The sequence below is a fragment of the Rhizobium sp. 11_C7_N12_5 genome, from assembly GCF_051811145.1.
GTDB lineage: Bacteria > Pseudomonadota > Alphaproteobacteria > Rhizobiales > Rhizobiaceae > Rhizobium > Rhizobium lusitanum.
Map to the genome: position 1 here is coordinate 1,855,375 of NZ_JBPWPY010000001.1, position 228,254 is coordinate 2,083,628.

General features: G+C 59.4%; 208 protein-coding genes, 1 tRNA gene, 2 other RNA genes, 2 pseudogenes and 1 riboswitch (1 of these 214 running past the window's edge). Of the genes and pseudogenes, 98 read left to right on the plus strand and 115 right to left on the minus strand.

Annotated elements, in window-relative coordinates; genetic code table 11:
• Positions 1-74: 74 nt before the first annotated feature.
• The 4 genes from ssrA to AB8B29_RS09240 all read left to right on the plus strand — a co-directional run bounded on the left by ssrA (position 75) and on the right by AB8B29_RS09240 (position 1,640).
• Positions 75-444: a transfer-messenger RNA gene (ssrA, locus tag AB8B29_RS09225) on the plus strand.
• Between the two features lie 120 nt (positions 445-564).
• Positions 565-1,071, plus strand: a complete 507-nt coding sequence (locus AB8B29_RS09230; RefSeq protein ID WP_037202684.1) for an SspB family protein — start codon at positions 565-567, stop codon at positions 1,069-1,071.
• Positions 1,072-1,126: 55 nt separating this feature from the next.
• A complete protein-coding gene (locus AB8B29_RS09235) occupies positions 1,127-1,321 on the plus strand; it encodes a DUF4169 family protein (RefSeq protein ID WP_037202685.1) in 195 nt (64 codons plus the stop codon).
• A gap of 106 nt (positions 1,322-1,427) precedes the next feature.
• The gene (locus AB8B29_RS09240) at positions 1,428-1,640 is read left to right on the plus strand and encodes a ribbon-helix-helix domain-containing protein (protein WP_037202875.1); all 213 of its coding nucleotides are present in this window, start codon (positions 1,428-1,430) and stop codon (positions 1,638-1,640) included.
• Positions 1,641-1,713: 73 nt separating this feature from the next.
• Here AB8B29_RS09240 and AB8B29_RS09245 read toward each other — a convergent pair whose 3' ends face one another.
• Positions 1,714-5,421: an AsmA family protein gene (locus AB8B29_RS09245; RefSeq protein ID WP_113119341.1), complete on the minus strand. Its 3,708-nt coding sequence runs from the start codon at positions 5,419-5,421 to the stop codon at positions 1,714-1,716.
• Between the two features lie 250 nt (positions 5,422-5,671).
• A complete protein-coding gene (locus tag AB8B29_RS09250) occupies positions 5,672-7,084 on the minus strand; it encodes an FAD-linked oxidase C-terminal domain-containing protein (RefSeq protein ID WP_113119342.1) in 1,413 nt (470 codons plus the stop codon).
• Between the two features lie 353 nt (positions 7,085-7,437).
• On the opposite strand from AB8B29_RS09250, the gene AB8B29_RS09255 reads away from it, so the two are divergent.
• The 4 genes from AB8B29_RS09255 to AB8B29_RS09270 all read left to right on the plus strand — a co-directional run bounded on the left by AB8B29_RS09255 (position 7,438) and on the right by AB8B29_RS09270 (position 10,326).
• Positions 7,438-8,232, plus strand: a complete 795-nt coding sequence (locus AB8B29_RS09255) for a transporter substrate-binding domain-containing protein (RefSeq protein ID WP_037202688.1) — start codon at positions 7,438-7,440, stop codon at positions 8,230-8,232.
• Between the two features lie 63 nt (positions 8,233-8,295).
• Positions 8,296-8,967: an amino acid ABC transporter permease gene (locus AB8B29_RS09260; RefSeq protein WP_037202689.1), complete on the plus strand. Its 672-nt coding sequence runs from the start codon at positions 8,296-8,298 to the stop codon at positions 8,965-8,967.
• Positions 8,964-9,623: an amino acid ABC transporter permease gene (locus AB8B29_RS09265; RefSeq protein WP_037202690.1), complete on the plus strand. Its 660-nt coding sequence runs from the start codon at positions 8,964-8,966 to the stop codon at positions 9,621-9,623. The genes AB8B29_RS09260 and AB8B29_RS09265 overlap by 4 nt, the downstream gene beginning before the upstream one ends.
• Complete coding sequence (locus AB8B29_RS09270) at positions 9,601-10,326, plus strand: amino acid ABC transporter ATP-binding protein (RefSeq protein WP_037202691.1); 726 nt, start codon at positions 9,601-9,603, stop codon at positions 10,324-10,326. Before AB8B29_RS09265 ends, AB8B29_RS09270 begins: the two co-directional genes overlap by 23 nt.
• A 7-nt stretch (positions 10,327-10,333) precedes the next feature.
• Here the strand turns inward: AB8B29_RS09270 and AB8B29_RS09275 are convergent, their stop codons facing one another.
• Positions 10,334-11,209, minus strand: a complete 876-nt coding sequence (locus AB8B29_RS09275) for an AraC family transcriptional regulator (RefSeq protein ID WP_113084857.1) — start codon at positions 11,207-11,209, stop codon at positions 10,334-10,336.
• Between the two features lie 35 nt (positions 11,210-11,244).
• On the opposite strand from AB8B29_RS09275, the gene AB8B29_RS09280 reads away from it, so the two are divergent.
• Positions 11,245-11,652: a DUF2000 family protein gene (locus AB8B29_RS09280; protein WP_037202692.1), complete on the plus strand. Its 408-nt coding sequence runs from the start codon at positions 11,245-11,247 to the stop codon at positions 11,650-11,652.
• Positions 11,653-11,711: 59 nt separating this feature from the next.
• Here AB8B29_RS09280 and AB8B29_RS09285 read toward each other — a convergent pair whose 3' ends face one another.
• The 4 genes from AB8B29_RS09285 to AB8B29_RS09300 all read right to left on the minus strand — a co-directional run bounded on the left by AB8B29_RS09285 (position 11,712) and on the right by AB8B29_RS09300 (position 18,158).
• Positions 11,712-12,380, minus strand: a complete 669-nt coding sequence (locus tag AB8B29_RS09285; protein ID WP_037202877.1) for an OmpA family protein — start codon at positions 12,378-12,380, stop codon at positions 11,712-11,714.
• Between the two features lie 195 nt (positions 12,381-12,575).
• On the minus strand, positions 12,576-13,589 hold the full coding sequence (locus tag AB8B29_RS09290; RefSeq protein ID WP_113119343.1) for a flagellin N-terminal helical domain-containing protein: 1,014 nt from the start codon (positions 13,587-13,589) through the stop codon (positions 12,576-12,578).
• Between the two features lie 250 nt (positions 13,590-13,839).
• Positions 13,840-16,995, minus strand: coding sequence for an efflux RND transporter permease subunit (locus AB8B29_RS09295; RefSeq protein WP_047639869.1), 3,156 nt, complete (start codon positions 16,993-16,995; stop codon positions 13,840-13,842).
• Positions 16,992-18,158, minus strand: coding sequence for an efflux RND transporter periplasmic adaptor subunit (locus tag AB8B29_RS09300; RefSeq protein ID WP_047639870.1), 1,167 nt, complete (start codon positions 18,156-18,158; stop codon positions 16,992-16,994). Before AB8B29_RS09300 ends, AB8B29_RS09295 begins: the two co-directional genes overlap by 4 nt.
• Before the next feature lie 357 nt (positions 18,159-18,515).
• Here AB8B29_RS09300 and AB8B29_RS09305 point away from each other — a divergent pair, with 357 nt between their 5' ends.
• On the plus strand, positions 18,516-20,981 hold the full coding sequence (locus AB8B29_RS09305) for an ATP-dependent helicase (RefSeq protein WP_047558046.1): 2,466 nt from the start codon (positions 18,516-18,518) through the stop codon (positions 20,979-20,981).
• Position 20,982: 1 nt separating this feature from the next.
• Here AB8B29_RS09305 and AB8B29_RS09310 read toward each other — a convergent pair whose 3' ends face one another.
• Positions 20,983-22,053 (minus strand): type I restriction endonuclease, encoded by a 1,071-nt coding sequence (locus AB8B29_RS09310; RefSeq protein WP_047639872.1) that lies wholly within the window; start codon positions 22,051-22,053, stop codon positions 20,983-20,985.
• 229 nt (positions 22,054-22,282) lie between these two features.
• Between AB8B29_RS09310 and AB8B29_RS09315 the strand changes: the two are divergent.
• From AB8B29_RS09315 to AB8B29_RS09330, 4 genes and pseudogenes are all read left to right on the plus strand, one after another.
• Positions 22,283-22,567: pseudogene (locus tag AB8B29_RS09315) on the plus strand (GIY-YIG nuclease family protein).
• A gap of 226 nt (positions 22,568-22,793) precedes the next feature.
• Positions 22,794-24,077 carry a sugar MFS transporter gene (locus AB8B29_RS09320; RefSeq protein ID WP_037202695.1) on the plus strand — a complete coding sequence of 428 codons (1,284 nt, stop codon included), beginning with the start codon at positions 22,794-22,796 and terminating at the stop codon, positions 24,075-24,077.
• A gap of 112 nt (positions 24,078-24,189) precedes the next feature.
• Positions 24,190-24,813, plus strand: coding sequence for a bifunctional nicotinamidase/pyrazinamidase (gene pncA, locus AB8B29_RS09325; protein ID WP_037202696.1), 624 nt, complete (start codon positions 24,190-24,192; stop codon positions 24,811-24,813).
• Positions 24,814-24,894: 81 nt separating this feature from the next.
• Complete coding sequence (locus AB8B29_RS09330; RefSeq protein WP_047558051.1) at positions 24,895-25,980, plus strand: glycosyltransferase family 4 protein; 1,086 nt, start codon at positions 24,895-24,897, stop codon at positions 25,978-25,980.
• Positions 25,981-26,033: 53 nt separating this feature from the next.
• On the opposite strand, the gene AB8B29_RS09335 is transcribed toward AB8B29_RS09330, so the two are convergent.
• Positions 26,034-27,431, minus strand: coding sequence for a hypothetical protein (locus tag AB8B29_RS09335; protein WP_037202880.1), 1,398 nt, complete (start codon positions 27,429-27,431; stop codon positions 26,034-26,036).
• A 181-nt stretch (positions 27,432-27,612) separates the two neighbouring features.
• Here AB8B29_RS09335 and AB8B29_RS09340 point away from each other — a divergent pair, with 181 nt between their 5' ends.
• The 3 genes from AB8B29_RS09340 to panB all read left to right on the plus strand — a co-directional run bounded on the left by AB8B29_RS09340 (position 27,613) and on the right by panB (position 29,951).
• Positions 27,613-28,020 carry a DUF1801 domain-containing protein gene (locus tag AB8B29_RS09340; RefSeq protein WP_051964453.1) on the plus strand — a complete coding sequence of 136 codons (408 nt, stop codon included), beginning with the start codon at positions 27,613-27,615 and terminating at the stop codon, positions 28,018-28,020.
• Between the two features lie 232 nt (positions 28,021-28,252).
• Positions 28,253-29,128: a pantoate--beta-alanine ligase gene (gene panC / locus AB8B29_RS09345; RefSeq protein WP_037202699.1), complete on the plus strand. Its 876-nt coding sequence runs from the start codon at positions 28,253-28,255 to the stop codon at positions 29,126-29,128.
• Between the two features lies 1 nt (position 29,129).
• Positions 29,130-29,951, plus strand: a complete 822-nt coding sequence (gene panB, locus AB8B29_RS09350; RefSeq protein WP_037202700.1) for a 3-methyl-2-oxobutanoate hydroxymethyltransferase — start codon at positions 29,130-29,132, stop codon at positions 29,949-29,951.
• Positions 29,952-29,959: 8 nt separating this feature from the next.
• Here the strand turns inward: panB and AB8B29_RS09355 are convergent, their stop codons facing one another.
• Positions 29,960-30,211 (minus strand): DUF2164 domain-containing protein, encoded by a 252-nt coding sequence (locus AB8B29_RS09355; protein ID WP_037202701.1) that lies wholly within the window; start codon positions 30,209-30,211, stop codon positions 29,960-29,962.
• Positions 30,212-30,446: 235 nt separating this feature from the next.
• Between AB8B29_RS09355 and AB8B29_RS09360 the strand changes: the two genes are divergently transcribed.
• Both AB8B29_RS09360 and AB8B29_RS09365 read left to right on the plus strand, forming a co-directional pair.
• Positions 30,447-31,169, plus strand: coding sequence for an AzlC family ABC transporter permease (locus AB8B29_RS09360; protein WP_037202702.1), 723 nt, complete (start codon positions 30,447-30,449; stop codon positions 31,167-31,169).
• A 2-nt stretch (positions 31,170-31,171) separates the two neighbouring features.
• The gene (locus tag AB8B29_RS09365; protein ID WP_037202703.1) at positions 31,172-31,483 is read left to right on the plus strand and encodes an AzlD family protein; all 312 of its coding nucleotides are present in this window, start codon (positions 31,172-31,174) and stop codon (positions 31,481-31,483) included.
• Positions 31,484-31,534: 51 nt separating this feature from the next.
• On the opposite strand, the gene AB8B29_RS09370 is transcribed toward AB8B29_RS09365, so the two are convergent.
• From AB8B29_RS09370 to AB8B29_RS09385, 4 genes are all read right to left on the minus strand, one after another.
• Positions 31,535-33,370, minus strand: a complete 1,836-nt coding sequence (locus AB8B29_RS09370) for an aminopeptidase P family protein (protein WP_037202704.1) — start codon at positions 33,368-33,370, stop codon at positions 31,535-31,537.
• A gap of 686 nt (positions 33,371-34,056) precedes the next feature.
• Positions 34,057-34,935, minus strand: a complete 879-nt coding sequence (locus AB8B29_RS09375; RefSeq protein WP_037202705.1) for a 50S ribosomal protein L11 methyltransferase — start codon at positions 34,933-34,935, stop codon at positions 34,057-34,059.
• A 20-nt stretch (positions 34,936-34,955) separates the two neighbouring features.
• Positions 34,956-36,104: an FAD-dependent oxidoreductase gene (locus AB8B29_RS09380; protein WP_037202706.1), complete on the minus strand. Its 1,149-nt coding sequence runs from the start codon at positions 36,102-36,104 to the stop codon at positions 34,956-34,958.
• Between the two features lie 8 nt (positions 36,105-36,112).
• Positions 36,113-36,715 (minus strand): SCO family protein, encoded by a 603-nt coding sequence (locus tag AB8B29_RS09385; RefSeq protein ID WP_037202881.1) that lies wholly within the window; start codon positions 36,713-36,715, stop codon positions 36,113-36,115.
• Positions 36,716-37,171: 456 nt separating this feature from the next.
• On the opposite strand from AB8B29_RS09385, the gene AB8B29_RS09390 reads away from it, so the two are divergent.
• Entirely contained in the window at positions 37,172-37,636 is a 465-nt protein-coding gene (locus tag AB8B29_RS09390; RefSeq protein WP_034504287.1) for a chemotaxis protein CheW, read from the plus strand.
• 265 nt (positions 37,637-37,901) lie between these two features.
• Here the strand turns inward: AB8B29_RS09390 and AB8B29_RS09395 are convergent, their stop codons facing one another.
• The 3 genes from AB8B29_RS09395 to AB8B29_RS09405 all read right to left on the minus strand — a co-directional run bounded on the left by AB8B29_RS09395 (position 37,902) and on the right by AB8B29_RS09405 (position 39,397).
• Positions 37,902-38,396: a CreA family protein gene (locus AB8B29_RS09395; protein ID WP_037202707.1), complete on the minus strand. Its 495-nt coding sequence runs from the start codon at positions 38,394-38,396 to the stop codon at positions 37,902-37,904.
• Positions 38,397-38,592: 196 nt separating this feature from the next.
• Positions 38,593-39,036 (minus strand): SRPBCC family protein, encoded by a 444-nt coding sequence (locus AB8B29_RS09400; RefSeq protein WP_037202708.1) that lies wholly within the window; start codon positions 39,034-39,036, stop codon positions 38,593-38,595.
• Positions 39,037-39,073: 37 nt separating this feature from the next.
• Positions 39,074-39,397, minus strand: coding sequence for an ArsR/SmtB family transcription factor (locus AB8B29_RS09405; RefSeq protein WP_037202709.1), 324 nt, complete (start codon positions 39,395-39,397; stop codon positions 39,074-39,076).
• Between the two features lie 323 nt (positions 39,398-39,720).
• Between AB8B29_RS09405 and AB8B29_RS09410 the strand changes: the two genes are divergently transcribed.
• On the plus strand, positions 39,721-40,257 hold the full coding sequence (locus AB8B29_RS09410) for a GNAT family N-acetyltransferase (RefSeq protein ID WP_037202710.1): 537 nt from the start codon (positions 39,721-39,723) through the stop codon (positions 40,255-40,257).
• A 36-nt stretch (positions 40,258-40,293) separates the two neighbouring features.
• On the opposite strand, the gene ligA is transcribed toward AB8B29_RS09410, so the two are convergent.
• The 9 genes from ligA to aqpZ all read right to left on the minus strand — a co-directional run bounded on the left by ligA (position 40,294) and on the right by aqpZ (position 52,690).
• Positions 40,294-42,447, minus strand: coding sequence for an NAD-dependent DNA ligase LigA (gene ligA, locus AB8B29_RS09415; RefSeq protein ID WP_037202711.1), 2,154 nt, complete (start codon positions 42,445-42,447; stop codon positions 40,294-40,296).
• Between the two features lie 130 nt (positions 42,448-42,577).
• Positions 42,578-44,251 carry a DNA repair protein RecN gene (gene recN, locus AB8B29_RS09420; RefSeq protein WP_037202712.1) on the minus strand — a complete coding sequence of 558 codons (1,674 nt, stop codon included), beginning with the start codon at positions 44,249-44,251 and terminating at the stop codon, positions 42,578-42,580.
• A gap of 12 nt (positions 44,252-44,263) precedes the next feature.
• On the minus strand, positions 44,264-45,133 hold the full coding sequence (locus AB8B29_RS09425; RefSeq protein ID WP_173410968.1) for an outer membrane protein assembly factor BamD: 870 nt from the start codon (positions 45,131-45,133) through the stop codon (positions 44,264-44,266).
• Positions 45,134-45,419: 286 nt separating this feature from the next.
• Entirely contained in the window at positions 45,420-46,376 is a 957-nt protein-coding gene (gene lpxC / locus AB8B29_RS09430) for a UDP-3-O-acyl-N-acetylglucosamine deacetylase (RefSeq protein WP_037202714.1), read from the minus strand.
• Between the two features lie 330 nt (positions 46,377-46,706).
• Entirely contained in the window at positions 46,707-48,425 is a 1,719-nt protein-coding gene (gene ftsZ / locus AB8B29_RS09435; RefSeq protein WP_047558074.1) for a cell division protein FtsZ, read from the minus strand.
• A 103-nt stretch (positions 48,426-48,528) separates the two neighbouring features.
• Positions 48,529-49,860 (minus strand): cell division protein FtsA, encoded by a 1,332-nt coding sequence (gene ftsA, locus AB8B29_RS09440; protein WP_037202716.1) that lies wholly within the window; start codon positions 49,858-49,860, stop codon positions 48,529-48,531.
• Complete coding sequence (locus tag AB8B29_RS09445; RefSeq protein WP_037202717.1) at positions 49,857-50,789, minus strand: cell division protein FtsQ/DivIB; 933 nt, start codon at positions 50,787-50,789, stop codon at positions 49,857-49,859. Before AB8B29_RS09445 ends, ftsA begins: the two co-directional genes overlap by 4 nt.
• A complete protein-coding gene (locus AB8B29_RS09450) occupies positions 50,777-51,703 on the minus strand; it encodes a D-alanine--D-alanine ligase (protein WP_439006459.1) in 927 nt (308 codons plus the stop codon). Before AB8B29_RS09450 ends, AB8B29_RS09445 begins: the two co-directional genes overlap by 13 nt.
• Before the next feature lie 300 nt (positions 51,704-52,003).
• Positions 52,004-52,690, minus strand: a complete 687-nt coding sequence (aqpZ, locus tag AB8B29_RS09455; RefSeq protein ID WP_037202720.1) for an aquaporin Z — start codon at positions 52,688-52,690, stop codon at positions 52,004-52,006.
• Between the two features lie 256 nt (positions 52,691-52,946).
• Here aqpZ and AB8B29_RS09460 point away from each other — a divergent pair, with 256 nt between their 5' ends.
• On the plus strand, positions 52,947-54,278 hold the full coding sequence (locus AB8B29_RS09460) for an MFS transporter (RefSeq protein ID WP_037202724.1): 1,332 nt from the start codon (positions 52,947-52,949) through the stop codon (positions 54,276-54,278).
• 90 nt (positions 54,279-54,368) lie between these two features.
• Here the strand turns inward: AB8B29_RS09460 and murB are convergent, their stop codons facing one another.
• The 17 genes from murB to AB8B29_RS09545 all read right to left on the minus strand — a co-directional run bounded on the left by murB (position 54,369) and on the right by AB8B29_RS09545 (position 72,973).
• On the minus strand, positions 54,369-55,343 hold the full coding sequence (gene murB / locus AB8B29_RS09465) for a UDP-N-acetylmuramate dehydrogenase (RefSeq protein ID WP_047639882.1): 975 nt from the start codon (positions 55,341-55,343) through the stop codon (positions 54,369-54,371).
• Complete coding sequence (gene murC, locus AB8B29_RS09470; RefSeq protein ID WP_037202727.1) at positions 55,340-56,755, minus strand: UDP-N-acetylmuramate--L-alanine ligase; 1,416 nt, start codon at positions 56,753-56,755, stop codon at positions 55,340-55,342. Before murC ends, murB begins: the two co-directional genes overlap by 4 nt.
• Positions 56,752-57,876: an undecaprenyldiphospho-muramoylpentapeptide beta-N-acetylglucosaminyltransferase gene (gene murG / locus AB8B29_RS09475; RefSeq protein WP_037202728.1), complete on the minus strand. Its 1,125-nt coding sequence runs from the start codon at positions 57,874-57,876 to the stop codon at positions 56,752-56,754. The genes murC and murG overlap by 4 nt, the downstream gene beginning before the upstream one ends.
• 178 nt (positions 57,877-58,054) lie before the next feature.
• On the minus strand, positions 58,055-59,209 hold the full coding sequence (gene ftsW, locus AB8B29_RS09480; RefSeq protein WP_037202730.1) for a putative lipid II flippase FtsW: 1,155 nt from the start codon (positions 59,207-59,209) through the stop codon (positions 58,055-58,057).
• A 1-nt stretch (position 59,210) separates the two neighbouring features.
• Positions 59,211-60,623, minus strand: a complete 1,413-nt coding sequence (murD, locus tag AB8B29_RS09485; protein WP_037202732.1) for a UDP-N-acetylmuramoyl-L-alanine--D-glutamate ligase — start codon at positions 60,621-60,623, stop codon at positions 59,211-59,213.
• Positions 60,624-60,630: 7 nt separating this feature from the next.
• The gene (gene mraY / locus AB8B29_RS09490) at positions 60,631-61,752 is read right to left on the minus strand and encodes a phospho-N-acetylmuramoyl-pentapeptide-transferase (RefSeq protein ID WP_037202734.1); all 1,122 of its coding nucleotides are present in this window, start codon (positions 61,750-61,752) and stop codon (positions 60,631-60,633) included.
• A gap of 11 nt (positions 61,753-61,763) precedes the next feature.
• Positions 61,764-63,224, minus strand: a complete 1,461-nt coding sequence (locus tag AB8B29_RS09495) for a UDP-N-acetylmuramoylalanyl-D-glutamyl-2,6-diaminopimelate--D-alanyl-D-alanine ligase (RefSeq protein WP_037202736.1) — start codon at positions 63,222-63,224, stop codon at positions 61,764-61,766.
• Complete coding sequence (locus tag AB8B29_RS09500; RefSeq protein WP_113119344.1) at positions 63,221-64,684, minus strand: UDP-N-acetylmuramoyl-L-alanyl-D-glutamate--2,6-diaminopimelate ligase; 1,464 nt, start codon at positions 64,682-64,684, stop codon at positions 63,221-63,223. The genes AB8B29_RS09495 and AB8B29_RS09500 overlap by 4 nt, the downstream gene beginning before the upstream one ends.
• 65 nt (positions 64,685-64,749) lie before the next feature.
• Positions 64,750-66,504, minus strand: coding sequence for a peptidoglycan D,D-transpeptidase FtsI family protein (locus AB8B29_RS09505; RefSeq protein WP_037202740.1), 1,755 nt, complete (start codon positions 66,502-66,504; stop codon positions 64,750-64,752).
• A complete protein-coding gene (ftsL, locus tag AB8B29_RS09510; RefSeq protein ID WP_037202741.1) occupies positions 66,504-67,028 on the minus strand; it encodes a cell division protein FtsL in 525 nt (174 codons plus the stop codon). The genes AB8B29_RS09505 and ftsL overlap by 1 nt, the downstream gene beginning before the upstream one ends.
• Position 67,029: 1 nt before the next feature.
• On the minus strand, positions 67,030-68,055 hold the full coding sequence (rsmH, locus tag AB8B29_RS09515) for a 16S rRNA (cytosine(1402)-N(4))-methyltransferase RsmH (protein WP_037202742.1): 1,026 nt from the start codon (positions 68,053-68,055) through the stop codon (positions 67,030-67,032).
• 14 nt (positions 68,056-68,069) lie between these two features.
• Positions 68,070-68,510 carry a division/cell wall cluster transcriptional repressor MraZ gene (gene mraZ, locus AB8B29_RS09520; protein WP_037202743.1) on the minus strand — a complete coding sequence of 147 codons (441 nt, stop codon included), beginning with the start codon at positions 68,508-68,510 and terminating at the stop codon, positions 68,070-68,072.
• 430 nt (positions 68,511-68,940) lie between these two features.
• Positions 68,941-69,340, minus strand: an RNA gene (gene rnpB / locus AB8B29_RS09525) — RNase P RNA component class A.
• Between the two features lie 67 nt (positions 69,341-69,407).
• A complete protein-coding gene (locus tag AB8B29_RS09530; RefSeq protein WP_113119346.1) occupies positions 69,408-70,601 on the minus strand; it encodes an FAD-dependent oxidoreductase in 1,194 nt (397 codons plus the stop codon).
• 81 nt (positions 70,602-70,682) lie between these two features.
• Complete coding sequence (locus AB8B29_RS09535; protein WP_113119347.1) at positions 70,683-71,240, minus strand: transglycosylase SLT domain-containing protein; 558 nt, start codon at positions 71,238-71,240, stop codon at positions 70,683-70,685.
• Positions 71,241-71,507: 267 nt separating this feature from the next.
• Complete coding sequence (locus AB8B29_RS09540; protein ID WP_047558091.1) at positions 71,508-72,269, minus strand: N-acetylmuramoyl-L-alanine amidase; 762 nt, start codon at positions 72,267-72,269, stop codon at positions 71,508-71,510.
• Positions 72,266-72,973: a J domain-containing protein gene (locus AB8B29_RS09545; protein ID WP_037202748.1), complete on the minus strand. Its 708-nt coding sequence runs from the start codon at positions 72,971-72,973 to the stop codon at positions 72,266-72,268. Before AB8B29_RS09545 ends, AB8B29_RS09540 begins: the two co-directional genes overlap by 4 nt.
• 264 nt (positions 72,974-73,237) lie before the next feature.
• Here AB8B29_RS09545 and AB8B29_RS09550 point away from each other — a divergent pair, with 264 nt between their 5' ends.
• The 3 genes from AB8B29_RS09550 (at position 73,238) to AB8B29_RS09560 (ending at position 76,469) form a co-directional block, all read left to right on the plus strand.
• Positions 73,238-74,449, plus strand: a complete 1,212-nt coding sequence (locus tag AB8B29_RS09550) for a pyrophosphate--fructose-6-phosphate 1-phosphotransferase (protein WP_037202750.1) — start codon at positions 73,238-73,240, stop codon at positions 74,447-74,449.
• A gap of 100 nt (positions 74,450-74,549) precedes the next feature.
• Positions 74,550-75,185, plus strand: coding sequence for a LysE family translocator (locus AB8B29_RS09555; protein ID WP_034504243.1), 636 nt, complete (start codon positions 74,550-74,552; stop codon positions 75,183-75,185).
• 135 nt (positions 75,186-75,320) lie between these two features.
• The gene (locus AB8B29_RS09560; RefSeq protein WP_047558094.1) at positions 75,321-76,469 is read left to right on the plus strand and encodes a transglycosylase SLT domain-containing protein; all 1,149 of its coding nucleotides are present in this window, start codon (positions 75,321-75,323) and stop codon (positions 76,467-76,469) included.
• A gap of 28 nt (positions 76,470-76,497) precedes the next feature.
• Here AB8B29_RS09560 and AB8B29_RS09565 read toward each other — a convergent pair whose 3' ends face one another.
• Entirely contained in the window at positions 76,498-77,886 is a 1,389-nt protein-coding gene (locus AB8B29_RS09565; RefSeq protein WP_047558096.1) for a serine hydrolase domain-containing protein, read from the minus strand.
• Positions 77,887-78,078: 192 nt separating this feature from the next.
• Here AB8B29_RS09565 and AB8B29_RS09570 point away from each other — a divergent pair, with 192 nt between their 5' ends.
• From AB8B29_RS09570 to AB8B29_RS09590, 5 genes are all read left to right on the plus strand, one after another.
• Positions 78,079-79,326 (plus strand): DUF3419 family protein, encoded by a 1,248-nt coding sequence (locus tag AB8B29_RS09570; RefSeq protein ID WP_113119397.1) that lies wholly within the window; start codon positions 78,079-78,081, stop codon positions 79,324-79,326.
• 50 nt (positions 79,327-79,376) lie between these two features.
• Positions 79,377-79,997: a class I SAM-dependent methyltransferase gene (locus AB8B29_RS09575; protein WP_439006678.1), complete on the plus strand. Its 621-nt coding sequence runs from the start codon at positions 79,377-79,379 to the stop codon at positions 79,995-79,997.
• A 214-nt stretch (positions 79,998-80,211) separates the two neighbouring features.
• The gene (locus tag AB8B29_RS09580) at positions 80,212-81,003 is read left to right on the plus strand and encodes a glycoside hydrolase family 25 protein (RefSeq protein WP_113119399.1); all 792 of its coding nucleotides are present in this window, start codon (positions 80,212-80,214) and stop codon (positions 81,001-81,003) included.
• A gap of 79 nt (positions 81,004-81,082) precedes the next feature.
• Complete coding sequence (locus AB8B29_RS09585; protein WP_113119400.1) at positions 81,083-82,327, plus strand: lytic murein transglycosylase; 1,245 nt, start codon at positions 81,083-81,085, stop codon at positions 82,325-82,327.
• A gap of 163 nt (positions 82,328-82,490) precedes the next feature.
• A complete protein-coding gene (locus AB8B29_RS09590) occupies positions 82,491-83,417 on the plus strand; it encodes a DMT family transporter (RefSeq protein WP_037202765.1) in 927 nt (308 codons plus the stop codon).
• 427 nt (positions 83,418-83,844) lie between these two features.
• Here the strand turns inward: AB8B29_RS09590 and metF are convergent, their stop codons facing one another.
• The 4 genes from metF to AB8B29_RS09610 all read right to left on the minus strand — a co-directional run bounded on the left by metF (position 83,845) and on the right by AB8B29_RS09610 (position 88,486).
• Complete coding sequence (gene metF / locus AB8B29_RS09595; RefSeq protein WP_037202766.1) at positions 83,845-84,747, minus strand: methylenetetrahydrofolate reductase [NAD(P)H]; 903 nt, start codon at positions 84,745-84,747, stop codon at positions 83,845-83,847.
• Position 84,748: 1 nt separating this feature from the next.
• Complete coding sequence (locus AB8B29_RS09600; protein ID WP_047558106.1) at positions 84,749-85,774, minus strand: ArsR/SmtB family transcription factor; 1,026 nt, start codon at positions 85,772-85,774, stop codon at positions 84,749-84,751.
• 190 nt (positions 85,775-85,964) lie between these two features.
• Positions 85,965-87,614, minus strand: coding sequence for an energy-dependent translational throttle protein EttA (gene ettA, locus AB8B29_RS09605; RefSeq protein ID WP_037202770.1), 1,650 nt, complete (start codon positions 87,612-87,614; stop codon positions 85,965-85,967).
• Between the two features lie 125 nt (positions 87,615-87,739).
• Complete coding sequence (locus tag AB8B29_RS09610; protein WP_037202771.1) at positions 87,740-88,486, minus strand: ribonuclease T2 family protein; 747 nt, start codon at positions 88,484-88,486, stop codon at positions 87,740-87,742.
• Positions 88,487-88,651: 165 nt separating this feature from the next.
• Between AB8B29_RS09610 and AB8B29_RS09615 the strand changes: the two genes are divergently transcribed.
• The 4 genes from AB8B29_RS09615 to AB8B29_RS09630 are packed head-to-tail and all read left to right on the plus strand — an operon-like array spanning position 88,652 to position 93,439.
• Positions 88,652-89,584: an alpha/beta fold hydrolase gene (locus tag AB8B29_RS09615; RefSeq protein ID WP_047558107.1), complete on the plus strand. Its 933-nt coding sequence runs from the start codon at positions 88,652-88,654 to the stop codon at positions 89,582-89,584.
• Positions 89,585-89,603: 19 nt separating this feature from the next.
• Positions 89,604-90,563 (plus strand): DMT family transporter, encoded by a 960-nt coding sequence (locus AB8B29_RS09620; RefSeq protein WP_092574179.1) that lies wholly within the window; start codon positions 89,604-89,606, stop codon positions 90,561-90,563.
• Positions 90,564-90,581: 18 nt separating this feature from the next.
• Complete coding sequence (locus AB8B29_RS09625; protein ID WP_092574181.1) at positions 90,582-91,784, plus strand: CaiB/BaiF CoA transferase family protein; 1,203 nt, start codon at positions 90,582-90,584, stop codon at positions 91,782-91,784.
• Positions 91,781-93,439, plus strand: a complete 1,659-nt coding sequence (locus tag AB8B29_RS09630) for a thiamine pyrophosphate-binding protein (RefSeq protein ID WP_092574183.1) — start codon at positions 91,781-91,783, stop codon at positions 93,437-93,439. The genes AB8B29_RS09625 and AB8B29_RS09630 overlap by 4 nt, the downstream gene beginning before the upstream one ends.
• Positions 93,440-93,478: 39 nt before the next feature.
• Here AB8B29_RS09630 and AB8B29_RS09635 read toward each other — a convergent pair whose 3' ends face one another.
• The 3 genes from AB8B29_RS09635 to AB8B29_RS09645 form a co-directional block, all read right to left on the minus strand.
• Complete coding sequence (locus AB8B29_RS09635; RefSeq protein ID WP_092574184.1) at positions 93,479-93,820, minus strand: RidA family protein; 342 nt, start codon at positions 93,818-93,820, stop codon at positions 93,479-93,481.
• 89 nt (positions 93,821-93,909) lie between these two features.
• Entirely contained in the window at positions 93,910-94,248 is a 339-nt protein-coding gene (locus AB8B29_RS09640) for a TIGR01244 family sulfur transferase (protein WP_037202781.1), read from the minus strand.
• A gap of 73 nt (positions 94,249-94,321) precedes the next feature.
• On the minus strand, positions 94,322-95,161 hold the full coding sequence (locus AB8B29_RS09645; protein ID WP_037202783.1) for a DUF4432 family protein: 840 nt from the start codon (positions 95,159-95,161) through the stop codon (positions 94,322-94,324).
• Between the two features lie 214 nt (positions 95,162-95,375).
• Between AB8B29_RS09645 and AB8B29_RS09650 the strand changes: the two genes are divergently transcribed.
• A complete protein-coding gene (locus AB8B29_RS09650; RefSeq protein ID WP_047639897.1) occupies positions 95,376-96,851 on the plus strand; it encodes a L,D-transpeptidase family protein in 1,476 nt (491 codons plus the stop codon).
• Between the two features lie 108 nt (positions 96,852-96,959).
• Here the strand turns inward: AB8B29_RS09650 and AB8B29_RS09655 are convergent, their stop codons facing one another.
• The 5 genes from AB8B29_RS09655 to AB8B29_RS09675 form a co-directional block, all read right to left on the minus strand.
• Complete coding sequence (locus AB8B29_RS09655; protein ID WP_037202786.1) at positions 96,960-98,108, minus strand: iron-containing alcohol dehydrogenase; 1,149 nt, start codon at positions 98,106-98,108, stop codon at positions 96,960-96,962.
• Positions 98,105-99,490, minus strand: a complete 1,386-nt coding sequence (locus AB8B29_RS09660) for an aldehyde dehydrogenase family protein (protein WP_037202882.1) — start codon at positions 99,488-99,490, stop codon at positions 98,105-98,107. Before AB8B29_RS09660 ends, AB8B29_RS09655 begins: the two co-directional genes overlap by 4 nt.
• 161 nt (positions 99,491-99,651) lie before the next feature.
• Positions 99,652-101,022: a glutamine synthetase family protein gene (locus AB8B29_RS09665; RefSeq protein WP_113119402.1), complete on the minus strand. Its 1,371-nt coding sequence runs from the start codon at positions 101,020-101,022 to the stop codon at positions 99,652-99,654.
• Between the two features lie 126 nt (positions 101,023-101,148).
• The gene (locus AB8B29_RS09670) at positions 101,149-102,720 is read right to left on the minus strand and encodes an amino acid permease (protein ID WP_037202790.1); all 1,572 of its coding nucleotides are present in this window, start codon (positions 102,718-102,720) and stop codon (positions 101,149-101,151) included.
• A gap of 127 nt (positions 102,721-102,847) precedes the next feature.
• Positions 102,848-103,615, minus strand: a complete 768-nt coding sequence (locus tag AB8B29_RS09675; protein ID WP_037202792.1) for an N-formylglutamate amidohydrolase — start codon at positions 103,613-103,615, stop codon at positions 102,848-102,850.
• Positions 103,616-103,795: 180 nt separating this feature from the next.
• Here AB8B29_RS09675 and AB8B29_RS09680 point away from each other — a divergent pair, with 180 nt between their 5' ends.
• The 7 genes from AB8B29_RS09680 (at position 103,796) to AB8B29_RS09710 (ending at position 110,009) form a co-directional block, all read left to right on the plus strand.
• Positions 103,796-104,668, plus strand: coding sequence for a MurR/RpiR family transcriptional regulator (locus tag AB8B29_RS09680; protein WP_037202794.1), 873 nt, complete (start codon positions 103,796-103,798; stop codon positions 104,666-104,668).
• A gap of 186 nt (positions 104,669-104,854) precedes the next feature.
• Positions 104,855-105,958: an ABC transporter substrate-binding protein gene (locus tag AB8B29_RS09685; protein ID WP_037202795.1), complete on the plus strand. Its 1,104-nt coding sequence runs from the start codon at positions 104,855-104,857 to the stop codon at positions 105,956-105,958.
• 72 nt (positions 105,959-106,030) lie between these two features.
• Positions 106,031-106,924 carry an ABC transporter permease gene (locus AB8B29_RS09690; protein ID WP_037202796.1) on the plus strand — a complete coding sequence of 298 codons (894 nt, stop codon included), beginning with the start codon at positions 106,031-106,033 and terminating at the stop codon, positions 106,922-106,924.
• Complete coding sequence (locus AB8B29_RS09695; protein WP_037202798.1) at positions 106,921-107,709, plus strand: ABC transporter permease; 789 nt, start codon at positions 106,921-106,923, stop codon at positions 107,707-107,709. Before AB8B29_RS09690 ends, AB8B29_RS09695 begins: the two co-directional genes overlap by 4 nt.
• 10 nt (positions 107,710-107,719) lie before the next feature.
• Positions 107,720-108,781: an ABC transporter ATP-binding protein gene (locus AB8B29_RS09700; RefSeq protein WP_439006462.1), complete on the plus strand. Its 1,062-nt coding sequence runs from the start codon at positions 107,720-107,722 to the stop codon at positions 108,779-108,781.
• A gap of 106 nt (positions 108,782-108,887) precedes the next feature.
• Positions 108,888-109,034, plus strand: a riboswitch (FMN riboswitch).
• Between the two features lie 88 nt (positions 109,035-109,122).
• Positions 109,123-109,599 (plus strand): 6,7-dimethyl-8-ribityllumazine synthase, encoded by a 477-nt coding sequence (locus AB8B29_RS09705; protein ID WP_034504203.1) that lies wholly within the window; start codon positions 109,123-109,125, stop codon positions 109,597-109,599.
• Positions 109,600-109,658: 59 nt separating this feature from the next.
• Positions 109,659-110,009 (plus strand): VOC family protein, encoded by a 351-nt coding sequence (locus AB8B29_RS09710; RefSeq protein WP_113118988.1) that lies wholly within the window; start codon positions 109,659-109,661, stop codon positions 110,007-110,009.
• Positions 110,010-110,014: 5 nt separating this feature from the next.
• Here AB8B29_RS09710 and phnF read toward each other — a convergent pair whose 3' ends face one another.
• From phnF to AB8B29_RS09730, 4 genes are all read right to left on the minus strand, one after another.
• A complete protein-coding gene (phnF, locus tag AB8B29_RS09715) occupies positions 110,015-110,743 on the minus strand; it encodes a phosphonate metabolism transcriptional regulator PhnF (RefSeq protein WP_037200708.1) in 729 nt (242 codons plus the stop codon).
• 4 nt (positions 110,744-110,747) lie between these two features.
• Positions 110,748-111,431 (minus strand): class I SAM-dependent methyltransferase, encoded by a 684-nt coding sequence (locus tag AB8B29_RS09720; protein ID WP_037200706.1) that lies wholly within the window; start codon positions 111,429-111,431, stop codon positions 110,748-110,750.
• A gap of 111 nt (positions 111,432-111,542) precedes the next feature.
• Positions 111,543-111,941, minus strand: coding sequence for a VOC family protein (locus AB8B29_RS09725; protein WP_037200705.1), 399 nt, complete (start codon positions 111,939-111,941; stop codon positions 111,543-111,545).
• A gap of 101 nt (positions 111,942-112,042) precedes the next feature.
• On the minus strand, positions 112,043-112,468 hold the full coding sequence (locus tag AB8B29_RS09730; protein WP_037200703.1) for a tautomerase family protein: 426 nt from the start codon (positions 112,466-112,468) through the stop codon (positions 112,043-112,045).
• 120 nt (positions 112,469-112,588) lie between these two features.
• Between AB8B29_RS09730 and AB8B29_RS09735 the strand changes: the two genes are divergently transcribed.
• Entirely contained in the window at positions 112,589-113,191 is a 603-nt protein-coding gene (locus AB8B29_RS09735) for a TetR/AcrR family transcriptional regulator (protein ID WP_037200701.1), read from the plus strand.
• Between the two features lie 79 nt (positions 113,192-113,270).
• Here AB8B29_RS09735 and AB8B29_RS09740 read toward each other — a convergent pair whose 3' ends face one another.
• From AB8B29_RS09740 to AB8B29_RS09760, 5 genes are all read right to left on the minus strand, one after another.
• Complete coding sequence (locus tag AB8B29_RS09740) at positions 113,271-114,275, minus strand: ABC transporter ATP-binding protein (RefSeq protein WP_037200700.1); 1,005 nt, start codon at positions 114,273-114,275, stop codon at positions 113,271-113,273.
• Between the two features lie 12 nt (positions 114,276-114,287).
• Positions 114,288-115,352, minus strand: coding sequence for a Gfo/Idh/MocA family protein (locus AB8B29_RS09745; RefSeq protein WP_047638595.1), 1,065 nt, complete (start codon positions 115,350-115,352; stop codon positions 114,288-114,290).
• Positions 115,349-116,188: a carbohydrate ABC transporter permease gene (locus AB8B29_RS09750; protein ID WP_037200696.1), complete on the minus strand. Its 840-nt coding sequence runs from the start codon at positions 116,186-116,188 to the stop codon at positions 115,349-115,351. The genes AB8B29_RS09745 and AB8B29_RS09750 overlap by 4 nt, the downstream gene beginning before the upstream one ends.
• A gap of 12 nt (positions 116,189-116,200) precedes the next feature.
• On the minus strand, positions 116,201-117,154 hold the full coding sequence (locus AB8B29_RS09755) for a carbohydrate ABC transporter permease (RefSeq protein WP_037200693.1): 954 nt from the start codon (positions 117,152-117,154) through the stop codon (positions 116,201-116,203).
• 190 nt (positions 117,155-117,344) lie between these two features.
• The gene (locus AB8B29_RS09760) at positions 117,345-118,604 is read right to left on the minus strand and encodes an ABC transporter substrate-binding protein (protein ID WP_037200692.1); all 1,260 of its coding nucleotides are present in this window, start codon (positions 118,602-118,604) and stop codon (positions 117,345-117,347) included.
• 546 nt (positions 118,605-119,150) lie between these two features.
• Between AB8B29_RS09760 and AB8B29_RS09765 the strand changes: the two genes are divergently transcribed.
• Positions 119,151-120,035, plus strand: coding sequence for a BadF/BadG/BcrA/BcrD ATPase family protein (locus AB8B29_RS09765; protein ID WP_113085043.1), 885 nt, complete (start codon positions 119,151-119,153; stop codon positions 120,033-120,035).
• On the plus strand, positions 120,032-120,796 hold the full coding sequence (locus AB8B29_RS09770) for a GntR family transcriptional regulator (RefSeq protein WP_037200687.1): 765 nt from the start codon (positions 120,032-120,034) through the stop codon (positions 120,794-120,796). The genes AB8B29_RS09765 and AB8B29_RS09770 overlap by 4 nt, the downstream gene beginning before the upstream one ends.
• 136 nt (positions 120,797-120,932) lie before the next feature.
• Here the strand turns inward: AB8B29_RS09770 and metH are convergent, their stop codons facing one another.
• Entirely contained in the window at positions 120,933-124,709 is a 3,777-nt protein-coding gene (gene metH / locus AB8B29_RS09775; RefSeq protein ID WP_113118987.1) for a methionine synthase, read from the minus strand.
• A gap of 264 nt (positions 124,710-124,973) precedes the next feature.
• Between metH and AB8B29_RS09780 the strand changes: the two genes are divergently transcribed.
• Positions 124,974-126,230 (plus strand): AGE family epimerase/isomerase, encoded by a 1,257-nt coding sequence (locus tag AB8B29_RS09780; protein WP_037200684.1) that lies wholly within the window; start codon positions 124,974-124,976, stop codon positions 126,228-126,230.
• A 45-nt stretch (positions 126,231-126,275) separates the two neighbouring features.
• On the opposite strand, the gene AB8B29_RS09785 is transcribed toward AB8B29_RS09780, so the two are convergent.
• The gene (locus tag AB8B29_RS09785; protein WP_113118986.1) at positions 126,276-126,764 is read right to left on the minus strand and encodes a heme-degrading domain-containing protein; all 489 of its coding nucleotides are present in this window, start codon (positions 126,762-126,764) and stop codon (positions 126,276-126,278) included.
• 59 nt (positions 126,765-126,823) lie between these two features.
• Complete coding sequence (locus AB8B29_RS09790) at positions 126,824-127,762, minus strand: ATP-grasp fold amidoligase family protein (RefSeq protein WP_037200717.1); 939 nt, start codon at positions 127,760-127,762, stop codon at positions 126,824-126,826.
• 93 nt (positions 127,763-127,855) lie between these two features.
• On the opposite strand from AB8B29_RS09790, the gene AB8B29_RS09795 reads away from it, so the two are divergent.
• Positions 127,856-129,364: an oligosaccharide flippase family protein gene (locus tag AB8B29_RS09795; RefSeq protein ID WP_113118985.1), complete on the plus strand. Its 1,509-nt coding sequence runs from the start codon at positions 127,856-127,858 to the stop codon at positions 129,362-129,364.
• A 6-nt stretch (positions 129,365-129,370) separates the two neighbouring features.
• On the opposite strand, the gene AB8B29_RS09800 is transcribed toward AB8B29_RS09795, so the two are convergent.
• Entirely contained in the window at positions 129,371-130,531 is a 1,161-nt protein-coding gene (locus AB8B29_RS09800) for a GumK N-terminal domain-containing glycosyltransferase (RefSeq protein ID WP_112440432.1), read from the minus strand.
• A 331-nt stretch (positions 130,532-130,862) separates the two neighbouring features.
• Here AB8B29_RS09800 and AB8B29_RS09805 point away from each other — a divergent pair, with 331 nt between their 5' ends.
• The 3 genes from AB8B29_RS09805 (at position 130,863) to AB8B29_RS09815 (ending at position 132,789) form a co-directional block, all read left to right on the plus strand.
• Complete coding sequence (locus AB8B29_RS09805; protein ID WP_037200716.1) at positions 130,863-131,840, plus strand: polysaccharide lyase; 978 nt, start codon at positions 130,863-130,865, stop codon at positions 131,838-131,840.
• Between the two features lie 137 nt (positions 131,841-131,977).
• A complete protein-coding gene (locus AB8B29_RS09810; protein WP_037200679.1) occupies positions 131,978-132,274 on the plus strand; it encodes a hypothetical protein in 297 nt (98 codons plus the stop codon).
• Positions 132,275-132,582: 308 nt separating this feature from the next.
• Positions 132,583-132,789 carry a hypothetical protein gene (locus tag AB8B29_RS09815; RefSeq protein ID WP_037200678.1) on the plus strand — a complete coding sequence of 69 codons (207 nt, stop codon included), beginning with the start codon at positions 132,583-132,585 and terminating at the stop codon, positions 132,787-132,789.
• A gap of 111 nt (positions 132,790-132,900) precedes the next feature.
• On the opposite strand, the gene AB8B29_RS09820 is transcribed toward AB8B29_RS09815, so the two are convergent.
• A complete protein-coding gene (locus AB8B29_RS09820) occupies positions 132,901-133,197 on the minus strand; it encodes a hypothetical protein (protein WP_439006463.1) in 297 nt (98 codons plus the stop codon).
• Between the two features lie 241 nt (positions 133,198-133,438).
• On the opposite strand from AB8B29_RS09820, the gene AB8B29_RS09825 reads away from it, so the two are divergent.
• Positions 133,439-134,116, plus strand: a complete 678-nt coding sequence (locus tag AB8B29_RS09825; RefSeq protein ID WP_439006464.1) for a class I SAM-dependent methyltransferase — start codon at positions 133,439-133,441, stop codon at positions 134,114-134,116.
• 66 nt (positions 134,117-134,182) lie between these two features.
• Here the strand turns inward: AB8B29_RS09825 and AB8B29_RS09830 are convergent, their stop codons facing one another.
• From AB8B29_RS09830 to AB8B29_RS09845, 4 genes are all read right to left on the minus strand, one after another.
• On the minus strand, positions 134,183-134,848 hold the full coding sequence (locus AB8B29_RS09830) for a DUF6362 family protein (protein ID WP_113118983.1): 666 nt from the start codon (positions 134,846-134,848) through the stop codon (positions 134,183-134,185).
• Positions 134,823-135,239 (minus strand): hypothetical protein, encoded by a 417-nt coding sequence (locus tag AB8B29_RS09835; protein ID WP_047562808.1) that lies wholly within the window; start codon positions 135,237-135,239, stop codon positions 134,823-134,825. The genes AB8B29_RS09830 and AB8B29_RS09835 overlap by 26 nt, the downstream gene beginning before the upstream one ends.
• A 57-nt stretch (positions 135,240-135,296) precedes the next feature.
• Positions 135,297-135,575: a hypothetical protein gene (locus tag AB8B29_RS09840; protein ID WP_113118982.1), complete on the minus strand. Its 279-nt coding sequence runs from the start codon at positions 135,573-135,575 to the stop codon at positions 135,297-135,299.
• A gap of 77 nt (positions 135,576-135,652) precedes the next feature.
• The gene (locus tag AB8B29_RS09845) at positions 135,653-135,871 is read right to left on the minus strand and encodes a hypothetical protein (RefSeq protein ID WP_092577546.1); all 219 of its coding nucleotides are present in this window, start codon (positions 135,869-135,871) and stop codon (positions 135,653-135,655) included.
• A 361-nt stretch (positions 135,872-136,232) separates the two neighbouring features.
• Between AB8B29_RS09845 and AB8B29_RS09850 the strand changes: the two genes are divergently transcribed.
• The 3 genes from AB8B29_RS09850 (at position 136,233) to AB8B29_RS09860 (ending at position 138,251) form a co-directional block, all read left to right on the plus strand.
• Positions 136,233-137,021: an XRE family transcriptional regulator gene (locus tag AB8B29_RS09850; RefSeq protein ID WP_037194520.1), complete on the plus strand. Its 789-nt coding sequence runs from the start codon at positions 136,233-136,235 to the stop codon at positions 137,019-137,021.
• A 387-nt stretch (positions 137,022-137,408) separates the two neighbouring features.
• The gene (locus AB8B29_RS09855; RefSeq protein ID WP_113118981.1) at positions 137,409-137,795 is read left to right on the plus strand and encodes a hypothetical protein; all 387 of its coding nucleotides are present in this window, start codon (positions 137,409-137,411) and stop codon (positions 137,793-137,795) included.
• Positions 137,796-137,849: 54 nt separating this feature from the next.
• Positions 137,850-138,251: a DUF4440 domain-containing protein gene (locus AB8B29_RS09860; protein ID WP_113118980.1), complete on the plus strand. Its 402-nt coding sequence runs from the start codon at positions 137,850-137,852 to the stop codon at positions 138,249-138,251.
• Positions 138,252-138,265: 14 nt separating this feature from the next.
• Here the strand turns inward: AB8B29_RS09860 and AB8B29_RS09865 are convergent, their stop codons facing one another.
• From AB8B29_RS09865 to AB8B29_RS09885, 5 genes are all read right to left on the minus strand, one after another.
• The gene (locus AB8B29_RS09865) at positions 138,266-138,928 is read right to left on the minus strand and encodes a response regulator transcription factor (RefSeq protein WP_037194527.1); all 663 of its coding nucleotides are present in this window, start codon (positions 138,926-138,928) and stop codon (positions 138,266-138,268) included.
• 3 nt (positions 138,929-138,931) lie between these two features.
• Positions 138,932-139,996 (minus strand): ATP-binding protein, encoded by a 1,065-nt coding sequence (locus AB8B29_RS09870; protein ID WP_113118979.1) that lies wholly within the window; start codon positions 139,994-139,996, stop codon positions 138,932-138,934.
• 648 nt (positions 139,997-140,644) lie between these two features.
• A complete protein-coding gene (locus AB8B29_RS09875; RefSeq protein WP_047638605.1) occupies positions 140,645-141,976 on the minus strand; it encodes an ABC transporter ATP-binding protein in 1,332 nt (443 codons plus the stop codon).
• Positions 141,977-141,997: 21 nt separating this feature from the next.
• Complete coding sequence (locus tag AB8B29_RS09880) at positions 141,998-143,758, minus strand: ABC transporter permease (protein ID WP_113118977.1); 1,761 nt, start codon at positions 143,756-143,758, stop codon at positions 141,998-142,000.
• A 718-nt stretch (positions 143,759-144,476) separates the two neighbouring features.
• A complete protein-coding gene (locus AB8B29_RS09885) occupies positions 144,477-145,190 on the minus strand; it encodes a TfuA-like protein (RefSeq protein ID WP_113118975.1) in 714 nt (237 codons plus the stop codon).
• 294 nt (positions 145,191-145,484) lie between these two features.
• Here AB8B29_RS09885 and AB8B29_RS09890 point away from each other — a divergent pair, with 294 nt between their 5' ends.
• From AB8B29_RS09890 to AB8B29_RS09915, 6 genes are all read left to right on the plus strand, one after another.
• The gene (locus AB8B29_RS09890; RefSeq protein WP_037194541.1) at positions 145,485-147,410 is read left to right on the plus strand and encodes a membrane protein; all 1,926 of its coding nucleotides are present in this window, start codon (positions 145,485-145,487) and stop codon (positions 147,408-147,410) included.
• 33 nt (positions 147,411-147,443) lie between these two features.
• On the plus strand, positions 147,444-147,662 hold the full coding sequence (locus tag AB8B29_RS09895; RefSeq protein ID WP_037194543.1) for a hypothetical protein: 219 nt from the start codon (positions 147,444-147,446) through the stop codon (positions 147,660-147,662).
• A 129-nt stretch (positions 147,663-147,791) separates the two neighbouring features.
• Positions 147,792-148,025, plus strand: coding sequence for a hypothetical protein (locus tag AB8B29_RS09900; RefSeq protein WP_162740616.1), 234 nt, complete (start codon positions 147,792-147,794; stop codon positions 148,023-148,025).
• Positions 148,026-148,315: 290 nt separating this feature from the next.
• Positions 148,316-149,836: an IS21 family transposase gene (gene istA, locus AB8B29_RS09905; RefSeq protein ID WP_439006679.1), complete on the plus strand. Its 1,521-nt coding sequence runs from the start codon at positions 148,316-148,318 to the stop codon at positions 149,834-149,836.
• On the plus strand, positions 149,826-150,620 hold the full coding sequence (gene istB / locus AB8B29_RS09910) for an IS21-like element helper ATPase IstB (RefSeq protein WP_421446353.1): 795 nt from the start codon (positions 149,826-149,828) through the stop codon (positions 150,618-150,620). Before istA ends, istB begins: the two co-directional genes overlap by 11 nt.
• A 35-nt stretch (positions 150,621-150,655) precedes the next feature.
• Positions 150,656-152,905 (plus strand): NACHT domain-containing protein, encoded by a 2,250-nt coding sequence (locus AB8B29_RS09915; RefSeq protein ID WP_439006465.1) that lies wholly within the window; start codon positions 150,656-150,658, stop codon positions 152,903-152,905.
• A gap of 152 nt (positions 152,906-153,057) precedes the next feature.
• Here AB8B29_RS09915 and AB8B29_RS09920 read toward each other — a convergent pair.
• Positions 153,058-153,133: transfer RNA gene (locus AB8B29_RS09920), tRNA-Ile, on the minus strand.
• Between the two features lie 164 nt (positions 153,134-153,297).
• On the opposite strand from AB8B29_RS09920, the gene AB8B29_RS09925 reads away from it, so the two are divergent.
• A complete protein-coding gene (locus AB8B29_RS09925) occupies positions 153,298-154,041 on the plus strand; it encodes an SIMPL domain-containing protein (RefSeq protein WP_047638623.1) in 744 nt (247 codons plus the stop codon).
• A gap of 126 nt (positions 154,042-154,167) precedes the next feature.
• On the opposite strand, the gene AB8B29_RS09930 is transcribed toward AB8B29_RS09925, so the two are convergent.
• The 4 genes from AB8B29_RS09930 to AB8B29_RS09945 form a co-directional block, all read right to left on the minus strand.
• Positions 154,168-154,509, minus strand: coding sequence for a hypothetical protein (locus tag AB8B29_RS09930; RefSeq protein ID WP_037194548.1), 342 nt, complete (start codon positions 154,507-154,509; stop codon positions 154,168-154,170).
• Between the two features lie 257 nt (positions 154,510-154,766).
• Positions 154,767-155,072: a hypothetical protein gene (locus AB8B29_RS09935; protein WP_037194551.1), complete on the minus strand. Its 306-nt coding sequence runs from the start codon at positions 155,070-155,072 to the stop codon at positions 154,767-154,769.
• A 171-nt stretch (positions 155,073-155,243) separates the two neighbouring features.
• The gene (locus tag AB8B29_RS09940) at positions 155,244-155,672 is read right to left on the minus strand and encodes a secondary thiamine-phosphate synthase enzyme YjbQ (protein WP_037194553.1); all 429 of its coding nucleotides are present in this window, start codon (positions 155,670-155,672) and stop codon (positions 155,244-155,246) included.
• 80 nt (positions 155,673-155,752) lie between these two features.
• Positions 155,753-156,106 carry a DUF1428 domain-containing protein gene (locus AB8B29_RS09945; protein WP_037194555.1) on the minus strand — a complete coding sequence of 118 codons (354 nt, stop codon included), beginning with the start codon at positions 156,104-156,106 and terminating at the stop codon, positions 155,753-155,755.
• A gap of 118 nt (positions 156,107-156,224) precedes the next feature.
• On the opposite strand from AB8B29_RS09945, the gene AB8B29_RS09950 reads away from it, so the two are divergent.
• Positions 156,225-156,617 (plus strand): GNAT family N-acetyltransferase, encoded by a 393-nt coding sequence (locus tag AB8B29_RS09950; RefSeq protein ID WP_376774228.1) that lies wholly within the window; start codon positions 156,225-156,227, stop codon positions 156,615-156,617.
• 24 nt (positions 156,618-156,641) lie between these two features.
• On the opposite strand, the gene AB8B29_RS09955 is transcribed toward AB8B29_RS09950, so the two are convergent.
• The 10 genes from AB8B29_RS09955 to AB8B29_RS10000 form a co-directional block, all read right to left on the minus strand.
• Complete coding sequence (locus AB8B29_RS09955; RefSeq protein WP_037194559.1) at positions 156,642-157,565, minus strand: LysR substrate-binding domain-containing protein; 924 nt, start codon at positions 157,563-157,565, stop codon at positions 156,642-156,644.
• A gap of 297 nt (positions 157,566-157,862) precedes the next feature.
• Positions 157,863-159,092, minus strand: coding sequence for an MFS transporter (locus tag AB8B29_RS09960; RefSeq protein WP_037194561.1), 1,230 nt, complete (start codon positions 159,090-159,092; stop codon positions 157,863-157,865).
• Positions 159,093-159,190: 98 nt separating this feature from the next.
• Positions 159,191-159,922 (minus strand): B3/B4 domain-containing protein, encoded by a 732-nt coding sequence (locus AB8B29_RS09965; protein WP_037194563.1) that lies wholly within the window; start codon positions 159,920-159,922, stop codon positions 159,191-159,193.
• An 82-nt stretch (positions 159,923-160,004) separates the two neighbouring features.
• Complete coding sequence (locus AB8B29_RS09970) at positions 160,005-160,814, minus strand: AraC family transcriptional regulator (protein WP_037194566.1); 810 nt, start codon at positions 160,812-160,814, stop codon at positions 160,005-160,007.
• Positions 160,815-160,919: 105 nt separating this feature from the next.
• On the minus strand, positions 160,920-161,900 hold the full coding sequence (locus AB8B29_RS09975) for a DMT family transporter (RefSeq protein ID WP_037194568.1): 981 nt from the start codon (positions 161,898-161,900) through the stop codon (positions 160,920-160,922).
• A 134-nt stretch (positions 161,901-162,034) separates the two neighbouring features.
• Complete coding sequence (locus tag AB8B29_RS09980) at positions 162,035-163,480, minus strand: DUF930 domain-containing protein (protein ID WP_113118956.1); 1,446 nt, start codon at positions 163,478-163,480, stop codon at positions 162,035-162,037.
• Between the two features lie 235 nt (positions 163,481-163,715).
• Positions 163,716-164,516, minus strand: a complete 801-nt coding sequence (locus AB8B29_RS09985; protein WP_037194572.1) for an APH(3')-II family aminoglycoside O-phosphotransferase — start codon at positions 164,514-164,516, stop codon at positions 163,716-163,718.
• Positions 164,517-164,619: 103 nt separating this feature from the next.
• Positions 164,620-166,680: an RNA polymerase sigma factor RpoD gene (gene rpoD, locus AB8B29_RS09990; RefSeq protein WP_037194574.1), complete on the minus strand. Its 2,061-nt coding sequence runs from the start codon at positions 166,678-166,680 to the stop codon at positions 164,620-164,622.
• Between the two features lie 449 nt (positions 166,681-167,129).
• Positions 167,130-168,167 (minus strand): L-threonine 3-dehydrogenase, encoded by a 1,038-nt coding sequence (tdh, locus tag AB8B29_RS09995; RefSeq protein WP_037194576.1) that lies wholly within the window; start codon positions 168,165-168,167, stop codon positions 167,130-167,132.
• A gap of 21 nt (positions 168,168-168,188) precedes the next feature.
• The gene (locus AB8B29_RS10000; protein ID WP_047638625.1) at positions 168,189-169,376 is read right to left on the minus strand and encodes a glycine C-acetyltransferase; all 1,188 of its coding nucleotides are present in this window, start codon (positions 169,374-169,376) and stop codon (positions 168,189-168,191) included.
• Positions 169,377-169,639: 263 nt separating this feature from the next.
• Here AB8B29_RS10000 and AB8B29_RS10005 point away from each other — a divergent pair, with 263 nt between their 5' ends.
• Complete coding sequence (locus AB8B29_RS10005; protein WP_113118955.1) at positions 169,640-170,410, plus strand: SDR family oxidoreductase; 771 nt, start codon at positions 169,640-169,642, stop codon at positions 170,408-170,410.
• Between the two features lie 38 nt (positions 170,411-170,448).
• Here the strand turns inward: AB8B29_RS10005 and recQ are convergent, their stop codons facing one another.
• A complete protein-coding gene (gene recQ, locus AB8B29_RS10010; RefSeq protein ID WP_113118954.1) occupies positions 170,449-172,329 on the minus strand; it encodes a DNA helicase RecQ in 1,881 nt (626 codons plus the stop codon).
• A gap of 7 nt (positions 172,330-172,336) precedes the next feature.
• Complete coding sequence (gene dnaG / locus AB8B29_RS10015) at positions 172,337-174,325, minus strand: DNA primase (protein WP_113118953.1); 1,989 nt, start codon at positions 174,323-174,325, stop codon at positions 172,337-172,339.
• A 569-nt stretch (positions 174,326-174,894) separates the two neighbouring features.
• Here dnaG and AB8B29_RS10020 point away from each other — a divergent pair.
• Positions 174,895-175,128 (plus strand): hypothetical protein, encoded by a 234-nt coding sequence (locus AB8B29_RS10020; protein WP_037194588.1) that lies wholly within the window; start codon positions 174,895-174,897, stop codon positions 175,126-175,128.
• Between the two features lie 341 nt (positions 175,129-175,469).
• Positions 175,470-176,378 (plus strand): hypothetical protein, encoded by a 909-nt coding sequence (locus tag AB8B29_RS10025; RefSeq protein ID WP_113118952.1) that lies wholly within the window; start codon positions 175,470-175,472, stop codon positions 176,376-176,378.
• Here the strand turns inward: AB8B29_RS10025 and AB8B29_RS10030 are convergent.
• On the minus strand, positions 176,353-176,805 hold the full coding sequence (locus AB8B29_RS10030; RefSeq protein WP_037194592.1) for a GatB/YqeY domain-containing protein: 453 nt from the start codon (positions 176,803-176,805) through the stop codon (positions 176,353-176,355). The two genes, AB8B29_RS10025 and AB8B29_RS10030, sit on opposite strands and share 26 nt — an antisense overlap.
• Positions 176,806-177,113: 308 nt before the next feature.
• On the opposite strand from AB8B29_RS10030, the gene carA reads away from it, so the two are divergent.
• Positions 177,114-178,322, plus strand: a complete 1,209-nt coding sequence (carA, locus tag AB8B29_RS10035) for a glutamine-hydrolyzing carbamoyl-phosphate synthase small subunit (protein WP_113118990.1) — start codon at positions 177,114-177,116, stop codon at positions 178,320-178,322.
• A gap of 106 nt (positions 178,323-178,428) precedes the next feature.
• On the opposite strand, the gene AB8B29_RS10040 is transcribed toward carA, so the two are convergent.
• The 4 genes from AB8B29_RS10040 to AB8B29_RS10055 form a co-directional block, all read right to left on the minus strand.
• On the minus strand, positions 178,429-179,001 hold the full coding sequence (locus AB8B29_RS10040) for an EVE domain-containing protein (protein ID WP_037194595.1): 573 nt from the start codon (positions 178,999-179,001) through the stop codon (positions 178,429-178,431).
• 95 nt (positions 179,002-179,096) lie between these two features.
• Positions 179,097-180,494: an MATE family efflux transporter gene (locus AB8B29_RS10045; protein WP_113118989.1), complete on the minus strand. Its 1,398-nt coding sequence runs from the start codon at positions 180,492-180,494 to the stop codon at positions 179,097-179,099.
• Positions 180,495-180,642: 148 nt separating this feature from the next.
• Positions 180,643-181,899: a TCR/Tet family MFS transporter gene (locus AB8B29_RS10050; protein ID WP_037194597.1), complete on the minus strand. Its 1,257-nt coding sequence runs from the start codon at positions 181,897-181,899 to the stop codon at positions 180,643-180,645.
• Positions 181,900-182,049: 150 nt separating this feature from the next.
• Complete coding sequence (locus AB8B29_RS10055) at positions 182,050-182,973, minus strand: LysR family transcriptional regulator (RefSeq protein WP_037194599.1); 924 nt, start codon at positions 182,971-182,973, stop codon at positions 182,050-182,052.
• A gap of 125 nt (positions 182,974-183,098) precedes the next feature.
• Here AB8B29_RS10055 and AB8B29_RS10060 point away from each other — a divergent pair, with 125 nt between their 5' ends.
• Positions 183,099-184,091 carry an aldo/keto reductase gene (locus AB8B29_RS10060; protein WP_113118951.1) on the plus strand — a complete coding sequence of 331 codons (993 nt, stop codon included), beginning with the start codon at positions 183,099-183,101 and terminating at the stop codon, positions 184,089-184,091.
• A 53-nt stretch (positions 184,092-184,144) separates the two neighbouring features.
• On the opposite strand, the gene ypfJ is transcribed toward AB8B29_RS10060, so the two are convergent.
• Both ypfJ and AB8B29_RS10070 read right to left on the minus strand, forming a co-directional pair.
• Positions 184,145-185,056 carry a KPN_02809 family neutral zinc metallopeptidase gene (gene ypfJ / locus AB8B29_RS10065; RefSeq protein WP_037194604.1) on the minus strand — a complete coding sequence of 304 codons (912 nt, stop codon included), beginning with the start codon at positions 185,054-185,056 and terminating at the stop codon, positions 184,145-184,147.
• 94 nt (positions 185,057-185,150) lie between these two features.
• Entirely contained in the window at positions 185,151-185,642 is a 492-nt protein-coding gene (locus AB8B29_RS10070) for a DUF2306 domain-containing protein (RefSeq protein ID WP_113118950.1), read from the minus strand.
• 85 nt (positions 185,643-185,727) lie between these two features.
• Between AB8B29_RS10070 and AB8B29_RS10075 the strand changes: the two genes are divergently transcribed.
• The 6 genes from AB8B29_RS10075 to AB8B29_RS10100 all read left to right on the plus strand — a co-directional run bounded on the left by AB8B29_RS10075 (position 185,728) and on the right by AB8B29_RS10100 (position 194,231).
• Positions 185,728-186,552, plus strand: a complete 825-nt coding sequence (locus tag AB8B29_RS10075; RefSeq protein ID WP_113118949.1) for a LytTR family transcriptional regulator DNA-binding domain-containing protein — start codon at positions 185,728-185,730, stop codon at positions 186,550-186,552.
• A gap of 366 nt (positions 186,553-186,918) precedes the next feature.
• Positions 186,919-187,494, plus strand: a complete 576-nt coding sequence (locus AB8B29_RS10080) for a DUF1190 domain-containing protein (RefSeq protein WP_162740611.1) — start codon at positions 186,919-186,921, stop codon at positions 187,492-187,494.
• An 11-nt stretch (positions 187,495-187,505) separates the two neighbouring features.
• Positions 187,506-188,675, plus strand: coding sequence for a glutathionylspermidine synthase family protein (locus tag AB8B29_RS10085; protein WP_037194610.1), 1,170 nt, complete (start codon positions 187,506-187,508; stop codon positions 188,673-188,675).
• 207 nt (positions 188,676-188,882) lie between these two features.
• Positions 188,883-192,368 (plus strand): carbamoyl-phosphate synthase large subunit, encoded by a 3,486-nt coding sequence (carB, locus tag AB8B29_RS10090; protein ID WP_113118947.1) that lies wholly within the window; start codon positions 188,883-188,885, stop codon positions 192,366-192,368.
• A 298-nt stretch (positions 192,369-192,666) separates the two neighbouring features.
• Positions 192,667-193,143: a transcription elongation factor GreA gene (gene greA, locus AB8B29_RS10095; RefSeq protein WP_034504116.1), complete on the plus strand. Its 477-nt coding sequence runs from the start codon at positions 192,667-192,669 to the stop codon at positions 193,141-193,143.
• 8 nt (positions 193,144-193,151) lie between these two features.
• Positions 193,152-194,231: a glycosyltransferase family 4 protein gene (locus AB8B29_RS10100; protein ID WP_113118946.1), complete on the plus strand. Its 1,080-nt coding sequence runs from the start codon at positions 193,152-193,154 to the stop codon at positions 194,229-194,231.
• 9 nt (positions 194,232-194,240) lie between these two features.
• Here AB8B29_RS10100 and AB8B29_RS10105 read toward each other — a convergent pair whose 3' ends face one another.
• The 3 genes from AB8B29_RS10105 to AB8B29_RS10115 all read right to left on the minus strand — a co-directional run bounded on the left by AB8B29_RS10105 (position 194,241) and on the right by AB8B29_RS10115 (position 196,657).
• Positions 194,241-195,155 (minus strand): glycosyltransferase family 92 protein, encoded by a 915-nt coding sequence (locus AB8B29_RS10105; RefSeq protein WP_113118945.1) that lies wholly within the window; start codon positions 195,153-195,155, stop codon positions 194,241-194,243.
• A 120-nt stretch (positions 195,156-195,275) separates the two neighbouring features.
• A complete protein-coding gene (locus AB8B29_RS10110; protein ID WP_037194621.1) occupies positions 195,276-196,184 on the minus strand; it encodes a glycosyl transferase in 909 nt (302 codons plus the stop codon).
• 5 nt (positions 196,185-196,189) lie between these two features.
• The gene (locus tag AB8B29_RS10115) at positions 196,190-196,657 is read right to left on the minus strand and encodes an Lrp/AsnC family transcriptional regulator (RefSeq protein WP_037194623.1); all 468 of its coding nucleotides are present in this window, start codon (positions 196,655-196,657) and stop codon (positions 196,190-196,192) included.
• A 238-nt stretch (positions 196,658-196,895) separates the two neighbouring features.
• Between AB8B29_RS10115 and trxB the strand changes: the two genes are divergently transcribed.
• From trxB to AB8B29_RS10145, 6 genes are all read left to right on the plus strand, one after another.
• Positions 196,896-197,870: a thioredoxin-disulfide reductase gene (gene trxB / locus AB8B29_RS10120; RefSeq protein ID WP_037194627.1), complete on the plus strand. Its 975-nt coding sequence runs from the start codon at positions 196,896-196,898 to the stop codon at positions 197,868-197,870.
• A gap of 23 nt (positions 197,871-197,893) precedes the next feature.
• Complete coding sequence (locus AB8B29_RS10125; protein WP_004116399.1) at positions 197,894-198,790, plus strand: LysR family transcriptional regulator VtlR; 897 nt, start codon at positions 197,894-197,896, stop codon at positions 198,788-198,790.
• 565 nt (positions 198,791-199,355) lie between these two features.
• On the plus strand, positions 199,356-199,649 hold the full coding sequence (locus AB8B29_RS10130) for an ArsR/SmtB family transcription factor (RefSeq protein WP_037194631.1): 294 nt from the start codon (positions 199,356-199,358) through the stop codon (positions 199,647-199,649).
• A 2-nt stretch (positions 199,650-199,651) separates the two neighbouring features.
• The gene (locus AB8B29_RS10135) at positions 199,652-200,818 is read left to right on the plus strand and encodes an MFS transporter (protein WP_113118512.1); all 1,167 of its coding nucleotides are present in this window, start codon (positions 199,652-199,654) and stop codon (positions 200,816-200,818) included.
• Positions 200,819-200,859: 41 nt separating this feature from the next.
• Positions 200,860-201,972: an alkene reductase gene (locus AB8B29_RS10140; protein WP_047638637.1), complete on the plus strand. Its 1,113-nt coding sequence runs from the start codon at positions 200,860-200,862 to the stop codon at positions 201,970-201,972.
• 187 nt (positions 201,973-202,159) lie between these two features.
• Positions 202,160-202,963, plus strand: coding sequence for an aminoglycoside phosphotransferase family protein (locus AB8B29_RS10145; protein ID WP_113118511.1), 804 nt, complete (start codon positions 202,160-202,162; stop codon positions 202,961-202,963).
• A 9-nt stretch (positions 202,964-202,972) separates the two neighbouring features.
• Here the strand turns inward: AB8B29_RS10145 and AB8B29_RS10150 are convergent, their stop codons facing one another.
• Positions 202,973-203,950, minus strand: coding sequence for an SDR family oxidoreductase (locus tag AB8B29_RS10150; RefSeq protein WP_113118510.1), 978 nt, complete (start codon positions 203,948-203,950; stop codon positions 202,973-202,975).
• 94 nt (positions 203,951-204,044) lie between these two features.
• Here AB8B29_RS10150 and AB8B29_RS10155 point away from each other — a divergent pair, with 94 nt between their 5' ends.
• Together AB8B29_RS10155 and AB8B29_RS10160 are read left to right on the plus strand one after the other, a co-directional pair.
• Positions 204,045-204,953 carry a LysR family transcriptional regulator gene (locus AB8B29_RS10155; protein ID WP_210166116.1) on the plus strand — a complete coding sequence of 303 codons (909 nt, stop codon included), beginning with the start codon at positions 204,045-204,047 and terminating at the stop codon, positions 204,951-204,953.
• Between the two features lie 2 nt (positions 204,954-204,955).
• Positions 204,956-205,465 carry a GrpB family protein gene (locus AB8B29_RS10160; RefSeq protein ID WP_047562728.1) on the plus strand — a complete coding sequence of 170 codons (510 nt, stop codon included), beginning with the start codon at positions 204,956-204,958 and terminating at the stop codon, positions 205,463-205,465.
• A 2-nt stretch (positions 205,466-205,467) separates the two neighbouring features.
• On the opposite strand, the gene AB8B29_RS10165 is transcribed toward AB8B29_RS10160, so the two are convergent.
• On the minus strand, positions 205,468-205,749 hold the full coding sequence (locus AB8B29_RS10165; protein ID WP_037194647.1) for a DUF2188 domain-containing protein: 282 nt from the start codon (positions 205,747-205,749) through the stop codon (positions 205,468-205,470).
• A 228-nt stretch (positions 205,750-205,977) separates the two neighbouring features.
• On the opposite strand from AB8B29_RS10165, the gene AB8B29_RS10170 reads away from it, so the two are divergent.
• On the plus strand, positions 205,978-207,075 hold the full coding sequence (locus AB8B29_RS10170; RefSeq protein WP_047562725.1) for a calcium:proton antiporter: 1,098 nt from the start codon (positions 205,978-205,980) through the stop codon (positions 207,073-207,075).
• Positions 207,076-207,217: 142 nt separating this feature from the next.
• On the opposite strand, the gene AB8B29_RS10175 is transcribed toward AB8B29_RS10170, so the two are convergent.
• Positions 207,218-208,420, minus strand: a complete 1,203-nt coding sequence (locus AB8B29_RS10175) for a pyridoxal phosphate-dependent aminotransferase (RefSeq protein ID WP_047562723.1) — start codon at positions 208,418-208,420, stop codon at positions 207,218-207,220.
• Positions 208,421-208,932: 512 nt separating this feature from the next.
• Here AB8B29_RS10175 and AB8B29_RS10180 point away from each other — a divergent pair.
• The 4 genes and pseudogenes from AB8B29_RS10180 to AB8B29_RS10195 all read left to right on the plus strand — a co-directional run bounded on the left by AB8B29_RS10180 (position 208,933) and on the right by AB8B29_RS10195 (position 212,364).
• Positions 208,933-210,077 (plus strand): annotated as a pseudogene (locus AB8B29_RS10180) (PQQ-dependent sugar dehydrogenase).
• Between the two features lie 99 nt (positions 210,078-210,176).
• Entirely contained in the window at positions 210,177-211,067 is an 891-nt protein-coding gene (locus AB8B29_RS10185; protein ID WP_037194656.1) for a DMT family transporter, read from the plus strand.
• Between the two features lie 497 nt (positions 211,068-211,564).
• Positions 211,565-211,780 carry a cold-shock protein gene (locus AB8B29_RS10190; RefSeq protein WP_004116423.1) on the plus strand — a complete coding sequence of 72 codons (216 nt, stop codon included), beginning with the start codon at positions 211,565-211,567 and terminating at the stop codon, positions 211,778-211,780.
• A 146-nt stretch (positions 211,781-211,926) separates the two neighbouring features.
• Complete coding sequence (locus AB8B29_RS10195; RefSeq protein WP_047638643.1) at positions 211,927-212,364, plus strand: BA14K family protein; 438 nt, start codon at positions 211,927-211,929, stop codon at positions 212,362-212,364.
• Positions 212,365-212,425: 61 nt separating this feature from the next.
• On the opposite strand, the gene AB8B29_RS10200 is transcribed toward AB8B29_RS10195, so the two are convergent.
• Positions 212,426-213,070 (minus strand): MBL fold metallo-hydrolase, encoded by a 645-nt coding sequence (locus AB8B29_RS10200; RefSeq protein WP_047562715.1) that lies wholly within the window; start codon positions 213,068-213,070, stop codon positions 212,426-212,428.
• Positions 213,071-213,268: 198 nt separating this feature from the next.
• On the opposite strand from AB8B29_RS10200, the gene AB8B29_RS10205 reads away from it, so the two are divergent.
• The 6 genes from AB8B29_RS10205 (at position 213,269) to AB8B29_RS10230 (ending at position 218,303) form a co-directional block, all read left to right on the plus strand.
• The gene (locus AB8B29_RS10205) at positions 213,269-213,898 is read left to right on the plus strand and encodes a DUF1236 domain-containing protein (protein WP_037194664.1); all 630 of its coding nucleotides are present in this window, start codon (positions 213,269-213,271) and stop codon (positions 213,896-213,898) included.
• A gap of 246 nt (positions 213,899-214,144) precedes the next feature.
• On the plus strand, positions 214,145-214,408 hold the full coding sequence (locus tag AB8B29_RS10210; RefSeq protein WP_037194666.1) for a hypothetical protein: 264 nt from the start codon (positions 214,145-214,147) through the stop codon (positions 214,406-214,408).
• A 628-nt stretch (positions 214,409-215,036) separates the two neighbouring features.
• Positions 215,037-215,519 (plus strand): MarR family winged helix-turn-helix transcriptional regulator, encoded by a 483-nt coding sequence (locus AB8B29_RS10215; RefSeq protein WP_037194668.1) that lies wholly within the window; start codon positions 215,037-215,039, stop codon positions 215,517-215,519.
• A gap of 77 nt (positions 215,520-215,596) precedes the next feature.
• Positions 215,597-216,298 carry a response regulator gene (locus AB8B29_RS10220; RefSeq protein ID WP_037194671.1) on the plus strand — a complete coding sequence of 234 codons (702 nt, stop codon included), beginning with the start codon at positions 215,597-215,599 and terminating at the stop codon, positions 216,296-216,298.
• A 28-nt stretch (positions 216,299-216,326) separates the two neighbouring features.
• Positions 216,327-217,709, plus strand: coding sequence for an ATP-binding protein (locus tag AB8B29_RS10225; RefSeq protein ID WP_037194672.1), 1,383 nt, complete (start codon positions 216,327-216,329; stop codon positions 217,707-217,709).
• A 12-nt stretch (positions 217,710-217,721) separates the two neighbouring features.
• Positions 217,722-218,303, plus strand: coding sequence for a DUF1349 domain-containing protein (locus AB8B29_RS10230; protein ID WP_047638644.1), 582 nt, complete (start codon positions 217,722-217,724; stop codon positions 218,301-218,303).
• A 34-nt stretch (positions 218,304-218,337) separates the two neighbouring features.
• On the opposite strand, the gene AB8B29_RS10235 is transcribed toward AB8B29_RS10230, so the two are convergent.
• The 4 genes from AB8B29_RS10235 to AB8B29_RS10250 all read right to left on the minus strand — a co-directional run bounded on the left by AB8B29_RS10235 (position 218,338) and on the right by AB8B29_RS10250 (position 220,694).
• Positions 218,338-218,679 carry a tRNA-binding protein gene (locus tag AB8B29_RS10235; protein ID WP_113118509.1) on the minus strand — a complete coding sequence of 114 codons (342 nt, stop codon included), beginning with the start codon at positions 218,677-218,679 and terminating at the stop codon, positions 218,338-218,340.
• 24 nt (positions 218,680-218,703) lie between these two features.
• Positions 218,704-219,543, minus strand: coding sequence for a pyrroline-5-carboxylate reductase (gene proC, locus AB8B29_RS10240; protein ID WP_092576268.1), 840 nt, complete (start codon positions 219,541-219,543; stop codon positions 218,704-218,706).
• Between the two features lies 1 nt (position 219,544).
• Entirely contained in the window at positions 219,545-220,045 is a 501-nt protein-coding gene (locus tag AB8B29_RS10245) for a YbjN domain-containing protein (RefSeq protein WP_037194677.1), read from the minus strand.
• A 388-nt stretch (positions 220,046-220,433) separates the two neighbouring features.
• Positions 220,434-220,694, minus strand: coding sequence for an accessory factor UbiK family protein (locus AB8B29_RS10250; protein ID WP_037194679.1), 261 nt, complete (start codon positions 220,692-220,694; stop codon positions 220,434-220,436).
• 266 nt (positions 220,695-220,960) lie between these two features.
• Here AB8B29_RS10250 and lgt point away from each other — a divergent pair, with 266 nt between their 5' ends.
• From lgt to AB8B29_RS10280, 6 genes are all read left to right on the plus strand, one after another.
• Positions 220,961-221,848 (plus strand): prolipoprotein diacylglyceryl transferase, encoded by an 888-nt coding sequence (gene lgt, locus AB8B29_RS10255; protein ID WP_162740588.1) that lies wholly within the window; start codon positions 220,961-220,963, stop codon positions 221,846-221,848.
• 73 nt (positions 221,849-221,921) lie between these two features.
• Positions 221,922-223,019, plus strand: a complete 1,098-nt coding sequence (locus AB8B29_RS10260) for a class I SAM-dependent methyltransferase (RefSeq protein ID WP_173411017.1) — start codon at positions 221,922-221,924, stop codon at positions 223,017-223,019.
• A gap of 82 nt (positions 223,020-223,101) precedes the next feature.
• The gene (gene pgeF / locus AB8B29_RS10265; protein WP_173411387.1) at positions 223,102-223,935 is read left to right on the plus strand and encodes a peptidoglycan editing factor PgeF; all 834 of its coding nucleotides are present in this window, start codon (positions 223,102-223,104) and stop codon (positions 223,933-223,935) included.
• Position 223,936: 1 nt separating this feature from the next.
• Positions 223,937-225,088: a M24 family metallopeptidase gene (locus tag AB8B29_RS10270; protein WP_047562699.1), complete on the plus strand. Its 1,152-nt coding sequence runs from the start codon at positions 223,937-223,939 to the stop codon at positions 225,086-225,088.
• A 53-nt stretch (positions 225,089-225,141) separates the two neighbouring features.
• Positions 225,142-226,014 carry a hypothetical protein gene (locus tag AB8B29_RS10275; RefSeq protein ID WP_037194688.1) on the plus strand — a complete coding sequence of 291 codons (873 nt, stop codon included), beginning with the start codon at positions 225,142-225,144 and terminating at the stop codon, positions 226,012-226,014.
• 105 nt (positions 226,015-226,119) lie between these two features.
• The gene (locus AB8B29_RS10280; protein WP_037194690.1) at positions 226,120-227,052 is read left to right on the plus strand and encodes a ribose-phosphate pyrophosphokinase; all 933 of its coding nucleotides are present in this window, start codon (positions 226,120-226,122) and stop codon (positions 227,050-227,052) included.
• A gap of 15 nt (positions 227,053-227,067) precedes the next feature.
• Here AB8B29_RS10280 and AB8B29_RS10285 read toward each other — a convergent pair whose 3' ends face one another.
• Positions 227,068-228,254 carry the 3' portion of an MFS transporter gene (locus tag AB8B29_RS10285; RefSeq protein ID WP_037194692.1) on the minus strand. It continues 49 nt past the right edge of the window, so only the last 1,187 of its 1,236 coding nucleotides appear in the window; its start codon lies beyond the right edge, outside the window — the gene reads right to left on this strand; its stop codon occupies positions 227,068-227,070.

A 228,254-nucleotide genomic window follows, 5' to 3' on the forward strand; every position in this document is an offset into this window, starting at 1 on the left:
GGCTGACAATAATCTCACCGATTCTCTGCCTTCCTGTCGCAAACCGATGTTTCAGCAAAGCATTTATGACAATTGCCCTTCCCTTCGCCTGCGGAAAACACTATATCAGCCATGCCGGTCTTCGGGCCGGCTATGGCGATAAATGAGCGGTGTAATAAACCTATTGGACCCGGGGGCGGTACCCGGCGCCTCCACCAAAAACCGGCCGGCTAACTGGCGTCAGACCGGCTTTTGATGGGGGCGAAACAGGATCGACAAGGGTGTAAAGATCGACTTTTTGCTCGGCATTGTACCGCCGTTATCGGGCTAAAATTGTAGTTGCAAACGACAACTATGCGGAAGCTCGTCTCGCTGCTTAATCGCGGTGTGACACTTCAAATAAAGTCCTAAGGGGTCGCACTCTTAGGCGGGGTTCGAAGGCACCTGGCAACAGAAGCCTTCACCTTATCCTCCAGTGCTATATTATATATGACGAGGCGATGACTCGCGCACGGGGCTTTCCCGTCGACGTTCGGCGTGGCATAAGCCTTACAAAAAGCATGGGCCAACGAAAGACAGGAAAGCATGGCGCAGGATCATATCCGCTACGACATTTTGGCACAGGACGCCCTGCGTGGAGTCATACGCAAGGTGTTGACCGAGGTTGGCGCCACCGGCCGTTTGCCCGGTGATCATCATTTCTTCATCACCTTTCTGACGGGCGCTCCCGGTGTGCGCATTTCGCAGCACCTGAAGTCGAAGTATCCAGAGCAGATGACCATCGTCATCCAGCATCAGTTCTGGGATATGAAAGTCACTGAGAGCCAGTTCGAGATCGGCCTGTCTTTCTCCGATGTCCCCGAAAAGCTGGTCATCCCCTTCAACGCGGTCCGCGGCTTCTACGATCCTTCCGTCAACTTCGAACTGGAGTTCGACGTGCCGTTGGCCGACGACGAGGAAATCACTTCCAGCGAGATCACCGCCTATCCCGTGACGGCCGAACACGCCGAAGAGCCGGCAGCGGCCAAGGACGGCGAGGAAAAGAAGCCTGGTTCCGTCGTCTCTCTCGACGCATTCCGCAAGAAGCAGTGAGCATGTCGGGGAAGCATCCGCTTCCCCTTTCTACATCGGCAACGGGAAAAGATCGATGAACGCCGAAATCGTCAATCTGCGCCAGTTCCGCAAGAAACAGGCTCGTTCCGAGAAAGAAAAGCAGGCAGAACAGAACCGCATCACGTTCGGCCGCACCAAGACGGAAAAGAACCTGACGAAAGCGCTCAACGACAAGGCCACAAAAGAACACGAGGCCGGCCGCAGGGAGACGCCAGAAACAGACGACTGACTACTGCGCCAGAATTAAAAAACTTCCGAAATCAGTTGCTTACCCGTGCATTTTGAATCACGTTACCAATATCCCACCGTTTCCGATTTTTTTGATCGACCCGCCGATGATCCGTAAACATTCCGCGACGCTGCATGGCCATCGCACGAGCTTTTCCCTTGAGGATGCCTTCTGGACAGAACTGAAGGCAATCGCCAATGTACGCGGCACGTCGCTCGCAGCGCTGATTTCCGAAATCGACGACGGACGCGATGCAGAGAGCAACCTCTCCTCCGCGCTGCGCCTCTATGTTCTCAAGTGGCTGAAAGAACGCAACTAGCGTCACTGCTCCAGATTACGGCATCCGGTTGAAACCAATGCCGCACAAAGCCATGTGCTATTGGGGCCATGCGCTATTGGGCGACACCGGGCAATCCGTTGAAGTTCAATGGCGTTGTCGGCTGCGGCGACTGGCCGTTGAGCGCCGGCAATTGCTGGACCTCGGCTTTGGCACGAGCTTCGGCGGCGGCCTTGGCCTTAGCCTCCTCGTCCGCTTGCTTCTGTGCCGCAGTGCGCCTCATCAAATCGCGCAGCCGGATTTCTTCGGCCCGCCGCTGCTGCTCGATAGCCGCGTCGCGCTGCCGTTGGGCTTCGCGCGCAACGGCCACGTATTTGTAAAGCGAGACCTCGCGCCGGAGCCGCTGCTTTTCGAGGACATTGGCCTGAAGGCGCTCGACGCGCCGGCGCTCGCGCTCGAAAGCGCGCAGCGACAGGAAGCTGGTGACGTCGCTCACGTCCATCGTCCGGCCGGGCGTTGCCAGCGGGCCGGCGAAATCGAGGCGCAAAGCCGGCTCGGCGCCACTCTGCGCCTCGCTTGCGGCATTCAAGTCGATGCCGAGAGAGCCGCGCATGCGCTCATCCGGCAAGCTGATTTCGGCATTGCCGGAGAGCTTCGCCACATCGTTGCCGGCAACGATGTTCGTAGCACGCACGACGCCGGAGGAGATATTGAACGGTATGCTCGTGGCCGGAAGCACCGCCTCGCCATTGTTGAGCAGCGTCTGCACGATCGGCAACACCTTTTCGGCCGTGATATCGCCCTGGATCTGATCCGTCGCCGACAGCAAGGGCGGCAGGACGGACAGATTAAGGCCACGCACATGGGTCTCTCCGAGCTTGACCTCGCCCGAACCACTGGCGTTGGCTGCAAGGTCGCCCATGCTCTTGCCGCTAGCTTCGACATTCATGGCCAGGCCAAAGCGGCCGCTGGCAAGTGGCGCACCGTCACGTTGCCAGGCGACCGCGGCAAGATCGCCGTTGGCGAGGCTGAGCTTCGTTTGCATAAGTCCGGTGCCGTCGGAATTGGCGAGCATCAGGCTGCCATTCAGCGTGCCGCCGTTCCAGCCGCCGGACAGATCGTTCAGCCGCAATTCCTCGCCCTTGTAGGCGACATTGCCGGTGAAATTCGAAATCGGACCGAATATGCCCGGCCATACCTGCTTCGCCGAAAGCTTGATGCCGATATCGAGCCCGCTGAAAGCCGGCAATCCGAGCTTGTCCCTGGTCAGCTTGCCGGTTTTGGCGTCCGTGATCGGGCCATAGATCGCCTCGGCCAGCCAGCCGACATCCACCTTGTCGAGCGACAATTCCCCGGTCGCCTTTATGTTCGGCGCCTTTCTGTCGAAGGTGAGCGCGCCCGACACATTGTTGTCGGCAAACAGCCCCTTCATGCCGGAGAATACGATCTTGTCGGGGCTGACAGCGGCATTGGCCTGGAACTTGACCGGTAAGCCTGTGCCCATCTGCGGGATGCCGATGCCGTTCATGACGAAATAGGGATCGAGATCAGCGCTATCGAGCGATAGTGCGACGTTGCCGTTGAGGAAGCTGTCGGGGCGCACATCGACCTTGCCATTTGCAGTGAACGAGGTCTTATCGGTCGCGAAAGTCAACGCCGCATCGGCCGGATCTGTGCCGCTGGCGGACACTTTCAAGGTCATGCGGCCATTCGCATCGGCTTCGACCGGCAGCGGATCGAGACCGGCCTGACCGAAGAGGATCGACGTCACGGAATTTTCGAGCGTTCCTTCCAGCGTCGTCTTGCCCTTGCCTGCGAACGCCGCCAGATCGGACATGCGGTAATCGAAATTGACGCGGCTGCCGTTGGACACGCCGGCGAGCGTCACCGTCAACGCATTGTCCTGATCGCCGCCGAGCGTCACCGCGCCGCGAAGCGCGGTGTTTCCGTACCAGGCGGCATTGCGCACCAGACGATCCATGACAGGATGATGGGGCAGATGCTGGCGGAGCATTTCGAAGAAGGGGCCGGGATCGGCCGCCTTGAAAGTGATTTCGCCCGATCCTTTATAGCTCGCGGGCGAACCGTCGGCGCGGCCCGTCGCAGTGATCTCCGCGCCGGCGACATTGCGTACCGCAAGCTTGTCAAGCGTCAGCGCGCCATCCGCGATCGAGAACGATGTATCGACATCGTCGGCCGGCACGCCGAAGGCGACGAATTTCGCAGCCTGCAGATGAGCGGCGATCCGGTGATCAAAAAGGGATTCGCCTGCGTCCTGACCGGTGAACAGGCCGGTCAACGCTCTCAGCGCATCGAGATCGAACGCATCGCCGGTAAGATCGACGGCAAGCTTCGGCGCATCCTTGTCGTTCGGCGCCTGGCGATCGAGGCGGCCCTTGAGCGTAGCCGAACCGATGGCGATCTCCAGATTCTCGAAGCGCTGCTCTTCATGCCGCAAGCTGACGTCAGAGGAGAAGCCGGCCTGGTGCAGTTGGCGGATAGACGGATCCACGGATCCCACCAGCCAGGAGGCGAGGCCGGAGGGCTGGCTGGAGGCGACGACGAGATTGCCGATGAAATTCGGCTCGCCCTGCAGCATCAGATTGCCTCGTGCTTCGACCTGCGTGCGCCCAGGCAGCGTGCCGATCGCATGATCGATCTTCCAGCCCGTTCCCGCCGGCTCGAGATCGAGCTGCACGTCGCGAATGGTCGTGTCGCCGGCAACAATCGCGGGCAAACGGAAGGTCGCCTTACCGGGCACTTGCGGCACCGGAATTTCTGCTGCGGTCTCAATCAGGCTGTTCAAACGCTGGCGAGCCGAAACGGCCGGGTTCCGGTTGGTCTTGCCATTGGGACCCTTGCTGTTACCCAGGCGATTGACGTCGATTTGCTGGCCATCGGCGGTCAGCAGAAACTCCGGCTTGGTCCCGGTATCCAGCGTCGCCTCGCCCGTCACCACGTAGGGATCGTCGGCAGCGCCGACTTCCAGCCGATACTCGGGAACGCGAATACGATCGTTTGTCAGCTCGAAACGGCCCTTGATGCGAGGCTGGACTTGCTGGTCGCCAGAATTGCCAGAACGTTTGTCGTCGACCCCGGCGTTGAACGAACCCATGTAGTCCGGTTTGCTGTTGACCAACTTCAATTCGCCATCGAGATCGACATTGAGCGGATGCCGGTCGGGCATCAGCCGGGTGCGAACGCGCAAAACGCCGTTGTCATCAGGCTGGCTGCTGGAAATACTGAAGTTACCGTGCTCGCCATCGAGCGCCGCATCGCCTTCGATCCGCCATGGCCCTGCCAGCGATTTCGCCGACATCTCAGCATTGAAACCGGTAATATGCCGGGTGCGGCCGGATTGCTCGTCGATGAACAGGATATCGCCATCGTCCACATGCACGCTTTCGAGCACCACCGACTTGGCGGGAATCTCTGGCTGGCTGCCGCGCATCCAATCCAATGTGCCGTCCTTTGCCAACCGCAGGTGCACCTTCGGCTTCGACACGCGCATATCGAAGATCAGCGCTTCGCCGGAAAGAAAGGGCGCCAGCTCGGCATCCATGGAGAATTCGGCAATCTGCACCAGAGGCGTACCATCGGCCTCCTGACCAACGCGAACATCATGCAGCGTCACGGAGGGAAAAGGCAGGAGGCGTGCATCGACGGTGCCGTGAACCGTCACCTTCTTGCCGATGATACGGCTCGCCTGATCCTCGAAATTCTTACGAAAATCGGTCCAGTCTATGAAGATCGGAGCGAGCAGCGCCACGAACAGCACTACCACAAGCAATCCACCCAGAAAAACCAGGACCTTACCTAACAATGCGCACCGTCTCCAATCTTCATTCCAAATATACGATAGACCGTAACCTATCGGAGCACATACACCACATCGCCCCGGATACGCACGTTTCTATCCGATCCCATTGCAAAATCGCATCATTTTTCCCGAACGATGCGGCGTGATCTAGCGCATCCTGGCCGCTTTCCATGACAAAGGTCAGAAAAGGGTGGCTCAAGCCTAGCGCCATTCACGCGGGTAGCAAGCCAAGATCATGGGAATGCTCCACCTTTCAATGCGTATGGAATATCTTACCAGGGTTGAAAATGGCATCGGGATCGAGCGCTTCCTTGATCTGTCGCATCAAATCGACGGCATCGCCAAGCTCCTGTTCAAGGAATGACATCTTGCCCTGCCCCACGCCATGCTCGCCTGTGCAGGTGCCATCCATGGCCAGTGCACGCGCATTGAGGCGGGCAACGAAAGCCTCGACCGTCGCGATGCCTTCCGAGGTCTTGTCGTCGAACAGGACAAGCACATGGAAATTGCCGTCGCCGGCATGGCCGACGATCGGCGCCAACAATCCATTCGCCTCGATATCGGCCTGAGTCTCCGCGACGCATTCGGCCAGCCGCGATATCGGCACGCAGACGTCCGTCGACAGTGCCGCCAGGTCAGGCGCAAGGGCGCGCGCTGCCCAATAGGCATCATGCCGCGCCTTCCAGAGCTTGTTGCGCTCCTCCGCATTAACAGTCCAAAGGAATTCACCTCCGCCGCACTCGGCTGCGATCTCGGCGAATTGTGCCGATTGCAGCGCAACGGTCTCGTCGGTGCCGTGAAACTCGAGGAAAAGCGTGGGCTTCTCGTCAAAGGTCAGACCGGAATAGCGATTGCAGGCCCGAAGCTGCATTGCATCGAGCAACTCGATACGGGCAACGGGAATGCCCATCTGGATCGTCATGATGACGGCATCGCATGCCGCCTTGATATCGGGAAAGGCGCACGCGCCGCCGGCGATCTTCTGGGGAATTCCCTGCAGGCGCAACGTCACCGACGTCAGCACCCCAAGCGTTCCTTCCGCGCCGACGAACAGCCGGGTCAGATCATAGCCGGCGGACGATTTCTTGGCGCGGCGGGCGGTGCGGATTTCCTCGCCATTGGCGGTAACGACAGTCAATGCCAGCACGTTGTCCTTCATCGTGCCGTAGCGGACCGCATTCGTGCCCGAGGCGCGAGTGGACGCCATGCCGCCGATCGAGGCATTGGCGCCGGGATCGATCGGGAAGAACAGACCGGTGTCACGAAGATAGGTGTTGAGCTCCTCGCGGGTCACGCCTGGCTCGACGGTGCAATCCAGATCCTCGGCATTCACTTCAAGAACCCGGTTCATCCGGCTGAAATCGACGGAAATTCCGCCTTGTGGTGCATTCACCTGCCCTTCCAGCGAAGAGCCCGTGCCGAAGGGGATGACAGGCACCTTATGCTCGGCGCAGACCTTGACGACAGCCTGCACGTCCTCGCGCGTTTCGGCGAAAACCACGCCGTCGGGAAGCTGCGCGGGAATATAGGTGGTCGTATGGGCATGCTGGGCGCGGAAGCTTTCGCCGGTCTGGAAGCGCTCTCCGAACGTCTGCTTCAGAATGCCGAGAACGGCTGATATCCCCGCCTCGTTGCGTTTTCCCGCCTTAGCATCAGCCAGCACCATCTTCCGAATCTCCCATCGCGAGCGTCAAAGGACGTTAACCTTTTGTCGGTTCTATGGGACATAGATGTGGCGGTGTCCAGCCATGAAAATGATCCACCGTTCTCGCGCCACATCGCCCCTTGCTTCTATTGCATGAGTACCCGTTTGCAGCGCCCCGGATAGACACGTGCAAAGAAACGCCGCGACCTTAAAATGCGTATTTTTTAGGCAAGCGCCGGCAAACTATCCATCGAAAACGAACCCCTCTCGCGAGGACACCGGCAGCCGCCTGAGATGAACGTCGTGCCGGCGACTGGCATGGGTCTTGCGTTTTGCCCTCCAGCTTTCACATAGCCCGATTGGAAGGACACTCGATGAAGCGCAGACAATTGCTCATGGCACTCGGCATCGCGATGCTCGCGACGGGATCGCTTTCCGCCCCGCACACAGCCCGGGCGGATGCCTTGAGCGACATAACATCGCGCGGCACGCTCCGCGTCGCCGTTCCGCAGGACTTTCCGCCTTTCGGCAGCGTCGGCACGGATATGGCGCCGATGGGTTATGACATCGACATGGCCAACCTGATCGGCGAAAAACTTGGCGTGAAGACCGAGCTCGTGCCGGTCACCAGCGCCAACCGCATTCCCTATCTGCAGACGAACAAGGTCGATCTGGTGATTTCAAGCCTCGGCAAGAATGCCGAACGCCAGGCCGTCATCGATTTCTCCGACGCCTACGCGCCCTTCTTCAACGGGATCTTCGGCCCCGCCGACATCGCCGCCACCAAGCCGGAGGACCTTTCCGGCAAGACGATCGGCGTCACTCGTGGCGCGATCGAGGATCTGGCGCTGACGAAGGTCGCGCCGCAGGACGCGACGATCAAACGCTATGAAGACAATAACGGCACCATCTCCGCCTTCCTCTCCGGCCAGGTGCAATTGATCGCGACGGGCAACGTCGTCGCGGCGGCAATCCTCGCCAAAAACCCGCCGAAAAAGCCCGAGATGAAATTCCTCATCACCAACTCCCCCTGCTACATCGGCTTCAACAAGAGCGAGCCGGCCCTGCAGAAAAAGGTCGATGAGATCATCGCCGCCGCCAAGGCCGATGGGACGCTGAACAAGATATCGCAGAAGTGGCTCGGTGCCGATCTTCCCGCCGGCTTCTGATCAACGCACGACGGACCGCACCACTGGCTGGCGGCGCGGTCCGTCCGAGCGAGGTATCTTCCCATGCGCTATCATTTCGACTTCGGCTGGCTCGCCGAATATTACCCCGTCCTGATCAAGGGCATCCTTGTCACTCTGGAGCTGACCCTGATCGGCGCCGTGCTCGGCATCATCCTCGGCATCGCCTGCGCCTGGGCGCGCGCGCTCGGCCCACGCTGGCTCAAGCCCGTCGTTGCAACCTATGTCGAGCTGATCCGCAACACGCCTTTCCTGATCCAGCTCTTCTTCATCTTCTTCGGCCTGCCCGGCATCGGCGTCCAGATGAACGAGATGACCGCAGCCAACCTCGCCATGGTCATCAATCTCGGCGCTTATAGCTGCGAGATCATCCGCGCCGGCATACAGGCAACGCCGCGTGGCCAGTTCGAAGCCGGCGCGAGCCTCGCGATGACGCCGTTCGAGACCTTCCGCCATGTCGTTCTCGTGCCGTCCCTACAACGCATCTGGCCGGCGCTATCGTCGCAGGTCGTCATCGTCATGCTCGGTTCATCGGTCGTCTCGCAAATCGCGGCAGAGGATCTGACCTTCGCGGCAAACTTCATCCAGTCACGCTCGTTCCGCGCCTTCGAAGCCTATTTCGTGTCCACGGCGATCTATCTGGGGCTGGCGATCCTGCTCCGACAGACGCTCGCGGGCGTGGGCGCATTGATCTTTCCACGCAGGGCCAGCCGATGATCCAGTTCACCACATGGGATATTCTCCGCGGCCTGCTGTTGGCCACGCGCTGGACGATACTTCTGTCGCTGGTCTCCTTTGCCGGCGGCGCCATCGTCGGCGCGATCCTGCTGTTCCTTCGCATCGGCAAGCGCAAGGCCGGTCGCATCGCAGTCAAATACTTCGTCGAGCTGTTTCAGGGCACACCGCTGCTGATGCAGCTCTTCCTCGCCTTCTTCGGCCTTGGCCTCTTCGGCATCGACGTGCCGGCTTGGCTGGCCGCCGGCGCAGCGCTGACCCTCTGGTCGTCCGCCTTCCTCACCGAGATCTGGCGCGGCTGCGTCGAGGCCGTCGCCAAGGGGCAATGGGAAGCCTCCGCCAGCCTCGGCATGGGCTATATCCAGCAGATGCGCTATGTCATCCTGCCACAGGCGCTGCGCATCGCCGTGCCGCCGACGGTCGGTTTCTCCGTGCAAGTCGTCAAGGGCACTGCCCTCACCTCGATCATCGGCTTTGTCGAGCTGTCAAAGGCCGGCACCGTCATCACCAACGCGACCTTCCAGCCATTCACCGTTTATGGCTTTGTCGCGCTCATCTATTTTGCCCTCTGCTGGCCGCTGTCGAAAAGCAGCCAGATCCTGGAAAGGAAGCTCAATGTCGCTCATCGAGGTCACTGAAGTCCGCAAAAGCTTTGGCAGCAACGAAGTCCTGAAAGGCATCAACCTCGATGTCGAGCCGGGCGAAGTCATCGCCATCATCGGCAAGAGTGGTTCGGGCAAATCGACGCTGCTGCGCTGTATCAACGGGTTGGAGACAATCAACGACGGCTCGATCTCTGTTGCAGGCGCGCAGCTTCTGCCAGATGACCTGCATCTGAAAGCATTACGTCTGAAGGTCGGCATGATCTTTCAGCAGTTCAATCTGTTCCCGCATCTGAGCGCGGGACGCAACGTCATGCTGTCGCAGATGGTCGTCAAAAAGATCGCCAAGGCCGAAGCCGAAACCATGGCACGCCGCATGCTCGACCGCGTCGGTCTCGGGCACAAGTTCGACGCCTTTCCGGACGAGCTCTCCGGCGGCCAGCAGCAGCGCGTCGCCATTGCCAGGGCGCTCGCCATGCAGCCGATCGCGCTTCTCTGTGATGAGATCACGTCGGCCCTCGACCCGGAGCTTGTGGCTGAGGTTCTCGCCGTCGTGCGCGAGCTGGCAAGCGAAGGAATGACGCTGCTGATGGTGACGCACGAAATGAAATTCGCCCGCGACGTCTGCTCCCGCGTCGTCTTCATGCACCAGGGCCGAGTGCATGAAATCGGCCCGCCGGGCGAAGTCTTCGCCAATCCGCAGACGCCGGAGCTCAAGCAGTTCCTCGGATTTCACTGAGGGCCGGTCAGCTTCGCTGTCCGGCTCCCCGCACCATGTTGCCCCATGCGCCCGGTGCGATGCCGAAGGCTTTCTTGAAATGCCGCGTCAGATGGCTCTGATCGGCAAAACCGGTCGCGGCGGCAACCTCGGCGATCGACTCGCCGTTGCCGATCATCACCTTCGCCTGCTGCAGCCGCCGCATCAGCAGGAAGCGGTGCGGACTGGTCGCGAAGGCGGCGCGGAAATGCCGCGCGAGCGCAAAACGGTCGAGGCCGGTGATGCGCTCGAGTTCCTGTGAACGCACGTCGCGCGTGACATGCGCTTCGAGATAGTCCCGCGCTGCCTTCGCCTGCCCCCAGGCGATGCTGCCCAACGGCCTCTGTGGCAAGCGCGCATGCTGCACGAGGCCGTCAGCAAGGCTGGAGACGAAATCGTCGACAAAGAGCTCATCCAGTTCGCGATCGAGCTCGCCGAGTGCCGCCAGCAGCAGACCGGCAAGGCGCTTGTCCTCAATGACGGGTTCGTCGACGAAGGGCAGCCCGATACGGGCAGCCTCCAGGCATTGAAACAGCACGGAAGGCTCCAGATAGAGCATGCGGTAGACGAGGCCGTCATCGGTTGCAGCACCGCCATCATGCAGTTCGTCCGGATGGAGGACGATCACCCGCCCCGGCAGGCTATTGCGCTGCTCGCCACGATAACGAAAGGTCTGCACGCCGCGCATGGTGACACCAAGCGCATAGGTATCGTGCCGATGCAGTTCGAAGGCATCGCCGCGAAACTGTGCCTGGATGCGCTCGATACCCGGATAGGGGGGCGCCGACAGGATGCGGTTCGCCTCCGGCGTCACGCACAAACGTTCAAGACGCTCGAAGGTCTCTACGGCTACATCCCCGCGCAATGTCCCATGTCCAGACTGCATGAAAGTGACCACCAATGTTCGATACCAAAATCGCCATCGTTCTGCGAAACGATCTTCAATCCTGGCAAAAGCTGAATGTGACCGCGTTCCTGACAAGCGGCATTGCCGGACAAAGTCCGGAAATCATCGGCGAACCCTATCGCGATCGTGCCGGCAACGTCTACAACGCATTATCGATCCAGCCGATCATCGTCCTCTCGGCCAATGAAGACAGCATCGCGACCATCCATCGCCGTTCGCTGGAACGCGGCGTCACTTCTTCGCTATTCATCGAGGAGATGTTCGCGACCGGTCACGACGTCGCCAATCGCGCCGTTTTCTCCGAATTCGCTCCTGAAGATGCCAAGGTCGTCGGCATCGCGATCCGCGCCGACAAGAAGATCGTCGACAAGATCACCAAGGGAGCAAGCATGCACGCGTGATAAAAGCGCGCAAGAAAAACGGCCGGATCGTGAGACCCGGCCGCACTGGTTGAAAAGACTCAGCCGTTTTGAGTGATCGGTGCGATCTGGATCTCGACGCGGCGGTTCTGGGCGCGGCCAGCTTCGTTTGCATTGGACGCGACCGGCTGCGACGGACCGAAGCCGATGGCGGACATGCGGCGCTGGTCGATGCCCTGGCTGCCGAGGTAGGAGGCAACCGAGCCGGCACGGCGCTCGGACAGATCCTGATTATGCTGCAGGCTGCCGGTCGAATCCGTGTGGCCGTTGACGTCGATCAGCGTACGATTGAACTTGCGCAGGACGATGGCGACGGAATTGAGGGTCGCAAAGAACTCCGGCTTGATCGCATCCTGGTCGACATCGAAGGTGATCGCCGACGGCATGTTCAGGATGATGCGGTCACCCGCGCGGGTAACCGAAACCCCGGTGCCCTGCAGCTGCGCGCGCAGCTCCGATTCCTGCTGGTCCATATAGTTGCCGATGCCGGCACCTGCGAGCGCACCGACGCCGGCGCCGATCAGCGCGGCATTGCGGCGCGAAGCCGGGGAATGACCGATGAGAAGACCGGCAACCGCACCGACGCCGGCACCGAGTGCTGCACCGCCCGCCGTATTGGACACCTTCTGCTCGCCCGTATAGGGGTCAGTCGTGGTGCATGCATTCAAAAAACCTGCCGCTAGGGCAAGGATGGCAATTTTCTTGATCATAGAATCGTCGCTCTCCGGTTCGATGGCCGCACCAGATATGAAGCATTGCGGCAATATGATGAAGAGAAATCTTATCCGGACCTTTGTCCCCTGTGCATAGCGCAAAGGCACAGCTTTTGCGGAAACCAATCGCCGCCCGCGATCTGCGGGGCTGACATCAACCCGTTTCACCCCGCTGCGATGTACCCCCGACAGTCAGAGATTCTGGAAGAGCTGCAAAACGGTATTGTAGCTCGCATTGGCGATCGAAAGCGATTGCAGCCCGAGCTGCTGCTGGGTCTGCAACGCCAATACCTTGCTCGACTGCTGTTCCATATTGGCATCCACGAGCTTGCCGACGCCGCTCGTCAACGAATCGCTGAGATTGCCGGCGAACTGGCTCTGAAGGTTGATGCGTGTCTCCAGGGAGCCGAAGGCCGAGCCGATCATATTGAGCTGCTGCAACATCGCCGTAACGGTATTGACCATATCGACGATAGCGCCCTTCGTCGTATTCGCATCGAGTGAAATTTCCACCTGGCCGCTCGTGTCGCCATTCTTGCTGTCGATCAGCACATAGTTCTTCGCTGCCCCGGCATCCGTCGCAAAGGCCGTCGAGGTCAGCACGCCGTAGCCGCCGGTTCCACTCGACTGATCGTCGATCAGGTATCGCGCATCCGCTGGGACGATGGTGCCTCCCGTCGATGCCACGCCCTCGTAGTTCAGCATGCCGATCGAAATGCTTCCGTTGGTGTGGCGGATGAGAGAGCCCGGCACCTGGTGCGGCTCTGTCGGGTCTTCGCCGTCCTGCAATACGATCCAGTTGACGCCGTTGAAGCTTGCCGACTCCCCGACGCTGCGAAGCTGCTGCTTGAGTTCGGTAATCTCGTCATTAAGCTTCGTCTTGTCGACGCTCGTCTCAAAGGCGCTGACAAGCTTCGTTCGGATCTGCGTCACGATGTCGATTGCGCTGCTGACGCCTGTGGAGGCAGTGCTGACCGTGGATGCGGCAAGGCCAAGCGCATCATGCACCGCCGAAATGGCGCCGACATCGGTGCGCGTCAGAGTCGAAATTTTCCAGTATGTAGCGTCGTCCTTCACCGTCTGCACACGCAGACCGGACGACATCTGCCGTTCGGCATTGTTCAGTTTGACCTGGGTGTCCCTCAGCACTTCCAGCGCTGTATTCACAGAGGGACTGACCCTGATGAAAGTCGAAAAAATACTCACGGCACACGAACTCCGGACGCAACAATACGCAACAAATACAATGAGACATTGGAACCTTGCCGCGGGCGCTCATGCGCGCGGGCCGAGAGTGTCGGCAAACGGGAAGCCAGGCAAAAACAACACCTGAATTCCGGCGGTTACAGGTCACTATCATTAGCAAACATGCTTAATAAACCGCTAATCGTAACGCATGATTTGCCATAAATAAGCGCAGAAGCTGCAGCGGGCGCAACTCACCCGTGCTCGACTTTCATTCCGCAGCTCGGAGATCGGCCAGCTTCGCGCGGAGCGCCGCGTCCGACATTTCCTCATGCAGGCGTTGCTCCTCATGTGTCTGCGGCTTGGCGAAGCGGGCAATAAGGAGATAGGCGACGGGCGTGATGTAAAGCGTCACCAGGGTCGCGAAACCAAGCCCGCCGACGATCACCCAGCCCAGCGCTATGCGCGCTTCCGCGCCCGCGCCTTCGGCAAACACCAGCGGCACGCCACCGAGGATGGTCGCAATCATGGTCATCATGACGGGACGTAGGCGGAGCGCGCAGGCCTTTTCGATTGCTTCGCGCACGCCCTCGCCCTTGTCGCGAAGCTGGTTGGCGAATTCCACGATCAGTATCCCGTTCTTCGCCATCACGCCGACAAGCAGCACCAGCCCAATCTGGCTGTAGATGTTGAGGCTCGAACCGGTAATGACAAGCGCGAAAACGGCACAGGCAAGGCCAAGCGGCACCGTGGACATGATGATCAGCGACGACAGCACGCTTTCGAACTGCGCAGCAAGCACCAGGAAGATGATGACGATGGCAAAGCCGAAGGTCAGCGCCATGCCGCTGGAATTCTCCTCCAGCGTTGCCGCTTCCGCCAACGGCATCAACCGCGCGCCAGGCGGCAATAGCGGTGCCGCGATCCTCGTCACCTCTTCGACGGCTTGGCCGAGCGACATGCCGTTCTTGAGGCCGGCGGTGATCGCAACCGACGCAAGCTGCTGCTCGCGGGTCAACTGCGGCGCAACAGCATTCTCCTTCAAGGATGCGATAACCGACATCGGCACGATCTTGCCGTCGCCGGTCTTCAAATAGACGTTCTCAAGATCGGTCGGATCGTCGATCGGGCGCATCGTCGAGGTCAGCAGCACCGGATAGGAGTCACCGGCGACGAAGACATCGACCACGGAACGCCCTTCAAGCAGCGACTGCAGCGCGACCGAAAGACCTGTAATATCGACCCCGAGATCGGAAGCGCGCTCGCGATCGATGGCGACGGAAACCTGGGCCTGGGTCGGTTCGTTGTTAAGACGCGGCGTGTCGAACTGGCCCGTTGCATCGAGCGCCTGCACCAGTTTCAGTGCCGATTCAGTCAGCGCCTCATGATTATTGCCGATAAGCGCCATCTGCACGCCACTGCCGGCGCCGCGAATGCGCAGGCTGTTGGCCTGAATAACGTTGCCGCGCAGGGCCGGCACATTTGCCGTGGCGCGGTTGATGTCGGAAACGATGTCCTGCTGCGTGCGATGACGTTCGCTCCATGGCGCCAGGGTCAGCACCATGAAACCGCTATTCTTCTGGCCGTTCATGCCGGAGATTGCGTAGATATTGCGGATATCGCCGCTATCCATCAGCGGCTGCAGCCGCTCCTCGACGCGCTGCAATTGATCCTTCGTGTAATCGAGACCCGCCCCCTGCGGCGTGGTCAGGCGAAGCATGACCATGGCCCGGTCTTCGTTTGGCGTCAGTTCGCTTTTGACATTCATGAATGCCAAGACGGCGGCAGCCGAGAACAGGGCGCAGAAGACGATGACCACAAGCGGCCCATTGAGACAGGCCCGCAGCGTCCGACGATAGATGGCGGCAAACAGCTCGCCGAAACGGCCGAGCATGCCGTGATCCTCGCGCATCTCCTTGGTGAGCATGCGCGACGCGAGCATGGGGCAAAGCGTCAATGCCACGATCGAAGACAGGCCGACGGAGAAGGCAAGCACGAAGCCGAACTCGCGGAACAGGCCGCCCACCTGCCCCGGCAGGAACGACAGCGGAATGAACACCGCAGCAAGCGTGGCCGTCGTCGCAATGACGGCGAAGAAGACTTCGCGCGTGCCGAGCACGGCGGCGGCCCGCGGCCCGATTTTCTCGGCCCTGCGACGGACGATGTTTTCCAGCACGACGATGGCGTCGTCGACCACGAGGCCGGTGGCAAGTACGATCGCCAGCAGCGTCAGGATATTGACCGAGAAACCGACCATGTAGAGCGCGGCGAGCGTACCCGTCAGCGCCACCGGCATGGTGACGACCGGGATCAGCGTTGCCCGCCAGTCTCTCAGGAAGAGATAGATAACGACGGTGACGATCAGCGCGGAAAGGATGAGCGCCAGCACGACCTCGTGGATCGCTCCCTGAATGAACACGGCATCATCGCTGGTGATGACGATACGCGTCCCCTCGGGCAGCGACTTCGAAAGTTGCGCGACAACAGACTTCACGCCTTCCGAGATATTGAGCGTATTCGACTGCGCCTGACGGATAATGCCGAGGCCGATCCCCTGCACGCCGTTGGAGCGCAGCGCGGTCGTCCCGTCGCGCGGACCGAGCGTTACGGTAGCGACATCGGAAAGCCGCACACGGTCCTTGACCATCAGCCGCGCAAAATCCTCCGGCGTCTGCAGCGCAGCCGTAGCGCGCACGACGATATCCTGACGGGCGCTTTTCAGCGACCCCGCCGGCACGTCGAGCGCGGCCGTCGCAAGCGCGGTCGTCAGATCGCCGATCGTCAGACCACGTCCGGCCAGCGCTGCCTGATCGACATCGATCCGGAAGACTTTCTCCTGATCGCCGTAAAGCTCGACATCGGCAACGCCTTCGACCGAAGCCAGCCGGTCGGTAATCTCCTTGTCGACGAGCTGCGTCAGGTCGTCCATCGTCAACGTGCTGGAGGTTACGGCAAGGCGCATGATCGGCTGCGAATCCGAATCCGCTTTGACGATCTGCGGCGCATCGGCCTGATCGGGCAATTGCTCGGTGATGCGGCCGATGGCATCGCGGACGTCGTTGGCGGCGACCGAGAGATCCGTGGCGTCGGAGAACTCCAGCGTCACCCTGCTCTGTCCGAAGGACGAGCTGGAGGAGACCGATTTCAGACCACTGACGCGAGCGACAGCACCTTCGATGACCTTGGTCAGCTCCTGATCCACCGTCTGCGGCGACGCGCCGTCGAATACGGTTCGCACCGTGACGACGGGACGGTCGACATCCGGCAGCTCACGCACCTCGACGCCGACATAAGCGGCAAGGCCGGCAACGACCAACAGCGTATTGAAAACCAACGCCAGGATCGGCCGGCGCACGAAAAGCGCGGTAAAGGACTGCTTGCCCGAACCCGCGCCGGCTTCCTTCATCTCATCGCCCTGCCCCGTCATTGCGTGATGACCTCCGAGGCCTGGGCGACATCGCGCGCAAACCGAACGTCGCCGCCTTCGGTCACACGCTGCAATCCTTCGATGACGATGAGATCGCCATCGCGAAGATCGCCCTTGACCAAGACGGCATCCGGATTGCGCTGCACGATGCTGACACGCACCTTCGACGACTTGCCGTCGGCAACGCGCCATACATGCGCGCCCTCTCCGTCCCACTGCACCGCAAGCGGATCGACGGAGGGATAGGTTTCGCCGGAGAAGCGCATGCCGACATTGAAGGACATGCCGGCCCGCAGCTCATCGGCGGCGTTGTCGATGCGGGCGCGCACGCGCAAGGTCCGGCTGGCGCCATCGATACGATTGTCTACCGCCTCGACCACACCGGTGAAGACGCGCCCCGGCAGCGCAACCGATGTCGCTTCCGCCGGTTGATTGACCTTGACCGTATTGGCGAAGCGTTCCGGCACCCAATAGTCCACCAGGATCTCGGAGCGGTCGTCCAGTGTCACGATGCTCGTCGTCGTCGTCACGTTGTCGCCGACGACGACCGGCACGATCCCGACGATGCCGTCGATCGGCGCAACGATATCGCGGCGCTTCAAGGCGAGTTCCGCCGATTGCAGCGCCAGCTTGGCGCCCTGCTCGACGATCTCGGCATCGAAGACATCCATGCGCGACACGCTGGACTTGATATTGCGATAGAGCTGGGATTTCTCGGATGCGCTCCTCAGCGCTACTTCCGCCTGGCCGCGAGCGATGACCTGCTCGTCATCGTCGAGGCGGGCCAACACCTGTCCTTGCTTTATCCGATCGCCGGACTTGATGAGGATTTCCCGGATCGTGCCGGCTGCCTGCGGCATGACGACGACCGAACGGATGGCGTCGCCTGTACCGATGGCGCTGAGGCGGTCATTGACGATGCCGCCGACCACCGGCTCCGTAACGACGAGCGGCACATTCTGGCCGCGGCGTGCACCGCCATTGGCAGCACTAGCCTGCTTCTCGCCATTGTCGCTCTTGCCGGGCGCAACAACCGCCACCACGGCTTCCGGAACGCCAGCCCCCCGCAACAGGCCGGCTGAGCCCGGCACGAAGGCCACGGCGGCGGCAAGACCCGCCACCAGCAAGAAAAAACACAAGGAAAGCTGCTTCCAGGCGGTCATGCACGTCTCCGGCTCGTTGTGTCAGAGGCGATGAAATCGCGTCGTCGGTTTGGCATGGCCTCGTCGCGTCAAGCGCGCTTGCCGAGGCCAAGTTCGGGTTGGCTTCATAACGCACGATTGTGCCCGATTTTCTGCAATATCGTTTTTTTATACATATGCGGCAAGCTTTGCCGCAGACTATGACAAAGTTGTAATATTTCCGCAGACAACGAGGCGTTTCATTCGCACTCCCACATCTCCCGTTCAGATGCGGGAACAGCCTCCCCGTTACCTGCTTTGCCTGTGAATGTGCACTTTTTGTTCTATTTTCAGCCCGTTTCTTTTGCCTTTCAGGGTAGAATCATTACATTGGGCCGCATGACCATCGGACATGACGACATTCCCTTCTTTGACGAGGAGCCGGAGCATCTGGCGCCGCGCCGTTCTGCGCCGGATGCAGGCAGCATAGGCGGCGGCATTGCAGCCCGCGCCATGGCGGCGCGCGACAGCCACCGCCGGCCGGACTATCTCGCAGGCCTCAATCCGGAACAGACGGAAGCGGTGGAGACGCTCGACGGGCCTGTTCTGGTGCTTGCCGGCGCCGGAACCGGCAAGACGCGTGTGCTGACGACCCGCATCGCCCATATCCTCTCCACCAACCGCGCCTTCCCCAGCCAGATCCTCGCCGTCACCTTCACCAACAAGGCGGCGCGCGAAATGAAGGAACGCGTCGCCCTGCTCGTCGGCGGCGCTGTCGAGGGCATGCCCTGGCTCGGCACCTTCCACTCGATCGGCGTCAAGCTTCTGCGCCGCCATGCAGAGCTGGTCGGCCTCTCTTCCAGCTTCACCATTCTCGATACCGACGACGTCATCCGCCTGATCAAGCAGCTGATCCAGGCAGAGGGCCTGGACGACAAGCGCTGGCCGGCCAAGCAATTCGCCGGCATGATCGACACGTGGAAGAACAAGGGTCTTGGCCCCGCCGAGATTCCAGAGGGCGACGCCCGCGCCTTTGCCAACGGCAAGGGCCGCGAACTCTATGCCGCTTACCAAAACCGCCTGAAGACGCTGAACGCCTGCGACTTCGGCGACCTTTTGCTGCATCCGATCAATATGTTCCGGCAGAATCCTGACATATTGAAGGACTACCACCAGCGCTTTCGCTATATCCTCGTCGACGAGTATCAGGACACCAACACGGCGCAATATATGTGGCTTCGCCTGCTGGCCCAACGGCCGAAGGGCGAGCTGCAGAATGTCTGCTGCGTCGGCGACGACGACCAGTCGATCTATGGCTGGCGCGGCGCGGAGGTGGACAATATCCTGCGCTTCGAAAAGGATTTTCCCGGCGCCAAGGTGATCAAGCTCGAGCGCAACTACCGCTCCACCGAGCACATCCTCGGTGCCGCCGCGCATCTGATCGCCCATAATGAGGGCCGGCTCGGCAAGACGCTGTTCACCGACCGTTCCGACCCTGACGACATCAAGGTGCAGGTGCACGCCTCCTGGGATTCCGAGGAGGAAGCCCGCGCCATCGGCGAGGAGATCGAGCAGCTTCAGCGCAACAAACACAAGCTGAACGACATGGCGATCCTGGTGCGCGCCTCCTTCCAGATGCGCGAATTCGAAGACCGTTTCGTCACGCTAGGCCTGAACTACCGCGTCGTCGGTGGCCCTCGCTTCTACGAGCGCCTCGAAATCCGCGACGCCATGGCCTATTTCCGCCTGGTCTGCCAGCCGGCCGACGATCTCGCCTTCGAGCGCATCGTCAACACCCCGAAGCGCGGCCTCGGCGACACCACGGTGCGCGCGCTGCACGACTACGCCCGCGTGCGCGATATTCCGATGCTGGCGGCAGCGGCCGACATCATCGAGACCGACGAGATGAAGCCAAAGGCGCGCAAGGCGCTGTTCGACGTCGTGCAATCCTTCCGCCGCTGGCAGGGCCTGCTCGAAAATACGCCGCACACCGAACTTGCCGAGCAGATCCTTGAGGAGTCCGGCTATACGGACATGTGGAAGAACGACAAATCGGCGGAAGCGCCCGGACGGCTTGAAAACCTGAAGGAACTCATCCGCTCGATGGACAGCTTCGAATCCATGCGCGGCTTCCTCGAACACGTCGCCCTCGTCATGGACGTCGAGCAGAACGAAAACCTCGATGCCGTCTCGATCATGACGCTGCACTCCGCCAAGGGCCTGGAATTCGACACCGTCTTCCTGCCCGGCTGGGAGGAAGGCCTTTTCCCTCATCAGCGCTCGCTCGACGAGAGCGGCCGCGCCGGCCTCGAGGAAGAACGCCGCCTCGCTTATGTCGGCCTCACCCGCGCCAAACACCGCTGCCACATCTGGTTCGTCTCCAACCGCCGCATCCACGGCCTATGGCAATCGACCATCCCGTCCCGCTTCCTCGACGAACTGCCGGTCACCCATGTCGAAGTCGCCGAAGTCGAGCAATCCTACGGCGGTTACGGCCGTGGCGGCTATGGCCAGTCGCGCTTCGACAAGGCCGAGCCCTTCGCCAATTCCTATTCCACCCCCGGCTGGAAACGCGCCCAGGCCAACAAGACCGATGCGACCCGCGACAACTGGGGCAGCCGCTCCGGCCACGCCGTCGAACGTATCGGCTACGGCGAAAGCGGCCCGAAAGTGCGCACCATCGACGGCGAGCTGGTGGCCAAGTCCACCTCCTCCGAACCCTCCAAATTCGCCATCGGCGACCGCGTCTTCCACATCAAGTTCGGCAATGGCAATGTGTCGGAGATCGAAGGCAACAAGCTGACGATCGAGTTCGACCGCGCCGGGCAGAAACGTGTGCTGGATGGGTTTGTGGAGCGGGTTTGAGTCAGGAAGCGACGTACGATTGTATCACAGCCTGAATTTGCGCTTTGGCCTTAAAGATATCCGTAGCTTGCGTAATATCAAATCGAGATCCAGCCTTTTCGGCATCGAAGATCGTTAAAAATTTGGTTTTGGAATTAAAGTGTAATCTGACAATCGGTTTGCGATTGTTGTCATCGAAATTGATGCCGCAGTAGGATTTTTGATCACGCATGACAATTCGCGAGACATCCGCAAGTTCTGCTCCGATCGCTCTGACAATATTAAACCCATCAATCTCCTCTTGGGTCGTTTCGATGCCATCCCCATCGTCATTGATTTGAGTGACCGAATCTACGTCCTTTATCGTCGGAATATTCACGTTCTCGTTGAATGCAGCACTCAATCTCTTTTGGATTTTTTGGCGAACGAGGTCTTCGAAGGCGCGTTTGATAATCGGCTTGAACTCAGCAACCACAGTTGCAGTGAGCTTGCCGTCGTAGATTTCCTTGGAAATGAGCCGAACGAATTCGTCATCGGGATCGTTGAATTGCGCTTCTATACAGCTAATTGTCGCTTTCATCCGTTTGAGGATACTGGCCGAGCTCTTGATGTCTTCAATCGAAAATTTTTCTTTGTGAAATTTTTCTAGCTCTTTCAGATCGTTATCGTCGTAGTCGAAAAGATCGAATTTAAAGAACGGATTGCTATCAAGCTTGTTGGGCGCATCGAGATCGGTAAAAAACCAGATTTGTATGCCATTCGTGAGGATCGCAATTGAGCAATCGGTAGTCGAAAAATACCGATAAAGTTGGCTGTATTGGGCCTGCGAAAGATTAGCGCTAACAGCCTTCGCTTCCAGGATGAATTCAATCCGGTCATTTATCTTTACAGCATAATCGACCTTCTCTCCCTTTTTCAAACCAACATCAGCTATAAACTCCGGCACAATTTGTGTTGGATCAAAAACGTCAAAACCAAGCGTGCGCAGAAATGGCATAACAAGAGCGTTCTTTGTCGCTTCTTCTGTAAGAGCGATATTTTGCGCAGAAACTGCGCGCTTCGATAGTTCTGCAACTTGTTCCTTGAACGACATATTAGCCCCCCAAATTCGATCCCCAACAAAACAATATTATATTTGCCGCTGGATGCAATCGATGCGACGTATATTTTTGATTGAGTTTAATCTTGCGGACTCGCCTCATTTGAGGCGCCTAATTCTCTTATCGCGAGAAAACTCCAGCCAAGTTGTATTGCGCCGCTAGCCCCACATTCCGCCATCCTCGGCTCTTGACGACCAAGATCTCCGTTAGCATGCTACACGCATGGGTGGATATACCTATATCATCACCAATCACAAGCGGAGCACTTTGTATATCAGCGTCACCTCCGATCTTGAACGCCGCATCTAGGAGCATCGTGTGGGTCTGACACCCGGATTCGCATGGAAGTATGGGTGCACGCGGTTCGTCTGGTATGAAGATCACGCAGACATCGTTTCGGCCATAAAGCGGGAAAAGTCTCTGAGACGCTGGCATCGCCAATGGAAGATCGAGCTGATTGAGAAAATGAACCCCGATTGGCGCACCCTATATTATGAATTGTGGTAGACGCTCAATCAGCCGCCCGCCCCCAACATCCCAGCCCTGCAAAATCCGCATCGCTAGCAAGCTACCAATCCGGTCCTAATCGATTATATCGACTTTGGCGGCTTCGGGATTGCGCGTTTCCCGCGGTATCTCGGCAAGCCGCTGCCAGCCTGCATCTCGGCCCGTTCGGGCTCTCGCCCGGGCCGATCGTCGAAGCCTGGCAAAAACAAAAACCGAGGATAAAAAAGTGGCTGGCTCAGCAACAAGCTCTGCGCCCACCAGCGCCCGTGCATCCGCACACCAAGGCCAGGGCAGTTATCAATTCGCGCTTATCGCACTCACCTCACTCTTTTTCATGTGGGGCTTCATCACCTGCCTGAACGACATTCTGGTCCCGCACCTGAAGAGCGTCTTTCAGCTCAATTACACCCAGTCGATGCTGATCCAGTTCTGCTTCTTCGGCGCGTATTTCATCGTATCGCTGCCGGCCGGAGCGCTTGTGAAGCGCATCACCTATAAGTGGGGGATCGTCGCCGGCCTCGCTATTGCCGCCGTCGGCTGCGCGTTGTTCATTCCTGCCGCCAGCTATCGCGTCTATACCCTCTTCCTCGGCGCCCTCTTCGTGCTTGCCACCGGCATCACAATCCTGCAGGTCGCCGCCAACCCCTATGTCACCGTATTGGGACCTCCCGATACCGCCGCAAGCCGGCTGAACCTGACGCAGGCATTCAATTCGCTCGGCACAACGATTGCACCGCTCTTCGGTGCCATGCTGATCCTGTCAGCCGCAACCGTTGCCGCAACCAACGCCACACCGGAACAGATCGACGCCATGCGCCTTGCCGAGGCGGGTGCGGTGAAATTCCCCTATCTCCTGCTTGCGGTGGCTTTCCTGGTGCTTGCCGCCATCTTTGCGGCGCTGAAGCTGCCCGAAGTCGAAGACGAGGAGACGGTCGAACCGATGCGCGGCGGCGGCTCGGCCTGGCAGTATCGCCATCTCGTGCTCGGCGCTGTCGGCATCTTCCTCTATGTCGGCGCCGAAGTCAGCGTCGGCAGCTTCCTCGTCAACTTCCTGAGCCAGCCTGACATCGCTCATCTCTCCGAGGCCGATGCCGCGCATTATGTCTCCTATTTCTGGGGCGGCGCCATGATCGGCCGCTTCATCGGCTCGCTGATCATGCGCCATATAGACGACGGCAAGGCGCTTGCCTTCAATGCTGCTGCGGTCATCATCCTGCTCCTGGTCACCGTGCTCACGACCGGCCATGTCGCCATGTGGTCGGTGCTGGCAATCGGCCTGTTCAACTCCATCATGTTCCCGACGATCTTCAGCCTGGCGCTGCACGGTCTCGGCAAATATACGAGCCAGGGCTCCGGCATTCTGTGCCTGGCCATCGTCGGCGGCGCCATCCTGCCGATGATCCAGGGCGGACTTGCCGACACCATCGGCATCCATCTCGCCTTCCTGATGCCGATCATCTGCTACGTCTATATCGCTTTCTACGGCCTGAAGGGCCACAAGCCCGCGTAAACCTTTGCAAACCATTGCGCCTCGTCCGGTCCGCCGGCGGGGCGCAAAAGGCTTGATCCGAATCCCGTCGCTTGGCATCGTGCAGTGCAACAGAGACGGAAGGACAGGCCTCATGAAAGCACTGCTGCTCATCGACATCCAGAACGGCTTCTGCCCCGGCGGCAATCTTCCGGTGCCCGATGGCGATCAGGTGGTGCCTGTTGCCAACGCGCTCATCGATAGCGGCAGATACGACCTGGTTGTGGCATCGCAGGATTGGCATCCGGCCGGTCACGGCAGCTTCGCCTCGGCCCATCCCGGCAAGCAGCCTTTCGAAATGGGTATGCTCTCTGGCAAGCCGCAGATGATGTGGCCAGACCATTGCGTCCAGAATACCGAAGACGCCATGTTCCACCCCGATCTCAACGCCGACGGTATCGACTTCGTCCAGCAGAAGGGCCAGAATCCGGCCGTCGACAGCTATTCCGCCTTTCGCGACAACGATCAAGCGGCGCTCACCGGCCTTGCCGCACGTCTGCGCTCCGAAGGGGTGACTGAGCTCGATCTCTGCGGGCTGGCGACGGATTATTGCGTAAAGTTCTCAGCGCTCGACGCGGTCGAGATGCTGCCGGGTGTCACCGTTCGCTTCATTGAGGATGCGAGCCGCGGTATCGATCCGGCCGGCGTCAAGGCGGCGATCGACGAAATGCGCACGCGTGGCGTCGCCATTATCGGCAGCAAGGATGCGCTTGCGTAAAATCGCGACGGCCCGGCTAAACCTTCTCTAAAGAAAATGGTGCAAGCTGTTCGCGATCAATGAGATATCGGGATTTTTCGCGTGCAATCGATCATCATCAACGGGCGTTTTCTCGGCCAGCCTCTGTCCGGCGTACAGCGCTTTGCGCGCGAACTCACGCTGGCGCTCGACCGTAAGATCTCCGCCGGTAACGTACCCGCCGTATTAAAGGGTGCAAGCTGGCGGCTGGCCGTTCCGCGGCACACCCCAGTCGATCTTGGGCTTTCCGCCATAGTGGTCGATTCCTTCGGCTCCGGCCCCGGCCATGTCTGGGAGCAGACGGCGCTGCTGGCGCGTTCGCGCGGCGGCCGGCTGATCGGCTTCGGCGGCAGCGGCCCTCTCCTGCACCGCCGCCAGGCCGTCGTCATCCACGACGTAACGATCTTCCGGCACCCCAAATCCTTCAAGCGCAGCTACCGCCTGCTGCATGGCGCACTCGGCACGGTGCTAACCCGCACCGCCAAGATCGGCACGGTCTCGGAGTTTTCGCGCCAGGAGCTTGCCTCGGTCTTCCGCGTCTCGTCCGGCGGGATCGATGTCGTCTACAATGCCGTCGATCATTTCGCCGCGATCGAGCCGGATGAGACCATCGTCCAACGCCTCGGGCTGCAGACCAACGGTTTCTTCCTGCTCGTCGGCACGATGAAGCCGAACAAGAATCTCGATTTTGCCATGCGCGCTTTCGAGGCGCTCGGCGACGAAAGCCAGAAGCTCGTGGTCGTCGGCGGCACTGCGCCGACCGTGTTCAAATCGGATGGTCCGCAGTCGAGCGATCGCCTGCTCTTTCCGGGGCGGCTCAGCGATGCAGAGATCGCCGCGCTGCAGCGTCACGCCACCGCCTTTGTCTTTCCGAGCCTCTATGAAGGCTTCGGCATCCCGCCTCTCGAGGCCATGACGCAGGGCTGCCCGGTGCTCGCGGCCGATATTCCCGCCGTGCGCGAAGCCTCCGGCGACGCGGCGCTCTATTTCGATCCAACCAGACAGGCCGAGCTTATCACCGGCATGCGAAGGATCGCCGAGGACAGCGCCCTGCGAGAGAACCTGCGTCGACGCGGCCGAGAAAACGTCGCCCGCTTCTCCTGGGACCGCAGCGCCGATCGTGTACTCTCGATGCTGGAAGATCTTTGAGCGCGAAGAGCATTCCGGACGGAAAACCGCTACGCACTTTTCCTGGAAATGCTCTAGGACCGGGCTTTCGGCCGGAACATCGTAACGAAATAGCTGTAGAGCCCGAGCAGGCAGAAGAGCGCACCACCGATTACGCCGGCCGAGACCGATATCCAGAGTGAATAGGTGAAGCCCGCAGTCGCAAGCACCGGCACGGCGAGGCCGACGGCGGAGAGCAAGACCGGCTGCCAGACGAAATCGAAGGGCAGCGATATCAGCACCTTCACGCCGACCGCCATCGCAATCAGCGCCCCGATCATGCCCCCGGCCATCAGGGCCGCATCGCCAAAGGAGCCGAGATAGCCGCCCGCCAGCGTCCCGGCATTCAACAGCACGCAGTCGATCGCGGCGAGCAGGAAAATCGCCAGCAGCCGATGCTGCAGATGCGCCGGCGTCGGCAGCATGTTGAGTGTCAGGGCGCGGCACACCGCAAGGCCGGTCACGAAAGGCGCCGCCACGAGAAACTCGTTGCGCAGGCCGGCGGAAATGACGAATTGCCCGATGGGCTGCAACAGCGCGAAGATGCCGGCCGCCGTCATCAGAGTAAAGCCGGTCAGCAGCGAGTAGTAGTCGCCGAGCTGCTTCCTGAAAGCCGGAGTTGCGCCCTCGCGATCATAGGCGGTAACCACATCGGGATATTGAATGGCCTGCAAGGCTGAAACGATCAGCACGAAAGGCCGTTGCAGCAGATCGAACGCCAACAGCGCGCCGGCAGCCCCCCCTGCGCCCAGCACCGACGTCAGGATCGACTTCAATGCCAACGGCGCCAGAATGCCGATAACCGATGCACTGGCCGCGACGCTGCCATAGACGAAGTGCTTGCGGACCAGCGGCGGCTCGAAATGCGCCGCCTCGCGCAGGCTGTTGCGCGTGAGGAACCCAGCCCAGATACCGTAGGCGACATAGCCGGCCAGCAAGCCGGCGACCGTGCAGGTGAAATTCGGCGCAACGGCCGCACCGGCCAGCGTACCGACCGCAAGAATAGTGGCGCGCGAACCCTGGAGGCGCGAAAAGGCGCGAAACTCCTGGCGGAAGCGCAACATGGTGAGGTGCAGATCGCTGCCACCCTGGAAGATAGCGACCATGCCGCCGAACACGGCAATTTTGCCGGGAACCGAAAAGAAAATCGACGCAGATGCCGCCATCAGACAAATCGCGGCGCATACGGTGAATTCGATCGTCAGCGCGCTTCGCTCCAGGGCCTCGCTTCCGGGCGTCGACCCCGGATAGAAACGGCTGCAGGCAAAGCGGATCCATTCGAAACAGAAGATCGCCGCGAACTGGCTGATCGAGATGAAGAGCGAATAGGCAGCGTAATCAGCAGGAGCCAGCAGATGCGCGACCGCGATCAGCAGCCCGAAGGCCACCGCCGCCTGATAGAAATATGCCGCCAATGCCACGATCTTCGCCATGTGGGCAGCTAACAGCAAAAGATTGAGAAAAGCGCTAAGCTTGAGGGGAAGATTCGGAAATTGAGTGGCAAATGCCATCGATGACGACGTGACTGCAATCGCAACTTGGGGCCGCAAGCAGACATCTAGCTCGCCCCATGCTAAAGAACAGCCGTCATCACCAAAGAGCAGAGACGCCGTTTTGACGGAGCCTAAATTACTTGTAGGCGGCAACCCGCAAATACCCAAAGGCGAAGGCAATGGGCCTGTCCAGGCCTATATTGCGGCGATGCCCTGTTGGAAGCAGCGCGTGGGACGCGCCATCGACGACGTCATCGAACGCACCATTCCCGGCGCAAGAAAAGCGGTCAAATGGAACACACCGTTATATGGCGTCGAAGGCCAAGGCTGGTTCCTTGGTTTTAATTGCTACGAACGATATGTGAAAGTGACGTTCTTCCGCGGCGCATCGCTCGATCCGGTACCGCCGGGCCAGTCGAAGCAGAAGGATGTTCGCTACCTCGATATCCACGAGGATGACCTGATCGACGATACCAGTCTTTCAGACTGGATCAGGCAAGCGAGCGCATTGCCTGGTGAAAGGCTCTAGAACCGCCCTTCTCCTTCACCCTTGGCTTCGTTCCTCGATCGGATAGCTAGGTAAAGTCACAGACGATTGAACCCCGACGCCAGTGCACGGATTGCCGGCGATGCGCTCCGGAGCCATGGGGGCCGATTGGCATTGAATTGCCTTTTTGCACTGCACACGTTAGAAGAGCCGCCAAATTCAAGGGATGGAAACGGGCGGTGGGGGACAGCGCGGCCCGCGGAGGAGTGCCATTATGGAGATCGTCAATACGATAGCCGCCTTGCGCGAGCGCCTTGCCGCGCATCGCAGAGCCGGCAAGAGCGTCGGTCTGGTGCCGACCATGGGCTACCTGCATGCCGGCCATATGGAACTGGTATCGTGTGCCAGGATGGAAAACGATATCGTTGTCACCTCGATCTTCGTCAATCCGCTGCAGTTCGGCGCGAATGAGGATCTGGCGAAATATCCGCGCGATCTTGAGCGCGATAGCGCCATGCTGCGGGACGGCGGCGTCGATTTTCTCTTCGCGCCCGGCGTGACCGACATGTATCCCCGGCCGATGGAAGCGGTGGTTGACGTGCCGAACCTCGGTGCGGAGCTGGAAGGCGCGGTTCGCCCCGGTCACTTCGCCGGTGTCGCCACTGTCGTCACCAAGCTTTTCAATATCGTCCAGCCCGATAGCGCCTATTTCGGCGAAAAGGATTATCAGCAGGTGGCGATCATCCGCCGCATGGTCGAGGATCTGGCGCAGCCGGTTCGGGTCGTGCCGGTGCCGACCGTCCGCGATGCTGACGGATTGGCATTGTCCTCCCGCAACGTCTATCTCTCGCAAGAAGAGCGTGCCGCCGCTGTCATCGTACCGAAGGCATTGGCGGAAGCCGAAAGGCTCTACGATCTTGGCGCCGACGATCCCATCGCATTTGAGGAGGCCTTGCGCGCCTTCATCGAAAAGGAGCCGCTGGCAACTGCCGAAGTCGCCGCCGTTCGTCATCCCGATACGCTGGCGGAGCTGACGAAACTGCAGGGCCAGCCCGTGCTCGTCGCCCTCTTTGTACGCGTCGGCACCACCCGCTTGCTCGACAACCGCGTAATCGGCCGCAAGCAGGCCGCCAGCGAAAAGGCCGCCTGAGATGAGCACCGTCGGACAGACCAAACGCATGACGCCCGCCGCCATCGAAGCGATGAAGGGCACGCACCCGATCGTCAGCCTGACGGCCTATACGACGCCGGTCGCCCGCCTGCTCGATCCGCATTGCGACCTGCTGCTGGTCGGCGATTCCCTAGGCATGGTGCTCTACGGCATGGAGACAACGGTCGGGGTGACGCTTGACATGATGATCGCCCACGGCCAGGGCGTCATGCGCGGCGTCAAGCATGCCTGCGTCATCGTCGACCTACCTTTCGGCTCGTATCAGGAATCGAAAGAACAGGCCTTTCGCAATGCCGCACGTATCCTCAAAGAGACCGGCTGCGATGGCGTGAAGCTGGAAGGCGGTGAGGAAATGGCTGATACGATCGCTTTCCTCACGGCCCGCGGAGTCCCCGTCTTCGGGCATGTCGGGCTGATGCCGCAGCAGGTGAACGCCACGGGCGGCTACCGCTCGCTCGGCCGCTCTGACAAGGAAGCCGACAAGATCCGGCGCGACGCCAAGGCGGTCGCCGATGCCGGCGCCTTCGCCGTCGTCGTCGAGGGCACGATCGAGCCGCTTGCCCGCGAGATCACCGCCTCGATCGGCATCCCCACCATCGGCATCGGCGCATCCCCCGCCTGCGACGGCCAGATCCTCGTCTCCGACGACATGCTCGGCCTCTTCAACGATTTCAAGCCGCGCTTCGTGAAGCATTTCGCGGAGCTGGCACCCGTCATTTCAAAGGCGGCGGAAACCTATGCGGAAGAAGTGAAGGCGCGGACGTTTCCCGGCCCGGAGCATACCTTCCAGCCAAAAAAATAGAGCCGGGTTCAACCCTTGGCCGGCTCCTTCTCCAGCAGGTAGATCGCCTCGCCGAAATCCTCCATCTTGCTCATCAGCGCGGCATGAGCATCCCGCAGGCCCTGATTGTAATAATGGGGACCAATCTCGGCGGTGAAGAAATCTAGCAGGAATTCGGCGGGCAGCGTGCCGAGCGTCTGGTCGAGCTCGTCGGCGAAATAGCGCTGAAGGCGGGCGACCATGGCTGCCTTCTCTTCCTTGGCAAAAGTGATCTTCTTCATAGTCAGTGCCTCCCATTTTGCGAACAAGCCCAATAAGATGGATCAAGGAAATCAATTCACCCATCAAGTAAATTGAATTGCCGCCTGTTCGCGCGCAGCTTACAGCTCCGCCATTGAACAGCGCGCGGGAGCGGACACGCAAGGGGTGCAATCATATTTGTGATCCGCGCCCGGGGATGCAAATCCACTGTCCGGGGATTACGTGCCGGGTTTTCCATGAAGGACAGAGCGGACCATGAGTCGCGCGGAATTTCTTGACGGGTTGAAGGGTGGCATCCCCGTCGGCCTTGCAGCAGCGCCCTTCGGCGCCTTGTTTGGCGCCTTGGCGCGCGATCAGGGCATGTCGCTCGGCGAACTGACCCTGATGAGCGGCACCGTTTATGCCGGTGCCAGCCAGATGGTGGGGCTGGATCTCTTCGGCCACAACGTCCAGGCTTGGCTCATAGTGCTGTCGATCCTGGCAGTGAACTTCCGCCACGTGCTCTATTCGGCGGCAATTGCCCGCTATATCAGGCATTTCTCGGCGGTCGAAAAATTCTTCACCTTCTTCCTGCTGGTCGATCCGCAATTCGCCGAGACGGTCAAGCGTCATGAAAGCGGCAAGCCCGTAACTTTCGCCTGGTATTTCGGCTTTGCGGCAATGGTTTATGTTCCCTGGGTATTGGTGAGCCTTGCCGGCGGTTCGCTCGGCAGTTTCATCGGCGATCCGAAATCCATCGGCCTCGATATCCTGCTGCCGATCTATTTCCTCGGAATCGTCATCGGCTTTCGCAAGCGCGATAACTTCCTGCCCGTCGTGGTGGCCAGCGCCGCGGCTTCGGCCCTCGCCTATCGCTATGTCGGCTCGCCCTGGCATGTCAGCATCGGAGCGCTCGCCGGCGTCGCCATCGCCGCTATTCTGCCGCCGGTGAAAGCAAATCGTAAGCCCGACCTCGTTCACGAAAACCACGAGATCTGACCATGCTCGACTTCAATTCGCATATGGTCCTGCTGATCCTGGCTGCAGCCGTGGTGACCTTCCTGACGCGCATCGGCGGCTACATCCTCATCGTCAAGATGACCCGCATCCCGCCGCGCGTCGAGGCGGCGCTGAATGCGGTGCCCGCTGCAGTGCTGACGACCCTCGTCGCACCGGCCTTCTTCATCGGCGGCTGGGATACAAGGGTGGCACTATTCGCGGCCCTTCTGGTGGGCTTGCGCTATCCGCCGACATTCATGTTGATCGTAGGCTGGATCGTCGTGATGGCCTGGCGGCATTTCATCGGCGCTTGAAATGCCCGCAGCCGATCCCGCCCCTCAAACGAGAGGCGGGATGGCATGGTCTCAATGGCTGAGTTCGAGCGTCGCGTTCTCCAGCCAGGCCCGGATATCCGCATCATGGATCAGCGGCATCAGCGCTTCACGAGTCTTGGTATGATAGTCGTTCAGCCAATGCAGCTCTTCATGCGTCAACAGTTCCACAAGGACCAGGCTGCGGTCGATCGGGCAGAAGGTCAGCGTCTCGAAACCCAGCATCGGCATATCGCCGCCTTCGATCTCCTCCGGATCGCGAATGTAGATCAGGTTTTCGATGCGGATGCCGAAATGGCCGGGGCGGTAGTAGCCGGGCTCGTTCGAGAGAATCATGCCGGGCAACAGTTCCTGCGTCGATAGCCGCGAGATGCGCTGCGGCCCCTCATGCACCGAGAGATAGGAACCGACGCCATGGCCGGTGCCGTGGGCAAAATCGACGCCGGCTTTCCAGAGCGCGATGCGCGCCAGCGGGTCGAGATCGCAGCCGCGCGTGCCCTTCGGGAAGCGCGCCGTGCTGATCGCGATCATTCCCTTCAAAACCAGCGTGAAAAGGCGCTTCTGTTCTTCGGGGACGGTGCCGACTCCGACCGTGCGGGTAATATCGGTGGTGCCGTTGATATACTGCGCACCTGAATCGATCAGGAACAGCTCGCCGGCCTGGATCAGCCGGTCGCTCGCCGTCGTGACGCGATAATGCATGATCGCGGCATGCTCGCCGGCGCCCGAGATCGTATCGAAGGAAATGTCCTTCAGCGGGTTCTGCATGCTTTCGCCGACACGGGCGCGGCAGGCTTCCAGCCGTTCGGCGGCAGCAATTTCCGTCACGGTGCCCGGCTTGGTGGTTTCCAGCCAGTAGAGGAATTCCACCATGGCTGCGCCGTCCTGCAGATGGGCTGCCGCGGATCCGTTGATCTCAGCGGCATTCTTGCAGGCGCGCGGCAGCTTGGCGGGATCATTCCCCTCGACGACCTCGCCACCCTCGCGGCGGATGATATCGGTGAGCGCATAGGAAGCGAGGTCCGGATCGACCAGGATGCGCCCACCATTCGCAGCCGCGAGAGCCAGCCGCTTGGCGAGGTCGAACGGCGGCAGCTGCTTGCAGATCTGCGCCAGGTAGGCCTCGGCCTCGACCTTGGTCTTGCGCTTGTCGAGGAAGAGCTCGGCCTCGGCCTCGGCATAGATGATGGCGCGTGCCAGCGGATGCGGTGTGTGCGGCACGTCGCTGCCGCGAATGTTGAAGATCCAGGCAACCGAGGACGGATCGGTGATCAAGGCCGCCTTGAGGTTCTTTTCCTTCAGACTGGCTGCGATCGTCGCCAGCTTGTCTCTCGCCAATATGCCGGCCTGGCCAATATCCTGAATGATGACGCCGCCGAGCGGTTCGTCGGGCCGGTCGCTCCAGAGCCGGTCCAGCGGATTGTGGGGCAGGAAAACCAACTTGCCGTCGATTTCGCCCAGCGCCTTCTCCAGCCGCCGCACTTCGGCGCCCGTATGCAGCCACGGATCGATGCCGAGCCGGAATCCCTTCTTTGCATTGCGCGGCAGCCAGACATGCGGCGGCTCGTTCACCAGGTCGCCGCCGGTAAAGACGGTGCGATCCACCTGCTCGGCGAGCTGCGTCACATAGCGACCGTCCACGAAAACCACGGCTTGGCTGTGTGTCACAAGCGCAACACCCGCCGACCCAGTGAAGCCTGTGAGCCATGCCAGACGCTCCGAGCATCTGGGCACGTACTCGCCTTGATACTCATCGGCACGAGGCACGAGGAAGCCGTCAATGCCGAGATCGCCGAAGGCGTTGCGCAATCCGGCGACACGCTCGCGGCCGAATTGCGGGGTGGAGGTGACGTCGAAAGACTGAAACATGGCTTGATCCGAGACTGATGGGAATCCGTGAAACTGAGTGCTGCCAGTATGTTAGAGCATGATTGTCGGAAGTGCGACGTGATTTTCGGCTGCGGGCGAAAACTGTCGGCTGGGCGGCAAATCGAGCCCGCAGCATCGCAGGTCTCGAACCTGGCCCGTTAACGAATCCGCCCATTTCATGAGCATCGCTGGTCAATTATGACATCTTCACGGCATGCAATATGCATATGACGCATGGCTCCCATGAGGCGTACCCCCTGCCACACAAGCGGGCGAGTCGCTATATCCAGCGCATCGAACGGGGTTCACAACGAGCCCAACCAAAAAGGACTAAAAACAATGCCTATCTCCCGCTCTGCATATGTTAGCCCGGCGCTGGCTGGCGAGCGTCGCACCGTACGCCACTCCGTCGGCTCGCTTCGTCAGCTTGAAGTCGAAACGTCCAGGGCAATCGGCACAAGCCGTGGCGATCGCCACTAAGAGTTCATGAGCTACGCGTTCTAATTCGGTCGTGGTCCGGTTCTCCTCCTCCCTCCCCGGATCATGATCAGAACGGTAGAGCCCGCTTGAGCACTCCTCCACACGCTCGCGGGTAAGATCGGTCTAGGCCGATCCAAGGCGGTGCCTCGGCACCGCCTTTTTTTATTTTCTCTCGTCGGAAACAGGATTACGGAAAAGCGACCGGCTCAAGGCCGGTCGAGATGGATGGTGACCCAGCCGTTGCGCCAGATGGTGCGCACATGGCGCAGCTTCGCACCATTATAAGCAGCAAGAACCTTCCAGCGCTGTTCGGCGAGAATGCCGGAAAGAACGACCGAGCCGCCCGGCGCCAGATGGGCCACAAGTTGCGGCGCCATCTTGATCAGCGGACGCGCAAGAATATTGGCGATGATCAGATCGAACGGCCCATGACGCGAAAAGGCCGTGGAATGAAAGCCCGGCGCAGTCTCGAGCGCGATGCCTGAGGAAATGCCGTTGCGGCGCACATTTTCGCGCGCGACGCGCACGGCGACCGGATCGATGTCGGTGGCAAGAACCGGAATATTGCGCAGCTTGCGCACCCCGATCGCCAGCACGCCGCTGCCGGTGCCGAGGTCGAGCGCATTGCGCACACGCCGGCTGGCGAGAACCTTCTCGATCGTCTCCAGGCAACCCGCCGTGGTGCCGTGATGGCCGGTACCAAACGCTTGGCCGGCATCGATCTCGATGGCGATGTCGCTCGAGCCAATCTTGTCGCGGTCGTGCGAACCGTGCACCAGAAAGCGCCCGGCGCGAACCGGCTTCAATCCCTCCAGCGACTTGGCGATCCAATCGACATCAGGAATGATTTCCTTTTCGACGGCAAGCTCGGGAAAGGTCGGCTTCAGCAAGGCGGCAAAGCGAGCGCGCACGTCGTCTTCGTCATCCGCGTAGAGATAGATCGAGGTTTCCCAGATGTCCCTCTTCTCGTCGATCTCGCTGGTAGCGATCGGCAACTCTTCGTCTTCGAACACCGGCGTCATCAGATCGAGAATCTGCTCTGCCTTCTTCTCGGTCGTCGTCACATAAAGGCGGATTTCACTCAACTCGTCGCTCTTTCTCGTTCTTACTCGGCCCAATCGATCCAAGGCGGCTTTGGCGTATCGTAACCGGCTACACTCCGAAGCAGGGCCAGCCGGGCCGGGCCGAATCGCAAGAGTAGCGGTGCCAACAGATTGCGCGCCTCAATGGCCAGCGGATTTATCATGGTGATCAGTCGCGTCAGGCCATAGGTCTGCTTCAACACCTGCTTCACGGCGGGAATTCTCAGCGCCGAATACTCCTGTTCTCGCCCTTCCGCAATGAGCCAGGCAAGCCAGCAGGCATCTTCGATGCCGAGGTTCATGCCGCGCGCGCCGGCTGGCGAATGGATGTGGGCAGCATCACCGGCCAGAAACACATTGCCCTTCGCCATCGGCTCGACATGGCGAAAGTGAATGCGGAACTGCGAGGCCCAGGTCTTCTCGGCAACCTTGGCCGGATGAACGATGCGGCTTTCGAAACCCTCCAGCGTCGAAATATAGCGTATGACATCGGCAGCGACAGGCAGACGTCCGATCATGCCTGGATCGAAGAGCGAGATCTCGGCGACATGCGTATCGACCGGATCTTCGTAGCGGAAATCCGCGAGATAGAAATAGGCCTCCAGCGCCTCCCCGGGGAAACCGGCACTCAGCGCTTTGCGCACGACAGAATGCGCACCATCGGCACCGACGAGGATATCCGGCCGAACCGTTTCCATCGCGCCGTCGGCATGCCTGAGCGTAACCTCCGGCTTCCTCAAATCGGCCACCTCGCCCGCGACAACAGCCGTTTGCCATTCCGGCGCAATGCCGTGGGCCGAAAGCGCCTCGATCAGCAAGCGTTCGGTGCGGCCCTGCGCCAAAGCATGAACGGCGCTGAAACGACCGTTCACCTGCCGGGTATCCAGCTCGACGAGAGTTTTCTCTCCCGAACGAACGCGAAAATGTTCGATGGGTTGAGCGGCTGCGACGATGCGTTCACCGACGCCGCAGGCGGAAAGCAACGTCAGCGTGCGTGCATTGACACCAAGAGCTCGGCTCTCCTCGGCGGGTGTCGGGCCAGTGCCGTCATCGATGATGCGTGGCGCGAAGCCGCGTCGGGCAAGCTCAAGCGCAGCGGTTAAACCGACAGGCCCCGCCCCGGCAATCAGGATGGATCTGGATTTCGCTTGGCCGCCAACCCCGTCGCCCATCTTGGCCCCTATCCCTTCTTGATCAGGTTCTCCAGCTTCTTCACCGCCACGTCCGGATCCTCCTGGTAGGCAATGGTTCCGGCAAAACCGCCGGCCGAATCCAGCAGGAAAACCGAGGCGGTGTGATCCATGGTATAATCGCCGTTCGGTTGCTTTTCGTCCACCGGCACCTTCTTGGCATAGACACGGAACCCCTTGACCATGTCCATCACCTTCGAGGGATCGCCCGAAATGCCGGTAATCCGCTTGGATACGTTGGAAACATACTGGTCCATGATTTGAGGCGTATCGCGCTCGGGATCGACAGTCACGAAATAGGCATTGAGCTTGGTGCCATCGGGATCGACCTTCTGCAGCCAACCGTCCAGTTCGAACAGGGTCGTCGGGCAGACATCCGGGCAATGCGTATAGCCGAAGAACACGGCCGAAGGCTTACCGCGAAATGCCTGATCGCTGATTGGCTGTCCGCTCTGCGAGACGAGCGTGAAAGGCACGCCGTAGGGCCCCCCCGCTGCCGCCTCCGGCGCCCTGCCATTTCCGAAGCTCAGCCAGCCCAATATCCCGGCCACGATCAACACGGCCACCCAGACACCAATTCGCACGCTTTTCATGACTGCAATTCCTTGATCGGCCCCACCGTCCATCCCGCCTGAAAAATGCCGAAGGACGGTCCTCCAGCCGGTGTAACGGCTCGTCGTGGAGGACGCAATTCAACAAGACGTTTTGACGGAGCCGAAATCGTCGCAGCAGGGAGCCTCGAAGCCTCAAGCGTCCTCCGGCTCTTCCTTGCCGTTTCGGGCAGACCGAGGCGAAATCTGCCTGTATGTTAAACCAATCCTAACCTGTCCGCGCCAACATCAACCACAAAAGCAAGACTCGACTTCGCCGGCCGCAGGCAAAGCGCGGCAGACCGATTTCTTTCAGAAGGGCATGACGCCCGCCGGATCAGCCAGGCGTTTTCCGCCGAAGCCACCGGATGCTGCCGCTGCCCAAGCCGCTCCAGCCGATCCCTCTTTTTCAATCGCTAGCGTCGCGTGCCGCCGACGCCAAACGGGAAGTCCTCAATCATGACGAACGCCATCAAACAATCGGGCGCCTACCTAGAAATCGTCTCCTTCCATCTCGGCGATCAGGAGTTTTGCATCGATATCATGGCCATCCGCGAAATCCGCGGATGGGCGCCGGTAACGCCTATGCCGCATACGCCGCCTTACGTGCTCGGCCTCATCAACCTGCGCGGTGCCGTCATCCCCGTCATCGACATGGCCTGCCGCCTCGGTATGAAAATGACCGAGCCATCCGAGCGCTCGGCGATCATCGTCACCGACATAGCTGGAAAACTCGTTGGCCTCCTGGTCGAACAGGTCTCCGACATGATGACCATCAAGAGCGAAGATCTGCAGCCGGCGCCGGAGATCATCCCGGAAACACAGCGCGCCTTCTGCCGCGGCATCGTGGCGCTGGAAAAGAGCATGGTCTGCTTCCTCAACCTCGATACCATCATCGCCGATCAACTGGCGCAGGCAGCCTGATCTCAACACATTGCCGCAAAAGAGAATCGCCCTGGGGCCAAGGCTCCAGGGCGATCGTTTTTGTTCGACCGGCGTTGGCAGGGGTGTAGCCAATGCGCCAGCCATGCAGGCCGTGAACAGACGGAAGCATCGCTTCACTGTTCGTCTTCAAAATTGCATCAAAAAGATGCAATCCGAAAGCAACTAGAAGGAATTCGACAACCAAAGAGTATGACTTTTTTTGGTAATAACCCTCTAACGGTTGTCGATGTGGTATTCTGATAGCTTATTTGGGTTTCCCGTTCTTCCAGCTAACATTCTGACCGAACAGCGGTATTGTCGAAATCGCCATCTTGGCCGAGCCGTCCGTCAATTGCCGCGAATGGATGAGATAGACCAGCGTATCGTTCTTCTTGTCGTAGATTCGGGTCACGACCAGCTTCTTCCAGATAAGCGACAATCCGGCGCGAAACACTTCCTCGCCACTCTGGGACAGATTGATATCGCCGATCTCGATCGGGCCGGTCTGGCGGCAGGCGATGGAGTTGTTGGAAGGATCCTCGAACCAGTTGCCCTTGCGCAATCGGTCTATGACGCTGCGGTCGAAATAGGTGACGTGGCAGGTGACACCGGAGACCCCCGGATCAGACACGGCATCGACCAGAATATCATTGCCTGTCCAATCCACTCCCACCTTGCCGACGACTTCGGCAGAGGCGGAAACAGGAGCCAAAGCCAGGAAAGACGCGGCAATGGCGGCACAGAATTTCGGTGAACTCATCGGTCATCCTCCAATATCAGCCGCGGAGCTAGAGCGGCATCGCTAAGGTAAGAGTGCCGGTGAGCTATGCAAGAGAAGGCCGCCAATGCCGCTGCCTACGAACGACCGCTCGGCGATGGGCGCCGACGGCAGCTCCCATCGCGAGGCGCCATCGCCAGGGCGACAGCGCCTCAAACCACGTCGAGAGCATTTGGCTTCATTTGCTTTCGATCGCGACCCCGCCCGTCTCCAACAGAGACTTGAGGTTGGACAATATCTTCGGCCAGCCGCCGGAGACCGCCTCGATGAACTTGGAATTCTCAAGCTCGATCGTATGGGTGACCGTCAGTTTCACCGCACCGTCGGCCGGCTCAAGCTCCATCACGCAGCGCGACCAGCCTTCGGCTTTCAGCTCCGGCCTGAACTCGTTGCGCCATCTGATGGCAAGACGTCGTGGCGGCTCGAACTCCGCGATTTCGCCCATATCGGCGATACGGCCATCGGGAAAGAGCATCTTCCATGGCGAGCCGACCTTCCAGTCGGTCTCGTGCGTCATGTCGAACCAATACTGCCTGATGAATTCGGGCGTGGTAAGCGCCGACCAGAGTTTCTCCGGCGCGGTGCGGATGAAGGTGACGTAGACGAACTTGCTTCCAGTCATGCCATTTCTCCTTGTTTCAATAGTCGTGCTCGTTGGGCTATTGGCCGCCCTCACCTTCGAGCGCCTTCTTCAAGGCCGAAAGCGTGCTCAGCTGCCGATGCTCGAACTTGTTGATCCAGCGCTCGGCGATCTCGTTGATCGGCAGAGGATTGATAAAATGCAGCTTCTCCCGACCCTGCTTTTCGGAGGACACCAGATTGGCTTCCTCCAGAATGGCGAGGTGCTTTGCCACCGCCTGGCGGGTCATCCGCAGATCCTCGCAAAGCGCGCTCAATGTCTGGCCGTTGCGATCATAGAGTCGATCCAGCAACTGTCGCCTGCTCGCATCCGCCAAGGCCTTGAAGACTGCGTCATCATTCATATCAATACGGAACCATTTCGTTGCCTCTTTGGATCTTATAGGCAACCAAATAGTTGCCTGTCAAGCAATCTTTGAGAGAACGCGCTGTCGTAGTCGGGGATCGCAGAAATGATGGGAGTCGATTGACAATGACGCTTTCGCATCGGATCATTCGCGTTATGATCGCAAACCGCACCACCACGATGCATCTTATCACCATCTCACCCCTTGCAGGGCGAGTGGAAGCTGTGTTGCGCTGAGCGAACCGCGATCCATTTCAACCCTGCCGAGGCGAGCAGGGTTGAAATGGTCCTTGCTCTCCTCCCTTATCCCAAGGAGAGCCCATGAATTCCGAACAGGAAGAACCAAGCGAACGACGATCCGGCAAAATCGGACCCGTCGAGATTCGTGCAGCGCGTCCGTCCGATGCCGAAGCGATCACATCGATCGCCAACCTCTCCGGCTTTCGCGCCGGCACGCTGCGCCTGCCCTTCCAAAGCATCGAGGAAACGCAGCAGTGGCTGGATAAGCCTGCGCCCGGTGCGATCAACCTTGTGGCTGTGCTTGACGGACAGATCGTCGGCAATGCCGGCCTCCGCCGCCTCACAGGTCGGCGGATTCACGTTGGGCAAATCGGCATGGGCGTGCATGACGATTTTACAGGCCGCGGCGTCGGCTCCGCACTCCTCGCAGCCCTCATCGATACCGCCGACAACTGGCTGGCGATCAAGCGCGTGGAGTTGACTGTCTATGTCGACAACGCACCGGCGATCCGGCTCTATGAGAAGTTCGGATTCGAAACCGAGGGGCGGCTCAGAGCCTTCGCATTCCGCAATGGCGAATATGTCGACGCTTTCACCATGGCGCGGCTGAGACTTTGAAAAATTCCGGCGGCGGATGCAGTACCGCCGCCGTCCTCACCCGCCGATAAGGTCGAGCCATTCGTCCTCAGTCATGACCTGGACGTCGAATTCCCGCGCCTTGTCGAGCTTCGAGCCTGCGCCCGGCCCTGCCACCACGATATCGGTCTTCTTTGAAACCGAGCCGGAAACCTTGGCTCCCAGGCTCTCGGCCTTGGCTTTCGCCTCGTCGCGGGTGAACTTTTCCAGCGATCCGGTGAAGACAACGGTCTTGCCGGCGACGGGGCTGCCTGAAGTCACCGGCTGCTCGGCCTCCTGAGGCTGCACCTCTTTAAGCAAGCTTGCGATCACCTCGGTATTTCGAGGCTCCTTGTAGAATTCGACGATCGCGCGCGCTACCACTTCGCCGATGCCTTCAATATTGTTGAGATCGTTCCACGCGTCGCCCGCAAGCGGGACTGCTTCCTTCATCGCCATCTCGAAGGCTTCGTAGGTGCCATAGGAGCGTGCAAGCAGCTTCGCCGTCGTCTCGCCGACATGGCGGATGCCGAGCGCGAAGATGAAGCGATGGAGCGCAATCTGGCGCCGTTCGTTGATCGCGGCGTAAAGTTTGCCAACGCTGACCTTGCCGAAGCCGTCGATGTTCTCCAGCTTGGTAAGCGACGACTGCTGACGCCTTTCCAGGGTGAAGATGTCAGGCGCAGTCTTTATCTGCAGCGCCGGGTCATCGCTCGCAAAGAAGAAGTCGATCTGCTTCGAACCCAGTCCTTCGATGTCGTAGGCATTGCGCGAGACGAAATGCTTGAGATGCTCGGTCGCCTGCGCGCGGCAGATGAAGCCGCCGGTGCAACGGGTCACGGCATCGACCTTGCCGGTCTTTTCGTTGATATCGCGCACGGCATGGCTGCCGCAGACCGGGCATACCCTAGGGAATTCGTAAGGCACGCTCGACGCTTCACGCTTTTCCAACACGACGTCGACGATCTGTGGAATGACATCGCCTGCCCGCTGCACGATCACCATGTCGCCGACACGAATATCGCGGCCGTCGCGGATCGGCTCGCCCTTGTTGCCGATACCCCTGATGTAATCGGCATTGTGCAGCGTCGCATTGGTGACGACCACGCCGCCGACGGTGATCGGCTCCAGCCGCGCGACCGGCGTCAGCGCGCCGGTACGGCCGACCTGGATGTCGATATCGATCAAATGTGTGAACGCCTGCTCCGCAGGGAATTTATGCGCCGTCGCCCAGCGCGGTGAGCGCGAACGGAAGCCGAGGCGAGCCTGCAGTTCCAGGCTGTCGACCTTGTAGACGACGCCATCGATGTCATAATCGAGATCGGGCCGCTGCAGGCCGATCTCCTGATAGTGGCCGAGAATGTCGTTGACGGAATTCAGCCGCTCCATCAGCGGATTGACCGGGAAACCCCATGTCTTGAAGGTCTGCACCATGCCGAACTGCGTATCGGCCGGCATGTTTGACATCTCGCCCCAGGCATAGGCGAAGAATTTCAGCTTACGGCTTGCCGTTACCTTTGCGTCGAGCTGGCGAAGCGAACCCGCCGCGGTGTTGCGCGGGTTGACGTAGGTCTGCTTGCCCTCCGCCTCCATCTGGGCGTTGAGCGCCAGGAAATCGCTCTTGGCCATATAGACCTCGCCACGCACCTCAACGACCGCAGGCGCGCCCGCTGGCAGGGTCTGGGGAATTTCCTTGATGGTTCTGATGTTGGCGGTGACATTCTCGCCGGTCGTACCGTCGCCGCGTGTAGCAGCACTGACCATTCGCCCGTTCTCGTAGCGGATTGACATCGAAAGGCCGTCAATCTTCGGCTCGGCGGTAAAGGCGATCGAGTTGTCAGGCAAACGGCCGAGGAAGCGGTAAACGCTCGCCACAAAATCCGCCACGTCCTCCTGCGAAAACGTATTGTCCAGCGACAGCATCGGCCTTGCATGCACGACGGGAGCAAAGGTTTCCGAGGGTGCGGCACCTACCCGCCGCGAAGGGCTGTCGGCTCGAATGAGCTCCGGAAACCGCGCCTCGATGGCATCGTTGCGCCGCTTCAGCGCATCGTAGTCCGCATCCGAGATCTCCGGCGCATCCTTGCTGTGATAGAGCGCATCGTTGCGCGCGATCTCCGCGGCCAGATAGGCGAGCGCGGCGGCCGCTTCCTCTTCGGTCAAATCCTCGACGGGCTTCTGTTCGGTGCTCATGAATCGACACTCCCCGATTTCGGAGATGTTTTAGAGCACTTCGAGAAAAAGTGCGAAGCGGTTTTCCGTCCCGAATGCGCAAAAACAAGGAGAAAAATCGGGCAATGGGACGAGGGCTGGAGTGCGGGGATCAGCCGTTGCCTGCCAGCAGCCGCTTTGCAGCCGCCCTCGCCTCTTCGGTCACCGATGCGCCTGCTAGCATGCGGGCGATTTCCTCAGTGCGGTCTTTCGGCGCCATGGTGGCAACCCGCGTGGAGATCTTTTCCGAGCCATCCGCAACGGGGCCTTTGGAGATCAGCAGATGAGTCGCAGCGCGTGCCGCGACCTGCGGCGCATGGGTGACGGAAAGTACCTGCACGCGATCGGACAGGCGCTTCAGCCGCTGGCCGATGGCATCCGCCACCGCACCGCCGACGCCGGTATCGATTTCGTCGAAAACAAGGGTCGGCGCGGAACCTCGGTCGGCCAACGCCACCTTCAGCGCCAAGAGGAAACGCGACAGCTCGCCGCCGGAAGCGACCTTGGTGATCGGGCCTGGCCGCGTGCCCGGGTTGGTCTGCACATGGAATTCGACGACATCTATGCCATCGGCCGTCGCGGCTTCCGAATCGCTGGTGATTTCAACCATGAACCGCGCCCGTTCAAGCTTCAGCGCCGGCAATTCCGCCATGACGGCGGCGGCAAGCGCTTCACCGGCATGGTGGCGCTTATCGGAGAGGCTGCGGGCGGCCGCATCATATTCCGCCTTGGCAACGGCAAGCTCGCCAGCCAAACGCGCCAGTCTTTCTTCCCCGGCATCCACATCGGCAAGATCGGAGATCATCCGAACGGCCAGTGCCGGAAGCTCGGTCACCGGCACCGAATATTTGCGCGAGGCTCCGCGGAGCGCAAATAGACGCTCCTCGACCCGCTCCAGTTCCCGCGGATCGTATTCCGTCTTGCGGAGCGCGGCCTCGACTTCCATCTGCGCGTTGGAGAGCTGGTCCAGCGCCGCATCGAGCAGCGCTACGGTGTCTTCCAGCAAGCCTGGCGCCTCGTGGCTCTTGCGCTCCAACCGGCGCACCAGCGAGGCAATGTGCGGCACGGGAGAAGCATTGCCGTTGAGGAATTCGGAGGCTTCAGCGATGTCGCCGGCGATGCGTTCGGCCTTCATCATCCGCGAGCGGCGCTCGGCCAGATCATCCTCCTCGCCATCCTGCGGCGATAGCTTCTCCAGCTCCTCGACGGAAGCGCGCAGATAGTCCGCCTCACGCGCGGCGCTCTCTACCTGTTCCCTGTGCTTTCGCAATGTCCGGTCGGTATCGCGCCAGACCTTATGAAGCCTGCCGACCCCTTGCGCTTCCTCGGCAAGACCGGCAAAGGCGTCAAGCAGCATGCGATGTGCATCCGTATCGACAAGCGCACGGTCGTCGTGCTGCCCATGAATTTCGACGAGAAGCTGACCGACCTGACGCATAAGCTGAACGCTGAGCGCCTGGTCATTGACGAAGGCCTTGGTGCGGCCGTCTGCGGACTGGATACGGCGAAAGATCAGGTCGCCGTCGTCGTCGATACCATTGTCGCGCAGCAACTTGCGGGCCGCGTGCTGCGTACCGACATCGAAGACCGCGGTCACCTGGCCACGATCCTCTCCATGACGCACGAGACCGCCATCGCCGCGCCCACCTAGGGCCAGCGACAGGCTGTCAAGCAGGATGGATTTGCCCGCGCCCGTTTCGCCTGTCAAAACCGAGAGCCCGGACTCGAAGGCAAGATCCAGCCGCTCGATCAGGACGATATCGCGGATCGAAAGCTGGATCAGCATCTGCGCTCAATCTCACGTCCCAAGTATAAGTTTCTTGCCCGCTCTGGAAATCCAGGAACCAGTGTTTTCGCTCGGCTCGACGCCGCCGCTCTTCAGCAGCTTATATGAGTCGGCATACCAGCGGCTATCCGGATAATTGTGGCCGAGAACAGCTGCTGCCGTCTGCGCCTCCGGAACGATGCCCATGGCGTAATAGGCTTCGACCAGGCGCGCCAGAGCTTCCTCGATCTGATTCGTGGTTGGATACTGCTCAATGACCACGCGGAAGCGAGCGATCGCGGCAAGATAATCCTTGCGCTCGAGATAGTAGCGCCCGATCTGCATTTCCTTGCCGGCGAGCTGGTCGCGAGCAAAGCGAATCTTCTCCTGCGCGTCGCTGACATACTGCGATTTCGGATAGTTGTTGACGAGCTTGGTCATCGCCTCCATCGTCTGCTGCGCGGCGCGCTGATCCTGGGTCACGTTGACAATCTGCTTGGCGTAGGACGAACCGACGAGGTACTGGACGTAGTCAGCATCCTCGGAGCCGGGATATTGCTTGAGATAGCTATTGCCTGTCTGCACGGCATCATCATAGCGACCTGTGCGGTACTTCACGAAAGTGCTCATCACCAGCGCCTTGCGCGCCCATTCCGAGAATGGCTGCTGCTGGTTGATGGCATCGAACTTTTTACCGGCCTCCGTCATATTGCCTGCCTTGATGTTGGCAAGGCCCTGATTATAGAGCAGTTCCGGCGGATCGGTCTCGACACCGAGCTTGGTGATGTCGATATCCTTTTTCGTATTACAACCCGTCACCACCGCACCGGTACCAGCGAGGAGAAGCGATACGAGCAAAGCCCGTGTTGTAATCTTCATGCTTTCAGACCTTGCAAAACCCATCGGATCACTGTCCCACTAGCCGTCGTTGCGGAGACGGCATTCTCTCGCTGGCGTTTCTAGCCGCAAAAACACCATCAGGGCAACGCAATGATGATGCATTAACGCATTTTTGTGGCGAAGACCGCATATCAGCGGGCTTAATCACTGTTTTGACTGGGAATTCTTTCGCCGGTCTCCCTGACTTCCATGTCCTGCACCGACTGAAGGCAAACCTCGTGAATCTCCCGCCCAAAAAAAGAGCCGCTCCTCATCGAAGCGGCGTCGTTTCCTGTCTAAGGTCTGAAAATCACGCCGACCAGGGCGCGAATTCCGGCGCGTTGACCGGAACGAAATCGCGGCTGTGAGCACGCTGACGCGGCGCCGATGTTTCGACGACATCGTAGGCGCTGGGATCGCTGAGCAATGCCTTCAGAGCATTCGCATTCATACGATGACCGCCGCGATAGGAACGGTAATGACCGATGAACTGCGCACCTGCCATCGCCAGATCGCCAACGGCATCCAACGTCTTGTGGCGAACGAATTCGTCCTTGGCGTAACGCAGACCCTCAACGTTGATGACCGTATCGTCGTCGGAGATGACAACGGAATTTTCCAACGACGAACCCAGCGCGTGACCCGAAGCCCAGAGGCGTTCGACATCGCGCATGAAACCAAAAGTGCGAGCGCGCGACAGTTCGGTCTTGAACGTCTCGGCGGTCAGGTCGCCTTCCCATTTCTGCCGGCCAATCAGCGGGCATTCGAAATCGATCTCAACCTCGAACCGCGTGCCGTCATAGGGACGGAATTCGCACCAGGAACCGCCAGCCTCGATACGCACCGGCTTGGTAACCCGGATGTAACGGCGCTTGACGCCAAGCGAAACGATACCGACCTGCTCGATGGCCTCGATGAACGGAAAGGAACTGCCGTCCATGATCGGCATTTCAGCGCCCGTAACTTCGATGGCGACGTTGTCGAGACCAATAGCGTAGATAGCCGCCATGACATGCTCCACAGTCGCGACGGAGCGCGACGGCGAGAAGCCGAGCACGGTGCAGAGATCCGTATTGCCAACCTGCGAGGAAACGGCGCGCAGTTCCGTCACGTCGCCATTGTCATGCAGACGCTGGAAAACAATGCCGCTACCAGCCTCGGCTGGATAGAAAGTGATCGACACATCGGCGCCCGAATGAACGCCTATACCCGAAAGTGTCACGGGGTTTGCAATGGTGGTCTGAAAACCCAGCAATCCGATTGCCATATAAGTTCTGCCTTCGTCTATCTGATCCAGGCCGGGCGGTCATCTTCGGACGCTTACCTTATTGCCGGTTCAGTCTGTTAATCATGCTGCGGGCGCCACATACGTTCATCATTGAATGTGATTCCGCAGGCTTGCTTGGTAACTACATACGCGCCGAGGCATCGCATTCCAAATCACTGTTTCTTTCGCTTTGTTACGAAAGCAGTTGCTTGAATTTGCAGGATAATTTCAGATACGACAACGAGTCTGAAATATGGAAAACCGGGATCTTTCGACCCCGGTTTTCTCAAAGATGGTTAGCAACCTATTAAAAGGCCGCCCAATATTGGCTCAGTTCGACTGACGACGCAGGAAGGCCGGAATTTCGAGCTGATCGTCTTCATGGCTCGTCATGCGTGCCGCCGGAACCTGGCGGCCCTGATCGTCGAGCTGGCCGCGACGCGGTGCGTAGAGGCTCGCTTCCGGCGACGGCGCACGACGCTGCTGCGGAGCGGCAGCGGCCGGAGCCATCATATCGTCGAAAGCAGGATCTTCGTCGCGACGACCAAGCGAATTGGTGATTCGCTTCAGCAGGCCCATGGGACCGCGCTCTTCGGCAGCCTGAGCGGCGACCGGCTGGGCGCGATGTTCCATCTCGGCCTTAACCACCGGCGGGAAGTCTTCCACCTTCGGCATGCGGACCTGCTCGGGAGCCTGACGGATGATCGGCTGCTGCTGCATGACCGGCGCGGGCTGCGGCTGAACCGGAGCCTGACGGACGGGCTGAGCTTCCGGCGCTGCCGCAAAGATGCGGCTCTGCGGACGGAAGTTCTCCTCAGGCGCTGAAGCCTGCGGCATGACCGGCTGCTGCTGAACTTGAGGCTGACGACCCATCTGGATTTCCAGCTCACGTTCCAGGTCGGCTTCGGCAGCACGAATGGTCTGGGCGACCGGATCGATGGTGCGAGGAGCCGGAGCGGTGTGGGCCTGCGCGACATGGGCAGGCTGAGCTGCGGCCGCTGCCGGGGCGGCGGCCGCGGAAGGACGGATAGCCGGCTTCGCGACCGGGCGGAATTCCATGCCCCTGTCGGCCGCTTCGTTCATCGCACGGTCGATACCCGTTGCAACGACGGAGACGCGGATGATGCCTTCGAGCGATTCGTCGAAGGTGGCGCCGAGGATGATGTTGGCGTCCGGATCGACTTCTTCGCGGATGCGGGTCGCAGCCTCATCGACTTCAAACAGGGTGAGGTCGCGACCACCGGTGATCGAGATCAGCAGGCCCTGTGCGCCCTTCATCGAGGTTTCGTCGAGCAGCGGGTTGGCGATGGCGGCTTCTGCAGCCTGCATCGCGCGGCCCTGGCCGGAAGCCTCGCCGGTACCCATCATGGCGCGGCCCATTTCGCGCATGACCGAGCGGACGTCGGCGAAATCGAGGTTGATGAGACCTTCCTTCACCATCAGATCGGTGATGCAGGCAACGCCCGAATAAAGAACCTGGTCGGCCATCGAGAACGCGTCGGCGAAAGTCGTCTTGTCGTTGGCGATGCGGAACAGATTCTGGTTCGGAATGACGATCAGCGTGTCGACCGACTTCTGCAGTTCCTGGATACCCATTTCAGCAAGCCGCATGCGACGGCCGCCTTCGAAGTGGAACGGCTTGGTGACGACGCCGACGGTCAGGATGCCCTTGTTGCGGGCGGCCTGCGCGACAACAGGCGCTGCACCCGTGCCCGTGCCGCCGCCCATGCCGGCGGTGACGAAGCACATGTGCGTGCCGTTGAGATGATCGATGATCTCATCGATGCATTCCTCGGCAGCTGCGCGGCCGACTTCCGGCTGCGAACCGGCGCCGAGACCTTCCGTGACGTTGACGCCGAGCTGGATGATTCGCTCGGCCTTCGTCATCGTCAGCGCCTGCGCGTCGGTGTTGGCGACGACGAAATCGACGCCCTGCAAGCCTGCCGTGATCATGTTGTTGACAGCATTGCCGCCGCCGCCGCCGACACCGAACACGGTGATACGCGGCTTAAGCTCGGTGATGTCTGGCTTATGCAGCTTGATAGTCATTGTACCCGTTCCTTCTCTCTATGGCCGCATCGCCACGCCGGCCAATTCACTCGATTTCACTTGCCTGACGCCTACCCCGGAAAGATTTGCCGGGATCAGGCATTCAAAAACTCTCTTTCAGCCATTGGCCGACACGGCCGATCCGGCTGTTGTTACCTCCAAGCGACGAGAGCAAGCCGCTGCTCGGCGCATGTGTCTCCATGTCCGCAACCTGCGGATAGATCATCAGGCCCACCGCCGTCGAAAAAGCCGGCCCCTTGGCCGCGGTCGGCAGGCCGGACACGCCCATGGGGCGGCCGATGCGGACATTGCGGGCAAGAACGCGGCGCGCCACATCCGGCAGGCCGGTCAACTGGCTGGCACCGCCGGTCAGGACGACGCGTTTGCCGACGATCGGGCTGAAGCCCGAGCGCTGAATGCGATCGCGGATCAGCTCGAGGGTTTCCTCGATGCGGGCCTTGACGATGCGCGACACCAGAGCCTTCGGCACCTGTGTCGGCTGATCGCGCTCATCCTCGCCAATCGGCGGAATGGAAATCAGCTCGCGCTCATCCGAGGAGTTCGCCAGCGCGGAGGCATGCACCACCTTCAGCCGCTCGGCATCCTCGATGCGGGTCGAAAGGCCGCGGGCAAGATCTGTGGTCACATGATGGCCGCCAAGGCTGACGGCATCGGTATGCACCAGCTTGCCTTCGGCAAAGACCGAGATCGTCGTCGTGCCGCCACCCATATCGATTGCGGCGCAACCGAGCTCGACTTCGTCGTCGACGAGAGCGGCAAGGCCGCTGGCATAAGGGGTTGCCACCATGCCCTCGACCGACAGATGCGCACGATTGATGCAGAGCTCGAGATTGCGGAGCGCCGCACGCTCGGCCGTCACGACATGCATGTCGACACCCAGCACATCGCCGAACATCGCCAGCGGATCGCGAATGCCGCGCTCGCCATCGAGGGAATAACCGGTCGCCAGCGAATGCAGGACGGCACGCTCCTGGCGGATCGACTGCTGGCAGGCCGCGGCCAACACTTTCTTGAGATCGTTGCTTTCGACTTCCTGACCGCCCAGATCGATCGTCGCGGTATAAATATCGCTGCCGAGGCGTCCGGCGGAAACATTGACGATCAGGCTATCGACGGTAAGGCCCGCCATGCGCTCAGCCGCATCGACGGAGAGCCGGACCACGCTTTCCAGCGCATCGAGATCTGCGATCACGCCGGTCTTGATGCCGCGGGAGCGCTGATGGCCGATGCCGATGATCTCGATATTATGCGTGCGGTTCGGGAGAACCTGGCTCTCCTCACGCGGTGTCAGCCGGCCGATCATGCAGACGACCTTCGTCGAGCCGATGTCGAGGACCGATACGATATGCGACCGCTTCGAGGACAGCGGCTTCAACCGAGGCAGGCCAAAATGGGACGAACCGAACAAGCTCATGTATCCTGCCCTGCTTTCTTCAAAGCCTTGTTTCTGGCGTCGACAGCAGCTTCACGGCGAACCGCTGCGTCTGGGGTCAATTCAATGGCGGTACGATCGCCGAGACGGAGATCAACGGCGGCGATGTCGCGCTGCAGAAGGTTCTGATCCTTGTCGAGCTTGGTCAGCCGGGCGAGCGCGCCATCGATATTGTCTTCCGGCAATTTGATGATCACGCCGTTGTCGAGATAGAGATCCCATCGGCGACCGGCGACGCGCACAAACGCCCTCACGTGGTCGCGGACATCCTGCCACTTGGCGAATTCGTCATCGATGGAAGCGGCTGCCGTTTCAGCATCGCGGCCGACGAAGAGCGGCAGCTTTGCGAACTTGTTGTCGCGCAGTGGTGCGATCACGCTGCCGTCCTTCTGGATCAGCGAAAGCTCGGAGCCATGCTGCCAGATGGCATAGGCCTTGCGCTCCGTCAGCTTCACCTCGACAGTTCTGGGATAGACCTTGCGGACCTCGACGCTCTGCACCCAGGGCAGATTGGCGATCTTCTGGCGAGCCGCATCCGCATTGAGGGCGACCAGCGACGTCGTGCCATCGAGACCGAGCAGCTGCAGGATCTCGATTTCCGACGTTTCGTCGTTGCCCGAAACCTTCACGTCCTCGATGGCGAAACCGGCAGCCGACGTCGTCGCCTCGGCGACAGCTTGGCTGTGCCCGCCGATCGACATGCCGTAAAGACCCGTCACAGCCAGGAGTACAAGGGTGGAAACCGTGCCCGTATGAGCTGGAATGTTAACGCGGCCCGAGCCGAGACTGACCAGGAAGCGTACCGTGCGGCGCATCGGGCGCGGCAGCACGAACGTATCCTCGACATCGTCGATGGCGAGCGGGACGCGATGACGGGACCGCCTCATATTTTTGACCGTCAGCGCAAACAAGACGCGTCCTCCACCATCCACCGGAGAAATTCACCAAAAGCGTTGCCGGCGTGAGCGGCCATTTCGGGCACCAATGAGGTAGGCGTCATGCCCGGCTGAGTATTGATCTCCAGCCAAACAAGTTCACCCTCTTCGGAAAAGCGATCGTCAAAACGGAAGTCAGACCGACTGACGCCACGGCAGCCGATAGCTTCATGCGCCCTTAACGATAATGTTTGTATGTTTTGGTAAAGATTTGGTGAAATTTCCGCCGGAAGCACATGTTTTGATCCACCATGGGCATACTTGGCGTCATAATCATAGAAACTGTGGCCCAGCGGCACGATCTCGGTGACGCCGAGAACCCTGTCGCCCATCACCCCGCACGTCAGCTCGCGACCCGGAATATAACGTTCGACCAGCACTTCATCGCCATAGCGCCACTCCGAAGACGTGATGATCTGCGGCGGATGCGCCTGATCCTCCTTAACGATGACGACGCCGAAGCTCGACCCTTCGCGCACCGGCTTGACGACATAGGGCGGCTTCATCGGATGCTCGCCGACAATGCCGAAGCGATCCATGACGATCGAACTGGCAACGGGAATGCCGGCCGCTGCGGCAACCGTCTTTGCGCGGGATTTGTCCATCGCGAGAGCGGAGGCGAGCACGCCGGAATGCGTGTAGGGGATCTGCAGATATTCAAGAATACCCTGAATGGTGCCGTCCTCACCGAAAGGACCGTGCAGCGCGTTGAAGACCACGTCGGGCTTCATTTCGGCCAGGCGGCTGGCGACATCGCGATCCACGTCGATGCGGGTAACCTCAAATCCTTCGGCTTCGAGGGCGTCAGCGCATGCCTTTCCCGAGGAAAGGCTGACCGGCCTTTCCGAGGAAAATCCGCCCAAAAGGACAGCCACATGCTTGCCACCCATCAATACCCCCAGTGTTTACAGTCTCTTCTCTGCGTTCGCTCGACCTCGCCTACAGCGATTCTCGCCCCGCTTTCCATGGTCCGATTAGAACGACATTAAGGTTAATGAAGCGTTTACTTTCGTTAACTTTCGGTCGCCCTGCCGATGGCCGGTTTTCTCGAATCAAATCGGTCTAAAGAATTCTGCCATTGGAATCAGAGAGTTGCTACTTTTGAATGTCGACATTTAGATTTTTTTAAACAAAGAGGCCCGCATCGAGGGGTCCGATGCGGGCCTGAAAATCTCAAACCGACGCTGATCTCATTCGTTGTCGTCGACCAATTTCCAGACGAGTCCCCCTAAAGCGCCACCCACGATCGGCGCCACCCAGAACAGCCAAAGCTGCTGCAACGCCCAACCGCCGACGAACAGGGCCTGACCTGTCGAACGGGCCGGATTGACCGAGGTATTGGTGATCGGGATCGAAATGAGGTGGATCAGCGTCAGCGAAAGGCCGATCGCGATCGGCGCGAAGCCGGCCGGCACCTTGCTGCTCGTCGAACCGAGAATCACAACCAGGAAGAACAAGGTCAACACGATCTCGGCGACCAGTGCCGATAGCAGGGAGTAGCCACCCGGCGAATGTTCTCCGTAGCCGTTTGCCGCAAAGCCGCCGAGCTGGAAGTCGGCCTTGCCGCTCGCGATCAGATAGAGCACGGCCGCCGCCACGACCGCGCCAACAACCTGCGCGACAATATAAGGAATGAGCTGCCCGGCGGGGAAACGACCGGCAACCGTCAGACCAACCGAAACGGCTGGGTTGAAATGGCCGCCCGAGATACCGCCAACCGCATAGGCCATGGTAAGCACCGTCAAACCAAACGCAAAAGCAACACCTAGAAAACCGATACCGAGGCTCGGAAATGCCGCGGCGAAGATTGCACTGCCGCAGCCGCCGAATACGAGCCAGAACGTCCCAAGAAACTCAGCAATGAGTTTTTTCTGCATTAACCCTTCTCCTGTGCCCGCAACCGAAGCGAAAGTCAGCCATTTTTAGAAAAAGATCTCGGGAAGGACTCGCCGAAGACACGCCCACTCAGTGGCAAACATTCGCCCAGTTGCTCGCGAATCAACCATTACGGTTAAACAATAGCATGCAACCGGTGATTTCTTGTTCATTTAGCGTTTGCGTCGAATAAAAATTACGCTAAGGACACCTTTTACTCGCTAAGGTAACCTTAGCGTCATCTAAAATGGTGGGACCATGACTGACGCGATAACTCCTTTATCGCCGACCCCCTCGTCATCGAACAATGCTGTTGCGAATTCCCCGGCACGTGTTCTGATCGCGAGCCTCATCGGCACAACGATCGAATTCTTCGATTTCTACGTCTATGCAACGGCGGCGGTTATCGTCTTCCCGAAGCTGTTTTTCCCTGCAAGCGATCCGACCTCGGCGACGCTGCAATCCTTCGCGACCTTCTCCATCGCCTTCTTCGCGCGCCCGATCGGCGCGATGATCTTCGGCCACTTTGGTGACCGAATCGGCCGAAAGGCGACGCTCGTCGCGGCATTGATGACCATGGGCCTCTCGACCGTAGTGATCGGTCTGCTTCCGACCTATGAATCAATCGGCGTTGCGGCTCCGCTCCTGCTGGCACTTTGCCGTCTTGGCCAGGGCCTTGGTCTCGGGGGCGAATGGGGCGGCGCGGTGTTGCTCGCCACGGAGAACGCGCCGGAAGGCAAGCGCAGCTGGTACGCGATGTTCCCACAGCTCGGCGCCCCCATCGGCTTCATCCTTTCGGCAGGTCTCTTCCTGACCCTCCGCGAAAGCATGACGGATGCCGACTTCCTGAGCCATGGCTGGCGTATCCCCTTCCTGATCAGCCTCGTATTGGTCGCAGTCGGCCTCTATGTCCGACTGAAAATCACCGAAACACCAGAATTCCGCCGCGCCATCGAAAAGGAAGAGCGCGTTTCCGTTCCGATCGCTGTCATCTTCCGCTCGCACCTCCGCAGCCTCTTTCTCGGCACGATCATCGCGGTCGCGACCTTCGTGCTGTTCTATCTGATGACGGCATTTACCTTGAGCTGGGGCACCAGACCGGCGGGCACCGGGCCGCTGCCGGCAGGTCTCGGCTATTCGCAAGGCCAGTTCCTCGTCGTTCAGCTCGTTGGCGTCGTCTTCTTCGGCCTGATGATTCCGATCTCCGGCCTGCTCTCGGACCGCTATTCGCGCCGGCTGGTTCTGGTGCTCACGACCATCGGCATCTTGATCTTCGGCCTGTTCTATTCATCGCTGCTGACCGCCGGCCTTGCGGGCGCCTTCGCCTGCTCGATCATCGGCCTAGCGCTGATGGGCTTCACCTACGGTCCGATCGGAGCGGCATTGGCTGCACCCTTCCCGACCGCCGTGCGCTATACCGGCGCCTCGATGACCTTCAATCTCGGCGGCATCGTCGGTGCATCGCTCGCGCCCTATATCGCCACTTGGCTCGCAACGAACTACGGCCTGGTCTATGTCGGCTACTACCTGACGGCCGCGGCAGCGCTCTCGCTGATTGGCATCGTCCTGTCGGGCAACGACGAAATCTGAGGATATTGCGATAACCAATTGAAAAGGCCGGGTGAAAACCCGGCCTTTTCAGTTGAATCAATTTGTGAGCTACAGACGGATGAGAATACCCTACTCCGTCGTGACGCCCTGGAACGGACGAACTTCCCGGCCGGGCATGAAGCTGCCGAGGCGCTTGATTTCCCATTCCAGCTTGACGCCGGACTTCTCGAAAACCTCGCGGCGAACCTGCTCGCCCAGATATTCGAGATCGTAACCGGTTGCCTGCTCCATGTTGATCATGAAATTGCAGTGCAGCGACGACATTTGCGCGCCGCCGATGACAAGACCGCGGCAACCGGCCTCATCGATCAATTTCCAGGCGGAAAAACCATCCGGATTCTTGAAGGTCGACCCGCCGGTCTTCTCCCGAATCGGCTGCACGGTTTCGCGATGCGCCCGCACGGCATCCATCTCTGCGCGGATCTTGGCCTTGTCCTCGGGATAGCCCTCGAACAGAACATGGGTGAAGATCAGATCTTCCGAAGCGTCGGAATGTCGATAGCTATAGCCCATCTCGGCATTGGTCAGCACATGCTTCTCGCCCTTGCGGTCGACCGCGTGCACCTGGACGACGCGTTCGCGTGTCTCGACGCCGTTAGCGCCGGCATTCATGCGCGCCGCGCCGCCGATAGTGCCCGGTATGCCGTAGTAGAAATGGAAACCGCCAATGCTGTTGTCCATCGCCATGGCCGCGACGTGCTTGTCCGGGCATGCGGCGCCCGCCAGGATGCGGTTATCGCCCTGGAGCTCGACAGAGCCGAAGCCCTTGGCCGAAAGCCGCAGGACAATTCCCGGGATGCCGCCATCGCGCACCAATATGTTCGAACCCACGCCAACCACCGTCAGCGGCACTTCTTCCGGCAGGATCTTCAGGAACGCAATGAGATCGTCCGTGTCGTGCGGCTGGAACATCAGCTCCGCCAACCCGCCGGCGCGGAACCACGTCACACGATCCATCGGCGCATCCGGCGTCAACCGACCCCTGATGTCCTTTACACCGTCGCCGAGCGACGCCAGAAGCTTTTCCCCATTTACCTGTTTCATGCGGACTTACCCGAGAGGCCTTCCAATTCCTTTGGCAATGATGCTGCCCAATACGTAATGCTGCCAGCCCCCAACAAAACCACAAAATCACCCGGTCGCGCAATCTCCGCAACCATGGCGGCAAGATCTTCCTGCGATGGCAGATAGCGCGCGTCGCGATGGCCACCAGCCTTGATGCGCGAAACCAGCGTCTGCGAATCTACGCCTTCGATCGGATCCTCGCCGGCGGCGTAGACGGGTGCCAGGAAAATGCTGTCGGCATCGTTGAAGCAGGCGGCGAATTCCTCGAAGAGGCTCGACAGACGCGTATAGCGGTGTGGCTGGTGGACAGCGATGACACGGCCATTGCAGGCTTCGCGCGCGGCCTTCAGCACCGCCTTGATTTCGACAGGGTGATGGCCGTAATCGTCGAAGACCTTGATCCCGTTCCATTCGCCGGTCAGCGTGAAGCGGCGCTTGACGCCGCCGAAAGACGCCAGACCCTTGGCGATCGCCTCGCTGGAGATGCCGAGCCGGTTGGCAACGGCAACCGCCGCCGTCGCATTGGAAATATTGTGCCGACCGGGCATCGGCATCACGAGGTCTTTGATGTGGATCACCTTGCCGGTGCGGCGCCTGCGGATTTCGACGTCGAACAGCGACCGCGTGCCGTCGATGCGGACATTTGCAAAGCGCACATCAGCCTGCGGGTTCTCGCCATAGGTGATGATCTTGCGGTCCTCGATGCGACCGACCAGGGACTGGACTTCCGGATGGTCGATGCACATGACGCCGAAGCCGTAGAACGGCACGTTTTCGACGAACTGCCGGAAGGCGGCGCGGACGGCATCGAAATTGCCATAGTGATCAAGATGCTCCGGGTCGATATTGGTGACCACAGCGACGTCGGCCGGCAACTTCAGGAAGGTGCCGTCCGATTCGTCGGCTTCGACCACCATCCATTCGCCCTCGCCCATGCGCGCATTGGTGCCGTAGGCATTGATGATGCCGCCGTTGATCACGGTCGGATCGAGCCCGCCGGCTTCGAGCAGCGTTGCCACCAGCGACGTGGTCGTGGTCTTGCCATGCGTGCCGCCGATGGCGATGGCATTGCGGAAACGCATCAGCTCGGCAAGCATCTCGGCACGGCGCACCACCGGCAACAGCTTTTCGCGCGCGGCAACGAGTTCCGGATTGCTCTTCTTGATGGCAGTGGAGACAACAACGACTTCGGCATCGCCGAGGTTTTCCGCCTTGTGACCGATATGGACCGGGATGCCCTTGTCGCGCAGCCGCTGCACGTTGGCGCTTTCCGATTGATCGGACCCCTGCACGCGATGACCGAGGTTATGCAACACCTCGGCAATGCCGCTCATGCCGATACCGCCGATCCCGATAAAATGTACAAGGCCGATTGCCTTCGGCAGCTTCATGCGCCTGCCCCCTTGAATTGCTGAATTGAACGTCCCCCGGCAATAGCCTCAACCATGTCGGCGAGCAAGTTTGCCGCATCCGGCTTGCCTGCCTGTTTGGCGGCAGCCGCCATCTTTGCGAGCTTTTCCGGCATCGTCATCGAACCGCGCAGAATGGTCGAAAGCTTCTCCGGCGTAAGCTCGGATTGCGCGATGACCTTGACGCCGCCGGTTGCCGCAAGCGCTGCCGCATTGGCGGCCTGATCATGATCCAGCGCATGCGGATAGGGCACGAGGATCGCCGGGCGGCCGATGACGGCGAGCTCGGATACCGTCGAAGCCCCGGAACGGCACAGAACCAGATGCGCCGCACCGATACGCTCGGCCATGTCGGTGAAGAAGGGCGCTATATCCGCGCCCATCTCCAGCCTTCTGGTGCAGCTATTGACCGTCTCCATATCCTCGGGTCGCACCTGCTGTGTAATCCGCAGGCGCTTGCGCAGCGGCTCTTCCAGCAGGCTGATGGCCGTTGGCACCGCCTTTGAGAAATACTGAGCACCCTGACTACCGCCGAAGACGACCAGGTTGAAAGGATCATCCGGTACAGAAGGCACATAGGGCCGCTTGGCAGCCTCGATGACGGCCGGGCGCACCGGGTTGCCGGTCGTCACCGTCTTTTCCGAAAAGGCGCCGCCATCTTCCACCAGGAAACCGCCCGCGATCGCGCGTACCCGCGTCGCAAGCATCTTGTTGGCACGCCCCATGACCGCATTCTGTTCATGGATCATCGACGGCACACCCATGCGGGTGGCGGCCAACAGCGGCGGAACGGTCGGGTAGCCGCCGAAGCCGACGACGCAGAGCGGCTTGATTCTATTGATCAGCTTGCGCGCCGCGCGCATGCCCGTCCACAGCGTCAATAAGGCGCCGGCGACCTTCAAGGGATTCTTGGAGCCGATCGTCGCCGAGGGCACGACATGGATCTCATCGGCAGGAAACTTGCCGGCATAGCGTTCGGCGCGGCTGTCGGTGACGAGGTGCACGGAATAGCCGCGCTCCTTCAGCTTATAGGCCAGCGCCTCGGCCGGAAATACGTGACCGCCGGTTCCGCCGGCGGCAAGAAGGATAGTACCTTTACTCATAATCTTCGCTCCCGCGAATACCCCACTACTCGGGGCATATCCCTAATATAGGAAGCCGCCTCGACCGCGTCATCAACGCGGGCCAAGCCTCCCTCATAGACGGCCGCCTCTGGAAAAGCGACCAGAGAATGAGCAAGAGAGAGATGTCGGGGCTGGAGCACAGGCAAGTTCAAGACAGTCACTCCGCAGGCAATCCATGCGTCACGCGGAACTGGCTGCGATCCTGCGCCCGCTTTTCCGGGCGGTGACGCGTCAGCGCCAGAATGAAGCCTGCGGTCACGCAGATCGCGGTCATTGATGAACCACCATAGGAAATCAGCGGCAAGGTCATGCCCTTGGCCGGCAGCAGCTGCAGGTTGACGCCGATATTGATGATCGACTGGATACCGATCTGCAGCACCAGGCCGGCAACGGCGAAGCGATTGAAGTCGTTCTTTTCCTTGTAGGCATGGGACAGACCCCGCAGTACCAGGAACGCGAAGATGCAGACGAGCACCATGCAGAAGATGACACCGAACTCTTCGGCGGCCACCGAGAAGATGAAGTCGGTGTGGGCGTCGGGGATGATGCGCTTGACGATGCCTTCACCCGGGCCGACACCGAACCAGTTGCCGTGAACGATCGCTTCCTTGGCGGTATCGACCTGGAACGTATCACCCTCGCCGGTCATGAATTTATCGACGCGGAGCGCCACGTGGGGAAAGACGTAATAAGCGGCGACGAACCCGCCGGCGCCAAGCCCGCCGAGCACCGAAATCCAGAGCCAGGGCATGCCGGCCATGAAGAACATGCCGCCCCAGACGGCTGTCGTCAGGATCGTCTGACCAAGGTCCGGCTGCGCGACAAGCAGCGCAGCGACAATGCCGAAGAGAATGATGGCGAAGAGATTACCCGGAATTTCCGGCTGGCGCGCATGCTCGGCAAACAGCCAGGCGCAGACGACAACGAAAGCAGGCTTCATGAATTCCGACGGCTGGATCGACAGCGCCGCGATGTTGACCCAGCGTCGCGACCCCTTGACCTCGATGCCGAAGAACAGGGCAAAAAGCATCATTGCCAGCGAGACAACCAGCAGGATGACCGCCGTGCGCCGCACCTGCCGCGGCGTCATAAACGAAATGCCGATCATCGCCGCGATTGCCGGAACGAGGAACAAGGCGTGGCGTTTGACGAAGTGGAAGGGTTCAAGCCCGATGCGCTCCGCCACCGCTGGCGAGGCCGCGAAGGAAAGCATGAAGCCGATACCGATCAGCAGGATGAATAATGCCAGGAACACACGGTCGATGGTCCAGAACCATTCGGCCAAGGCCCCACGCTCAACGCGGCTTACCATATCATATGCCTCCTGTTGCTGAACCGATCAGCATGGTGACACCCTCGATCGCAGCCACATGACTGACAAAGGCGTCACCCCTGACCTCGAAATTCTTGTATTGATCGAAGCTTGCGCAGGCCGGTGAAAGCATCACCGCTGCGGACTCATGTTCGTCCCTGTCCGCATCGGCGGCCGCGTGCGCGACAGCGCGTTCCAGCGTGCCCGATATCTCGTAGGGCACCTGTTCGCCGAGCGTCGCCGCAAAGGCGGGCGCCGCCTCTCCGATCAGATAGGCTTTCGCAATACGCGGAAAGAGCGGCGCCAGGGTCGTGATCCCGCCCTCTTTCGGCAGGCCGCCGGCGATCCAATAGATATTCTCATAGCTCGAAAGCGCCGGCGCCGCGGCATCCGCATTGGTCGCCTTGGAGTCGTTGACGAACACGACCCGGCCGCGCCGTCCGACCGGCTGCATGCGATGCTTGAGGCCGGGAAAGGATTTCAGCCCGGCGCGGATCTCATCGGGAGAAACGCCGACCGCCAGGCATGCGGCAATCGCCGCAGCGGCATTCTGCGCGTTATGGCCGCCACGCAATGTCTGGATTCCATCGAGATCGGCAATCTCGCTCGTCGCCCCGACAGATGCCTGCATGATGCGGCTGCCTTCGGCATAAAGGCCGTCAGCAAGCACGTGCCGGCGTGAAATCCGCGTCACCTTGCCGCCGGCCCGCTCGATACGATCGGCGATCAATGAAGAATGACTGTCATCGACGCCAACGACGGCCACGCCGCTGCCGGCGACGAGCCGCTCCTTGATATCGGCATAGTGCTGCATCGTGCCGTGCCGATCGAGATGATCGGGCGTCAGGTTCAGCAGAATGCCGGCCGAGGGATTGAGCGTCGGTGCAAGATCGATCTGGTAGGACGAGCATTCGACGACGTAATAGCGCCCGGCCTTCGGCGGATCGAGCGTGAGGATGGCCGTGCCGATGTTGCCGCCAAGCTGCGTGTCGCGACCGCTCGACTGCAGGATATGGGCGATCAGCGCCGTCGTCGTCGATTTGCCGTTGGTTCCGGTGATGGCGATGAACGGGCAATCCGGCGCGTGCGCCCGGCGCTCGCGGACGAACAGCTCGACATCGCCGATGATCTCAACGCCTGCGGCATGCGCAAGATCGACAGTCCAGTGCGGCTTGGGATGTGTCAGCGGCACGCCGGGCGACAGAACGAAGACCGATAGCCCGTTCCAGTCGATCGTCCTGAGATCGGCGACCGCTATTCCTTCCGCGGCCGCTGTAGCCACGCTGTCCGGATTGTCGTCCCAGGCCGTGACCTCGGCACCGCCGGCAACAAGCGCACGCGCCGTCGCAAAGCCCGAGCCGCCGAGGCCGAACAGGGCGACCTTTTTTCCTTTCAGCGTGGTGACAGGGATCATCGATGCCTCACCGCAGCTTCAGGGTGGAGAGGCCGACCATCGCCAGAATGACCGCGACGATCCAGAAGCGAACCACCACCTGGCTTTCCGTCCAGCCCTTCTTTTCGAAGTGATGGTGGATCGGCGCCATCAGGAAGACGCGGCGCTTGGTCATCTTGAAGAAGCCGACCTGGATGATGACGGAAAGCGCCTCGACGACGAAAAGACCGCCGATGATCGCCATGACGATCTCGTGCTTGGTGGCGACGGCAACCGAACCGATCATGCCGCCCAGCGCCAGCGAGCCGGTATCGCCCATGAAGATGGCAGCCGGCGGCGCATTGAACCACAGAAAGCCAAGGCCGGCGCCGATGACTGCGCCGAGAACCACCGCCAGTTCGCCCGTACCCGGCACGAAATTGATGGCGAGGTAGTCAGCAAAGACGAAGTTGCCGGCGAGATAGGCGATGACACCGAAGGAAGCCGCCGCGATCATGACCGGTACGATTGCAAGCCCGTCAAGTCCGTCGGTCAGGTTCACGGCATTACCGGCGGCAACGATGACGAAAGCCCCGAAAAACACAAAAAACATGCCGAGATTGAGCAGCAAGCTCTTGAAGAAGGGGAAAGCGATCGACGAACCGAAGGTCGAGCCGGCAGGACCGGAGGACAGTGCCGTGGTCATCATGAAATACACGGCAATGCCTGCAATGACGAATTCGATGCCCAGGCGAGCGCGACCGGAGAAACCCTTGTCGCTCTGCTTCGTCACCTTGAGATAGTCGTCATAAAAGCCGATCGCGCCGAACCCGAGCGTGACAAGCAGCGTGGCGACCACATAGACGTTGGCAAGATCAGCCCACAGCAGAGACGATACGACAATACCGGCAAGGATCATCAATCCGCCCATCGTCGGCGTGCCGGCCTTCTTGAAGTGCGTCTGAGGACCATCGGCGCGAATCGGCTGCCCCTTGCCCTGACGCACGCGCAGGGAGGAGATGATTCGCGGCCCGAAAAGGAAAACGATAAACGCGGACGTAAAGAGGGCGCCACCGGTACGGAACGTGATGTATCTGAACAGATTGAGAAATCTGAAATGTGTACTAAAAAAATGAACGTGGTCCGACAGTTCGGCTAGCCAGATCAGCATAAGAGCCCTTTCTAAAGCCCCTGATGGGCGTGGGTGCCCGTGTCGGAAAATGCGGGAAACTTGTCAAGCAAGCCTGCCACGATCTTTCCAAACCCCATACCCAGCGACGATTTCACCATCAAGACGTCACCGGGGGCGACAGAATTGAGCGCGAATTCCGAGAGTTCCTCCGTCGTCTCACGATATTCGACATGAACACTTTCCGGCAGCTCATCCCTCAAAGCCGCCATCTCCGGACCCGCCAGCCAGACATGCTCGATACCGGCCGCCAAGAGCGGCCCGGCAAGGTTTGCATGCACTCGCTGGGCATAATCCCCCATTTCCAACATATCGCCGAGGACGGCGATTCGCCTGCCCGTCCGACTGCCGGCACCCGCATTCGGCGACGTCGTCGCCAGCAGCGCGATAGCCGCGCGCATGGATGCGGGATTGGCATTGTAACTTTCATCGATCAGCGTGAAGTAGCCGCTGCCGATCGCGCGCTTGTGGCGTTGTCCCCTGCCCTTTTCCGGCCGCAAGTCCGCCAGCGCTTCGACAGCCTTGTCGAGATCTGCCTCGACGAGCATGACGGCGCCGAGCACGGCGAGCGCGTTTTCCGCGATGTGACGGCCCGGCGCGCCGATCGCCACTTCCATCGTCTCACCGCCGATCGTCAGCCATAGCGTCGAATTCTCTTCCGAGGCATTGAATTCGGCGAGACGCACGTCGGCCTTGGCATGCTGGCCGAAGCTGTGCACATGTTCGATACCGGCTGCTAAAGCAGCCTGTTCCAGCATCTCGAACTGATCGTTGTCGTGATTGAGGATGGCGTGACCGCCCGGCACGACACCGTCGAAAATCTCCGCCTTCGCGGCGGCTATTTCCGTGATGCTGTTGAAATTGCCGAGATGCGCCGGTGCGATCGTGGTGATGATCGCGACATCCGGCTGCACCATCTTGACGAGCGGCCTGATCTCCTCGGGATGGTTCATGCCGATTTCAAAGACGCCGAAATCGGTGTCTTCGGGCATGCGCGCCAAGGTAAGCGGTACGCCCCAGTGATTGTTGAAGGAGGCGACGGAAGCATGCACCTTGCCCGATGGAGCGAGCGCGCGACGCAGCATTTCCTTCGTCGTGGTCTTGCCGACCGAGCCGGTAACGGCAATGATCTTGGCCTGCGTCCGCTGGCGTGCGGCGACACCCAGGCGGGCGAGCGCTGCCAATACGTCATCCACGACGACCTTCGGCACGGTCAGCCTGCCCATTGCCGGCAGCCGTGCCTCGCTGATCACGATGAATGCCGCACCGTTCGCCATGGCCTGGTTGGCAAAGTCATGACCATCGACGCGATCACCCTTGATGGCGAAAAAAGCCTCGCCCGGCTTGATGGAACGACTGTCGATGGAAATGCCCGTAATGCCTTCGGGCAGCGCTCCGACGAAGCGGCCAGAGATTGCGGCAATCATATCCTCAGTTGTCCAAAGCCAGTTCAAGGTTTCAAATCCTCCAGTGCTTTTCGCAGTTCGGCGTGATCGGAAAAGGGCAGCGTGACGCTGCCGATCGTCTGACCTTCCTCATGCCCCTTGCCGGCAACGATCAGCGTGTCACCGGATTTCAGCATGCCGACCGCCTTGCGGATGGCTTCGGCGCGATCACCGATCTCGCTGGCGCAGCCAGCCGCCGCCATGATCTCTGCACGAATGGTCGCCGGGTCTTCCGAACGCGGATTGTCGTCAGTGACGATAACGATATCGGCGAGACGGCAGGCGATTTCGCCCATGATCGGCCGCTTGCCGCGATCACGATCGCCGCCACAACCGAAGACGACGATGACGCGGCCTGTCGTGAACGGGCGCACCGAATTGAGGACGTTTTCCAACGCATCCGGCTTGTGAGCGTAATCGACATAAGCGAGCGCGCCGTCACCCGTATGGCCGACGAGTTCCAGACGGCCCGATGCGCCGACGAGCTTCTCCAGCGCCGCCATGGTGACGGGAGCGGCGACGCCGGTGGAGATGGCAAGGCCGGCAGCCACCAACGCATTGGCGACCTGGAAATCACCGGCCAGCGGAATATGAATCTCGAAAATATCGTCGCCGAAATGAACTTCGGCGGTCTGCTTGTGACGGAAATGCTCGACGCGCTTCAACACCAGGAAATCACCCTTGCGCCCGACCGTGCGCACATCCTGCCCGGCATCGCGTGCGGCGGATATTGCCTGGGCCGACCATGCATCGTCCGAAAAGATCACGGCCGGCGAACCCTTCGGAAGCAGGTCCCTGAACAGCCGCATCTTGGCGGCCATATAGTCTTCGACCGTCGGATGGTAATCCATGTGATCGCGACCGAGATTGGTGAAGGCGGCGGCGGCAAGCCTGACGCCGTCGAGACGGAACTGATCGAGGCCATGGCTGGAAGCCTCCATGGCCGCATGCGTTACCCCCTCGTCGGCAAGCTCTGTGAGCAAATGGTGCAATGACACCGGGTCCGGTGTCGTCAGCGAGCCGTAGTCGTTGCGCGTCGGCGATATCACGCCAGTGGTGCCGATCATGGCTGCCGGATGGCCGGCATGAGCCCAGATCTGGCGCGTGAAGGAGGCAACCGATGTCTTGCCGGCGGTACCTGTCACGGCGACCATCGTCTCAGGCTGTTTGCCGTAAAAACGTGAAGCGGCGACGGAAAGAAAGCGGCGAGGTTCGGAAACGGTCAGCAGCGGCACGCCGGCGACGGCGTCGCCATGGCCTGCGACAACGACGGACGCGCCACGCGAAACGGCATCGGCGATGAAACTTGTTCCATCCGCCTTTGTGCCGGCGACAGCTACGAAAACCGTGCCTGGTACGACCTTACGGCTATCGGCGGAAAGGCCTGTTATCTCAAGATCGCCAAGTGTCCCGCCGATTTGTCCGTTGAGTTCCGGAAACGCATTTCCGGCGATATCTCGCAAGTTCATCGAATATACTTTTCATTTTTGATCGGTCCGCCCTCTCGCGAATCGACCCGTGTATTCTTTCACGCTTAATAAGACGCCAGCAAGGCCGAGTTATCTTTTCCGAAGCTGGGTTGCACCCCAAGGATAGGCGCCGCCCTGGCGATGATGTCGCGAGCGATCGGCAATGCCGTAAAGGCCGAGATCGTGCCGCCGCCTCGCTCACCGCTCTTCGGCTCATCGATGAAGGTCATGACCATGTATTGCGGATTATCGATCGGGAACGCCGCCAGGAAGCTGTTGAAATTCAACGTATTCGAATAGCGGCCGTTAACAACCTTGTCGGCTGTGCCGGTCTTGCTGCCGACGTTATAACCGGGAACGCGAGCGTTGCGACCGGAGCCCCTGGTGCCGTTGAATTCAAGCAGGAAACGGATGTCGTCGCTGGTGCTCTTCTTGACGACCATCTTGGCAATGGCATCGGCCTGGTCACGCGTGCGCGGCAGGAAGGTCGGCTCGATCAGCTTGCCACCGTTGACGAGGGCTGATGCGGCAACCGCTGTCTGCAACGGCGTGGTCGAGACACCGTGGCCGAAGGAAATGGTGATCGAGTTGATCTTCTTCCAGACGCGAGGCTGGCTCGGCGCCTTCACTTCCGGCAGTTCGGTGTCCATCTTGTTGAGCAGACCCAAGCGGGTCAGGAATTCCTTGTGCGGGTCGATGCCGACAAGATCGGCGATCTTCGCAGTACCAATGTTCGAGGAATACTGGAAAATTTCCGGAACGGTCAGTACGCGATGCTGACCATGGAAGTCGTGGATGATGAAACCGCCGATCCGGATCGGATTGGTGGCGTCGAAGGCATCACGCAACGTCACCTTGCCGGAATCGAGCGCCATCGCCATGGTGAAGGTCTTGAAGGTCGATCCCATTTCGAACGTGCCGTTCGTCATGCGATTGAGCCATCCTTCGGTCGCGCCTTCGTTCGGATAGTTCGGATCGAAGTCGGGAGCCGAGGCCATGCCCAGCACTTCGCCCGTGTGGATGTCGATCACGGCAGCGCCCGCGCCCTTCGCCTGAAAATTCTTGACCGCGTTGACGACCGCATCACGGACGATGCCCTGCACACGCAGGTCGATCGAAAGCTTCACCGGCTGCAGAGGCTGGTCGTTGGTCATGCCGGCGGCGGCAAGGTCGGCAAGACCCTGATCGTCGATATATTTCTCCATGCCGGCAACGCCGCGGTTGTCGATATTGACGTAGCCGAGGATATGGGCGGCGGTCGAGCCGCCCGGATAGAAGCGGCGCTTCTCGGGGCGGAAGCCGATGCCGGGAATGCCTAGCGCCAGAATCTGACTCTGTTGCTTCGGCGTGAGCTGGCGGCGCAGCCACGCAAAATGCGAGGTCTTGGCGGCGAGCTTCTTGTATGTACCCTTGGTATCCAGATCCGGCAGGACCGTGCGCAATTCTTCGACGGCCTCATCGGGATCGATGATCTTGTTCGGCTCGGCAAACAGCGAGACGGTACGGATGTCGGTGGCAAGCAGGGCGCCGTTGCGGTCGACGATATCCGGGCGCGAGGCCATCAGGCGATCCGGCGGCAGGATGCTCGACGTGGTGTCCGGCGGCGTCATGGCGAACTGGGCAAGACGGCCGCCGATCACGCAATAGACGGCAATGAAGCTCGTCACCAGCAGAACGACGCGGCTTTTGGCTTGATTGGATTTACGCTTGCGAGCCCCTTCGAAGGTCGAACGGGAGAAGCTGTCGCTCGGGCGGTTGTTCCCGTCGGTGGAGAAGTGCGCCTTGCTCTTCAAGATCATGATGCGAGAAAGAAAAGACATTATTCGTCCACCGATCCCGTTGCGATGTTGTCGACTTCAGGTTTTTTGCGCTTGGCCAAAGCCGGCGACTTGGGCCGTGGCGCCGGAGCGGCCGCCACATCGGCGATGGCCTTCCTGATCTCGGCATCGGTCGTATCGCCGTTCTTCGAGGCCGAAGCGACATTGCCCTTGGAGCCGGTTCCCTTGCCGCTCTTCGTGCTGTCTTTCGCATCCGCAACTATCGGCGGCGGGACCTGCGAGCGCAGCATCGGCAACTCGTTCGGCTGAACGATGGCCGTGGAGAGGGTCGGCTGCAGCTGAAGCTCGTTGCTGTAGTTGTTGACGAGACGCTCGAGACGATTCGGCTGCGAGACCAGTGCCCAGTCCGCCTTGAGGAGCTCGATCGTATCCTTCTCGAGCTTGATCTCGGACTCGAGACGGTGAACCTCTTCCAGCTTCAGCTCGGCTCGGTGCTTGATCGTATAGGTCACGCTGGCCATAGCCGTCATGACTCCGATCAGCACGATGTCAAAAGTCTTCAGCATATCAACCTCCGAGCTTTCCGAGACTGGCGAGATTGGGCAGATCGAAGATCGAAAGATCGGCGGCCTCGGCGGGTGCAGAGGTGCGAACACCGGCGCGCAGCTTGGCCGAGCGGGCCCGTGGATTGGCCTCCGCCTCCGCATCGCTGGCGGACACCATCGATTTGCCGATGGGCTCGAAGGTTGCTGGCCGCTCATGCACGATCGGCATGTGGCGCGATCCCACGGCACGACCGGACCGATCGGCGAAGAATTTCTTGACGATACGGTCTTCCAGGGAATGGAAGGTCACGACGACAAGCCGACCACCCGGCTTGAGCGCGCGTTCGGCGGCGAACAGCGCCTGAGCCAACTCGCCAAGCTCGTCGTTGACGAAGATGCGAAGCGCCTGGAAAACGCGGGTAGCGGGATGAATCTTGTCCTTGGCCTTTCGCGGCGTCACGATCTCGATCAGGCCGGCCAGATCGCGGGTGGTCACGAAGGGAGCTTCGGCACGCCGCTTCTCAATCGCATGCGCGATGCGTGGCGCCTGTTTTTCCTCACCCAGAAAGACGAAGATGCGAATGAGGTCCGCCAGCTTGGCGCGATTGACGACGTCGGCCGCCGATACGCCGCTTGCCGACATGCGCATGTCGAGCGGGCCACTCTTATTGAAGGAAAAGCCGCGCTCGGCCTCGTCGATCTGCATGGAGGATACGCCGATATCGAGCACGATCCCGTCAAGGCCGCCCTCAGGCGCATGGTCGGCAAGCTGGGAGAATTGCGATTGAATGAGCTTGAGGTGCCCCGCATGGGCTTCAACGATCGCCTGCCCCGCCGCAATCGCCGTCGGATCACGATCGAGCGCGATCACATCGGCACCGGCTGCAAGCATGGCCGAGGTGTAACCGCCAGCCCCGAACGTTCCATCGAGGATAACTTTGCCGGGCGCAGGCGCCAGCGCCTCGAGCACTTCGGAAAGGAGAACCGGAATGTGACGAACTGGTCCGCCACCGGCATCAGTCAAACCTCCGCCTGAATTCGCCACCATTCCGTTTCCCCGCTCTATTCCGAGCGCCTGCCCGCCAGCCTGCGCTCCTCTCGTGCCTGCGCCTGCAAGGCCTGAAAAGCCTCCGGTCGCCACAATTGAAAATGATCCGCCCGCCCGACGAAAGTCACTTCGCCAGTAATGCCGGTGAAGTCGCGGATGAAATCCGTGATCATCAGCCGCCCCTCGGCATCGAGCTTCATAAAGACCCCGCCCCCGTGAATCAGGAGCGACATCTGGTTCGCCGCCGGCGAAAAAGGATCGTCCGCCGCAATCTGCCGCTCGAATCGATCGAGCAGATCGAGGCCGCCGACGCTGATCGCCGGAAACACAAAATCCTGGAAGCAATACAGCTCCTGGATATTGCGCTCGGCCAGCACGGAACGGAATGCCGCCGGCACGGAAACCCGCCCCTTGACATCGATCCGGTTGGTCGCATTCGACAGGAAGCGGTTCATGACGCGAAACACCCGTCCCCCATGATCCGCAAGCAATCACGCACTCACGGACACAGCCAAAATCGGACACAGCTTCGCAAGCCGAAAGAGCCAACGCCCCTTCGACACCCCCCTGATGAGGGCAATCCCGGCTTTGCGATGATTGGGCTCTGATTTGCCCGTTTGCAGTGTTGTTTTGGGATACCATGGGACCATATGGGCGTCAATGGGATGAAGCCGCATCGGGCGCGGCCACACCCTGAATATTCATAAGCCGTTAAGTTTAACGAAAGGTTAGGATCGCCTTCAGCGGGCGCCCCGAAACGGATTGTTTTCACAAGCGAAAACGCTCGCCCGCGATGACCGGAAACCCCGGGGAACCGGGGCGTCCGGCGGCCCTCGAAATTATTTGCGGAGAGCGAAAAGGCCCATCCGAAAAAAGGGGCGATGATTTGCCAGTTGGCCTGTAAGCCGGGTTCTGTATGGCTCCGGCCGAGGCCGGAACGTGGCAGCCATTCATCTGGGACGGCGCTTGCGCGACGCCTCTTGCAACCCACCCGGATGACCGGCCCGGAAACAGGCTGGAGCGCTTGCGCGTTCCGCGTCATCCCTATTCGGTTTTGCTCCCGGTGGGGTTTTCCGTGCCGTCGCTGTTTCCAGAGACGCGGTGGGCTCTTACCCCACCCTTTCACCCTTACCCGATCCTGAGACCGGGCGGTTTGCTTTCTGTGGCACTTTCCCTGAGGTTGCCCTCGCCGGACGTTATCCGGCACCGTGTTTCCGTGGAGCCCGGACTTTCCTCACCTCATCGCCTTTCGGCATTGATGAAGCGCGGCTGCCCAGCCAACTGGCACTGGCTCATTAACTGAGACTTCAGGCAATTGCCACCTAAATATGCGGCCCGGTTTCCGTCCAATGCTAGCTGCGGAAATGCGCAGAGAAATCCGTGCTGTAGCCTTCATCCTTGATTCGACCCGCGAGCAGCAGTTCCGCTCCCAGCCGGCCGATCTCGTCCGAGCTCTTGGCAGCTGTGCCGCAGCCGCCGGTCAGTACCGCGACGCGCGGCGAAGAGGTGTAGCCGATCATCGGATAGCCTGACGGAGAATAGGAGACGGCGCAGGAATTGGTGAAGGCCGGCGGGCGGGCCACGCTGGGAACGAGATCGTGGAATCTCCGCACCAGATGTTCGCGCGCCTTGTCGCGGCCGGCGGTGCGGAACCAGGCCCGGAGTTCCGGTTCGCTCTCGAATTGAAGGTCGTCGGGATCGCCGCCGATCTTGATGTAGTATTTGCCGTCCGGGTAGCGGATCGGCGGCAGCATATAGATGCTGTCCACGTCATCAAGCGCTACAGATATCAGTGACGGCATGCCGGAAAGAGCCCCGGCTTCGGCCTCGCTGACCTCGAAAAAGGTGACGGTGCGGCCATAAACCTTCATCTCAACCGGTCGCGGCAACAGATTCTCGGCAATGGAGAATCCGCCTGCGGCCAACAGGATCTTCTCGGCGCTGAACGTCTCACCTTCGGCGGTCGTGACAACTGCCAGGCCGCCCTCATCACGGATCGACAGGGCGGTCTGTTTGATCACCCGCGCTCCCGCCTTTTCCGCCAGCAACGACTGCGCTTTCACCAGCCGCCGTGGGCTGATATGGCCGGCCCCGCGCGCCTCATAGACGCCTTCGCTTCCCGATGCGAAAGAGAAGAACGGAAACTTCGTCTTGAGCCCGGCATCGTCGAGAATGTCGGCCTGAACACCTAGCCGCTCCGCCGCATCCACCACGTCGCCGACATAGCCGCTATCGCCGCCGCGCTTCGGGCCTGCGACCAGGCAGCCGACAGGTGCATAGAACTGGATACCGCTATCCCGTTCGATTTCCGCGTAGCGGCTGATCGAGCGGTTGGCGAGGCGAGCCCAATCGGTATCGGGGTCGATCGTACGGGTAATACGGCCCTCGTCGTAGTGACTGCCGAAGACACCCTGATGGCTGGTGCGGTCCTCGGGTTCATCCGGCCCGATGACGGCAATGCCATCCGTTTGCCCGGCGAGATGACGGGCGGCAGCCGCCCCCATCATTCCCCGGCCGACGACGATGAACCTGAAATCCGCTGCCATGCTACGCCCTCTCAAATAACAGCGGATTCGATAGCATGGAAAGCGATTCAGCCCCACCCGCAAATGCTCAGTGGACGGCTGTCAGTCCAAAAGCGCCAGCACCTTGCCGCAATAGCGCTTCGAGACCGGGTTCATGCGCGTCGCGCCATGGCCGGCATTGTATTTGAGAATGGTATTGCAGGTCTGCCCGCCGCCGAGATCCTGAGCCATGGCAAGGTATTTCATACCGAACTTGATGTTCGTTTCGGGATCGAAAAGCCCCTTGGCCCGGCCGGCGTACCCCATCAGTCGGGCCGTTGCCGGCTTGATCTGCATCAGGCCGATTTCCCCGGCACTCCCCCGCGTTTTCGGATTGAAATTGCTTTCGATCTGAACGACGGCAGTTGCCAGTTGCACCGGCACGCCGTTCTGCTTTGCATATTTGGCAATGAGATCGGAATAGCGATTCTGCCGCACAAAGGCATTTTCAGCGTCACGTAATTCGGCGGGAACGTTCGGCACCGGATAGCCGGTGGTACGATAAGCGATCTTCAAAGGAACCGTTTGACTTTTCTCGCCCCGCTGACCCGCAAAGGCGCAATCATACCCCGCCAGCAGCACGCCCACGCATGCTACAGCCGCAACAATTAAATTTTTCATGCAGTCTTTTGTCTCCAGGCGCGGGACCGCGGACGGCCTCAAGCCGTCATGTCCGGCTGGAGGCAAAAAGAGCCGCCGGAGTGCACAGTCCCCATTAGTCGTCTACGGCCGCGCGACACACAAAACCAAACTGCGCGACCGCCGTTCAGCGAGCGTCGTTAGACCAGTGCAATGCGGAGATAATAGGGAAATGATGTGGCGCAGCAGGGGGTTACGCTTTTTCGCACTGATAGCCGGCTATAAAGATGGCCAGCACCCCTCACCTTTCTATGAAAAGCGAGGCAGCGCGGACAGAAGACGATGGAGCGTATCGATCGTGGAAAAATCGGCGATGCCATCCACACGCTGCGGGCGGAAATGGCGCTGGAAAGCCTCGACGTCTCCCTTCAGCCTTTCCGAGAATTCACCAGTGATTTCAGTTTTATAGCCATAGAGCGAGAGCATGGATTGCAGTGCTTCGATCGGCTGGCCCACATCCCCCTTCTGGAAAAATCGGCCGCCGGTAATCGCAGCCGGCTCAACCCAGTGCCCGACGCCCTCAGCGGCGAGCCGGGCCCAGGGGAATTTCTCGCCCGGATCGACCTTGCGCACGGGGGCTACATCGGAGTGTCCGAGCACCCGCTCGGGTGCGATTGCCCAGCGTTGGCCGCAATCACGACACAGTTCGATGACCGCTTCGATCTGCGCATCGGGGAAATCCGGCAGCCCTCCGGGATGGCCGGCGTTGGCTATTTCAATACCGATCGACAGTGAATTGATATCGGCCTCATTGTGCCAGGTGCTCTTCCCCGCATGCCAGGCACGGCGCTCCTCCGGCACGAGCTGAATGACCCGCCCGTCCTCGAAGACGAAATAATGGCTGGATACCTGGCTCTCCGCGCGACAGAGCCAGTCCAGCGCGCCCTCGGCCGTACCCATGCCGGTGTAGTGCAGAAGGATCATGTCCGGTTTGCGCCCATCCCGCCGCTCGCCGTGATTCGGCGAAGGCTGCACCATGGCGCGAGCGAAATCGGCCGGAAAGGCATTCATGCGGCGCGGCGTTCTTTCTCGATTTCAGCGTAAGCGGCGTTTAGAGCGGCCATACGCTCGTTGGCGATGAGGTGGAACTCCTCCGGCACACCGCGCGAGACGAGACGGTCAGGATGGTTCTCATAGACAAGGCCGTGATACCGGCGGCGGATCGTCGGGAAATCATCATGGCGCGATACGCCGAGTATCTTGTAGGGGTCGCGTCCACCGCTCACATGGCGCGCCATGATCTGATCGAACCGTTCCTCGCTCATATGGAATATCTCGGCCACATGTTGCAGGAAGGCCATTTCCTTTTCGTGGATCAGCCCGTCAGCCTTGGCAATGTGAAACAGGCCGTCGAGCACGTCTTCCAAAACAGGGCAATTCTTGGTGCAGGTCACGCAAAGCGACGAGAGCCGCTCCGCGTAGGCTTCGTAGCCCGCCACATCCTGCCGTGCCAGATTGTAGAGACGAGCGACGTTCTTGGCCTGATCCGGCGGAAACTCGAAGATCTCGCGGAACGCGTTGACCTCGTTTTCGGTCACAATGCCGTCAGCCTTCGCCATCTTGGCGGAAAGGGCGATTATCGCGACGGAAAACGCCACTTTGCGGCGGGTTTCCGGATCGCCCTCGAACAAGGTTCGAATAGCCTCGACCACTGCCGACAGGGCATTGCCAGCGGTGCCACCGATAGCATTCAGCAATTTTTCCCAAAACGACATATTGGTCCCGACGGCTCTCATAGACAGTAGAATACCTTGACCAAATAATGCCTGCCATTGCAAGCAGTCCATTCGTCGCAAGGCGGAAAACACTTTTCACAATTTGGTAATGATGGCGTGTTCCAAACCGCATCCGACCGCGCGTTCGCGAGCAGATAAAGCGCGCGTTTCTTAAATTCTTTACTTTACAGCCATGCACGCCTGTCGCATCCATTCCCACCGCAACCATTGAAATGAAGCAGCTTGACTGCAAGGAGGATCTCCATGGCCAAACAGAAAGTCGCAATGCTCACTGCCGGTGGATTGGCGCCCTGTCTTTCTTCCGCCGTTGGCGGGCTGATCCAGCGCTATACCGACGTGGCGCCCGATCTCGACATCATCGCCTATCGGTCTGGCTACCAGGGGGTTCTGCTGGCTGACAGCATCGGGGTGACGCCGGCCATGCGCGAGCGTGCGCACCTGTTGCATCGTTACGGCGGCTCTCCGATCGGCAACAGCCGCGTAAAGCTCACCAATGCCGCCGACTGCGTCAAGCGCGGCCTGGTCAAGGAAGGTGAAAACCCGCTGCGCGTCGCAGCCGAGCGTCTCGCCTCCGATGGCGTCACCATTCTTCACACGATCGGCGGCGACGATACGAACACCACGGCCGCCGATCTTGCCGCCTATCTCGGGGCCAACGGCTACGACCTGACCGTCGTCGGCCTGCCGAAAACGGTCGACAACGACGTCGTGCCGATCCGCCAGTCTCTCGGCGCCTGGACGGCAGCCGAGGTCGGGGCGCATTTCTTCGACAATGTCAGCAACGAACAGACCGCCGCACCGCGCACCCTCGTCATCCACGAGGTCATGGGACGGCACTGTGGCTGGCTGACGGCGGCCACTGCCCGCGCCTATATTCAAAAGACCGCTGCCAACGAATATATCGACGGCTTCATGATGAATGCCGAGATGAAGAGCATCGACGGCCTCTATTTGCCTGAGATGGCCTTCGACATCGAAGCCGAAGGCGAGCGCCTTCGTTCCATCATGGAAAAGACCGGCCAGGTGACGCTGTTCGTATCGGAAGGTGCGGCCCTCGACGCCATCGTCGCCGAGCGCGAAGCCGCAGGTGAAAGCATCAAGCGCGACGCCTTCGGCCATGTGAAGATCGACACCATCAATGTCGGCGGCTGGTTCCAGAAGCAGTTTGCCTCGATCATCGGCGCCGAGCGCTCGATGGTACAGAAATCGGGTTATTTCGCCCGCTCCGCGCCGGCAAACGGCGAAGATCTTCGCCTTATCCAGGGCATGGTCGATCTCGCGGTGGAAAATGCACTCAACAAGGTATCCGGCGTCACCGGCCACGACGAAGGCCAGGGCGGCAAGCTGCGCGTCATCGAATTCCCCCGAATCAAGGGCGGCAAGGCATTCGATCTCTCGCAGCCGTGGTTCGCCGACGTGATGGACCACATCGGGCAGAAATACACGCAAGCCTGATTGATCGGCGATCAAGCGGCCTGATCGATGATCAAGCGGATTGACGGATCGTAAATCCGATGTCTTTGCTGGCGGCGAAAAAGGAATAGAGGAGGATTCCATGTCCATCGAAACCTGGCTCGCTTTCGCCGCCACATCCTGCATCATGCTGGCCATACCGGGGCCGACCATTCTCCTTGTCATCTCCTATGCCCTCGGTCACGGTCGCAAAACGGCGCTGGCGACCGTAACGGGCGTGACGCTTGGCGACTTCACGGCGATGACCGCCTCGCTCGCGGGCCTTGGCGCCATTCTCGCCGCATCCGCATCGCTGTTCACGATTCTTAAGCTGATCGGCGCGGCTTATCTCGTCTTCCTCGGAATCAAGCTCTGGCGAGCCCCGATCGTGACCGGCCCGATGGGCGATAACGACAATCTCCCCGAGGAGAAGCCGTTAAAGATCATGTTGCACGCTTACGTTGTAACCGCCCTCAACCCGAAGAGCATCGTTTTCTTCATCGCTTTCGTGCCGCAGTTTCTCGACATGTCGAAGCCTTTCCTTGAGCAAACGCTTATTTTGGAGGCAACTTTCCTCACTCTCGCCGCATTGAATTCGCTGCTTTACGTCTTCGTCGCCGACATGGCGCGCGGGTTTATCCGCAAGGCAAGCGTGCAACGCGCCGTCAACCGCACAGGCGGAACCCTGTTGATTGCCGCGGGTGCTGTGACCGCCGGATACCGCCGGATGGCCGCTTGACGCCGTCCAGGGTTGCGGCGCGATCACGGATAGGTTAATGGGGATTCATAATTTTATCGATCCTGTGGCCGAATTGTGCGGTCCTGTGGCCGATTTGCATCGCAAATTAGGTTTGGTTTTTTCGAAAGTGACAGAATGGTAGCGATCGGATTTCCCAGCCTGAAGCGCAGCGTTGCCTTGTCGGCAATGATGTGCGGCGCTCTTGCGGGGTGCGCAAGCACTCAGCAGCAGGCGTCTCAGGCAGAACTCCCGTCGGCACACACCAACGTGCCGCATCCGAATACGGCCCCGACCGCAACTGGCGTTGCCTCGTCCACGGGCGGCGTTGCGATGGCTTCAGCCGCTCCTGCATCTTCGACGGTTCCCGTATCGAATGAACCGCAGCAGGCAACCTTGGCAAAATCCGGCCGTGTAACGGCGGGTGCGGTCAACCAGCAGCAGATCGACGCCGCTCAGGCTCGCTTCGGTGCTCCGGCGGCAACCGCGAACGCACCGAGCCAGGGAACGGTGGCCATTGCGGCGGCTACAGGCATGCCTGCCACCAGCACCTCGACCGCAGCCGCCTATGCCGCATCGGACGTGCCGCTCATACCCTCCGTGGTCGCAATCCCGATACCCAATCCGGCGCGCCCCGGCGACGCGGCACTCACGCCGGTCTCGAGTTCGGTCGCTGATGCGGCGGCAACCATTCCGATGACCTCGGACGTCGCCGCCATCCAGGCCCCAGTGCCGATGCCCCGCCCCGATTCCCGCCCCGCGACGGAAGTCGCCTTCGTTTCGCCGGCGCAGATGGGCCTGCCGCGCTATGCGGATAACCGCATGCATTACGATTTCAACTTCGACACCACCGGCCCCACGGTCGTTACGGCTGTCTTGACCAGCCCGAGTTATGATTCCGATGTTCCCGCCGCTGAAAAAAGCTACGTTTCGAGGCTCATTCAGAAGTACGCCAAGATCTACGAGATCCCGGAATCGCTGATCCATCGCGTTGTCCACCGCGAGAGCCGTTACAATCCGAAAGCCTATAATCGGGCCGGATATTTCGGTCTCATGCAGATCAAATACAACACGGCCAAGTCGATGGGCTATGAAGGCCCTCCCTCAGGCCTGCTCGATGCCGAGACCAATATCAAATACGCCGCCAAATATCTGCGTGGTGCGTGGATGACAGCAGACAGCAAGGCCGAAAACAAAGAAACGAATGCCGTGCAGCTCTATGCCCGCGGCTATTACTACGATGCCAAACGCAAGGGCCTGTCCAGCGTCGCCAACGGCGACTATTGATTTCTCAAGGAAGCTTTAGAAAGCCGGCCTAGTTTGTGGCCGGCTTTGTTGCATCCAGGATCCGCTTGAGCAGAATTTGCGGCCTGTAATCCGCCCAGGCCGGCGTCAATCCCATCCGCACCACAACAAGATTGGCCGAAGGAACGATGGCAACAGTCTGGCCATCGTGACCACTCATCCAGAAAGTATCAGGGGGCAAGCCGAATTGCGCGTTCGAACCGCCGGGACCGGCGAGCCAGGCCTGAACTTGCGAATACACCCCTTCCGAAGCCGTCGTCGGCGTGCGCATGGCCCCCACAAAGCCCTCCGGCAACAAGCGCTGTCCTTTCCAGACGCCATCCTGGAGCAGGAATTGCCCGAAGCGCGCCCAATCGCGAGCGGTGGCGTAGAGATAGGAACTGCCGACATAGGTGCCGCGCTCATCTGCCTCGAGCACCGCACTGTGCATGCCAAGCGGCCCGAAAAGCGCCTCGCGCGGATAGGATATGGCCGCACTCAGGTTCGGCAGCCGGTTCATCCAGAGCCTTGAGAGTAGCGTTGCCGTACCGCTGGAATAGTTGAAGCGTTCTCCAGGCGCGGCCACCTGGCGCGCATTGGCCACGATGCTGGTCGTGTCCGGCTCGAGATAAAGCATGCGGGTCACGTCCGATACGTCGCCATAGGCCTCGTTGAAGGCAAGACCGCTTTCCATGGCGAGAAGGTCGCTGAGCTTGATATTCTTGCGCGCATCGCCACTCCATTGCGGCAGGAGATTTTGGTCGTCGAAAGACATGCGGCCGGCCAACATGAGGCGGCCGATGATGGCGGCGTTGACTGTCTTTGTCATAGACCAGCCAATCAGGGGCGTTCCCTCGTTGAAACCGTCGCCATAGGCCTCGGCTACGATATGCCCGTCTTTGACGACGACAACGGCGCGCATCGCTGGCCCGGCAAGATCCGGGTTTGCCACCAGCTTAGCAAACTTGGCGTCTTGCTCACCCGAACCGAGCGTGACCGTATTGCCATCAGGCCAGAACGCATCGCTCTTCGGCGTCTTCAGCTTGTTCAGGAAGACCGCGCCGCGTGCTGCCTGGAGATCGCCATCGGGCACCGTCGTGCAGCCGAGCGCACCGCGATAGAGCGCATAATTAGGCGCAAACATTCCAAGGAAGCGCGCTCTGACGACGCCTTCGTCGCGGTCGACCGAAACATGGATAAGCTTCAACGCCGGATTGCCCGGTGCCTGCACGTCATCCGCCAGCACCTGATCCGGGTCCCGTTTGGCGACAAACGTGTTGGAACACACCATCTTGGCGGCATAGCCATCGCCGACCCTGAGCAATTCCGGCGGGTAAACAGAGAGCCAGACGGCTCCGCCTGCGACAATGATCAGCAGCAAAACAACAAATGCTCCGATCACTCTCGATATCAAACGCATGTCACATACCCTCCAAAAGGTAGGCGGAGACAAGCAGGAAACGCAGCAAGATGAAAGAGCTATCGTCGCTGCCGCCACTCAAATATGTGCAGGGCCATATCTCGACCGAATCTGCCAACAGCCCGCGTCATCAGACTGTAGCATTGCCGGGTTAAACGCGCTGAACCCTGACAAATTGGTGACAAGACTCAGATGACGGAATTCGCCCCAGACGCCGGTCTCCAAAAGAACCGGAAACTCAAGGACGCTCTGCTGCAACATAAGGCGTTGTCCAAGGCCGGCCTTTCGGAGCGCCTCTTCGGCATGCTGTTTTCCGGTCTTGTCTATCCGCAGATCTGGGAGGATCCGGATGTCGACATGGAGGCGATGGAACTCCAGCCACATCACCGCATCGTTACCATCGGCTCTGGCGGCTGCAATATGCTCGCCTACCTTTCGCAGAACCCTTCCTCGATCGATGTGGTCGATCTCAACCGCCACCACATTGCTTTGAACAAGCTGAAGCTGGCCGCTTTCCGGCTGCTGCCCGGCCATGTGGATCTGGTGCGTTTCTTCGGCACGCCAGGCGTTGCCGCCAACAGCGAGGCCTACGACCAGTTTATCGCGCCGCGGCTGGACGAAGCTACCGCTTCCTATTGGGGTGGCCGCGACATGTATGGTCGTCGCCGCGTCACGGTCTTCAATCGTAACATTTACAAGACCGGTCTCCTCGGCCGCTTCATCGGTGCCGCGCATGTGCTGGCGCGCCTGCACGGCGTGCGCCTCGCCGGGATGACGGAAGCCCGCACTCTCCGCGAGCAGCGCCAGTTCTTCGAAAACGAGATCGCCCCGATCTTCGACAGGCCGGCGGTTCGCTGGTTGCTCGGTCGCAAGAGCTCGCTCTTCGGTCTCGGCATTCCGCCCCAGCAATATGATGAGCTTGCAAGCCTTGCCGGCGATGATTCGATTTCTGCTGTATTGAAGCACCGCTTGGAAAAGCTGGCATGCCACTTCCCGATGCGGGATAACTATTTTGCGTGGCAAGCCTTCGCGCGCCGCTACGCCGGCCAGCATCAGGGTCCCCTGCCCACCTACCTGAAGCCGGAGCATTATGCCGCAATCCGCGCCAATGCCGACCGCGTCGATGTCCATCACGCCAACTTCACCGAACTCCTGGCCTCCAAGCCGGCAGCCTCCCGCGATCGTTACGTCTTGCTCGACGCGCAGGATTGGATGACCGATGAGCAGCTCAACGGCCTTTGGGCGGAAATCACCCGCACGGCGCGCGAAGGCGCTCGCGTCATTTTCCGCACGGCTGCGGAAAAGAGCATCATCGAGGGCCGCCTGTCACCGGCCATCCGCGATCAGTGGGTCTATTTCGAGGAGCGTTCGCAGGAGCTCAATGCCCAGGATCGTTCGGCGATCTATGGCGGCTTCCACATTTACGGGAAAAAAGCGTGAGCCAGGCGGATACGGGCACGGAAACCGGCTCGAACAATCATGCAAGGCTGATGGACGGCATGTACCGTTATCAGCGGCATATCTACGATCTGACCCGCAAATACTACCTCTTCGGGCGCGACCGCACGATTGAGCAGCTTAACGTGCCCCCGGGTGGCTCATTGCTGGAAGTGGGCTGCGGTACGGGCCGTAACATGCTGCTGGCCTACCGGCATTTCCCTTCCGCGAAGCTTTATGGCCTTGATATCTCGCAGGAGATGCTGATTTCGGCGCGCAACAATTTTCGCGGCCTGAGGCAGATGCCGGATTTTCGCGTTGCAGACGCCACCACGTTTTCTCCCACCGATTTCGGCACTGACGGATTCGACCGCGTGATGGTTTCCTACGCGTTGTCGATGATCCCGGATTGGACGAGCGCGATCGATGCATCGCTTGGTGCAGTCGCCCCCGGTGGCGAACTGCACGTCGTCGATTTTGGCCAGCAGGAAGGTCTGCCGGGCTGGTTCCGGACCCTTCTCAAAGGATGGTTGAAGAAATTCCACGTCACCCCCCGCGCCGATCTTCTGACGGTACTGGAAGAAAAGGCAAAGGCGCGCGGCATGACGCTCAAGACCGAAAAGATCGGTCGTGGCTACGCCTGGAGAGCCGTCGTCGCCAAGCAAGCCGCATAAGCGGCGGCGGAATTCGGCGAGAAATACGGTGCCATCGTGCTTCAAGCATAAGAATTTGCTTGAAGATAACGCATTTTTTACGTTGATATGGTGAATAAAGTGGCAAGGTCGGCTGACAGCAGCTTGGCCTGCCGCTCTTTTGGATTTTCGGGGACCACAATACGGAAGCCAAGTCTTGGGGCAGCCAGATCACTCGCGTCATAACGGGATACTCATGCGCCGGCTTCTGTTGTGCTTAATGCCGCTTGCCCTTTTTTTGAATGGCTGCACGATGGGCTACGACGCTTTTTCGACGGCGTCGCTTCCCAAGACCAGGTTCAGCGATACAAAGCCGCAGGATTTCGGCCGCGACCATCCTGACCGCCATCCCATCCACGGCATCGATATTTCCAAGTACCAGGGCGATATCGATTGGCAGGCCGTCAAGTCTTCCGGCGTGGCCTTTGCCTTTATCAAGGCGACGGAAGGCAAGGACCGCATCGATCCGCGCTTTACCGAATATTGGCGCGAAGCTGCCGCTGCGGGACTTCTTCACACAGCCTATCATTTCTATTATTTCTGCTCGACTGCCGACGATCAGGCGGACTGGTTCATCCGCAACGTACCGAAGGACGCCACAATGCTTCCGCCGGTCATCGACGTCGAATGGAACCCCAGTTCCCCGACCTGCCGCACGAGACCGGCCCCTGAAACGGTGCGGACGGAAATGAAGCGCTTCTTGGATCGCCTCGAAGCCTATTACGGCAAGCGCCCGATCATCTACACCTCGGTCGACTTCCACCGCGAAAATCTCGCTGGTTATTTCAAGGATTACCACTTCTGGGTCCGCTCGGTCGCGAAGCATCCCAAGGAGATTTACGCGAATCGTGACTGGGCCTTCTGGCAGTATACATCCACCGGCCTTATCCCCGGTATCAAAGGGCCGATGGATATCAATGTCTTCGCCGGTTCCGAGCAAAATTGGCACAGCTGGGTGGCGGCAGTACAGAAGCAAGGAAATTCTTGAGTTTGACGCTATTTCTCTCTTGCTTATGTCACAATCTTCTGTGAAAGCGACCCTATTCTATCACTAGAGAGGATCGCCCATGGACCGTTACACCATTCGACGCAACGCACTCGCGTTGATCTTCGCCTCAGCCATAACCGGCGCGGCGATGGCTCAGAGCGCGGCCCCAGCCGCCGCACCGAGCACGGATGGCGTCAGCGCTCCCAAGGTGGCTTGCGGCGGTGATCTTGCACCCTTCCTGGCTGGTGTGAAGGCCGAAGCGATTGCAGCCGGCGCCGATGCCGCGGCGGCCGACAGGACCTTGGCTGGCGCGCAGATCGATCCCAAGGTTCTCTCCATGGACCGTGGTCAGGGCGTATTCCGCCAGACCTTCCTCGAATTCTCGCAGCGCACCGTCAGCCAGGGTCGCCTGGATATCGGTCGCCAGAAGATGAAGCAGTATGCCGACGTCTTTGCAAAGGCTGAAAAAGACTACGGCGTCGCCCCCGGCGTCATCACAGCCTTCTGGGCGATGGAAACCGACTTCGGCGCCGTTCAGGGCAACTTCAACACCCGCAACGCGCTTGTCACCCTCGCGCATGACTGCCGTCGGCCGGACTTCTTCCGTCCGCGTCTGATCGCGCTGATCGAATTGGTGCAGCGCGGCGATGTCGACCCGGAGACCACGACAGGTGCATGGGCCGGCGAAATCGGCCAGACGCAGATGCTGCCGCCTGATATCATCGCGTACGGCACCGATGGCGATGGCGATGGCCACGTCAACTTGAAGACAAGCGCGCCCGACGTCATTCTAACGACGGCAAGATTCCTCCAGCATCTCGGCTTCCAGCGCGGTCAGCCCTGGCTGCAGGAAGTAACCGTGCCGGATAATCTGCCCTGGGAGAAATCCGGCATCGGCGGCACGCTCACCGCCGCCGACTGGTTCCAGCTCGGCGTCAAGCCGCGCGACGGCAACACAAGTTTCGGCTCGCTGCCGGCCGCCCTCATCCTGCCGCAGGGCCGCAAGGGTCCGGCTTTCCTGACCTATCCGAACTACAACGCCTATCTCGGATGGAACCAGTCGTTCATCTACACGACCTCCGCCGCCTATTTCGCCACCCGTTTCGCCGGTGCTCCGCCTTATAACAAGGGCACGCCGGAACCGGGCCTGAACGATGTCGATATGAAGGCGCTTCAGACCAAGCTTGTGGCGCGCGGCTACGATGTCGGCAAGATCGACGGCATTCTCGGCTCCGGCACGCGCATCGCCATTCAGAAGGAACAGTTCCGCCTCGGCATGCCGGCCGATGGCTGGGCGACTTCGGCGCTTCTCGGCGCACTCTGAGTTTTCCTGCTTCCCTATCAAAAAGGCGGCCGCAAGCCGCCTTTTTAATTGAGCTCCTCTCTCCCCGAACGCTCAGAGAAACCCATTCTGCCCGGTGTCGCAGGAAACGGGTGGAACCCCCGCTCTCTCCCGGTTTACATGAGCCGAAACGGGATGAACGGCGATGGACAGCGAAAACCGAATGAGTGCACTCACCTGGGGCCTGCTGCTATTGCTCGGGCTGATCTGGGGTGGGTCGTTCTTCTTTGCCCGTATTGCCGTTCACCATGTCCCACCCTTCACCCTCGTCCTTCTGCGATTGTCGCTGGCAGCGGTGGCGTTGCATGTCTATCTCGCTGGCCGTTTCGGGATCTATCAGGTGCTGCGGAGCCATTGGCGGCAATTCTTGATGCTCGGCCTCATCAACAATGCGGTACCGCACACATTGATCTTCTTCGGCCAGACAGAGATGGGAGCGGGACTTGCCTCTATCCTCAACGCAACCACACCGATCTGGACGGTCCTGATCGGCAATCAGTTGACGACGGACGAGCGGCTGACATCGGCCAAGCTGGCCGGCTGCCTCGCCGGGCTCGTCGGCACGGTCATCCTGCTCGCGCCAAGCGTGACCAACAGCGCTTCTGTGCCCTTCTGGGCGCTGCTGCTGCCGATCATCGCGGCAATTTCCTATGGCTTCGCGGCGATTTACGCCAAGCGCTTCAAAGGCATCGCGCCGCCCGTCGTCGCGGCTGGCCAGCTGACCGGCTCCTCGCTCATCATGTTGCCGGTCGCCCTGGTCATAGACCAGCCTTGGATGCTGGCGACACCGCCGGCCGCCGCGATAGCAGCCATTCTAGGGCTAGCCCTGCTATCGACCGCTTTCGCCTACATCCTCTATTTTCGCATCATGGCGCTTGCCGGCGCGACGAACGCCTCGCTTGTCACCCTCCTGGTACCGCCAAGCGCTATGCTGCTCGGCTTTCTTTTCCTGGGTGAACGGCTCGGCTTCACCGAGATCGCCGGCATGATGCTCATCGCGCTGGGCTTGCTCATCCTTGATGGCCGCACCTACGCATGGATAAGGCATGGCATGCGCGCCGGCGCGGCATAATCCGCACCCCTCCACCCGAAATAAGTCATACACGGCGTTGGGAATAGGTATGCGTTAACACTTATTCACAGCGGGCCAGGCGGCAAACAAGGGAGATTTATTTAATGAAATCAATTCGCTAAGGCGAAACCATGAATCAAAACGCCAACCGGATACCGCGCCGCAGCATCGAATTCTCTTTCCAAGCGACACATTATCGACATAAAATTTAACGGCTGACTGAGGAGGAAGACATGGGATTGACGCGATCCATCAACGTCCTAGTGGTTGGTGCGGCCTTCATTTTCGTCGTAACGATGCTTTTCATCTAACGGCATGACGATCACCGCAGGCGACCGAACTCCGAAAAGCTAACAAAACGACTATTCCATTAAAAAAGCGCATGCCCGGGAGGGACATGCGCTTTTTCATGTGTTGTGTGGCAACCTTAGGCGGCAGCGCCCGCCCGAGCATCCACCTTGCGCTGGAGGCCCAGCCGCTCGAGGACGGCAGAAACGAGAGGCGAGCGGTTCATCGTATAGAGATGAAACTCGTGAATGCCGCGACGCATCAGATCCTGGATCTGTTCGGCGGCGACATCGGCCGCGACCTTGGCGCGCTCATCGGTATTTTCGTCGAGACCATCGAAACGTTCATCGAGCCAGGACGGAATGCTGGTACCGCAGGCACCGGCAAAGCGCTTCAGTTGCGTCAGGTTCTGGATCGGCATGATGCCCGGCACGACCGGGATCTTGATGCCGGTTGCGCGAACGCGATCATGATAGCGCTCGAAGGCATCATTATCGAAGAAGAACTGCGTCAGGGCGCGGTCTGCGCCGTTGTCAGCCTTGCGCTTCAGCATATCGATGTCGGCTACGGTATCGCGGCTCTCCGGATGCTTTTCCGGATAGGCCGATACGGAAATATCGAAATCCCCCCGCTCACGCAGCGCGGTCACCAGTTCGGCGGCATTGGCATAGCCGCCCGGATGCGGCTGGTAGGCGGAACCGACACCGCCCGGCGGGTCGCCGCGCAGGGCGACGAAACGGCGGACGCCGGTGGCGAGAAATTCGTCGATCACCCGATGCGTATCCTCGCGCGTCGCACCGACGCAAGTCAGATGCGAAGCAGTCGTGAACGGCGTCTCATGGATCATCTTTCGAACGGCCGAGAGCGTCGGCGCCTTGGTCGATCCGCCCGCTCCATATGTCACAGAAACGAATTCCGGCTCCCATTCGCTCAATTCCGAAACCGTATTCCATAGCTGCTGCTCGGCTTCTTCCGACTTTGGCGGGAAGAACTCGAAGGAAATGCGGATACCGCCCTGGCCATTTTCGGATTTAGAAGACATGTCAAACTCTCCCGGCAAGAATGGGGGACGATTGGCGGTCCTGCTCGGCTGCCATCAGCAACCGCGGGTCGCGCGCCAGCCAGATCGTGACTGTCAACGCCTGACCGCTTTCCCTCCCCGAATGAAGGTCCTGTACCTGCTCGACATCGAGCCCGGCCAATTTCAGCCAATCGGATATGGTCTGATGCGAGAAACCGAGACGCAGATGCGCATGCTCATCGCGCAGATATTCCAGCCCGTGCGGCGCGAGATCGATGATGGCAAGCCGACCGCCGGGCCGCAGCATTCGCGCCGCTTCCGCAACCGCGATCTGCGGCTGATCAAGGAAATGCAGTACCTGGTGAATGGTGATCAGATCGAAATCCTGCTGCTCGAGCGGCAGGTTGAAAATATCGCCCTGACGCACCGACGCGGCCATGATGTTGGAACGGTCGAGATTGGCGCGGGCTACGGCCAGCATGTCGCGGCTGGCATCGATGCCGATGGCGCGGCGATAGTGACCTGCCAACAGCTGCAACATCCGGCCCGTGCCGGTACCGAGATCGAGAAAGGAATCGATCGGCTGCGGGCCTATCAATTCGATCAGCGCCTTGTCGACATCCTCATCGGCGACATGCAGACGGCGCAGCTCATCCCACTCGGCAGCATTCCGGCTGAAATAGGCTTGCGCGCGCTCGGCGCGAATGCGCTTCACGGAAGCAAGTCGCTCCCCGTCGCGCAACAGCACGGAATCCTTCTCCGCCGTATGGCGCAGAAGCGTTCGTGCCATCATCACCGCCTTGCCGTCCTGCTTCAGGCGGAAATAGGCCCAGGCGCCCTCCTGATAGCGGTCGATCAGGCCCGCTTCTCCAAGCAGTTTCAGATGCCGCGAAATGCGGGGCTGTGATTGGCCGAGAATTTCGGTAAGATCGGTGACTGTCAGATCGCCGGCGGCAAGGAGTGCCAGCAGCCGCAGCCGCGTGGGCTCGCCGACGGCTTTCAGCACGTCCACAACCTCATCCAAGCCGAGCTTCACAACATCAGTCATTCCACACCCAATCAAGATATAAAGATATCTTTATGTGATTTGGGCGCGTTCTGCAAGAGCCAAACGATCGCCGACGCGGTTTGACGTCGGAAATCTGTTAGTTTCTGCCGAAAACGGAACACCGAATGCCGGCGCGAGATAAACAAAAACCCCGGTCAAGCCGGGGTTTTCGAAGAGCAAAAGCAGAAGCTTATCGCGTCAGGCGCTTATAGGTGACGCGGCTCGGATTGATGCTGTCAACGCCGAGACGGCGCATCTTGTCCTGTTCGTAATCCTCGAAGTTACCTTCGAACCATTCGACATGGCTATCGCCTTCGAAAGCGAGGATATGCGTGGCCAGACGATCAAGGAACATGCGATCGTGGCTGATGATGACGGCGCAACCGGCAAAGTTTTCAAGCGCGATCTCGAGAGCGCCAAGCGTTTCCGTATCAAGGTCGTTGGTCGGTTCGTCGAGCAGCAGAACGTTGCCGCCGGCCTTCAGCATCTTGGCAAGATGCACGCGGTTGCGCTGGCCGCCCGAGAGGTTGCCGACCTTCTGTTGCTGGTCGCCGCCCTTGAAATTGAAGGTCGCGCAATAAGCGCGCGAATTCATTTCATACTTGCCGAGCTTGATGACTTCGGCGCCGCCGGAGATCTCTTCCCAGACGGTCTTGCCGCCATCGAGTGCGTCACGGCTCTGGTCGACATAGCCGAGATGAACGCTGTCGCCGATGCGGATGCTGCCGCTATCCGGCTTTTCCTGGCCGGTGATCATGCGGAAAAGCGTCGTCTTGCCGGCGCCGTTCGGACCGATAACGCCGACGATACCGCCCGGCGGCAGCTTCAGCGACAGACCTTCGATCAACATCCGGTCGCCATAACCCTTGTTGATGCCTTCCATCTCGATGACCACCTGTCCGAGACGCTCACCGACCGGAATGATGATCTGCGCATCGCCGGGACGCTGGTTCTCGGCGGCATCGACCAACTCGTCATAAGCGCGGATACGGGCCTTGGACTTCGACTGGCGGGCTTTCGGGCTGGAAGCGATCCACTCCTGTTCGCGAGCGATCGCCTTCTGGCGACCGGCCTCTTCGCGACCTTCCTGCTGCATGCGCTTCGCCTTCGCCAGCAAGTAGGAGGAGTAGTTGCCTTCGTAGGGAATGCCGCGACCGCGGTCGAGTTCGAGGATCCAGCCGGTGACGTTATCCAGGAAGTAGCGATCGTGGGTAATCATCAGCACGGCGCCCGGATAGGCACGCAGATGCTTTTCCAACCAGGCGATGGTTTCGGCGTCGAGATGGTTAGTCGGTTCGTCGAGCAGCAGCACGTCCGGCTGCGACAGCAGCAGCTTGCACAACGCCACACGACGGCGTTCGCCGCCGGAGAGTTTGGTGACGTCGGCATCGCCAGGCGGGCAGCGCAACGCATCCATTGCCATCTCAACCTGGCTTTCCAGGTCCCAGAGATTCTGGCTGTCGATGATGTCCTGGAGCTTAGCGCCCTCTTCCGCCGTCTCGTCGGAATAGTTCATCATCAGTTCGTTGTAACGATTGAGGACGTCAGTCTTCGCCGCAACGCCTTCCATGACGTTTTCGAGCGCCGTCTTCGCCGGATCGAGCTGCGGCTCCTGCGCCAAATAGCCGATGGTGGCACCCTCGGCCAGCCAGGCCTCGCCGGTATACTCCTTATCGAGACCGGCCATGATCCGCAGCACAGTCGACTTACCTGCACCGTTCGGACCGAGAATACCGATCTTGGCATCGGGGTAGAAGGAGAGATGGATATTCTCGAGAATTTTCTTGGCGCCATAGGCCTTATTCAGACCGGCCATATGATAAATGAACTGACGTGCCATAGCTTGGGTTACTCCACGGGCGAACAACATTGTGAATTGTGCCGCTATGTAGGCGAAACCCCGCCCTCGGGCAACGGCGAAACCTTGTCCGAGGGCATTATCCGAGTCATAAAGCCCGTATTTCCTCAGAAACCGGCCGCATCCACCACGCCGCGATCGCACCCGAACGACGTGCTGCCGGCACCCTGGATCAGTTTGCCAAGCCGTGGCTCGCCACCCTGCTGCGGATCGATCGCATCTTCGGAGAGGCCGATCGTCAATTCCGAAATCATCCTGGTATTGCCGACCCGGCGGCAGCTCATCTTGATGCGCGCATTGGCACCCTCGCCGAAGCTCTGGTCGAAGGCGGCCTTGATGGTTTCGGCATCCAGCTCCTTGCCGATATTCTCAGCGAAAAGATCGCGCACGGCCGATGCATTGAGTTCGGCGATCAAACCGGCAGCGGTCGAGAAAAACTGATCGGCGCTGAGCTTCGTGCATGTGCCGTGCTTGATCCATTCATGGCGTTCGAGGCCGGACTGGGTGCCCGGCATGACCTTGTCGAGCTTTGCCTTGACTTCCTGCGACAGCTGAACCGCCGGTAGATCCTTCCAATCGCTGCTGCGGTCGGCCTGTTTCAAATCGTCCGAAACGTCGCAATATTCCTGCCGCATCGGCCAGAGGCCGTGCAGCGAGAAATTTGTGGCGTCATAGTTGTTCGACGATTGGTTCCGGCATTCCGCCTTCTTCTGGTTCGTCGCACAAAACGCCGGCTCCCAGCTCGCCGCCAGTATAAAGCGCGTCCGCCCTCTGCTCTGCTCCTGCGCCGCCGCGCTGGCGATCGTTCCGGCCGAAAGGAGCACAACCGCAAATATCCGAAGCAAATGCTTCATTTCATGCCTCCAATTAGAACATTATAGGAACAAATAAGCAGTTTGATTGAGTAGATGCAACCCTGAATCACATGGCTTGCGAAGATTTATTTCTGTGGGCTTCGATCGTTATCCGTTGCAATCAACCGAATGATGACCTTTCGTCCAAATGGGGAGGAACCATGCATGTTCGCCGAGACGCAACGCCTGGAAAGCCCGACGGGCGCGACGATTGCCTATCATCATTCGCCGGCTAAAGGCGATGCACGCGGCATCCTCCTGATATCTCATGGCCTTGCCGAACATTCACGCCGCTACGCAGCTTTTGCTGAAGCCATGGCCGCGCGCGGCTTTCATGTCTATGCCCATGATCATCGCGGCCATGGCGAGACTATTGCTGCCGACGCTCCAATCGGCCGTTTCGCGCGAAGAAACGGCGTCGGGCAGGTCATCTCTGATGTGCTGGCCATGCGCGAGCTTGCCGCGACGGCCCATCCCGGCCTGCCCATCATTCTCTTCGGTCACTCCATGGGAGGATTGATCAGCCTCAACACGGTCGTCACGCATCCGGACAAATTCGATGCCGTCGCGGTCTGGAACTCCAACTTCAATCCCGGCCTCGCCGGCCGCGCCGCCCAGCTCATCCTGAAGACGGAGCGCATGTTCAAAGGATCGGACGTCCCCAGCGGGCCGTTGCCGAAACTGACCTTCGCTACCTGGGGCAAATCCATCCCGAACCGCCGCACCGAGTTCGACTGGCTTTCGCGCGTTCCCGAGCAGGTGGACAAGTACATCGCCGATCCGCTCTGCGGCTTCAATGCATCTGTCTCGCTCTGGCTTGACATATTCGAGCTCAGCTTTCGCGCCCCGCAGAAAACCTATCTCGACCGGCTGCGGCGTGACATGCCGATTCATCTGACGGGAGGCGGCAAGGATCCCGCGACCGACAACGGAAAAGCGATTTCCTGGCTGTCAAACCATTTGAAAAATGCCGGCTTCTCTCATATTACAACCGCGATCCATCCGGACATGCGGCACGAGACGCTGAACGAAATCGGCGCCGCCCAAGCCATTTCCGACTTTGCCGACTGGTGTGAGAAGGTGACGGCAAGGAACTGATTCTCAAAGGAATTCTACAATGAATGCCAGCAGCGGCACCTCGCTTCGATTGCCGCAGTCGGAGCTGACCTTCGGCCTGTTGATGATGTTCCTCTCCGTCGTCCTCTCGCCGATCATCGACATATTCTCCAAGCTCGCGGCAGCCACCATTCCGCCGGCTGAAGTCACCGCCGCGCGTTTCATCCTCCAATCGCTCTTTGCGCTGCCGATGATGGCCATGCTTGGACAATGGGGCGTATGGACATGGCGTCGCAGCGGCGTGCATGCCATCCGCGCCGGCGTGCTCACGCTGTCCATGGTTTCGTTCGTGACGACGCTGCAGGTCATGGAAGTCGCCGATGCCATCGCCATCTTTTTCGTCGAGCCGATGATGCTGACCATTCTCAGCAGCATTTTCCTCAAGGAAACCATCGGCTGGCGGCGCTACACGGCCTGCGCCGTCGGTTTTTTCGGCGCGATGCTGATCATCCAGCCGAGCTTCGAAGAGGTCGGTTTCGTGGCGCTTTTGCCCGTCGTCACCGCGCTCTGCATCGCCGTCTACGTGATGATCACGCGCGTCGTCTCCCATAGCGAGGATGCATGGTCGATGCAGTTTCAAACGGGCATATGGGGCGTCGGCTTCAGCCTGATCCTGCTTGCGATTGGCCGTGCGACTGGTTCTGCCATCCTCGACCCCGTCCTGCCGGACCTGATTGCCATGCTTTATCTGCTCGGCGTCGGCGCCAGCGCCGCCGCCGCCGGCATCCTCACCGTACACGCCTATCGTGCCGTGCCAGCCTCGACGCTTGCGCCCCTGCAATATTTCGAGATCGTCTCGGCGACGATCTTCGGCTGGCTGGTCTTCGGCAACTTTCCGGATGCGATCAAGTGGCTCGGAATATTCATCATCATCGGCTCCGGGCTCTACATTCTCTGGCGCGAGCGGCGCTTTGCTTCCAAGCCGGTATCCGATACATCTGCAACAGCATTCACGCCTTAAGCGAGAGAGCGGGTCGACATGACAGACCAGAAAACCAAGAAACCTCCGCTGTCCGGTATTCGAGTCATCGAGCTTGCTCGTGTGCTCGCCGGCCCCTGGGCGGGGCAGATGCTGGCCGATCTCGGCGCCGACGTCATCAAGGTGGAAAATCCCGACGGCGGCGACGACACGCGCCAATGGGGCCCGCCCTTTGTCGAGGGCAAGGATGGCGAAAATCTCTCGGCCGCCTATTATCATTCGGCCAATCGCGGCAAGCGTTCCATCGTCGCCGACCTCAAGAACGCAGAGGGTCAGGAGCTCGTGCGCCGGCTGGTGAAGACGGCCGACGTCGTGATCGAGAATTTCAAGCTCGGCGGCCTGGTCAAATACGGCCTGGACTACGAAAGCCTGAAAAGGATCAATCCGAGGATCGTCTATTGCTCTATCACGGGCTTCGGACAGACAGGGCCTTATGCCGGCCTGGCAGGCTATGACTACATCGTCCAGGGCATATCCGGCTTCATGTCGATCACCGGCGAGCCCGACGGCCAACCGATGAAGGCAGGCGTTGCGATTGCCGATATCTTCACCGGTATCTATGCGGTCTCGGCAATCGAGGCCGCCCTGATCCATGCGCTCAAGACCGGTGAAGGCCAGCTCGTCGATATGGCGCTTCTCGACGTGCAGTCGGCCGTGCTCGCCAATCAGAACATGAACTATCTGATATCGGGCAAACCGCCCGTGCGCCTCGGCAATGCCCATCCCAATATCTCGCCCTATGAGGTCGTTCCCACCGCCGACGGCTATCTCATTCTGGCTGTGGGCAATGATGGGCAGTTCCGCCGCCTGTGCGCAATTCTCGGCATCGATGCCCACGCCGACGACGAGCGCTATGCGACCAACAAGGCCCGCGTCGCCCACCGCAACGAAGTCCGGGCATTTATATCGGTGAGGACGCTGACCTGGAACAAGGCGGATCTGCTGAAGGCCTGCGAGGACAATGCCGTACCGGCCGGCGCCATCAATACGATCGAGGACATGTTCGCCGATCCGCAGATCAAGTCGCGCGGTTTGCGGATCGATCTCGAGGACAGCGTCGGCACCATGATCCCAAGCGTGCGGACGCCGATCGTTCTGTCGGAGACGCCCTTGACCTATACACGGCCGAGCCCGCGCCTCGGCGAACATCAGGAGGAGGTTCTGGCCGAATTGGCCGAACTGGAGGGAAAGGCGAAGATATGAAGCGAACGGGCGGCCAACTCATCGTCGAAGCTTTGAAGGCCAATGGCGTAGAGCGTATTTCCTGCGTGCCGGGCGAGAGCTTTCTTGCCGTGCTTGATGCGCTGCATGACAGCGACATCAAGGTGCTTGTCTGCCGTCAGGAGGGTGGTGCGGCGATGATGGCGGATGCCTGGGGCCGGCTGACGGGAGAGCCGGGCATCTGCATGGTCACCCGCGGCCCTGGCGCAACCAATGCCTCCGCAGGCCTGCATATCGCCCGGCAGGATTCGATCCCGATGATCCTCTTCATCGGTCAGGTTCAGCGCGACGCCCGCGAGCGCGAGGCCTTCCAGGAAGTGGAATTCCGCCGCGCCTTCACCGAATTCGCGAAATGGGTCGGCGAGATCGACGATGCTGCCCGCATCCCGGAATTCGTCACCCGTGCCTTCGCGGTCGCGACGTCGGGGCGTCCCGGCCCCGTCGTACTGACCCTGCCCGAGGACATGCTCCGCGACGAGGTCGAAGCGCCGGAAGCCAAGCCATATATGCCTGTCGCCGCATATCCCGCCCGCAGTCAGCTCGCCGATCTTCATCGGCGCCTCATAGCGGCGGAACGCCCGATGGTCATTCTCGGCGGCACACGTTGGAATGAGGAGGCGGTTGCCGGCATCCGGCAATTCGCGGAGCGTTTCAGCCTGCCGGTCGGCTGTTCCTTCCGTCGCCAGATGCTGTTCGATCATCTGCATCCGAACTATGTCGGCGATGTTGGGATCGGCATCAATCCGGCGCTCGCCAAAGAAATCAAGGAGGCGGATCTGCTCATTCTTCTGGGTGGGCGCCTCTCCGAGATGCCGTCCTCCGGCTATACGCTGGTGGATATCCCCTACCCGCGCCAGCAGTTGGTCCACGTCCATCCCGACCCGTCAGAGCTTGGCCGCGTCTACCGCCCAGATCTGGCGATCTGTGCGAGTCCCACTGATTTCGTCGCGGCGCTGGCCGATCTGGATGCACCGAGCGAAACACCTTGGGGCGAACGCACCGAACGCATGCATGCCGCTTATCTTGCCTGGTCGAAGACGCCGGAGAGAAGCCCCGGTGCGGTTCACATGGGCCGCATCATGGACTGGATCGAAGCCAATACCGCTGATGATGCGATCTTCACCAACGGCGCTGGCAACTATGCGACCTGGCTGCATCGCTTCCATCGCTTCCGCCGTTTCAACACCCAGGCGGCCCCCACCTCGGGATCAATGGGCTACGGCTTGCCGGCAGCGGTCGCCGCCAAGCAGCTGTTTCCGAACCGCGAGGTGATCTGCTTTGCCGGCGACGGCTGTTTCATGATGCACGGCCAGGAATTCGCGACTGCCGTTCAATATGATTTGCCGCTGATCGCGCTGGTCATCAACAATGGCATGTACGGCACCATCCGCATGCATCAGGAGCGGGAATATCCCGGCCGTGTCAGCGCCACAGCACTGAATAACCCTGATTTTGCCGCCCTCGCCCGCGCCTATGGCGGCCACGGCGAGACGGTGATGACGACGGAGGAATTCGGCCCGGCATTCGAGCGGGCCCGTGCCAGCGGCAAACCGGCGATCATCGAGATTGCGCTCGATCCGGAAGCGATCACGCCCTCGCGCACCCTGACGGAAATCGCTCAAACGAAAGGCCGGTGAGCGCGAGCCCACCGGCCTTCCAAACCACGCCGCGTCGACTTAGAGCGCGGCCGTCACGATGAATTCGACCTTGTACTTCGGTGCAGCGAGCTTGGCTTCGCTGGTCGCGCGAGCCGGCGTGTTGGCCGGATCGACCCAGGCTTCCCAGGCGGCATTCATTTCTGCGAAATAGGAAATATCGGAGAGGTAGATGAGCGTCTGCAGAATCTTCGACTTGCTGGAGCCGGCTGCTGCGAGCAGGCGGTCGACTTCGGCCAACGCCGACTTGCACTGATCGGTGACGCTTTCGCCTTCACCAACCTGGCCGGCGAGGTAGACGGTGTTGCCGTGGATGACAGCGCCGCTCATGCGGGTGCCAACGTCGATACGCTTGATGCTCATGGTTTTCTCCTGATGTTGTTCTTCGACAGGTAACGGAAAGGCACGGCCGGTGGCCTGCCCTTTAATCTCAAGATTGGGAATGCGCCCGTTCAGCCGCGAATATGATGCGTCTTCTGATAGATCGCCGTCGAGCGCGCGCCGGAACGGCAATAGCCGAGCATTGGCCGCGGAAACTCGTCCAGCGCATCGACCATACCCTGCACGGCTTCTTCGGTAACGCCCATGGGGCCGACAGGCACATGGGTGATCTCGAGGCCAAGTTCCTTGGCGCGAGCTTCAATGGCTGAGAACGGCGTCTGGTCCGGGCTTTCATCGTCCGGGCGATGGCAGACGATCGACTTGAAACCCATGGCCTTGATCTGGTCGAGATCCTCTACGGTGATCTGGCCGGACACCGAGTATTCATCATCGATCGGGCGGATATCCATGGTTCATGTCCTCTCTAAAACCGAGGGCTTTGATCTACGCCGCCCCACGGCGAGCGTCAACCGCTCGACACCCTCAAACAAAGGCAAAGTTGAGCATGAAATTGCGGGCTTCGTCGGGCTCAAGAATATTGAATTCACCAGCCTCTTCCAGCTCCGCGCGCGAGACCCAGCGATGCGAAACCGGCTCGATGCCGAGAACATGCGCCGGCGCACGCTGATTGCGCCAAACCTGCAGGAAAGGCAGCGTGTCGGTGCCAAAGCGCACCCTCAATGTCTTGCCGCCGATCGCCGCGATCGGACCGAGGCTGATCTCCGCCCAGTCCTCGCCTTTCTCCAGCGCCGGCACACAGAAAATGTCGCCGGGTTCTTCGCCGAATGTCCAAGGAAAGCCACCATTCTCCAGCATCTGGCCCGACAGGCGCGTGCCGGCGTCGAACCATTTGCCACCGATGTTCATATGATACATGAGGAAGACGGGCATCGCCTCGGTACTCGTATTGACGAGACGATCGGCAAGCGAAACCTCGCCGGTGGCACCGTCGATCCGCCAATGACGTTCCAGCCTTGCCGTGCGGCCTTCAGCGGTGACGACGTCGATGTCCGCGCGGCATTCGGCATTGCCGTTCTCGAATTTGGTCGAGAGAATCCTGGCCGGATGAGAAGAGAGCGAACCATGCAGCGGATAACGTCTTCCCTCAAAACTATCAGGCATCAACTCTGGATGGCGAATGTGATCCGGCCCGCAGGTGAAGAGGAAGCCCTCCAGGGAATGATCGATGCGCGGATCGCCGTCATCGGGAATGGCGCGTCCGGGCGCAAGATTGTTGCCCTCCACGATGCAGGCGCCGATATCCAGCACGGAGCTTTCGTCCAACGTCAGTTTTGGCCCCTTGGCCGCGGAAAAATCCATCATTTTCTAAAATCCTCCCTGATCGGCGCTCCCGCAAGCATCGTCCCATGATGGAGCGCAGCGAGAATAAGCGGTGAGTTGTCTTACCGAATGTTAACTTGAAGCCTTGATCACGCAATTTTTTATATTTTATTCAGCATGATAAACTAAATCTCCATACTGGCGTCAAAATTGCCATGTGTGTGTCAGCCGAACTACATCCGAGGATTCGACAGACGTGAACGGGTTCGTGAAATTCAGCCTTTCCCTGGCAATGACTGCCACGGTGTCCATGCTTGCGCTCACCGACGCGCAGGCACAATACTATCGCAGCGGAAACAACAATACCGTTCTCGTGACCCCGGATGGCCGGATTCTGGATCAGTACCCAGATCAAGGCGCAGGCGGCTACGTCATGGCGCGCGATGGACGCGGCAGGCGGGTTCTCATCGACAGCTATGGCAACGTGGTTGCCACGGAGATGCGGGCCAGCACCTATTATCCGCGCGCGCCGGCTCGTGACGCCTATGGCGATAACGGATATGGCGCCGGCAACCGTTACGGCGACACGCAACTTTCTTCCAACGGTGATGGCTATCGCGACTATCGTCAATATCGCAGCGATGGCTACGGAAATTACAATGGCTCTGATCAGCAGGACCGCAACGTCGTGACCGGCGGCATTCCGCGCGACGGCGACATCCAGCGCGAGCCGCTCGACAACCAACCGCTGCCGGGCACGAAGGCGCAGACCCAGCAAGGTCAGACCAACCCGAGCGACAACGACTACGCAGCGATAGACCCGCAGCAGGGGACACCGGATATCGTCCGCAAGCCTCCGGCCGATCCGGTCATTACCCTCAAGGGCAAATCGAAGGCGGAGATCACGGCGCTCGAGGTCTTTCTCGCACGCCAGGGCATCTCGCCGGGCGCGATCGACGGCCGCATGGGCGCGAACGTCACCAAGGCTGTTTATGCCTATCAACAGATGACCGGCCAGACGCTGGATCCGAACAACACCGACGGGATACTAGAGCAGCTGCGCATGTCCGGCGGCATGCCGATTATCAACTACACGATTACCGCTGCCGACGCGGCTGGCCCCTATGTCGCGTCCATCCCCGAGGACTATGCCGCAAAGGCTCAAATGCCGTCGCTTGGCTATACATCGACGACGGAAATGCTGGCGGAACGCTTTCATATGGATGAAGGCTATCTGAAAGAGCTCAATCCAGGCGTCGATTTCACCGTTCCGGGCAACACGATCAAGGTCGTCAATACCGGCCCCGCCAAGACCGGTACGGTCGCAAAAATCCTTGCGGATAAGGGCCGCAAGCAGGTTTTCGCCTATGATGCCAACGGAACGCTGATCGCGGCCTATCCGGCCAGCATCGGCTCGACCGACACACCATCGCCCTCCGGCACGGTCACAGTCGAGCGCGTCGCCTTCAATCCCGGCTATACATACAACCCGAAGATCAACTTCAAGCAGGGCGCGAACGACAAGATCCTCGACATCCCGCCTGGTCCGAACGGCCCGGTCGGCACCGTCTGGATGGCCCTGTCGAAGCCAACCTACGGCATCCATGGCACGCCTGAACCCTCGAAGATTGGCAAGTCGCAGAGCCACGGCTGCGTTCGTCTCACCAATTGGGACGCAACCGAGCTCGCCAAGATGGTCAAGCCCGGCGTGGTTGTCGAATTCGTCGATTGATCGCAGGTAGAACAAACAAAAAGGCCGCCGGGCGATCTTCCGGCGGCCTTTTTTATAGCTACAAAATGGTCGACGCGTCGCGATCCCTTCCGGCGCGTCGATGGTGTTCTAGAAGCAATCGCGGAAAAGTGCCTTGGTGTTTTCCAGCGTCATCGGCACCGGATTGCCGCCGGCGCTTGGATCTTCAATCGCCATTGCCGAGAGTTCATCGATCCGATCCGGCGCGATGCCCATAGCCGAAAGGCTTTCGGGGACGCCAAGTTCGGCGCGCAATTGCAGCACGTAGTCGTAGAAGCCGTCAAAACCACCGGAAATGCCGAGGTAGGCCGCGGCACGCGCAATCTTGTCTTCAATGGTTTTCCGGTTGAAGCGCAGGACCGCCGGCATAACGACGGCATTGGTCATGCCGTGATGCGTGTTGTAGACGGCACCGATGGGATGCGACAGCGCATGAATGGCGCCGAGCCCCTTCTGGAAGGCGACAGCGCCCATCGCGGCGGCGCTCATCATATTGGCGCGAGCTTCGAGGTCTGTTCCCTCCCTGTAGGCGCGCGGCAGGAATTCCTTGACCAGCCGCATGCCTTCCAGCGCGATGCCGGCCGACATCGGGTGATAGAAAGGCGAGGAATAGGCTTCCAGGCAATGAGCAAACGCATCCATGCCGGTGCCGGCGGTGATGACTTTCGGCATGCCCACAGTCAATTCCGGATCGGCGATGACGACGCCCGGCAGGAATTTCGGATGGAAGATGATCTTCTTCACATGCGTCGCGGAGTTGGTGATGACGCTGGCGCGGCCGACTTCCGAACCCGTGCCTGCCGTGGTCGGTACAGCCACGATCGGGGCAATGCCCTCGAGGCTGGCGCGGGTCCACCAGTCGCCGATATCTTCGAAATCCCATACCGGCCGCGTCTGACCGGCCATGAAGGCGACGCACTTGCCGAGGTCGAGACCGGAACCGCCGCCGAAGGCGACGACGCCGTCATGACCGCCATCCTTGAATGCCTTCACGCCGGCTTCGAGATTCTTCTCGTTCGGGTTCGGATCGACATCGGCGAAAATGGCGCGGCCGAGACCCGCGTCTTCCAGGATGTCCAGAGCCGTCTTGGTGATCGCCATGGAAGCAAGCCCCCGATCGGTGACCAGGAGCGGCTTCTTCATGCCCAGGCTCTTGCAGGCGTCCGCCAGCTCCTTGATCCGGCCGCGGCCGAGCTTGAAGGCGTTCGGATAGCTCCAATTGGCTGAGATAGTGCTCATGCTGTTACTTTCTTCAGGTGATAGGATTTAGGACGCGTCAGATTGTGGAAGCCGATAATCGACAGCGAGCCGCCGCGGCCGGTTTCCTTCACTCCGGTCCAGCAAAGTGCCGGATCGAGATAGTCGGCGCGATTCATGAAGACGGTGCCGGTCTCGATATCGTGGCCGATGCGCGATGCGCGCTCGACATCCTTGGTCCAGAGCGAGGCGGTCAGGCCATAGGGGCTGTCGTTCATCAGCTCCAGCGCCTCGGCATCGCTCTTCACCTTCATGATGCCCACGGCCGGACCGAAGGTCTCTTCGCGCATGAAGGCCATCGAATGATCGACATTGACGAGGATCTGCGGCGCGAGATAGGCGCCACCGTCATCGGCCGGGAACAGCTTGGGATCGACCAGCGCCTTGGCACCCTTGGCGACCGCATCGGCGATCTGCTCGCGCACCACCTTGGCAAAGCGCTTGTGCGCCATCGGCCCGAGCGAGGTTTCCGGATCGAGGGGATTACCGAGCTTGTAGTTCGAAACCCAGGCAACCGACTTTTCGACAAAGGCGTCGTAGAGCGATTCATGCACATAGATGCGCTCGATACCGCAGCAGCATTGACCGGAATTGTAGGTGGCGCCGTCCATCAGCGTATCCACGGCGGCGTCGAGATCGGCGTCCTCCATGACATAGCCCGGATCCTTGCCGCCAAGCTCAAGGCCAAGGCTGGTGAAGGTGCCGGCGGCGGCGCGTTCGATGGATCGTCCGCCTTCGACGGAGCCGGTGAAATTGACGAAATTGAAGCTGCCGGCGGCAATCAGCGCCGAGGTCGTTTCATGGTCGAGGAACACGTTTTGGAAAACATCGGCGGGAACGCCGGCCTCAACGAAGGCCTGCACCAACCGCTCACCGACCAACAGCGTCTGGCTGGCGTGCTTCAGAATGACGGTATTGCCAGCCATCAGCGCCGGCGCGATCGTATTGATCGCCGTCATATAAGGATAGTTCCAGGGGGCGATGACGAAGACGACGCCCTGCGGCTCGCGTTCGATGCGCCGCGCGAAATTCGCGCTGTCCTCGACCACCAGCGGCGCAAGCGCATCGGCGGCGATCGACGCGACATAGTTGGAGCGCTCGTTGAAACCGCGATACTCACCACCATACTTGATCGGTCGGCCCATCTGCCAGGCAAGCTCGGGCACGACCACATCGGCCATCTCATTGAGCCGGGCGGCACCCTTCAGCACGAGCTGGACACGATCCTCCAGCGGGCGACGGGCCCATTCCTTCTGCGCCTTGCGGGCGCGGGCCACTGCTTCCTTGGCGGCATCCAGCGACAAGGCCGGACGCTCGGCATAAACCTCTCCATTCACCGGAGAGACGCATGTGATCATGGTCATGATCGAATTCCTGTTTTCATCATCAATAATTTGATTGCCGGATGTTCCGCAACCTGCCTCCCGCACCATCGCTCAAAGGCGAAGAAGCGGGTGCGCAGATCATCCCAGCGCCCTGCCCGACTATAAAATGAAAATCGGGTGGGAGTCAGGTCGAAAGAGCCTTACGCCCTTTCGAATCCGCGCGCCACTTCCCAATCCGTGATGCGACGATCGTACTCTTCCTGCTCCCATTCGGCAGCGCGGGTGTAGTGATCGATCACATCGTCACCGAAGGCTGCGCGCAACATCTTCGAATTCGTCAGCGCCACCGCAGCATCGCGCAAGGTACGCGGAATTTCACGAACCTCGCGGGCACCATAGGCGTCTCCCACGAAAGGCGCTTCCAGCTCCAGCTTGTTCTCGATGCCGTCGATGCCGGCAGCAATGAGCGCCGCAAAGGCGAGATAGGGATTGAGGTCGGAGCCGCCGACGCGGCATTCGATGCGGATGCTCTTGGTCTCGGCGCCGCACAGGCGATAACCGGCCGTGCGGTTGTCGGTGCTCCAGATCGCCTTCGTCGGGGCGAAGGTGCCGGCGACGAAGCGCTTGTAAGAGTTGATATAGGGCGCCAGGAAATAGGTAATTTCGCTGGCATGCGTCAAAAGACCGGCGACATAATGCTTCATCAGCGGCGTCATGCCATGTTCTTCTTCCTTGTCGAAGAACAGCGGCGTCTTGCGGTCGGTGCTCCAGAGCGACTGATGAATATGCGAGGAACTGCCGGCGGCGCTGTAGTTCCATTTCGCCAGGAAGGTGATGGCCTTACCCTTCGACCAGGCGATCTCCTTGCAGCCGTTCTTGATGATCGCATGACGGTCGGCCATATCAAGTGCATCGGCGTAGCGGACGTTGATTTCCTCCTGGCCCGCCGAGGCTTCGCCCTTGGAGTTTTCGACAGGGATATCGGCGCCCTGCAGGCCCTTGCGGATCGCCCGCATCACATCCTCTTCCTTGGTGGTCTGGAAGATGTGGTAGTCCTCATTGTAGCCGCTGACGAGATTGAGGTTGCGATATCCGGACTCGCGGGCACTATCGTAAGTTTGATCGAACAGGAAGAATTCGAGTTCCGAGGCCATGTAGGCCTTCATGCCCATCGCCTCGAGGCGCTTGATCTGCTTCTTGAGAATGGCGCGCGGAGAATGAGCCACTTCCTCATGCGTATGATGGTCGAGCACGTCGCAGAGGACGAGCGCCGTGCCTTCCAGCCACGGGATCCGGCGCAACGTCGCCAGATCGGGCTTCATCGTATAGTCGCCATAGCCCTTCTCCCAGCTCGTCGACTTGTAGCCGGAGACGGTCTCCATCTCGATATCGGTCGCCTGAAGATAATTGCAGCTATGCGTTTCCTTCCAGGCGCTCTCGACGAAGAATTCGGCCTGGAAGCGCTTCCCCATCAGGCGGCCCTGCATGTCCACCTGGCATGCCAGAACCGTGTCGATGCGCCCTTCGGCCACATCCTTTTTGAGGTCGTCGAACGTATAGCTAGTGCTCATAATTAAACCGCCTGAAAGATAGAAGAGTGATCGGCCGGCGGCGCTGTGAGACATACTGCCCCAAGCCGCTCGCCGAGTTGGATGGGGCCGCGACAGCGGCCCCGCCGGATTGATGATGAATAAGGATCATACCTCGCCGACGGCCCGTTCGGCAGCGGCGATATCGGCCTGACGCTTTGCGATCATGTCACCGATCGGCGGCCCCTGGAAGCGACGCTTTTCGAAGGCGAACCAAACGATCGCGGTCAAGACCAGGAAGCCGATGGTGATATAAAGCGCCCATTCGTTCGGGGGCTGCACACCGATGATGAAGATGATCGCCATGGCAAGGATGACAAGAACCGAGACCACCTTATAAAGGCCGATCCCCATGTTCCACGGCCCCATCTTCGGCCATTTCGCAGTTCCAATCGCCTTGATGCCGAGTACGATCGGCACGGCGAAGGAGAGGAAAAGGAAGATGACCGTGCACGACACGACGATGGTGTAGGCCGAAGAGCCGGCGATCGTGACAAGCGAAGCGCCCCAGACGAACAGCACTGAAAGAACCGCAGCCGTCCAGATGGCGACGGAAGGTGTGCGAAACTTCGGGCTGACGCTGGCGAGCGCCTTCGAAAACGGCAGGCCGCCATCACGCGAGAAGGCATAGATCATGCGCGATGCCGATGTCACTGTCGCAAGGCCGCACAGGAGCTGCGAGATGAAAATCGCAACATAGAGGATGTTGGCGACGACAGGATTGGTGATGCCGTTGATCGTCCAGAAGAAGACGTTCCAGCCCTGCTTCGACGCCTCATTCATGTCCGGGATTGCCAGAAGGAAGGCGAGGAGCATGATATAGCCGAAGAAAGACGACCACCAGACCGAGGAGACCATGCCGCGCGGCACGGAACTCGATGCCTTGACGGTCTCTTCGGACGTATGCGCCGAGGCGTCATAACCGGTGATCGTGTAGATCGGCAGCAGCAGACCAAGCGCGAAGATATACCAGACATTGTCCGTCTTCGGCCAAACCGAGGCGTCACCTTCCGGCGTGCCGGAGTAGTTGGTGAAGGTCCAGATGCGGCTGATGTCCCAGCTCTTCACCCCGATGAGGCAGACGATGGTCAGCGCAATCGCGGCGGCGAAGATCAGGTAGCCGGACATGTCAGTCAGTTTTGCCGTGAGCTTGATGCCGAAATGATTGATCAACGCCTGCAGGCCGGTGATGACGGCGACGAAAATGATCTGATTGGCAAAACCCGCCGAAGTCGTGGTATCGACGGCAATGCCGAACCATCCGGCGATGGAGCCGCTGAAGAAGCCCCAGGTGCCGACATTGATCGCGCCAAGCACCGTGATCAGGCCGAGAAGATTGAGCCACGCCGTCAGCCAGCCGGTGAACCGGTTGCCGAGGATCGAGCCCCAGTGATAAAGCCCGCCGGCCGTTGGATAGGCCGAGGAAATCTGCGCCATCGAGAGCGCGAAAACGCCCGAAATCAAGCAGCCCAGCGGCCAACCGATACCGATCGCAGCACCGCCCGCGCCCGATGTCGCCTGCGCGAGCGAGTTGATGCCGCCGGACAGAATGCAGATGATGGAGAAGGAAATGGCGAAATTCGAGAATGAACTCATGCGCCTTTCCAGCTCCTGAGCATAGCCCATGGAGTGCAGGATGTGGACATCCTGTTTCTTGTCTAAGTCTGTGTAATCAGACATGTCATTCCCCCTAAATCCCGGTTATCCGCGGAATTGCGGATAACCATGTGTCAGGTGAGCCGCCGGCATTTTGCCGTGCGGCCTGATCGCAGTTGAACTGCTCCCCGGGGTCTTTTTCTTTTTATGCTCAGGCTTCCAGACTGCTCTGGAGGAGCCCTGTCAGATAATCAGCCATGACCCCTTGGCCGACGTCGTCTCCGATCAGGTCGTTGCGGACCTCGATCATTACATTATGCAAGCCGTTGGCGATCCCATGCAGTTTCAGCGTATGGGTGACACCATCTTCCGGACCGTAAGGCTGGTTGCGCTCCGTGTGAAAGAGCGGCGCCTTAGCCGCCGCGTCCAGTATGCGGTCCGCCAGCCAACGGTCTTCATCATGAAGGATGCCAAGCTCAACCGCCCTCTGCCGACCATTATAGACCGGCGTAAAGCTGTGGATCGTCACGATCACGTTTTCTTGTCCGCGTGCCGCCCTCTTCTTGAGCATCGAGCGAATTCGATCGTGAAACGGTATATAGAGAGCTTCCGTACGCGCCTGGCGATCCATCTCACCGAGATGTTGATTGCCGGGAATGGTATAGATTTCGCTGGTTTCCGGCATGGCGCCGGCGCTTTCCGGCGGGCGGTTGCAGTCGTAGATCAGCCGCGAGAACCGTTGAGAGACCAAGGTTGCATCGAGGCTCGCGGACATCTTCCTTGCAACCGCAAGTGCGCCCGGATCCCAGGCGATGTGGCTGGAAAGCGCCTCGATGGAAAGCCCGAGATCGCCGAACTTCTCGGGCAAGGCGCGCGAGGCATGTTCGCAAATGATGAAGACCGCGCTGCTTCCATCCGGTCTTTCGACCGCAACGCAATCGCCGTCCGCTTCCGTCAAAATGCCTTGCTGCGCGAGCATTGGGGGGCCTTATCGCCGCTTAATAAAATCTTTATAAAGAAAAGAATTCTTCAGCTTTTGACCACTGTCAACCGGAAACTGAAATTATTTCTTCATTTGTGACATTGACTCGAAATGTGACAGCGTTGTTATATCCTTGCAGGAGATCGGCATAAGACCGTCCCGGGGAGCAAAAATCGAGTGAGCAATGCGTCGAAGACAGTTTCTGACGTGATCAATGCGCGTTTCGACACGCTGACGCGTGCCGAAAAGCAACTTGCCACGAGCTTGCTCGACAACTATCCCGTTTCGGGGCTTGGCAGCATCACGACAGTCGCCGAAAATGCACGTGTCTCGACGCCAACCGTCGCACGCATGGTGCAAAAACTCGGCTACAAGGGCTATCCCGATTTTCAGTCTCACCTCCACCAGGAGGTTGAGGCTACCATCTCCAACCCGCTGACGAAGCATGATCGCTGGGCATCCAATGCGCCTGGCACGCATATTCTCAATCGTTTCGCCGATGCGATCATGGGCAATTTGCGCCAGACGCTTTCCGATATCGATGCCGCGACGTTCGATAGCGTGGCCGCCCTGCTATCCGAACGCAAACGCGGGCTCTATTTCGTCGGTGGCCGCATCACAGGCGCTCTTGCCGAATATTTCTTCACCCATATGCAGGTCATTCGCCCCAACACGACCCTGCTCTCTCCAAATTCCAGCGCCTGGCCGCAATATGTCCTGAACATGAATCCGGGCGATCTGCTCGTGATCTTCGACATCCGTCGCTACGAGCAGGAAATGGTCAATCTGGCAGCCGCCGCGCGCCGCCGCGGCGCGGAGATCATCGTCTTTACCGACCAGTGGGCGACACCGGCCGCCAAGCATGCCAGACACACGTTTCGCGTGCAGATTGAAGCGCCGTCGGCCTGGGATTCTTCCGTGGTGACGCTCTTCATCGTCGAAGCTCTGATCGAGGCCGTGCAAAGTTCGACATGGGACGAGACGAGCGAGCGCATGAAAACGCTCGAGGGTCTTTTCGAACAAACTAAACTGTTCCGGAAGCTAAGTTAGAGGGAAACGGAAGCAAAAAATTGCGTGGTGCGAGGCGGTTGGACTGCAGCGACTGTCATACTTGACCGTTAAAAGCAAAACCCTTCGCATTCTTAGCAAACTCAACGCTTTGATGCCGTCACACAACCTTCACGTAACGTCATTAACAGCAACGCCAGACACTGATAACCCAAAGGAGGAAATGCAGTGATTTCGAATATTCATCGTCTTCTGACAATCTCCACCGCGATGCTCGTCGCTTCGACGGCCATCGCAGCCGCAGAACCGAGCGCCGATCTCATCGCCGCCGCCAAGAAGGAAGGCACGCTGACCACCATCGCCCTGCCCCACAACTGGTGCGGTTATGGCGACCTGATCGCTGCATTCAAGGCAAAGTACGGCATCGAAGTCAACGAACTGAATCCGGATGCCGGTTCGGGCGATGAAGTCGAAGCAATCCGCGCCAACAAGGGCAACACCGGCCCGCAGGCTCCCGACGTGATCGACGTCGGTCTCTCCTTCGGCCCGACCGCCAAGAAGGAAGGCCTGCTGCAGCCCTACAAGGTTTCCACCTGGGCTTCCATTCCGGACAGCGCAAAGGATGCCGAAGGCTACTGGTACGGCGACTATTACGGTGTTCTCTCCTTCGTCACCAACAAGGACGTCGTGAAGAACCCGCCGAAGGATTGGGCCGACCTGCAGAAGTCGGAATATGCGAACACCGTTTCGCTCGCCGGCGACCCGCGCACCTCGAACCAGGCTGTCCAGGCCGTTTACGCAGCTGGCCTCGCTGCCGGCGAGAAGGATGCAACCAAGGCCGGCCAAGCCGGTCTGGATTACTTCGCCAAGCTCAACAAGGCCGGCAACTTCGTTCCGGTCATCGGCAAGTCCGCATCGCTGGCTCAGGGCGCAACCCCGATCGTCGTTGCATGGGACTATAACGGTCTTGCATGGCGCGACAGCCTGAACGGCAACCCGCCGGTCGACGTCACCGTTCCGGCTTCGGGCGTCATCGCAGGCGTATACGTCCAGGCAATCTCGGCTTTCGCTCCGCATCCGAATGCTGCCAAGCTCTGGATGGAGTTCCTCTATTCCGACGAAGGCCAGATTGGCTGGCTGAAGGGCTATTGCCACCCGATCCGCTTCAACGATCTGGCGAAGAACAAGAAGGTTCCGCAGGAGCTTCTCGACAAGCTGCCGCCGGCTGCTGCCTATGAAAAGGCTATCTTCCCGACGCTCGACGAGCAGGCTGCCGGCAAGGCCGCCATCACCACCAAGTGGGATTCTGTCGTCGGTTCGAACGTACAGTAATCAGACCAGACATGACCTCCCCGCCTGGGCGGGGAGGTTTTCCGTATTCAAACGCTGCGGATTGGCCCACTCATGAGCACAGTGACAACATCAACGATCAGTTCCGCACCCCTGATCAACAAACGCGTGGTTGTCGACTGGCTGGGCATCGCGCCCTTCCTGATCTTCGCACTGCTGTTTTTGATTCTTCCGACGATCTACCTGATTGCGGGCGCATTTCTGACGCCTGACGGCAGTTTTACGCTGAAGAACATCGCGGATCTGTTCACCAAGTCCATCTGGGACTCCTACTGGATCAGCATCAAAGTATCACTCGCATCCTCGCTCGGCGGCGCGTTGATCGGTTTCTATCTGGCCTGGGCGCTGGTCATGGGCGGACTTCCAACCTGGCTCCGCCATGCGTTTCTGACATTTTCGGGCGTCGCTTCCAACTTCGCCGGTGTGCCGCTGGCCTTTGCCTTCATCGCCACGATCGGCCGCCTCGGCCTCGTCACTCTGCTGATGAGCAACTGGTTTGGCTTCAACCTTTATTCGAAAGGCTTCAATCTCTACAGCTTCCTCGGCCTTACCCTCACATACATGTATTTCCAGATTCCGCTCATGGTGCTGATCATCACGCCCGCACTTGATGGTATGAAAAAGGAATGGCGCGAGGCCGCCTCCATTCTCGGCGCGACCAACAAGCAATATTGGCTCATGGTGGCGCTGCCCATCCTCTGGCCGAGCCTGCTTGGCACGACGTTGCTGCTTTTTGCTAACGCCTTCGGCGCCATTGCAACAGCTATCGCGCTGACCGGCAGTTCGCTGAACATCATACCGATCCAGCTCTATGCTCAGATCCGTGGCGACGTGTTGCACAACGCCAATCTCGGATATGCCATGGCCCTCGGCATGATCGTAATAACCGGCATATCCAACGTCATTTACATCATCATGCGCGTACGCGCGGAACGGTGGCAGAAATGAAGCTGCAAAAACTCTTTGCCTGGATCGCTGTCGTCATCGGTGCCATCTATTTCATCGTCCCCCTCATCGGCACGCTGGAATTCTCGCTGCGCATGCGCCGTAACGCCTATAGTTTCGACGCCTACACATCGGTCTTTTCCGACTCTCATTTCCTGTATGCGTTCGGCTATTCCATGCTTATGGCCCTGCTGACCATCATCTTCGGCATGCTGCTGGTCGTCCCCACTGCCTATTGGGTCCGCCTTCGTTTGCCGCAGATACGTCCGATCGTTGAATTCATCACCTTGATGCCGCTGGTCATTCCGGCGATCGTCATCGTCTTCGGCTATCTGCGCCTCTACAATTCATCTTCGATATTGCCTTTGACGGGCTTCGAGCAGGCGACGAACTTCCTCTTGGTCTGCTCCTATATTGTCTTGTCTCTTCCTTATATGTATCGTTCGGTGGATACGGCGATGCGTACGATCGACGTCGGTACCCTGACGGAGGCAGCGGAAAGCCTTGGCGCGAAGTGGACCACTATCTTGTTCCGCTGCATTTTTCCCAATGTCATGAGTGGCGTTCTCTCCGGCGCCTTCATCACGCTTGCGATCGTCATGGGCGAATTCACCATGGCCTCGCTGCTCAATCGGCCGGCATTCGGCCCGTACATGCAGCTGGTCGGCGCCAATCAAGCTTATCAGTCTTCCGCGCTGGCAATCATCGCGCTTGCTGTCACCTGGCTCAGCATGGGCCTTCTGCAGCTGGCTTCCCGCTTTTCAAAACTGGCTCCGATTAAGGCGTAAGGTTCCCACTATGGCTTTTCTCGAACTTACACACATCAAGAAGTCCTTCGGCGACATTCATGTCGTCCATGATTTCAATATGCAAATCGAGAAGGGAGAATTCATCTCCTTCCTCGGACCATCAGGCTGCGGCAAGACGACCGTGCTGCGCATGATTGCCGGCTTCGAGACCCCGACCGCCGGCACGCTGACCATCAACGGCAAGGATCAGCGGCCGCTGAAGCCGAACCAGCGCAACATCGGCATGGTGTTCCAGGCTTACGCGCTGTTTCCGAATATGACCGTGCACGACAATGTCGCCTTCGGCCTCAAGGTCGCCGGCATGGCAAAGCCCGATATCGACAAGCGCGTCAAGGAGATGCTTGCTCTCATCAAGCTCGATCATCTCGCCACCCGCTTCCCCTACCAGATGTCCGGCGGTCAGCAGCAGCGCGTGGCGCTCGCCCGCGCCATCGCCGTCAAGCCGCAGGTCCTCCTGCTCGATGAGCCGCTTTCGGCGCTGGATGCAAAGATCCGCGTATCGCTGCGCGAGGAAATCCGGGCGATTCAACAGCAGCTCGGCATCACCACCGTTTTCGTGACGCATGATCAGGAAGAGGCGCTGTCGATCTCCGACCGTATCGTCGTCATGAATGCCGGCCGCGCGGATCAGATCGGTTCGCCTTTCGAGATCTATAACACTCCGGCCACCCGCTTCGTCGCTTCCTTCGTCGGTACGCTGAACCTGATCGAAGGTAAGGTCGTCGATCCCGACAACAGCCGCATCATGATCGGTGATCAGGACGTCACGCTGAAGCAATCGGTCACCGCCTACAAGCCTGGCGACACGGTATCGCTGGCTTTGCGCCCGGAGGCAGGCTCACTGGCCGAATCGGCCAAGGGCGACACGGCGCTGACGGGCGAAGTTTCCTCGGCGCACTTCCTGGGTTCGGTCATCCGCACCCGCATGAACGTCGCCGGCAACACGATTTCCTTCGATATGTTCAACAGCCCCGGCATGCTGCCCCCGAGCGTCGGCGAAAAGGTCACGCTGCGTTTTGCATCATCCGATCTGCTGGTCATTCAGGATTGAGAATCTGCCCTGTGCTACAGGGCAATTTTGGAAAATTATTCGCAAACGCCGGGTCGAAAGCCCGGCGTTTTTCTTTGATTTCCTTGCTGAAATGCATTTATAGTCCATCCGTTCTCAGGGCGGGGTGCAATTCCCCACCGGCGGTATGGGGGTTTCCCCCGAGCCCGCGAGCGCCTTCCGGTCCCCCGGAAGGGTCAGCAGATCCGGTGAGAGGCCGGAGCCGACGGTATAGTCCGGATGGAAGAGAGCAAGCAGGTCGCACCCTCCTCGGCGAGAGGAGTGTCGCGTTCATGCATGTTCGCCCAAGGGATATTTGTACCAACCCTTGAAAGGCAGAATTCATGACCATTTCTATCTCCTCCCAACCGAGCCGCATCGCGATCATTCGGGCTCGCTGGCATGCCGATATCGTCGATCGCTCGGTTGATTCCTTCATTGCTGAATGGCAGACGACAGAAGGAGCATCGCCCATCGACATATTCGACGTGCCGGGCGCACTCGAAATTCCGCTGCATGCGCAGACGCTTGCCCGTAACGGCCGCTATTCCGCAATTATCGCCACCGCTTTCGTTGTCGACGGCGGCATTTATCGCCATGAATTCGTTGCCAATACCGTTCTCGATGCAATGATGCGCGTGCAGCTCGACACTGGCGTGCCGGTCCTCTCGGCCGTTCTGACACCCCATCACTTTCAGGAATCGGAAGCCCATATCCAATTCTTCAAGGAGCATTTCATCATCAAGGGCCGTGAAGTGGCGAGCGCCTGCCGGCATATATTGACCGAGCGCGCCAAACTCCTGCCGTCGGTAACGGTCTGAGCGGGAGTATCCTGGAGGCGCGGCGCAAGCCCGCCTCCATTTCTCAAGGGAGGAAGTCAGTGACCGTTCTACGCATCATCCCTAACCTGCCCGCCGCCGATCCCGCCAGCGCTCGTCTGTTCTACAGTGAGTTGCTCGGCCTTGACATCGTCATGGATCACGGCTGGATTCTCACCTTCGCCTCCAAAGCCGCAACGGTCCCGCAGATCAGCGTTGCCAGCGAAGGCGGTTCGGGAACGATTGTCCCCGACCTCTCGATCGAAGTTGATGATGTCGACGAGCTTTATCGGCGAGCCACGTCAATGGGCTTCGTCATCCTGTACGACCTGACGGACGAGCCCTGGGGCGTTCGTCGTTTCTACATCCGCGACCCGTTCGGCAAGGTCGTCAACATCCTCTCGCATCGCTAATCCAGCTACCGCAATTCGACATTGAAAGTGATGCGCTCCGCCGGCCAAATCGATTCCGCGTAGGCTATAGGCACGCCATCGGTATCGACATCCACCTTGCGGGTCACGAGCAGCGGCGCTGATTTGGGCTGTCGCAACAGTCGCGCTTCCTCGGCCGTCGGCATGCGCGCCTCGATCTCGGTCGACAACCGTTCATAGTCGGAGATGCCATAGCTGGCGAGTGCCGCCGTGATCGTCGGATATTGCAGCCGGACCTTGTCGAAATCGGGAAAGCGCTCCGCTGGATAATAGGTGTCACCCAGTTCGACCGGAACGCCATCGGCCGTCATCACGCCGCGGCGATGGATGACAGGCACGCCCGCCGCAAGTTTCAATTGCACGGCAACACGTTCCGTCGCCGGCACGACTTCATGAACCAGCAGTTCGCCGCCTGGCTCGAAGCCCTGCTCGATCAGGTTCTTGGAAAAGCGCGTTCGCTTCGAGAGCGTGTAGTCGAGCACACCCTTGTGTACGAAGGTCCCCCGTCCCTGCTCAGCGCGAACCAGCCCGCGCTGCTCCAAATGCCCAAGCGCCTGGCGAACGGTGAAACGGCTGACGCCGAAACGCTCCATCAGTTCAGGCTCGGTCGGCAATCTCGCCCCGGGGGCAAAGGTCCCGGCAGCGATATCAGCCGCCAGGATCTCGCCGATCTGATGCCAGAGGGTGCTGCCTCCGTTGCGATCGATCGTCTCCATATCATCAGCGCTTTTCGAGCCGGAACAGCAGCTTGTATTCGGCCGGATAGCTCAGCGCATCGAGAATGCTCGGATAATATTTCCGATCCTTCGTCGCCCGCACGAAGCCGTCATAACCGAAGCGCCTGACGGAAACATCGAAGCCGGCCGCCGCGAAGGCGTCGATATAATCCTGCGGCGAGCGATCCTGCACCGGCGCATTGCTGTTGCCGCCGATCAGCTCGCGCCATTTTGGCCAGAGCGGCATTTCATTGTGGCATCCGGTAACGGCATAGTAGACGCCGCCATTGCGCATGACCTGGAACATCTGTTCGGCATGCTGTCGCAGCTCCGGCAGCAGGTAGACGACCTCATAGCTGAAAGCCACATCGAAGCTATCAACAAAGGGCGACAGGTCGGTCGTGACGTGAAACTGCAGCGGCATGTTGCCCACCGCAGCGACAGCTGCAGCCACCGATTCCGAGGCAATGTCGATGCCGACACCGCGACGAAACGGCCGCAGGGCATGAAGCAGTCGGAGGAAGCCACCGCGATTGCAGCCGAAATCCAGTACTGTCTTCGATGAAAAATCCCGCTCCGGGACCGTTTCGATGAAATGCCGCCAGTAAGGACTATGCGATTCCGCCATCGCGATATCGCCCTGCGGCTCTGTATGCCAGGTTGCATAAATGGATGCTGCGTTTGTCATGATGCGCTCGCTGCTGGAGTGGACTGAGCCCGTGATAGCCCAGCTTCATGACAGTGGAGTGAATTCATCCGGACGACCGGACTATTTGATTCAAACCCGTACTATTCGAGATCACGATCGCACGCAGTCCACCATCCATTGAACGCCAAACCGATCCGTGAGCTTGCCGTAGTAGCTGCCCCATGGCTGGATGGCGAGCGGCGTCGTCACCGTGCCGCCTTCGGCCAGCAGAGAAAAAATCCTGTCGGTGCTGTCGCGGTCATCCGTGACAAGCATATGGGCGGAGCCGCGCATCGGCTCGGCATCGTGATTGTCGGATGCGAAGAACAGCACGCCTGGCCCCTCGAAACGCGCGTGCATCACCCTGCCCCGCATCGCATCCGCAGCAAGCGGTACCCCATCGGCACCATGATGGATCAATAGCGTAACGCGGCCAAGCCCGCAGGCGGCATAGAAGGCAAGCGCCTCCTCGCAATGCGTTGTGAAGAACAGATAATTGGCCAGTTGCATATCCTGTTTTCCTCCTGCGTCGGACCTCGATGGCTCGGCACACGCCGGTCCGACACCCCTACGAACTCTGCCGATTCAGGCGGTATTGAGCCGAGGGTTACCTAGGACCCTGCGGCATTTTGAATGGCGCCGACCAAATCGGCATTGCTGTAGCTATGCCCTGCAATGCCCCAGGCTCCTTCCGGCGCGTAGACTATGTTCGACCAGATGTGCTCGCGCTTGATCCGCCCTCCGGCGGCCTGTTCGACAATATCGGTCGCCTTCTCGATGAAAGCCCGTTTGGCTTCCGGCGTCGCAAGCGCGATCTCCGGCAGCTTGAGCTCGATGAAGGCCGCCGCAACGGGCTTTCCCGCCGCCAATACATGTTCGGCCGGAAGCACGTTAATCGTGCCGATGACATTGGCCGTCATGAAGGCATTTCCGGTCAAGCCGGCAACATCGAGAACCGCTTCGGTCAAGCGGGCAAAAGCCTGCGCTTGCGCTTCAGGCGAAAGCAACCGTTCGGGGAGTGTAAGCGTAATAGGCATGGGACATCTCCTTGTTGGACCTGCGACGGCAATTGATATATACCGATCACTCTTTATCAATACACACCGATCACTCTCTATGCAATCAATAAAGAGAGATCACTCTTAATGAGGACACCAATGCGCTATAGCGCCGAACACAAGCAGGAGACCCGGACGCGGGTGATCGCGGCCGCCGGGCAAGTATTTCGAAAGGAGGGTTATGGCGGGGCGGGCATCGATGCCCTGACGAAAGCGGCCGGCGTCACCAACGGCGCCTTCTACGGGCACTTCAAGTCCAAGGGCGAGGCATTTCGCACGGCTGTCGTGGAAGGGCTGGAAGAGCTCCGTCAAGGGATCGCGGCACTCAAGGAAAGCCAGCCGAAGAACTGGCTGAAGGCCTTCGCCAGCTACTATCTCGGCTACAAACGCACCTGCGATCTCGGCGATAGCTGCGCCCTGCCAAGTCTTTCACCCGATGTCATGCGTGCTGACGATGAAACGCGCAACATCTATACGGTGGAATTGAAAAAACTCATTGCGGCCGTGGCCACCGGCCTGCCGGAGAACAAGGGAGCGAACCTAACCAAAACGGCGGCCGAGGATCAGGCGATCCTTCTGCTCGCTATGCTCAGCGGCGGTGTCACGATTGCGCGGGCCGTTTCCGATCCCGCGCTTTCCGAGCGTATCGCAGAGGTCATCGAGAAGGCCGCGCTGACAATAGGCAGCCCCTCGAACCCCTGAGGCGAATGATCGACCACCACGCTCCCTGGGCAAGGGACGTCCGAAACGAAACACCCTGCTTCGCCTCGAGTGCAGCAGATTACGTGCGGATCGCTTTGTCGTTTGCATCGAAGCGATGCATGTGGGTCGCATCCGGCGTCGCATAAACCATTTCGTCCGGCTCGTATTGATGCTCGCCGAAAAGACGAACGGTCAAAAGACCGGTGACATCGGATTCGAGATAGATAATCGTGTCGGCACCGAGGTGTTCGACATGGATGACCTTGGCCGACCAGGTGCCCTGATCACGCGACAGAGTAATGTGCTCCGGGCGAATGCCAACGGTTTTTGCGCCGCTTTGCCCCAGTTTCTCGGCCGGAACGAAATTCATCTGTGGCGAACCGATGAAGCCGGCGACGAAGACATTGGCCGGACGGTTATAGAGCTCCATCGGCGAGCCAATCTGCTCGATCGCGCCGGCATTGAGCACGACGATCTTGTCGGCAAGGGTCATCGCCTCGACCTGGTCGTGGGTGACGTAGATCATCGTCGCCTTGAGGCTGCGGTGCAGACGAGCGATCTCCAGGCGCGTCTGTACGCGCAAGGCCGCATCGAGGTTCGACAGCGGTTCGTCGAAGAGAAAGAGCTCCGGCTCACGCACGATGGCGCGGCCGATGGCGACGCGCTGGCGCTGGCCGCCGGAAAGCTCGGCCGGCCGACGCGCGAGATAAGGCTCGAGCGACAGCATGCCAGAGGCCTTCCCGACGCGGCTTTCGATCTCGTCCTTCGCAGTGCCGGCCTGCTTCAGGCCCAGCCCCATATTGTCCTTCACCGTCAGGTGCGGATAGAGCGCATAGGACTGGAAGACCATGGCGATGCCGCGCTTGGCGGGCGGCGTTACCGTCACATCCTGGCCGTTGATCAGGACAGCACCAGCAGTCACGTCTTCGAGGCCGGCGATGCTGCGCAGAAGGGTCGACTTGCCACAGCCAGAAGGGCCTACGAAGATGACGAACTCGCCGTCCTTCACCTCGAGATCGATGCCCTTCAGCACATCATGCGTGCCGTAGGCCTTGCGGATGGATTTCAGTTGAAGCGATCCCACAGTCTCTTATCCTTACAAATAAACGGGCTTGCCGGTGCGCACGCTCTCGTCGGCGGCGAGGCAGATGCGCAGCGATTGAACGGCGTCTGCCATGTGGCGGTCGAGGTCGATGTCTTCGCGGATGGCCTTCAGCATGAAGGCCTGTTCAAGATCGCAGAGCTCCTGATGGCCTGGCTCCCCGTCCATATGCAGATCCTGATCTGGTCGGATGAACTGGCCATTTGGCCCGGTTTCGGCATTATGCAACCGGATGACGGAGGTCTTGGTGTGCGTATCGATGTCGTCGGACTTGGCGTTCGGATCCATGACGATCGACACCGCGCCGTTTGGCGACATCACATCCTTCACGAAGAAGGCGGTCTCGGAAATCATCGGTCCCCAGCCGGCCTCATACCAGCCGACAGAACCATCCTCGAAGATCACCTGCAGATGGCCGTAATTATACATATCCGGCTTGATCTCGCTCGACAGGCGAAGGCCCATGCCGCGCACCTCGACAGGTTTGGCATCGGTGATCTGGCACATGACGTCGACATAGTGGACGCCGCAATCGACGATGGGCGATGTCGTGCGCATCAGCGCCTTGTGCGTCTCCCAGGTCGGGCCGCTCGACTGCTGATTGAGGTTCATGCGGAAGACATAGGGACCGCCAAGCTTGCGGGCCTCGGCAATCAAACGTTGCCATGATGGATGTTGACGCAGGATGTAGCCGATGACCAGTTTCTTGCCCGCCTTCTTCGCCGCTGTAACGACGCGCTCGGCATCGCCGACCGTCGTTGCCAATGGCTTCTCGACGAAAACATGGCAACCCGCCTCGAAGGCCATCACTGCGTAATCGGCATGGCTGTCGGAATAGGTATTGATGGAGCACAGATCCGGCTTCAATTCCTTCAACGCCGTTTCGAAATCCGGGTGGATCGCGTAGCCGCGCAACTCTTCCACCAACTCCGGCTTGGAGCGATTGACGAGGCCGACAATCTCGAACCCAGGATTGTTATGATAGGCGAGCGCATGGCTGCGGCCCATATTGCCAAGGCCGGCGACGAGAACGCGGATCGGCTTTTCGGATACGCTCACTTGACTGCTCCGGAGGTGATGCCACGAATGAGTTGGCGCGAAAAGATGACGTAGAGGATAAGGATCGGCAGGATGGCAAGCGTCAGCGCCGCCAGCACGGCGTTCCAGTTTGTGACAAACTGACCGATGAAGATCTGCGACCCGAGCGTCACGGTTTTCGTCGCCTCGCTCGGTGCCAGGATCAGCGGGAACCAGAGGTCGTTCCAGATCGGTATCATCGTGAAAACGGCGACCGTCGCCATGGCCGGGCGAACCAGCGGCAAGACAAGGCGAAAGAAGATGGCATATTCGCTGAGGCCGTCGATACGACCGGCATTTTTCAGGTCATCGGAAACGGTCCGCATGAACTCCGAGAGAATGAAGATCGCCAGAGGCAGGCCTTGAGCGGTATAAACGAGGATCAGCGCCGTCAACGTGTTGACGAGGCCGGCGGCAACCATCCCCTGCAGGATGGCGACCGTGCCGAGGCGGATCGGGATCATGATACCGATCGCCATATACAGACCCAGCATCGTATTGCCACGGAAACGGTACTCCGACAGGGCAAAAGCGGACATTGCGCCGAACAGCAGCGTAAGGATGATCGAGACGATCGTCACCACGAAGCTGTTCTGGAAATAGGTCAGGAAATCGCCCTGCCTGAGGACGGTATCATAACCGATCATGCTGAATGAGGATGGCGTTGGAAGGCTTAACGGCGCACGGAAGATCGATGCGCGATCCTTGAACGAATTGATGATGGTCAGGAACACCGGGAAAAGGGCGACAAGCGTATACGCGATCAGCGCCAGATGCACGAAGCCTGTGCGGACAAGGGAAGTGCGGGCCTTGGACATGGTCGCCTCTCCTCAGAACTGGTAGCGGCGAATGCGCCGCTGGACGATGAAAAGATAGAACGAGACACCGGTCAGGATGATCAGGAACATGACAGTCGCGATCGTCGCCCCCATGGAACGATCTCCGAGCTGAAGCTGGAAGCCGAAGAAGACGCGATAGAGAAGTGTGCCGAGAATATCGGTCGAGCCATCCGGCCCGGCCAGTGCACCCTGCACGGTGTAAACCAGATCGAACGCGTTGAAATTGCCGACGAATGTCAGGATCGAGATGATACCGATTGCGGGCAACACCAGAGGCAGCTTGATCTTCCAGAACTGGCTCCAACCGGTGATGCCATCGCATTCGGCCGCTTCGATGACCTCTTCCGGAATATTGAGCAGGGCGGCATAGATCAGCATCATCGGAATGCCGACATATTGCCAGACGGAAATGAGCGCGACGGTGATCAGCGCCGTGCTCGGCCTGCCAAGCCAAGGCGCGAAGAACGACTTGAGGCCGATCATGCTCAGCAATTCGGGCGCAACACCCCAGAGAGGGGACAGGATCAGCTTCCAGATGAAGCCGACGACGACAAATGAAAGCAGCGTCGGCAGGAAAATAGCGGTACGATAGAAGGCAACAAAACGCAGCTTCGGCAGAGACAGGAGCGCTGCGAGTGCGACGCCGATCGGATTCTGCACGCACATATGGATGGCAAAGAAGATCAGATTGTTGCGTAGCGCATTCCAGAAATCATGCGCCCAACGTTCGTCGCCGAACAATACCTTGAAATTGTTCAAACCGACGAAAACCGGTTGATTGTCGACGACGTTGTAAAGCGACAGCCGCAGCGTCTCGATCAGAGGCAGGATCATGACCGCCGTATAGACGACAAAGGCCGGGAAAAGGAAAACGAGGATGTGCCAGCGTCTGGAGCGCCTGATCGGCGCAACCTCAAGGGCGTCTGATATCTCGGCGTCGCTCATGGCTTTCTGCCTGTTTTTGTTGGCTGCCCGGCGAAGCGGCAGCTCTGAGGTTCAAATTCACCCGCCATTCCAGCGCTAAACGACGTCGGGCGTGTCGCAATGCAATGGCGAGGCGATCGCAAATCCAATTATCCATGATCAAGAAAAAGGGAGAGGAGCCCGAAGGCCCCTCGCCCGTTTTATGCAATGATTACTTGCCAGGCTTGTACCAGCTGTCGAGGCCCTTCTGCAGCTTTGCAGCAGCCTGTTCCGGCGTATCCGTAGCATTGATCACGTTTGCGGATTCCGTCCAGGTTTCGTTTTCCAGGTTCGGCGTGCCGCGCGACAGGATCTGATACGTGGAGCGAACGGTCGACTTGTGATCCTTACGCCAGGAGACGAACTCCTGAGCAAGCGGATCGCTCATCTTCACCGGATGCGAATTCAGGCTGAAGAAGCCCGGCAGCGAATTGGCGTAGATGGTGGCGAACTCGTCGGAAGCGACCCAGCTCAGGAACTTCTTGGCTTCTTCCTGGTGCTTGCTCTTCGTATTCAGGCCGACGCCGATATCCGGATGGTCCGAGATATAGGCGGTGTCACCAGCCTTGGCGACGGGCGGCGGGAAGGCGCCCATCTTGAACTGCGCCTGGGTGTTGAAAAGAGCGATTTCCCAGGAGCCGGCCGGATAGATCGCAGCCTTGCCGAGCGTGAAGAGGTTCTGGCTGTCAGCGTAGCCCTGAGCCTCGAAACCGTCACCGAGATAAGGCTTCCACTTGGCAAGTTCCTTGTAGGGATCGACCCACGGAGCGTCCGTCAGCTTTTCCTTGCCGGCGATAAGAGCCTCGCGGCCGTCCTCACCCTTCCAGTAGTTCGGGCCGATGTTCTGATAGCCCATGGTTGCGGCCTCCCACAGGTCCTTGGTGCCCATGGCCATCGGAATATAAGTGCCGTCAGCCTTGATCTTGTCGAGAAGAGCAAAGAACTCGTCGCGCGTCGCCGGCACCTTCAGGCCGAGCTTGTCGAAGGCGTCTTTGTTGTAGATGAAGCCATGGATGACCGAAGCCATCGGCACGCAGAAGGTCGACTTGCCGTCATCGGTGGACCATGCGGCCTTGGCGACTGCCGAGAAGTTCTCCATGCCCTTCAAGCTCGTCAGATCAGCGAGATGCTTCTTGTTGAAGAGGTCGAGCGAGGCATCGAAAGGACGGCAGGTGATGATGTCACCCGCAGAGCCGGCGTCGAGCTTGGCGTTCAGCGATGCGTTGTATTCGGTGGGAGCCGTCGGCGAAAAAACGATTTTGATGCCGGGGTTCTTCGCTTCGAAAGCCGGGATGATCTTGTCCTGCCAAATCTGCAGGTCGTCGTTACGCCAGCTTTCGACCGTCAGCGTTACATCAGCCGCATGCGCGAAGCTGACCGAGGTCAGCAGGCTGGATGCAAGAAGCAAGCCTTTCAGAACATTATTTTTCATTTCCCTCTCCTGTTTTCGACGCCCGTAGCGAGGCGCTGTTTTCGATCTGAAAATCCGCTGGCCTGTCTGAAGAAACGGTCAGCGCTCCATAGGGACCGCCAATGCTGCCGGCCCCCAATACAAAGGGCTTCAGAGGCACTTCGCCTGATCGGCCCGTTCAATCGCCGTCTGCCGCCAACAGGGCAGAGACGCTGTAAACACCATGCGGGAAATTCATGACAAACGCCGAAGGACGGACCCTCCTGATCCAAACGGCTTGGGACAACGATGGAGGTTCAGCCTTCTGCTTAGCCCGCCGGCTGTTATTGTTCTGCCGGTTCCGCCGATGTCTGTTTGTATTGTTCCCTTGGCAAGAATTAAGGCCAAAAAAATACCAATTGTCCAGCCGAATTTAACCTTTGGACACAAAAAGAGCGGGCAAAAGAAATTTTACAATATATTTCAATAGGATATTGATGCGCAAAAATGGACACGTTGCCTATTGGTAAATGGTATTTTTTTGGTATTGTATAGGAAAATGGGGAACAGGTGGCATCCGGAGGCGTGATGGGGCAGTTTGCAATAGGCATCGACGGCGGAGGAACGAGCTGCCGCGCTGCCGTGATAAACGGAACGGGCCAAGTTCTCGGCACGGGCAAAGCCGGCGCTGCAAACATTCTCTCCGACCTGGAAAACTCGCTGATCAATATCGTCGCTGCGGCCCGACATGCACTGACAAGCGCAGGGCTCGATCCCGAACAGGTTTACAAGTTGCCTGCGGTTATCGGCACGGCCGGCGCCAATGTCGGCAGCTATGGAAAACGGGTGGAAGGCGCCCTTCCCTTCGCGAGCTCTCGCGTGGTCACCGATGCGACGATCGCACTTCAGGGTGCGCTCGGTGATGCCGATGGAATCATCGGCGCTTTTGGCACCGGCTCCGTCTACAATGCCCGCCGTGACGGTGTGAGCTGGGGCATCGGCGGCTGGGGGTTTGTCATCGGCGATCAGGCCAGCGGCGCCCGCCTCGGCCGCGATCTCCTCGAACGCGCCCTTCTGGCGCATGACCGGGTGACGGCAACGTCACCGCTGACGAATGCGATCATGGCCGAATATGGCAACGATCCGGAGCGGGTCGTCGAATTTGCCCATGCGTCCAAGCCAAAGGATTTCGGGCGCTATGCACCAATCGTGTTCGACTATGCCGGGATGAATGACCCCGTCGCCATCGATATCGTCAAGACGGCTGCGAAGGCCATAACCGAAAGCCTGGATGCCCTGCTTTGGCCCGAATGCCCGTCGATCTGCCTCCTCGGCGGCCTTGCCCAGGCTTATCGCCCCTGGCTCGACGCACGCCACAAAGCACTCCTGGCCGAACCCAAGGGCGACGTGCTGCGCGGAGCGGTGGAATTGGCGGCAAAATTGCTACGGGATGGGAAGGGAAGCTGGGCATGACCGAGGATTTGAGTGCCATCTTCTCGCCAGAACGCCTGTCAGGAGGCGGACCCGGCCCGCTCTATGTCAAGCTGCGACGCACACTCGAAGAAGCCGTAAAGATCGGAAGGTTGAAGCAGGGCGATGCGCTTCCACCCGAGCGCGATATTGCCGAATTTGCCGCCGTCAGCCGCGTCACCGTGCGCAAGGCGATCGACGACCTTGTCGCCGAAGGTATTCTCGTGCGCCGCCACGGGTCCGGCACCTTTGTCACAAAGCCCGTATCCAAGGTGGAACAACGGCTATCTCAGCTCACCTCCTTCACCGAGGACATGGCCCGACGCGGCATGACCGCACGTTCCGAATGGCTGCACAAAGGCATCCATACGCCGTCTCCCGATGAAATGATGATCCTCGGCCTTGCCGCCGGCACTAAGGTTTCCCGGCTCAGCCGCTTGCGCATCGCCGACGATCAACCACTGGCGATCGAGCATGCCAGTGTCTCCGGCGAATTCCTGCCGGATCCAGCAGTCGTGACGACATCGCTTTATGCGGAACTCGAAAAGCGACAGGTGCGCCCCGTGCGCGCCGTACAGCGCATATCGGCGACCAACATGAAAGAGTCCGATGCGGGGTTGCTTGGCGTTCCCGTCGGAGCCGCCGGCCTTTCGATCGAACGCATTTCCTATCTCGGCTCGGGCCGGGCCGTGGAATTCACCAGGTCGCTTTATCGGGGAGATGCCTACGATTTCGTCGCGGAGCTAACGATCGGCGCAACTTAGGTTCATCCGGTAGCGATCGAAGATTTATATTATTAATCAAATAGATATCGCCGCAAGATGAATCAAATTGCGGCGACGGCGGCGTGCGGAATCTGCCTATGAGCAAAACGCCCCAAGGCGTTGAAACGACTCATGATCAGGCTGCGTCATCGACCGCTGCTTCGGCCTTCGCCGGCACATAGTTCAGCACCGGACCCAACCAACGCTCCACCTCCGCAACGGGCATATCCTTGCGCGTCGCATAGTCCTCAACCTGATCGCGCTCGACTTTGGCGACGCCGAAATAATAAGCGTCGGGATGCGCGATATAAATGCCCGAGACGGAGGAACCGGGCCACATTGCATAGCTTTCCGTGAGCTTGACACCCGCTGCCGCTTCGGCATCGAGCAGCCGGAACAGCGTTTCCTTTTCGGTATGGTCAGGTTGTGCCGGATAGCCGGGCGCCGGACGAATACCGGCGTAAGCTTCAGAAAGAAGCTCGTCGCTGGAAAGATGCTCATCTGTGGCGTAGCCCCAGAACTCGCGTCGCACCTGCTCATGCATCCGTTCGGCAAAGGCTTCGGCAAAACGGTCGGCAAGCGCCTTCACCAGGATTGACGAGTAGTCGTCATTCGCACGTTCGAAGCGCTCGGCAATAGCGATTTCCTCGATACCGGCAGTGACGACGAAGCCGCCGACATAGTCGGCCACACCGCTTGAAATCGGCGCAACGAAGTCCGAGAGGGCGACATTCGGACGGCCATCACGCTTCGACAGCTGCTGGCGCAAGGTGTAGAAGGTCGCAAGCTCGCGATCACGGCCTTCATCCGTGAACAGCCTGATATCGTCGCCAACGGCGCCCGCCGGCCAGAAGCCGATGACGGCGCGAGGGCGGAACCAGTTTTCCGCGATGATCTTTTCCAACATCGATTGAGCATCGGCGTAAAGCTGCCGTGCCGCCTCACCCTGCTTTTCATCTTCGAGGATCGCCGGGAAACGACCCTTCAGCTCCCAGGTCTGGAAGAACGGCGTCCAGTCGATGTATCTGGCAAGCTCGGCCAGATCGTAGTTCTCGAACACCTTTGTCCCGAAGAACTGCGGCTTCACAGGCTTATAGCTCGCCCAATCGACCTTCTGGGCGTTCTCGCGAGCTCTCGCAATCGGCAGGCGCACTTTCTCAGCCTCACTACGGGCGTGAGCGGCCGCGACCTTGGCATATTCTGCCCTGATGGTGTCGACATAGCCCTGCTTGGCATCCGGCGACAGCAGCGCCGAAACGACGCCGACGGCGCGGCTGGCGTCGGTGACGTAGACCGTCTGCCCCTTCTCGTAGCGCGGATGGATCTTCACCGCAGTATGCACACGGCTGGTGGTCGCACCGCCGATCAACAGCGGAATATCAAAACCCTGCCGCTCCATTTCCGAGGCAACATGCACCATTTCGTCCAGGGAAGGCGTAATCAGGCCGGAAAGACCGATTATATCCACCTTCTGGGCGATGGCCGTTTCGAGAATCTTCGTCGCCGGCACCATGACGCCGAGATCGATGATTTCGTAATTGTTGCAGGCAAGCACGACGCCGACGATGTTCTTTCCGATATCATGCACATCGCCCTTGACGGTCGCCATCAACACCTTGCCGGCAGCCTGACGCTCGCCGCTGCCGCCATTGGCCAGCTTCTCCGCCTCCATGTAAGGCAGCAGCACGGCAACGGCCTGTTTCATGACGCGAGCGGACTTCACCACCTGCGGCAGGAACATCTTGCCCGCACCGAAGAGATCGCCGACAACGTTCATGCCCGCCATCAGCGGACCTTCGATGACGTGCAGTGGCCGTTCGACGGTCTGACGCGCCTCCTCGGTATCCGCCTCGATATAGTCGGTGATGCCGTTGACCAGCGCATGCTCCAGCCGCTTTGCCACGGGCCATTCGCGCCAGGAAAGATCCTGCGCCTTGGCCTCCCTGCCGCCGGTTCCACGGAAGCGCTCTGCAACCTCAAGCAACCGTTCCGTGCCATCCGATCGACGATTGAGAACGACATCCTCGCAGGCCTCCCGCAATTCGGGATCGATATTGTCATAGACCGCGAGCTGACCCGCATTGACGATGCCCATGTCCATACCCGCCTGAATGGCGTGATAGAGGAAGACGGCATGCATGGCCTCGCGGACCGGTTCGTTGCCGCGGAAGGAGAAAGACAGGTTCGACACGCCACCGGAGATATGAACCAGCGGCATGGTCTGTCGGATCGTCCGCGTCGCTTCGATGAAGTCGACACCGTAATTGTTGTGCTCTTCGATGCCGGTCGCAACAGCGAAGATATTAGGATCGAAGATGATATCTTCCGGCTGCAAACCTGCCGTTTCCGTCAGCAGCTTGTAGGCGCGCGAGCAGATCTCGACCTTGCGTTCATAGCTGTCTGCCTGGCCCTGTTCATCGAAGGCCATCACGACGACGGCGGCGCCGTACATGCGCATCAATCGAGCTTGCTTGAGAAAATTCTCCTCGCCTTCCTTGAGCGAGATCGAATTGACGATCGGCTTGCCCTGCACGCATTTCAGGCCGGCTTCGATGATCGAGAATTTCGAGCTGTCGATCATCACCGGAACGCGGGCAATATCCGGCTCGGCGGCGATCAGATTCAGGAACTCGACCATTGCCCTTTCAGAATCGATCAGGCCCTCGTCCATGTTGATGTCGATGACCTGCGCGCCGTTCTCGACCTGATCGCGGGCAACGGCAAGTGCCGCCGTATAATCGGCATTGGTGATCAGCTTGCGGAATTTCGCGGAGCCAGTGACGTTGGTCCGCTCGCCGACGTTGACGAAGGGAATGTCTCTGGTCAGCTCAAACGGCTCGAGACCGGAAAGCGACATGAAAGGACGGTGCTCGGCAAGCTGGCGCGGCGGATATTTCGACACCGCCTCAGCGATCGCGGCAATGTGCTCTGGCGTGGAGCCGCAGCAGCCGCCGACGATGTTGACGAGACCCTCGCGTGCAAACTCCTCGACTTGAGCCGCCATCATATCAGGCGTTTCGTCATATTGGCCGAATTCGTTCGGCAGCCCGGCATTGGGATAAGCGCAAATGAAGGTATCCGCAGCAGCCGAAAGCTCCTGCAGGTGCGGACGCATGGCGTTTGCGCCGAGGGCACAGTTAAGGCCGATGGTGAAGGGGCTCGCATGGCGCACTGAATTCCAGAAAGCCGATGGCGTCTGCCCTGAAAGCGTGCGACCGGAAAGGTCTGTGATCGTGCCGGATATCATGACCGGCAGGCGTATGCCCTTGGCCTCGAAACGCTCCTCGCAGGCGAAGATGGCAGCCTTCGCGTTAAGCGTATCGAAAATCGTCTCGATCAGAATAATGTCGGCGCCCCCGTCGATGAGGCCATCTATCTGCTCGCCGTAAGCCAGACGCAGATCATCGAAGCTGACGGCGCGATAGCCAGGATTATTGACATCAGGGGAAATCGACGCTGTGCGGTTGGTCGGACCGATGGCACCGGCAACGAAACGGCGCTTGCCATCTTCCCGCTGCGCGCGGATCGCCGCACGGCGGACGATCTCGGCGCCTTCCTTATTGAGATCATAGACGGCACCTTCCATCTGATAATCCGCCTGCGCAATGCGGGTGGACGAGAAGGTGTTGGTCTCCAGGATATCGGCGCCTGCCTTGGCATAGCGATAATGAATCTCTTCGATCGCGTCGGGCTGAGTCAGAATGAGAAGGTCGTTATTGCCTTTTTGATGACAGGCACAGCCTATGAAACGGTGACCGCGAAACTGATCCTCGTCGAAACCGAGGCCCTGGATCTGCGTGCCCATGGCGCCATCAAGCACGAGAATTCGCTCGCTCGCCGCCTTTCGCAAGGCGTCGAATATCTCGCTACCATCGCGTTTCGCTGTTTCGGAACCAAAAAGATTGTCAAACATAAGCGAATTCCTCTGGCCTGATTGCGACTCGACAATCAGATCACATAAAGATATCTTTATGTCAACATATCTATGCTCTGGTTGAGCGCAGCACAAGCATGCCGCTTCTATGGTTTGCTTCCTTTCCGAAAAATACAAACAAGACGAATTGCCGTGCCGGCCATGGACAAGGCGGAGCTGACGACACAGTTTCATCCCATTACGCCATGACAGCGCTTTTGGGCGGCGCTATAGGGCTTGTAGAAAGAATCCAAGGAGGATGGCATGAACATACAGGTTGAACCGGCAGCGCTCGGAAACTGGAGCACGCGCGCCTATCATCGGCATTGGCTGCTCGAACAGGCAAGCGCACTTTTTGACTTCTTCCAGTATCGCGCCGTCAATCCCAATGGCGGCTTTTACGACATGGACGATGTCGGCAAGCCGCTGGATGCGATCAATCCCACGCGCGGTATTCATTCGACGGCCCGCATGGTGCATTGCTTCTCGATCGGATCGCTACTCGGCCGCCCCGGCGCGAATGATATTGTCGACCACGGAATGAACTACCTCTGGAGCCACCATCGCGACACGACGCATGGTGGTTATGTCTGGTCACTGAACAATGATGGTCCGGTCGATTCAAGCAAGCAGGGCTATGGCCACGCATTCGTACTGCTCGCCGCCTCCTCCGCCAAGACGATCGGCCATCCGCTGGCCGACGGCATGCTCGCCGACGTTACCGAAATTCTGAATACGAAGTTCTGGGAGGAAAAGCACGGCGCTATTGCCGAGGAATTCAACCAGGATTGGTCGCCGATCGACGGCGGCAGCTATCGCGGCCAGAACTCCAACATGCATCTGACGGAAGCGCTGATGGCTGCTTTCGAGGTCACCGGCGACAAGAGCTATCTTGAAAAGGCGGAAAGCATCGCCGATCTCGTCATTCGTCGCTCGGCCGGTTCGGTTGGCTGGCGAGTCGCGGAACACTTCAATGCCGATTGGGTACTCGACAAGAATTATCGCGGCAATGAGATGTTCCGCCCATCGGGCACGACGCCCGGGCATTGGCTGGAATGGGCGCGGCTCATCCTGCAACTCTGGTCGCTGGGAGAAAAGCGGCACAACTGGATGCCGGAAGCAGCCAAGGGCCTCTTCTCCCAATCCATGTCATTGGGCTGGGATAACAAAAAGAGCGGCTTTTTCTATACCCTCGACTGGGAAGACGTTCCCGCCAAACGCAACAAGCTCTGGTGGCCCGCATGCGAGGGCGCCGGCGCCGCCCATTATCTGAACGAGCATGTTCCTAGCGATTTTCACGAGGAGAGCTACCGCAAGATTTGGAGCGTCATCGGCCGCTCGTTTATAGACCACGCCAACGGCGGCTGGCATGAGGAATTAACGGAAGATCTCGTTCCGGCCCACACACTGTTCCCAGGTAAGGGCGATATCTATCACGCATTGCAAGCCAGCCTGATTCCGCTCTTCCCGGCGACCGGCAGCTTGACCAAGGTCATCGCCGAAGCTGGCGGCAAAATCTGAGATTGCCGGCGGCGCCCGCTTTGAGCTTGGCGCCGCCATAACCCTCTACGAGAGGCTGAGATTGTGAAGTTCGTGGCCGAGCGTCAGCGCGAGAGCCTCAACCACGAGATTGTGGTCTTCACGCTGCGGAAGGCCTGAAACCGTGACGGCGCCGATGCAGCCCGTGCCGTTGACGAAAATAGGGAAGCTGCCGCCGGATGCGGCGTAATCGACGCCCGAAAGCCCGTTATCCTCGATCGTCTTCCCCTGCTGCTGGAGCCGTAAGGTACTGGCATAGCTGCTGCGGAAATACCGCAGCACCATATTGCGCTTGCGGCGTATCCAGTTGGAATTGTCGGGCGTCGATCCGGGCAAGGCAATGTAGAAAACCGGCATCGAATGCAGCGTGATATCGATGGCAACGCCCAGATTGCGCTCGCTGGCAAGGTCATGCAGCAGCTTGCCGAGCACCCAGGCGGTCGAGAGGTCGAAGGCGTCGAAACGCAGAGTCTCCTCCTGCAGTCCGATACGAGTGAGGTCCTGGTCGATCGTCATGGAAAACCTTCCCTAAAAATGGATCGACTTATGAAACGCGCAAAGAGTGATTTGTCCACCTATCTCTTCGGTATTTCGAAACCAAGCTGCCACTTCTGGCCGAGCAGGAGATCATGCTCTTCCGGCTCGAACGCTTCAAAGCCTCCACCCGGATAAAACGTCAATTCTCCCACACGAACCCACTCCGCCGACGCATAGAGATCGACGCGAACAAAATCGATGTCGCGAGCGACCGTTTCCGCGACATGGATCATCTCATCGAGCCGCGGCGGCCGTGCCACATGGCCCGGATAAAGGCCAAGATAATCCCGGTCGTAGAACGGTAGCTTCTTCCAATCGGGCGTGTAATTGCAGGAATAGCCCTGGCCATTCTCGCGAATGTCGATCTCGATATGCGACACCTTGCCATTGAACGTGAAAAGCCTGTAGTCCCACGGAACGCGCCCTTCGACGAGCAACATGCTTTCGATGAGAATACGGCGTTCGACCTGCCGATAGGCCCACTCCCTGTTGTAGAAGGCATGATCGATCGCCAGCCACTCGGCGGAGGGATTGTTCGTGAGGAGCCGATCCACATCGGCCTCTCCGTAAAGAAATCGCCCCACGCCACTCGCATGAGTCGGTTTGACAACGGCGGGCAAGGGAATTTCGGCCCAATCGACGGTAGCCAAATCCGTGCCGACCCAGAGCGTCGGAATGACGTATTGGCTGCCAACCCTCTCCGCGATCAGCACTTTGGCATCGGCCTTGTCGACGAAGCGCGGGAAGAGCGGATTGCGATCGTATAGTTTCCGGGCCTGAATCTTGTCCGTGAAGGTCTGAGGCGACTTCAAATCGGGAAATTTGCCACGAATGACGCGATATTTTAGTGCGCAGTAAGACCTATCGGGCAGCGGCGACATAAGCCTCCATAGAAGATTATGCGCCCGCTCGCGCAAGCCCCTCTGCAGATATCCCGGAATGAGAAATCCATCTTGGTCGGCGGCTCTATCTGTCATGGCGGCCATCTCGAATTTCAACTAGAACGCAAGTGAAAATTATCAGCCTGCGTTTAACACAAGGTTATGCGACAGCCTTCTAGGAGGATTGCTATGAGTGCGACTACGTCCAATCTTCTTAGAAGCTCGCTGATCAGTCTGGCCGCGACGTCGATTTCGCTGGCTGCTGGCTTTGCGAGCGGCATCATAGCTGCGCGCCTGCTTGGCCCGGCAGGGTCCGGCAAAGTCGCTTACGCGTTATGGGTTGCGACCTCCGCAGCAGCATTGGCGGATATGGGCCTGCCGCAGACGTTGCTGCGCAATGCCGGCAGCCTCTCTGGCGATGGGGAAACCTGGAAAGCGCTGGTGCGCACGGCGCTACGCAGCTTCATGATTTCAGTCAGCATGGTAAGTGCGGCCATACTGGTGTTTGCCGCAATCACTTACGTTCAGCGCGACGCGCGACACGCCTGGTTCTGGATCGTCACCGGGCTGTTGTTCTTGAGCTACACATTTCACGTCTTCTCCACAGCAATCGCTCGCGGAAGAAATCGTTTCGGCCAAACCGCGCGTAGCACCGTTCTTGGCGGAATACTGCAGGTCCCACTCGTTTTTATCGGAGCCTGGCTGCTTGGTCCAACCGGCGTCCTGATCGGATACATCGCGCGCTACCTGCCGCAGGCGCTGAAATTGCGCGGCTACATCGATCGCGATATCAGGCCTTCTCGTGAAGCACTGACGCCGGAAATGCATCGCTATGGTCGCTATATATGGTTGAGCGACCTTATCGAAATTCTAGTCCTATCGCGCATTGAGTTCCTATTTCTCGGCCTCGTCCTCTCTCCCACCAGCATTGGCTATTTTGCGGCAGGTCTCGGTCTGGCCGGTCTCATCGAACAGGTCATGCTCCAGATATCGCCTGCCTTGATCGTCAGCTTTACCGATGCCCAGGCCAAAGATGATCGCCAGATGCTTCAAGCCGCATATAGTCGCGTCATTCGCATAGTCGCTCTGATCATGCTGCCGATCAGCTTTGGCGGCGCAACCATCATGCCCGATCTTTTGCCGCTGATCTTTGGCGATGCCTTCAAGCCCGCAATTCCAGCAGCGGCAACGCTGCTCGCTTTTGTTTGGCCTGGCGGCCTGTCTGTCATCCCCTGGGGTATGATCGGCGCGTCCGGGCGCAGCGCTCTTTTGCTGCGCGTGCAGATCGTAAGCGGCATATTGACGATAATGCTCTTGACCGTTCTCGTACCACTGATGGGGCTGGAGGGAGCCGCGCTTGCTCGCGCGACGATCGTGACATTGACTTTTGCACTACTCGGCCGGACTGCTTGGAAATATGTCCGAGTTGCCATACCCATTGCTGCGTTGACAAAAACGATACTGGCTGCCCTTCTTTGCGCGGCCGCCGCAGGGCTCGGCATTTACAATTTCGACGGAGCAGCGGCCGTTGCGACGGCTATTCCCGCAGGGGCCGTCGCCTACGTGCTGGCAATCCGATTTCTGCGCTTGATTACGCCCGAAGACGTACGAATCCTGATGGATACTGCCGGCGGAAAATTGCCCCGAGCATCACGCCCGCTCGTCAACAGTCTGTTGAACCTCGTCGCACCGGGCTAAGCCCGATCATGGCGTTTCAAAAGCGGCAGCCAATGTCTGCCGGGCAACCTCGTCCCAGGTCATTATCCCATCGCGAAAAGTCGGCGAACGCCGCATCGCCAGCGCCGCGTCGACCTTCTCTCGCCAAGCGGTTTCGCCGTCAAGGCGATAGGCAATACCGTTCGCACGGGTAAAGGGAACGAGATCAGGCAGCAGGATCGGTAGACCGCAGTAGCTGTACTGCGCGAGTTTCAAGCTCGATTCCGCCAGGTAAATCTCATCTGCCGTCAGGCGATAAGGAGCGATGCCAAAATCGGCGTGCTGCAAGTATGGTACGATGCTCTCGAAATCCCTCTCACCGTAGATGGCGATGTTCGGCAGCGCCCAACCACTCCATTGCGCACCAAAGACATGGAAATTCACATCCGGAGCGGCCGCAGCCATGGCGGCGACAGATGGCTGGTCAAAGAGCATGTTACCGATCGAAACAGCATTGCGGCTACCAGCTTGATACGGCGACGGCTGGTCGCGATCGAACACGGCGGCATCGACACCCTGAGGAATGACCCGTACACGCCCACCCTGGGGAAGCAGCGCCCCGAGCCTTTCCGAAGGAACGCAAATTGCGTCGAAGCGACTAACCGCGGCAGCTTGAATATCTTGCAGCACAGGTGCTGCGCGTATGCTTCTCAGCAGGTCGCGACAAAAATACAGAGTTCGCGCCTTCGGATTGAGCCGCTTGATCCGGTCAAAGAAAGCAAGTGCTGAGCCGCTTTCGATCAGCACCAGATCGGCAGCGGCTATGACATGACGGGCAAAGCGCGGCAGGTAGCTGCCATAAAGCCGAAAGAGCATCGCATTTGCCGCATTCAGAAAGCGGTTGTTCGAACTGAATGCATGGAGTGGCGGGAGATACGCGCCCGCCCTCAGATTGACGCCGATAGTCTGAAATCGATTCGCTTGGCTTCCCGACAAGGCTCGGAAGCGCGGGCGATCCTTGAGCAGAGTCAGCCAACTATGGCCAATGGTGAGAAAATGGACGTCGTGTCCCTGCTCGGCCCAGCGGGATGCAACGAAGTGGATCGACGCCTTGCGATAACCGCGTAAAAACGCATGCGACGTCAGAATGACGATTTTTCGTCGTGGCTCGGTCGCGTCCCCGGCCACCCCTGCTTCTCCGTTTGCCACGGGCGATCCCCAACAGCGATCTTCAGTCGGTTTCTCTCATGCCCGACATCAAAACGTCGATTAGGTTGCGGCGACGAACCGTCATGTCCGGGGCGCTGATAACCGCAACCAAAGCCCAGTTTGCGGCGATATGAACCGCAAAGCGTCTAACAGGCAGTTAAAGTTGGACAATCGGCCTATACATTGCAAATAATAAATGCAGAGAACGCCTCTGGATCTGCCGTGGTCGCTATCAACGCATCGTGAAACCGCATTGCGCTCGCTTGCCCGCACGAAGCGAACAGGTCATTGATTACGCTCCATGAATATCTCGCCAGAGGAATATCCCAGCATGAATGCAAAATACGCGCTGCCCGCTATCCTGGCATGCACTTGCACATGCGCCGTGACACCGGCCTTGGCCGACGACCCGGCTCAATTGGTGCTACGCGATGGCTTCGACGGCAGCGAGTTCGCACCATCCGGTCATCTTTATTATCGCGACAACTCCGAGCAGAAAGCAGGCTCAGTCGAGTTTCAATCGGAAGTCAAACGCTCGGGCACCGGGGCGTTGAAGCTCAGCGTCAAACCATTGTGCCCGCCGGGCAAGGCGAACTGCAGCGAGAGAGCGGAAATCTGGGAGCGTACCAAATATCGCGTTCCATACAATAAGGGCGTCTGGTACGGCTTTGCCGTCAAGTTCGCCGATCCCATTCCCTCAGGCGATCATCGCTATCTCATAGCGCAGTGGAAGCGAGAGATCGGCCCAAAAGCACAAGGTGATTTCAGTCCCTTCCTGGCGTTCCGGCTCAACAACGGCAAGCTCTTCGCGACTGTCGAAACGAACTATGTCGCCCCAACTGCCAAGAAGGACGAGCTCGAGAGCACCGGCAAAGCTTGCAGCGATAACGAGACACCGGTCTGGTTTCGTCCGAACACCAATCAAATGCGTGCGCTGGTCGCCACAGATGGCAACTGGAGCAATGAAGACGGCACTGAGTTTACCGGTTGCACCAACGCTATTAAAGTAATCGATCGTGGTAACAAACTACCGACACCAGATTCCGGCTGGATAGACTTCGCCATTTACAGTAAGCCCGGCCCAGATGGCTCAGGGCATATCGAAATATTCGCCAATGATAAATGGATTGTCACGGTCACGGGACACATTGGACATGCAGACCAAGGGCTTGGAAAGAACCAATATTTCAAGTTTGGCCCCTATCGCGCCGCAGATACAACGGTATGGACCCTCTACTATGATGATTTTCGTCGGTCGCCTCGCTGTGCCGATGTATTGTCGGATCCCAAGCTTTGCCCGATGAAATGACAGGCAGGCGGATGCGTTTCGATGTCAATAAACATTGCAAGGGGAATGCTACGAGGATCTTGCGAGTTTTTTAATGAACTCGCCTGAACCTTTTTGCTTCTTGTTGGTTATGTCCTCTTAAAGAGGAGGCCACCGAAATGCTTACCACCCATCGCGATTGCAAGCATCATGTAAAGAGAAATGCAATTCCATCTCTAGGTGAGATAGAGGGCCGTGTTGCCGTTCTTGAAATCGTTGCTCAATCCGCCCTGACGCATGTCTTCGATGAAGGCGAGGTTGATATCGACGCCGTGCTTTTGTCACAAATTCGCAGAGCCATGCATCGCAAATGCACGGAATTGAAGTTGGACGGTGAAGACGTGGCATCTGCGCTTTCTTACGCAGAGGAATTGATCGAGGCCGCGGTCAGGGCGTCGCATCCAACCCATCAATGATGCCTTCAGGGCCGAGATTAGTTTTGTCCATCATGGTGGCGCTAGCACTTACGCTTGGCGCCTTCCTTCTTGTCGCGCGCCATGATTCAAGAAGCAAACTTGCCGTGCACCCGGACCCGGCTCAGTCCGGATCGCATCAAACCCGCAATAATGTGCCGCAAAGACGCTATGTCGCGTTAAGAGACAGGTCACGTGTATCATATCAGGCTGACGTTAACGTCGACCGACGAAGGCGATTGCAAATCTCAGAAATCAAAGCAGTGTGCGCTACATCCATCCGGTTCAAGCTTTCAACAATGGTGTAGCGAATGTCTATGATGGTCAGTGCGCCACTTTATGCCGACGACATCGATGTCCTTGCAAACGCGCTTTTTGCTTGGTGCGCCGAACGCAGCATCAAGTTACAAAGCCAAGAGGGCCTGTCCGCGGCCAACGTGGCTATAAATCTTTACGACGCCGGCTATCAAACGCAGGACCGGCTTCTTGGCGCGCTGCATGACCATGAGTTTCATTGAGACCGAAGTCATGCAATGTGGGCCGCATTGGAAACGGTCGACATAGTTCGCAAAAACAGACGCGTCAGACCGCTCCCAAACGACTGGATTTTAGTTCCGATAAACACGGCTTTATGCTGCTGTGACCTTTTGCAGGACACCTGCAATGCAATCGCGTTCTTCGAGAATCCCAGTCCATTCATCTTCATGGTATTGCGAATCATAGATCAGCGTGAAAGGGCCTCGGTAACCGGCAGCGTCGGAAAGTTCGACGCAACGTGCGTAGTCCTCCGCGTCAAGACCTGCCGCTGAATAACGACCCTTGGCATGGCACAATTCGGCACGCCCCATGATCTTCGCTAGATCTTCATATTTGCCAGCGCGCTCCCAATTGCCGAAATCCCCGTTGAGACCGACTTTGCCATTCAAGGCATCAAGAACGCGATTGAGTTCCGCCGGGCCGGGCAGCAGATCAAACCAGTTTTCGGCGCTGTTGGCGACACCCTTGAAGGATAACGGCTCTGCAAGGATTGACGAATCTTGACGAAGACAATGGATAATTATTTGAAATCCCTTGAGAATATCGCGCTCCGCAGTCCGACGAATTGATCAATATTCTCGCCGGCGACTATCTGATGATAGTTCCCAAGAGGCGAAGCAAGAGGAAGCATTGAGCCACAACTTGGAAAGCGGCCCAGGCCTCGACGGGGCACGGCAGTTCATCACCACCAATCTTCCGATTCTGCCCGTTCCCGGCATTCCCGAGATTCGGCTGCACAAGGCAGGCCCGCATAGTGGTTTGCGACATCTCGCAGAGCGGGATCCGCAATTCGGCTCCCCCTATTGGGCACATTACTGGGGTGGAGGGTTGGTACTTGCTCGCTATCTTCTGAATAGGCCAGAAACCGTCGCCGGTTGCCGCGTGCTCGACCTCGGTGCTGGCTCAGGAATTGTGGGCATTGCAGCCGCAAAGGCCGGAGCGGCAGACGTGTATGCCGCTGATATCGATCCCTATGCCATCGCAGCCATCGGGCTCAATGCGGCTCTGAATGACGTGGCTGTCCAGCCCGTCCTCGCAGATTTGACAAGAGGCGAACCTCCCGCCGTCGATGTCGTCTGTATCGGTGATCTCTTCTATGAAGCGGCCCTCGCAAAACGCGTCACCGCATTTCTGGATCGCTGTCTGGCAAAAGGCACAGTGGTTCTAATCGGCGACCCGTGGCGCGCTCACCTGCCGGCATCGCGACTTCGGATTCTGGCAGAATATGCCATGCCGGATTTTGGCGAGAACGCCGCAAGCCCTCGGCTAAGCGGCGTCTTTGCATTCGAAAGCAGCATGTCACCATAAGGTGAAAAACGATCAAGGTCGACCACAGCGGCAAATACGGATTCGGACCGGAAATGCCGTCGCGATCTAGACCTTCATCTTGGCACGCCGGCGATTTCCGCGCTCAAGCCGCTTTGCAAGCTCTGCAAGTTCAGGGCTGGCCGCATCGAACACCGGCCGGGCGTCATCCGGCAACCAATGCGTTGCATGTTTGGTCATCGGCGGTTTAACCCGCTCGCAACCGCCGGCCGAATTCGGCATCATCGGCGATATGCGCGACCAGTCAGGCTCCTGCAATATCGGCGAAGTGGCGAGAAATGCGCCGGCGACATTCTGAAATTCGCTCTGAATGCGCCGCTCCGCGGTGCGCCGCACACGCCCGGTTCGGGCGCAGAAATCCCGAAAAGATCCGGCGACACGAGGTGCAGCAAGGCAAACGGACCAGCGCGAAAGCAGGATGCGGCGCTCCTCGTCCCGGACGTGGATCCGCAGCCAATCCTGCAACACCTCTTCGGCCCGACTGATGGCGGCAGCGCTCGGGCGATAACGGATGCGGAGATCGGCATGATCCATCGACTCGGGCAGGACATCCGGCCAGAGCGTGCGCATTCTGTCCGGGCGAACGCCGCGGACATCGAGGTGAACCATCGTATCGGCCGCCTCGATGAAGCGAGCACGAACGATCAGGCTCAGATCGGCGATCTCAGCCGCATGATGGGATAGATCGTCAAACTGCGAGGCGGGTCGGTGCATCAAGTCGTCTCTCCAATTCCCAATAGATTAGGGTTCGCAGCGTCGCGCGAACCGGCCAAGGCCGCCTCGCCACGGCATCCAAGCGCAGCGAAGCAAGTGCGATGTCGTCGAAGGCGCCAAGCAGGTCGCCCGGACGCTGCAGCGCCCAATCCTGACGCTGCATAAGAACATCGGAGACTGCTCCGATCGTATCCGACCAAAGCTCGTCGCGATTATTTCCGGTTTGACGGATGCAGCGCAGAACAAAGACCAGATGTCCGTCGCCATATCGCCCCCGGATTTCCTGCATGGTCCCGCGAGCATGGCTCTGGGCCGGCGCGCGGCGACGATGGACCGGAACGAGCTTGATGCCGAGGCCATCGAGAAGAAGATCAAGCTTGCCCTTGGTCATCGATCCTGCAGCTCCTTTCGCAAGAAAATGTATGCTTGTTCCACCGCGGCATATCGGTCACGCCATGTTCCCGGCCGCAACGCCGACCGGCTTGGGCTTAAAGAAAGCTTCCGCCTTGGAAATTGCCTCCACTCTCGCGCCATCGCGCAGCATGGGCGTGTTCAGATAGGCAACCATGGCCTCGCCGGCGGCGGCCTTTGCTGCATCTTCCGTCGCAAAGACAATCGGTTCGCCACTCCGATCCTTGAGGATCTCGTTCGTCGCGCGATGAACCTTGCGAATCCAGCCGAGATGACCGCCGGCAACCGCTTCTGTTCCGATTTGAAATTCATTCATAGCAACCTCCTCTGGCCGGCAAGGCCAGGTCTGTGAGTTGGATTCTGTGGTTTGATTTTTCGTGCAGAAGCCGATTTTCAGCTCGGTTTCGCGAAGCGTGTCCGCTTTGCCGCGCCGGCATCTTTGTCGCCGGTCATCCGGAAATGGATCTGGTCACCCTCGGGCGCACCGCAGGCGTCATCCTGATCGCCTGAATATTCTGATCTCCAGAAGACGGATTTTATCGCCGCCAGCGTACCGGCGAAGAAGAGCGCGGCGCCGATACATGTCAGAAAGCCTTGTAACATTTCGCTCATGGCATCTCCTCCGGATTCGGCGCCGGTGTCGCAGGCTCGGCATCGTCCATCTCCGCCGGCTCCACGGCTGCGTCGCAGTTTTCGCAATGCAGTTCGATGATCTCTGCGATCGACAAAGCTCGATGACAGCCTGGACAGTCCCAGAAGCGGTCGAAATATCCCCTCTGCAAATATGATTTCCTGCCCCTCCAACTCGCGATCATGCCATCACCCCTAAACACATCTTTCCATCGTAGGCCGGTTAAGCCAGCGTACCGGCCACGGTGATTTGCACCGCAGGCCCCTTGATAAACACAAATTATGTTGATAATAATGTCGATGTCAACATGATTTATGTTAATAATTTTGCGAGTGTCACCTGATGCAAAAATCCATGGGCGAACGACTGAAGACCGCGCGCGAAGCCGCAAATTATCCATCAGCCACGAAGGCGGCAGAAGCGCTCGGCGTGAGCCTTTCCACCTACCGGGCGCACGAGAACGGCCAGAACGAATTCAACGCCGAGATCGCTAACCGCTATGCCAAGAAATTCGGCACGACGGCAGCCTATCTCCTGACCGGCGAAGGGCCGCGCAAAGTGGCCCGCTCGGTACCGAACATGGTCACCTCCTTCGATCCGGACGAGCAATACAATGAAGGATTCGCTGAAGATAACGATGAGCTCAGTTACAGCCGCGAGCATTGGCAGCCGCAGATCGCAGGCGCAACGCCGGAAGTGGATGTCAAGCTGGGTGCCGGCAGCGGCGTTGTCGGCGAAGTCATCAACCTGCCCGTCGGCTCCGGGAATGTCGCCGGCCACAAGATCGTTGCGGAATGGCTGATTCCCGCGGGGTATTTGCGCAACGAGGCGAAAGCTTCGCCAAACCATACCATCATCATGGAGGTGATCGGCGACTCCATGCAGTCTACATATATGCCAGGCGATCGCGTCATCGTCGATCTCTCCCAGAACCAGATGACGACCGATACCGTTTACGCCATTAGCGACGGCTATTCCGAACCGCAGATCAAGCGTCTCCAGCGCGTGCCCTTCACGCATCCGAGCCAGGTGAAAATCATTTCGGACAATCCGGCGCTGGAAACATTCACTGTCGAACTGGAGCGGCTGACGATCATCGGCCGCATCTGCGGGCATATTGCGCGGAAGTAGCAAGCCCGCCTTTTCTCCTTTCGCATAGCTCACCAAATCTGTGACTTTTGCTGGATATGTCGGCGGTCATAGGTCTCAAACACTTTTAGTGTCTTTCTCGATCTAAATAAACACAAATAATGTTGACATATATCGTGTTGAATGGCAATTTCTCATTAAGAGCCTATTGGCACTGAAAGGAATGAGCCCGCGCAAGCGTTAAAAGCTTGCACGAAGTCAGCGAAACCGGACAGGCCATGGATTTTGGAAGCCGGAAGCATGCTGAAAGGAAGTGCCGTTAATGCCCAGTAAGCCCAACACTACTGCGACGGATCTGGCGGACACAGTGATGATGGACAACAGGAAAATAGGACGCGTGTACTCCACGTCAAACGCGAAGGCAGCAGAATGACAACGCACACCGATGTGTTCTCCTGCGAATACTCGTTCGATGAGCTGAGCATTCGCCTCTGCGATCGCTGGGAAACCGGATTGCTGCTCTATGGGCGCGCCGAGTTGACATCGGCGGGCGCCGGTTACGAAGATGAGTTTTACGTCTCTGCAATCCGTTTGGATGGCGGGGCGAGACTGACAAGGCCGAACGCACTGAACGTCACAGGCAATTTCGAGTCCGAACTATTTCGACGGATAGCTGCGGTCATAGAAGACGAAAAGACACATGCCGGCCATCATGCAGCCGAGCTTTTCGCCAGTGAATTGGAACAATTCAGGGAGACCGATTATGACCACGTCTACAAGGTCGAGCGGGAAAGAATCCTGGAGTCGCTGGCCTGATGCACATTGAAATTGAGGCTTTCACACCGAAATCAAACCGAAACGGATGCTGCCATGGCCACGGAAGTTCCGCTGCGCGAGCGTGAAGAAATTCGTATGCTCGAGGAGAAACTGCATCGTCCGGAAATCCGCCGGTCGCCGGAAGCAGTGGCGGAGCTCCTGGCGGAGGGGTTCGTTGAATTCGGCAGTTCGGGAACGATCTATAACGATAGAGATGAGCTCATCGCACGGCTGGCGGAGGAGACGGCGGATAAACCTTCAGCGTTGGTCACGGCCTGCGATTACGCGTTTCGATCGATTTCACCCGATGCAGTCCTGGTGACATATCGGGCCATTCGGCCATTAAAAGATGGTAAGCCGCCGCGGCATGTCTTGCGCAGTTCGATCTGGCAGCGCATCGATGGCAGGTGGCAGATGATATTTCATCAGGGCACCGTCACCGCCCCACCGGCTTAGCGAAGAGACCGAGACTAACGCTGCCCGGGCGCCACACCATTTCCCCGACGGTCGACACTTGCTTTGGTCAATCCGAGACTATCGGCCATTCGAATGAGGTCGGCCACGGAGTCGGCCCGCATCTTGCGCATGGCTTGACCACGATGGACCTTCACGGTGATCTCGCTCAGGCCGATCTCAGCGGCGATCTGCTTGTTCAGAAGGCCGCACGCAACAAGCGCCATGACCTCGCGTTCACGTGATGTGAGCGTCGAAAGACGTTCCTGAAGATCGATGGCCGCGGCTTCCTTCCGAAGGCGAGTCCGATCGATTTCGAGAGCTTGCCGGATAGCGTCGAGAAGATCCTGCTCGCGGAACGGCTTCAGGAGAAACTCCACCGCGCCGGCCTTCATTGCCCGGACGGACATCGGCACATCGCCGTGTCCGGTAAGGAAAATGATAGGCGTCAGATAACCTGCCTTCGCTAGCTCGTCCTGAAAATCGAGGCCGCTCGCATCCGGCATCCGGACGTCGAGGACAATGCAGGCCGGGCCGACCGAACGAGGGTGCGACAGGAAGTCACGCGGCGAGGCAAAGCCACGCGTGTCGTAGCCGATCGAGCGCAGGAGGCTGTCGAGCCCGTCTCGCACGGACGCATCGTCATCGATCACATAAACGGCTGATCGCTGCTCTTCCATGCCCTACCCTCTCACCTTCGCATCCGACGGCAAGGTGAAGCCGAAAACGGTTCCATGCGGGAAGTTCGGCGCCGCATAGACGGTACCACCATGTGCCTCGATGATCGACCGACTGATCGCCAATCCCATTCCCATGCCGTTCGGTTTGGTCGTATAAAAGGCGTCGAATATCGTGTCGAGCGTCGCCAACGGCACGCCAATACCGGAATCACGCACGCTGACTGTGATCTTGCTTTCATCGGCAGCGGCACTGACAAGCAGTTCACGCGTCTCTGCGTCGACTTCAGTCAGAGCCTCGATCGCATTCATGATCAGGTTGAGGATGACCTGCTGGACCTGCACGCGATCGCCGGTGAGCAATGGCAGATCGCTCGCAAGCTCGGTGCGAAGAAGTATCTGGCTCTTCCGGATCTCGCTGCGAACGAGTTCCAACACATCCGTAATCGCCTCGATCAGGTCGATCCTGTCGCGCGAAGGAGCCGACCGCGCCACAAGTCCGCGAACGCGGCCGATGACATCGCCTGCCCGCCCGGCATCCATGACGATCCGCTCGATCGCGCGCCTCGCCTCATCCTGATCGGCAGGCGTTGCCGAAAGCCATCGGAGCGCAGCGTTGCCGTTGGCAGCTATCGCCGTAATCGGTTGACTGACCTCGTGAGCGATGGATGTGCCGAGTTCGCCCACGATCATGAGGCGCGACATCCGCGCAAGCTCGGATTGCGCGAGCCTCGCTCTTGCGTCAAGCCTCTCGATCCTGATCGCCAGATAGGTCGTCGCGCCGATAGCGAGCAGGCTGAGCGTGCTGTTGACCAGACCTGCTTGCGAAGCTCCATGACGCGTCAGGAAGTAACTCACGACCGTCAGGACGGCACAGGCGACGCCCACGAACGCGATCGCTCCCGTTCGCCCGGAATACACAGATATGAGGATCACAGACACGTACAGAACGGCGAACGCGATCTCCAAGTCGGTGATCGTGTCGCCAATAAAGATAAGGCCGGCAAGGATCGCGATGCCGAGCCAAAGGAACGGCATTTCGAGAAGATACTTCAGAAACTCGCGCCTCATGCCCTTCGTCCCCGTTTCAGCGTTCGCAGCACATTGCGTACGGGAATGGCAAACTGCCTGACCCAAAGTCCGAAAACAACCGCGGCCTTCGCCGTGCCAGATTGAGGGTCATTTGATCAAGTGCGACGGTCATGATTGTCGTTCCCTGCATAGTGGTTGCAAAAACGGCAGCGTTGCCGACGTCGAAGGATGGCGAGACTTGCTCTGTTCGGACGAGCTGCGGCGCGAACAGCAGGCGCGTTTGCCTCGCAGGCAGAACCCGCGAAAATATAGGCGCGTGGTCCATTGCATGAGCCGATTCGCGCCTCAAAAAAATATCTGCGCCCGGCAGCCCGGCATAGTACTTCAGGCGCGCCGCTCGCTTGCCGAAATGCCCTCGCACTTGGGAGGTTGGTCCTTCCTGTTGCTGGAGTTGCTTCGATTCTGTCTGCTGAGAGCCTCCAGCAGGCGGCCAGATTCTTCATTGTCCCCGGGCACCATAATCCTTCCCGCGACCAAGCAGGCCGCGAGAGCGAATGGATCGGCGATCCCGTTGGAGCCTTGTGCGTCAGGCCGTGCCTTGGGTGCTTATCAAATTCAAAAACGCTTCTTGCTTGGCCGCCGCCTCATCCGCCAGCAGCCCTTCTGGATCCAACCCGATCGCGTGTATCAACTTGGGTTCTCCAGCGTGAAGAGATCAGCATTTTCGTCATAGGCGAAGTACTCGGCATAGCGGGCCCAGTTCGTCACGGCCTTGAGGGTGATATCGGCATAATCCTCCGACATGTAATCCTCGAGCTCGTCACGAAAGCGCCGGGCCGGCGCACGGTGCGTCGGCCGCTCGTCCAGAACGCGGCGGATATGAGCAGCAAGCGGCACATAGCTTGCCAGATGTTGCTCGAAGAGCCGCTTGCGCTCGTCGACATCGCTGTCGGAGAAACGCAAGCCGGACGCCGTCAACTTGATGTCGCCTCCTTCGAGATCTGCGAAACGCAGAAGCTGCAGTGTTTCCGCCACCGGAAAGAGATCGTCGATGCCGAGATGCAGGTGTGTCGCCAGCGGCGGCAAGTCGGCCCGCCCTCGATAGGGCTCTGCTGCAACCGTCTCGATGAGGCCGGACATCAGGTTGGTCGAGACGCGCGGCAGCGCCATGGCTATGCCCGTACCCGGGAACAAGCCGTCACGTGTCGGCGCACCGGTTTTTGCCGTCATCCTGGCATAGATGTCCTCGACCAGCATACGAAATGCCGGATCGAGACGATTGCGCGGCTGCGGCAACTCCACCCGGATTTCGGCGATGACACGGCCGGGGTTCGATCCGAAGATCAGAATGCGGTCGCACATCAGCACCGCTTCCTCGATATTATGCGTCACCATCAGAACCGACTCGATCGGCATCCGACCCTCGCACCACAGGTCGAGAAGGTCGGTGCGAAGCGTTTCGGCGGTCAACACGTCGAGTGCGGAAAAGGGCTCATCCATCAGCAGCACCTTGGGACGAACGACAAGCGCCCGGGCAAGACCGACACGCTGACGCATGCCTCCAGACAGCTCCTTGGGATAGGCGCTTTCGAAGCCGTCGAGACCGATCAGGTCGATGGCCGCCAGCGCTCGCTTGCGGCGCTCCGATGATTCAACCCCTTGGGCTTCCAGGCCAAGCTCGACATTCTGCAAGACGGTCAACCAGGGAAACAAGGCGAAGCTCTGGAAGACAACAGCAACGCCGGAATTGGGACCGGTCACCGGCCTGCTTTCGAAAGTGATTTCACCCTTGCTGGGGCGGATGAGACCGGCAATGGCGCGCAGCAGCGTCGACTTGCCCGAGCCGGAACGGCCAAGCAACCCCACAATTTCATTGGGATAGAGCTGAAGATCGACATTCTCGAGCACGACCAGCGAGCCTGAAGCCCCCTTGTCGTATGTCTGGCAGACCTGTTTGGCCAGCACCAACGGCGAGCTCTTTGTGATGTCGACCTTCTTGGAGATGACAGCGTTTTCCATGTTCGGTTCTCCGATATGTGATTAATCGAGACGCAGGCGGCGTTCAGCGAAGACGTAGAGCGGCCGCCAGAGCGTTCTGTTGAAGAGGGTGACGAAGACGGACATGACGACTATGCCGAGAATTACCCGCGGAAAGTCGCCCGCCTCCGTCGCCTTCGCGATATATGAACCAAGCCCGAAAGCTTCGAGCTTCGTGTTTCCCCAGCTTGCCAGTTCAGCGACGATGCTCGCGTTCCAGGAACCGCCCGACGCCGTCAGCGCTCCGGTGACGTAGTAGGGAAATATTCCTGGCAGTATCGCACGGCGCCACCACGTCCATGAGCGCAGCCTGTAGACCGAGGAAGCCTCCCGGAGATCCGTGGGGAAGGCACTTGCACCGGCGATCACGTTGAAGAGGATGTACCATTGCGTGCCCAGCACCATGAGCGGCGACAGCCAGATGTCGGGGCTGGCACCCGTTGCTACGATTGCGATCACAGCAACAGGAAAGAGCACATTCGCCGGAAATGCGGCCAGGAACTGAGCCACGGGTTGAACACGCTCTGCAACGGCCGGACGAAGACCGATCCAGACGCCAAGCGGAACCCAGATCAAGCTGGCCACCGCGATCAGGACAACGACGCGGACAAGGGTGACGAATCCGCCGGCAAAAGCGATCCCGACGTCGTTCCACGACAGCGTCTGATCTAGATACGATACGGCACTCCAGACACTCCAGGCACCGACGACAGCGATCAGGGCGAGCCAGCCATAATCGATGACCCGCGTAATCGGCCGCCGTCCGCCTTGCCTGCGGCCAACCATTGTCGGGCTGGACCGCAGCCGGATAAGCATCACGCGGCCCCAGATGGCGGCAAAGGGTGCGGTTAGGTGCTTCAGAAGGCGCGTGCGGCGCACCAACGAATAGACCCAGGACCGTGGCTTCTCCTGTCCCGCCGTATGCTCGAAGCGGAATTTGTCTGCCCAAGCGACGATCGGCCGGAAGAGCAACTGATCATAGAGGAGGATCACGATCCCCATGGCAAGCACGGCCCAGCCGACGGCGGCAAAGTCCTGCTTGTCGATGGCAAGCGCGAGCCAGGAGCCAAGTCCCGGAAGCTGTACGGTGGTATTGCCGACGGTGATCGCCTCCGAAGCAACCACGAAGAACCAGCCGCCGGACATCGACATCATCGTGTTCCATATAAGACCGGGCGCAGCGAAAGGTGCCTCCAGCCGCCAAAAGCGTTGCCAGGTGGAGAGGCCGAATCCACGGCTGACTTCATCGAGGTCGCGGGGCACCGTCCGTAGCGACTGATAGAAAGAAAAGGCCATGTTCCAAGCTTGGCTGGTGAAGATCGCAAAGATCGAGGCGCACTCGGCACCGAGCTGGCTTCCGGGAAACAATCCCATGAAGAATGCGACGGTGAAGGTCAGGAAGCCGAGCACCGGAACCGACTGCAATATGTCGAGGGCCGGAATGATGATCGTTTCGGCACGGCGGCTCTTCGCGGCAAGCGTGGCGACGACGAAGGTAAAGACGAGCGAGGCGACGATCGCGGCCAGCATGCGCAATGTCGTGCGCAGCGCATATTCAGGCAGATTGGCGGGATCGAGCGTGAGCGGCGCGGCAGCAAGCCCCGACAGCGGCGCCCGCATTTCCGCGACGCCGTGAAGCGCAAGAAACGCGACTGCGACAATGAAAGCGAATGCAGCAAGGTCGTAGCCGTTCGGTAGTATACGGGCGCCTGCAAGCGCGGCAACGGCGCTGCGCTCCCGCCGATCATTAGGAAGGAAGACCATGTCTAATCCCTTGAAAACAAGAGGTCGCGAATGATGCATGTTCGTGGCGCCCCAGTCGCGGAGCCAGGGACATGCGCGGTAAAACAAGAATTCGGGAAAGCCGGCCTATGCCGCTCGACGACTGCCGTCTTCGTCGGGAGCAGCTCCGCGCTCGGTCGTCCAGAAGCACTCCAATTTCCCGCTGCGGGGATTGATGTGCCAAATGGCGATCATGCGTGGGCGCTGAACGATCACAGCCCGATCAGACCTCGGCGTGCCAACCACGGCGGGCAGGATCTGCAAGGCGGAAAATTTGGATGCGGACGCCCGTCCGCGGAAAAAAACGATATTGTTCATGGCTCACCTCGTCGGTCCGCTTGTCGACGGATCCGGATGGCGAGCCGGACAGGCTATGCCCGACCGGCGCTCGCCCGGCGGATGCCGGTAGCGGTCCAGGTTGTTGCGATGACCGTCCGGATGCGGCTCGAAACCGCAGCCGGACAGCGACTAGGGTAGCTGTCCATTTGTCTCTTGATCAGTTGTTTCGTCAGCCTTCGCATTGTGTTGCGCAGGCAGGGCCGTCTTGTCACAACCACTGAGGGGGATCAATCAGGCGATGGTGCATCGCAATTATACCAAAGTATAGCGCCCGAGATTTCGCAGGCCGTGGGCTTTGGCGGCGGCGATGAAATCATACTCACGAAAGGAGTTAGGAAGCATCCTGAAGTCGGGCTTCGACCTATCGGGAAGAAGGAAATGCTGCATTCCAGAAACTTGTCGCCTCGAAGGTCCAGTCGAAGCTGGGAACAAGGCGCCGATCCGATGCCTTGACGACGGCATCGACGAGCAGCCGGGCGTCCAGCAGCTTCTGATTGACGGAATTTATCCGCAAGGCTGCCAGCACTCCGGAGGCACGCTTGTCATCCGAAATACAGGACTGAACCAGCAACTTATAGGTACGATCCTTGAAGAAGATCGCCTTCGCCGTCTCCAGAAGACGATCGTGCTCTGCCCCGGATATGCACCCCAGCAGCAAGCAATGCGCGATCGTTGCCCGGACATTGACGAGTGGCTCGCTCAAGGGAAGAAAACCGAGTTCCGCGGGCGCATGGGACTGGGCGACTTCGGCATCGTCCTCCAAGGCGCCGCTGACGTAATCGTCATAAATCCTGCCGATGCCGACCATGCCGAAGGCCGCGCATTCGGCCGCTCTCAACGCGCCCATGCTCGCGGCGCCGAAGACCTGTACTCCTTGAGCAAGGCCAAACAGGATTTCCTTGTGCCAGATCGACGGTACATACTCATAGACCCCATCAACCAATCCGATGACGTTGGCACCATCGTCCACGGCCTGGAAAAAGTCGCCTTGCCTGGCTGGCGGGCGCAGCTCATAGCCCGCAGCCGGCAACAGAGTCGCACCATGGAAGGTCGGTCCGGCAAAGATAACTCTCATCGTGAACCCAAAATCCTCTTCTCGGCGCGCATCCCGACCTCCCGGAGCCACGTACGGTTGGAAATTTCAAGTCCGGAAGCAAACACCGCCCCATTCAGAACTACCATTTTCGGGATTTGGAGCAACAACCTTCACTAAAACACAGAATTGTGAGGGCTTGAGTTGCAATTAATCACGCGTTGCAGCAGAAATATAGGACCAGTTTCGTTGTCGTACCGGCGTCAATCTGCCTACAATTACTGAAATACGGCACCTCGGCGGCTATTACACGTTTAAAGCGATATAGAAAGCGCGATGGGATTCTCACTCAGAACATTCGGAGAAATCGTTCTTCTCGACAGGGAGGGTCAGGCGGTCGCGTTTCCGGAAAAAGCATTGCTGATACTTGCCTATCTACTTGCGAACGAAAACAGTTCTGCCAGCAGGGCAAGCATGGCGCGGCTCCTCTGGGGCGAGGATGATATCGCCAACTCCCTGACGAATCTGCGAAAGCTTGTTTCCCGCATCAAGAGCCGGCAGTCGGACCTGAAGACCGCATTCCTGACCTTTGACGAGACGGACGTCCATCTCGAGCGCGACTCTATAACCAGCGATATTATTTCCGCGCGTGCCGACACGCTCAAGAAACCATTGGATAAGCTTGCTTTCCTTGCAAAAGGCCTGCGCGCAAGGTTTCTCGGGAAGGCCAACTGTCAAAGCAGGGTTTTCATCGATTGGCGGGCGGGCGAAAGCAGGCGACATCTCGCCATGTTGAAGGAAACGCTTGATGACGTCGTCACGGCTCCCGCGACGCCCGACGGCATCGCGCTCATCAAGGAAGCCGCACTCCTTCTCTTCGAGGCCGAACCGCAGGACGAGAGCACGCACCGCATATTGCTGAAGGCGTTCGACGCCGAAGGTGGGCTGGAGCAGCTCAAACGCATATTCGAACGGCGCAAGGAGCTCATTTCATCGTGGCCGGCAAAATTGTCGATGCAGCCTCAAGGCCAGACCCCAGCGCCCGTCCACCAGTCCGAATCGGGCGCATTGTCGGATCGTGATGCGACGACTAGGCCCATCCCGCGCCTGCCGCGTCTGGCCTTGCTGCCGCCAATCAACCACAGTCCCGACCCCGGCGCTGCGATGGTGGCCACCTCGTTGGTCGAGGATATCACCCTTGGCTTCTGCGCCTTGAACAGCCTGCGGGTGATCGCCCCCTACTCCGCCATGCAGATCAGCAGGCAAAGCGAGAACCAATTTGAGCTCCTGCAGCGATACGACATCAACTATGTTCTCGATACCCGGCTGAGTGGCCTCGGCGATGACGTTTCGTTGTTTACGCAGCTCATCTATCTGTCGAACAGCGAGGTCGTCTGGGCCGAACGCTTCAGCTTTCGCAAGCTGGATCTGGCCCGCAATAAACACGACATCTCGCGGCACATCATCCTCGAAGTCGCTGGGCAGGTCGAACAGCATGGGATGACGCGCGCCTATTTCGAACAGAGCCCCGCTGCCTATCACCAATATCTTGTCGCGCAGCAATATCTCCATCGCTTGACCCTGCCGAACATGCGGCGCGCCCGCAAGGAGATGAAGACTGCCTTGCGCGAAAGCGCCGATTTCGCACCGGCACTGAGCTCCATTGCCCGCACCTATTCCAAGGAATGGCTGCTGACGGCACGCGGCGATATCGAGCTGCTGAAATCGGCCGAGACCTATGCCACCCAAGCCATCACGATTCGCGAGGATCTTGCCGACGGCTACCGCGAGCTCGGCGTCGCCAAGCTATTGCAGGGATCCATCGACGAGAGCGTCGAGGCGCTGGAATTGGCGGAGACGCTGAGCCCGCATTACGCGGACGTCATTGCCGATCACGCGGACACGCTGGTCCACTTCTCTCGCCCCGGCCTCGCTCTTGAGAAAATCCAGCGGGCCATGGAGCTCAACCCCATCAATCCGGACTCATATCTCTGGACGGCTGCGGGGGCCAGCTATTGCCTGGGCAGCTTCGAGAATGCGCTTGGATATATCGACCGCATGGTCGATGCCGATCTGGCAGACCGGCTTTCGGCCGCAAGCTGGGCAATGCTTGGCAACGACAAGAAGGCACGCTTCTTCGTCAGCCGGGCTCTCGAAACGAATCCTGATTTCGATGTGGATAGATGGCTGGCCGTCGTGCCTCTGCAAGAGCAATGGCAAAAGGACATCTATCGCGAAGGCCTTAAGAAAGCAGGATTTTGACATCAAACCAGGTAGAGAAAGGGACTAATCTGCATGGCTAGAGTTGTTATTATTGGAGTGGCCGGTGAAAAAGGCCTATGGGTTGCAGATCTCGACAAAGGAACGGTCGTGCAACTGACCACGCACGTCACCGGCACGCTGAAGCCGGTGGTCGATCTACGGGCAAGCGGCGCAGTAATCACCAAGGGCGTGGATGTCGCCGTCCTGGTAAAATCAGCCGACAAGGCTTTTTCGGGTCATCTGGACGGCTAAGTTACCGTAAATAAAGGAGGTGCCGAGGCAATCGGCACCTCAATGCTGTTTGTCAGTTCGAATAGCGGTAGCCTCCAATATGTCGAGCAAAATGCGAGAATTTTTCACGAGGCTGGGGAGCTGCGGCCGATGAGAGAAGAGACTGCGAGGGTAGTCTACGCGCGTGTGATCGCGCTCGATCCGCTGATAAACAAATTATTTGAATCTGCTGACGCGGTCGAGGATGAAACGCTGCGCAGCCAGTTCAAAAAGGCGGTGGGAGAGGTAATGGGCACATTATACTTCGAGATCATGTTGCCCTTGGAGAAGCGATACCCGGCCCTCATCCCTGAAACGGAGAGACCATCAACAAAACTCCGGTAAAACGCAGCCAGCGAAAAATTATCAAATAAAATGTAGCTCGTCACATTCGATGATCTTTGTGCAATTGAAAACATTGAGTTTTCATCGGGTCATCATCAGCAACGTCGTACCCCGTCGTCACATTCGTTGCTCCTACGGACCCATTTTCTCACATTCGATGATCTTGATGACCACGCGTGTTGGTTTCCACGCAGAACTGAGCCGGTTAGGCGCATAATTTCCATTGAGAATTGAGCCATGTGAACCTTCCCCCCAAAGCGGTGAGCGACGGGGGCAACGGAGTGATCCACATGGGACTTTTAAACATCATCCGTCGGATGGCGCTTCGCGAGAAGCAGTCAATCCGCGAGATCAGTCGGCGCACTGGGCTGTCACGCAACACGATTGCGAAGTATTTGAGTGCCGGTACGATCGAGCCGACGTTCACGGTACCGGAACGACCGAGCAAGCTTGATCCTTTTGCCGACAAACTTTCTGGCTGGCTGAAGACCGAGGCCGGGAGGTCGCGCAAGCAGCGCCGAACGTTGAAGCAGCTTCATGCCGATCTGATGGCTCTCGGATTTACCGGCTCCTATGGTCGGGTCGCCGCGTTCGCCCGTAATTGGCGGGTTGAGCAGCAGACAGCGGGCCGCGGCATATTCGTTCCTCTGTCTTTCCGCCCAGGCGAAGCGTTCCAATTCGATTGGAGTGAAGATTATGCCGTGATAGGCGGCGAGCGCACGAAGCTTCAGGTCGCCCATATCAAACTATCACACAGCCGGGCGTTTCTGGTCAGGGCCTACCTACTGCAAACGCACGAGATGCTCTTCGACGCCCACTGGCACGGGTTCCGCGTGTTTGGCGGAGTACCTGGTCGCGGCATTTACGACAACATGAAGACCGCGGTTGATCGTGTCGGTCGTGGCAAAGAACGGCAGGTCAATATCCGTTTCCTCGCGATGACGAACCACTACGTCTTTGCGCCTGAGTTTTGCAATCCCGCCGCGGGTTGGGAGAAGGGTCAGGTCGAGAAGAATGTCCAGGATGCCCGACCGCGACTGTGGCAACAGATGCCTGACTTTCCGGATCTGGCGGCATTGAATGCCTGGCTGGAACAGCATTGCCAGGACCTGTGGCGCGACACAGCACACGGCACCTTGCCCGGCACGATCGCGGACGTCTGGTCGGCAGAACGCCCGGCATTGATGGCGCTCCCTGCCGCGTTTGACGGCTTCGTCGAGCAGAGCAAGCGCGTCTCGCCCACCTGCCTGATCACTTTTGAGCGGAACCGCTACAGCGTGCCTGCATCGTTTGCCAACCGGCCTGTCAGCCTGCGGATCTATCCCGAGCGACTGGTCGTTGCGGCAGAAGGCAATATCCTATGCGAGCATGAGCGGGTCATTGAACGTAGCCACGACAAGCCGCCACGTACGATTTATGACTGGCGGCATTATCTTGCGGTCATCCAGCGCAAGCCCGGTGCCCTGCGTAATGGTGCGCCTTTCCTGGAATTACCGTTGGCCTTTCGGCAACTTCAGGACCAGATGCTCCGCCGCTCCGGCGGTGATCGTGAGATGGCCGATATCCTTGCTCTTGTACTTCACCACGACGAACAAGTTGTTGTCAGGGCTGTGGAATTGGCCCTGGATGCAGGCGTGGCGACCAAGACGCATGTCTTGAACCTGCTGCATCGGCTGATCGATGGCAAGACAATCGATGGTCCCGACGTTGATACGCCACAGGCGCTCACGCTGTTGCGTGAACCCAAGGCTGATGTTGAACGCTACGATGGTTTGCGCCTGCGGACCGCAGGAGGCCGTCATGCGTCATGATCCTGCCAGCGCAGCCGTCGTCATCATGCTGCGCAGCCTGAAGATGTATGGCATGGCCCAAGCCGTCATCGACCTGATCGAGCAAGGGGCTCCAGCCTTCGATGCGGCCGTGCCGATCTTGTCCCAGTTGCTGAAAGCCGAAATGGCCGAGCGCGAGGTTCGCTCGATCGCCTACCACATGAAGGCAGCTCGCTTCCCGGCCTACAAGGACATCTCCGGGTTCGACTTCGCAGCCAGCGAGATCAACGAGGCGACGGTGCGCCAACTGCACCGATGCGAGTTCATGGACGGAGCGCAGAATATCGTGCTCGTCGGCGGGCCGGGCACAGGAAAAACACATGTCGCGACCGCCCTTGGTGTCCAGGCGATCGAGCATCATCGCCGAAAGGTCCGCTTCTTCTCGACCATCGAATTGGTCAATGCGCTCGAACAGGAGAAGGCCAAAGGCAAGGCAGGCCAGATTGCTGAGACGCTGGTTCGCCTCGATCTGCTGATCCTCGATGAGCTCGGATACCTTCCGTTCAGTGCCTCAGGCGGTGCGCTGCTCTTCCATCTGCTGAGCAAGCTCTATGAGCGCACCAGCGTCATCATCACTACCAACCTCAGCTTCAGCGAATGGGCGACCGTCTTCGGTGATGCCAAGATGACCACGGCTCTGCTCGACCGCCTGACCCATCGTTGCCATATCCTGGAAACCGGGAACGATAGCTTCCGCTTCAAAGCCAGCTCGGCTGCAGCAGCCCAAAAGAGAGGAGAAAAAGCTAATCCCTTGACCAAATCCTGATCAGAAAACCATACTCAGAGGTGGCTCACTTCTCGGTGGAAAAACCGGCTCAGTTCCGCGTGGAAACCAACACCCTGCTCAATGGCGATGACCAGGGAGCAATTGTTCTCGGCTCGTCCGGCTACGGTAAGACAACACTCGGGAAAGCTTTCCTGCTAGAGGCGTTGGAGAAGAGGCTTGAGGGCTCGGCGGCTCAATTGCCATTCGAGGTGTTTCTTCCCGACGTTCCGACGGGCGAAGGCGCGTTCGAGGCCTATCTCGTCAATCGAGTTGTTCCACATGTGCAAGGCTATTCGTCGGCATCCTTCAGGGAGGAAGCGAGGACGAACGGTGTCCTGATCGTTGCGGATGCTTTTGACCGGGTTCCGAAATCTGCGCGACAGAGCATCGTATCGGAGCTGCGAAATCTCGTTCGAGACTTTCCAAAGACCCGCCTGCTCGTACTGTCTCGACCTAACTGCTTGCCTGATATCGAGTTGCCGACATATCGTCTGCGCGGATTCGACGAAAAAGATTTTCTCTCTCTGCTGACCGCAGACCGAGAGCGCTCCGACCGCTCAATCGGCAGATTGAGAATTCCCGAGCACCTGCGACAACTCTGTCAGGTGCCTCTGCTTGCAAAGCTCGTAGCGAAGCACTTACGTTCATTCCAGCGTTTTCCAACGAACGTGAACACGCTATATGAAGAATGGTTGGGCGAAATTCTGCGCCCTTTCCAGGCTTTGGAGAAAGGAAGGCTTCGCGCCTTTCTCGAGGAACTCGCTGCCGAAACAACTACTCAGCCCGTTCAAATCACCAGATGCTGGGAACTGGCGAAGTCCATGGACATTTCGGCGGGACTGGAGCAGCTCATGGACGCCGACGCTATCTCCATTCGCGGAACCAGTGTGGAACTCGTTCACGAGGGCCTGGCCGATTTCTTCCGGGTTCAACGTCTGCTGCGACTTCCATTGAAGGAATTGGGACCCGCACTGGAAGGGATCGACACCAGCGATACTTCTCAAACCCCAGGTCTCCTTTTATCGGGCGCGGCAACACCGGAAGCCAGTCGAGTGATTTGGCAGTCCCTAGCCATGCGTAATATTCAGGTCGCGCTCTCGTCTTTGAAATTCACCATCGGCGACGGGGAGCGGCGTCCCGTATCAAGTTCTCCTAGTGTCGTTGAGAGCCTTCTCTCTGATGTTCTCAATGGAGTAGATGCACTGCTGGAGCCGCATTTCTCTGCGCAGTTGGCAGGCGATGTTCGCATGTTCTTAGCGGGAAAGCCCGTTTCCGTCCTTGGAATCGAGGGGCATGTCAGGGCTGGATATCTCGATTTTTCGTTTTTTGACGCGGGCGAAAACGGTTCGCGGGTGCGCCTCGGTCAGGCTGAGAGTCCACGCAGGGAATGGGGAGTGTCACTGGAGGGGCAAGGTTACGACGCCGATGCGGGACGCATCCTGGGCGCGCAGCGAGTGTCCGGTGCCATCAAGGAATTGATCGACTACCGTAGGCTTAGGGGAGGCCCGATCTGGACGGAGGAAACGGTCTTCAGCCGCCTGCGTCATCTCGGGCGTCGTCACGGATTGAAATTCGAGCTTCCGTACGACCTCGAAGTCTGCAAGGCGGGGCTGCTCCCTGTCGCTGATCGGCGATTTGGGCCGCGCTTGAAACCACGAGCACAATTTGTAGACGTCGCCGCGCTAATCGAGGACATCGACCAACTTCTATCCGAGGGTACGAGATTCCTGCACCCTTGGTGGGTCGAGCCTTACAGTGTCGATTTCACCGACCCCACTGAGCGCGCGAGCCTCGCTACGACCTTCGACGCATTCTTTCGAAGACGCCAGCAAGCCTACGTGGAAATCGTGGAGCGGGAGATGCCAGGGCTGGCTGACTGGCTCCCCGAATATGCGTCGATTCCTGTGAGATATGACCTGAAGGGATCGTTGTCCGATGTTCAGGGCACCACCGATCTGCATCTCTATTTTGAAAGATGGCCGGTGGCGAAACTTGAAGATGCGGGTGCCGATCTAAGCTTTTCGGAGAAGCCCCAAACAGATTTTTCGCGTAACGCGACGGACGCGTATATATCAAAAACAGAATTGATTCTCGCCAAGACCGGACGAACCAGAACCAGCTTTCACATCGTTAGAGGAGGAATATCGGTTCCGCAATTTAACGGTCGTACGTATCGGTCGAGCGACCGCGAAGACGAAACGGCAGTGGTCTCTTCTGTGATGGAAATGCTCGGGGACGACTGCCAGAAAGTCTTCAGCGTGATTCCCGAGTTCAGATGGAGGTGATTTGCGCAACGACAGTCCTGGTTGATTTGCCGATGAGCGCTTCAATTAAAGAACAGAAACTCAAGTAAAACGTCGTTTACTCAATAAAAACAACGCCCGCCAGCGCAATCGTATTGACGAAAAAATCATCGTTCGTGACGAACTAGATAAAATGGTGGGCCCGGAGGGACTCGAACCCCCAACCAAGCGGTTATGAGCCGCCGGCTCTAACCATTGAGCTACAGGCCCGGCACGAGAGAAAATCGTCGCGCTTACAGCGCCGGAGCAATGGTTCCCCGGAAGCCGACTTGGCTCTAGCCCAATTTCTCTTTTCCCACAAGGGACTGCCGCAATACCTTCACAATCAATCCGCAAAAGCGAATCCCGAGGAAACACCAACCAAGGAACGAACCATGCCACTGACGAAAACCAGAGATTTTGTTTTTGCCGCTCTTGTCAGCGCTGCCTTCTTCGTGCCCGCCGCCGGCGCCTTCGCAGAGGATGCAAAGCCGCACGAAGCCGTCATCACCGTCACCGGCGAGGGACATGCGGCAGTCGCGCCGGATATGGCGGTGATCACGCTGGCGGTCGTTCAGCAGGCGAAGGCCGCTCAGGACGCGCTCGACCTGAACAACAAGGCTATGGGCGCTGTGCTTGCAACGCTGAAGGATATCGGCATCGCCGAGCGTGACCTTCAGACGTCAGGTTTTTCCATTCAGCCGCAATATACCTATCCGAACGACAAGGACGGCCGTGCGCAGCCGCCGGTTCTAAACGGCTACCAGGTGACGAACGGCCTCACCGTTCGCGTGCGCGATCTCTCCAAGCTCGGTGCGCTGCTCGACCAGGCGATCAAGCTCGGCATCAACCAGGGCGGCGACATCCAGTTCACCAACGACAAGCCGGATGCCGCGCTTGAGGAAGCCCGCAAGAAGGCAGTGGCCGATGCTGCCGCCAAGGCAAAGACCTTGACGGATGCCGCCGGCGTCAAGCTCGGCCGGGTCATCGCGATCCACGAAGGCGGCATTGCCGCTCCGCCTCAGCCATATATGCGCCAGGCAATGGCCGCGGCCCCGATGGACAAGGCCGTTCCCGTCGCAACCGGCGAGAACGAGTACAATGCTTCGGTCAGCATCACCTACGCGATCCAGCAGTAGTTGAAAACAGAACCGCCCTTCGCTCGGATTCATCAGAATCGAGCAAAGGGCGGTTCCGCGGCCCCCGCCAAAAGGCGAAAAGGTCAAATATGGAATGGCAGGCGCAATATGCGCCCGCTTTTCCGATCAGCGGCCCAGCATCGGGCAGCCGCGAACATTGGCAAACATCATCGTATCCGGACCGCGACGACCGAAGCCATCGACGATGACGCGGCGCGGCGTCACATCCACGACGCGGGCGCGGCGCAGGCCATAACTGCGGGCGACATCCAACGCTTCACGCGGATCGCAGCCACGACGGCGGTCGAAGCGCGGCGGCGGATTGTCGTATTCCGGCGGAGGCGGCCGATGACGGCCGGGGCCGACATAGATATCCACCCCCTGTGCGGCGGCAAAATCCGCCGTGACCGACAGTGCGGTAACTGCGATGGCGACGGCTACCCCCAACTTTGCCAGCAATTGTCTCATTGTGTCCTCCATAGAGCAAAGGGCTTCCCTCTCATGCCTGCAACATGTGCTGAGCGAGTGCCCGAGAAGTAACGGCGCGATGCTGAACAAGCTCAGAATCAACCGTTCATCCGCTAATCAGGTACAATGAACGCTAAAACGACGCCAGATGCCTCATCATAGCACAATGTAAAAAAATAAAGCCGCCTCCCGAGCGGAGGCGACTTCGAAACTATCGAATAGATGTGGAAAACGCGGCCTTTCCCACCTGGCTGCCGTTAACGGCGGATCAACGGGCAACCGGGCACATTGGCGAAAACGACACGATCATGGCCACGGCGGCCGAAGCCTTCGACGACAACACGGCGCGGCGTGATGTTGTTGATACGGGCGCGGTGCAGACCCATGTCGCGGGCCTTGCGAACTGCTAGCACCGGCGAGCACGCACGGCCGCGGTGGTGATCGTAACGCACCTGCTGGATGCCGGGATGGAAATCATTGGCCGATGCGGTGACGGCCGTTGCGGAAATGCCGCCGAGTGCGATGAGAGCTGCGATGCCTGCCTTGGCGAAAAGATTGGTCATGGGTGTTTCTCCTTCAAATCCTTGCTGCGGATCGTTGTAATCCCGATATCCGGCTCGATGCCCTTGGGATTGAACTCACGTTATGTCAGCCAAGCTGAACCGAACGCGAATTGACCATTCAGGTTGTATTCATGGCGGCTACCGATCGGCTGACGCGAAAATCGCGGCAGCTCAGGCGGAAAGATGCAGCACGACCTCGCGCCGGTGCGGCCGGTCGCGATGCTCGAAGAGATAGATGCCCTGCCAAGTTCCAAGCGTCAGACGGCCGTTCATCACGGGAATGCCGATCGACACCTGGGTCAGCGCCGCCTTGATATGCGCAGGCATATCATCAGGTCCCTCCGTCGTATGCACGATCCAGCGCATAGAGGGATCGGAGGACGGCGGCACCAGCCGGCGGAAAAACGCGTTGAGGTCGGTCTTCACATCGGGGTCCGCATTTTCCTGGATCAGCAACGAGCAGGATGTGTGGCGCACAAAGACAGTCAAAAGCCCTTCGCCGCTACCCGACGCCGACGCACGGACGAAATCCGCCGCGGGGTCGGTGAATTCGTAAAGTCCCTGGCCACGGGTGGACAGCGTGATGACGGTTTGCGGCATGGCTTCTTCCGGCAAGAATGGCAGCGATCCGCATCAGGTCGGCCGCAACAGCCGGAAAGTCAAGTCCGGCGGCCGACAGGCTACATCTCGAGGAAGATGTTGAAGCCGCCGTAGATCATGCGCTTGCCATCGAACGGCATGTTCTCCATCCCATTCTTCAAGCGTGGGTCGGCCATGACCTTTTCCAGTATTTCGTCTCGGCTCTGCCGGGATTCATAGGTGATCCACGAAAAGACGACGACCTCATCCTCGGCTGCCTGCACCGCGCGGGGGAAGGATGTCAGTTCGCCATAGGGCACATCGTCTCCGAAGGCCTCGACATAGCTGAGAGCCCCATATTCCTTCCAGACCTCGCCGGCCATGCGCGCCAGCACCTTGTATGCCTCCATCTTGTCTTTCGGCACGGCAACGATAAAACCATCCACATAGGACATGTCAGCCTCCTCTGTTCTATGCTCACGTTAGAATGACGATCGGCCACGACTATATCCGACATAGGGCGCGCAGTTTTTCCGACCATTGCCCAATCGAGCGTCCGCCTCAGAGATGCCTATGGACATAGAATACAGGGATGACCCAAATCCCGGAAACGAAGCGCTCAACGCGCTCTGGGCGAACGCGTGGAACGATCCTTCCTCACGCAATTTCTCGCCGATCCTCGCAAGAAGCCTCGCTCATGTCGGCGCGTTCGCAGGCATGAGACTGGTAGGCTTCGTCAATGTCGCCTGGGATGGCGGCATCCACGCCTTTATTCTCGATACCTGCGTCGATCCCGAATTCCGCCGGCGGGGCATCGCGACCAACCTGGTGGAGAGGGCCAAGATGCTGGCCAGACAACGCGGCGCCGAGTGGCTTCATGTCGATTTCGAAACGCATCTCACCGGCTTTTATCGAAAGCTCGGCTTTGCCGCCACGGAAGCGGGTCTGATAAGGTTGCGCGATTGACACGGGACCGCGTTGTCCCCCGGCTCAGGCGGCCGAACGGACTTGCGAAAGCAGCCAGTTACGAAACAACGCCGCCGATGGATTTTGCAGGGCATTCTGCGGATAGACAAGATTGTAGCTGACTGCGGCGGGCTGGGCCTCGATAAAACACCGCACCAGTTTACCGTCGGCGATGTCACGCGCGACAAGCGAACTGCGAACGAGGGCGAAACCGCGCCCTTCCCGGCATGCGTCAAGCATATCCGCAAAGCTCTCGAACAGAAGCCCATCCTCCACAGCAGCCACAATATCAAACTGCGTATCTGCCTCGCCGCTCCCGCCGGTGATCTGCTCATACCAGCGCTGCCAGTCCAATATCGTGTGGCGCATGCCGGTATAGCGCAGCAGCGGGGCGGCCCTTATGGCGTTACGCGGCGGCAATTGTTTGGAAAGCGCCGGCGAACTGACGACGAATTCCTCATCCGTCAGCAATTCCTCCTCGATAAGTCCGGCTTCGGCACGACCGAGCCAGATCGCCAGATCGGCGCCGCCGGGCTTGAAATCCGGGCGCTGATAACCGACTGCCATCTTCAATTCGATATCCGGATGCCGCTGGCAGAAATCCGGCAGTCGCGAAGCAAGCCATTGGCTTGAAAACTCCGGCGAGACGAAAACGGCAACGCTGCGAACCGAGACGCTTGCCCTCGCCTGATAGAGCGCCGTCTCCAGCTCGGAGATCGTCCCCGCAATTGCCGGATGCAGGCGCGCGCCCAACGGCGTCAGCCTCGCCCCGGCCCGGCCCCGATCGAACAGTCTGCCTCCGATCCACCCCTCCAGCTGCGCAAGTTGATGGCTGACGGCGGTCTGCGTCTGGCCGATTCTATCAGCCGCGCGACCAAAGCCGCCGGTTTCGACGATCGCGCAAAATGCCTGCAGCACCGACAGGGGTGGAAGCGGCCTCTTTCCCATGAAAATCTCTCATGTTTAATCATCGGAGGCTTCATTATACACGACAAGATTTTCAGCGCATCTGTTCTATCTGGGGAAACCACCGGGTTTGCAATAGATGAGAAAATCTCATGTATATGGTTGGAGGCATCGGATTGCCGAGCACCTGGCTCGATCAATCCGCTGGCGTCGTCGTGAAAGAAAGCCGCCGATAAAAATGAATGGCAAACGCGATACGCTTTGCGTAGCAAACGAACATCTGCTGCGAGATGTGGGATTGCACAACGGCGCGGCAGATCAGTCCGATTATCGGAGCACCTAGCCCCTGAGCGTCTTGACCTTGGTCAGATCCGGAAAGATCCGCATCCACAGCAGCACCACGGCTATGGTGCCGACGCCGCCGACGATGCCGGTCAATACCGGCCCAAGAACGCTGGCGAGCATGCCGGACTCGAATTCGCCGAGCTGGTTGGATGTGCCGATGAACAGGGAGTTCACGGCATTGACGCGGCCACGCATGGTATCCGGCGTCAGAAGCTGCACGAGCGAGCTGCGCACGACAACGCTGACGGTATCCGACGCACCGACGACGAAGAGTGCCGCCACGGAAAGGATGATATTGCTCGACAGCGCGAACACGATGGTGGCGACGCCGAAAATCAGCACCGCAAACAGCATCTTCTTGCCGACATCGCTCTGCAGTGGTCGCCGAGCCAGCCAGATCGACATCACCAATGCACCGACCGCCGGGGCGGCGCGCAATAGGCCGAGTCCCCAGGGGCCGGCATGCAGGATATCGCGGGCGAACATCGGAAGGAGTGCCGTCGCGCCGCCAAGCAGGACGGCGAAGAGATCGAGCGAGATCGTCCCCAGCATCACAGGCCGGCTTCTGATGAACGAAACGCCGGCAAAAACAGAACTCAGCGTCATCGGCTCCCGTGACGACGGCTGTTGCCGCTCGACACGTATCGAAATGACGTTGATGCTCGCAATGACGTAGAGCACCGCGGAAACGGCAAACGGCGCGACAGGGCTGACGCCATAAAGCAGGCCGCCGAGCGACGGGCCGATGATGAAGGCGGTCTGCATCATCGAGGTCGAGGTGGCAATGGCGACCTGAAGCAACGACGGCGGCACGATATTCGGCAGCAATGCCGCCATTGTCGGACGTTCGAAGGCTGTGGCAGCACCCATGACGGCAACGGCGGCGAGAATGCCGGCGGGACCGATCCACTGCTGCCAGACCGCCACGGCCAGCACGAGAGCGGTCAAGGCCTCGACCAGTTGGCAGGCGAGACCGATGCGGCGCCGGTCGAACCTGTCGGCGACATGGCCGACGACGAAGGTCAGGATGACCATGGGAAGAAACTGGCAGAAGCCGACCAGGCCGAGGAAAAAGGCGCTATGGGTCTGATCGTAGATCATCCAGCCCATGGCGACCGTCACCGACTGAAAGCCTATCGAAGAAAAAACGCGCGACGCCGCAAAAGAACGGTAGCCGGGGTGACCGAGCACACCCGGCCGGTCTTGATTCTGCAGCGTATCCATGGGCTTTCTTCGTCTCCCGGCGCGGCTGCGCGGAGACATGTTTTCTCAATCGTTCGAAATTCTGTCGAAGCCCCTGCTCTGCCCGAACGCGCCGGTTGTCAACCGCGTTTTTGCTCAGGTTGCAAATTCATCGCGGACGACAGATCAAATCGCGGTGATGAACGGCTAAGAAGCCCCGACCGCGCCTCTACCGACCAAACGCTCGCCAGCTCCGCCGCGATCATGCCGATCAGATGCGGGACATCGGCGCTTGCCGAGCCATGCAGCGCCTCGGCGACGATCAGCACGGACTTGGTATCCTCGCGCACGGCGGAACGGCCGCTTTGCCGGTTGGTCCAGCGCCGGGCGTGCGCCTGCCCGATAGTATCGGCAAAGATCACCTCTCCAGGCTCCGGATGCTCAGTCTCGCCAGAAAAGGTGAGGTAAGACTCGCTGCCGCCTGCATGCCGCACCTCGAGATCACCTGTTATCTTCGCAAGATCGAAAACAGCGACGGGAATGGCGAACGCGATCGACACGGCGTTGCAGAGGTCGACGAGCGGATGCAACTGCGGCAAGGAGCCCTCCTGACGAAAACGGCGTAGCAGAGCCTCCGAGGCGCAGCGATACTGGGTCGGCTTCAGCCCCATTTTTGAAAAGCTGCGCCGCCAGGCCTGAATTTCGGGCATCTCACTTTCGGAGCCTTGCGCCAATCGCTCCGCGGCGGTCGCATGATAACCGGCGATGCGATCTGTAACGATAGCATCCGCGCTGATCCCTTCGGCAAACAAAACGCCGGGAACCAATTCGGGAAACTCGCTCCACATCTCGTTCGAATGGCGGAAATACATGGCTTCTCCTTCTGCATCTCTGGCTTGGTGCCGCAGAAAAGCCCGTTGTCATCGCCCGGTCTTGAACAAAATTGCAGAGGCTCTAGCCGGCGGCCGCTGCATAGGCGCCCGGCGATATGCCGAAATTGCGAACGAAGAGCCGCGTCATGTGGCTTTGATCTGCAAAGCCGCTGGCAAAGGCCGCTTCAGCCAATGGTGTCCCCGCCGCAATCAGCCGCCGCGCTTCGTGGATACGGCGCTGCAAGAGATAGGCATGCGGTGTGAGCCCCGTCGCCTTGGTGAATGCGCGCAGAAACCGGAAATGGCTTAACCCGCAGGCATCCGCGAGTTCGGCAAGCGTCAGGGGTGCCGCGGGATCATGCTCGATCAGATCGCGCGCACGACCGATGGCTGCAGGAACAGCTGTATCGCGCGGCGCCGGCACTCCCTCACTCATCACAGCAGCGACCAGCGATAACAACAACCCATCCTGCAACAGTGCATCCTGTGGCGCGGCGTTGCCAGCCAGAAGCGGGAACAGGGTTTTGAAACACGACGCCACTTGGCCATTGCGAATGACTGGCGACGGAAATTCCGCGCCGCCAAGGCTCCCCTCGCCGATATCGTCAAGCAGATCGCCGATCAGCCTCGGATCGAAATAGAGCATCGACCATGCGCGGCTTTCGCCGATGGGCGTGCCGTCATGCACTTCGTTCGGATTGACGCTGATGACATCCCCCGCCTCGGCCCGCACCATTCCGCGCCCGCTGAGCGACGCCTGCGCGCCGGATTCGATGATGCCGATGCCGAATTGGTCATGCGTATGCTTGGGAAAACAGTGACTGGTCTCGGCCTTCACGACCTCGATACCTGCCGCACGGGAGCGGAATATCCTGAACTGGCCGGATCTCATGATGATCCTTTTCCAAACGGACAGGCTTCCTGCCCCGAAAACTTCGGCAAAGATTAGCGCGGCGGCGCTATCGCATGCAATGCGTGCCCCATCGGCAGATGCGCGTCACCTGCCGGGTGCTTCCGTCCGTTCATCCTGCGCCGTCGCCAATGCCGTCTGGGTATTACCCGCAACGGCCGCCGGCAGCGGCGTGCCACGCTTGCGCTCGCGCGCCAGCGTCAGCAGGCCGGAAAAGATGATGAGGACGATGCCGAAGGCCATGGGCGTATCGATGCTGTCATTGAACAGCAGATAACCGAACACGATGGCCCACAGCATCTGGCTGTATTGCGGCGGAGCGACAAGATTGGCCGGCGCCATACGGGCGGCATTCATCAACAACACGTTGCCGAAGGCGCCCAGCAGGCCATAGCTCGCCAGGAAAATCCACTGCGTCGCCGTCGGCGTGGTGACCTCCGAGAGCATGAGGAAGCCGCTGACGATCAGCGTGCCGAACAGGCCCGCCCCATAGAGCGAGATACGCTTCTCTTTCGATCCGAGCGCGCGGTTGATGACGATCGAAATCGCGGCAGCAAGCCCACCGATCGCGGCGCAGAGATGGCCGATCGAGAGCTCGCGAAAACCTGGCCGCAAGACGATGAGTACGCCGACGAACCCCAGGATGACGGCCGTCCAGCGCTGCCAGCGCACATCTTCCTTGAGGAAGACAACGGAGAGGATCGTAACGAAGGACGGCAGCAGGAAGAGCAGCGCAAAGGCTTCCGCCATAGGCAGCTTGGTAAAGGCGACAACCGAGCAGATCGCGCCCGTAGCACCGCAGATGAAGCGCAGCAGCCACAAGGGCCGGTTCGACGTCTTCACCATATCGATCCAGCCATCCTCCCGCCGCTTCAGGAAGGGCACGGCGGCAAAACCGAACAGAGCGCCGATGAAGGCCACCTGATAGGAGGGAACCACACCATGCAGGATCTTGATCGAGGCATCGCTGAAGGCAAAGACGGCATAAGACGCGAATGCCACGAGGACGCCACGCAAGGCGGAGCGGCCGGCGGCCGCGGAACTGGAATCGGCTGTAATCGAGGACATCGGAATCGTACAATGCGACGGGAGGAGAATTGAATCAGGTAGATACCGGAAATTGTACGATGAAATAGGCCGAATTTCGATTAGGTGAAAATAAACTATTGTTTCAGGTGGATGCCAGAAGTGGCCATCCAGGGTCAATTTGCGAAGAAGCGCGATTTGTCCAGCTCACTTGGGGGAACATGTCCTTTGAGCGTATAGGAAAAAGCGACAACTTTCAGCGCGTCGCCATCTACTTGGCAGGTAAATGCCACCCTTTGCCAACCGCTGGGTGTATCAACCGCAACCCCATCCCCAAACAGACTGATATCAGAAAGCATCGCGGACGATAGCGCAGAGTTATTATAGCCTACCGCACCGAGATCGTGGCTAAATTGAAGTGTCTCTTCAGACCTACAGAGATAACGTACCCGATCACGTCGTGGCATCTTCTTCCAAGCATCGTAGTCGCTCTTGGACAAACGTGCCACTTCCGCACCGGAATAGAGCTTCTTGGCTTCAATAGCCCTCTTCGGCACGAGCGATTTAGGTGGTTGCGGCTCAGTCACCAATGCTGCGCCACTCGTCTGACCGCCTTGGTTGCCCGAAGCCGACTGGCTTTGCGAAGCCTGCTCCGTCGGAGAAGGCCTGACCGTGGGAACGGCGATCTGTGGCTCGGCTTTCGCCTCTTCCTTCGGCTGATCGGCTGGAGTTTGCTGCTGCGGATCGGATGACCGCGCCTGTGCGGCGGCTTGCGCTTGAGGATCATTCTGATCGGCCGATTGCACTTGCGGCTGCTGCACCTGCACATCCGAAGGCTGGTTGGTCGCAAGCACATCCGGGGCAGTAGAGGAGGTTTTGGCGGTCGAGTCGCCTGCCGGCGGCTTGGCCGCATTTGCTTCCTGGCTTTGGGCATCGGCTTGCTGTTGAGCTTGCTGCGCTTGAGCCTGGGCTTGCGCAGCTGCTTGCGCGGCAGCCTGTGCTTCCGCCTGTTGCGCGGCGGCAGCATCGTTCGGCGGCGTCTGAGGCGTATCGTTTGGCTGTGCTGAGGCTTCAGCCTGCTGCGTGGTAGTCGGATCCTTCTCGTCGCCCTTCATATCCGGAAGTGGCGTCTCCGTAGCAGAAGGCTGTTGCTCAGCTTTCTCGACAGGCTTGTCAGCGCCGGCATCGTCAGGTTTGGATGCGGGCTTTTCCGCCTGTTCTTGGGGCTTGTCGGCCTTAGTCTCAGCGGATTTGGGTGAAGGCTTTTCAGCCTGCTCCTTGCCCTTGGGATCGGATTGCTTTGGCGGCTGTTCGTCCGCCTTTTTTCCCTCGGGCTGCTGTGGCTGCTCTTGAGCTTCAGCGGTCTGCTGCTGCGGCTTCTCATCGGGCTTAGGCGTCGGCTTCGGAGGCTGGTCGGGCTTCTCGTTCGCCTTCGTCGCAAGCTCCTGCTTTTCCTCCTGCTGCGGCACGAGCTCGACATTGACGCTCTGCTCAGGCTTCGCCTGTGGCGGTGCGGGCAACAGCGGCAGCAGAAAAATAGCAACAAACAGGACATGCAGGAGGATCGACAGGACAAAGCCCGGCCTCATCTCCTTGTCCCGTTTTTCCGCAACCTTTTCCATCGTTCAGCGGATGACTCGCGAAGAAAAAGCAATCAAGAGGAAATTGCGCATCGATTCATTCGATCCTTAGCGGCAAACAGATCGGACCTCGCCGGCCCGCAGACATATGGTATGCAACAACACGACACGAAAGAGGCAATTGCCGAAATCGAACTTGTCAGGCCACCGTTCTATCCGCAATGGCTCAAAAACACACCTGCGTGATCGGGTGACCTGAGAATCCATTCATCCATCGTCAAAAGAACTCATCCAGCAGCCGATAGTAAGCCGCCTTTTCAGAGTGCATCTCAAAGTTTCCATATGCCTTCAAAAAGTCGGCAACAAGATCTTCCCCGAAATTGCGCGCGATGCTGCCGCAGGCCAGTGCAATATCCTGATGGCGATCGGCAACGCCGAGGCGGCCGCAATCGATGTAGCCACTGATGCTGCCTTCGTGAGCGACAAAATTCGGGAGGCAGGCATCGCCGTGGGTCACCACCAGATCCTCCGTCTTCGGCCTGCGCTCTTCAAGCTCCCGGAACAGATCCTGCGCCGATCTCCCCAGCCTTGCGTCATCGAAATCGTCTTCGTCCACACAGCCTGCAAGCAACCGCGCTTTTGCATCCGCAATCCTGTTCTCCAGGCGATGATCAAAAGGACAGGTAGCAATATCCAGGCCGTGCAGCCGCCGCAGTGCAGCGGCCAAGATCCGCACTCTTTCGATCGGCGGCAATCGATCATTGCTGACGAGATCAGTGCCCGGAAGCGCACTCATCAACAGCCACTCTCGCCCACCGTCTGTCTCGTGGGCAATCACCTCGGGGCACGCAAGTCCCTTCGATGCGAGCCATCGAAGCCTGGAAACCTCACCCGCTAGCTCGCCCAGCGGATGAATGATCTCCGTCTTGAGATAGATGGGCGCTCGGCCAACAGCTTCGAGCCGAAAGACATGGGCCGGGGAGCGGCCGAGCTCGGCCGGTCGCCAATCATATCCCGCGAGCAGATCGCGCAGCCGTGCCGGCAGAGACATTTCGATAGTCTGCGGCTTGTTCGCCATGGCCCGAACCCTGATCCCCATCCGTTATCAATGGAAAACCCGGCTCGCTTTCGCAAACCGGGTTCGATTTCATAACAACGCCAATGCCGGCTTGCGCCCGGCCCTAGCTGTCGAGGAAGCTTCTGAGCTTGCGGCTGCGGCTCGGATGCTTGAGCTTGCGCAATGCCTTGGCCTCGATCTGACGGATACGTTCGCGCGTAACCGAGAACTGCTGGCCGACTTCCTCAAGCGTGTGGTCGGTGTTCATGCCGATGCCGAAGCGCATGCGCAGCACGCGCTCTTCGCGCGGCGTCAGCGATGCCAGAACGCGGGTCGTCGTCTCGCGCAGGTTCGCCTGGATGGCGGCGTCGATCGGCAGAAGCGCGTTCTTGTCCTCGATGAAATCGCCGAGGTGCGAATCCTCTTCGTCACCGACAGGCGTTTCGAGCGAAATCGGCTCCTTGGCGATCTTCAGCACCTTGCGCACCTTTTCGAGCGGCATGGCGAGCTTTTCGGCCAGTTCTTCCGGCGTCGGCTCGCGGCCGATCTCGTGCAGCATCTGGCGCGAGGTGCGAACGATCTTGTTGATCGTCTCGATCATATGCACCGGAATACGGATCGTGCGGGCCTGGTCGGCGATCGAGCGGGTGATCGCCTGCCTGATCCACCAGGTGGCGTAGGTCGAGAACTTGTAGCCGCGGCGATATTCGAACTTATCGACCGCCTTCATCAGGCCGATATTGCCTTCCTGAATGAGGTCGAGGAACTGCAGGCCGCGGTTGGTGTATTTCTTGGCGATGGAGATGACGAGGCGCAGGTTCGCTTCGACCATTTCCTTCTTGGCGATGCGGGCTTCGCGCTCGCCCTTCTGCACCATGTGCACGATCCGGCGGAATTCTGAGATAGAGATTCCGGTTTCAGTCGCAAGGTTCTGAATTTCCTGGCGAATGTCGCGGATCGTCGTGTTTTCGTTCCGGGCGAATTCCTTCCAGCCGCGTGCGGCCAGATTGCCGATCGACTTCATCCAGTTCGGATCGAGCTCGGCACCCTGATACTGCTCGAGGAAGCTATCGCGCTTGACGCCATGAGATTCGGCAAGACGCAACAGACGACCTTCGTTCTGCACGAGGCGCTTGTTGATGTCATAGAGCTGCTCGACGAGGGCGTCGATGCGGTTCTGGTTCAGCGACAGCGACTTGACCGACTTGATCAGCTCGTCCTTCAGCTCCTTGTAACGGCGCTCCTGCGCCGACGACAACGTGCCCGAGGCCGACAGGCGCTGTTCGACCTGCTGGTCCTGCAGCTTGCGCAGCTTCTTGTAGGTCTCGGCGATCGTGTCGAGCGTCAGCATGACCTGCGGACGCAGCTCGGCTTCCATCGCGGCGAGAGAGAGGCTGGATTCGTCCTCGTCCTCTTCTTCCTCCTCGATCGGCATGCCTTCGCCGCCGACATTGGTAATGTCGTCGTCGCCATTCGGCGAACGGCCACGGCGTGCCTTTTCCTTTTCCTCGGCCGCCTTGCGGTCGGCCTCGATCTTCTCGGGGCTCTGGAACTGCGGCGCAGCCTTGGCTTCGGGACCGGAATAGGTGGTTTCGAGATCGATGATCTCACGCAGCAGCGTGGTGCCTTCGTTGAGTTCGTCGCGCCAGATAATAAGCGCCTGGAACGTCAACGGGCTTTCACAGAGGCCACCGATCATGGTTTCGCGGCCGGCCTCGATGCGCTTGGCGATCGCAATTTCGCCTTCGCGCGACAGCAGCTCGACTGAACCCATTTCGCGCAGGTACATGCGCACCGGGTCGTCCGTGCGGTCGGTCGGCTCTTTCTTCTTGGCGGTGGCGAGCGCCGAACCCGTCGAAGGCGCCAGCTCGCCGCCTTCTCCGTCCTCGTCGCCACCGGCATCGTCATCGTCGTTCGACGGGGCACCCGCCTCTTCGACGTCCTCGTCCTCGATGACGTTGATGCCCATGTCTGAAAGCATGGCCATCGTGTCTTCGATCTGTTCCGATGTCACTTCTTCGGACGGCAGGACGGCATTGAGCTCGTCCATCGTCACGTAGCCGCGCTTCTTCGCGGCCTTGATCATCTTCTTGACCGCGTCATCGGAAAGATCGAGAAGCGGGCCGTCGGAGGTGCCGTCGCGTTCGACTTCAGCTTCTTCGTTCTCTTTGACCTTGGTTGCCATCTCTATATCGTCGCTTTCCCTGACGCTGCAAACTTACACGCGGTAGAACATTTCAATCTGGCCGGCACGCCCTGCGCCAGCCTCGACTCACCGACAAACACCTAACGGAATGACCTTTAATGCCCGATTAACCACGATCACCGCTACCGGATGGCAAAGCTGGATTGCGTTTGGATTTCCGGCCATGTTATTAGGTGATCCGCTTGATCCAGTATACCGTTCTTTCCGAAGTCAAACGGTGATTCCTAGATTTTTTGTTCTCGTCAAGCTTTTCCAGCAAAAAAGCCCGTTAAATACCCGAAAAAGCCTTATCCACAGGCTCGGTGCGCCATAAACGATTGCTTTCGGTATTTAGGAAGTCCCTGCGCGATGACAAGAGCATGCGAACCAAACGCTCGCATTTCCTGCATCGAGACCTGCTACCGATGTAGAAAAGCGACAGTTGGGGGTCAATTCCAGTCCATGACCACCTTGCCGGAGTTGCCGGAGCGCATAGCTTCGAAGCCCTCGCGAAAATCATCTATGCCGATACGATGGGTGATGACGGGCGATACATCGAGACCACCTTGCACGAAGGCGATCATCTTGTACCAGGTCTCGAACATCTCGCGACCGTAGATGCCTTTCAGGTTCAGCATCTTGAAGATGACTTTATTCCAGTCGATCTCGAAGCCGGCCGGTGCGATGCCGAGAATGGCGATCTTGCCGCCATTGTTCATCTTGTCGATCATATCGCGAAAGGCCGGTGCCGCGCCCGACATTTCCAGACCGACGTCGAAGCCTTCGGTCATGCCGATGGCTTTCATCACATCGGCGAGGTTCTCCTTCGAAGCGTCGACGACATGCTCGATGCCGACCTTGCGGGCAAGTGCCAGCCGGGTGGGATTGATATCGGTGATGACGACCTTGCGCGCGCCGGAGCGCTTGGCGACCATGGCACCCATGATGCCGATCGGGCCTGCGCCCGTCACGAGCACGTCCTCGCCGACCAGATCGAAGGAAAGTGCCGTATGCACCGCATTGCCGAACGGGTCGAAGATCGCGGCGACTTCATCCGGAATATCGTCGGGGATCGGAACGACGTTGGATTCGGGAATGCAGACGAATTCGCCGAAGGAGCCGGGTCGATTGACGCCGACGCCAAGCGTGTTGCGGCAGAGGTGGCCTCTGCCCGCGCGGCAGTTGCGGCATTTGCCGCAGACGATGTGCCCCTCGCCGGAGACGCGCTCGCCGACGTGATACTTCGTCACCGCCGAACCGACCTCGGCGATCTCGCCACAGAATTCGTGCCCAACGACCATCGGCACCGGAATGGTCTTCTGCGCCCATTGGTCCCAGTTCCAAATGTGGACATCGGTCCCGCAGATCGCCGACTTCTTGACCCGAATCAGGACATCATTCGGCCCGACCTCGGGAACCGGAACATGCTCCATCCACAACCCGACTTCCGGCTTGGATTTGACCAGCGCTTTCATCATGTTCGACATGATCGGTTCTCTCCAACCAATTCAAATAATTCCGAGTTCTCGTCCGGCTTCCGCAAAGGCGGCGATCGCCTTTTCGACATCGGCCTTCGAGTGCGCGGCCGACATCTGCGTGCGGATGCGCGCCTGTCCCTTCGGTACGACGGGGAAGGAAAAGCCGATGACGTAGACGCCCTTTTGCAGCATCAGCGCCGCCATCTCCTGCGCCAGCTTGGCGTCGCCAAGCATGACAGGGATGATCGGGTGATCGGCGCCTGCGAGCGTGAAACCGAGCTTGGTCATTTCGCTGCGGAAGAGTTCGGCATTGCCACGGAGACGATCGCGAAGAGCGTCGCCGTTGTCGATCAGGTCGAAGACTTTCAGCGAGGCAGCGGCGATGACCGGCGCCAGCGTGTTGGAAAAGAGATAGGGGCGCGAGCGCTGCCGCAGCCAATCGACGATTTCGCCTCTGGCCGAGGTATAGCCACCCGAAGCACCGCCAAGCGCCTTGCCGAGCGTGCCGGTGATGATATCGATCCGCCCCTCGACGCCGCAATGCTCCGGCGATCCCCGACCATGAGCGCCGACAAAGCCGACGGCATGGCTGTCATCGACCATGACCATGGCACCGTATTTCTCGGCCAGATCGCACACGCCGCCGAGATTGGCGATGATGCCGTCCATGGAGAAGACGCCGTCGGTCGCGATCAGCTTGAAGCGGCTGCCCTCGGCCTTCTTCAGCTCTTCCTCCAACGCCGCCATGTCGTTGTTGGCGTAGCGGAAGCGCTTGGCCTTGGAAAGCCGGACGCCATCGATGATCGAGGCATGGTTGAGCGCATCCGAGATAATGGCGTCTTCCTCCGACAGCAGCGTCTCGAACAGCCCGCCATTGGCATCGAAGCAGGAGGAGTAGAGGATGGTATCCTCCATGCCGAGAAACGCCGAAATCCGCGCTTCCAGCTGCTTGTGCTCTTCCTGCGTGCCGCAGATGAAGCGAACCGAGGCCATGCCGTAGCCGTAGCGATCGAGCCCCTTTTTTGCCGCCTCGGCAAGCTCCTCGTTGTCGGCGAGGCCAAGGTAATTGTTGGCGCAGAAATTGAGCACGCGGGCGCCGCCGACGACAGCGATTTCACCGGCTTGCTTGGAGGTGATGACGCGCTCGGGCTTGTAGAGACCAGCTTCTTTCAAGCCGAGAAGTTCTTTGCGCAGATGTGATAGAAATTCTGAGGTCATTGTCGCATTCCGATGCTGGTCACAGTGCCTAACTATTCAAGAAATAACACAGGATTCGGCCCCTTGCTGCATCCAGCAGCGGCAAAAATGCGTAGCGCCGTGACGTCGGCGCGATAGGGAGCAGGTTCGATATTATCTGTCAAACTGACCCGGATATACGCAAGTTCTTGGCCAGGGTTCATCGGTTGCTATTGCAAAAATTACTTGACTGAGTCCATTATCTTGCTGCAGATCGATCTTGATCGCATGATAGAGGGAGAGCAATGAGCATATATCACAGATTCTCCCTCGCGGGACGGGTCGTGCTCGTCACCGGCGGCGGGCGAGGCCTTGGGTTCGAAATGGCGAAAGCACTTGCCGACGCGGGAGCGCATGTCATCGTCAATGGGCGCACGATCGCAACGGTAGACAGCGCCGTGAAAGCCATTCAAGCAGCTGGCGGCTCCGCCGAAGCAGCAGCTTTCGACATTGCCGACCGTGAAGCGCAGCGCGCGGCGATGGCGGATATCGAGAAAAATCATAGCCGACTCGACATATTGATCAACAATGTCGGCGCCCGCGACAGACGGCCCTTGGCCGACTTCGACGACGAAGCGATTCTCGCCCTCCTCAACACGGATCTGGCCGCCTCGATCACGCTCTCGCGCGATGCCGCCCGCCTGATGAAACGGCACAATCATGGGCGGCTGATCTCGGTCACCTCGATCAGCGGCCAAGTCGTCATGCCTGGCGACTGCGTCTACCCCGCAGCCAAACAGGGGCTGACCGGCCTTATGCGCGGCATGGCGGTGGAATTCGGCCCCTACGGCATCACCAGCAATGCCATCGCTCCAGGCTGGTTCGCGACGGAAACGAACGCCGCGATGGCCTCGAATGAAGAACTGATCCCTTTCGTGCACCAGCGCATCCCGGTTCAGCGCTGGGGACGGCCGGACGAGATCGCAGGCGCTGCATTGTTCCTCGCCAGCGACGCTGCCTCCTTCGTCAACGGCCATGTCTTGACCGTCGACGGTGGCATGACCGTACGCATGTAGCGTGGGATTGTCTCGATTTCACATTTAGATGCGAAATGTCACCGGCCGGCGAAATCTGAAATCACTGCGAGAAACGCATCCCCGTAGCGTTCGAGCTTCGACTGCCCAACGCCCGAAATCCCGAGGAGTGCCTTATGGTTCTTCGGCCGCTCCGTCGCAAAGGCGATAAGGGTCGTGTCCGGAAAGACGACATAGGGCGGCACGCCCAGTTCTTTGGCGATCCTGGTCCGCTCGGCGCGCAGCGCATCGAACAGAGCCTGCGCCTCGCCGGCAAGACCATGTGCCGGTTTCTCCGACCGTCCCGCCTTCTTGTTCCGGCGACCCGCTTCCGGCCGATCCTTGCGAAAGAAGACCTGCCGCTCGCGTTTGAAGACCGCCCTCGCCTGGTCTTCCAGTTTCATCGCGCCAAAAGCCGTATGATCGACGGTGATGAAGCCGTTCGCCAGCAATTGCCGGAAGATCGATTGCCAGGTGCGAGACGGAATATCCTTTCCGGCGCCGAAAACGGGCATATCGACATGGCCGAACCGCTCCGTCTTTTCATTGACCGTGCCCATCAGCACATCGATCACATGACCCGTGCCGAAACGCTCACCGGTGCGATAGACCGCCGCCAGCGCCTTGATTGCTGCTTCCGTGCCGTCCCAGGTCTCCACAGGTTTCAGGCAGGTATCGCAATTGCCGCAACCGCCGCCATGCGCTTCGCCGAAATGCGCAAGAATGGCCTGTCGCCGGCAGCCGGCCGTTTCGCAGATGGCGAGCAGCGCATTGAGCTTTCCACGCTCCACGCGCTTGATCTCTTCGGCTGCATTGCCCTCATCGATCATGCGCCGCCGCTGGATGACATCGGCCATGCCGTAGGCCATCCACACCTCGGACGGTAGGCCGTCACGCCCGGCACGACCTGTCTCCTGATAATAGGCCTCGACCGAACCCGGCAGATCGAGATGGGCGACATAGCGCACGTTCGGCTTGTCGATGCCCATGCCGAAGGCGACCGTCGCGACAAGGCAAAGGTCTTCTTCTTTCAGGAAGGCATCCTGATTGGCATCGCGAAGCGATCGGTCCATCCCGGCATGGTAGGCGAGCGCCCGGATGCCCTGCCCATTCAGCCATTCAGCCGTGTCCTCGACCTTTGCCCGCGACAGGCAGTAGACGATGCCGCTGTCGCCGCGGTGGCCATCGAGAAAGCGCAGCAATTGCTGGCGCGGCTGATCGCGCTCGACAATTTCATAGGCAATATTCGGCCGGTCGAAACTGGTGGTGAAAACCTTGGCACCGTCGAGAGCAAGCCGCTCGATGATATCGTCGCGGGTATGCGGATCGGCCGTCGCCGTCAGCGCGATGCGCGGCACGCCGGGAAAAAGTTCCGCAAGCTTGCCCAGATCCCGATATTCCGGCCTGAAATCATGCCCCCATTGAGACACGCAATGCGCTTCGTCTATCGCAAACAGCGCGATCTTCGCCCTGGCGATCATCTGCTGGAAGCCATCGGTGAGAATGCGCTCGGGCGTCACATAGAGCATGTCGAGCGTGCCGCTGGAGACGGAGCGATAGACATCGCTCGCCTCGTCGCGCGACAGGGATGAATTCAAGGCCGCCGCGCGGATGCCGAGCTGTTTCATCGCCTCCACCTGATCCCGCATCAAGGCGATCAGCGGCGAAACGACGATGCCGATACCGTCACGGCAAAGTGCGGGAATCTGGAAACACAGCGACTTGCCGGCCCCGGTCGGAAACAGCACGACGGCATCGCCGCCGGAGACGACATGCTCGACCACCTGCTGCTGCTTGCCGCGAAACGCGGTATAGCCATAGACGCGCTTCAGCACATCGAGCGGCGCGGGCGCCCCGGCACGATCGCCGAACAAGGCATCATCGGCAGAAAATCGCGGTTCCAGTCTATCCGGCAGTGACATCTATTCCCTACTTTCCCGCAGCGCTTTTGACTCGGCCGGAAAGCACGCCAAAGCCATCGATGATCGCCTCCTGGTTTTCCAGCCGCACCGCTTCGAGCTGCACTTCCTGCAAGGCGCGCATCAACTGCTCGATAAGCTCGCCGTCACTATCTTCCGTTGCCTCGGCAATCGCGCCTTCCAATTCGATCTTGTGCCAGCGCAGTGCCTTGGAACGCTTGTGAAGCGCCAACGCCTGGCGATAGCCTTCGCGCGCGTCTTCCATCGCGGCTTCCTCGGTTGCCGTCCATAGCCTGGCGTTGCGGACCTGCTGGTCGAGATTCTTCAGCAATGCGCCGAAGTCCTGTTCCTCCAACTGCTCGACCAGCCGCTCGCGGATGAGCTGCGGCGCGGCCATGGCTGCGGCGATCCCGAGAACCGCCGACCAGAGACGCTGCAATTCGCGGCTCTCGTAGTCGATAGCGGCGATCTCGTCATATTCGTCCTGCAACAGCAGCGGATGATTGACGATGGTCAGCGCCAGAACGCTTTCGCGCAGGCTCGGAATGTCCTGATGCCCCTTGATCATGGCCGAACGCGTCAAACGATCGGACGCCGTCGTACTGACCGGCCGATCGCGGCCCTGCTGCCCGCCGCGACCGGTGAAATTGCGGCCATTGCCATCACGGGAAAAGCCTCGCCCCTGCTGATTGCCGCCACGCTGGAACTGCGGCTGGAAGAGACTGTTCAACCGCTCGCGCATATTCTGCTGATAGTGTCGGCGGACATCCTCGTCCACGATAACAGACACGATGCGCCTCAGCCGGGCTTCGAGTTCCGCCCGCGCCTCAGGCGTTTCGAACGTGCCGCTGCCGGCCTCTCTGACCCAGATCAGATCGGCCAGCGGCTTTGCCTGTGCGAGAACCTTGTCGAAAGGCGCACGACCGTCGTGACGGACGAGATCGTCCGGATCCTTACCATCGGGCAGCAGTGCGAAACGGACGGTGCGGCCCGGCTTGATATGCGGCAGCGCCAGGTCGGCGGCGCGGTTGGCGGCGCGAAATCCCGCGCCATCGCCATCAAAGCAGAGTACCGGCTCCGGCGTCATTTTCCACAGGAGATCCAGCTGATTCTCGGTCAACGCCGTGCCGAGGGGCGCAACGGCATTCTCGATGCCCGCCTGATGCAGGGCTATGACATCCATATAGCCTTCGACGGCAATGATAGTGCCTGCGCCGTCGGCACCCTGGGCAGCGCGGCGCGCGCGTGTGAAATTATAAAGCACATTGCCCTTGTGGAAGAGCTCGGTCTCGTTGGAATTGAGATATTTCGCCGGCGCGTCCGATGACATGGCGCGGCCGCCGAAGGCGATCACCTTCTCGCGCGACGACAGGATCGGAAACATGATGCGATCCCGGAAGCGATCGTATGAGACCGGCACGTTCTCGTGCACGACCAGGCCGCAGGCTTCCATCTGCTCCTTCAATACGCCCTTGCCGGCAAGAAACTCCTTCAGCGCATTGCGGCTGTCAGGGGAATAGCCGAGACGGAAAGTCTCGATGGTGCGGCCGGTCAGACCACGATCGCGCAGATAGGCGCGAGCACGGGCGCCGTTGGCCGTCTGCAGCTGATCCTGAAAGAACTGAGTCGCCATCTCCATGACGTCGAGCAGCGACGTGCGCTCCTTCTCCCGCTTTGCCTCCACGGGATCGGCCACAGGCATGGGGACGCCCGCCATGTCGGCGATCTGCTGCACCGCCTCGGGAAAGCTCAGTCCCTCCAGCTCGGTGAGGAAACGGAAATGATCGCCCGTCACGCCGCAGCCGAAGCAGTGATAGCGGCCCTTGCGATCCTCACAGTGGAAACTCGGCGACTTCTCGCCATGGAAAGGGCAGCAGGCCCAAAAATCTCCACGCGGCACGTTGGTCTTGCGGCGGTCCCAGCTCACGCGACGACCGATCACGTCCGAAATCAGAACGCGGTCGCGAATCTCATCGAGAAACGTATTGGAAAATCGCATGGCTACCTCTGGCTTATCCCATATAAACAGGAATGGCGCGCATTGCCACGACGACACGACCGGCACACACGGTATTCACAGCCCTTTGCAGGCAATTGCAATTTCATCGTCTTGATCACAACTTCGTGAGGTTATTATCAGGATCAGGCCGCGCGCACCGGCTTGAGGCGTCGTTTCCGAGTCACCAAAAACACGATCGATATTGACCTCACTTAGCCGGAATTAAGTGTTCGGCCGACCTGACGAGCATCGGCCTTTGCGGAAAAGACGCGAAAAAGCAAAGACTTGCACACCTTGAAGTGGATGGAACAGTGCGTCGGACGCATCTGGAACAATCAGTAGCTGCAATGCTCGATGACTGCGACCCATCTGTTTGGTGGCGCATTTACGGCATGGTTCGTAAGCCAAACATTATTTTTTTGTAATTTGATTGTTGATGTGCGGCGCAATAGCGTTCTTCTCACGGGGCGAGACAAGCCGGCGAAGAAAATTGCTTCGCGACGCGACATGCCGAGACGCCCCACGAACGGGAAGCCATCAGGTACAGGGCTTTCAGTTTAGGAGAGGAAATGCGGGTTCTGATCGTACCCCTAGCCGCCGCGGCTATCTTCGCCACAGCTACCTATAGCTCGGCAACGACGACCGGCAGCGCTGACGATCGGAATGTGCTCTACGCTGGCGCGCATTATCAGCTGCCGGTGGATATGAAGATCCCTGCTCTCACCGCAGGCGTTAAAGTTCAAATGTCCGGATTGACGCCGCAAGCGTTGGCTTTGCCGCAGCAAGTCAGGATTCTCAGATAAGTTTTACGGGATACTCAGGTGGGGCACCATCCCTACCCCCGGCGCCGCCCCACCTGAGTGCCTTTGCAATAGACGTTTGATTTTTGGGCCCCACCCTGCGTCATCAAACGGCTGCAAAGCGCAAGAAGGCAGGAGCTCCCCCAGCTCCTGCCTTCTCTAATTTTACGATCCCAATTTTTCCGATGACGGAAGCACCGAACCTCCGCGGCAGAACATTTAGAGTTCAAATGAGGCCAGTATCTTGACGTGAAGGCCACAATTGATATTTCATGTATCAATAATCTAGATGATGATTTCCTAAGACAGCGTAGAGAATTGCTCAGCTCATCGGGGATGGCTGCATGTCTTTATCCGCGAAGGAACTTGCCGATAATCCTGATTTTTTCGCTATAGTTCTCGACTATACCCGAGAAATTGTATTGGTTTACGAAGAAAATCGCCGGATAGGCTCCGTTTTTTCTTCACAGCAGCGCTGGTTGATGGCCCTCGCCGGCTTCGCCTTATATTACGGCGGCGTAGATGGGAAGCCGCCCGGTATCCATGCCAACCGCTTCGCCGACTTTGTCGTCGAGCACGAAATCGCCAGTCATAACACGGCATTGAGCTTCATTCAGGAAATGCGCGACCATCATTTTCTGCGCTACCAGACAGTCATGCCAGATCGTCGGGTACGACCGATGGAGCCAACAGAAGAAGCTGTCAAACAGCTTGCAAGATGGCTCGGCATTCACTTGGCGGCGCTCGACAAATTGGACGGAGGCAAACGAAGCAGCCTGCTCGCCGGGAGACTGGAACTCATTGCGGCATTGCAGCCTGCAATCTCGGTCAGCATCATTGCCAGCGACGCCGTCCGCCATCCAGGCGATACATTCGATCTGTTCACCTGGGCAAATTCCGGCGGCATAATCATGGATTACCTGATCTCGCGAGTCGGTATGATCGATCCGAAAACACAAAGAGCAATTGTCGGGCCGGTCGCGTTCACGGACATCTGTCGCCGTTTCCACATCTCAAGAACGCACGCAAAGCGGCTCATGCGCAAAGCCGTAAACATGCGAAGCGTTGGCTGGACAGGCCGCTCGGGAAAAAGCGAGCTGTGGCTGTCCAGCGGCTTCATTCAGGAATATCGGAACTATCAGGCCGAAAAGTTTGCCATCATGGACGCCGCCTGGCAGCGAGCCCTCGGCATACGGCAGGCCCGTATGCCGAAGCCGAGACTGGTCTTTACTTCAACAACTCCTTCAGGATAGCCGAAGCCTTCGCGAAGTCCATCTGCCCGGCATAGCGCTCGCGCAAAGCCGCCACGCACTTGCCCATGTCCTTCAAGCCTTGGGCGCCGAGTTCCGCAACGACGCCGGCGCATATCTCACGCACCTTCTCGTCGGAGAGCTGCTCCGGCATGAATCCCTGGATGACGGTGATTTCCGCGCGTTCCTTGTCGGCGAGTTCAGGACGACCACCGTCGACGTAGATCTTCACCGACTCCTCGCGCTGCTTGATCATCTTGGCAAGCAGCTGGAGGATTTCGTCATCGCTTGCCTGCTCCTTGGCCTGGCCACGATTGGCGATGTCCTTGTCCTTGATGGCGGCAAGGATAAGACGCACGGTTGAAAGCTTCGCCGTATCCCTTGCCTTCATCGCATCCTTCTGGGCATTGGAAAGGGTCTCGCGGATCATGTCTGTAACTCCTCAAGCAGGCAGGCGACGATCGCCCGGCCTCTCATTTCATGTTGCCTGTCTCATAGACCATCAGCGCCGATCAATGCAATTGCGTCAAACCGGCCGAAACAGGACGAATTCCCCGGCAGGAAACGAAAAGCGCGCATTGACCGGCTCGCCTTGTTTGGCTATGTCCATCACCTGCACATTAGATCGATATTGAGATCTCAAGCCGCGGCCTGTGCCGCCGGCGGTACCTTGCTACAAACATGGCGGAAGCCTACGGCCTCTTCAAGGTCGCGCACGACGCCGGAAACGGGATGACTATGACCGCCACAGCCCCATGGACCATTGAAAAGCCGACTGCTCTTCTCGTTCTTGCCGATGGCACCGTGATCGAAGGCAAAGGCATTGGCGCGACCGGCAAGGTCCAGGCCGAAGTCTGCTTCAACACGGCGCTGACGGGTTACGAGGAAATCCTGACGGACCCCTCCTACCTCGGCCAGATCGTCACCTTCACCTTCCCTCACATCGGCAATGTCGGCACGAACGAGGAAGACATCGAAGATCTGACGCCGGCCGCCCGGCACGGCGCCGTCGGCGTCATCTTCAAAGCCGACATCACCGATCCGTCGAACTACCGCGCCGCCAAGCATCTCGACCAATGGCTGAAGGCCCGCGGCATTATCGGCCTCTGCGGCATCGACACCCGCGCGCTGACCGCCTGGATCCGCGAGAACGGCATGCCGAACGGCGTGATTGCCCACGACCCGAACGGCGTCTTCGACATCGAACAGTTGAAGGCGGATGCGAAGGCCTGGAGTGGCCTCGAAGGTCTCGACCTCGCCAAGGTCGCCTCATCCGGCCAGTCTTCGCACTGGTCGCAGACCCCGTGGGTCTGGAACGAGGGCTATGGCGAGCTGGGCGCCGACGAAGCCAAGTACCACATCGCCTGCCTCGACTACGGCGTCAAGCGCAACATCCTGCGCCTATTTGCCGGTCTCGATTGCAAGGTCACCGTCTTGCCGGCAACCGCTTCGACCGAAGACGTGCTCGGCCTCAATCCGGACGGCATCTTCCTTTCCAACGGCCCGGGCGATCCGGCCGCGACAGGCGAATATGCCGTGCCCGTCATCAAGGACCTTCTGAAGTCGGAAATCCCGCTGTTCGGCATCTGCCTCGGTCACCAGATGCTCGGCCTCGCACTCGGCGCCAAGACAGCGAAGATGCACCAGGGCCATCACGGCGCCAACCATCCGGTCAAGGATCACACGACAGGCAAGGTCGAGATCGTCTCGATGAATCATGGCTTTGCAGTCGACTCGAATTCGCTGCCGGAAGGCATTGAGGAGACACATATTTCTCTCTTCGACGGCAGCAATTGCGGCCTGCGCGTCTCCGGCAAGCCCGTCTTCTCGGTGCAGCACCATCCGGAAGCCTCGCCCGGCCCTCAAGACAGCCACTACCTTTTCCGCCGCTTCATCAATCTGGTACGCGAGAAGAAGGGCGAGCCGGCACTGGCCGAGCGCGCCTAAGCTGCTCCACAACCATTCATGATGCGAAAGGCCTCGGATTGACTATCAATCCGAGGCCTTTCTCGTTTGCGTCGGGATGTGAAGCGCCCAAATGCTCCATGCCCGGTCAAGCCTGCAGGCGGCGCTGCTTTACCACCTCAAGCTCACTCATCATGATTTCCTCCAGGAACTCGAAGTCCGACTGTCCGAAGGCGACAAGGCCGAATCTCAGCCTGTAGCCCCAGTTCTTGTCCTGGGTGAAATCAAGCCAACCCAGCAAGGGGCGGAGCGGCTGCTCGGGCGCATCCAGCCAGTCGACATCCCGGCGATAGGCTTTTCCGCAACCCATCTGCGCAAGGTAGGGCTCTCCTTCACGGACAAAGCCGATGGCGGTAAAGCTCTGAAAGCTGTCTTTCTCGCCCATCTTTACAGACGGCGAATAATAAACGATGCCGTCGCCCGGCTTGATGCGCTTCAATGGCCCCTGCTTGCCGTGGTTCACCTGCATGAAGCCGTGCTCGCGCCCGTGGCGCACGTGCTCTGCGCTAGCCACCGCCAGCCAATAGGACTTCTGCGCCGGTTCGGGCCGCCGGGACGATGTATTGGCGTGCGGAAAAAGGCGCACTGTCGTGCCCTCGTTGATGGAGTCTTCCCGCGGCAAAAGCGCGGCATCGTTACGATCGCTGGCTCTGAGTGTCATGGTCGTCTCCCGTCATTGGTATGAAGGGAATATACGCCACCATGCTGACAGTATTTGTCAGTAGTCTTACCGCTCGACGATCGCCGCCGCAGATATTATGCGGGTTCTCTTTCCGAACGCACGAGAATATAGAATCGCGCGCAAAGCATCGCCGCCGCCGAAGCAAGGCCAAGCAGGAAACCGAGCCATATGCCGATCCCGCCGAAATCGAACGGGAAGGCCAGCAGCCATGCCAGAAAGAAGCCGATCGGCCAATAGGCGATCAGCGCCAGGATCATCGGCACGCGCGCATCCTTCAGGCCGCGCAACAGGCCGCTCGCAATCGCCTGCAAGCCGTCGACGAGCTGGAACAGGCCGGCGACCACGATCAGCGGCGTTGCATAGGCAAGCACTTTCGAGGCATCGGCCGACGTAATGTCGAGGAACCAGCTTCCGAACCATGCCGGCAAGGTGGCGAACAGGATGCTGCCACACAGCGAAATGCAGCTCGAAACGATGAGCACGACGATCGCCGCGCGCTTCAGGCCGAGATGATCGCCTTGCCCGTGCGCGACGCCCACCCGCACCGTCGCCGCCTGGCTGAGGCCGAGCGGGATCATGAAGGCAATCGATGCCCATTGAAGCGCGATGCCATGGGCAGCAAGCTCGATCGTGCCGATCCGCCCCATAAGCAACGACGCCGCCGTGAACAGGCTGACCTCGGCGAGAACGGTGATGCTGATCGGGAAGCCCAGGCGGATGACATCCCACAAGGCATGCCAATCCGGCCGCCACAGATGGACGAAGATCTCGTAGCGACGCATTTCTTCCCGGCTCTGAACATAGCCGACGATGAAGATGAAGCCGGCCGTCTGTACGGCAACGGAGACGATGGCCGCGCCATGAAGACCGAGCGCCGGCATGCCGAAATGACCGAGCACCAACGCATAGGCAAGCACAGCGTTCATGACAAGCATGGCGATGGTCACATTGAGAATGACGCCGGCACGGCCTATAGCACTCACGAGGGCGCGAATGACGTTGTAGAGCAATCCCGGCAACAGGGCGAAATGGCCGATGGCGATGTAGTCGCTGGCCAGTTTTGCCACATCGGGCTTTTGTCCCGCCGCCAGAAGGATCTCCTCGGAATATAGAAAGGCAGGCTGTGCCATCAGCCAATAGATGGTCACGACCCACAGGCCCATGCGCAGCGCCCGTCGCACGGACACGACATCGCCCTGGCCGTAGGCCTGCGCCACCAGCGGCACGACGGCGATGGAAAAGCCCGAGCCGAAAATCAGGATCGTGAACAGGAACTGCGCTGAGAGTACCATCGCGGCCAGCTGCTCGGCGCCGAGGCGACCGACGATCATCACGTCCGTGGTATTGATGCCAAGCTGCGCCAATTGTGCGCCGATCAGCGGTATGCCGAGCGCAAGGGTGGCACGTAGATGCGCAGACCACGAATTATTGTTGTCGTGCGCGTACGGGCGCGCAGCTAGCGGCATATCCATCATGAAAACTCGATTTCTAGAATCGCGCGAACCGCCCCACCCCTGGGTGCGCGAGCCTGTCGCAATACCGCAACTTAGGCGGAAAAGCCAGCCAACAAGGTAACGATGCTAAAGAATTCATCATACCATCAAAATATCTGATGAATTTTTAGGCCGCCTCTCCGGCTTGCGATTGCACGGCCGCCTTCGGCTGATCTTTGCGAACCTTGGTAAGAAGCACAATGAGCGCTGTCGCGACCAGAATGGCACCCATGACGAATGGTGCTCCGGCAAAGGTCACGGGCGCCGTCGGCGCGGTATAATAGCGGAACAGATACGGGAACAGCAGAGGCCCGATGATCGCGGTGATACTCGTCAGGCTGCCGAGCGCGCCTTGCAGCTCACCCTGCGCCGAAGGCGGAACCTTGCTCGCGGCGATGGAACGTAAGGGCGCATCGGCGACGTTTTCGATGACCGTTGCGACGACGACCCCATAGACCATCCAGCCTTGCCACGCGAAAGCATAGCCCATCAGGCCGAGGCAGGAAAACGCCAGCCCGAGCAATGCGGTCTTCCACTCCCCGAGCATGGGCACCAGCCGAGGCAGGACAAGCCCTATGACGAGGGCCGCGCCGATACCATAAACCCCAAGGGAAAAGCCGATCTGCCCCTCGCTCCAATCATAGCGATAGGAGGTGACGAAGGACCAGACGGCCGGATAGACGCCATGCGCCAGCCAGTTCAGGAACATGACGACGCAGACCCAGCCGATGCCCTGATAGCGTCGTATCTGCCTGAGCGCGCCGAATGGATTGGCCCGCCAGATCTCGAACGGCCGGCGATGCCTGGCGTCCAATGTTTCCGGCAGGAGGAAATAGGCTCCGACGAAATTCAGGAATGCGAGGGCAGCCGCTCCATAGAACGGCACCCGCGGACCGAATTCGCCCAGAAAACCGCCGATGACCGGACCGAGCACGAAGCCGACACCGAAGGCCATGCCGATCAGGCCGAAATTCTTCGCACGGTTCTCGTCATTGCTGATGTCGGCGATATAGGCCGAGCAGGTCGAGAAGCTCGCACCACTGATACCGGCGAGGATACGGCCGACGAACAGCATCCAGTAGGTACCCGCGATCGCGCAGATGAAATTGTCGATCGCGAATGTCAGCACCGAGGCGAGCAGGAGTGGACGGCGTCCGAACCGATCGCTCAAATTGCCGATCAGCGGCGAGAACAGGAACTGCATCGCGGCATAGGCCAGCAGCAGCCAGCCGCCTTCGGTGGCAGCTTCGCTGACTGCGGCACCCGTCAACTCTTCCAGGTATTTCGGCATCACGGGCATGATGATCGCAATGCCCATGACATCGAGGAAGAGGATAAGGAAGACGAGGAACAGGCCGCGCCGCGCGAATTTCTGATCGATCATGGAGTTTGCCTTTTGGCGGCCCCGCCTCCATGAAGAGACAGAACGTGAACGAAAAACCGGAGTGTTCCCCATACCTAAAGATTTTGGCGGAAACAATCCGTGAACGCTTCAATCTTATCGATTTATCGACCGCTTTTTTTGATCTGCGGGCTATAATGACACTTGTTTTTCCCGGGTCCGTCGCTGCTCGATATTAAGGAAGTCGACGAAGGCCCGGAGCGGACCCGGCATATGGCGGCGGCTCGCATAATAGAGAAACGGACCGGAAAAGGCCGTTTCCCATTCTTCGAGAATGGGTACCAGCTCGCCTGTCGCAAGCTGCGGCGCGAGGAATTCCCGAAACGTCCTGATGATGCCGAGACCGGCAACCGCGGCACTGCGTTCGATATCGATCGAATTCGTGGCAATCACCATTGAAGGCGAAATGACGATCGTTTCGCCATCCTTTTCAAAATCCCAGGGAGCGTTGGAGCGGCTGAGGAACCGATGACCGATGCAGCGATGCTCGAGTATATCGCGCGGGTGGCGCGGTGTACCGTTTGCCGCCAGGTAGGCGGGCGCCGCGGCGGTCACATAAGATTGCTGCCGTGGCCCGATGGGCACGGCGATCATATCCTTTTCCAACCTCTCGTCATACCGAATGCCGGCGTCAAACCCGGCCGCGAGCACATCGATGAAGCTGTCTTCGGCAACGATTTCGACCGATATCCCCGGATAGTTCTTCAAAAAGCGATTGACGATATCAGGCATCACCACCATGGCAGCGACTGTCGGCACATTCAGCCGCAAAGTCCCGCCCACACGGTCGCGAAAGCTATTGATGTCGTCGAGCGCAACGGCGATCTCACTCATCGCGGGGGTCAGCCGCTCCATCAGCCGCTCACCCGCTTCGGTCGGCGTCACGCTACGCGTGGTACGGTTCAGCAGGCGCACGCCAAGCCGCTCCTCCAGCCGCCGGATCGCCTCGCTCAGTGATGAGGCGGAAACAGCGCGCTTGCGCGCGGCCACGCGAAAGCTACGCTCGCGGGCAACAGCGGTGAAGGCGACAAGATCGGCCAGCGGTAAGTCATCCATTGTGCGAAATTCCAAACAGCCCGTTTCGATTTACACGGATTATCGCACAAAGACCGATCGAGTAAAACAAGCTGCGTAGATGGCTCTGGAGATGAGAGCGCGCTTCCGACCGAAGGAGAACTGCAATGCAAAACCACCAATTGGGCAAGACAGGCCCCCAGGTATCCGCCCTCGGCCTCGGCTGCATGGGCATGTCCGGCATGTACGGGCCGTCCGACCGCGCCGAGAGCATCGCGACAATCCATGCCGCTCTCGATGCCGGCATAAACCTGCTGGATACCGGCGACTTCTACGGCATGGGCCACAATGAAATGCTGATCGGCGAGGCCATCAAGGGGCTGAAGCGGGACGATTTCCTGCTCAGCGTGAAATTCGGTGCATTGCGCGATCCGGCCGGCGGCTGGCTCGGCTATGATGCCCGACCGGCCGCGATCAGGAATTTCGTCGCTTATTCGCTGCAACGTCTCGGAGTCGACCACATCGACATCTACCGCCCGGCGCGTCTTGATCCGAACGTGCCGATCGAGGAGCAGGTCGGTGCCATGGCCGATCTCATCAAGGCCGGCTACATCAGGCATATCGGCCTGTCCGAGGTCGGTGCGGAGACCATCCGCCGCGCCGCCGCCGTGCATCCGATCGTCGACCTCCAGATCGAATATTCGCTGATCTCGCGCGGCATCGAGGACAGTATCCTGCCGACCTGCCGCGAACTCGGTATCGGCATCACGGCCTATGGCGTCCTCTCGCGTGGCCTCATCAGCGGCCATTGGCAGAAGGACAACGCCCAGAAAGGCGATTTCCGCTTCATGAGCCCGCGCTTCCAGGCCGGAAATGTCGAAAAGAACCTGGAATTGGTGGAAGCATTGCGAGGGATCGCCGAAGCCAAGGATGCCAGCGTCGCTCAGGTCGCCATCGCCTGGGTCGCGGCCCGAGGCCAGGACATCGTGCCGGTTGTCGGCGCCCGCCGCCGCGATCGCCTGACTGAAGCTTTAGGCGCGCTCTCGGTGGAGTTGTCGCAAGCCGATATGGCGGCGATCGAACGCGCCGTGCCAAAGGACGCCGCCGCGGGCGGGCGCTATCCGGAAGCGCAATTGACGCATCTGGATAGCGAGAAATAAGGAAAGGGAATTGGCACTTCGCCCGCTCCCTGCCGGAGAGCGGGCGAAGGAGATCAAACGGGATTGTTCAGCGTATCGCAATCACTGAGCTTGCCGGAATCGAAGCCCTGCTTGAACCACTTCATGCGCTGCGCGGAAGTACCGTGGTTGAAGCTATCCGGAACGACATAGCCCTGCGTGCGCTTTTGCAGCGTGTCGTCGCCGATCTGCTGGGCGGCGTTCAGCGCCTCCTCAAGGTCGCCTGCCTGCAAGATGCCCTTCTGCTGTGTGAACTTGCCCCAGATGCCGGCAAAGCAATCGGCCTGCAACTCGATGCGCACCGACATCTTGTTGGCATCCACCTCGTTCATGGTCCGGCGGGCCTGGTTGAACTTCGGCAGGATGCCGAGCAGATCCTGAACATGATGGCCGACCTCATGCGCAATGACATAGGCCTGAGCGAAATCGCCGGATGCACCAAACTGATCCTTCATCTGCTGGAAGAAGGCCATGTCGAGATAGACCTTCTGATCGCTCGGGCAGTAGAAGGGCCCGGTCGCGGCCGAAGCCTGTCCACAAGCCGAAGGGAAGCTGCCAGAGAACAGCACGAGCTTCGGATCGGTATAGGTCTGGCCCATCGATTTGAAAATGCCGGTCCAGGTATCCTCTGTATCGGCAAGAACAGTCGCGACGAATTGCTTCATCTCGTCATTGGCGGGCCGACCACTATTCCCGGTTGATGTGCTCTGCTGATATCCCGAGCCGCCGCCCAGCACGCCACTCTGCTGCAGCAGGCCCATGACATCGACGCCCATGGCTCTCAGCACGAGGAAGATCACCACCAGAACGATGATGGTGCGCAGGCTCAAACCGCCGCCGCCTATCCCGCCGCCGGGGAAGCGGAAGCCGCCGCCGCCACCGCCCATGGGCGATGAACCGCGTTCATCCTCGATATTGTCGGATTGCCGACGCCCCTTCCAATCCATGATTGCACCTCCTGGCGATGCCTTAAGCCAATGTCCCTTAAAGCACTTATATATCCAGGAAGACGGGCAACACCAGTTGGCGAGCGACAGAACGTCAAGTTAAACCTCGGCGACGCCATATTTCTTTCGACAGCAGCCATAGAAGAACGATCGCAATAGCTGCGACGACGACGAGCGGCACAATTTCGTCGCCGCCGAAGGCTATCATGTTCATGATACGGCCCGGAAGGAACGTAAACGCCCCCGCACCGACGATGCCGCCGAAGTAGAGGCTTCTGACGATGCGCTTATGCGCCCCAATATTGTGATTGCGAGCATTGGCGATCGCTCCCCAACAGCCAAAGAGAACCAATAGGGAGAGTAGATGAATGGGGCTGAAGCCATAGACCATGTTGATCTGGTGAATGAAGAAGCTCGATAGCGCCGTGACCAGCATGAGGCTCAGCCATATCCTGCCGAGCAATCGATGCCTCGAAGTCCCCTTTGGCTTCAGCAGAAGATAGGCGCCGAGCACGGCGGCCGGGATGACTGCCGCAACGTGAATCTGGATTGCGATCGAAGCATGAAGAAGCGGCTCGAAGGTCATGGCGGGATCCGGTTGAGTTTGTCGAGCCTTTCCGCGATATTGTTGTTCTCTCAATTGAAATTGCGCGAAAGAACGGGAAAATTTCGTGGATCACACCTTTCTGCAATCCACGCTTCGTGAATTGCAAGTCTTCCAGCGTTCGCCGCGATTCTGGGCAACCTTCGTCACGGTCGTCCTGATCTTTGCCCTGACCGGTCCCTACGACACATTCGCACGGCTGATGCCGGGCACTCGGCTCGGCTATTGGCTAGCCCTTCATGCCATGGCCTGGTCGATAGCCATCGTCTTCTCCGTCATCGCCGAAATCCTCCTGCGCAAACGGGTGGCCAGCATGTTTGCCCGGATGATGACGGGCTCGATCATTGCAGCACTTCCGATCGGCTTCGGCATCGGGCTGATCGATCTGGCATTCTTCGGCACTGTGCCCACCGTGGCAGGCAGCCTGCGCCAATCGCTGACTTCGATACCGCTTTGCCTGCTCTTTTGCTTTTTGAGCTACCTGACCATGCATCGGCAAATCGCGGTGGTCGCCGAGGGACCAAGCAACAACAAGCCGGCAACCACCTCTATAAAGACATCGGAGATTCGCGACCTGCCCTCGCAGGCACCGATCCTGTCGCGCCTGAAACCGGAAAATCGGGGAGCGCTCATACGGCTTGCCGTGAGGGATCACTATACCGAGGTTGTCACCAGCCGCGGCCGCGAGCTCGTCCTGCTGCGCTTCGGCGATGCGCTGAGGGAAATCGGCGATACCGAGGGCATGCGCCTGCATCGATCCCATTGGATTGCCGCCGACCATGTCGCCGGTTTGAAACGCGACAACGGCAAACTTTTCATCGTGACGCGCGACGGCATGGAAATGCCCGTGAGCCGCCCTTATGCCGATGCAGTTCGGCACCGTTTTGGCTAGCAATTGTCGGATTGCCGACGCTCCGCCAATCCATAGTCTATCTCCTGGTAACCCCCGTGGGCCCAGAGATAAATGAGTCCCGCCTTCTCCCGGATATATGGGGGTCACCAAAACTTAGGAAAATTGGAAAGACCTCTTTTTGAGGTCGCAACCTTTGGTCAAAAAAATCAAAAGAACGCACGTCTACGTTCTTTAAATATGGCCGATTTACACCTAATTATTCCCTCGCCCATATTCTTTACGTTGCAATCTTTGCACATGTAGACAACCGCACCTGCGTGTGTGGCGGCTGATAGACTTGTGCGGGCAACCTCCGGAATATCCGGGTATGAACGCGAAGGCGCCGAGGGTCTAATGAAGCGATCGATGAGTGTGTCTCTGCTGCTAATGGGAACAGCAGCGTTGACGGGCTGTGGCCAAAAGGAAGATACCGCACAAATATACAAGGACGCCGACGCCTGCATCGCGAGCGAAGCCTTTTCTGCCGACGAATGTCGATCCCAGTTTGCCGCAGCCGAAACTGAGCGCAAGCAGAATGCGCCCGCCTACGAGACGATGGCGAACTGCGAGAAGGATTATGGTGCCGACAAGTGCCAACCAACAACCGGCGCCCATCAGGCAGGTACGGGCCACTTCATTCCATTGCTGGCCGGCTATCTCGTCGGCAGTGCTGCTGGAACGCTTGGCACCAAAGCGCTCTACCAGCCGCGTGGAAGCAGCGACTTTCGAACGGCGACCGGTCGCAGCCTCGCAAACGGCATGCTGCTTGGAAAGACAAACTATGCGGCAAAGAAAAAGGACGACGATATACAATCGTCATCTTCGGGTGGCGGCGGTGGCGGCCATAGTTTCTGGGGGTCGTCTTCCGAACGTTCGACGCGCTCGGCCGGCATGGTAGAGCGTGGCGGCTGGGGCTTTCGCGGCTTCCATCTTTCGGGTTAACGGGTGAGCGGATGAAACGCGTCGTCATGAACGAGAGACCGGATTGGAAGGCCGACGCCGAGGCTTGTGGCTTCACCATTCATTCCATGTATGGCCAACGCTATTGGGACGAACGGCACGCCTATGCTTTTACCCTTGAGGAAGTAGAGACGAGGCTGGAGGATCCTTCCGCCAAATTGCTGGAAATGTGTTACGCTGCCGTCGAGAAAATTGCCTCGGACGGTGAGTTGATGCACCGCATGGCCATTCCGCCCGCCTACCACGATGCAATATTACGCTCCTGGCGCAATCGCGAACATGATCTCTACGGCCGATTCGACCTCTCTTACGATGGAAACGATCCGGCAAAGCTGCTCGAATTCAATGCGGACACGCCGACCAGCCTGTTCGAAAGCGCAGTCTTCCAATGGCGCTGGCTGGAAGACATGAAGCAACGCGGCGAACTTCCGTCCTCAGCCGACCAGTTCAATTCCGTGCATGAACGTCTGATCGACGCGATACGCGTCCTTGCTGGACCGTCGCAGCGCATGCACTTCGCCGGCATGTTGGAATCCGAGGAAGACCTCGTGACGTTGAACTATCTTGTCGATTGCGCTGCACAGGCTGGCTGCAAGACAAAGCTGATCGCCATGCCCGATATCGGCGTCGACGACAAACATTGGCTAATTGATCTTCAAGACGAGCGCATCGACTGCATATTCAAGCTTTATCCGCTGGAAGACATGGTACGCGAGCCTTTCGGTCGCCATCTGCCGTTGACACCGACGCGAATAGTCGAGCCGCTTTGGAAACTGACGCTGTCCAACAAGGGGCTACTGCCCGTGCTGTGGGAAATGTTCCCCGGCCACGAAAATCTGCTGCCCGCCTATTTCGAGGACGATCTGCGCAGCAGCCATCTTGGGGACCGCTATGTCCGTAAACCGTTGCTATCCCGCGAAGGCGCGAATGTGACGCTCGTCAACTACGAAGCTGGTGGCGGTTTGTATCACGTCGAAGGCCCCTACGGAGAAGAGGGATATATAAGGCAGGCACTGCATTTGCTTCCCCGCTTCGGAGACGATTGGACCGTGATCGGATCCTGGATCGTCGCAGGCCAACCGGCGGGTATCGGTATTCGCGAGGACGATACGCCCATCACGCGCGATACCTCGCGCTTCGTCCCTCATTATATAGAGGACTAGTGATGATGAGCGGAACCTCCCGCTAATTCACCGCTCCTTGAGGAGCACATGCCGAATTCCTGTCGATTCCGCGATTTATGGGGTTCCGTTTGCAAATACATTTGCCTATAAGCCGCTTCTAGCCTGAAAAGACATGCCATGCGCCCCCGGCCGGTGATCTCCCACCCTGGCCGGTTTTTCGCGCAACAAAAAAACGGATGTGAGCCCATGCCGAAGCGCCAAGATATCAAATCGATCCTCATCATCGGCGCAGGACCGATTGTTATCGGCCAAGCTTGCGAATTCGACTATTCCGGCACACAGGCCTGCAAGGCGCTGAAGGAGGAAGGCTACCGCGTCATCCTCGTCAACTCCAATCCCGCGACGATCATGACCGACCCGGGCTTGGCGGATGCCACATATGTCGAGCCGATCACGCCGGAAGTCGTCGCCAAGATCATCGCCAAGGAGCGCCCGGACGCCCTGCTGCCGACCATGGGCGGCCAGACCGCGCTCAACACAGCGCTGTCGCTGAAGCGCATGGGCGTGCTCGACCGTTACAATGTCGAGATGATCGGCGCCAAGCCGGCCGCGATCGACATGGCCGAAGACCGCGCCCTCTTCCGCGAAGCCATGGCCCGCATCGGTCTCGAAACGCCGCGATCGATGCTGGCGAACGCCACCGACATCAAGGATACCGACCGCAAGACGCATGAAGCCGAGCGCACTAAGCTGAAGGCACAGCTTTCCGGTGCCGAGCTCGACAAGGCGCTCGACAAACTGGAAAACCAGTGGAACCTCGGCGAAAGCGACCGCAAGCAGCGTTACATGAGCCATGCCATGGCAATCGCCGCCCAGGCGATCGACCATGTCGGCCTGCCCGCCATCATCCGTCCTTCGTTCACGTTGGGCGGCACCGGCGGCGGCATTGCCTATAACCGCTCGGAATTCTTCGAAATCGTCGGCGGTGGCCTTGATGCCTCGCCGACCACCGAAGTGCTGGTCGAAGAATCAGTGCTCGGCTGGAAGGAATTCGAGATGGAAGTGGTCCGCGACACGGCGGACAACTGCATCATCATCTGCTCGATCGAAAACATCGATCCCATGGGCGTCCACACCGGCGATTCGATCACGGTTGCTCCGGCGCTGACGCTGACGGACAAAGAATATCAGATCATGCGCAACGCCTCGATCGCGGTGCTGCGCGAGATCGGCGTCGAAACCGGCGGCTCGAACGTGCAGTTCGCGGTCAATCCGAAGGACGGGCGCCTCGTCGTCATCGAAATGAACCCGCGCGTGTCGCGCTCTTCCGCCCTCGCATCGAAGGCGACCGGCTTCCCGATCGCCAAGATCGCAGCCAAGCTGGCCATCGGCTATACGCTCGACGAACTGGAAAACGACATTACCGGCGGTGCAACCCCGGCATCCTTCGAGCCCTCGATCGACTATGTCGTCACCAAGATCCCGCGTTTTGCCTTCGAGAAGTTCCCAGGCGCCTCGCCGGTTCTGACCACAGCGATGAAGTCGGTCGGCGAAGTCATGGCGATCGGCCGCACCTTTGCCGAATCGCTGCAGAAGGCGCTGCGCGGCCTCGAAACCGGCCTGACCGGCCTTGACGAGATCGAAATCCCCGGCACCGAAGAGGGTGAAGGAAACCGCAACGCCATCCGCGCCGCCATCGGCACGCCGACACCGGACCGTCTGCGCATGGTTGCTCAGGCGCTGCGCCTCGGCCTGACGCCGGAAGAAGTGCACGAAGGCTGCAAGATCGACCCCTGGTTCATCGCGCAGTTCAAAAGCATCGTCGACATGGAAGCCCGCATCCGCGAGCATGGCATGCCGGAAGATGCGACCAATCTGCGCATGCTGAAGGCGATGGGCTTCTCGGACGCGCGTCTCGCAACGCTGACCGGCAAGCGGCCGAAGGAAGTGGCGGAGCTTCGCAACAAGCTGAACGTGCGCCCGGTCTTCAAGCGCATCGATACCTGCGCCGCCGAGTTCGCGTCGCCCACTGCTTACATGTATTCGACCTATGAGACGCCTTTCGTCGGTACCGCTCGCTCGGAAGCACAGGTCTCCGACCGCAAGAAGGTCGTCATCCTCGGCGGCGGCCCGAACCGTATCGGCCAGGGCATCGAGTTCGACTATTGCTGCTGCCACGCCGCCTTCGCCCTGAAGGATGCCGGCTATGAAGCGATCATGATCAACTGCAATCCGGAAACGGTCTCGACCGACTACGACACCTCGGATCGTCTCTATTTCGAGCCGCTGACGGCCGAAGACGTGATCGAAATCCTGAAGGCGGAGCAGGAAAATGGCGAAGTTGTCGGCGTCATCGTCCAGTTCGGCGGCCAGACCCCACTGAAGCTCGCAGAAGCGCTCGAAAAGAACGGCATTCCGATCCTCGGCACGGCGCCTGACGCCATCGATCTTGCCGAAGACCGCGACCGCTTCCAGAAGCTGCTGATGAAGCTCGATCTCAACCAACCAAACAACGGCATCGCCTATTCGGTCGAGCAGGCCCGCCTCGTCGCGTCGGAAATCGGCTTCCCGCTGGTCGTGCGCCCATCCTACGTTCTCGGCGGCCGCGCCATGCAGATCATTCATTCGGAAGGCATGCTGCAAACCTATCTTCTCGACACGGTCCCAGAACTGGTGCCGGAAGACATTAAGCAGCGCTATCCGAACGACAAGACCGGCCAGATCAACACGCTGCTCGGCAAGAACCCGCTCCTGTTCGACAGCTATCTTGCCAACGCCATCGAAGTCGACGTCGACTGCCTGTCCGACGGCACCGACGTCTACGTCGCCGGCATCATGGAGCATATCGAGGAAGCCGGCATCCACTCCGGTGACTCGGCCTGCTCGCTGCCGCCACGCACGCTGTCGCCTGCCATGATCGACGAATTGGAACGCCAAGCGAAGGCCATGGCCAAGGCGCTGAATGTCGGCGGTCTGATGAATGTCCAGTTCGCCATCAAGGACGGCACGGTCTACGTGCTCGAAGTCAACCCACGCGCCTCGCGCACGGTGCCTTTCGTCGCCAAGACCATCGGTGCGCCGATCGCCAAGATCGCCGCCCGCGTCATGGCCGGCGAAAAGCTGGATGCGGTGTTTGCCGCCTATGGCGAAAAGCCCGATCCGCGCAAGCTGAAGCACATCGCCGTCAAGGAAGCCGTCTTCCCCTTCGCGCGCTTCCCCGGCGTCGACATCCTGCTCGGACCGGAAATGCGCTCGACCGGCGAAGTCATCGGCCTGGATACCGATTTTGCTCTGGCCTTCGCCAAGTCCCAGCTCGGCGCCGGCGTCGAATTGCCGCGCGACGGGACAGTCTTCGTCTCGGTCCGCGACGACGACAAGCCGCGCGTCCTGCCGGCCATCCGCATGCTGACGGAACAGGGCTTCAAGGTGCTCGCAACCGGCGGAACCCAGCGCTTCCTCGCCGAGAATGGCATTGAAGCAACCAAGATCAACAAGGTGCTGGAAGGCCGCCCGCATATCGAGGACGCCATCCGCAACCGTCAGGTCCAGCTCGTCATCAATACGACCGACAGCAACAAAGCGATCTCGGATTCGAAATCGCTTCGCCGGGCGACATTGATGCAGAAGGTGCCCTACTACACCACCATGGCCGGCGCCGAAGCCGCCGCCATGGCGATCAAGGCCCTGAAGGCCGGGAACCTCGAAGTGCGGCCGCTGCAGAGCTATTTCTAAGGACGAATTTCCGTCACGACGAATGCGGATACAATAGCCGGATCACATTCGTCGCGGCGCGGAATGGCCATCGCGATGATCGGTGAAGAAGCCTCATGGCCGATTTCCGGGCACCCGGCCTTGGCATGCGAAGACGTGGAGTAGCCTCCCATAAGTCATCGAATTTTCTGGAAATCGGCTGTCGCAATCTGCTATAGATGACAAAATATTGGCTCTACATGGTTCCGAAGTACCGCTTCGGAACCTGTTTTCTTTTGTGTGTGCGGAAGAGCAGCGCAGGGAGTGAAGGACAAGGCAAATGGTTGAAAAGGTACCGATGACACAGAACGGGTTCGTCAAGCTGCAGGAAGAACTGCGCTGGCGTCAGCAGGAAGAGCGCCCGAGAATCATCGAGGCAATTGCGGAAGCGCGCGCCCATGGCGACCTCTCCGAAAATGCCGAGTACCATGCCGCCAAGGAAGCACAGAGCCACAATGAAGGCCGCATCGGCGAGCTTGAAGACCTGACGGCACGCGCCGAAGTCATCGACCTCTCCAAGATGTCCGGCTCGAAGATCAAGTTCGGCGCCAAGGTGAAGCTCGTCGACGAGGACACCGAGGAAGAGAAGATCTATCAGATCGTCGGCGACCAGGAAGCCGACGTGAAGGCCGGCCGCATTTCCATATCCTCGCCGATCGCCCGCGCCCTGATCGGCAAGGAAGTCGGCGATTCCATCGAGGTCAATGCACCCGGCGGCGCCAAGGCTTACGGAATCCTCTCCGTCACCTGGGGCTAATCAGCCCCGTGCGCGATCGCGATTCAACGCATGCGAGCGATCTCCGCGAGATCGAGATCGTCGCGACGAATTTCAAACGCCGACTCTCCGGCGTTACCTCCACGATCGTGCAGCTGATCCCCAAGCAGATCGAGCTAGGCTATCACATCGCAACGCTCGGCCCCGGTCTGCCGGCGGATCTGCCCAAGCTCGGCTGGATCCGGCTTTTCGGCCTCTGGACCAAGCCGCGCCGGCATCGCGTGCGTGTCTGGCATGCCCGCCGCAACAACGAGATGCTGGTCGGCCTGCTGCTGCGCTCCGTTCTGCGCATGCCGTTGAAGCTGGTGTTCACCTCGGCGGCCCAGCGCCGCCATACCGGCTATACGCGCTGGCTCATCCGCCGCATGGACGCTGTCATCGCCACCAGCACCCGCTCCGGCAGTTTCCTGCATGTGCCGCACACAGTTATCCAGCACGGCATCGATCTCAATCGCTTTCATCCACCGGAAACTCCTGACGACCGCATGGCCGCCACGGGCCTGCCCGGCACCTATCTCATCGGCTGCTTCGGCCGCGTCCGCCATCAGAAAGGTACCGATCTCTTCGTCAAGGCGATGATCGAGCTTCTGCCGCGCTATCCGGATTGGACCGCCGTCATCTGCGGCCGGGTGACTGCCGAACATCGCGGCTTCGGCGATGAATTGGGGAAGCTGGTAACCGACGCAGGCCTTGCCGATCGCATCCGTTTTCTGGGCGAAGTCGACGATATCAAGCCCTGGTATCGCCGAGCGACCCTCTACGTCGCCCCTTCCCGCAACGAGGGTTTCGGCTTGACACCGCTCGAAGCCATGGCGTCCCGCACCGTGGTTGTCGCCTCGGATGCCGGCGCCTATGCGGAGCTGATCGTTCCGGGCGAAACCGGTGCCGTCGTCCCCGCCGGCGATGGTGAAGCGCTGACCAGGGCTATCGACTTCTATCTTGCCAATCCGGAGGAGACGCTTCGTCAGGGCGAAAACGCCGTGCGTCACGTGCGCAGCGAATTCGCGCTGGAAAAGGAAGCGACTGCCATTGGCGATGTCTATCGACGGCTGCTCATCGCCAACGATTGAACGGGCAGGCTAGCGGCTGAGATCGATATGATAACGTTCAATGAAGTCGATCATCGAACGATCTTCCACCATATCTTCCTCGATGCTTTTGACAATGGACAGAACCTTGTCCCGGTATTTCGTCGCGCTGCTGTCGTAAGCCCATCCCCGCCCAAGCTTCTCCATCAGCTCCTGTCCAGATTTCGTATAGTAATGATTGAGCTGCAGGAACCGGTTCGAATAGAACTCGGGCGACTTCCGCGCCCGCCGCGTGAAGCGCTGGCCGGCATCGTTGGCCGTCAGATCCCCGTAAGCTCGCGTCTGGAACTGGTGAACGCTGACCTCAGTCACTTCACATGGATCGACGATGCATTTGAAATTGCTGACATTTTCCTTACGCGTCATCGGATCGGCGCCACGCTGCGTGTAGTTCAGCGTCAAGGGCCCGTCAGGAGGCGCCTCATGGCCGCTGGTGGCGAACATGTGCCATGGCAGCGAAACATTCGGAAAATCGCCGACGGCCTCCAACGCCTGTTCGACCGTGCGCGCCTGTTTCGGCAACAGGAACTCATCGACATCGATGAAAGCCATCCAGCGGTAATAACAGCCGAAATTGAGGATGGCGTGCGCGAAGACGATGACCTGGCCGTTCAGAATCGTTGATGTCGCCGTATCGCGCATCCGCCCGGCCCAGGGGATAATCGTTAGCGTGTCCTCATTCAGGAGGCTGCGAAGGAGCGCGCAGGTGTCGTCCGTGGAGCCGTTATCATAGATGTAGAAGTGGCGAATGCCGACGGCCCGATGGAAGCGCACCCATTCCTCGATATAGCGCACCTCGTTCTTGACGCATGCGGCAATCGCAACACCATGGCGCCCTGCCCGTGGCTCGGGCGGATCGATGGTCAGTTTCTTGGCATCGGAGCCCTTGGGTTTCAGCCAGCGCATCAGCCTCTTTCTCTGCAACGGAACGATGCGTTGCTAGCAATCAACGGCTTGCATTGGCAAGCCCCGAGCTGAACAGTCCTGGCGGAACGACCAAAGGGATTTCAGCGTCTCAAGGCAGATTCAGGTGTTCGGCCTTGCAGCAAACCTGTCGTCATAACCGAAATCATACTTCAGCAGCGCCGAAACAGGCGAATAATTGATGAACGAAACACCGCGTTCCCCAGCGATTTGCCGGGCGAATACGAGATGCTCGACAATACGATCTTCGGCCCGTGCTATGCCTGAGAAAGCAGTGTCGCGGCCGGTCTCATAAAAGCGAGGTTCGCTCGCATTGGAAATATCGATACCCAGAAAGCCGATCGTCTTTGGCGTGCAATACAAGGCAAATTGCAGCGCAGACACCGCGACCGAGCCGCCAAGGAAAACGCCGCGATCCGGTGAGAGCGAGAAACCGGCTGAACCGGTTGCATCCAGACGCACATATTGGAGCTGCCTGATGTCGTCGAGGGTGCGGCGCCGTGTGCCATAGGGTTTGTAAATGTTATCGATCAGAATGATCGTCTTGTCCGCCAGCCAGCCTTTGTCGCTCTCGCAAAGCGCACGCAGTACGGCAATGGAGAACAAGCAAAGCGAGCCGGGCGCGATCTTCTTCCGCATCATTTCGATATGCCGCCAGACGAAGCGCTCGTCCTCGATCGCTATGGCGAGCGGCTCGGCGATCCGGTCGCCGATGAGCCCGATGGCGCCGTTCAGCAGAATGGCGCTACCGGATTCCAGTCCGCTTAGATCACAATCGCGAATCGATGGCCCCGAGCCGACAATATAGATCTGCTCGCCGGAGCGCTCACGCAGCTGATCCGGACCGGCGAGGACGGCGACCCTGGAGCCACGATAGAGCACTTCGCTCACATTTTGGCTGCGAACGATGCTAAGCCCGGGAAACCAATCCTGCACGTGAGCCAGCGAACCGCCCAGCACGAGGCGCACGCCGGACTTGATGAGCGATCGGTGCCACGGGCGATCCGCCATCCGTCCTAAAGCTCCACCAACCCAAGCTTCTTGACCTGCCGAATGGTCAGCATCGTACGCACCGTATCGACGTGCTCATTCGCCGTCAGAACCTCGATAACGAAATCCTGGAACCTGGTGAGGTTTTCCGCGACGCAATGCAGCAGGAAATCGCTGTCGCCGGAAACCATCCACGCCTGCCGCACCAGCGGCCATTCCGCGGTAGCGCCGGCAAAGGCCTTGAGATTGGCCTCGGATTGATGCTTGAGACCGACCATGCAGAAGGCAACGAGATCGAAGCCGAGCTTCGGGCTGTTCAGCATGGCATGATAGCCTTCGATGATGCCGGCTTCCTCCAGCTTGCGCACCCGGCGCAGACAGGGCGGCGCGGAAATGCCGACTCGATCGGCCAGCTCGACATTCGTCATCCGCCCGTCCCGCTGAAGCTCCCGCAGGATCTTGATATCGATGGCATCGAGTTCAGCGCGAAGCACTTTATGGCCTTTCTTTAATTCCCCTTCGCCAGCTTCTATATAAGGCAGGAAAATTCGCAAGAAAGTTTCTCTGGCGTAACCGATTCTTACACAAAGCAGATTTGCTCTGTTAGTAATGCAAGGCTGCCCTTGAATAAATGCATGCGGCAATCATAAATGGACCGGCGGATCGTGAAATCGCCTGCTTTTCCCGTTTGAAGCCGCGGTTTCCCAAGCGCTGAAATTGAAAGGACTGACTATGCCTGCCCGCCACACGAAGGTGCTCATCATCGGCTCCGGCCCAGCCGGCTATACCGCCGCTGTCTATGCTGCGCGCGCAATGCTGCAGCCGGTCCTGATTGCCGGCCTGGAACAGGGCGGCCAGCTGATGATCACGACCGATGTCGAAAACTATCCGGGCTTTGCCGACCCGATCCAGGGACCCTGGCTGATGGAGCAGATGCTGCAGCAGGCCCAGCATGTCGGCGCCGAGATCGTCAATGACCTCGTGACCGAGGTCGACACCAATCAGCGTCCTTTCCTCGCCCGCACCGACAGCGGCCAGGTCTGGACCGCCGACACACTCATCATCGCGACCGGCGCCAAGGCGAAGTGGCTCGGCATCGAGAGCGAACAGCACTTCCAGGGCTTCGGCGTTTCCGCCTGCGCCACCTGCGACGGCTTCTTCTATCGCAACAAGGACGTGATCGTGGTCGGTGGCGGCAACAGCGCCGTCGAGGAAGCGCTCTATCTTTCCAACATCACCAAGTCGGTGACCTTGGTACACCGCCGCGATTCCTTCCGCGCCGAAAAGATCCTGCAGGAACGCCTGTTCGCCAAGCCGAACGTGAAGGTTCTCTGGAACACCGAAGTCGCTGAAATCACGGGCACGCCGGCCAAGCCGCCGATGCCGCCATCGGTTTCAGGCGCACGCCTGCGCGATACGCGCACCGGTGCCGTCACCGATGTGGCGATCGACGGCATTTTCGTCGCCATCGGCCATGCGCCGGCGACCGAGCTTTTCAAGGGCAAATTGAAGCTCAAGGACAATGGCTACCTCTGGACCGCACCGGATTCGACGGCGACCAGCCTCGAAGGCATCTATGCCGCCGGCGACGTGACCGACGATACGTTCCGACAGGCGATCACCGCAGCGGGGATGGGCTGCATGGCCGCGCTTGAGGCGGAACGTTACTTGACTGGGCATATGCCCGTCGCCGTGGCTGCGGAGTGAGGCAGCCGATGAGGGGAAGCGGCATGCCATTGGACTGGGACAAGCTGCGTATTTTTCACGCGGCTGCCGAAGCGGGATCGTTCACGCATGCGGCGGATAAACTGCATCTGTCCCAATCCGCCATCAGTCGGCAGGTCAGCGCGCTGGAGCAGGATGTCGGCATCAAGCTCTTCCATCGCCATGCGCGCGGCCTCATTCTGACCGAACAGGGAGAGTTGCTCTACCGCACCGCACATGATGTTCTGCTGAAGCTCGAGACGGTCAAGATGCAACTGACCGAAACGACCGACAAGCCGAGCGGCAAGCTGCGCGTGACGACGACGGTCGGCCTTGGCCAGGGCTGGCTGACTGACAAGATCCAGGAATTCCTGCAGCTCTATCCGGATATGCAGATCCAGCTCATCCTCGACAACGAGGAGCTGGACGTGAACATGCGCCATGCGGATTGCGCCATCCGCCTGCGGCAGCCACAGCAGTCGGACCTGATCCAGCGCAAGCTCTTCACCGTGCATATGCACGTCTATGCGGCCCCCTCCTACATCAATCGCCACGGCGAGCCGCAATCGGTCGAGGATCTGGACGAGCATCGCATCATCAGCTTCGGAGAGCCGGCACCGAATTACCTGCTCGACGTCAACTGGCTGGAGATCGCCGGACGCTCTTCCGACAACAAGCGCATACCGCATCTGCAGATCAACAGCCAGACCTCGATCAAGCGCGCCTGCCTGCTCGGCATCGGCATCGCCGTGCTGCCCGACTACATCGTCGGCCGGGATCCAGGCCTGATTCAACTTGCGATCAATGCGGATGTCCCGTCCTTCGATACGTATTTCTGCTATCCTGACGAGATGAAAAATGCGGCTAAGCTCAAGGTTTTCCGAGATTTTATCGTCGCCAAGGCCCGGAACTGGAATTTCTAGATAAGGGTAAACTACTGATAACAAACTCTTTTTGAGACTAATATATCAGCCGCGCGTATGATGCATAGCTGATATGCACAAAATAGAGTTGAAGCCTGCCCATTTAACTACCATATCGCACATAGCTGATGCACACGGTGGCTTTTCCTCCCAGTTCCACCGCATTGGCTGTTCCCCTCTGGAGGTTTTTGACCTTCATACCTATAGGGCCCTGGTTTACTCCGGTGGCCCTTTTTTTTGCCTTTTTGGCGCCGACCCTGCAAACGCATAACTGCCATGCACAAAAAAGCATTGCGCACTGCACAAATTAGCATCATAACGCACACAGCTGATGCACACGGTGGCTTTTCCTCCCAGTTCCACCGCATTGGCTGTTCCCCTCTGGAGGTTTTTGACCTTCATACCTATAGGGCCCTGGTTTACTCCGGTGGCCCTCTTTTTTTGCCCATTTTCTGAGCAGTCGTCCTTGTTGCTATGCGGAAAATAATATCCCGCGTCGGTCTTGATATATCGAAAACCATCGATACATATATCGTCATTATTCGATATTAATGCGGTGAACACCATGGACAAAAGCGAGATACTCAAGGCTTTGGCCCATCCGGCCAGGCTTGAAATCCTCAACCACCTCAAGGATCCGCATACTCATTTCCCGACGCAGGAGCATCCGCTGGAACTGGGTGTCTGCGCCAGCCAGTTCGAGCGCTGCGGCCTGTCGCAATCCACCGTGTCGGCCCATCTGAGCACGCTGCACCGCGCCGGCCTGGTGACCACGCGACGGCTGGGCCAGTGGATTTTCTACAAGCGTAACGAGGAGACCATCGCGGAATTCCTCGACTCCCTGCAGAAGGAACTTTGAATATGCCGCTTGCGCTCCTCGTTCTCGCGCTCAGCTCCTTCGCCATTGGCACGACCGAGTTTGTCATCATGGGGCTGTTGCCCGAAGTGGCCTCGGACCTGTCCGTCACCATTCCGCAAGCCGGTTGGCTCGTCACCGGCTATGCGCTGGCAGTCGCCATCGGCGCGCCGATCATGGCGGTCTCGACCGCCCATCTGCGGCGGCGGTCGGCCCTGATCATGCTGATGGGCTTCTTCATTCTCGGCAATCTCCTTTGCGCCATAGCCCCGGGCTATTGGGTGCTGATGATCGCCCGGGTCGTTACCGCGCTTTGCCACGGTGCCTTCTTCGGCATCGGCTCGGTGGTCGCGGCAAGCCTGGTTGCGGATGATCGCAAGGCTCGCGCCGTCGCGCTGATGTTCACCGGCCTGACGCTTGCCAACGTGCTCGGCGTCCCCCTCGGCACGGCTTTCGGCCAGGCCTTTGGCTGGCGTGCGCCGTTCTGGATCGTCTCTCTTCTTGGCGTCGCCTCGATCATCGGCCTTATCGCCGTACTGCCGAAGGGCGAAGAAGTACGTCAGGGCAACCTCGGACGCGAGATCTCGGCACTGCGCGGCACCGGCCTCTGGCTGTCATTGCTGACGACCGTGTTCTTCTCGGCAGCCATGTTCGCGCTCTTCACCTATATCGCCCCGATGCTGCGCGACGTCACCGGCGTCTCGCCGAAAACCGTCACCTGGACGCTGTTGTCGATCGGCGTCGGCCTGACGATCGGCAATTTGATCGGCGGCAAGCTCGCCGACTGGCGCCTCGGCACGACGCTTGCCGGCGTCTTCATCGCGATCGCGGTGACATCGGCGATCTTCAGCATCACCATTCATTCCTTCATCGGCGCTGAGCTCACGCTGTTCCTGTGGGCGGCGGCAGCCTTTGCCGCCGTGCCTGCGCTGCAGATCAGCGTCGTCTCCTTCGGAAAGGACGCGCCGAACCTTGTTTCGACCATCAATATCGGCGCCTTCAACACCGGCAACGCGCTCGGCGCCTGGGTCGGCGGCGTGGTCATCGACCAAGGCTTTTCGCTCTCGCAGGTGCCGCTCGCCGGCTCGGCCATGGCGGTCCTCGGCCTCATCACCGTCTTGTTGACCTTCGCAGCCGCCCGCCCCAAGGGCGAGGCCCTCGCCTCGTCCTGACAACTCTCCCTCTCCCGCCCCCTCATAAGAAAGGACGACCCATGACCAAATTGTTCGAACCGACGAAACTTGGCGATATCTCCCTTGCCAACCGCATCGTCATGGCACCTCTCACGCGCAATCGTTCCCCGAATGCCGTGCCGAACGAACTCAACGTCAAGTACTATGCTCAGCGCGCCTCCGCCGGGTTGATCATCACTGAAGCGACCGCAATCACCCATCAGGGTCAGGGCTACGCCAATGTGCCGGGCCTCTACACCAAGGAAGCGCTCGACGGTTGGAAGAAGGTGACGGACGCAGTGCATGCCAATGGCGGCAAGATCGTCGTGCAGATGTGGCATGTCGGCCGCATCTCCCACACAACCCTTCAGCCGAACGGCGCCAAGCCGGTCTCCTCCACCTCCAAGCGCGCTGAAACCTCGAAGACCTATCTGGTCAACAGCGACGGCACCGGCAGCTTTGCCGATGTCTCCGAGCCGCGTGCGCTCGAAACCTCGGAAATATCAGGCATTGTCGAGGATTATCGCAAGGCTGCCCGCGCCGCCATCGATGCCGGTTTCGATGGCGTCGAGATCCACGCCGCGAACGGCTATCTGATCGACCAGTTCCTGCGCGGCAATGTCAACGATCGCACCGATCAGTATGGCGGCTCGATCGAAAATCGCGGCCGCTTCCTCTTCGAAGTCGTCGATGCCATTACCAGGGAAATCGGTGCCGGCCGCACGGCGATCCGCATCTCGCCGGTAACCGCGTCCGGTGATGCGAGCGATCCCGCTCCGCAGCAGCTGTTCACCTATGTGGTCGAGGGCCTGGCAAAGTATGGCCTCGCCTACATCCATGTCGTCGAAGGCCAGACCGGCGGCAAGCGCGACTTCCTGTCCTTCGACTACGACGCCCTGCATGCAGCCTATAAGGCCGCAGGCGGCAAGGCTGGCTGGATGGTCAACAATGCCTATACCCGCGAGATGGCGATCGAGGCCGTCGACAGCGGCAAGGCCGATGTCGTCGCTTTCGGCAAGCCGTTCATCTCCAATCCGGATCTTGTCCACCGCCTGAAGGAAGATGCTGCGCTGACACCGTGGGACCAGGCGACGCTCTATGGCGGCGGTGCAAAGGGCTATGCCGACTATCCGACGCTCGATGAGGCCGCCTGAGCCGCAAGCGGCGCTTTCACGCGCAAGCACGCATCTCGGATTTAATTCGATACCAACAAAGCACCCTCGCGACGAAACGTTGCGAGGGTTTTTCCATTTCTAAGCTTGAAAACAGGCACGGCACAACCGAGCTAAACAGGCATACACGCTTCAAAAGCATAATGCGCAGGTATAGCAAAGCCGATACATGTTTGATCCCTATATCGACCGTTGGTCGCTGACGCCGGACGGCGATCCCATCATTACCCATTCGAGCCATCTGTTGCCGGTCCTCTGGCGGGACAAGCCTGCCATGCTCAAGATCGCGCTGGATGTCGACGAGAAGTTCGGCAATCGCGTGCTGCGCTGGTGGGACGGTGACGGCACGGCCTTCGTCTACGAGTATGATGACAGTGCTGCGCTTATGGAGCGGGCGATCGGGCCAGGCTCGCTGCTCACCATGGCGATACAGGGCGAAGACGACGAGGCGAGCCGGATCATGTGTCGCACGGCGGCAAGACTGCACGCGCCGAGGGCAAAGCCGCTTCCGTCGGATCTCGTACCTCTGGATCGCTGGTTCCGGGAGCTCGAACCGGCAGCGCGCATTCATGGCGGCATGCTCACCGCCTGCGCCGAGGTGGCCGCACGCCTTCTGGCGGATCAACGCGACCAGACCATATTGCACGGCGATATCCACCACGAGAATATTCTGGATTTCGGTTCCCGTGGCTGGCTCGCCATCGATCCCAAGCGGGTCTACGGCGAGCGCGGTTTCGACTTCGCCAATATCTTCTGCAATCCGGAGCTGCCGACCGTCACCAAACCGGGCCGCTTGCAACGGCAGTTGCCGATCGTTTGCGCCGAGGCAGGCCTCGAGCCGAAACGGCAGCTGCGATGGATCATCGCCTATGCGGGACTTTCGGCCGCCTGGTTCTTGAGTGACGGCGACACGAAGAACGCGGATTCGGATTTCACGGTCGCCGGTATTGCCTTTGCCGAGCTCAACGCCTGACGGCCGGCTTCATGCCGCCGGCAAGCAACCGATTGCTGCAAGGCTCGTCTTCACGGCCTCATCGATCGGCGTGTGCGGCTCTTCGCCGAGCGCGGTCAGCAGCTTGTCATTTCTCATCTGCAACGGCACGTCCCACAGATAGCTCATTTCACGCAGCTCCCGCATGAACGGCAGGAAGGGAGCAGCCAGCGGCACCAGCCACCAGGGAAACGCCTTGACCTTCACCGGATGCCCGAGCACGCGCCCCACGGCATCGACCATCTGCCTGCCATCGCCATCCCAATGGCCGCGCATGTGATAGACAGCAAAGACAGGCAGCTCGTCGCCCTTCTCGATCAGGCGGATCATCGTCTCGGCGACATCGGGCAGGTAAGCCCATTGATGCCCGATACCGGACTTGCCTGGATAGGTTACGGAACGGATCGGTTTGCCGGGCGTCACCATCGCCTGTGAAAACCAGCTGTTGGCTCGGGTTCCGCCAAAGAAATCTCCCGCACGAACAATGATGACCGGCGTACCGCCCTCCTCCGCAGCCGCCCTCAGGCGCCGCTCCATCTGCACGCGGATGGCGCCCTTGCGGGTTTTCGGGCGCTGCGCACTATCCTCGGTGACATTGGGAAAGACATCCGGGCCGAAATTATAGACCGTGCCCGGCAGCACGATCCGCGCGCCGACAGCCTTTGCGGCCGCGATGGTGTTATCAAGCATCGGTAATACGAGCTGTCCCCAGTTGCGATAGCCGGGTGGGTTGACGGCATGCACGATGACATCGGCTCCCGCCGCAGCCTTCAAGACATCCTCAGCTCGCATGGCGTCACCCTGGATCCAGTCGAAGCGCGGCTGACGGCGAGCCGCCTCTGGCGCGTCGCGGTTCAGCGCGCGGATGCGCCAGCCGCGCGCGGCGAGCCCCTCGGCAACGGCGCCGCCGATGCCGCCGGTAGCGCCGAGTATCAAAGCGGTTTTCGTATTGTCTGTTTGGTTGCTCATTGTCATCTCCACTGGTTCGATGAGCCGATTATGCTGCGTGCGCCAAATAAACAAAATTGCCAAAAAATCTGCAGATGTTATACATAAATGTATGATGACACCTGAACCAAGTTGGGATTTTTATCGCACCTTCCTTGCCGTGCTGCAGCATGGTTCGCTGTCTGCAGCCGCGCGCGATCTCGGACTGACCCAGCCGACCATCGGTCGCCATATCGACGCGCTGGAAGATGCCGTTGGCGCCGAACTCTTCACGCGCTCGCAACAAGGCCTCATTCCGACCGATGCCGCCCTCGCCCTGAGGCCATACGCCGAGACGCTGGCCAGCACCACCGCCGCCTTGTTGCGCACGGCTTCGGGCTCGCGCGACAAGGTGAGCGGCACGGTGCGCATCAGCGCCAGCGAAGTCATCGGCGCGGAGGTGTTGCCACCGATCCTTGCTGGGCTGCAGGCCAGCTACCCCGAGCTGATCGTGGAGCTTTCCGCCTCCGATGCGGTGGAGGACCTTCTGCAGCGCGAGGCGGATATCGCCGTTCGCATGGTCGAACCGGCGCAGGAAGCTCTGCTCTCCCGCCATATCGGTGTCATCCCGCTCGGCTTCTTCGCCCATTACACTTATATCGAACGACACGGCAAACCCGAGAGCCTCGAAGACCTGCGTCGACACAAGCTGATCGGCTTCGATCGCCAGACGGCCTATATCAGGATGATGCTGAAGCGCTATCCCGTGTTCGACGGCGTCCCCTTCGTCTTTCGGTCCGACCATAGCATTGCGCAGCATAACGCCCTGCGCGCAGGCATCGGAATCAGCTTCCTCCAGATACCTCTGGCAAGGCGCGAGAGAGACCTCGTGCGCCTGCTGCCCGAGATCGAATTGCCGCTCGACACCTGGGTCGTCATGCATGAAAACCTGAAGACATCGCCGCGCTGCCGCGTGACGTTCGATGCGCTGGTCACCGGCCTGCTGAACTATATCAAGGGTAACACCGCTGGAGAGCGAGCGTGACAATGAGTATTGCCGTGGAACTGGCGCCCTATGATCCGGCCTGGCCGGCAGCCTTCGAGCGTATTCGCGACAAGCTCGAGCGATTGTTGACACCCTATGTCGTTGCGATCGAGCACATCGGCAGCACATCCATTCCCGGCCTGGCAGCAAAACCGCTTGTCGATATCGACATCATTCTTCGCAGCTCCGATGACGTGCCACTAGCAACACAGCATCTCCTGGATCAAGATTACGAGCCACGCGGCAATCGCTACGATGACGATGTCTGGGCGTTCATGCTTCGCGATGGCAAGCCGCCGGAACGCATCTATCTCTGCCCGCCGAACAACCAGACGCATCAAAGAAGGGTCATTTTTCGCGATCATCTGAGATCGCACCCCGACGACATGGCCGCGTATGCCAGGCTGAAATTGGATCTGGCGGAAAAGCACCGACGCGATGGTGATCGCTATACCGCCGAGAAACGGCATTTCGTCGATGCGATCATCGACAAGGCATCAGGTACGCCGTAATTCTAGGCTCCGGGAGCCGTATCCACCGGCGGGAAATGCATCTGGCCATCGATAACTTCCGTTTCCGGCCGGTCGCCGCCATCGGCATATTCCTCATGCCACTTGCCGCTTTCGTCCTGCCAGCTGATTTCGGCCGAGTCACCCCCGACCTGCTGTTCGGCCGCGACAATCCTGGCTGCTTCCACCGCCTCGGAATGTGTCGGAAATGCTTCCGAATAGACATCGCGGAAACGATATGCCCATCCACCATCATGCGGCACGATTTCGTATACGACCTTGACCATTCAGATCCTCCTGCTCATCTGCCAAGACCTCAGGACCGGACATAGCCGGCGGGCCGCATGCATCTCAGACAAGTTTCGAGGATGCCGCGACATTTTTAGTTGGGCAGACCTATCCAACCAGTATTCCATTAAACGGCTTCGACTGCAAATTTCACCTTCGCATACGCGCTTGATGTGGGAAATCATTGATTTAGAGTACAACCGTGAATCGGCGCAAAGGTTGGAAACGTGATCATAGCAAAGTGGCTTAGACAGGAAAAAGCCCTCCTAGTGGCATTGGCAATCGCCGTCATCGCCTATGTCGGCGAGCATGCCGTGCTGGAAATGGGGCAAGCCGTGTCGGTGATCGCGGCCGTTGCATTGATCGCGACGATTGTGCTGGCCTCCATGCGCGTTGCACATCATGCCGAAACCCTTGCCGTAAAAGTCGGCGACCCCTATGGCACGATGATCCTGACGCTGGCAGCCGTCGCCGTCGAAGTCATCATCCTCGCCATCATGATGAGCGGGGAAAGCTCGCCGACGCTGGTGCGTGACACCATCTACTCCGCCGTTATGCTCGACATTAACGGCATCCTCGGTCTCGCCGCCCTCCTCGGCGGACTGAAACATGGCGAGCAGCCCTACAACGACGATTCCAGCCGGACCTACGGCGTGATGATCCTGACGGCCATGGGCATTTCGATGATCGTGCCGGAATTCATTCCCGATGTGAAATGGCACTACTATTCCGCATTCACCATCGCCGCGATGATCGCGCTCTATACGCTGTTCCTGCGTATGCAGGTCGGCAAGCACAGCTATTTCTTCAGCTACAGCTATCCGCGCACCGAGAAGAAGCTCGCCGCGGCCGAAGCGCATCACGAGGACGAGTCCACCACCACATCGATCGTGACGATCCTGATCGGCGTAGTGCTGATCGGGGCCCTTGCGGAATTTATGTCTGCCTTCATGAATGTCGGTCTCAAGGGCACGGGCGCGCCGCCGGCCATCGCCGCGATCGTCGTCGCAGCGATTTCGGCAGCCCCGGAAATCCTGACTGCCTTGCGCGCGGCACTGCGCAACCGCATGCAGGCAACGGTCAACATCGCCATGGGTGCCTCGCTTTCGACCGTCATCCTGACGGTGCCTGTCATGGAGGCGATCGCGCTCTATACCGGCCAGCCCTTCATCATGGCGATGTCGCCGGCACAGACTGTCATGGTCATGATCACGCTCATCGTTGCCGCCATCAACCTCAACGACGGCGAAACCAACGCCATCGAAGGCATGACCCATTTCATCCTCTTCGCCACCTTCATCATGCTGACGGCGCTTGGACTTTGACTTTGATTTCAAAGGCTTGAGGCAGCAGGCGGATTCAAATCGCGAGGCGCTTGAATCAGTTGATGAGCCGATATCGAAGCCGGAAAAGCAAAAAAAGCCCGCCATCTCCGGCGGGCTTTTCATTCGACTTGTCTTCGATTGCTTACTTGCAAGCGCCGCAGAAGCGCTGGATGCGGCGGCAAGCCTCTTCGAGCAGTTCTTCCGACGTCGCATAGGAAATGCGGAAGTTCGGGCCGAGGCCGAAAGCCGAACCGTGCACGACAGCTACGCCTTCCGATTCCAGCAGTTCGGATACGAAGTCCTCATCGGTTTCGATGACCTTGCCGGTCGGAGCCGTCTTGCCGATCAGGCCGGCGCAGGACGGATAGACGTAGAAGGCGCCTTCCGGAACCGGGCAGGAAAGGCCCTTCGCCTGGTTCAGCATCGACACGACGAGATCACGACGGCCTTCGAAGATCTTCTTGTTGCGCGGGATGAAGTCCTGCGGTCCGTTCAGCGCTTCGACGGCAGCCCATTGGGCGATCGAAGTCGCGCCCGAGGTCTGCTGGCCCTGGATCATGTCCATTGCCTTGATGAGCTGCAGCGGGCCGGCAGCATAGCCGATACGCCAACCGGTCATCGCGTAAGCCTTCGACACGCCATTCATCGTCAGCGTGCGGTCATAGAGGCTCGGCTCGACTTCGACCGGCGTGGCGAATTTGAAATCGCCATAGGTCAGATGCTCGTACATGTCGTCGGTCAGGATCCAGACATGCGGATGCTTGACAAGCACGTCCGTCAACGCCTTCAGTTCGGCATGCGAATAGGCCGCGCCCGACGGGTTGGACGGCGAGTTGAACATGAACCACTTGGTCTTCGGCGTGATCGCCTTTTCCAGGTCGGCAGGCTGGAGCTTGAAGTTGTTGGCCTGCGTCGTTGCGACGAAAACCGGCGTGCCGCCGCACAGCGACACCATTTCCGGGTAGGAAACCCAGTAAGGCGTCGGGATGATGACTTCATCGCCCGGGTTCAGCGTCGCCATGAAGGCGTTGAACAGGATCTGCTTGCCGCCCGTGCCAACGATGGTCTGCTCGGGAGCATAGTCGAGATTGTTCTCGCGCTTGAACTTTGCGGCGATCGCCTTGCGCAGTTCCGGGATGCCGGCAACCGGCGTGTACTTCGTCTCGCCGCGATTGATCGCGTCGATGGCAGCCTGCTTGATATTGTCAGGCGTATCGAAATCAGGCTCGCCCGCGCCGAGGCCGATCACGTCACGTCCTTTTGCTTTCAACTCGCGCGCCTTCTGGGAAACGGCGATGGTGGCAGAAGGCTTTACCCGGGAAAGAGCGTCGGCAAGAAAGGCCATGATGATCGGTCCTATTCGGTTGAAATGGGCAGAAAGCCTGTGGACCAGATTTCTGCGCTAAGCTCTATGTCGAATATGGGCCGCCGTTTCAAGCAGAAAGGCATCACTGTGACGTTATTTCATGGCTTTTGAGCGGTGTCTTCCTTGTCATCTTCGGGCGATCTCGAGGTGACGGCGCAAGGCAGCCCCTGGCATCCGGATCCTGATACGCCGCCCAAGCCTCGACATTATCATCCCCGAAGTTGAATCGATTTGCGAAGCACCTGATTCAGTTTCTGAGGACAGTTGAGGTTTCCCATATGAAACAAAGGGTTTCCCATGCCCTTCGTTTCTCGCAAACCCGCAACGATACGTCCCGACAACCCTGTCGGAGCCCTCGCCCGCGGAATAGCCGACGGATCGGCGGATGAGCGCGCGCCAACACAAAGACGTTATCGACCCGATACCCGACCTTGAACGGCCGATTGGCCGCCCCACGTTGCGAAAGCGGCGATATTGGGGGAGTCGGGAAGATGCAATTTGGCAAAACAGGATTTTCGATCGCCCTGGTGGCTTCTGCCTTGCTGTCGGCAAGCATGGCGTTTGCCGAACCTGCGCGAACCTTCCAGACGCAGAAAGTAGCGGTCAAAATCGAGACGATCGCCACCGGCCTTGAGCATCCGTGGGCTATCGCGGTCTTGCCTGATGGAACCTATCTCGTCACCGAACGGCCCGGCCGTATGCGGACTATCCGCGATGGCAAGGTAGGAGCCCCCATCTCCGGCGTGCCGGAGGTCTATGCCCGCGGACAGGGCGGCTTGCTCGATGTGGAACTCGATCCGAAATTCACCAGCAATCGCACCCTCTACTTCACCGCCTCCGTGGCCGCCGCGGCGGGAGCGGCACGGCGGTTTTTCGCGCGCGATTGTCGTCCGATGAAAAGCGGCTGACCGATGTGAAGCGCATCCTCCTGATGAACAAGCTGTCGCGCGGCAATATCCAGTATGGCGCGCGCATCGCCATCGCCAGGGACGGCAGCCTCTTCGTCAGCCTCGGCGATCGCGGCGAGCAGGACCGCGCGCAGGATTTCCATGACGACGCCGGCTCCATCATCCATATCGAGGCCGATGGGAGCATCCCCGCCAACAATCCGTTCAAGGACGGCAAGGGTGCCCTGCCGGAAATCTGGTCGAAGGGCCATCGCAATCCGCAGGGCATCACCTTCGATACCGCGACGAACAAGCTCTACACTGCCGAACACGGCGCCAGGGGCGGCGACGAGATCAACACGCCGGAGGCCGGCAAGAACTATGGCTGGCCAGTCATCTCCTACGGGGTCAATTATTCCGGTACGAAGATTGGCATCGGCACGGCAAAGGCAGGCATGGAGCAACCCCTCTTCTATTGGGACCCATCGATCGCGCCCGGTGCCATCGCCGTCTATCGTGGCAAGATGTTTCCCGAATGGAACGGCGACCTGCTGGTCACCGCGCTGAAATTCCAGTTGCTTTCGCGCTTGAGCCGTGACGGCAGCGGCAAAATCACCGAGCGGGAACGTATGTTCGAAGGCGAATTCGGCCGTATGCGCGACATCACCGTCGCTCCCGATGGCGCGCTGCTGATAACGACCGACGAGGACGATGGTGCATTGCTGAGAGTTTCAAGAACAACGAGTTAGGCGAAGCTGTCGCCCAATTTGGCGCCTTTCGCCCTTGTCCGGCATAAGAGCAACTGCTAACGGTCGCCCAACTCGTTTTTCCCTTCCCGCAGGATGCAGATGTCTCGCATACAGGCGAATTTGTTGTTGTTGCTTGCCGCCGCGATCTGGGGCGGCGGCTTCGTCGCACAATCGACGGCAATGAAGTCGATCGGACCGTTCTGGTTCATCGGCCTGCGCTTCGCCGTCGCCACCATGGTCGTCCTGCCCTTCGTGTGGATGGAAAACAGAAAGGCGACGCAGCCGCTGACGCACCGCAACTGGCTCTCCTTCCTGCTGATCGGCATCGCGCTCTTCGGCGGAGCCGCGACGCAGCAGCTCGGGCTTTTGACCACCACCGTCACCAACTCCAGCTTCATCACCGGCCTTTACGTGGTTTTCGTGCCCTTGATCGCCGTCATCTTTCTGCGCCGCACGCCGCATTGGGTCATCTGGCCGGCGGCCCTGATGGCGCTTGGCGGCATATACCTCCTGTCCGGCGGATCCCTCTCGCATCTGACGATCGGTGATTTTCTGACCGTCGTCTGCGCGCTCTTCTGGGCCGCGCAGATCACGCTTGCCGGCTCCGCCGTCAATGAGACCGGCCGGCCGCTCGGTATTTCCGCCACGCAATTCGCTGTCACGGCCGTGCTTGCTCTTGCCGTCGCAATTGCCGTCGAGCCGATCAGTATTGCCGACATCCGCGCCGCACTCGGCGAAATCCTCTATGTCGGCGTCTTTTCATCCGGCCTTGCCTTCGCGCTGCAGATAATCGGTCAGCGCTATACGACGGCGCCGCAGGCGGCGATTTTCCTGTCCGCCGAGGCGTTGTTTGGAGCCTCGCTCGGCGCATTGCTGCTGGGCGAAACCATGGGTCCGCTCGGCTATGCCGGCTGCGCCTTGATGTTCGCCGCAATGCTGGCCGTGGAACTGGTGCCGGAATTTGCCCGTAGGCGCCGCGCCCCAGCGTGAAATCGGCCTCAAATTGCTCGCTATGGCTGTCCCCATAAGCATTTTTTGAATTTTTTTCAAACAACCTGAAACACGCGTTTACCGTCAGCCATTTGGGAAAATAACGCCAAAACTATATCGCAAACGATGCAAAAACCTTAGAAATTTGTTTCAAAGCGGAAAAATTTGCGAATCGCGTTATCACACTCGCATTACGGTACTGCGCGCGCCCAATGCGTTAAAAAACTTTTGCTTGCCAATTCCCAATAAACACAGCACTCTCAACGCTGTTCGGGCATTTTTAGAGCATGGGAAGTCCTAATAAAATTGCGCGCCGGGAACGCTAAATATTCCGGTCAGCTTGGTCGAGAAGCGGGTGGCAAACATCGCATCAAGATCATGCCGAGGTATAGGGGACCTTTTCCTTCAATTTGCGAGAATTGCCTGTAAGCGCCCGCAAGGGCAAGACAGTAGTGCTGCCCGTGTGGATGGCGGGCAGGGAGAAAAGGACCTTAGGCATGGCCGAGACTGGCACTGTAAAGTTTTTCAATACCGATAAGGGCTTCGGTTTCATCAAACCGGACAAAGGTGGGGCAGACATCTTTGTGCACATTTCTGCAGTTCAGGCTTCTGGTCTGGCAGGATTGTCGGAAAACCAGAAAGTGAGCTTCGACACGGAACCGGATCGCCGCGGCAAGGGACCGAAGGCCGTCAATCTCCAGATTGCCGGCTGATACGTCTTACGGCTATCATTCGAGTTGAGGCCCGGCAGCGATGCCGGGTTTTGTCATTCAGTCTGCATTCAGTTTGTTGCGTATAGTCTACCTGGCATGAAAGAGCGGGAATTGCAGTCGTCCCGTTCCCCTGAGAGGACAGACTAATGACCATACTCGGCAAATCGCTCGTACTGTCCGCCATGGCCGCAGCATTGACACTGACGTCTATAAGTGCTGCTTCGGCGGACGAATATTGGCGTCATCGCGACCGCGATGGTTGGGCGATCGGCGCTGCCGGCCTCGCCACCGGCCTGATCGTCGGCTCGGCTATCGCCAGCCAGCCGCGCTATGTTGAGCCCGGCCCGATCTATGCCGAGCCCGACTATGGCGCACCGCCCCCGCCCTATTACTACCGCGCCCCGCCGCGCCGGGTCTATGTCGAACGGGATGTCAGCTACTACGCGCCTCCCGGCGCAGCAGGCCTGCGCCCCTGGTCCTCGTCATGGATGCGTTATTGCTACGATCGCTATAGAAGCTTCGACGGCCGCAGCGGCACCTATGTCGGCTATGACGGCATGCGCCACTTCTGCACGGCCGACTGATCCCGAGCAGTTATTCATATCACCGGAAAAAAGCGCCGCCGTCGAGCGGCGCTTTTTTGATTCACAGTCCCCGCAAGAAAGGATTGGTGCGGCGCTCGTCGCCGATCCGGCTGCCTGGGCCGTGACCGCAGATGAAGCCCACTTCGTCGCCGAGCGGAAAGACCTTGTCGCGGATCGACTCCAGCAGTTGCTGGTGATTGCCGCCGGGCAAATCCGTGCGACCGATCGAGCCGCTGAACAGCACGTCGCCGAGATGGGCGAATCCCTGCTTTCGATTGAAATAGATGACGTGGCCGGGCGCATGCCCCGGGCAATGAAAAACGTCGAACTCATGCTCGCCGAAGGAGACCTTGTCACCATCCTTCAGAAAGCGATCCGGCACCACGTTGCGCACGCCCTCGATGTTGAACATCTTGCCCTTGGCTTCGATGTCCTCAAGCAGGAACCGATCATCCTCGTGCGGACCGATGACCTCGATGCCGAGCGCTTCGCGTACTTCGTCAGCGCCTCCGGCATGATCGATGTGGCCATGCGTCAACCAGACGGCCTTCAAGGCGATGCCATTCTCGCGCACCATCTGCAGGATGATATCGACATCGCCGCCCGGATCGACCACCACCCCCTCCTTCGTCTCCGGATCGAACAGGATGGTGCAATTCTGTTCAAAAGGGGTCACCGGAATGATGCCGGCCTGGAGCATGCCCATGAGCGCCTCGTCTGTTTGATGGTCGTGCTGCCGGTATAGCGGCAAACAATCGGCAAAGCAGCCCCTGGCGATTTCAAAGTCGGGAGGCCGCCAAGCCTGGCGAGATTTAGCCGACCGGCAACCGACGTGGCCAACGCTCGGAACACTGAAGCGCCCGAGGCGTTGAGCATAGTCTTTTGAGGCAGAAGGAGAAAACCAATGTCCTTGAGGAGAAATCTGCTGCTGGCCGGCTTCGTTCTCGTCGGCAGCGCCGGCCTGGCACAGGCCGACATGTCCGCAACCACTGCCACCGATATTGAGGTGCGCTCGGGTCCTGGCTCGGAATTTCCGACGGTAGGCGTCGCGACGCGCGGCTCCGAGGCGACGCTGGATGGCTGCATCGAAGGCAGCCGCTGGTGTCGGGTCGACGTCAACGGCATGCGAGGCTGGGTCTACGCCCAATATCTCAGCGTCGAGCAAAATGGCGCTTCGATGGTCGTCCAGGACCACCGTGACGACCTGGGTGTTCCGACCATCACTTACGAGCGAACCGATTCCGTCAAGACCGGCAGCGTGCAGCCCGGCCCGGATGATGAACTGCTCGGCAGCGTCGATCAGAACGGCGGTAATGTCGTTGCAATCACACCGCCGGGCGAGATTCGAACCTATATCGACGAAAATCCGGTCGATACCGTCCAGTTGGATGACGATGTCGCCGTCGGTGCAACTCTCCCAGAGAGCGTCGAGGTCCACCGCATCCCCAACTATCAATATAGCTACGTCGAAGTGAACCGTCAGCCGGTCCTGGTCGATCCGGGCACTCGGCGTATCGTCTACGTCTACCGCTGATTCGGCCTTCAATCGGAACAGGGTGGCGAAATTCGCATTCGGCCGGCCGGCCGCATGCCTTCAAGGCCGATTTCTCCTGCAATTATTGCGGAATTCTCCCGTTTGAGTTGCCTTTCTATTTCCACCGATCGGTGCATGATGTAGTTCTAATATCATTGAGGATTATCGCCGCTCCCTGGCATCGATCCGGGGCGCGCCGAGAGGGCATCCGGAAGCGTCTTCCGGAACAATGGGAGAAGGGCAATCATGGAAAGTCTAGGGCCTATCATCACTCAACTGATAGCCGGCGCGATCGGCGGCAACGCCGCAAGCGCTGTGTTGAAGCAGGACGGTATCAATCTCGTCGCCAGAACGATTGCGGGTGCGGTCGGCGGTCTTGGCGGTGGCTTGATCCTCAATCTGATCGGCAGCGAAGCCCTGACCGGCCTCATCGCACAGGGCATATCCTCGCTGATCGCCGGCGGCGTGCTCTCGGCAATCGTCGGCGCGGTCCTGGGCCGCAAGTCGTAGAGATCGGAAACTGCAAAAGCCGGGCAGGACGACACGCCCGGCTTTTGCAGACCTATGCGAAATCTTGCTCGATGGCGCGGAAAGGTCCGGAATGGACACGTCTCCGCCACAGTACCGCGATAATCGGCCTCGTCATCTCCACATGGCGCCGATTTCAGCCACCCGTTTGCAAAATATGCAGATCATCTAGAGATCGGCGGCGCTGGACGCATATCATGGCGTGGTCTTGATATCGCGGGCGGTATCCGGCGACATCGAAGCAGATGCCGTCATTTGAAAAAGGCTGCGCGCCACCGGATCGCAATCACCACGTTGATAGCATTGCGCTCGACGGAGATACCTCTCCTCTCGCCATCGCGCCCGCAGGAGCCCCACACTGTCTCCTGACGCCGCTATACCATGGCAATTGATTGTTGCCTCAGCTAGGCTCCAGCCACGAGGCGCCAAAGGGAGATGCAAGAAATATTTGGAGTTTTGCGAGGCCGGGCTTAATTTTCAGATGGGGCATACCGTCCGGGCCATGCAAGATTGCGCGGGAGCGACCAGCGACGTAAAAATGCGTCAATAAAGCTGACATATTTTTGCGTAAGTTTCCCGAATGCTCCAAAATAGGAAAGGAAATGCCAGGGTGCCACGACAGACGAGCCAGAATGCGGCAAAGACGGAGCCGCTGGCAACGCCGATGCGGAATGCGGGAATCATCGATTTCGAGATCATCGAACTGCTTTTCTTCGCCTATCGCGACTTCGTGTCGGATCCGGACCAAATCCTGGACAAGAGCGGATTCGGGCGTGCCCATCATCGCGTGGTTCATTTCGTTAACCGCGAACCCGGCATGACGGTTGCAGACCTTCTGGAAACCTTGAAGATCACGAAACAGAGTTTGGCGCGGGTTCTCAAACAATTGATCGATTCGGGGTATATTCGTCAGGTCGCCGGCCCGGAAGACCGTCGGCAGCGTAAGCTTTATCCGACGCAGGCGGGCAGAGATCTGGCGCTGGCGCTGGCTGAGCCGCAATCGCGCCGTATTGAACGAGCATTCGAAGGCGCATCGGAAGCGACGCGCGAAAGCGTGAAACGGTTCCTGAGGGGAATGCAGACCGAGAAGTGACGGCGAGTTCCGACCCTGGGGCCGGTTCGGAATGGATCATCTCAATCACTGGGTAGGACAAGATCGAGACGGATGGAATGACGACGAAAACAGCTATTTCGGACGACGCGGCGCACCTTCTGATCGTCGATGACGATACGCGTATCCGCGCCCTTCTCAACCGCTATCTGATGGAGAAGGGATTCCGCGTGACGGCCGCTGCCGACGGAGCCGAGGCGCGCCGCAAGCTGGAAGGACTCGATTTTGATCTCATCATCATGGACGTGATGATGCCCGGCGAATCCGGTATCGCGCTGACATCGAGCCTGCGTGCCATCAAGAACATCCCGATCATCATGCTGACGGCGCTTGCCGAAGCCGATTCCCGCATAGCGGGCCTCGAAGCAGGTGCAGATGACTATTTGCCGAAGCCGTTCGATCCGCGCGAACTGGTGCTGCGCGTCAACAATATCCTTCGGCGCAACACGCCGGCCGATTCCCCGAAAATCGAACTCGTCATGTTCGGGCCCTATACGTTTTCGCTGACCCGCAAGGAGCTCAAGAAGTCTGCCGAGCTCATCCGGCTGACCGATCGGGAGCAGGAGATCATGCTGCTCTTCGCCAAGCGCGCCGGCGAGACGATCCCCCGCCACGAACTCATCGGTGGCGACGCCGAAGTTGGCGAGCGGACCATCGACGTACAAATCAACCGGCTGCGCCGCAAGATCGAAGACGACCCGGCCAACCCCATCTGGCTGCAGACGGTGCGTGGCATCGGCTACCGCCTTAGCATAGACTGAAAAGATCGGCTCTCCAGGATCAGCGGCGATGGTGACATTCGACTCGATCAGGCGCGACCAGGATCACGCGCCGTCCAACGGCCTGCGGTGGCTTGCGCGCTGGCTGCGCCGGAATGTGCTGCCGACGGGCCTTTATGCGCGCTCGCTGCTGATCTTCATTCTTCCGATGATCATCCTGCAAGCGGTCGTGACTGTCGTCTTCATGGAGCGTCACTGGCAGATGGTGACGCAGAGATTATCCATGGCGACCACGCGTGACATCGCCGCCATCATAACGGTCATCGAGACCTATCCACAGGACGCCGACTATTCGGCCATTACGCAGATCGCACGGCAGAAGCTCGACCTCGCCATCTCGATCGAACCGGGCGGCGAGTTACCGGCCCCGCGCGAAAAGCCCTTCTTCTCCATCCTGGACGGCATTCTGAGCGATGAAATCCGCGATCAGATCAACCTGCCTTTCTGGATCGATACCGTCGGAAACTCCAGCCTGGTCGAGATCCGGGTCAAGCTGCCCGATAAGGTGCTGCGGGTCTTCGCCAAGCGCAGCCAGACATATGCCTCCAACACCCATATCTTCATTCTCTGGATGGTCGGCACCTCCCTGGTGTTGATCGGCATCGCAGTGCTGTTCCTCAGGGGGCAGATCCGACCGATTCAGGCGCTGGCCCAGGCCGCGGAAAGCTTCGGCAAAGGCCAGCGGCTGGAAAACTATTCACCACGCGGCGCCGATGAGATCCGTCGAGCCGGCCTCGCCTTCATCCTGATGCGGGAACGCATCGAACGTCAGATCGAGCAGCGCACCGCAATGCTTTCCGGCGTCAGTCACGACCTCCGTACGGTACTCACCCGCTTCAAGCTGCAGCTCGCCCTCGTCGGCGACAATCCGGATCTCTTGGGTCTCAATGAGGATGTCGAGGACATGCAGAGCATGCTCGAGGGCTATATGGCTTTCGCGCGCGGCGAAGCGGAAGAAGATGTCGGCCAGTTCAAGCTCAGCGACATTCTCGAGAAGATCCAGCAGGACTTTTCCTTGCATGGCAAGTCCATGGATTTCTCGATCGAAGGAGACAACCAGATTTCGGTTCGTCCGAATGCCTTTAACCGCCTGGTGACGAATCTTGCCACCAATGCGCGCCGTTACGCGAAGAGCCTGCGCGTCGAGGCCAAGCACAGCGCCAAATGGCTGACGATCATCTTCGATGATGATGGCCCCGGCATTCCAGCCGGTGCCCGCGAGGATGTCTTCAAACCCTTCTTCCGGCTGGACGAGGCACGCAATCTCGACAAATCCGGCACCGGCCTCGGCCTTGCCATCGCCCGCGATATTGCCCGCAGTCACGGCGGCAACGTCACGCTTGGCGATAGTCCGCTCGGCGGCCTGCGCGCCACCATCCGCATTCCAGCCTGAGGGAGGCATCGCATGCCGATCGACATCGACAACATGCACTGGCTGAATGCGCCGCCCATGTGGGAAGTGAACCAGGGGCGGCTGTTCGTACGCTCAGGAAACAAGACCGACTTCTGGCAGGAAACCTATTATGGCTTCCATCGCGACGACGGCCACTTTCTCGGCGCATCCCGCCGTGGCGACTTCACCGCCGAAGTGACCTTCGTCGGACACTACCGCGAACTTTACGATCAGGCAGGCCTGATGATCCGCCATGACGCCAGACACTGGATGAAATGCGGAATCGAATATACCGACGGCGCCAGGCATTTCAGCGTCGTCGTCACCAATGGCAACTCCGACTGGTCCGCCTTTCGGCTGGACCACGAATTCGATGCCATGTCTGCGCGGGTGACGCGCAACGGCGACGCTCTCTTCATCCAGTATCGCACCGACCGGATGAACGAATGGCGCATGGCAAGACTTGCCTGGTTCGATCCGACGCTGGAGGAGGTATCGGTCGGCCCCGCCTTCTGCTCGCCGCAGCGCGAAGGCTTCGAGGCAGAGTTCCTCGATTTCAGCCTGAATGATCCGCTATCAAGGGATATTCACTGAACCATCTCTTCTCTGCACGAAGAAGAAACCTGGCTCACATCATCTTTTTGCCGTTCGGCACCGCGTGAGTAACCGCGGCAAGAACGATCGCACCGGACTCATCCTCGAACCCGAGCGTCAGGACCTCCGAGCACACCGGGCCGATCTGGCGCGGCGGAAAATTGACGACGGCAAGTACCTGCCGGCCGATTAGGGTTTCCGGCGTGTAGTGCACCGTGATCTGCGCGGAGGAGCGCTTGATGCCGATCTCCGGCCCGAAGTCGATCCGCAGCTTGTATGCCGGCTTGCGCGCTTCCGGAAAGGTCTCCGCCTCGATGATCGTCCCGACGCGGATATCCACCCGCTCGAAATCGCCATAGGTGATCTCTTCCGTCATGCCTCTGCCCTTTTCGTCGAAAATTTAACCGGCCAGCTCCTGCGCCCGCTTGCGTGCCGCTTCCAGCGCCGCATCGAACAAGGGCTGCATGCCGTCCTCCGCCATCAAAACACCCAGCGCGGCGGCGGTCGTCCCGCCCGGAGATGTCACGTTCTGCCGCAGACGCGAAGCGTCGTCGGGGGACTGATGTAATAGCTCACCAGCCCCCGCGACAGTTTCCCGTGCAAGCCGCATGGCGAGGTCCGCCTGCAGACCGAGTTTCCGGCCCGCTTCCGCCATGCATTCGACGAGATAGAAAACATAGGCAGGCCCGCTGCCCGAGACCGCAGTCACCGAATCGATATCGGCTTCGCCCGGCACCCACTCGACCGGACCGGATACTTTCAGGAGATTCTGAACCAGCTGCCTTTGCCGTTCGCCTACCCTGGCATTCGCGAAGGCGCCGGTCACTCCACGCCCGACCATGGCAGGCGTGTTGGGCATGGCCCGCACCATCGCCGCCTCGCCCAGATGCTTCTCGAGCGAGGCAAGCGTCTTGCCGGCCGCGATCGACACGACGACCGTATCTGTTCCCACCGCCGCCTTCAGCGGCGGCAGCACCGCATCCATGACCTGAGGTTTGACGGCAACGAACAGCACGCCCGCAGTCACACCGGCGGGAATGCCGATGACATGGCTGGCTCCCGCATCCGCAATCATCTTCCGCATCGGCTCGGATGGATTGGGATCGACGACGATCACCGAAGATCCCGGCACGCCATTCTTCAGCCATCCCGTCAACAGCGCGCCGCCCATATTGCCGGCCCCGATCAATATGATCGGCCCTGTTGATGCAAAAGCACTGGCGGACTGTTGACCTGTCATATCACGCTTCGCCTACCGTTTCGAAAAGCACAGCTTCCATGGCGCGGTTGGCCTCAAGACCGGACCACACCACGAACTGGAAAGCCTGATAGTATGCCTCGCAGGTGTCAAGCGCGTTGGAAAGCAGCACTTCCACTTGTCGGTTCGTGGGCTCCGCACCGCCGGACAGCAAGAGCGACTGGCGGAAAATTACGATATCTTCCTGGCGCCAGAGGTCGAAGTGCCCCATCAACACCTGCCCGTTGATGCAGGAAAGCAGCTTGATCACCTCGTTGACGCGCGGCTCCGAAACCTTGACGTCGAAAGCACAGGCGATATGCAGCGCCTCGAATTCCTCCATCCAGGAGAAGGAGACGTGGTAATCGGTCCATTTCCCTTCGACGGTCATAGCGAGTTCGTCCTCGCCGGACCGTTCGAACGACCAATCATTGTTGGCGGCCACGAACTCGATCATATCGACCGGATTCGACTGTCGTTCGACTTCCATTTCCATAAGGCTCATGCAGCACCTTCTTGACCGGAACGAATGCAGTTTTTTCGTGTTCGAACACCAAAAGAACGCAAACAGTTTTACTCCGGAGACATCCTCGGGATGATGTTGAACGGCTACGAGACTAACGCATCCATCCTGCCCGGAGCTTACCAAGTCCGTTTCGAATCATCATTTAAAATCAGTGTATAGCGGCATGCCCGGCAAGCCAGCCCCTGAGGATCGATTTTGGAAACGGCACTGTGGACAGCTCTTCCGGCGTCTATTCAGAAGGGAGTCATAACCGACTCTGACGATTGGCTTTTTTGCCTATGTCCACAGGTGGAAAAACAGCTGAATATTTTCAGAGAAAAAAGCGCGGCAAACGGGTGCCGCGCCGGTCAACAGCGAAAGGGTGTGCTTATTTGCTCTTGGAGGCCAGCTTTGCCTCGAGCGCTTCGATTCTCGCAAGCAACGCTTCGTTTTCGTCGCGCGCCTTGATCGCCATCTCGCGAACGGCCTCGAATTCCTCGCGCTTGACGATGTCCAGGCTATTCAGCCAACGCTCGGCATGCGCATTGAAAGCAGTCTCGATCTCCCGGCGCACGCCCTGGGCAGCACCGGCGGCATCGGTCATCAGCTTGGCGAATTCATCCAAGATACGGTTCGGTCCAGTGCTCATAACAATCTCCTTGCGGCCGTCGGCCCCGAAAACGGACAGGCATCGATAAGGGGCCAGGTAGTGTTGAGGTAGGATTTCCAAGGGTCCGATGCAAGCAAATTGAGATAGAACGGGACAACCGGACCTGCGATAAAGGACACAGCAATAATCGACTTGACCGTTTCGATAGCGAGCGCCATGTTCCGCGCACATTTGGATTTAGCATGCTCTTGTCCCGAAATGGCGCAATGCCTTTTGGGAATCATGCGACAACGGGCCTGACGATCTTGCTGACATCCGCCAATCTCGCCGCCATCCTGCCGTTTCCGGATATCGATCCGGTCGCCGTTTCTTTAGGCCCGCTGTCGATTCACTGGTACGGCCTGGCCTATGTGGCGGGCATCCTGCTCGGCTGGTTCTATGCAAGGCGCCTGGTCGACAACGGCAAGCTCTGGCTGAACGACACCGCGCCGATGACGCGCCAGCATCTGGATGATTTCATCCTCTGGGTGGCGTTCGGCATCGTTCTCGGCGGCCGCATCGGCTATATCCTGTTCTACGATCTCGATCCGGTGCTCGCCAATCCGATCCGCGCGATTGAAGTCTGGAATGGCGGCATGTCTTTCCATGGTGGATTGATCGGCACGACCATCGCCATGATTTTGTTCGCAAAACGCAACAAGGTCCCGGTATGGAGCCTGTTCGATATCGTTGCCGCCGTCGCGCCTATCGGCCTCTTCTTTGGTCGCATCGCCAATTTCATCAATGGCGAGCTCTGGGGCCGGGCCACGGACGTCCCCTGGGCGATGGTATTCTGCAGCCCGCACGTAATCGCCGCACACAATGGCATCTGCCCCGCAGGTCCCGATCCGCGCCATCCGAGCCAGCTTTACGAGGCGGGTATCGAAGGCATCATACTCTTTCTCGTTCTCTTCATTCTCACGCGTTGGGCTCTGGCGCTGAAGAAACCCGGTACGGTCAGCGGTATTTTTGTGATCGGCTACGCTTTCTCGCGTATTTTTGTCGAATTCTTCCGTCAGCCTGATGAGCAGCTCGGCTATCTTCTCGGCACGAACTGGTTGACGATGGGCATGGTGCTGTCTCTGCCGATGGTTGCTATCGGTCTGTGGGCAGTTGTCCGCGCCCGGCAGGCAGCAACCAGGCAGACGGCCTGAGCTGAAGATTAATATCGCATGACCCTTTCAAAAGCCCCCGCTTTTCAAGGCAGTACACTAGCGAAAGCAGAGAATGACGACGGCGCTCGGTGAAAAGATCAAAGCCATTATCCGCACGAATGGGCCACTGAGCATCACGGACTATTTTTCGCTGTGTCTCGCCGATCCGACGCATGGCTATTACAAAACGCGCGAACCCTTCGGCCAATCCGGCGACTTCGTCACCGCACCTGAGATCAGCCAGCTCTTCGGCGAGATGATCGGCGTCTTCATGGTGCATGCGTGGCAGCGCCACGGAACGCCGGCCGATGTGCGTCTCGTCGAAATCGGCCCTGGCCGCGGCACGATGATGTCAGACATGCTGCGTGTCATCAGCAAGCTGGCGCCGCCGCTCTATGACGTCGTGACGGTCCATCTGGTCGAGACCAGCGAGCGTTTGCAGGGATTTCAGCAACAGACCCTGGAGCCTTATGGCTCAAAAGTCTCGTGGCATACGGATTTCGGCGAAGTGCCTGATGGTTTTACCCTGCTTGCCGCCAACGAACTCTTCGATGCCATCCCCATCCGTCAGTTCGTTCGCACCGCCAGCGGTTTTCGCGAGCGCGCGGTGGGCCTCGATGTCGACGACGAACTGACCTTCACCACCGGCGTCGCCACCCTTGATCCGGCGCTTCTTCCGGAGGGCGGACTTCCGCCGATCGGTACGATTTTCGAGCTCGCGCCAGCCCGCCAGGCCGTCATGACGACAATCTGCGACAGGCTGGCCACCCATGGCGGCACGGCTCTCGCTATCGATTACGGCCACATGACGACGGGTTTTGGCGACACGCTGCAGGCCGTGCGCATGCATGAATACGATCCACCGCTGGAACATCCCGGCGAAGCCGACCTTACCAGCCATGTCGATTTTCAGCATCTGGCGCAGACGGCGCTCGCCTCCGGCATGCACATCAACGGATGTTGCCACCAGGGCGATTTCTTGATCGGGCTCGGATTGATGGAACGAGCAGCGGCTCTCGGACGCGATCGCGATGTCGCAACTCAGGAGAGTATCCGCGTCGCCGTGGAGAGGCTGGCCGGAGCCGGAGAAGGCAGGATGGGAGAGCTTTTCAAGGTGCTTGCGGTTTCCAATCCGGCGATCGACCTCCTGCCCTTTCGTCCTGTCACCTGAACCGTGACCGTCGATCCTGCGGATTGACAGCCCGCGCCGCGCTGGGTCAACATCCCGGCCAGATCGAACTGCTTCGCCGCGGCTGCGTTACTCATCGCACGACAAGCCAAACCGAATATCAAGGAACGCTGTGTTGCCGACACCAATTGCAAGCACGCTGCTGAGTGCCGCCGAGGCTGCCGGCATCCGCCATGGCTATTTCACCCGCGCCGGCGGCATTTCAGAAGGCCTCTATCGCGGCTTGAACGTCGGCCTCGGCTCGAACGACAATCGTGAGCATGTGCAGGAAAACCGCCGCCGCGTCGCCCATTGGTTCGGTCTTTCGCTTGAGCGGCTCGCCACCGTGCACCAGATTCATTCCCCCGACGTCGTCACCATCGACGAGCGTTATGACGGCAGTCGGCCTGAAGCTGACGCGATGGTGACGGCAACACCAGGCATCGTGCTTGGCGTTCTTGCCGCCGATTGTGGCCCCATCCTCTTCGCCGATCCCGAAAATCGGATCATCGGCGCCGCCCATGCAGGCTGGAAGGGAGCGCTGACCGGCGTGCTGGAAAACACCATCGACGCGATGGTGGCGCTCGGCGCAAGGCGTGAGGCGATCATTGCCTGCCTCGGCCCCTCCATCAGCCAGGCAAGCTACGAGGTCGGCCCGGAATTCGTCGATCGGTTCCTGGCCCACGACCCGGGCTACGCCAGATATTTCACGTCGTCTGAACGGGCCGGCCACGCGATGTTCGACCTGCCGGCCCTGACTGTCGATCGCCTGCGAAAGGCAGGCGTGACAGCTGAAAGCCTGAATCTCTGCACCTATCCGGATCCAGACCGCTTTTTCTCCTATCGCCGCACCACACATGCGAAGGAGCCGGATTACGGCCGGCAGATTTCCGCCATCGCCATCGGGGAGGCAGCTTGATATGGCCTTGCATTTCGAACGCAGCGAATTTGGTGCACGCTTGGCTCGACTGCTCGCCAAGATGCAGGAGGAAAAGCTCGACGCCATGCTGCTCTTCGCGCAGGAGAGCATGTATTGGCTGACGGGCTACGATACCTTCGGCTATTGCTTCTTTCAGACCCTGGTGGTCAAGGCGGACGGATCGATGACGCTCCTGACGCGCTCCGCCGACCTTCGTCAGGCGCAACTCACTTCGGTCATTTCCGATATCCGTATCTGGGTCGATCGCGTCAATGCCGATCCGACGCTCGATCTCAAGGAATTGCTTGTTGATCTCGACCTTCTCGGTGCCCGCATCGGCATCGAATACGATACGCATGGCATGACCGGCCGCATCGCCCGCCTGCTTGACCAACAGCTTGCCAGTTTTGGCCAGATCGTTGATGCCTCCTATCTCGTCAGCCGATTGCGCCTGATCAAGAGCCCGGCGGAGATCGGCCATGTCGAGCGCGCCGCCGCTCTCGCCGACGATGCCCTGGACGCCGCCCTGGCGCTGATCAAGCCCGGTGCGGATGAGGCCGATATCCTCGCCGCCATGCAGGGCGCCGTCTTTTCCGGCGGAGGCGACTATCCAGCCAACGAATTCATTATCGGCTCCGGCGCCGAGGCCCTGCTCTGCCGCTACAAGGCCGGCCGTCGCAAGCTCGACGCAGACGACCAACTGACTCTCGAATGGGCCGGCGTCGACGCTCACTACCATGCCGCCATGATGCGTACCGTCGTCATCGGTAATCCCAGTCATCGCCACCGAGAGCTCTATAGCGCCTGCCTGGAGACACTGCAGGCGATCGAAACCATCCTGACGCCTGGCCACAGCTTCGGCGATGTTTTCGACATGCACGCCAAGATCATGGACGAACGCGGGCTTTCGCGCCACCGGCTGAATGCCTGCGGTTATTCGCTCGGCGCCCGCTTTTCTCCGTCCTGGATGGAGCACGAGATGTTCCACATCGGCAATCCGCAGGAGATCGAGGAGAATATGTCGCTCTTCGTGCATATGATCATCATGGACTCCGACAGCGGTACCGCCATGACCCTCGGACAGACATATCTGACGACGTCGCAAGCCCCGAAAGCCCTATCCCGTCACCCGCTCGAATTTCTTAACCGTTAGCGGCGTAAGATAGCGATCCTGAACGGAGAGACCGTCGAGGAAAGGATCGCGCAATGGGACTGGTCAGGACAATGTTGACTGTCGCCGGCTTCTGCCTCGCGCTCTCCGCCTGCAACACCACGGACGCCCTGACGCCACCCGAGGCGATCGGCGATGTCGGCTCCAACCCGGTCACCCAGCGGGATGTCGAGCGGATGGCCACAGCACCCCAGCGTCGCCAAAGCTATCCGGGAACACAAGAGAGCTACGGCTACCAGCAGCAGACTTCTCAGCAAGCATATCAGCCGCAAAGCTATGGCGGCGGTTCGCTTGACGACCAGGCATCGGCGCTGCGGTCGAACGGCACCAATCCCTATGCCTCGCGCCCGCTTGATGACGGCCGCACCGCTTCCATCGCCCCGGCCGATACGCAGACCTCGCAAACCGACGAGCAGAGCGAGGCCGACCGGCGCCTTTCGGAAGATCCGCAACAGCAACCGAAACGGCAGCGGCAAGCCGCCGACGATCAACAGCCGGAACAACAGCAACAGGCGTCGCTGCCGCCCGCTGCCGCCCCCGGCGGCAACAGCATTCGCTTTCTGCCGATCATCGGCGCGCCCGTCGACGCCGTCACCCCGCTATCGCGTCAACTCGGTGCGGATGCCCGCTCGCTCGGCCTGACGATCAAGAGTTCCAGCGACGCCAGCGCCAGCTATGTTTTGAAGGGCTACCTCTCCGCCTTCGAGGACGGCCCGCAAATTTCCGTGACCTATGTCTGGGATGTGCTGGATAACAACGGCAACCGCCTGCACCGAATCCAGGGCGCGGAAAGCGCGCCGCTGAAGCGCGGCGACCCGTGGACGGCCGTTCCGCCGGCCGTCATGCAGAAAATCGCCTCCAAAACCATGTCGGAATTCAATTCCTGGCGCAATTCCAGCGGTGGATAGCCACAAGCTTTTCAGAAATATGAAAGGTATCGCGCGTCTCCCCCTTGCATTCGAGTGCAAGGCGGTTAAAAGCGCGGCTATCAGGTTGGTAACAGGCGGGCCAAGATGAAGGTTTTCGCAGGCAATTCGAACAGGCACCTTGCCGAAGCGATCTGCAATTATCTCAATGTTCCCTTGGGAAGGGCTAGCGTCCGCCGGTTCGCCGACCAGGAGATTTTCGTAGAGATCCAGGAAAACGTGCGCGGCGAGGATGTCTTCCTCGTACAGCCGACGTCGTTTCCGACCAACGATCACCTGATGGAACTGCTGATCATGATCGATGCGATGCGCCGCTCGTCGGCGCGGCGCATAACCGCAGTCATCCCCTATTTCGGCTATGCCCGCCAGGATCGCCGCGCCTCTGGGCGCACGCCGATCTCGGCCAAGCTGGTGGCCAATCTGATCACCGAGGCTGGCGCCGACCGTGTTCTCACGCTCGACCTGCACGCGGGCCAGATTCAGGGATTCTTCGATATCCCGACCGACAATCTCTATGCGATTCCGGTGCTGACCCGCGACATCAAGGCCAATTACGACATCAGCAACGTCATGGTTGTCTCGCCCGACGTTGGCGGCGTCGTGCGCGCCCGCGCTCTTGCCAAACGTCTCGACTGTCTGCTGGCGATCGTGGATAAGCGCCGCGACCGCCCGGGCGAATCCGAGGTGATGAACATCATCGGCGAAGTGGAAGGAAAAGACTGCCTGCTGATTGACGATATCGTCGATTCCGGCGGCACGCTCTGCAACGCGGCCGATGCCCTGCTCGCACAAGGCGCGGCAAGCGTCACTGCCTACATCACGCATGGCGTCCTCTCGGGCGGTGCCGTGACCCGTGTTGTAAACTCGAAGCTGAAGGAACTGGTGATCACCGATTCCATTCAGCCGACGACAGCAGTGCAATCGGCGCCCAATATCCGCGTCATCAGCACGGCCAGCCTCATCGGCGAAGCCATCAACCGCACCAGCCAGGAAGAATCGGTCTCGAGCCTGTTCGACTGAGGCCGACAAGCACTCTCAGGCGGTCTTCGCTGCGGACGGGTGTGTCTGCCTCCATGCCAGCAAGCCGATCCCGACAAGACCCGAGGCGAACACAGCCGCCCCCGCACCCATGATCGAAGGCCCGATGCCAAACCAGGCAAACAGGCTCGGCGACATGAGGTAAGCCACAAACAAGCCCGTGAAAATAGCGCACATCAGCAGACGATAGACCTGTGCCAGGCGATGCGGTTCACTGCGCGTCTGCATCAGGTACAGCATGGCGAGGTTTTCAAAAGGACCATTGATTGCCGCGAAGCACGCGACGATCATCAGCCACATCCTGTCATGCATTAGCGGCAGCAGGAATACCCCTGCCCCGAAAATGAGCTTTGCCACGATAATCCAGACAACAGGCCGGCGGGGCTTGATGCTGCTGAGAATGAGATTGGTCGTCAGGTTACCGACACCGTAAGCCGTCATCATCAAGCCGTAATCCGTCAGAGGATCGGCGCTGGTTTCGCGCAGATGCAAGATCATCCCGAGCAGAATTCCCATTGCCCAGGCGATGTTCCCCATCAGGTTGGTGAATAAGCCATAGAGGATCGCCGCATGACCCCGGGCCACCCGCCATCCGCCAAGGACACCATCTATCACGGCAGCCGTTCCCGAAAAATCGCGACGCCTCGGCGCAGCCGGGAATTTCGCGACCGCGAGCCAGACGGCGAGCGCCGACAGCAAGAAGGTAGCTGCAGTGACAGTAAAAAACTGCGACTTCGGCAGGAAGCCGTTCACGAGCGCGATCAAGCTCGGACCGAGAATGCGCGCCATGCGCCGTGTGGCATCGAACAGGCCATTGGTTGCATGCCGAACATCAGGATCGACGGCAATCGTCGGCAGGGTCGCCTGCAGCGACGGGTCGAATGTCGAGGTCAGCAATGCAATGCATCCGGCAAGTACCATCAGCAGCGGCAGGCTCATCAGATGCAGAAGGCCGGCAAGCGACAAAGTCAGCAACAGAGCTGCACGCACGAGATCGGCTGCGATCATCGTGGTGCTGTGACGCCAACGATCCGTGACAATGCCGCCGAAGAGACTGCCGAACAGAAGCGCGCCGGACTGCAACGCGGAAACGTATCCCGCATTCCTGCCGATGAAGTCCGCCGCGATCCAGACGACTGCGACCATGTAGAATTCCGAACCTGTGGCCGCCAGCACCTGACCGG

Excerpts from the sequence above, each read along its gene's own strand:
- AB8B29_RS09230 (WP_037202684.1), top strand. The coding sequence starts at position 565 with ATGGCGCAGGATCATATCCGCTACGACATTTTGGCACAGGACGCCCTG.
- AB8B29_RS09235 (WP_037202685.1), top strand. The coding sequence starts at position 1,127 with ATGAACGCCGAAATCGTCAATCTGCGCCAGTTCCGCAAGAAACAGGCT.
- AB8B29_RS09240 (WP_037202875.1), top strand. The coding sequence starts at position 1,428 with ATGATCCGTAAACATTCCGCGACGCTGCATGGCCATCGCACGAGCTTT.
- AB8B29_RS09250 (WP_113119342.1), bottom strand. The coding sequence starts at position 7,084 with ATGGTGCTGGCTGATGCTAAGGCGGGAAAACGCAACGAGGCGGGGATA.
- AB8B29_RS09255 (WP_037202688.1), top strand. The coding sequence starts at position 7,438 with ATGAAGCGCAGACAATTGCTCATGGCACTCGGCATCGCGATGCTCGCG.
- AB8B29_RS09260 (WP_037202689.1), top strand. The coding sequence starts at position 8,296 with ATGCGCTATCATTTCGACTTCGGCTGGCTCGCCGAATATTACCCCGTC.
- AB8B29_RS09265 (WP_037202690.1), top strand. The coding sequence starts at position 8,964 with ATGATCCAGTTCACCACATGGGATATTCTCCGCGGCCTGCTGTTGGCC.
- AB8B29_RS09270 (WP_037202691.1), top strand. The coding sequence starts at position 9,601 with ATGTCGCTCATCGAGGTCACTGAAGTCCGCAAAAGCTTTGGCAGCAAC.
- AB8B29_RS09280 (WP_037202692.1), top strand. The coding sequence starts at position 11,245 with ATGTTCGATACCAAAATCGCCATCGTTCTGCGAAACGATCTTCAATCC.
- AB8B29_RS09285 (WP_037202877.1), bottom strand. The coding sequence starts at position 12,380 with ATGATCAAGAAAATTGCCATCCTTGCCCTAGCGGCAGGTTTTTTGAAT.
- AB8B29_RS09295 (WP_047639869.1), bottom strand. The coding sequence starts at position 16,995 with ATGACGGGGCAGGGCGATGAGATGAAGGAAGCCGGCGCGGGTTCGGGC.
- AB8B29_RS09300 (WP_047639870.1), bottom strand. The coding sequence starts at position 18,158 with ATGACCGCCTGGAAGCAGCTTTCCTTGTGTTTTTTCTTGCTGGTGGCG.
- AB8B29_RS09305 (WP_047558046.1), top strand. The coding sequence starts at position 18,516 with ATGACCATCGGACATGACGACATTCCCTTCTTTGACGAGGAGCCGGAG.
- AB8B29_RS09310 (WP_047639872.1), bottom strand. The coding sequence starts at position 22,053 with ATGTCGTTCAAGGAACAAGTTGCAGAACTATCGAAGCGCGCAGTTTCT.
- pncA (WP_037202696.1), top strand. The coding sequence starts at position 24,190 with ATGAAAGCACTGCTGCTCATCGACATCCAGAACGGCTTCTGCCCCGGC.
- AB8B29_RS09335 (WP_037202880.1), bottom strand. The coding sequence starts at position 27,431 with ATGGCGAAGATCGTGGCATTGGCGGCATATTTCTATCAGGCGGCGGTG.
- panC (WP_037202699.1), top strand. The coding sequence starts at position 28,253 with ATGGAGATCGTCAATACGATAGCCGCCTTGCGCGAGCGCCTTGCCGCG.
- panB (WP_037202700.1), top strand. The coding sequence starts at position 29,130 with ATGAGCACCGTCGGACAGACCAAACGCATGACGCCCGCCGCCATCGAA.
- AB8B29_RS09355 (WP_037202701.1), bottom strand. The coding sequence starts at position 30,211 with ATGAAGAAGATCACTTTTGCCAAGGAAGAGAAGGCAGCCATGGTCGCC.
- AB8B29_RS09360 (WP_037202702.1), top strand. The coding sequence starts at position 30,447 with ATGAGTCGCGCGGAATTTCTTGACGGGTTGAAGGGTGGCATCCCCGTC.
- AB8B29_RS09365 (WP_037202703.1), top strand. The coding sequence starts at position 31,172 with ATGCTCGACTTCAATTCGCATATGGTCCTGCTGATCCTGGCTGCAGCC.
- AB8B29_RS09370 (WP_037202704.1), bottom strand. The coding sequence starts at position 33,370 with ATGTTTCAGTCTTTCGACGTCACCTCCACCCCGCAATTCGGCCGCGAG.
- AB8B29_RS09380 (WP_037202706.1), bottom strand. The coding sequence starts at position 36,104 with ATGGGCGACGGGGTTGGCGGCCAAGCGAAATCCAGATCCATCCTGATT.
- AB8B29_RS09385 (WP_037202881.1), bottom strand. The coding sequence starts at position 36,715 with ATGAAAAGCGTGCGAATTGGTGTCTGGGTGGCCGTGTTGATCGTGGCC.
- AB8B29_RS09390 (WP_034504287.1), top strand. The coding sequence starts at position 37,172 with ATGACGAACGCCATCAAACAATCGGGCGCCTACCTAGAAATCGTCTCC.
- AB8B29_RS09395 (WP_037202707.1), bottom strand. The coding sequence starts at position 38,396 with ATGAGTTCACCGAAATTCTGTGCCGCCATTGCCGCGTCTTTCCTGGCT.
- AB8B29_RS09400 (WP_037202708.1), bottom strand. The coding sequence starts at position 39,036 with ATGACTGGAAGCAAGTTCGTCTACGTCACCTTCATCCGCACCGCGCCG.
- AB8B29_RS09405 (WP_037202709.1), bottom strand. The coding sequence starts at position 39,397 with ATGAATGATGACGCAGTCTTCAAGGCCTTGGCGGATGCGAGCAGGCGA.
- AB8B29_RS09410 (WP_037202710.1), top strand. The coding sequence starts at position 39,721 with ATGAATTCCGAACAGGAAGAACCAAGCGAACGACGATCCGGCAAAATC.
- ligA (WP_037202711.1), bottom strand. The coding sequence starts at position 42,447 with ATGAGCACCGAACAGAAGCCCGTCGAGGATTTGACCGAAGAGGAAGCG.
- recN (WP_037202712.1), bottom strand. The coding sequence starts at position 44,251 with ATGCTGATCCAGCTTTCGATCCGCGATATCGTCCTGATCGAGCGGCTG.
- AB8B29_RS09425 (WP_173410968.1), bottom strand. The coding sequence starts at position 45,133 with ATGGGTTTTGCAAGGTCTGAAAGCATGAAGATTACAACACGGGCTTTG.
- lpxC (WP_037202714.1), bottom strand. The coding sequence starts at position 46,376 with ATGGCAATCGGATTGCTGGGTTTTCAGACCACCATTGCAAACCCCGTG.
- ftsZ (WP_047558074.1), bottom strand. The coding sequence starts at position 48,425 with ATGACTATCAAGCTGCATAAGCCAGACATCACCGAGCTTAAGCCGCGT.
- ftsA (WP_037202716.1), bottom strand. The coding sequence starts at position 49,860 with ATGAGCTTGTTCGGTTCGTCCCATTTTGGCCTGCCTCGGTTGAAGCCG.
- AB8B29_RS09450 (WP_439006459.1), bottom strand. The coding sequence starts at position 51,703 with ATGGGTGGCAAGCATGTGGCTGTCCTTTTGGGCGGATTTTCCTCGGAA.
- aqpZ (WP_037202720.1), bottom strand. The coding sequence starts at position 52,690 with ATGCAGAAAAAACTCATTGCTGAGTTTCTTGGGACGTTCTGGCTCGTA.
- AB8B29_RS09460 (WP_037202724.1), top strand. The coding sequence starts at position 52,947 with ATGACTGACGCGATAACTCCTTTATCGCCGACCCCCTCGTCATCGAAC.
- murB (WP_047639882.1), bottom strand. The coding sequence starts at position 55,343 with ATGAAACAGGTAAATGGGGAAAAGCTTCTGGCGTCGCTCGGCGACGGT.
- murC (WP_037202727.1), bottom strand. The coding sequence starts at position 56,755 with ATGAAGCTGCCGAAGGCAATCGGCCTTGTACATTTTATCGGGATCGGC.
- murG (WP_037202728.1), bottom strand. The coding sequence starts at position 57,876 with ATGAGTAAAGGTACTATCCTTCTTGCCGCCGGCGGAACCGGCGGTCAC.
- ftsW (WP_037202730.1), bottom strand. The coding sequence starts at position 59,209 with ATGGTAAGCCGCGTTGAGCGTGGGGCCTTGGCCGAATGGTTCTGGACC.
- murD (WP_037202732.1), bottom strand. The coding sequence starts at position 60,623 with ATGATCCCTGTCACCACGCTGAAAGGAAAAAAGGTCGCCCTGTTCGGC.
- mraY (WP_037202734.1), bottom strand. The coding sequence starts at position 61,752 with ATGCTGATCTGGCTAGCCGAACTGTCGGACCACGTTCATTTTTTTAGT.
- AB8B29_RS09500 (WP_113119344.1), bottom strand. The coding sequence starts at position 64,684 with ATGAACTTGCGAGATATCGCCGGAAATGCGTTTCCGGAACTCAACGGA.
- AB8B29_RS09505 (WP_037202740.1), bottom strand. The coding sequence starts at position 66,504 with ATGTCTTTTCTTTCTCGCATCATGATCTTGAAGAGCAAGGCGCACTTC.
- ftsL (WP_037202741.1), bottom strand. The coding sequence starts at position 67,028 with ATGCTGAAGACTTTTGACATCGTGCTGATCGGAGTCATGACGGCTATG.
- rsmH (WP_037202742.1), bottom strand. The coding sequence starts at position 68,055 with ATGGTGGCGAATTCAGGCGGAGGTTTGACTGATGCCGGTGGCGGACCA.
- mraZ (WP_037202743.1), bottom strand. The coding sequence starts at position 68,510 with ATGAACCGCTTCCTGTCGAATGCGACCAACCGGATCGATGTCAAGGGG.
- AB8B29_RS09530 (WP_113119346.1), bottom strand. The coding sequence starts at position 70,601 with ATGGCAGCGGATTTCAGGTTCATCGTCGTCGGCCGGGGAATGATGGGG.
- AB8B29_RS09535 (WP_113119347.1), bottom strand. The coding sequence starts at position 71,240 with ATGAAAAATTTAATTGTTGCGGCTGTAGCATGCGTGGGCGTGCTGCTG.
- AB8B29_RS09540 (WP_047558091.1), bottom strand. The coding sequence starts at position 72,269 with ATGAATGCCTTTCCGGCCGATTTCGCTCGCGCCATGGTGCAGCCTTCG.
- AB8B29_RS09545 (WP_037202748.1), bottom strand. The coding sequence starts at position 72,973 with ATGTCGTTTTGGGAAAAATTGCTGAATGCTATCGGTGGCACCGCTGGC.
- AB8B29_RS09550 (WP_037202750.1), top strand. The coding sequence starts at position 73,238 with ATGGCCAAACAGAAAGTCGCAATGCTCACTGCCGGTGGATTGGCGCCC.
- AB8B29_RS09555 (WP_034504243.1), top strand. The coding sequence starts at position 74,550 with ATGTCCATCGAAACCTGGCTCGCTTTCGCCGCCACATCCTGCATCATG.
- AB8B29_RS09560 (WP_047558094.1), top strand. The coding sequence starts at position 75,321 with ATGGTAGCGATCGGATTTCCCAGCCTGAAGCGCAGCGTTGCCTTGTCG.
- AB8B29_RS09565 (WP_047558096.1), bottom strand. The coding sequence starts at position 77,886 with ATGCGTTTGATATCGAGAGTGATCGGAGCATTTGTTGTTTTGCTGCTG.
- AB8B29_RS09570 (WP_113119397.1), top strand. The coding sequence starts at position 78,079 with ATGACGGAATTCGCCCCAGACGCCGGTCTCCAAAAGAACCGGAAACTC.
- AB8B29_RS09575 (WP_439006678.1), top strand. The coding sequence starts at position 79,377 with ATGGACGGCATGTACCGTTATCAGCGGCATATCTACGATCTGACCCGC.
- AB8B29_RS09580 (WP_113119399.1), top strand. The coding sequence starts at position 80,212 with ATGCGCCGGCTTCTGTTGTGCTTAATGCCGCTTGCCCTTTTTTTGAAT.
- AB8B29_RS09585 (WP_113119400.1), top strand. The coding sequence starts at position 81,083 with ATGGACCGTTACACCATTCGACGCAACGCACTCGCGTTGATCTTCGCC.
- AB8B29_RS09590 (WP_037202765.1), top strand. The coding sequence starts at position 82,491 with ATGGACAGCGAAAACCGAATGAGTGCACTCACCTGGGGCCTGCTGCTA.
- metF (WP_037202766.1), bottom strand. The coding sequence starts at position 84,747 with ATGTCTTCTAAATCCGAAAATGGCCAGGGCGGTATCCGCATTTCCTTC.
- AB8B29_RS09600 (WP_047558106.1), bottom strand. The coding sequence starts at position 85,774 with ATGACTGATGTTGTGAAGCTCGGCTTGGATGAGGTTGTGGACGTGCTG.
- ettA (WP_037202770.1), bottom strand. The coding sequence starts at position 87,614 with ATGGCACGTCAGTTCATTTATCATATGGCCGGTCTGAATAAGGCCTAT.
- AB8B29_RS09610 (WP_037202771.1), bottom strand. The coding sequence starts at position 88,486 with ATGAAGCATTTGCTTCGGATATTTGCGGTTGTGCTCCTTTCGGCCGGA.
- AB8B29_RS09615 (WP_047558107.1), top strand. The coding sequence starts at position 88,652 with ATGTTCGCCGAGACGCAACGCCTGGAAAGCCCGACGGGCGCGACGATT.
- AB8B29_RS09620 (WP_092574179.1), top strand. The coding sequence starts at position 89,604 with ATGAATGCCAGCAGCGGCACCTCGCTTCGATTGCCGCAGTCGGAGCTG.
- AB8B29_RS09625 (WP_092574181.1), top strand. The coding sequence starts at position 90,582 with ATGACAGACCAGAAAACCAAGAAACCTCCGCTGTCCGGTATTCGAGTC.
- AB8B29_RS09630 (WP_092574183.1), top strand. The coding sequence starts at position 91,781 with ATGAAGCGAACGGGCGGCCAACTCATCGTCGAAGCTTTGAAGGCCAAT.
- AB8B29_RS09635 (WP_092574184.1), bottom strand. The coding sequence starts at position 93,820 with ATGAGCATCAAGCGTATCGACGTTGGCACCCGCATGAGCGGCGCTGTC.
- AB8B29_RS09640 (WP_037202781.1), bottom strand. The coding sequence starts at position 94,248 with ATGGATATCCGCCCGATCGATGATGAATACTCGGTGTCCGGCCAGATC.
- AB8B29_RS09645 (WP_037202783.1), bottom strand. The coding sequence starts at position 95,161 with ATGATGGATTTTTCCGCGGCCAAGGGGCCAAAACTGACGTTGGACGAA.
- AB8B29_RS09655 (WP_037202786.1), bottom strand. The coding sequence starts at position 98,108 with ATGAGCACTATCTCAGCCAATTGGAGCTATCCGAACGCCTTCAAGCTC.
- AB8B29_RS09660 (WP_037202882.1), bottom strand. The coding sequence starts at position 99,490 with ATGACCATGATCACATGCGTCTCTCCGGTGAATGGAGAGGTTTATGCC.
- AB8B29_RS09665 (WP_113119402.1), bottom strand. The coding sequence starts at position 101,022 with ATGAGCACTAGCTATACGTTCGACGACCTCAAAAAGGATGTGGCCGAA.
- AB8B29_RS09670 (WP_037202790.1), bottom strand. The coding sequence starts at position 102,720 with ATGTCTGATTACACAGACTTAGACAAGAAACAGGATGTCCACATCCTG.
- AB8B29_RS09675 (WP_037202792.1), bottom strand. The coding sequence starts at position 103,615 with ATGCTCGCGCAGCAAGGCATTTTGACGGAAGCGGACGGCGATTGCGTT.
- AB8B29_RS09690 (WP_037202796.1), top strand. The coding sequence starts at position 106,031 with ATGAGCACAGTGACAACATCAACGATCAGTTCCGCACCCCTGATCAAC.
- AB8B29_RS09695 (WP_037202798.1), top strand. The coding sequence starts at position 106,921 with ATGAAGCTGCAAAAACTCTTTGCCTGGATCGCTGTCGTCATCGGTGCC.
- AB8B29_RS09700 (WP_439006462.1), top strand. The coding sequence starts at position 107,720 with ATGGCTTTTCTCGAACTTACACACATCAAGAAGTCCTTCGGCGACATT.
- AB8B29_RS09705 (WP_034504203.1), top strand. The coding sequence starts at position 109,123 with ATGACCATTTCTATCTCCTCCCAACCGAGCCGCATCGCGATCATTCGG.
- phnF (WP_037200708.1), bottom strand. The coding sequence starts at position 110,743 with ATGGAGACGATCGATCGCAACGGAGGCAGCACCCTCTGGCATCAGATC.
- AB8B29_RS09720 (WP_037200706.1), bottom strand. The coding sequence starts at position 111,431 with ATGACAAACGCAGCATCCATTTATGCAACCTGGCATACAGAGCCGCAG.
- AB8B29_RS09725 (WP_037200705.1), bottom strand. The coding sequence starts at position 111,941 with ATGCAACTGGCCAATTATCTGTTCTTCACAACGCATTGCGAGGAGGCG.
- AB8B29_RS09730 (WP_037200703.1), bottom strand. The coding sequence starts at position 112,468 with ATGCCTATTACGCTTACACTCCCCGAACGGTTGCTTTCGCCTGAAGCG.
- AB8B29_RS09735 (WP_037200701.1), top strand. The coding sequence starts at position 112,589 with ATGCGCTATAGCGCCGAACACAAGCAGGAGACCCGGACGCGGGTGATC.
- AB8B29_RS09750 (WP_037200696.1), bottom strand. The coding sequence starts at position 116,188 with ATGTCCAAGGCCCGCACTTCCCTTGTCCGCACAGGCTTCGTGCATCTG.
- AB8B29_RS09755 (WP_037200693.1), bottom strand. The coding sequence starts at position 117,154 with ATGAGCGACGCCGAGATATCAGACGCCCTTGAGGTTGCGCCGATCAGG.
- AB8B29_RS09760 (WP_037200692.1), bottom strand. The coding sequence starts at position 118,604 with ATGAAAAATAATGTTCTGAAAGGCTTGCTTCTTGCATCCAGCCTGCTG.
- AB8B29_RS09765 (WP_113085043.1), top strand. The coding sequence starts at position 119,151 with ATGGGGCAGTTTGCAATAGGCATCGACGGCGGAGGAACGAGCTGCCGC.
- AB8B29_RS09770 (WP_037200687.1), top strand. The coding sequence starts at position 120,032 with ATGACCGAGGATTTGAGTGCCATCTTCTCGCCAGAACGCCTGTCAGGA.
- metH (WP_113118987.1), bottom strand. The coding sequence starts at position 124,709 with ATGTTTGACAATCTTTTTGGTTCCGAAACAGCGAAACGCGATGGTAGC.
- AB8B29_RS09780 (WP_037200684.1), top strand. The coding sequence starts at position 124,974 with ATGAACATACAGGTTGAACCGGCAGCGCTCGGAAACTGGAGCACGCGC.
- AB8B29_RS09785 (WP_113118986.1), bottom strand. The coding sequence starts at position 126,764 with ATGACGATCGACCAGGACCTCACTCGTATCGGACTGCAGGAGGAGACT.
- AB8B29_RS09790 (WP_037200717.1), bottom strand. The coding sequence starts at position 127,762 with ATGACAGATAGAGCCGCCGACCAAGATGGATTTCTCATTCCGGGATAT.
- AB8B29_RS09795 (WP_113118985.1), top strand. The coding sequence starts at position 127,856 with ATGAGTGCGACTACGTCCAATCTTCTTAGAAGCTCGCTGATCAGTCTG.
- AB8B29_RS09805 (WP_037200716.1), top strand. The coding sequence starts at position 130,863 with ATGAATGCAAAATACGCGCTGCCCGCTATCCTGGCATGCACTTGCACA.
- AB8B29_RS09810 (WP_037200679.1), top strand. The coding sequence starts at position 131,978 with ATGCTTACCACCCATCGCGATTGCAAGCATCATGTAAAGAGAAATGCA.
- AB8B29_RS09815 (WP_037200678.1), top strand. The coding sequence starts at position 132,583 with ATGTCTATGATGGTCAGTGCGCCACTTTATGCCGACGACATCGATGTC.
- AB8B29_RS09830 (WP_113118983.1), bottom strand. The coding sequence starts at position 134,848 with ATGCACCGACCCGCCTCGCAGTTTGACGATCTATCCCATCATGCGGCT.
- AB8B29_RS09835 (WP_047562808.1), bottom strand. The coding sequence starts at position 135,239 with ATGACCAAGGGCAAGCTTGATCTTCTTCTCGATGGCCTCGGCATCAAG.
- AB8B29_RS09840 (WP_113118982.1), bottom strand. The coding sequence starts at position 135,575 with ATGAATGAATTTCAAATCGGAACAGAAGCGGTTGCCGGCGGTCATCTC.
- AB8B29_RS09845 (WP_092577546.1), bottom strand. The coding sequence starts at position 135,871 with ATGAGCGAAATGTTACAAGGCTTTCTGACATGTATCGGCGCCGCGCTC.
- AB8B29_RS09850 (WP_037194520.1), top strand. The coding sequence starts at position 136,233 with ATGCAAAAATCCATGGGCGAACGACTGAAGACCGCGCGCGAAGCCGCA.
- AB8B29_RS09855 (WP_113118981.1), top strand. The coding sequence starts at position 137,409 with ATGACAACGCACACCGATGTGTTCTCCTGCGAATACTCGTTCGATGAG.
- AB8B29_RS09860 (WP_113118980.1), top strand. The coding sequence starts at position 137,850 with ATGGCCACGGAAGTTCCGCTGCGCGAGCGTGAAGAAATTCGTATGCTC.
- AB8B29_RS09865 (WP_037194527.1), bottom strand. The coding sequence starts at position 138,928 with ATGGAAGAGCAGCGATCAGCCGTTTATGTGATCGATGACGATGCGTCC.
- AB8B29_RS09870 (WP_113118979.1), bottom strand. The coding sequence starts at position 139,996 with ATGAGGCGCGAGTTTCTGAAGTATCTTCTCGAAATGCCGTTCCTTTGG.
- AB8B29_RS09875 (WP_047638605.1), bottom strand. The coding sequence starts at position 141,976 with ATGGAAAACGCTGTCATCTCCAAGAAGGTCGACATCACAAAGAGCTCG.
- AB8B29_RS09880 (WP_113118977.1), bottom strand. The coding sequence starts at position 143,758 with ATGGTCTTCCTTCCTAATGATCGGCGGGAGCGCAGCGCCGTTGCCGCG.
- AB8B29_RS09885 (WP_113118975.1), bottom strand. The coding sequence starts at position 145,190 with ATGAGAGTTATCTTTGCCGGACCGACCTTCCATGGTGCGACTCTGTTG.
- AB8B29_RS09890 (WP_037194541.1), top strand. The coding sequence starts at position 145,485 with ATGGGATTCTCACTCAGAACATTCGGAGAAATCGTTCTTCTCGACAGG.
- AB8B29_RS09895 (WP_037194543.1), top strand. The coding sequence starts at position 147,444 with ATGGCTAGAGTTGTTATTATTGGAGTGGCCGGTGAAAAAGGCCTATGG.
- AB8B29_RS09900 (WP_162740616.1), top strand. The coding sequence starts at position 147,792 with ATGAGAGAAGAGACTGCGAGGGTAGTCTACGCGCGTGTGATCGCGCTC.
- istA (WP_439006679.1), top strand. The coding sequence starts at position 148,316 with ATGGGACTTTTAAACATCATCCGTCGGATGGCGCTTCGCGAGAAGCAG.
- istB (WP_421446353.1), top strand. The coding sequence starts at position 149,826 with ATGCGTCATGATCCTGCCAGCGCAGCCGTCGTCATCATGCTGCGCAGC.
- AB8B29_RS09925 (WP_047638623.1), top strand. The coding sequence starts at position 153,298 with ATGCCACTGACGAAAACCAGAGATTTTGTTTTTGCCGCTCTTGTCAGC.
- AB8B29_RS09930 (WP_037194548.1), bottom strand. The coding sequence starts at position 154,509 with ATGAGACAATTGCTGGCAAAGTTGGGGGTAGCCGTCGCCATCGCAGTT.
- AB8B29_RS09935 (WP_037194551.1), bottom strand. The coding sequence starts at position 155,072 with ATGACCAATCTTTTCGCCAAGGCAGGCATCGCAGCTCTCATCGCACTC.
- AB8B29_RS09940 (WP_037194553.1), bottom strand. The coding sequence starts at position 155,672 with ATGCCGCAAACCGTCATCACGCTGTCCACCCGTGGCCAGGGACTTTAC.
- AB8B29_RS09945 (WP_037194555.1), bottom strand. The coding sequence starts at position 156,106 with ATGTCCTATGTGGATGGTTTTATCGTTGCCGTGCCGAAAGACAAGATG.
- AB8B29_RS09950 (WP_376774228.1), top strand. The coding sequence starts at position 156,225 with ATGGACATAGAATACAGGGATGACCCAAATCCCGGAAACGAAGCGCTC.
- AB8B29_RS09955 (WP_037194559.1), bottom strand. The coding sequence starts at position 157,565 with ATGGGAAAGAGGCCGCTTCCACCCCTGTCGGTGCTGCAGGCATTTTGC.
- AB8B29_RS09960 (WP_037194561.1), bottom strand. The coding sequence starts at position 159,092 with ATGGATACGCTGCAGAATCAAGACCGGCCGGGTGTGCTCGGTCACCCC.
- AB8B29_RS09965 (WP_037194563.1), bottom strand. The coding sequence starts at position 159,922 with ATGTATTTCCGCCATTCGAACGAGATGTGGAGCGAGTTTCCCGAATTG.
- AB8B29_RS09970 (WP_037194566.1), bottom strand. The coding sequence starts at position 160,814 with ATGAGATCCGGCCAGTTCAGGATATTCCGCTCCCGTGCGGCAGGTATC.
- AB8B29_RS09975 (WP_037194568.1), bottom strand. The coding sequence starts at position 161,900 with ATGTCCTCGATTACAGCCGATTCCAGTTCCGCGGCCGCCGGCCGCTCC.
- AB8B29_RS09980 (WP_113118956.1), bottom strand. The coding sequence starts at position 163,480 with ATGGAAAAGGTTGCGGAAAAACGGGACAAGGAGATGAGGCCGGGCTTT.
- AB8B29_RS09985 (WP_037194572.1), bottom strand. The coding sequence starts at position 164,516 with ATGGCGAACAAGCCGCAGACTATCGAAATGTCTCTGCCGGCACGGCTG.
- rpoD (WP_037194574.1), bottom strand. The coding sequence starts at position 166,680 with ATGGCAACCAAGGTCAAAGAGAACGAAGAAGCTGAAGTCGAACGCGAC.
- tdh (WP_037194576.1), bottom strand. The coding sequence starts at position 168,167 with ATGTCGAACATGATGAAAGCGCTGGTCAAATCCAAGCCGGAAGTCGGG.
- AB8B29_RS10000 (WP_047638625.1), bottom strand. The coding sequence starts at position 169,376 with ATGACCTCAGAATTTCTATCACATCTGCGCAAAGAACTTCTCGGCTTG.
- AB8B29_RS10005 (WP_113118955.1), top strand. The coding sequence starts at position 169,640 with ATGAGCATATATCACAGATTCTCCCTCGCGGGACGGGTCGTGCTCGTC.
- recQ (WP_113118954.1), bottom strand. The coding sequence starts at position 172,329 with ATGTCACTGCCGGATAGACTGGAACCGCGATTTTCTGCCGATGATGCC.
- dnaG (WP_113118953.1), bottom strand. The coding sequence starts at position 174,325 with ATGCGATTTTCCAATACGTTTCTCGATGAGATTCGCGACCGCGTTCTG.
- AB8B29_RS10020 (WP_037194588.1), top strand. The coding sequence starts at position 174,895 with ATGCGGGTTCTGATCGTACCCCTAGCCGCCGCGGCTATCTTCGCCACA.
- AB8B29_RS10025 (WP_113118952.1), top strand. The coding sequence starts at position 175,470 with ATGTCTTTATCCGCGAAGGAACTTGCCGATAATCCTGATTTTTTCGCT.
- AB8B29_RS10030 (WP_037194592.1), bottom strand. The coding sequence starts at position 176,805 with ATGATCCGCGAGACCCTTTCCAATGCCCAGAAGGATGCGATGAAGGCA.
- carA (WP_113118990.1), top strand. The coding sequence starts at position 177,114 with ATGACCGCCACAGCCCCATGGACCATTGAAAAGCCGACTGCTCTTCTC.
- AB8B29_RS10040 (WP_037194595.1), bottom strand. The coding sequence starts at position 179,001 with ATGACACTCAGAGCCAGCGATCGTAACGATGCCGCGCTTTTGCCGCGG.
- AB8B29_RS10045 (WP_113118989.1), bottom strand. The coding sequence starts at position 180,494 with ATGGATATGCCGCTAGCTGCGCGCCCGTACGCGCACGACAACAATAAT.
- AB8B29_RS10050 (WP_037194597.1), bottom strand. The coding sequence starts at position 181,899 with ATGATCGATCAGAAATTCGCGCGGCGCGGCCTGTTCCTCGTCTTCCTT.
- AB8B29_RS10055 (WP_037194599.1), bottom strand. The coding sequence starts at position 182,973 with ATGGATGACTTACCGCTGGCCGATCTTGTCGCCTTCACCGCTGTTGCC.
- AB8B29_RS10060 (WP_113118951.1), top strand. The coding sequence starts at position 183,099 with ATGCAAAACCACCAATTGGGCAAGACAGGCCCCCAGGTATCCGCCCTC.
- ypfJ (WP_037194604.1), bottom strand. The coding sequence starts at position 185,056 with ATGGATTGGAAGGGGCGTCGGCAATCCGACAATATCGAGGATGAACGC.
- AB8B29_RS10070 (WP_113118950.1), bottom strand. The coding sequence starts at position 185,642 with ATGACCTTCGAGCCGCTTCTTCATGCTTCGATCGCAATCCAGATTCAC.
- AB8B29_RS10080 (WP_162740611.1), top strand. The coding sequence starts at position 186,919 with ATGAGTGTGTCTCTGCTGCTAATGGGAACAGCAGCGTTGACGGGCTGT.
- AB8B29_RS10085 (WP_037194610.1), top strand. The coding sequence starts at position 187,506 with ATGAAACGCGTCGTCATGAACGAGAGACCGGATTGGAAGGCCGACGCC.
- carB (WP_113118947.1), top strand. The coding sequence starts at position 188,883 with ATGCCGAAGCGCCAAGATATCAAATCGATCCTCATCATCGGCGCAGGA.
- greA (WP_034504116.1), top strand. The coding sequence starts at position 192,667 with ATGGTTGAAAAGGTACCGATGACACAGAACGGGTTCGTCAAGCTGCAG.
- AB8B29_RS10105 (WP_113118945.1), bottom strand. The coding sequence starts at position 195,155 with ATGCGCTGGCTGAAACCCAAGGGCTCCGATGCCAAGAAACTGACCATC.
- AB8B29_RS10110 (WP_037194621.1), bottom strand. The coding sequence starts at position 196,184 with ATGGCGGATCGCCCGTGGCACCGATCGCTCATCAAGTCCGGCGTGCGC.
- trxB (WP_037194627.1), top strand. The coding sequence starts at position 196,896 with ATGCCTGCCCGCCACACGAAGGTGCTCATCATCGGCTCCGGCCCAGCC.
- AB8B29_RS10125 (WP_004116399.1), top strand. The coding sequence starts at position 197,894 with ATGCCATTGGACTGGGACAAGCTGCGTATTTTTCACGCGGCTGCCGAA.
- AB8B29_RS10130 (WP_037194631.1), top strand. The coding sequence starts at position 199,356 with ATGGACAAAAGCGAGATACTCAAGGCTTTGGCCCATCCGGCCAGGCTT.
- AB8B29_RS10135 (WP_113118512.1), top strand. The coding sequence starts at position 199,652 with ATGCCGCTTGCGCTCCTCGTTCTCGCGCTCAGCTCCTTCGCCATTGGC.
- AB8B29_RS10140 (WP_047638637.1), top strand. The coding sequence starts at position 200,860 with ATGACCAAATTGTTCGAACCGACGAAACTTGGCGATATCTCCCTTGCC.
- AB8B29_RS10145 (WP_113118511.1), top strand. The coding sequence starts at position 202,160 with ATGTTTGATCCCTATATCGACCGTTGGTCGCTGACGCCGGACGGCGAT.
- AB8B29_RS10150 (WP_113118510.1), bottom strand. The coding sequence starts at position 203,950 with ATGAGCAACCAAACAGACAATACGAAAACCGCTTTGATACTCGGCGCT.
- AB8B29_RS10155 (WP_210166116.1), top strand. The coding sequence starts at position 204,045 with ATGACACCTGAACCAAGTTGGGATTTTTATCGCACCTTCCTTGCCGTG.
- AB8B29_RS10160 (WP_047562728.1), top strand. The coding sequence starts at position 204,956 with ATGAGTATTGCCGTGGAACTGGCGCCCTATGATCCGGCCTGGCCGGCA.
- AB8B29_RS10165 (WP_037194647.1), bottom strand. The coding sequence starts at position 205,749 with ATGGTCAAGGTCGTATACGAAATCGTGCCGCATGATGGTGGATGGGCA.
- AB8B29_RS10175 (WP_047562723.1), bottom strand. The coding sequence starts at position 208,420 with ATGGCCTTTCTTGCCGACGCTCTTTCCCGGGTAAAGCCTTCTGCCACC.
- AB8B29_RS10185 (WP_037194656.1), top strand. The coding sequence starts at position 210,177 with ATGTCTCGCATACAGGCGAATTTGTTGTTGTTGCTTGCCGCCGCGATC.
- AB8B29_RS10190 (WP_004116423.1), top strand. The coding sequence starts at position 211,565 with ATGGCCGAGACTGGCACTGTAAAGTTTTTCAATACCGATAAGGGCTTC.
- AB8B29_RS10195 (WP_047638643.1), top strand. The coding sequence starts at position 211,927 with ATGACCATACTCGGCAAATCGCTCGTACTGTCCGCCATGGCCGCAGCA.
- AB8B29_RS10200 (WP_047562715.1), bottom strand. The coding sequence starts at position 213,070 with ATGGGCATGCTCCAGGCCGGCATCATTCCGGTGACCCCTTTTGAACAG.
- AB8B29_RS10205 (WP_037194664.1), top strand. The coding sequence starts at position 213,269 with ATGTCCTTGAGGAGAAATCTGCTGCTGGCCGGCTTCGTTCTCGTCGGC.
- AB8B29_RS10210 (WP_037194666.1), top strand. The coding sequence starts at position 214,145 with ATGGAAAGTCTAGGGCCTATCATCACTCAACTGATAGCCGGCGCGATC.
- AB8B29_RS10220 (WP_037194671.1), top strand. The coding sequence starts at position 215,597 with ATGACGACGAAAACAGCTATTTCGGACGACGCGGCGCACCTTCTGATC.
- AB8B29_RS10225 (WP_037194672.1), top strand. The coding sequence starts at position 216,327 with ATGGTGACATTCGACTCGATCAGGCGCGACCAGGATCACGCGCCGTCC.
- AB8B29_RS10230 (WP_047638644.1), top strand. The coding sequence starts at position 217,722 with ATGCCGATCGACATCGACAACATGCACTGGCTGAATGCGCCGCCCATG.
- AB8B29_RS10235 (WP_113118509.1), bottom strand. The coding sequence starts at position 218,679 with ATGACGGAAGAGATCACCTATGGCGATTTCGAGCGGGTGGATATCCGC.
- proC (WP_092576268.1), bottom strand. The coding sequence starts at position 219,543 with ATGACAGGTCAACAGTCCGCCAGTGCTTTTGCATCAACAGGGCCGATC.
- AB8B29_RS10245 (WP_037194677.1), bottom strand. The coding sequence starts at position 220,045 with ATGAGCCTTATGGAAATGGAAGTCGAACGACAGTCGAATCCGGTCGAT.
- AB8B29_RS10250 (WP_037194679.1), bottom strand. The coding sequence starts at position 220,694 with ATGAGCACTGGACCGAACCGTATCTTGGATGAATTCGCCAAGCTGATG.
- AB8B29_RS10260 (WP_173411017.1), top strand. The coding sequence starts at position 221,922 with ATGACGACGGCGCTCGGTGAAAAGATCAAAGCCATTATCCGCACGAAT.
- AB8B29_RS10270 (WP_047562699.1), top strand. The coding sequence starts at position 223,937 with ATGGCCTTGCATTTCGAACGCAGCGAATTTGGTGCACGCTTGGCTCGA.
- AB8B29_RS10275 (WP_037194688.1), top strand. The coding sequence starts at position 225,142 with ATGGGACTGGTCAGGACAATGTTGACTGTCGCCGGCTTCTGCCTCGCG.
- AB8B29_RS10280 (WP_037194690.1), top strand. The coding sequence starts at position 226,120 with ATGAAGGTTTTCGCAGGCAATTCGAACAGGCACCTTGCCGAAGCGATC.